The following is a 230,686-nucleotide window of genomic DNA, read 5'->3' as shown; positions in this document are numbered from 1 at the left end:
CGCGGCGATCGATGGTACACCGATGATGGTTGCCAGATCGCTCTGGCGGTACGTATTGGCACGGAACGCAGCAGCAATTGCACGCAGATCGGAAGGACGTTCCTGTACCAGAAATGTGACAAATGCCCAGGCGTCATCGTAAGCAAAGACGCCATACTGATCATACCCCTCCCGCTGCGTCAGCAGGCGGTCCAGGTCAGGAGGAACCGGGCGGTTGCACAGGCGGTCGAGCGCGGCGCGCGATCCGGCGCTATCGAGACCGGCGAGATATTCTGCGATTCCTTCGTCGATCCACCCTTTCGGCTCAGCGTGATACCCAGGGTCATGCCACGCGCCGGGAAAGAGATAGCGTCCGGTGAGGTAGTGCCCGAACTCGTGCGCAATTGTTTCATCGGTGGTGTTGACACTTTCAGTAGCATCGCGGCGATAAGTGTAGAGCACACCATCATTCTCAACATACACCCCATCGACATCCGCGCCGAATCCGACGAATGCCAGCATGTACTCACGGAACACGCTGCGGTTGGCGAAGAGTTTGATCGTCAGCACTCCCGTCGGATCGTCGGGCACGGGATCGGTCACGCCGGTCAGTTCGAAGAATGCAGTGCGCAAATATTCCAGGCGTGCCGCAATAGCGTCCAGATCCGGCGCGGGTGAACCGGCACAGATTCGCAACAGGCGGCGTTCAAGACACACCGGGAGATGGGTCGACTCGAAACTGGCGCGCAGGACGGCGAAACGTTCGCCACCGAAGCGATCAAGGGCGCGGGCAAGCGCAGCGCGGGCAGCGAATGGTCCGGGGGATGTTTCAGGGACGCCGGAGATGAAACGTCCTGCGTGAATGGCGGGCGGCGCAGGCGCAATTGTTTCGACCGACGCCAGGCGCGTTGCCGCGTCCCACGCTTCCTCCAACGCCACTGTGATGCGCGCGCGCGCCGCAGCATCGATCTGATCGTCGCGCAGGCGCCAGATAGCATCAGCGGCGCGCGCGCGCACGCCCGCCTCGTCGGATCGCAACCCGGCAAGCAGAAACGCCAGATCATCGTCGGCAATCGGTCCGGCGCGGGTGGCAATCAGGCGCGCGACAGCATACGTCGCGCGGGTGCGCAGATTGGCGCCACTGCCAGGGGTCAGTGCGATGGCGACAAATGCTGATTGGGCATGGTATGCAGGAAAGAAGAACGTATCGAGAATCCAGATCGCATCGGCGCGCACATCATCGCTTGGGTCGTGCTGCACCAGAGTCAGCAGACGATGATGGATCGCAGGCGCGTTGCGCAGAACGACCGTGCGCGCCTGCGGATCTTCCGTCCAGCGCCCGATGACGCGCAGCGCATTACGGCGGGTCAGACTGTGAAACTCAGGTGCAGTCAGCCGGATCAGATGATCCAGTATGTCGGCATCGGCAACTGGCGTCAGCGCACGCGCAATCTCTTCGGTGCATTCGTACCCTGCCGCATACAGCATGGCGATCAGCGAGTACGGTCCCTGGTGATGAACGCGCGGGCAGGCAGGCGTTGGAGACAGGCGCGGCGGTTGCGGTGAGACAGTGGTGAGTGCGAAGACGAAAAGCAGAAGGATTGGCGTCGTGCGTACCATACGGATTATCTCATATCATCACGCAGCCGCACAAGCGCCAGTCGTTGCGCTTCCTCGAAGGTTACACTGCCGCGACGCGTTTGTTTCAGGAGCCAGACAACATAATACTCATCGGTTGAGTAGATCGAGTTGGTCGAGCAGAATGAGTTACCTGGCTGCGTGCTGGGAATGCGACAGTTCGGTGTGCGAGTGGCAAATGCGCGCAAGGTGAACGAACCCATCGTCAGGTTGATGTGCGGCGCGGTAATGACGCGACGTTGCATTGCGCCGACGCCAAGGACGCCCGCTATAAGCGCTGTTGCCAGGAGCGTGAGAAGAGCGACTGCTATCCACCGCAAGGGCATCGGAGACCTCATTATTGATACGATAGCGCCTTCCATCTTCAGTCCCTCTCGCCTCTCGCATCATCCCCTCGCGCCTCGCTCCTCACGCCGCTCGCCGCTCACTGCCACCCCGCCACTGCTCCCGCTGCCGGTACAGGGGCGCAGCACCGCTGCGCCCCTGCGTCGTCGCTCGTCTCACCCCTCACATCTGTATTGTACCTGAGAAACAGATTAAACAGAGCGGACTCATCCCCATCCTTGACGCTCACGCGCCAATCTTCTATGATACCATGACGTGGATGGATTCAACGAGGAGGCGGCATGCGCATTGCAGTAACCGGCGCCAGCGGACAACTCGGGAAAGCGTTGCAACGTGCATTGTGCGGCGTCCACGAGGTCGTACCGTTGAGTCATGCCGATCTGGACCTGGAACATCCCGACTGCGTGCAACGTCTTGTGGCAACCGATGCACAGTGTGTCATTCACCCCGCAGCGTACACCAATGTCGATGGGTGCGCCCACGACCCTGATCGCGCCTATCGCGTCAATGCTCTCGGAACGCGCTACGTTGCGCTGGCGTGTCAATTGCTCGATGCACCACTCGTATATATCAGCACCAACGAGGTCTTCAACGGCACAGCGACGGCGCCATATCTGGAGTATGATCGTCCCGCACCGATCAACCCGTATGGGTACTCGAAATGGGCTGGTGAGCAGGCGGTGCGTGAACTATTGCACCGTTTCTACATTGTGCGCGTTGCCTGGCTCTTCGGCGGCGAGCGCAACTTTGTCCGCACCGTCCTCCGTCTGGCACGTGAACGCAATCAGATTGCGATGGTTGCCGACGAGATCGGCAGCCCGACCTGTGCGCCGGATGCTGCCGAAGCGGTTGCACGACTGATCGAAACCTCCTGCTACGGAACGTACCATCTGGTGAACGAAGGATCCTGTTCGCGCTACGAGTTTGCAGCGGCGACGTTGCGGCTGGCGGGGCGCGACGATGTTGCGTTGCAACCGATTACACTGGCAGAATATCCGCGCGCCAGCAAAGTGCCGCCCTACACGCCGCTGCGCAATTTCGCCGCCGCCGATCTGGGCATCCGGTTGCGACCGTGGGAAGAGGCGCTGGCAGAGTATGTTGAGGGAGTGTTGAAGGTTGAAGGTTGAAGGTTGGAAGGTTGAAGGTTGAAGGTTGGAACGTTGAAGGTTGAAGGTTGGAACGTTGAAGGTTGAAGGTTGGAACGTTGAAGGTTGAAGGTTGGAACGTTGAAGGTTGAAGGTTGGAACGTTATAAGGTTGAAGGTTGGAACGTTGAACGTTGAAGGTTGGAACGTTGAAGGTTGAAGGTTGGAACGTTATAAGGTTGGAACGTTGAACGTTGAAGGTTGGAACGTTGAAGGTTGAAGGTTGGAACGTTATAAGGTTGAAGGCTGGAACGTTGAACGTTGAAGGCTGGAACGTTGAACGTTGAAGGTTGGAACGTTGAACGTTGAAGGTTGGAACGTTGAACGTTGAAGGTTGGAACGTTGAACCCGGTTCTCAGTTCTCAGTTCTTAGTTCTTAGTTCTCGGTTCTCGGTTCCTGGTTCTCCATGATTGATATCATCATTCCAAACTACAACGGCGCCGCGTTATTGCCGACATGTCTCGACTCGCTGCGGGCGCAGACGCGGCGCGATTTCTGCGTGGTTGTGGTTGACGATGGCAGCACGGACGACTCGGTGGCGCTGGTGCGGCGGCGTTACCCCGAAGTGCAGGTGATTGCCCTGCCGCGCAACCGTGGGCTGGCAGCAGCAGTCAATGCGGGGATCGAGGCGACCGGCGGCGAGTATGTGGTGCTGCTGAACAATGATACCGAAGCGCATCCGCGCTGGCTAGAACACCTGATTGGCGCACTGGACCGATATCCTGCATATGCGTTCGCTGCCAGTAAGTTGATGCTCTTCGACCGCCGTGATCATTTTCATTCGGCAGGCGATTACTATCGTCTGGACGGTGTTCCGGGGAGTCGCGGGGTCTGGCAGCGTGATATTGGTCAGTTCGATGTGATGGAAGAGGTATTCGGACCATGTGCGGGCGCTGCGGCATACCGCCGGGCAGCGCTGGAAGAACTGGCTGAGCAGGGTCGGGTGTTTGATGAAGACCTGGTCATGTACTGTGAAGATGTCGATCTGAATGTGCGCGCCAGATTGCGTGGCATGCGCACCGTCTATGTGCCACGTGCAGTGGTGTATCATCGATTGAGTGCAACGGGTGGCGGTGCGCTGGCAAGTTACTACTGCGGGCGCAATTTTATGCTTGTATGGGCAAAGAACATGCCAACGACGCAAGCGCGGCGCTACTGGCCCCTTCTGCTCTGGTCACAGATCGGTTTTGCGTTTCATTCGATCTGGCATATTCGCGAACCCGCAGCGCGCGCCCGTTTGCGTGGTCAGATAGACGGATTACGGGCATTGCCGCAGTTTTTGCGCAAACGGCGTCGCAGCCGGGAAAGGTATGCCGATCGCCTTGTCGTCGAAACACGTTATTAAGGAGTGACGGTGACCAATCTCGATCCTTCTCCCTACCTTTCGGTCGTCATACCGGCGTACAACGAAGAGCGCCGATTACCGACGACGTTGAGGCGCATCCTCGATTATCTGTCGCAGCAACCCTATACGTCTGAAGTGATCGTTGCGGATGATGGCAGTTCCGATGGAACCGCCGCGTATGTTGATCGTCTGCTCGACGCCCATCGTAACCTCTTCCTGTTGAGACTGGATCACAGGGGCAAGGGGTATGCGGTGCGCGCTGGCACGCTGATGGCACGCGGCGAGTACATCCTGCTCTGCGATGCCGACCTGGCGACGCCGATTGAAGAGTGGGATCGTCTGCGGCGGTACCTGGAGAGCGGCTACGATCTGGCGATCGGGTCACGCGAGGGTATCGGGGCACGGCGGATCGGCGAGCCGTGGTACCGCCACGTTATGGGACGAGTCTTCAATACGATTGTACGCCTGGTGGCGGTTGGAGGCATTCAAGATACCCAGTGTGGTTTCAAGGCGCTGCGACGGGCCGTAGCATTTGATCTCTTCCGAAGAGTGCGCATTTATGATGATAATGCGCCGTGTGTCGATGGCGCCGCAGTAACTGCCTATGATGTCGAACTGCTCTATCTGGCGGTTCGACGTGGATACCGCATTGCCGAGGTTCCGGTGGTGTGGCAGTACGGCGAGGAGACGAAGGTCAACCCGTTGCGCGATTCGTGGCGCAATCTGCGCGATGTGTTGAAAGTGCGCTGGTATGCATTACGCGGCATGTACACCGGTCTCGATGCACCGCTGGCAACGGTCGTGGAGGAACCAGCGCGCAAAACCGTTGATACGCGGTAATTAGAGGGTTGAAGGTTGAAGGTTGGAAGGTTGGAAGGTTGAAGGTTGAAGGTTGGAAGGTTGGGCGTTGGGTGTTGAAGGTTGGGCGTTGGGTGTTGAAGGTTGAAGGTTGGGCGTTGGGTGTTGAAGGTTGAAGGTTGGGCGTTGGGCGTTGAAGGTTGAAGGTTGGGCGTTGGGCGTTGAAGGTTGAAGGTTGAAGGTTGAACGTTATACACGCCGCACAGGGTGCAAACCAGGGCTCCCGGTTCGCGGTTCTTCCACCCGTTGTGGAGGGATGAAGGCATGACCAGCGCAACAACGACGATCACCGCAGAAGAGTTGGAGCGGATGGCGTTGGGTGAGCAGCGGGTCGAACTGGTGCGCGGCGAGGTGATCACCATGGCGCCAGCAGGAGCGGAACACGGCGAGATTGCGGGATTTACCTTCGGTGTGCTGTTTCAGTTTGTTCGCGCCCATAGTCTCGGTTCGCTGTACGCTGCGGAAACCGGATTTGTTCTGGCGCGCAACCCAGATACGGTGCGCGCGCCGGATGTGGCGTTCGTCACGGCGGAACGGGCGGCGCAGCAGCGCGGACGCACCGGCTTTTTCGAGGGTCCGCCCGACCTGGCGGTCGAGGTGGTGTCGCCGCACGATACCGCAGAAGAGGTGGAGGCGAAGGTGCTCGACTATCTGGAAGCCGGGACGCGGATGGTCTGGATTGTGCGTCCGCGAACGCGCACGGTGACGGTGTACCGCTCGCTGCGTGAGGTGCAGGTGCTGCGCCCCGGCGATACGCTGGAGGGCGGGGATGTGCTGCCGGGGTTCGCCGTCCCGGTCGGGGCGATTTTTGAAGGTTGAACGTCGAAGGTTGGAAGGTTAAAGGTTGAGCGTTGGGCATTGCAAGGTTGAACGTTGATAATCTTTGTGAATTAAATCCGGTATAGCCCGCGCAGGCGGGCTTCGCCCTGGCTAGCCGAGGGATTATGGTCTTTGAATAAATAATCCGCTACAGCCCGCGCAGGCGGGCTTCGCCCTGGCTAGCCGAGGGCTTCAGCCCCACGGCTAGCGCGGGATAGCGGAATAAATTCTCAATCTCCATCAGCCCGACGGGAATACCAGATTATAGGAGTTCTCACAAAGGTTGAACCTGTTGGACGAGACGAGGTTGAACGCTCCTGGGAATTGCGCGCCCCACGCGGCGACCGAAATACATTTCGGTCTACACTTCGCCGGAAACGGGCGCCTCGCACGACACGGTAGACCTGGACAGGGGTCAACGTATCTGAGAACTGCTATATATTCTCAATCTTCATCACGCCCGCAACGGCGCACGGTCGAGAGCGCCTGCCTGGGTGCGCGGGCGTCCACGCCCGCAATGGCGCGCAGGCGCCCACACCTGCCGGACAGTGCGTTCGGGCGAACAGGCGTCCTTGTCTGCGTTGAAGGACAGGCGGAGGGGTTGTATGAGCAGCGCAACAATGACGATCACCGCAGAAGAGTTGGAGCGGATGGCGTTGGGCGAGCAGCGGGTCGAACTGGTGCGCGGCGAGGTGATCACCATGGCGCCAGCAGGAGCGGAGCACGGCGAGACGGCAATGAACCTGGGCGCACTGATCCACGCGTTTGCGCGAGAACGGGGTGCCGGTGTGACCTACGCTGCGGAAACCGGATTTGTTCTGGCGCGCAACCCAGATACGGTGCGCGCGCCGGATGTGGCGTTCGTCACGGCGGAACGGGCGGCGCAGCAGCGCGGACGCACCGGCTTTTTCGAGGGTCCGCCCGACCTGGCGGTCGAGGTGGTGTCGCCGCACGATACGGCGGAAGAGGTGGAGGCGAAGGTGCTCGACTATCTGGAAGCCGGCACGCGGATGGTCTGGATTGTGCGTCCGCGAACGCGCACGGTGACGGTGTACCGCTCGCTGCGCGAGGTGCAGGTGCTGCGCCCCGGCGATACGCTGGAGGGCGGGGATGTGCTGCCGGGGTTCGCCGTCCCGGTCGAGGCGTTGTTTGGCGGTTGAAGGTTGAAGGTTGGAAGGTTGGAAGGTTGAAGGTTGAGGGTTGAACTCACCGTTCGCTCATTTTTTTGACGGATGGCTTCCTGATGCGTTCTGCGACTTGACAAATAACGACCTGGCTGCGAGGATGCCCCCGTTTTATGGCATCAGGGAGCCTTGAATGAAAACAAGCGAACCGAGGGTTGAAGGTTGAAGGCTGAACGTTCTACCTCCACCGATACGGAATGCCTGGCAGTCGCAGGTGCTCTTCCCCCAGATTCGCCAGCAAAACGGTTGTTTCTCCATCCAGTCGTTCGAGGCGCGCATAGCGCGTGTATTGGACGCGCGTTGCGCCGCGCAGCATCTCATCGCTGATCGGTGGTCCCAATGCAGCCATCCCTCCATAGATCTCCCATGCTTCCAGAAATGCGCCCCGCAATGCGTACCCTGTCTCTGGAAAGGATCGCACCGGTCCGGGTTCCGGGGGCGCAGGTCGCAGACCGCTTTCGCCGATCAGCGCCAGCTCGCCGAGCGGCAGTCGAGTTATTTCGTTCCCCGTGACACGGAAGCATACGCGCGTGAAGCATTGCAGGACTCCGTCGGCAAAAGGCACAGCAGGCATCAGAGGATCACCTGGTCCTTCGTACCCTCCGGCATCCATCCAGACAGCAAAGAGCGGCGCAGGGACGAAATAGCCGCGTTCGCCGAGAACCCGTCCACCCGACTCGCCGACCTCGATCAGTGCGACGGGGTGTGACGGGGTGAGCATGTCGTCGTTGGCGCGCAGCGCAACAGCGAGGTGATACATACCGGGTGGCAGATCGAGGGGCAGATCGAGGGTGTGCATATGCTGAATCGCTGCATCATTCCAGTCGGAAGGGCGCAGCGCACCGTACACCAGGGGACGTTCCCAGGCAGCAACGGGTGCGCCATCGCGGGTGACAAGTCGCACCTGTACCTGGCACACTACCACATCGCACACTCCCGCAACGTCACGGTTACGGTTCAATTCCAGCGTCAGCGCAATCCGTTCGCCAGGATCGTACCTGGTACCGCCGGGACGTGTGAGGAACACGGCTGTGATACGTATATCGGCGCCGATCTCGATCCGGACATCGCTCCGCTGCCCTGGATCGACCGGTCGATAGAGGTCGAATGTGCCGCGTGAACCTTCCTGCGCATAGCGATGCGTGATCAGCGTGATCATGTCCGGCGTCAGCCAGTTCCCCAGGTAGTCGAGCACAACCAGCGGTACACGTCCATTTGCCATATCGCGCAGCAACGGGCGCTGATCCAGCAGTCCGGCATCGTACAACTGGCGATGCTCGAACGCCTGGAGTCGTGACAGGACGCCAGCCTGCGCTGCAATGCCGGGAATGTCGGTGACGATCGGTTGACCGACTGTGCGAACATCCGCCACCAGTACGGTATTCACACGTCGCAGCGTTGTGAGAATCTCTTCCTCGCGTTGCAAATCGCGCCAGATGCCGTACCTGCCAAAGGCGAACCGCGGCGGGTTATCCCCCTCGATAAGACCATATGGTTTGACGTGATTTTCGCTCCAGAGCGGATAGTAGCGGATCAGCGCGGCGACAAGCAGCAGCAGGATTAGAAGCGAAAACCAGATTTCCAGTCCAGGTTGAAAAGCGCGCACTGGCAGCGAGGTTGCAACGGGAGGACGTGCATTGAGTGTTTTGAACCAGGAGATCATCATCGAAATCCGGGAAGCCAGGGCGGGAGATTGCGCCTCCACCGGCTGCTCGTGGAACTCTGGGGGCTGTGCAGAATAGTGTTGAGCATCGGAGCGCGGGCGATCTGTGTCGAGCAGTTGCGCGATGACAGTTGCGATGAGCCAGATGGCGCCAGCGTAGAATTCGAGAAAATAGTTGGCGTATGCCCCGACTTTGCCAACGCCAAATGCCACATACGCGCCGAAGCAGGTATAAACGATTGGGAGGAGCGCGTACACTGTTTCCGCAGGAGGAGGGGGAACATTGGACTGGCGTGTTTTCCGGCGCGCACCGCGCATAAGGATCAGCGCAGCAGCGAACACTGCACCAAGCCAGAGCGACCCCAGGATGGCAGCCTGATCCCGCCAGAACCCCTCGGCAAGCGCCGGTGACCAGGGGTTGGCATTGGCGGAGACGACATGCAGCCAGAACCAGCCGCCAGAAGCAACCTGGAGCGCGCCGGCGGCAGCGCCTCCGAGAGCGACCATGCCCGCCGCCACCTCCAATGCGCGGCGACGGTCACGAAACCAGAGCCAGACAAGCGCTGCCGCCGGCGCGGCGATCAACGACGGTTTCACCAGCAGGCTCAGTGCGATCAGGATGGCTGCCAGGCGTGACAAACGACGCGTCAGTAACAGTCCCCACAGTCCAAGGCAGACCCCCAGCAGATCAACGCGCATCAGTGCGCTCCATTCACGCACAATCGGCAACGCCAGAAACGCGAGGGCAACGATAAGCGCCGTACCTGATTGTCCCGCTGTAGCGCGGCGTATCGACGGATCGGGTGGTAGGGTGAGCCGCCAGATCAACAGGACACAGATTAACGTTGCACAGAGTGTCACCAGGCGCCCTGCCAGCGGGGTTGTTGCACTCCCCGGTAGAGTCCAATCGAGCAATGGAGCGACCAGCGAGGTGACGATCAGATAGACCGGCGGATAATTGACGACCAGATAGGGCGGTTGGGCGGGATCGCCGTACAGATGCGGCAGCGATGCGCCGCTCCGCAGATGATTCACCTGCGCCAGTAATGGTCCTTCGCCATAATCGAGCGGATAGGGAAATGTCAAAACGTGCCAGGCGCGGATCGCGAAGAAGACTAGATGTACACCGACCAGCGCCGTCAGCGCGCCCAGCGCCAGCGTCCTCGCGAAGCGCATCAACGACAGTGGAACCGATCGACTGGCAGGATGACGTGACACGGCGCTTGATTATAGCACGGATCGGGGTCAGGTTGTGCTTGACAGTGCGTAAACCTGTGGTACCGTTAGGATGCACGGTCTGGAAACAAAGGAGTCGCGCCATGATAGCCACTGCCCCTTTTGGACGCACAGGTCACCACAGTACACGCGCCATCTTCGGCGCGGCGGCGCTCAGCCGCGTTACCCAGGAGGAAGCCGATCGCACACTGGACCTGTTGTTGCGGTACGGCGTCAATCACATCGACACAGCAGCGAGTTACGGCGACAGTGAGTTGCGCATCGGTCCGTGGATGGCGGAGCATCGATCACGATTCTTCCTGGCGACCAAGACTGGCGAACGCACCTATCAGCGAGCGCGTGATGAAATTCATCGTTCCCTCGAACGCTTGCGGGTGGATGTGATCGATCTGATCCAGCTCCACAATCTTGTCGATTCTCAGGAATGGGAACAGGCGCTTGGTCCTGGCGGCGCACTCGAGGCGGCAATCGAAGCGCGTGATCAGGGGTTGGTTCGCTTCATCGGCATCACCGGTCATGGTGTGACGGTTGCGGCGCAGCATCGACGTGCACTCGATCGTTTCCCATTTGACTCGGTCTTGCTGCCGTACAGTTACATTCTGATGAAGAACCCGCAGTACGCCGCCGATTTCGAGGCGCTGGCCGCCGTCTGTCGTGAGCGTGGCGTCGCTATGCAGACGATCAAGGCCATCACACAGGCGCCGTGGGGCGAGCGCGAACGGCGCCATGCCACCTGGTATGCACCGCTGGAGGATCAGGCGGATATTGACCTGGCAGTACACTGGGTGTTGGGGCGTGCGGATGTCTTCCTCAACACGGTTGGCGACATCGAGTTGTTGCCGCGTGTGCTCGATGCTGCGAGCCGATTCCAGGCGCGACCAGGCGATGATGAGATGGAACATCTACTGGAAGAGCGTGATATGACGCCGTTGTTTGTGTAGATCTGCGCCAGAACTCCTGCCTTCACCTGCATAAGCGCATCCAACGCATCGCATCATCAGGTGTTGTTACATAAGGTTTACAAAACCGCCTGGGCAAGCCGTGGCGGTTTTGTTACGATCTCCTCAGCAGACAAGCGTAAGCAACGAACAACGAAGCGCCCGTGTCGGCAATGCACACTATAGCGACGAGGTTGGACGATGTGCCTTGTGCAAAGCGACATGTTGCAGCTGGAAGGGGGAGCATCTGGCTGCGTATATATTCGGAGAAGAAGCATGAGGGCATTACTCACTCCACGTGTTCCGGCGCCCCAGGCTGGTGCCATGAAGGCGGCGCGGAAGCAGTAGAAACCATCGCGCAAGTTGCTGTGCGCCTTGCGCTCCTGGCAGCCATGGGACTGGCGTTCAATGTGCAGGGCCTGAGTTCTTTTGATAGCTTTGTCAAACGTTTGAAGGGGAATGATCCCTCTACGCCGCAACCAACTCCGACGCCAACCCCCACGCCGCAACCCGGTCCTGTCCAGAGTCCGCCGTCACATCCTTACTTATCAGTGAAAAGGAGGTTCCATCGATGACAACAGAACTTGTCAGTACCATACGCGGCATTGCGTGCCTCATTGGGGGAGGAGCACTCATAGCGAATATTGCAATTGGGTTTTCGTGGCCATTGATGATCACTGTGGTCATCTGCGGGATGATCCTGTCGTTCACCTCTGTCTGGACAGAACTTGGATCTGTTCCCGCAGAGAGCATCCTATCGCACAAGACGAGACGCATGCTCTTCATTCTGATCGAGGCTGCATTCTGGAGCGTTGCGGTCGGTCTGGTGACACTGGGCGCACTTGGCTGGACGCACACGGTCGGGTACTATGTTCTGCTGGCGCTTGGCGTTACGCTGATCGGTCCTTCGGTGCGCGTCAGGCATTTGTGCAACGTTTCTTCGTTTGAAGAACTGGCAGGCGAATTCGGCGTGATCGTGCTGCTGACGCTCGGATTTCTGTTCGTGGTGAGTCTGTAGCGCACACGAGCAGTGCAGGGGCATCGATGCTGGCAGGCGGGCAACTCCTGGTAATAATGTCCATAACCTTCGGGTTGCTGCTCCTGGGAATCGGTGTCTTCGCCCTTTTCCTTGGGCTGCGTCTTCTATGGGGTATGCCTGCTGCTCTATCCCAAACAAGCGGCGTGCGCCTGGCAGCGCGCTGCTGGCCCGCCGCACCAGGCACAATCATCGGCGCTGAGGTTCGCGTCGCGCCAGGGTCTGACGAGGAACCATTCTACGACGCGGTCGTGCGATACGCTTATACCGTTCAGGGTCAGGAGTATGAAGGCGCGCAAGATGACCTGACGTATGTCAGCAATGTGCAGGATGCGGCACAGGCGATCGTGGCTCGCTACCAGGTCGGGGCTTCCGTGCTGGTGTACTACGATCCACAGGCGCCGCAACGCGCGCTCATCGACCGCAGCATTCGTCCGCATCATCTGGTCGGTCTGTCGCTCGCCGATCTGCTTTTCCTGCTGCTGGTGGCAGGAGGTCTGCTGGCGATCCTGACGGGACTGGCGATACTGGCAGCGCCGGGACCGCCGCCTCCTGACTGAAGGTGCAGCGGGGGTCGTTCCCCTGCCGCAGCGCCTTGGGGAGGAGTGAGACGGATTTTGAGGAACGTATGCAAAGGAGGAAGAGCATGAATACGCAACCGAATGCGTCTCGCCAGCATCGCGCCTGGCGAGACGAAGGCGGCGCCGAGACGACGCCCATCATCGTCCTGAGCGCTCTCTGCATCCTCACGCTCCTGGCAGCCGTCGGGCTGGGACTCGCGGTGCGTGACAGCGGTGCAGGATCCGCCATTGCGCGGCGGTTGACGCGACCTGTATCGGGACTGACGCCCGGCCTGTCTGGAACAGGCCCGCAGCAACCGGGCATTTCGGGGGTGCATATTTCAGCGCCGAATATTCAGGGGTCGTCCATTCAGGCGCCATCCCTGTCAGCGCCGAATATTCAGGGGGCGTCCATTCAGGCGCCATCCCTGTCAGTGCCGGATATTCAGGCGCCTGCCATTCCTGCGCCGGGCATTCATGGACCGACCATCACCACGCCGATCCCCGGCGCGCCTGGCGCTGCGATGATGGCAGTCCCGGCGGTGATGCTGCTGATCGGGGTTGGCATCGTCCTGGCGCTGGCGGCGTGCAGTCTTGTCTATTTTCGAGCGCGTGCGCGGGCGAGACGAGCGGAGTAATGTCATCGCAGGCGCTGCGCTTGCTGCAGTCGTCATCATAACGGGCGTCGACGCCCTTGCCGCTTTTCCGTAGCATTGGTTGTCAGCGCTATTGGGGCGGGTGGCTGTGGCAGTCACCCGCATGCATTGTTTAAGGGTTGTTCAGAGGCGCGTTGATCGGCGGGCGGGGCGCTATTGCGATGCGGCGCAATCTGGTTGTCTGTTGACCTTCCTTCACATCGATCTTCGCTTGTTATTGATCGATGTTACACATTGTTTACAGAAACTGCTTCCATCGCTTACGGTTATCTTCTATCATTGCGATCAAGCGCTGGAACATCGTTCGGTTCAGACTCAGGAGGCTGCCATGATGCGTCGCGCATCGTCACATTCAATGACACCGCCTGCGCCTTCGTTCAGGAAGCGACTATGGATAGGCGTTGGACTGCTGTTCACGCTTGCGCTCGTCAATGAGCTGGCAGCGGGGCAGAAGGTATGGTTGTGGGGCGCCGGTCTGCTTGTTGGCGCGCTCATTGGTCTCTTCATCGCCGTGCGAAACAGCAACCCGAGCAATCATCCAGCGATTGAGACGCTGGGATGGATCGTCGCGGCAGCGCTCGGCATCGCCATCGTCGTTGCACTTCCCAAACACGTACTGTATACACTCCTGAAAATCGCAATCATAGCGCTGCTGTGGTCGGGCAGGCGGCGAGATCGCTGCGATCACCATCACAGTCAGCCCAATTGAAGCCGATCCAGATGGATATGCCATAGAAAGTGAGGTTCCCATGAGCAGTATCTCGATCGCTCCGACCTATTCGGGAGTGAACCTGGCAGAACGACCCTCGCGGCGCAGAAGAGCGGGCGCACTTCTTATTGACGCATGTATCCATAATGCCGCGTTTCTTGTATCGTTCGTCGTCGTTTACTTGCCCCTCGCTATAGTCTACTACCTCATAACCGGTCGAGATCCCGAATTTATTAGTGAAAGCGTCGCTGGCAACCTTCTCGATTACGCGGTTTCGCTGTTTTCAGCGTTCACCTATTTCATTGCATTCGAGACAATCTACGGCGCTACGCCCGGCAAATGGCTGCTTGGCATGCACGTGTTCAAGTCAGATGGGCGTCGGTGTGATGCCAGAGCGGCCGCAATTCGGGCCCTGTGTCTCTTTTTTATTGATGGCCTGCTGTACGGCCTGGTGGCGTACCTCAGCATGCAGCCGCCGCTCTATCAACGCGTCGGCGACCGAATAGCGAAGACAGTGGTTGTCAAGCGGCGTGAGTCTCCCTCGCCCCCGCCACCCTTCTGGCGCTTCCTGGTTGCGGCAGCGATCTATCTGATCATCACAAAAGTAGCGGTCTTCATCGTTGTGCTCGCCTGGACGATCTAGCAGGCGCCGGGATCGCTGCGATCTCCATCATCGTCAGCGCAGTTGAAGCCGATCCGGGTTCAAGGATATGCTCCAAAATTGAGCCGATGCGCCTGCACGCCTCGCCGCCAGATCGGGTTCGCCCGACGCTGGCGGCGATTCTGACCGGGCTGGCGCTGCGGATGTTCCCACTGTCTCCTGTGAGAAGGCGGATGCCGTGACAGCGTCGCCGGGCAAGGCGCCTGCTCGACGACGCTCTTGTCTGTTATCTCTTGCCGTGCGCCTCCGCCAGAAACGTTACGCATTGTTTACAAAAACCGCATTCACACGCCGCCCCCAATCTGCTACTGTAATAGCATCAAAGCAGGAGGGACGCACATGGTGTTGCGCGATGAACGAGGCGCTGAAGCAGTCCAGTGGGTTGCATTGAGCGGCGTCGTGGTCATTATGATCGTCGCTATCTGGGCTGCATTTTACGGCGGATCGGGACGGATGCTGCGGCAGGCGATTCAGGCGCAGACCACTCGCTATGCCATGTCGTTCGAGGGTGGAGTGCGCACCAGCGGGCCGCGTGGAAGAGTACCGCGCTTCCGGGGGAATGTCTTTATCGAACCGGTGAACGTTGCGCCTGTTCGTCTGAATCCAGCGCTTCTGGAACCACTAACGATTGATCCTATTCTCATAACTGCACCAGAGGTGACCGTCATTCCAGTCGAGCCGCGCGATGTGGCGGCAATCCCGATTGAGCCGCGCGATGTGGCGGCTATTCCGGTCGAGCCGCGCGACGTGGCGGCCATTCCGGTCGAGCCGCGCGACGTGGCGGCCATTCCGGTCGAGCCGCGCGACGTAGCGGCCATTCCAGTCGAGCCGCGCGATGTGGCGGCTATTCCGGTCGAGCCGCGCGATGTGGCGGCTATTCCGGTGGCGGGGCGCGATGTCAACGGCATTCCGGTGGCAGGGCGCGATGTGGCGGGCGTGCCGGTGGCAGGGCGTGACGTGAACGGCATTCCGGTCGAGCCGCGCGATGTCAACGGCATTCCGGTGGCAGGGCGCGATGTGGCGGGCGTGCCGGTGGCAGGGCGTGACGTGAACGGCATTCCGGTCGAGCCGCGCGATGTCAACGGCATTCCGGTGGCGGGGCGCGACGTGGCGGGCGTGCCGGTGGCGGGGCGCGACGTGGCGGGCGTGCCGGTGGCGGGGCGCGACGTGGCGGGCGTGCCGGTGGCGGGGCGCGACGTGGCAGGCGTGCCGGTGGCGGGGCGCGACGTGGCAGGCGTGCCGGTGGCGGGGCGCGATGTGGCAGGCGTGCCGGTCGCTCCATCGGCGATGGCAGCCACGCCAATCGAACTACCGATGGTACTGACAGTGCACGTTCATCCCACCCCTGGAGTCCATGTGCGGATCGATCCGGAGACGGGCAACATCATTATGCGCCATCCGCGGCAGTCGTATGTCATTATCATCGACCCCGATCGGGGAAAAGCTGTCATGATCGACCCGGTAACGCACGTTGTCACGCCGGTCGATCTGGAAACGATGCAACGTTATGGATGGATCGATGTGCGGTTGGAACGCTCACCCGGACAGGTAGCGCCGATCTATCTGAATGTCCTGGCGATTCCGGTTCTGGTGATCCCGGCTCTCACCATTCCAGCCCTGTCAATCCCGTTTTTGAACGGAGCGCAATGAGGCAGGCGCCATTTGTGGGAAGCGAGGCGTGCTATGGAGCATTCAGAAGGCAGGGTGCGCGGAGGCTGGGCGGGCGGCACCCCGCTGTATCCCAATCTCCTCTGGAGACGGAAAGCCGTGCAGACGGTCATCGGGCTTATCGTCCTGCTCGTGATGGTGTGGTGGACTATCTTGACCGCTTCTGCGGGGGTCGTGCGCGCTTCGGAGCGGATCAGCCCCGTGCTGGCGATTCCGCGACTGATACAGCCCGCCAGCGCACTGCCGGCGCCGTTTATGGTACCGTTGCCCAATACGTCAATTGCGTGTTGAAGGAGAAGCACAGGTATGGGTGTGACTGCCTGGTTTCGTAGCCTTGCCCGATGCGAGAATGGCGGCAGCATCGTTGAATATGTCGGTGTGAGCGGTCTGGCGCTGCTGGTGACCGGCTGGATTATCGTAACGATCAGCGCCCAGCGCTTCACTATCGGCGGTGCGATGGCGAACATCCACGCGCGGCAAATCGTCTCGTTCGAAAGCGGACTGGGCGGCACTGCCAATACAAACGCGCAACTGTACCCGCACGTCACACCGCCAACAGTGCCGGTTATCAGTATTCCGCAACTGGTCGGCTCGGAACAGGCGTCTTCGTGGTGGGACTGGCTCTGGCAAGAGCGTACATGGACGTGGTATGCCGATCTGATGGAGAAGTGGCGCAATAAATAGTGGATGGCTTGGCTGGCTCACGGCAACGATCTTTGGTTTTCTGGTCGATCTGGTTGCAGGCATCAGCTCAGACGGTTCATTCTCGTGGGGATGGGTCATCCTTTCGCTTATCTCAACGGTAGCATCGATTTTTGGGGTTGGATTATTAGCAAAGATACCGGGTCTGGCTAAATATCTCAAATATCTCAAGCTCATCATACCGTGGCTTGATGATCTGGAGAGGATGATACCGGGTCTGGCGAAACTTGGGAGATGGTTTGATGATCTAGGAAAATGGATGTCAAAATGGATAGAATGGATATGGAAAAACGCCGACCGTCTAAAGGAAATGCTTCAGGGGAAATGGGGAACATGGGCAAAAGAAGTACTAACGAGCCTGATTCCCCGCATTAAGCAGTGGCTTCCGAAGTGGCTGCAAGATCTGCTGGCAAAGAAATGGTTCATCGAATGGGTGAAACATCTTCTCAACCTTGCCTGGGACGCAGTTACAAAAGGTTTGGCTGGTGTGGTCGAATTCATTCTCAAGCGACTGATCAAGGATACTCCGCTCCCACTCGAGAAGCTACGACAACTTCTGACCCTCGATAGTTTGCGGGACTTTGCTCGATTGGTCAGTGAGAAATGGCATGACCTGACTAAATGGATCCAAGATCAACTGCGAGGCGGTCGCACAGCGAGCAAACCTTGACGGTGTTCGTTGAACACGTGTCAATCAGATTTGAACGGAGGAAGCCATGATCTGGGGATATTGGACTCACCAGGTGGACGTTGAACAGGTGACGGAGACTGAAACAAAACTCAGTATCGATTTTCGTACACCAAGGCATAGGGTCACAGGTCTTATTAGTACGATTTTTTTTGTGCTCATCCCTTCTTTGATCGTATTTCTCGCGATCCAGTACTTCGGTCTCATGGAGAATATCCTGGTGCGCATATTGGTCATAGTGGCGGGGCTGGTTGTTTTTTTAATTCTGGGAGGTCTCTTAGCCAGGTTGCATAACTATTATGTCTGTCCACAGGCTTCAATGGAGTTCGACAGGCAAAGCGGCATGATGACTGTTCGTTTAGGGCGTTTGGGAAAGCGAGAAGAGATGAAGACCCTGCCTATCGCCAATATTCGCGCTATTGTTTTTGTACGCTTGCGTACTGATCCTCATTGCGCTCAATTGCTGCTGGAACGCACTGATGGAAATATCATTTCGATAGAACTTGATGCGTTTGCCCCAATTACGGCTTCGAAGGATCAAAACCAGGTCGAGGAATATGAGCGAGTTGCGCAACGTATTCACCGCTTCCTGAATCTGCCCGCATCGGTGCGTTCTGTGATTCAAAACGACGTCTGGCGTGGTCAGAGCGAACTCGCCGTTGATCCGCCAGCGTCTGAACCAGGATTCCGGGGATAGTCAGAATGCTACACAAAATCGCAGATAGATGTGGTGGAGGATGCCATGATTGCCGCAGCGATTCATAACAGACATGTTCTGGAAGTCGAGCAGGTAACAGAGACTGAAAAAAGTCTTAGTATCGACCTTCGGACACCGAAGTCGTTCGCCGCACTTAACGCAGGCATCACTGCTTTCATTTTCGTCGCTGCTTTGCTCGTATTTCTTGTCGTCCAATACTTCGGTCTTATGGAAAATATGCTGGTGCGCGTACTGGTCATAGTAGCAGGTTTGGGAGTTTTATTGGCGCTCGTAACTATGATCGTAATGTTGTGGGACTTTTACACCTGTCCGCGAGCTTTGATAGTATTTGACCGGCAAAGCGGCATGATGACCGTTCGCCTGGGAAATCAGGAAGAGACGAAGAAACTGCCGCTCAGCGAAATTCGGGCTATTGTTTTTGTCCATGTGCAGTGTGATCCGCCCAGTGCACAATTGCTTCTCGAACGCACCGATGGAGTGATCGTTTCCTTAGAGTTAGAGACCCGGTTTGCTCCGACATCGGTTAAGAGCAGCGATATTGAGGAATATAAGCAAATCGCGCAACGGATTCACCGTTTCCTGGATCTGCCCACGCCGGTGCGTTCTGTCAGTCAAAACGATGTCTGGCGCGGTCAGAGTAAACTTGCTTTTGATACGCCAGCGTCTGAAGCAGGAACCTGCTGACAGCGAAAGAGGAAAGCCTTATGAGCGTCGTTATCAGCGTCATGGCAATTATTGCCGTGGAACTCTTCTTTGCCGGATTGCGGCGCATCCGCACCCCCGGATATGAAGCGCAGATTGCACAGTACGGTTCGCTGGCGCATACCGGGCCGCGCTCCCGCTATGCGCGCTGGGTGCGCCCGTATGCGCTGCGTCTCGCCAGCAATGTGACTGCGCTGCGCGGTCTGACCGATTTTGAGAAGACTGCGCGTATGCTGGATTACGCCGGCAATCCTGCAGGAATGACCGTGCACGAGTTTCACGGGGTGCAACTCTACGGCGGTCTGGCAGGGTTATTGATCGGCGGGGTCTGGTTTGCACTGGGGTTGCCACTGGGTGCGATCCTGCTGGTCATTTTACCTCTCGGGGGCTTCTTCTACCCGCTGCTCTGGCTGCGCGGTCGGGTCAAGCAGCGTCAGCATGCGATTACCGTGGCGTTGCCCGATCTGCTTGATATGCTGGCAGTCTGCGTATCGGCAGGCATGGGCTTCGACATCGCTCTGACGCTGTTGGTTGAGCGTGGGGAGGGCCCGTTGTATGAAGAGATGGGGCGGATGCTGCATGAATTGCAGATGGGTGCGCCGCGTGAGCAGGCATTTCGCAATCTGGCGGCGCGCAACTCATCAGACGCACTGCGCGGCTTTATCGACGCCCTGTTGCAGGCAGAGGAGTTGGGATCGCCAATTGCCACAACGCTCGAGCGTCAGGCAGAGGATATTCGGACTGGTCGCCGCTACCGCGCGCGTGAAGAAGGCGCAAAGGCTGCCACCAAGATTACGCTGATTGTGGTTGTACTGGTGACCCCCTCGGTGCTCTGCCTGATTATCGCAGCCCTGGGCATGTCGATTATGCGCAGCACAAGAGGGTTGCCGCTGCCTGGGTGAAGATGAGTACAGAGTGGCATTACCGGATGGTAAATGAAGGGGTCTGGCTGTTCCCGCCAGACCCACTCTTGCGTGTGCATCCTGAAGAGCGTGCACCGTGGGCAGCGCGGGTGATCCGCGCCCTGACACCCTCCCCCTTGCTGATACGCACCTATACCCTCGACCAGTCGCGGTTGCTGGCGTATCTTCAGGCATCCGGTCAACCGGTTCGTCCGGCGCCAGGGGGTGCATTACCCGGCGGGTGGGTTGATGTGGTGTGCGCCGACGATACGCTGCTCCCGGCACTGCTGATATCGTGGGGTGTCACCGTTCCGGGATGGATATGCGTCGTACCGGCGGCGCTTTCTGACGACTGGATCTCACTGCTGGACGATCGGATGCAACGCATCGGCGAGACGATCAAGCATCTGCCGCGTGCAGACCGCCTGCCCGCTGATCAGGCGCTGGTGTATGCCATTGACGAAAGTATCGTCATTGCCCGTCCATCGCCTGATGCAGCGCTGGCGGCGCTGGCTCGACTGGCAGTGACCGATGGTTATCTCCTGGTGACTGAGGAATATCAGGAGTAGGACATCTCCAGCGCCCAGGATAATGAGCACGGGAGCGCATGCGATAGTCATGCGCTCCCCGGCGCTCTAGTGCGAGTTCAACAACCGGTGTATTCCTGTTCCTCCTACTTCTGCTTCGAGAAGAGCAGGCGATTCCAGTTTGTAGCCAGCGCCCCATTCGGTACTGATCATGTTGTTGCACGATCCCTCGCCAGCAAGCTCAAGTTTGTGACGCAGCCGATTGACATGAACATCGACCGTGCGCGTATTGCCCATGTATGAGTATCCCCACACACGCTCGAGCAATTCTTCACGCGAAAAGACCCGACCCGGATGGCTCGCCAGCAGATGCAGGAGTTCGAACTCCTTTGGCGTCAGTTCGACCGGATGATGATTGACATACACCTCACGGCGACGTGGATCAATCTGTAATGCACCGATCTCGATGCAGGCAATGCTCAAGCCAATGCTCCGGCGCAAGATTGACTTGATCCGGAAGGTCAGTTCCGCTGGACTGAACGGCTTGGTCAGGTAATCATCAGCGCCGGCGCGGAACCCTTCCAGGCGATCCTCTTCATCGGCGCGGGCAGAAAGGATCAGAATCGGCACATCAGCGATTCGAGCGAACTCACCGTCTGATCCGCCGGTGCGGATCAACCGACAGAGATCACATCCATTGCCGTCGTCCAGGACAATATCGAGAATAATCAGCCCAGGAACATGCTTGCGAAGTAATTGGACTGCTTCAGTGCATCCGGTAGCAGCGACGACACTGAACTTCTCGCGTTGCAGGTGGATCTCGACAAATTCGACAATCAGCGGGTTATCCTCCACGATCATAATCAGTGGTGAAACGCCATGCACGCATGTCATCCATGCCTCCTTGTGTTGGTTCTGGCAACATTGAGGCTGCGACGATGGTACGACGCTTTGAAAAGGCTGTGGGACCGCCACAGCACGCAGAATCTGGTTCGCGCTTCCCTGACGCGACAGTGCGGAGAGGGATTCATTGGTACGTCATATTGAAAAGCATGCAAAATGTATATCAGACTCATAGCACTGTCAAGTGAATGTTTGACAACTTCATATCATACATTTAATGTTATCGTTCTATTAAGTACGTAACAGAATGTCCGTGTTTCTATCATCCTCATGTACGATTCATTTACTCGTTCGTTGCATTGCAGCCTGACAACAAATCATATCTCCAGATAATTCCCCTGTATTTACACGAAATATGATGGTCTTTGAATACGTAATCCGCTATAGCCCGCGCAGGCGGTCTTCGCTGCGCATAGCCGAGGGGTTATCGTCGCCGATAGCCGATAGCCGATAGCCGATAGCCGATAGCCGATGGTCAATAGGGTCACCGCTGGAGTTCACGTTCCGCGCAGGCGGGCTTTGCCTCACATATCCGATATTGTGCGCCACCTGTATTGTGCGCCGCCTGCGGCGACCGAAATGAATTTCGGTCTACGCTCCGCCGAAAGCGAACGTCTCGTGCGACGCAATAGCCGTGAACGATGGTCAATGTATTTGAGCAATGCTGGAAATAGCGGGAGCGCCCCGCGCTTCCCTGATGGACGTGCGAGGGCGCTCTCCGTCAACGATGCCACGTCTCTGGCGATTCGTCCGCTGATCAATCCTGGACTGCCATCCAGGGCGTCCCGATCCCGGTCGCACTACCCGCCACTGAGCCTGACCGTGATTTCTTTGCCGGGCACGACAATCAGGTTATCGATCAACACCTTCCCCCGTGTGCGGTCATAGACCCGGTAGCGTCCCGGCGTGAGGCGAAACGGTCGTTCAAACTCAAAATACGGGCCAAGAGAGACGAGTTGTCCGGGACTGATGGACTCTTCCCACTGCCCATCAACTGCCTTTTCAACCCGCACGTCGCCCGGCCGGAGCAATTGGGGTGAATCGTTGATAAAGGTTACCTGTCCGCGCCCGATGACCGCCACGGTTTCGCGCGCCTCTTCGATGATTGCGGTGTATGTGGTCTCAAGATGCTTCGACGTCTGATCGACGAATATCTCACTGTAGGAGATGGTGAAACGATACTCGCCTGGTGGAAGTTCCACCACCTGCTCGCGGGCAAATCGCGCCATCCATGGCAGCTGGACGGTTTTCATAACGTCTTCCCCCCGGGCATTGACCAGGCGGGTCAGCGATACCTCTTCCGGTGCGCCGCTTATGCTCACAGGGATGAAGCGCAGAGTGCTCCGTTTGAGGGTAGCGGCGATCAGTTCCTCCAGAGTCTGCACCAGCGCATCACCATTTTGCGCATCAGTATAGACGCCGCCGCTGTTCTCGGCAATGCACCGCAGGGTTTTTGCCACGTCCGGCGTCGTCCCGAACCCAACCACGTCGATGCGCACTTCCGCCTGCGACTCGGCGAGCGCCTTCGCAACTGCGCACGGGTCGCCGCCGCACGTCTCTTCGCCATCGGTCACCATAATGATGACGTTACGCACATTCTCTCCCGCCTGGAAATCCTCCCCTGCTCTCTGCAACGCCAGACTGATCGGCGTCCATCCGGTCGGTTGCCATGCCTGAGCCTGTTGCCGCAGCAACGCTTTATTGACTCCCTGCATCGGCACCAGCAGCGCAGTGCTCTGGCATGAACGCGCTTTTTGCGCTTCGCTGCTGTCGCCTTCGTGCCCGAACACCCGGAAGCCGACGTTCAGATCGGGGTTGTCGGGCAGCGTGTCGATGATCCGTTCCATGGCGCGGCGCGCAGCCTGGATTTTGGTCTCGCCGCCGATCCGCTGCGCCATCGAACCGCTCGCGTCGAAGACGAGCTGAATGTTGGTGGTCACCTGCGCCGCCTCGCCTTCTGCAGGGCGAAAGATGGTGGTCGTGTCAGTCGGCGGGGAACTGGACTCAGGTACAGTTGTTGGCGCGTCTGCACCGGTCGCGGTCGGCGTGGCGGGCGTAAAGGGCGCGACCGTCGGCGCCACCGGTGGACTGGTGGGCGCGGTTGTCGCCGTTGGCGGAACAGCGGTTGGCGATGGCGGAGGGGTAGTAGGTGATGGCGCCTCCGTCGGCTGCGCCGCCAGCGTTGCGCGCACGCCAGCATCAATGGTCGCCTGCACATCCACCTGGCTTGCAGGCGGCGGAGCGCCGCCGCACGCCGCAAGAAGGATAAACCCGCAGAGCAGGGGCATGATCGCCCATCGAGGTTGATGATACATCGCTTCCCCCTTTTCATGAGTGTTGACTGCTGTCACTGGTGGGACGAAAGGCGCGGAGCGGCGGATGCGGCATTCGCGCCTATGTTCGACCGCTGTTACACTTTTGTTACAGGTGTATGCCTTTTGTAAACAGATTATCCCTTCAGAATAAGTAATTAGTGTTACAAACGGTTTACAAAAAAGGGGTTCACAATCGGCTGACGCTGTGGTAGAGTAAAGCCGTCGAACGGAGATGTGGCGCCACAAACCAGATCAACATCAAGCAGGAAACAATACTGGCAAACCAGAAGGAGGAAGAAGATCATGGCGGACATGACACTGGCGGCATACGTGTGGTTGCAGACCAAACTGCACAGCCTGCGCACGGCGGTTGAGGAGCGAGCGGAGAATGAGGCAGGTTTGAGCTCGGTTGAGTGGGTGGCTCTGATCGCTATCGTAGTGACACTGCTGGCAGCCATCGGGAAAGTGTTCGAAGCGCGTGGCGGGGAAATTGGTGCGGCTGCTGTGGAAACGTTTACCAATTGGGTCAGGAAACTCGGCAGCTAATGCGTGGCGTGTGACGGTGGGCGCTGCGCATACCCTGCGCGGCGCCCTTTTTTGTGACCATTGATGATGTTTCTTGAGTACGATGATGCAGAAACAGCGCTATCTTATCATCAAGGCGGCGAGCGCACTGGCTGGGAACGAGCGCGGCGCAGCAATCATTGAATACATCGGCTTCTTTCCACTGGTGTTGCTTGTTCTGGTCATTGCCTGGCAGTTTGTGCTGGTTGGCTATACCGGAATCATTGCTGCCGGTGCAGCACGTGAAGGTGCACGCGCCGCTGCGACGCGCGAGAACGTCGACCGTGCGGTGCGGAACGCCAGTCCGGGATTCGACGGTCGCCGCTGGTGGCAACCGCTGGCGGGGTATCCGTGCAGCGCTTACAGCAGCCATCCGGTGACGATTCAGGTTCAACTGGAGGTTCCTCACGTGCTGTTTCCATTCGTCGGCAGCCTCGGCAACTATCCAAAGGTGACGCAACGCGCTACGGTGCGCTGTGAGCCGCCGCCGATCGCCAGGGTCGATGTGAATCCTGAGCGGATGCGCGAGGTGTGAAGTATGGGAAGTATGCTCTCACAGCCATCGGTGTTCATCAGGCGATTGACACGTGATGAGTGCGGCGTCGAGTTGATCGAATTCCTGGGATTCGTCCCGATTGCGATGCTTGTAATCCTGATCGCCTGGCAGTTCATCATGGTCGCCTATACCGGTATCGTTGCCGCTGCAGCGGCGCGTGAGGGCGCCCGCGCCGCTGTGACTCTCGAGGACGTCGGGCGTGCAGTCATCTGGGCGAGTCCAGGTTTCGACGGTCGTCGTCAGTGGCGCGTGTCGGGGGGGTGCCCCTACTATGCAGGGAATGCGGTGACGGTTCAGGTTCAACTGGAGACGCCACATGTCGTCTTTCCGTTTCTTGGGGCGCTCGGTCGCTATCCCAGGGTGACTGCTGAGGCGAGTATGCGGTGTGAACCACCGTTTGACGCGCCCTGACGAAACCAGGAGGCTGGCATATGCGACAGATGGTGCATCTGATACACGACGACCGGGGCGGCGTCGGTTTCAATCTGCTCTGGGTCTGCTTTATTATCATTTTTCTGATCCCATTCTTCTGGGATGTTGGAAGTGTGCATTATGCGCGTCGTTTTGCAGGAACCGGCGCTGACGGCGCTTCGCTTGCGGCTGCACAGGAGTACGCGCGCCATTTGCAGTATGTGCCAGCGTGGAATGGCATATGGTACGGTCAATGTCCACACGAGTGCACTCCACAGCAAGTGGTGCTCCGTTATCGCGGATTGCCCGCCTTTGGCGCGCCGCCCGGCATCGGGTATGGGCAGGCTCAGCAGTATGCCGCGCTCAATCGCGACGAACTGACTGCCTATAGCTCGTGGCCGCAATTTGCGGGGCGCACGGTTCATGGCGTGCCCATTCCGTGGATTGTCGTCTATGTCGAAACGCTCCGTCCAGTGCATACCGCATACGGTCCGATCTACGGACGCGACTTCGAGGCGCCGAACCGCGCCAAAGCGGTGGCATACCTCTGGCGCTGGCATAGCTGGCCACGACGATGCAACAAATGGTGCACCACCTACGATTTTACGTTCGAGTGGAAGATCACGCTTGATAAAGCGCGCTGATTCTCAATCAGGAGGTGGATGATGTGCAAGCAGGAGGAAGCACGCACAGGAGCGTTGTTGTCGGAATGGGACGATTTTGTCGACCAGGTTCAGAGCGATCTCGAATGCTGGTGGCGCGGTCCGGCGGCAGCGCCGTTCGTCAGGGTCGGTCAGATGGTCGCGGAAGGATCGTCTTGTGTGCGTGTGCCGCATCGTGCGAAATCCGCAAGACGACAGGCATCGTTGAGCAGCATTATTATCCAGAGGAAGCGCCTGCTCTATGAAGAAGATACGATGGCTTTGCTGCGATGAATCCGGTATTGAGACGGTTCAGTGGCTCGCCTGGGGCGCCGTTCTGCTGATCCTGATCGCTGTCATCTATGGCGTCTTCAACGGAAATGCGCGTTTACGCGCCGCGATCCGGGGTACGACTGCTGTGCTCGCAACACGGTTTGGCAGCGATATTGGCGCTCGCGGACCGAATGGCGCGGCGCCATGCCTGGACGGTCCTTTCTCAGTGCAGCGGTGCAATGGTGCATCGCAGATATCTTTCACGCCGGTTCAGCCGATCGTGTTCGATCCGCGTACACAGTCGTATGTGGTTTTCAGCCCCATTGAGCGGTTGGTCATCAAGCCGGCGGCTGGTGTTCCGACAGTTGCCGATCCGCGCACCGGCGAGTTGCTCCTGTTCGACACTCCGCATCAGCGCATTATCCGTGTCAACCTGATCGAGCAACGCGTGATCGCCATTGATCAGATAACCGGGGTGGCGACGCCGCTGCCGCTGGAGGCGCTCCTGCAGCACCGATTGATCGAGATACAGGTGATCGATGCGCCTGCTATCGCGCCGCTGTCGCTGGCGACGCTTGGCGTACCACGCGTGCTGCCCGATCGCCTGGCGTTGCTGGCAGCGTTCGTCGGCGGCGCCGGGTTGCTCGGGCTGGCGCGCCGTGGCGTGCAATAGGGGATGCTCGCCAGCGGCGGCGCGGCGGCGAACGTCCCGCCCTGGCTGGCGGCGCTCGGACAGGTATTCCTGGGACTGTTGATCGGCGTCGGGGCGCTCCTGGCGCTGGCCGCGCTCATCTACGCAGGCGCCGCGCTCCTGGCAGCAGTGGGCATCGGCGCCGCCCTCAGTTTCGCTGCTGCGTTGGCGGTCGCCGCCGTCATCCTCGCGGTCGGGTTCGTGGCGCTGGAGTTCTCTGAGCGCATGCAGGCATTCCGGGCGCGGCGCGGCGAACCGGGCGTCGGGGAATGGCTGCTGATCGCCGGACTCAGCCTGGCTGCGCTGACCGGCGTCCCCCAGATCATCGAGGCGCTGCGCGGCGCACAGTTGGTGAGCGAGCAACCGCTGTCCGAAGGTGAACGCTGGCGCCTGGGGCTCGGCGGCGTGGTACAATTGGCAGTAATGCTGGCGGGCGTGCGCGTGGTACGGTCGCGGCTACGAACGCGCCCGGCGCTGCAAGGAACCGGCGCCGGGACGGCGCCCGCGTCCCCTGCGCCCGCTCAAGGACGCAGCGGCGGAGCGCCAGCTCCGGCGCCGAAGCGCCCCCCGCTCCCTGATGATCCTGCTCAACCGCCTGCTCCCGGTTGGATGTGGCGCGGCAAGGATCCGCCAGGCGGCATTAAGGGGGCATGGTACAATCCCAGCACTAAGGAAAGTCTCCATCCCGATCTGCAGCACCCGCCGCCCATTGGACCGCATTGGGACTACAAGGATGCATCAGGAACCAGATGGCGCGTCTTCCCTAATGGGCGCATGGAGCCTGAAAAGTGAAGCAGGAGATGACCATGATGATCACCCGTCGCCTGCTCGGCGCTGCAGCGCGTGATTACATCCGCGAGCGCCTGGATGACGGACGCACGCTCTCTTCGCTCGTCCTGGCATTGGTCGATCTTCAACGCGGCGCCTGTTGGACCTATCTCCCGACAACGGTCGCGGAGGAAGCGGTCACTCGTTTCGACGCGAGCGTGACGGGTCCCGGTCTCCGGTTTTGGGACCCCGCCAACGCAGTGTGGGTGGCGCCGGTGGACACGCGGCTGCAAGAGCCCGTGATTGACGATATTCAGGCGTATCTTGCACAGGGACCCGAACGCGCATGCGTGTTCGAGCATCAACTTGCCGCACCTGGTGATCCCTGGCTGCAAGGATTGACCATTCCCCACTTCTTTTACAATGACGAGGTGTATCTTTGCCTTCACGGGGGTGTACAGGAACGATCAACGATCGCCAAAGCCTTCACGGAGGCAGGCAGCTTCAACACTATCGGTTTCTTGATCAGCCATACGGAAACGGCGTTGCCACCGGCGTCGGGGACCTCTGTCCCGCGCGATGCGCTAGTCTGTCTGGCGCGCAGCGTTACTGCACTCTTCGTGGAAGCCTTCGATGGCGAAGGGTGCGTCCTCTGGTCGGCTCAGAGCGAATCGTTGACAGCATCCAAATAGGCATTAACACGACCAGTAGATCGGATCGCCAGTCCTGGCGTCCGTGGCGGTGCGCCGCCCGCGCTCCCGCTTGCGCCAACGGAGGATGCGCCATGACCGAAATATCCGCACGCACACTCTTCTGCTTATACCGCGATACGGTTGCACGCGCCACCAGTGCGATCCTGAGCAAAAGCGACGACGAGATCGCCTATGACCTCTTTGAAGAGTTCGATGTCGGAGCGCACTCTTTTTTGCACGAGGAGTCGCTTGCCCGACTGCACCGCGCCGGGCTCCTTTCCGCCGATGGAGTGTCGCTCAGTCGGCAGTTGCGCGCACGGTGGCTGGCGCTGCAAGACCACGACTGGTCGATAGCGGAGATCAGAACCCATCCCGCCTGGCAAGACCTGTTTGCCCTGGGAGATGCGATCATGCAGCGACTTGGCGCGGCGTAAATGTTCGGTCTGTGGGAGAAATATATGTCAGGTGCGGGCACTTGGGAAGAAGTCGCGTGCTGCTTCTGTGGTTTGACTCTTCCGGAGGCGAGCGCAGCGTTATTGGTGATCTACCCGGCGAGCGACCGGGAGGAGTCGCAAACCCTCTACGCACATCGCCGCTGTTTGTCGCAGAGACTGCATCCAGGGATACCCAGACATCCGGATCTTACCTCGCAAGACCGCCCGAACATCAAACAGGACGTATGAGCGTGATCAGCAAAAAGACGGCGCCCAAAACCGACTGAGATGCGCCGGGAGCCAGCGCCTGAAACTTTGCCGGATCCCGCAGCGGCACGGCGCGTAGCCATTGCAACTGCAACAGGTGCAGGCGTCGGCATGTTTGTAGGGGGTATTATTGGGGCAATGGCTGGGGGTGCTGGCGGCACGCCGGTCGCCCCTGGCGTCGGAACGGTCGGGGGAGGGCTGGCAGGGGGTGCAACAGGTGCACTCGAAGGGGCGGCGCTCGGGGGGCTTATCGGAGGTGCAGTGATGGGCGCTGCACAGGCGGTCTGGGAATGGATGAATAACGCTTCCGTCGAACAGAGAGGAGAATGACGTTATGGATGCCGATCCGAGAGACATTGCATCGCTCCTTGAATCTGGCGTGTCCATCCCTGCTGAAACCGTTCGTCTGTGGATGAATCTTCCCGATCTGAACGTCCAGGGGCTTGCTTTCGATCTCCTTTTTGGCCACCTCGAAAAGGTGGAAGGCTCGATGAGCGATGAAGAGCGAGATGCGTTCTTCTTAAGATACCTGGAACAGTGTCTCCGTGACCCGGCAGACGGGGAACACGCATATGAGCGTTACATGGCCGGTGACGCACTACGAGCCTGGTTTCAGCGGCTATGGAAACGCAGGCCAGACACGGAACATACCTTGATATCGATTCGGGAGATGCTCCGTCGGGCATGTCTCGAGGGAGATGAGGCGACCAGGGATGCGGTGATTACCGCTGTGTTAGAACATCTCTTTGTGGACGCCGATGTGGCGGCGTTCTTCCGGTCGTGGGAGCGCGACGCTCGTCTCCGTGAAATCTACAACGAGGCGATTTACCTGGCCTCGAGTATGCAATGAACCGCTTCTGCCCGCCATCCAGAGTTGACCGGCGTTCGAACGAGCTACTCGCCGGGATTGAGGATTTTCATGAGGATTGTTGCGGCGCGCAGCTGCGGATGCAGAGTTGGGCGGCATGTTGGAGCGCGTCACTATGATGAGGCCGCCGCGCAGGCATACCGGGAAGCCCTTAGATTAGAGCCTTGATATGTCCCTGCGCTGGTAAATCTTGCCGGGTTATATGGTGTGCCTGACGATGTCGGAGCGCTGGAAGAAGCGCTCTCCTGCTGTGAACAGGCCGCGCGTCGCTATCCGGCACGATCGCGCTGGATCGAACTGGCGCGTCTCTATGGTGATGCCGGGCGCGAGGCGGACGCGCAGCGTGCGACAATGCACCGGCTTCTGGCGCTGACCTGCCCGGAATAGCCGACGGGGCGCGGCGGGACGCCGGGGTGCGCCGACTGGGGAAGCGATGCGCAACACGCGGGACGCAGGAGGTGGCGAAGGAGTTGCTGAACGGGCGTGGAGCGTGGCACGGCGCACAGTTGGTGAGCGAGCAGCCGCTGTCCGAAGGTGAACGCTGGCGCCTGGGGCTCGGCGGCGTGGTACAATTGGCAGTGGCGCTGGCGGGCGTGCGCATAGGGTTGCGGTCGCTGGGGCGGCGAGGTAGCGGAGGCGCTTTGCTGCCTCGCACACTCGCCAGTCGTGTTATTAGCGAAGGGCGACAGATTCGTGGCAAGTTTCCTCCGACCGCCAGCGCCAATGAAATTCTCTATCGGGCTGACACACGCGGCAGAATTACTCACTATCAGGTATATGGCGCTGATGGATTGCCAGTTATGCGTGTGGATGTAACGGGAAAACCTCACGGCGGCGTCGCTGCTCCGCATGTTATCGAGTTTCAGCGTCATCGAGCGCCCGATGGAACGATTTATGTTCGCCCAAGTCGTAAGGCACGGCCTGCTCGTGCTGACGAGATTCCGTGACAACGCATCGCTGGTCATTATCGTGAGAGAGAGGCTCTCATGCATCGAGAGACCATCGTACACTATCTTAGCCTGACGCCCGCTTATCAGCGATGGTGTATGCATGCGCCGTCCGAATCGCGTGATCTGGCGAGCTATACGGCGTACCTAGCGCGCGTGGATCATCTGCTGTGCTACCTTCCTATCCTCTATCCGACATTTGTGAGCGTCGATGACCTTATTTTGCGGGCTGATGCGCTGCCGGATGATTGGAACGCATTCATGAGCCAGGCGCGGGCTGCACACTGGTCGCCGCGCCAGATTGAGTATGTCGTTAATCATCTGCACGTGTGCGACGTGTTTCTGAACGATCCCGACTACGACGCAATTCCGCTCGAAGTCTATGGCTTTCTCGCCGATGTCATCGCCGATCTCTGGCGCAAACGGCTCCAGGACGCATTTCCGCAACGGCGGTTCGAGGTGGGGGTGACGGAGCGAGATGCCAGTCCGGAAGTGTATGCTGTGCAGGCCTGATCTCCGAACGATCCGTGATGTAGGCGCATCAGTAGACTTCATCAAGATTCGTTTTGATTTTTGGACTGCTTTTTGCGTTTCAGCCAAATTCGGAAGTTATGCAGCCCGCAACATGTTTCCATGACCATATCCCGAAATTCGGAACAACTGAAGCGGATAATGTCGTGAATGATTCGATACCGCTTGATATCGCCGATAACATGTTCAATACGAACGCGAACGGATGAGATACGCCGGTTTTCCTCCTTTTCCTGCGGCGTGAGGGTTCCATTGCGCGGCTTCTTCTTTGGCTGCATAATCTGGACGCCAGGCAGGGTAAATCCTTGAAATCCGGCGTCTTGATAGAGAATGCTCGCGTTTGGAAGGGTGTATCCCGCTTCATCCGCAATACATTTATCGTGGACCCTTCCTTCGTAGGTGTCACTCAAAAAGTGAATAGAGCCAAACTCATCAATGATGAGAACGTTCTTAAGCGTATGTCGTTTCTTCTTACCGCTGTAATACAACTCCCGGTCGACTTTGTCGCTTGGACGGCGAATGGGACGTTCTACGCCGTCATGGATAAAAAGGGGGGCGCTTTTGTCGCATGCGACGGTTCTTCACACGACGGTTCTTCACACGACGGTTCTTCACACGACGGTTCTTCACACGACGGTTCTTCACACGACGGTTCTTCACACGACGGTTCTTCACACGACGGTTCTTCCTGCAATCGCCTCGCCAGGTCGTCGGCAGTGCGCGCAGGCAGGAGATTTTGCTGTGAAAGCGCATAGTTCAGCGCTCCGTGCAAAAGATGCACCCATTTGCTTACGTTTGATTGGCTCATTTGAAAGAGGTGTCCGTGCATCACTTGCGTTGGGTTTTGTTTTAAGTAGGTCAAAATAAAGAGCAATTTATCTTCTGTTGTCGGAAGCGGCGAGTTTGCATACGAGACGTAGCGACGACAATATCGGACGCGGCCATCAATCGTGCGACGTTTCATATACGCTTCAAATGCGGCGTGGAAGATCGGAACCAGCGCGTGGAACTCTTCAACGGTCAGTCCGGTCATAGAGCGTAATTTCTCCGGATTTTCGATAATGGATCGATACTTACACATCGTTTTTCTCCATTTTCAGATTGTACAAAAATAGTATATCACTAAATCTTGATGATGTCTAGTGGAGAACATTCTGACCGAATTGCACCTTCGAGACGCAACCGCAACGGGATGGACTCTTTGCATTATTGGCAAAACGAAGCATCCAATTATGCAGAGCGGGCTGATGTTCTTCAGGACCTGCTTATGGAGAAAGCAAGATCAGGAGGTTAATGATGGATGAAACCATTATCTATTTTCTGCGGGATTTTACAGCGCTCTTATATGAACGAGCCAGAGAAAGCAAGGAGCGATGCAAGTCGGTTCGAGAGCAGCCTGACAATACAGCCAGTGCTGACTTTGAATGCGGTCGCGCCCTGGCGTATTATGAGGTGCTATCGACCTTTGTCCATTAAGCCAAAATTTTCGGCACTCCTGGCGATTTGATCGGCCTCAGAGCGTGATCAAAAACTAACATCTCGGATAGAGCCGATTCAGGAGCATTGCGATAGAACCAAGATAAAGAAAGGCTTCGCTTGATTCTGGATTGCGGTTGTATTCTTTACTCGCCAAACGGTTGCGTCCCGCCCACGCAATCGAGCGTTCCACCACCCATCGCTTCGGAATGACGGCAAATCCCTTTTGTCCAGGCGGTTTTTCAATGATATTCAGGCGTATCGCCGTATTCTGTTGCAGCCACTTATCTAACCCTTGTTTATACCCCTCATCCACGCGAATCTCTTGCATTCGTGGAAATGCGTGATGATGTGCGGCGAGAAGCCATTCTGCGCCTTCCGTATCTGAAATGTCCGCCGGATGGACGAGTACACGCAACAAGAACCCATTCGTATCAACCCAAAATTGCCGTTTGCGCCCATTGACCTTTTTTTCCCCCGTCATAGCCGCGCTCGCCGCCTGCTTCGGTCGTTTTGACGGATTGGGAGTCCAGGACGCTCATGGATGGCTCCGGGTCGCGGTTCAGCGCTTGTCGCGCCAGTTTGCGCAGCGTATCATTGATTTTGATAAAGGTTCCATCACGATTCCATTTGTCGAAATAGTACCGAACCGAACTCATCGGCGGAAAATCTTTCGGAAGCATGCGCCATTGGCAGCCCGTGCGATTTTTGTACAGCAGGGCGTTGACAATCGCGCGGCGATCGATGTCGGTCGGGCGGCCGCCGTTGGGCGACGGGGTGGCGACGAGTGGCGCGATAGCAGCCCATTGCTCATCGGTCAGATCGGTCGCATAATTCGTTGGATAGGATCGAAGTGCACGTCGTGGCATACCAGATTGCTCCTTATCAGAACGGCATGGTCACTATCATGATACCACAAATCCGGTTTTCTGATCGCCCTCTCACAAACATCGATCCCGATCAACTGCTCAGCTAGATGCTCGGAGCGGCAGCTCGTTCACCCGCCGGATAGCGTACGATCCTGCGGCTGGAGGAGCAACGACCCAGGACGGAACACACGATGGTTCCCCAAGCATAGCTGGAACCGGCTCATTATAGCAGTTCTCACAGAGGTTGAACCTCCTCGAACAATCGCAGTCACTCTTGCACTCCCCGTGCGGCGACCGCCATGCATGGCAGTCTGAGAGAAGACATCAACCATCGTCCGTCGTCGAGCGCGACTCCGCTCGTGCGGGCTAATGGAGATTGAGAAATAAATCCGCTATACCGCGCTAGCCGTGGGGCTGAAGCCCTCGGCTATGCAAGGCAAAGCCCGCCTGCGCGGGCTATGGCGGATTATTTACTCAAAGACCATAAGCCCTCTCTGAGCGCACGGAAGCCCCCTGCGGGGCTGGCATGTCTGTCACCCTTCCCTATGCCGGGGGGCGCCGGGTTGATCCAGCCCGCAGGGCTTGCCCGACCTCAGCCAGGGCTTCAGCCCGCCGCAGACGTCCGACGATGGAACGCTCCAGAAATCCAGACAAGGGTCAACGTATCTGAGAACTACTGTAATCTGAGCGGCGATGAGCTTCAGGATTACCGTGCTATTCAGCCGTACCTGGAGCAGGTCATTCGTTCCGGCAAGAGCCGGGTAGTCCGTCCAACTCCAGATGGACCTCTCGTGAAATTCACGGCGACCGTCAAGGGTGAGCAGGTGGTCGTCACGGTCATTCAGATTGACAACACCGTCTTCAAGATCAGCAATGCGTGGGTGCAAACAGGGGGGCAAACACCAGATGAGCCAGCCATTTTTTCGCTCCAGCGCGGACTTCGAGCGTCTGATGCGGTACAGGGCGCCAGCGTGTTAAGCGGTAACACAAGGAACACGAATAGTCAGATCGGCGCGGCGCAGATCAACTCATTTTGTTTACAGCATTGATACATTTGTGACGCCCTCCCATGCTATGATGGTGATGCCTGCTCACACGGCTTCATCCCTGCCAGGCAATTCGGTGCAAACGATGTATCGATGGAGATGTGCATCGACCAAACATCACGCTGTGGAGAGGGTTCGTTTCGGGTAAGGCGGACTCAGGAGGAGGAACGATGCCGGTGCAACTGATGAAGGATGTCGTGACGTGGATGATGACCGTGATCATCGTACTTGGCTTCCCTGCCTGTTCGGGCGTGATTGGTGGCCAGGATGAAATCCTGATCGGACTGACGAATGATGCTGCGCGGTTCGTCCTCCAGCCGCAGCAGCCCAACCCCGTCAACACGGGACTGCCATCGCTCGATGCACTCAACCGGAAGTGGCAGGTGCAGCACATGACTCCCGTGTTTCCCGACGTATCTCCCAACGATGCTGCGGCTCTGCGCTACGGTCTCGCAGGCGTTTACAAACTGGCAGTGCCGAGGGGAACGAATCTCAGGGCCATGATCCGGGAGTATCAGTCGGATCCGAATGTTGCGTATGCCGAGATCAACACACCTGTGGAAACGAAGTGAGGAGAAAGGAGATTGCCCGATGCGTCGTCACCTGTTCTTCGTCTTCATCGCTCTGATCGCTCTGGTGCTCAACCGCACCGACTCGGGTATGGCGGACACGTCTCAATCTGCGGCGCCTCCGGCATGGGAAGGCGCCTTCGTGCCGAATGAGATCCTTATCGGCTTGAAGCCGGAAGCAGTGGCGCAGCTGACGCAACCAGACGCGCGATCCGATGCAGTGGGGGTTGCTTCGCTGGGAATTGCATCGCTCGACCGCCTGAGTCGCCGGTATCATGTACAGGCGATTGTACCGCTCTTCGATGAGATCAGCCCTGCCGATCAGATCGCGCAAAACTACGGTCTCGATGGCGTCTACAAAGTCGTTGCACCGATCGGGGTCGATATCTTTGCCATGATCGCAGACTATAGCGCCGATCCGGCCGTTGCATACGCCGAGCCAAACCGCATCTATCAGGTAACGGGGATCCCCAACGATCCCGACTTCAGGAGACAATGGGGGCTGCACAACACCGGACAGACCGGCGGACGCGCCGATGCTGACATTGATGCGCCGGAGGCGTGGGATATCACAACAGGATCGTCCTCGGTGCTTATCGCGGTGATCGATACCGGCGTGGATTACAACCATCCTGATCTGCGTGGTGGTCGAGTGCGCACTGATATCGACCGCGATTTTGCCAACAACGACGAAGACGCAATGGATGACCACGGACACGGCACCTTCGTTGCTGGCATTGCTGCCGCCAGTGCGAATAACGAGCAGGGGATTGCCGGCGTCTGCCCTGATTGCCAGGTGCTGCCGATAAAAGTGTTAACTAATGATGGCAAGGGTTCGGCAGACGTGGTAGCCAGGGGCATTCAGTATGCCGCTCAGGCTGGCGCCAGGATTATCAGCATGAGTCTGGGCGCGCCGTCTCATTGTGGTTGTTCACAGACAATAGCCCGCGCGATCAACTACGCATTCGATCGTGGCAGTCTGCTTATTGCAGCATCTGGAAATGACAGGGACAAACAACGCATCAGTTATCCGGCCTCCTCACCGCGTGTCATGTCAGTGGGAGCGAGTGATCATAATGATCAGGAAGCGCCCTTCTCCAATCGCAACAGTTACCTCGATATTATTGCGCCGGGAAAGGATATTTACAGCCTGAAATCCGGCGGCGGCTACGTTACGGAAAGCGGCACTTCGGCGGCAACTCCCTTCGTTTCCGGTGCGGCTGGACTGATCTGGTCTGTCAATCCTCAGTTGAGCAATGTGCAGGTCTGGTGGCGACTCTATCACTCGGCGGATGATTTTCCTGCGCAACGTTCCGCTCAGACCATCGAGACCGCACCGACCCCTGAAATAACGGTCGATCCGGCACGCCTGGTCTTCCGGGTGTACCTGCCGACCATGTCGCGTAGCCGTGTCACCTTTGGCCGTCTCAATGCGCGCCAGGCGCTCGATATCTCCGGCAGCGGTCAAATGTTTGCACCGGTCGATACGTGCAGCGGCGAGCCTAAGAATTGTGCTCCGGGCTGCGGCGCAGAAGTGGCGCTTACCGGCTCAACGACGGGATTGCACGATCTGGAGGTGTTGCGCCGCTTCCGCGACGAGCAACTGGCTTCCAGTGTGACAGGACAGCGCTGGATTGAGATCTATGAACATCACCGTCTGGAACTTGCAACGTTACTGGCAGGTGACGCACAACTCCGCACGCAGGCGCGGGAGGCGCTCGATCTCTGGCTGCCCCTCATTCGCGCACTGGTGGAGCCGGGTTCGGAGGTTTCTGCGATTATTCAACCTGAGCATATCCGTACAGCGCGTCTGCTGATCGAGAACCTGAGCGTCCGCAGCAGCCCTGAGATGCGGCGCGATCTGGACGAAGCCACGAAGGTTGTGAATCGGGCAGAAACCTATATCGGTCAGGATGTGCGTGTCTTCTGGAATGTAATCACGAGGTAATCACGAGGTCAGGCCAGCCGTGATGCTGCGCAGGAGTGTCTTCTCCCGTGGGTGTTTATTGCACCCACGGGAGCTAAAGTCCTGCGATAAAGCAACGATACGATGCTTTCTATTTACTGAACGGCTCATCAGAATCTTCGCCGCTCGAGGGTGCTGCCGCAGCGTCAGGGCGATTGGCGGTTTCGTCGATTGGCGCGTTAGACGGCGCGACTGGTTCGTTCCAGGTGATCTCTGAGGCGTCTTCGCGCTGGCGGGAAGACGTTTCCACGACGGCAGACGACGCTTCAGTCGCTTCGCAGACGCCGATGGGTTCATTGCCGCTTCCAGCGGGCAACGGGGTGAAACGCGAGGTCGTCTTGATCCGCTCATCGGTTCCCGGTGCAACGATGTTCAACTGCTGCTGCACCAGGTTGTGCAGTTCCGCCAGTTCGTCGGCTATGGACGCCGGGTCGTCGCGCATGCGCTGGCGAATGGCATCGAGCCGGAGGTTGAGGTATGCCAGGGTGTGTTGCATACCGTCGCGCAGATCCGTCAGCGCCTGTTCACGGCGCTGAAGTTCATCCAGGCGGTGCAGCAGCGGCGTTATCCGCTCGATCTTCTCCTGGGCGGCGCGCAGGTCGCGTTCCAGTGCAGCGCGCATCTGCCGGTCATCGAAGAAGAGCCGGATGTACAGAAAAATGACCGGCAGCCATGCGATGAGCGCCGTCAGTCCGGCGACTGTTCCCCAACGTTGCGTCGCCAGCGCATCGTACAGTCCAATCGGTTCCGCCAGGGTCAGCAGCATGACCGCAAACGGCAGGCGCCAGCGGAATGGATCCGCTGCCGCCGCTGTCTGTCCCATCATCGCCAGGATCAGCAGCGCAAACCAGGCGCTGATCGGCAGGAGGGCAATAACCAGGATGCACTCGACCCCCAGAACGATCAGGAGGTCGCGGTAGAGTGGGGGCCATTCGCCGGTTCCGCGGCGCACCGGCGCCCACAGCCAGCGATGCGCTATCAGGAAAGCCAGGGACAGGATCAGTATCCAGAGACCGCGCACATTCCACAGTCCACCGCGCTGTGCTGCGTCAAATAAGCCTGCCCCTACTGCAACCGTTAGAAACGCATCCCAGAACATCGCAAAGTGGCGCTGCCATTCGGGAGCGCCAGCATTCGATGGAGGGTTGTGTACAGAAGTGGTTGCAGCAGTCGGATGATTGGTCATGCCGGGTTTGAACAGAGACGACCGGATGTGAGCGTGCCATGCATCGGGTGATCGGTGACGGGCGATGAGCTGTGCAATCTGCGTTATGGTACCACGAAAGCCGGTTCCGCGCTATCAGCAGAAGCATGGCGCGTGGCAGCCGTGGTAGCAAGCGATATCAAAGACCGCACTTACAAACGTAAGACTGCTCGCAACCCTTCCAGCAACCGGTCGATGTCTGCCGGTGTGTTGTATGCCTGAATGGAGATCCGGATCAGCGGGGCGCTTTCCCAATCGAAGCACGGAACTTCGATACGGAATTCATTCCACAGGCGCGCCTGAACTTCTTTCGGGTCGCACGGCGGGAGTGGCAGGGCGCGCATCTGCATCCACCACGCCTCGCCATCGGGGGTAAGCGGCGCACATCCGGTCAACCCGGCAATGCGCCGGGAGGCATCCACCAGGAGCGCATGACAGGCGCGGCGCACGGTAGACCAGTCGTTGGCGGTCTGGAAATCGATTGCCGCCGGAACGCTGAGAAACGCCGAGGGATCATCAGTCCCCATCCACTCGTAGTAGTCGCGGAAGGAGGCGCCTTCCGGGTAGGCGAGAAAACTCGAACGCATCGGCTGGCGCGGTTGCCACCCCCAACTGACGACCAGCGGCTGGAGCAGCGCCTGATGATCTGGACGGGCGTAGAGAAATCCAGCGCCTTTGGGTGCGCAAAGCCATTTGTGACAGTTGCCGCCGTAGAAATCTGCCCCAATCGCCTGCATATCCAGATCGATCTGCCCCAGCGCATGCGCGCCGTCGATGACGGTGATGATGCCAGCATCCCGCGCGCGCTGGCAGATCGTCGCAATCGGCATGATCAGTGCGGTTGGCGAGGTGATGTGGCTCAGCGTGATGACTTTTGTGCGTTCAGTAACGCCGCTCCAGATCTGTTCGACAATCGCGCTATCATCATCGACCGGCAGAGCAACCGGTTGCGGAATGTAGACGGCGCCGCGCTGATCGCAGACGTAGCGCCAGGTGCGTTCGACTGCGCCGTATTCGTGATTGCTGCCCAGAACCTCATCGCCCGGTCGAAGATCGATTGAGCGGGCAACGATGTTCATCGCATAGGTGACGTTGGGCACAAACACGACATCATCGGGCGCAGCGCCGATGAACGCTGCGAGACGCGCCCGCGCTTCCGCCAGTAACCCGTTGAGTCGCCGACCTAAAAACTCGACCGGTTGCATTTCAAGGGTGCGCTGCCATTGCTGGTATGTCTCGAATACCGGTCGCGGGCAGGCGCCAAAACTGCCATGGTTGAGAAACGTTATGTCGCGTCGCAAGAGAAATTGTTCGGAGAGATGCATGTGAGAGAACCGAGAACTGAGAACCGAGAACCAAGAACCAAGAACCGAGAACCAAGAACCAAGAACCGAGAACCAAGAACCGAGAACCAAGAACCGAGAACCAAGAACCAAGAACCGAGAACCAAGAACCGAGAACCAAGAACCGAGAACCAAGAACCGAGAACCAAGAACCGAGAACCAAGAACCGAGAACCGAGAACTGAGAACTGAGAACCAAGAACCGAGAACCGATCTCGCTGTATTACGTTCAACGTTCAACGTTCAACGCTTAACACTCAACGTTCAACACTCAACGTTCAACGTTCAACGCTCAACACTCAACGTTCAACGTTCAACGTTCAACACTCAACGTTCAACGCTCAACGTTCAACGCTCAACACTCAACGTTCAACACTCAACGTTCAACGTTCAACGCTCAACACTCAACACTCAACGTTCAACACTCAACACTCAACGTTCAACGCTCAACACTCAACGTTCAACGCTCAACACTCAACGTTCAACACTCAACACTCAACACTCAACACTCAACGTTCAACCCCCTCGCCCCCGCCAGTTGCCCACATGCTGCCGCAATGGAGACGCCGCGCTCGACGCGCACAGTGCAGGCGATGCCACGCTCGCGCAGGATGCGTTGAAAGGTCAGCACACGACGGCGCTCCGACCGTCCCAGCGGCATCCCCGGCACCGGATTCCACGGGATGAGATTGACGTGCACCAGGTGGAGGGGTAATGGCGTCGTTCCTGCTTCACCATGGAGCAGCGCCGCCAGTTTCGCCGCATGCTCCGGTTCATCATTCTTCCCCTGCAACAGCACATACTCGAATGAGACCCGCCGACCGGTTGCCGCCAGATAGTCGCGGGTCGCCTCAAGAAGCGCGGCAAGCGGGTAACGGCGGTTGACCGGCATTAACGCGCTGCGCAGGGCATCATCGGGGGCGTGCAACGAGATCGCCAGGTTGATCGGCAGCGTCTCTGTCGCCAGACGGCGAATACCCGGAATCAACCCGACTGTCGAGACGGTCATGCTGCGCGCGCCCATGTTCAACCCACGTGGATCATGGAGAATCTCCACTGCGCGCCACCAGCGATCATAGTTCGCAAATGGCTCACCCATGCCCATGAAGACGATGTTCGACAGTCGTGAGACGGAAATGCTCCGCGCCTCGGACGATCCCTGATCCTCCAGCGTGTCCGGCGTCCACCAGGAATCATCATCGGGAGGCGCGAGGGAGGGTGAGATGCAACGTTCGGCGGCAAAGCGACGCATTTCGCGCGCTGCCCAGACGACCTGTGCCACGATGTCGCCCGGTGACAGATTGCGCAGCAGTCCGAGTGTTCCGGTAGCGCAGAAGACACACCCCATCCCGCACCCTGCCTGCGTCGAAACGCACACGGTTGCGCGGTCGGGGTAGATCATCAGCACGCTTTCGATCAACACGCCGTTCTCCAGGCGGAAGAGCGCCTTGCGCGTCAACCCCTGGTCCGCCACATGCACCTGTTCCGGCGCCAGCGGCGCCAGGCGCGTTTCGGCAACCAGACGTTCCCGCAGCGCCAGGGGAAGGTCGGTCATCGCCAGGGGCGAGTCGACCAGGTTGACGTACAGTTGACGGAATATCTGCCGCGCGCGGTAGGCTGGCTGTCCCCACGCCGTCATCAGGCGCTCCATTTCCGCCAGCGACAGATCGTACAGATTTGGCAGGGTATCCTGGTTCATCATATGCCTGCAATCGCTGTCGCCACCTGCGCGGCGATCCGCGCATTCTGGCGCAACAGCGCAACGTTGGCGCGCACGCTCTCGCCCTCTGTCTCGCGTGCCAGCGCCGCCAGGAGAAATGGCGTCACCGCCGGACCGTGAACACCCTCTTTCACTGCACGGTTGAGGGCACGCTCAATCGCAGCCTCTACCACTGCACGATCAATGGCATCCTCCACAGGCGGCGGCACTGCCAGCACCATACCGGCGCCGCCGAGCGCGCGGTGCGCTTTCCACGCACGCGCAACAAACGACGCATCCTGCGCATATGCGACTGGCAACCCGCTCGATACGCTGTAGAATGCCGGGAACTCAGCGGTGCGCCAACCCAGCACTGGCACGCCGCCGGTCTCCAGGTACTCCAGCGTCGCTGGCAGGTCGAGAATCGCTTTGGCGCCAGCACACACCACCAGCACCGGTGTACGCTCCAGTTCCGTCAGGTCAGCGGAAACATCCCATGTCTCGCGTGCACCCCGATGAACGCCGCCGATCCCGCCGGTTGCGAATACCTGCACACCCGCCAGATGGGCAAGCGCCATCGTTGCCGCGACAGTTGTCGCTCCATCGCCGCCTGCCGCAACCACATATCCAATGTCGCGGCGCGACACCTTCAACGGAGGATGGTGCGGATCGGGGTGGGCAAAACGCCGGATTGCCGCCGCGTCCATGCCAACGGTCGGCACACCCGCAACGATCCCAACCGTCGCTGGAACTGCGCCCTGATCGCGCACCTCCTGCTCCATCGCAAGCGCAAGTTCAAGATTGTGCGGATAGGGCAATCCGTGAGAAATGACCGTGCTCTCCAGCGCAACCACCGGCTGCCCGGCATCGAGCGCCGCCTGCACTTCGGCAGAAACCGCGATTGAAATGCCTTTACGGTCGTGTTCGAGAGTCATACCAGCGCCTGCCAGACCATGATACCACTGTCCCGCCGAAACCGGAAATGCCGGTTATGTTTCCTCAACATCCACACTCCAGGCATGCACCCCCTGGGTTGTGAATGAGAAATGCCGGATCTGCACCCCTGCCTCGATCAGCACCCGCTCGAGTTCGAGCCGGCGGTCGAACGGGCAGGCGAAGACCATAAAGCCGCCTCCGCCAGCGCCGGTAATTTTGCCGCCCCACGCGCCATGACGACGCGCCAGCGCGTAGATCTCTTCGACTTCCGGCGGTGCGATGTAGGGTGAAAAGGCTTTCTTCACCTCCCATGCATCGTGCAACAGTCTGCCGAAATCGGCGATCCGCAGGCTGCGCAGCAGTCGAACCGCTTCATCCACAAAGGCTTTGGTCTCATCGTGATAGCGCAGCGTGTCGCCTTCCTTCAAGCGCCGCACCTGGTCGTCCACCAGGTGTTGGGTGAGGAGTTTGCGACTGCCGATATACCCCAACAGCAGGCAACTCTCCAGTTCGAGCAGCGCGGTTGGATCGTTCAACACCGGCTCGACGATCACCCGTCCCTTGCCAAAATGGTACACACACATACCGCCGAATGCCGCCGCGTACTGATCCTGTCGTCCGCCGGGAATGCCCAGATCGACCCGTTCGATCCGGTAGGCGAGTTCCGCCAGCGTATGCGGATCGAGATTGATCTGGTACGCGGCGCCGATCAACTTCAGCATGCTGACGACCAGCGCCGACGATGAACCAAGCCCGGAGCCAGGCGGCACATCAGAGAACATGATCACTTCGACCCCTTCGGAAGGGGGCATTGCCGCATCGAGCACCGCCTGCGGCAGATCGAGGCGCCCATCCCAGTGACCGGTCGTCTTGCGACTGACTTCCTCCAGGTCGAGCGAGCGGATGATGATCCCTGGTTCGCTGCTTGGGCGCAACATACAGCGCACATATTTATCGATTGTGCAGTTGAGCACCTTGCCGCCATGCTCTTCAGCATAGGGGCTGACATCGGTGCCGCCGCCGAAAAAGCCGATCCGCATCGGCGCTTTGGCTTTATAGATCCGCATGGAACGCTCCTGTATCAACACACGCGCCGCGCAGTATAGCACGTTTTACAAAGGTAGCGCATCCTTAACTCTGCCGCACATGCTTCTTTTCCACAAGGATGTCACATCTGTCTTATGATGAGTTGCGCATCTCACCATAACAATCTCCACTCATCTGGAGAGGAGCAGATGTATGAACAGGAAGCGGAGCAGAACCGTTCACCCGGCGCTGCTGCTGGCGATGGCGGTTGCGCTTCTACTCGTTCTGACGCCTTCGACCGTTGCGGCGGTCGATCGCCGCACCGGTGAGCAGGTTGTGATTGACGCAAGCGAAACGATCACCGACGATCTGATCGTTACCGCCACAACTGTAACGGTCAATGGTCGTGTGATCGGCGATGTTGTGACTATGGCGCAAACCGTTGAAATAAACGGTGTTATCGAAGGGGATCTCCTCGCGCTGGGCGGCGGAGTCGTCGTGAACGGCACAGTCACCGATGATATGCTCGTAGGAGCGGCGATCATACGTCTCGATCCACAGGCGCGCATCGGCAATAACCTGTGGGGAAGCGGCGCGAGCATCGAAACGCTGCCTGGCAGCCAGATAGATGGCTCGCTCTTCTTTGTCGGCGGTCAGGCGTTGCTGGCAGGTACGGTCGAGCGAGATGTTGTGTTTGGCGGGAACAGCCTGCTCCTCCGTGGCGCTATTGGCAGGAACGTCGAGGCAGGCGTCGATGCCGAAACCGAACCAGCCTGGGTTTCGCAACTGCGGGTCGAAGGCATTGCGTCACCACCAGCTGCGCCTGCCGGGTTAACGGTCGATCGCGAGGCACGGATCGGCGGCGATCTGGTGTATACCAGCCAGACACCCGTAACTCCCCCACCTGGAACTGTTGCCGGGCAGGTGCGTTTTACTGAAGAGACGCGGACGCCACCGCCCCAGCCAACCCTGACCGACCGCATTCTTGATCTGATACGGCGCTTTGCAGGATTGTTCCTGCTCGGTCTGATCCTTGTATGGCTGACGCCACACCTCCTGCGTGGAACGACCGATGAACTGGAAACCAGACCGGTCGCCAGTCTCGGTTGGGGGATCGTCAGCATTCTGGCGATTGCGCTGGCATTCCTGGCAGTGATACTTCTCACCATTGCTGCGTCCATTGTGCTGGGAAGTGTGCGACTGAATGGTCTGATGGGCATTGTCGTCGCGGCGGGCTTCCTTGTCGGAATGGCGCTGATCCTGCTGACCATTCTTGCCATTGCATATGTGGCACAAATCGTCGTAGGGTTTGAGGTGGGGCGACAGATCCTGCTGCGTCTCCGACCAGCATGGATTGAGCGCCCATTCGCACCACTGGCGCTTGGGTTGCTTTTGCTGGTCGTAATTACCGCCGCACCTGCTATTGGACAGATGGTGAGCATCGCCGTCATCCTGTTTGGTTTGGGGGCGCTCTGGATGCGTGGGCGCAAGAGCCTTGTGCAACGGACTACCCCGGTGGTTGCACCGGCAGGATGATAAAAAGTTGAGGAGCGACGAGCGGATGCACTGACGCATCCGCTCAATGTTATCTGATATGGTCTTTCGATTCACAATCTATGGCGAACAGGTCACGATCAGCATCAGACCGGGCGCACTCAGTGTGATGTTTGGTATGCATGAGGTGCTCACCTATGATCGTGGCGGTCGGTTGTGGGTGCTGACCCGCGACGGGCGCACGTACAGGCGCGGGCTGAACGGTCATGTGATCGAGAAGTATCACGCAGATAATGGGCTGATCCGGCGTCGGGTGGGCGGTGCTGAAGCCGCCGAACTGATCGACTCGGCGGCGGCGCGCATGGCGAGTCTGCGCGATGCGCTGGCAAAAGAGGTAGCGACACGCGCGGCAGCCAATGGCGCGCTGGAAGAACTTCTGACTATCATCGAGCGCGCGTCATATTTCAATGCTGCAGCGCATGTTGCTGATCGCAAGGCATTCGAGCAGGTGTACGATCCGGTCGGTATTTTACCGCCGGATCAGTACATGGCGGTGGTCGCGCAGGCAACCGAGGGGTGTTCGTTCAACACCTGCACCTTCTGCGATTTTTATCGCGGTCGTCGTTTTCGCATCAAGTCATCCGACGAGTTTCGCGTGCATACCCGCGCGGTGCGCGCGTTTCTCGGCGACTCGATCCTGCTCCGGCGCTCGATCTTCCTTGGTGAGGCGAATGCTCTGGCGGCGCCGACTCGACGGTTGGAAGCGTTCATGCAGATCGCGCGCGAAGAGATCGGCGATCTGCCGATCCATGCGTTTCTCGATGGATTCACCGGCAGCAGGAAAACGGCATCCGAGTATGCGCGCCTGGGGATGCTCGGATTGAAGCGGGTCAGCATTGGTATGGAGAGTGGACACGATCCGCTGCTGACATTTGTGCAGAAACCGTCCAGCGCAGCCGATATTGTGGCGACGGTAACCGAACTGAAGCAGGCTGGCATCGCAGTCAGCGTGATTGTACTTGTTGGACTGGGAGGCGATCGCTTCGCCGCCGGGCATGTCGCCGATACGGTTGCTTTGCTCAATCGTCTGCCACTCGGATCAGGCGACATCGTCTACTTCAGCACACTATCTGAACGCGCCAACGCGCCGTATGCCGACCAGATACGCGCCGCTGGCATACGTCCGCTCAACGATGCAGAACTGCGCGCGCAACGTCAGGCAATCGTGGAACGTTTGAACTTCGGCTCGCCCGGTCCACAGATCGCTACCTACGATATTCACGAGTTCATTTACTGATTGGAGGTTGAGATGGTTCGGGGACGCATTATCGTGGATACGGAGCGCTGCAAAGGATGCGGCCTGTGTGTCGCATTCTGTCCAAAAGGCGTTGTGCAACTGGCGGATGCGTTCAACGCCGCCGGTCATCATCCTGCGCAATTGCGCGACCCAGAGGGCATATGCACCGGATGCACGATTTGCGCCCTGGTATGCCCCGAAGCGGCGATCACCGTCTATCGCACATTCTCGATCAAGACCGCTGTCGCAGGCGGTGTATGCGCAGGATCGGCTTCATAACAACCACTCCATCATGAACACGAGGAGATCGCAATGACGCGAGAACTTCTGAAGGGCAATGAAGCGATTGCAGAGGCAGCAGTCCGTGCCGGACTCGATGCCTACTTCGGGTATCCCATCACGCCGCAAACAGAACTGCTGGAGTATCTGGCACGCCGCATGCCCGAACTTGGCCGCGCATTCGTGCAGGCTGAGAGTGAAGTGGCGGCGATCAATATGGTGTACGGAGCAGCCTGCACCGGCAGGCGTGTCATGACGTCCTCGTCTGGTCCTGGCATCAGTCTCATGCAGGAAGGATTGAGTTACATCGCCGGCGCAGAATTGCCCGCCGTCGTGGTTGATGTGATGCGTGGCGGTCCGGGATTGGGCAACATCGCCGCCTGTCAATCTGACTATTTTCAGGTGACTCGTTCAGCCGGGCACGGCGATTTTCGTCCGTTGACGCTTGCGCCTGCAACGATCCAGGAAGCGATCGACCTGACCGGGCTGGCGTTCGATCTGGCGGAACGGTACCGTATGCTGGTGATTCTGCTGGTGGACGGGAATCTGGGACAGATGATGGAGCCGGCTGAATCGCCGCCATTTCGTCAGCGCGAACCATCGCTGCCGGAATGGGCATTGGGCGGTGCGGAGGGACGCCCTCCGCGGATCATCACCTCGATCTATCTCCAACCGGAGGCGCTTGAACGACACAACCTGGCGCTCCAGGCAAAACTGGCCGCCATCGCGGAGCGCGAACAGCGCTCAAGCGGCATGTATCTCGAAGATGCCGATCTGATCGTCGTCGCTTTTGGCAGCGCGGCGCGGGTGGCGCAGAACGCCGTCGAAGCGGCGCGCGCGCGCGGCATGGCAGTCGGGTTGTTCCGCCCGATCACCCTCTCCCCCTTCCCGTCCCGACGCCTGGCGCGCCTGGCGCCGCGCGCGCGCGCGTTCCTGGTCGTCGAAATGAATGCCGGTCAGATGATCGAAGATGTGCGGCTGGCGGTTGGGGAGCGCGCCCCGGTGCGCTTCTACGGTCGAATGGGCGGTGTCGAGATGTTGCCGGATGAGGTGGTGCAGGCTATTGAACAGACGATGCACGATACGCGTGTCACGAAGAACGGCGCGCGCAGACTCGATGTGGAGGTGCGCTCATGATTGCCGAAACGTGTGTGTACGAGCGCCCGGTCGGACTGACCGCTGCGCACACCCATTATTGCCCCGGTTGCACGCACGGTATCGCGCACCGGTTGACGGCTGAGACGTTGGAGGAACTCGGCATCCTGGGGCGCACGATTGGCGTCGCCTCTGTCGGATGTTCGGTGTTTGCCTACAACTACATCGCCTGCGACTTCGTCGGCGCTGCGCACGGGCGCGCTCCAGCGGTCGCAACCGGGCTGAAGCGGGTGTTGCCTGACCGGATCATTTTCACCTATCAGGGGGATGGCGATCTGGCGTCGATTGGATTGGGCGAAGTGTTGCACGCTGCGGCGCGCGGCGAAAGTATCACGGTCATTTTTATCAACAACGCGATCTATGGCATGACCGGCGGGCAGATGGCGCCGACATCACCGCCAGGCATGGTCACCTCATCGTCACCGGGCGGGCGCAATCCGCAGCAGATGGGATACCCGATACGGGTGAGCGAACTGGTGGCGCAGATGGAAGGTGCGGTCTATGTTGCCCGACGCAGCCTCCACAACCCCACAGAAATCCGCAAGGCGAAGAAGGCGCTGCACCTTGCGTTTGAGCATCAGATCGCCGGGCATGGGTTTACCATGGTCGAACTGCTCTCGAATTGTCCGACCAACTGGGGGTTGACGCCAATCGAATCACTGCGCTGGATCGAGGAGCGTATGATCCCGGTCTTCCCGCTGGGGGAGCTTAAAAATGTTGGGGGTGGAAGGTTGAAGGTGGAAGGTTGAAGGTGGAAGGTTGAAGGTGGAAGGTTGAAGGTTGGGGGTTGAAGGTGGAAGGTTGAAGGTTGGGGGTTGAAGGTTGGGGGTTGGGGGTTGCAGGTTGCAGGTGGAAGGTTGCAGGTTGCAGGTGGAAGGTTGCAGGTTGCAGGTTAGGGGTTGAACGTTGCAGGTTGGGGTGTTGAAGGCTGGACGTTGGGGCGGTGAACGTTGAAGGTTGAAGGTTGGGCGTTGGGGCGGTGAACGTTGAACGTTCAACGTTGAACATTCACAGTTCCTGTCAGAGGCGACATATGTACCACGATCTCATTATCAGTGGATCAGGCGGGCAGGGTGCGCTGTTTGCCGGGCAGTTGCTGGCGTATGCCGCAATGGACGCGGGTTTGCAGGTAACCTGGATGCCGTCGTATGGACCAGAGATGCGCGGCGGGACGGCGCATTGCACGGTCATTGTGTCTGATACGCCGATTGGCGCGCCGCTGGTGCGCAATCCGCAAACGGTCATTGCGCTGAACCGCCCATCGCTCGATAAATACGAACCGCTGGTGGCAACCGGCGGACTGCTCATCTACAACAGTTCGCTCGCCGGGCGTGAACCGACACGCCCTGACATTGTGATTGTCGGAGTGCCTGGGAGCGATCTGGCGCGCGAGATCGGCGATGAGCGCGTGCTCAACATGGTGATGCTGGGGGTGTTTCTCCGATTGAAGCCATTTTTGCCGCTCGAAGCGGTTTGTCAGGCGCTGGAGCGCCACCTGGGGAAGCGCCAACGCACATTGTTGACGCTGAACCACGCGGCGCTCCGGCGCGGATTCAACCGGCCAGCCGTTCCCGTACCGCTCTGATGATGGTCTCGGGTGCAGGAAAACCACCGTCACGGTACATCGAATGGATCAACTCGCCATCGACGGCAACATCGAAGGCGCCATCCTGCCAGGGAATGATCTCAATCCCGGCAATATCGTAGTGAAAGGCGTGCATCAGCGCCGAAACCAGTTCCAGCGTCTGCGGTTCGTAGCCGCACGACGCACAGTAGACGATCCTGATCTTGGGCAGATGCCGCCCACCGTTAATGTCCATCTCTACCCCTCCTGACGGTTTGACAACCACTGCGCGATCAGTTCACGCAGTTCACGCACCACTTCGCGGTCGGCGAGTGCACGGGTCTCGGCGCGAAAATCGGCGAATGCCTGCATCAACCGTGTGCGCGCTGCGTCGGGTAGCACCGCCAGCGACGTTCCCGGTGCAATCCCGGCGAATGCCGGATCGGTCGCGTAGAGATTCGCCAGCATCTTTTCCTGCATCGCGGTGATCGCTGCGGGACGTTCGATCCAGTGCCCGATGGGATGAAACTGCGCATCGAAGAAGGCAAACACCGGGATCGACCGGTGGATGCCCTGGTTCAGGTACTGATCCATGAGGTCGGGGTTCTGGTCGCGCAGAAAGAAGCGCAGATTGAGTTTGCCGCTCTCGGCGGCGAGTCGCCCCAGGATCGGCACATTGGCAATCGCGTCGCCACACCAGTCTTCGGTGATCACCAGCACGTTCAGCGTTTCGGGAAGATTGGCGAAGAACGCAATGTCGTCGGGCGAGAGTTCAACAGTGCGCTCGTTCTCTTCCAATCGTTCACGGTTGCGGGTCATCCGGGCTTTGTATTCGGCGTAGGTCATGCCCTGTTCAAAACGTTCGCGTGTGACGGTCATGGGTTGCTGGTTCTCCTTGCATTGAGTGCGTTTGTGACATGATTATGTCCGGTTCCATCCAGACAGTGCAGCGACCGTGGCGCACTGTATTCCTGTTCTCATACGAAAACGGGTCTCGAAAGGATGGGGTCTGAAAGGACGCAAAAGCAGACAGTCATTCGCTGGACGATCACCCCTCCGCTGCACCATCCAGGCGCACGGCAGCGCCTGCCGCAGCACTGCGATAGATCGCATCCACAATCTCGGTGACCTGGAGCGCCTGGTATGCCTGCGACACCGGTTGCCGTCCTTCGAGGATCGCGCCGACGAAATCGGCGGTCTGCACATCGCCAGGGTTGTCGCGCTCGCCCGGCATCCAGTCCGGCTTCCAGCTGACCAGCATGTCGAGATGCGCTTTGTTGACCTTCAGAGGGAAGACCTCCAGACCGGCGGCGGTTCCTGAGAGTGAAATGTTTTCGTGCGACTCAGGAATGTTCAGCGCCCAGGAACATTCGAGCAGCATGCTGGCGCCGTTGGCGAACCGGATGAACGCTGCCGCCTGATCTTCGACGGTAAACTCGTGGTAGTTCCACTGCCCCCAGGGATTGACATTCGGTGCTTTGCCCAGGTGCTGCGATATGCTGGCGCAGACCTCGATTGGTTGTGGATTGCCCATCAACCAGAGCGCAGTGTCGAGCAGGTGAACGCCGAAATCGATCATCGCGCCGCCACCCTGAATATGTTTCTGCACGAATGTACCCCACGAGGGGACGCCGCGCCGACGGAGGGCATAGACCCGCGCCATGTACACATGACCCAGTTCGCCGGAATCGACGACGCGACGGGCGGCGCGCACCGGCGCCATATGACGGTAGTGGAATGCAATGCTCAGAATCTTGCCGTTGCGTTCGGCGGCAGCGACCATCGCGCGCGCTTCGACCGGATCGAGCGCCATCGGCTTTTCGCACAGGACGTGCAATCCGGCGTCCAGGGCAGCGATCGATGCCGGTGCATGGAACTTGTTCGGTGTGCAGATGACGACCGCATCGAGTTTTTCACGCTCGAACATGTCGCGGTAGTCGGTGTACACACCAGGAATTTCATACTCCTTCGCCGCCGATTCTGCCAGATCGACGACCACATCGGAGATGGCGGCGAGTCGAACGTTGGGATGCTTTTTGAAGCAGGGAAGATGACGCCCGCGGGCAATGTTGCCGGCGCCGACGATTCCGACGTTGATGATCGTTGAGATGGTCATAATGAACAGTTGCTCCTGGAACGATATGGTAGTATCAAGGTTGCAGTGAGTCGAGGCGCACCTGTCGCCGTTCCGCCGCCGAGCGGTTTGCCGCTTCCATCAGTTTCGTCAGGTCGAGTGCGGCGTCGATATTGGCGGTATTGCGCGTGCCACGCTGGATATGATCGACCCATTGGACGAACGGCAGCGGCGATGACTTGGGGATCGCTTGTTCGATCCAGTCATCGAGACCGCGCACACGCAATACCGGCGGCGGTGCGCTATAGATCAGGCTGGTGTGTGTGCCGTGAACCTCGATCGTAAATGGTGATGCTGGCGTCACAAAACCGGCTTCGACGACCGCCAGCGCGCCGCTGGCGTAGCCAAGCGTCACAACCGCATTATCTTCGACCGCGCGCCCGGTCACGTACCCGTAGTGCGCATTGACCGTTTCGGGCAATCCCAGGAAATGACGCGCCAGATACATCGGATGGCATCCCAGATCGATCATCGCGCCGCCGCGACACTGTTCAGGATCGTAAAAGTGGGGTGGCAACCATCCGTCGGGGTTCTGTTCGGTGCGCAATGCGCCGTTGTGCGCCATCCGTATGCGTACCAGCGTCAGATCGCCGCAGGCGCCATCGGTGATCAGCGAGGTGATCGCCTGCGTGTACCCTTCGGCGAGTCGCGGCAGTGAGACGGTCAGCACAACACTCGCCTGGTCGGCGGCTGCAATGATTTCATTGGCTTCAGCAAGGGTCGGCGCAAGCACCTTTTCGGTAAAGATATGTTTGCCGGCGCGCGCCGCCGCCACCATGACATCGCAGTGCATCGAGGTGGGCGCATCAACGATCACCGCATCGATCTCTGGTAGCGCCAGCAGATCATCGAGCGACTCGTAGAACGGAACGCCGAGTTGTTCGGCAGCGGCGCGACCACGCTCCGGCAGTTCATCCCATACCGCGCCAATCGTCACATCGGGATGACTCTGCGCCTGTCGGGTGTAGTCCCAGGCGTGGACGTGCCAGTAACTCAGCATGGCGACACGGATCATGCCGGCTTCCTTTCTGATAGGCAGCAGGGTCGTGCGGGGAGGAGGCGAGGACTCCTGACGGGCGATGCTGTATCTCCGCGCGAACCAGAACGAATGGCGTTTCGCCCGCTGCGATTATACCACCGATACTGTGGGTGCTTACTTATCGTCCGTATGTGTGGACGAAAGAAATGCGCCTGATCCATCACCGTCCCCTACCGCACGAGGAACTCGTCCTTCGGGAACAGATCACGGTTCGTGTCGGTCGATTGCGGTCGCGGCGCCGATGGATCGGAAACCACCGGTTGACGCTTGACGAAGTACTCGTCGAGCCATTGTCCGATGTTTACTCCAGACCGTTGATAGTACTCACGGGTGAAGGGGTCTTCGAGTCGGCGATAGATCGCCTGAAGGTCCACGTCAATCGGGGCATTGCTGCCGATCAAAATGTCGCCGAAATCGACGTAATGCGGAAAGACCTGGATAAATGTTGTGCGCACACGCTCGGTTGGAACCCAGGTCACTGCCAGACCGCCGGGGTTCAGGTGGTCGAGGAGCAGGCGGAAGTACTCTTCTGAGTAGAGATTGCCGGAATAGGCGCCATTCGGGCGCAGGGCATCAGCTTCGATAATATCGAATCCACGTCCGCTCTGCATGATGTATGAACGTCCATCAGCAATAACATAGGTGATGCGCGGGTCGTTCAGGATCGAGAGCAGCGCAGGGTACTCGCGTCGTTGCGCCATTCCTCGTAACATATTTATCTGCGAACCAACGATTTCGATGCAGATGATTTCCTTCGTTACTGCACGTCCCCCTGAATGAAACAATGTGTCGCCTGAACCAAGCCCGATGATGGCGATCGTTTGCGGGTTGGGATGGATCAGCGCGGGCAGAAAGCCTAGTACGCTCTGTGTCCACCCGTAAGGGATTGCGCTCTGTCCCAACCCGTTGGACATCACGAATGATCGTCTGGAAAAGTCGCTTCTACTGCTCTTGATCAGCGCCACTCCGGTATTGTCTTCGGCAACGATGACATTCGCCGGCGGAGCGCCGTGCAACGTCGCCCAAAAGGTTTGCGCATCGGGTACGGCAAATGCCAGACTCAGCATGAAGGCGATACTTCCGGCATACGCACCACGTCGCACCCATGGTCGCTTCAGGCATCCCCAGGCTGCCAGTAGCAGAAAGGTGCTGGAAAGAAGACCGACTGCACGCAGGCTGTCCGGCGTTCCCAGCCACGAGAGCGCAACCAGACCGGTCAGCAGCGTGCCGAGCATGCTGCCGATGATATTCGAGGTCTGCAACCAGCCAACACGTCTCCCCAGCGTTTCCGGATCGCGCTGCACGATTTTCTGGAGCAACGGGAAGCTCATCCCCATCAAGATGGTCGGTACGCCGATCAGCACGACTGGCAGCACAACATAGAGCACAAGGAAAAAGCGAGCATTGCTGAGCGCCTCGCTCTCCAGAGCGCCCGGATTGAAAAAGAAATCAGGCAGCGCATCAATGGCATTTCCTGTATGGACGGGATCATAACCACCGAAGTAGATCCAGAAGGGTTCAAACAATGGTAGCTGACCTGTCAGTGAGACAAACGCCGTTAATGTGGCAAGCGCATAGATTGTGACACCGGATTGCAACAGCAGGAAGGATCGCATCGGGTTACGAGCGTGCACCGCCCATTTGATGCCGAGGAATGTGCCCAACGCCAGCCCACTCAGGAAAATGGTGAGGAGTGTGCCAAAGGTAAATGCCATCGATTTCAGCATCACTCCCAGAATGCGAAACCAAAGAATCTCCAGCGATAGCGCAATGAACCCGGAAAGACCGTAGAGTGCAATCCAGACCGGCACAGGCAACTGTCTGATAGTCGCCTGATTGGTGCGCGCCGGTTCGTCAGGCGCCGTGCGCGAGGCGACTCTGGATGGCTGCACACCTCCTGGTCGCATCAGGAACCGCGCCAGCGGAAATGCAGTCAATGCCACCAGCGCGTTGATCGCCGCACCAATGAGCAGGATGGTTTCAAAACTGTACTGGCGCAGAAAAATCCAGGTCGTCACTCCGGCGCCGACGGCTGCGCCGAGGGTGTTGACGCCGTAGAGCGCACCTATCGTGCCCGCTGCCATTTCAATTGAACGGGTGAGTGCACGCGCGAGCGCTGGCAGCGAAACACCCATGCAGAAGGTCGGGATCAACAGGCTGGCGAACAGCACCACTGCCATAAGGAATGGCGACGAGGCAAGATGGGCGTTTTGCTGATAGAGCCAGTCGTAGTACAGCCCTTTGCTGCCAAGCGCAAAGAGGGCGATGCCCAGCTCGACGCCGGCAAACAATGCCAGGTTGCCCCAGCGCGAGAGGCGATCTGCCAGATACCCCCCGGTGAGACTGCCAACCCCCATGCCGGCCATGTATGCTGCAACGATGATCGTAACCGAATACACATCCGCTCCGGAGAAGAAGCCGAGCATCCGCTGCCAGATGACCTGGTACAGCAGCGCCGAAAAGCCGGACGCGAAGAAAATGACGAGCGCGACAACCGATACCAGTTGTTCGGTGCGGGGAAGTAGCCGCAGATCAATGCGCGCGATCTCGCGATCTGACTCCAAACCAGGCCTCCTCTTCGAAACTGGAAAGCAATGGCCTTTATATGCGCCAGGGTAACTATAGCACATATCGCTGAACAGTATTGAAGAGGTTGCCTGATGAAAAGATTATGCAATAGTATGAAGCGATGGCGATCCAGGCTCGTTGAAGCTGGTTTTCTTCTATACTAATAGTATCAGAACGTGATCGACAACCCGCCGTCGACAACCAGTGTGTGCCCGGTGATGTAGGTGCAGCGTGGTGAAACAAGGAACGCCACTGCTTCGGCGATCTCTGCGGGGAGTGCGGGGCGCGCCAGCGGGATGCGCCGCCGACGCACATAGAACTCCTGAAACTCTGGCGTTTCGTGTTCGTTGATGCCATTGACGATTGCCATAGGCGTTTCGACGAACCCCGGCGCTACACCATTGACCAGAATGCCGTGCGGCGCAAGTTCGACCGCCAGGCAGCGCGTTAGCTGATCAATCGCGCCTTTTGCCGAGTTGTAGTGGCTGGACTGTGGCATACCGAGAAAGGCGTTGATCGAGGAGATGTTGACGATCCGCCCGCCTGCTCCCTGATGAACCATCTGCCGCGCTGCCGCCTGACTGCAACGAAATGTGCCGAAGTACATGACATCAACAGCGCGCACCCATTCATCGAAGGTCACGTCGAGCAGATCGACGGTGTAGAAGATACCGGCGTTGTTCACCAGGATGTCGAGTCGCCCGAATTCCTGCATTGCGGCTTCGACCATCCGTTCTGCATCACGGATGACATCCGCCTGCACGAAGTGCGCCCGCCCGCCGGCAGCGCCGATTGTCGCAACGGTTTCCGCACCGCGTGGTGCATCGATGTCGGCCACGACGACCGCAGCGCCTTCACGCGCCAGCGTCAGCGCCGTGGCGCGCCCGATGCCGCTGGCGGCGCCGGTGATCAGCGCGACTTTGCCTGCAAGGATGTCACTCATCGGACTGCTCCATTGCGATCAATATGTTCGACTGCGCTGATGCCCCGGTAGAGCACAGCGGTCACTTCCGTATCGAGAACTGCTCCTGCTTCCAGTCGGCTTGCGGTTCCCCGTGCGATCGCCTCTTCGAGACGATATGGATAACCGGTGCATGGCTCAAGAATGGTGGTATAGAGACCGCGCCAGCCGCCATATGCGCCGAAGACCCACACCGAACTGAATACCGCCGGGTCGAATGCCAACCCGAAGCCAGCAGCGCGCGCGGTATCGGTCAGGGCGCACCAGCCGGCGTCGAGTTCGATTGCATAGAAGAAATCGCAGAGTGCGGCGCTCTGCGGCGGAACCTGCCGCATATCGACCGTCGCTCCGGCATTGGATCGCGCCAGGGGCCAGGTGAACCGCTCGACCGTCGCGCCGAGTCGCTGGCGAAACTCTTCATCGATGATCACGGTGCGCGCCGGAAGATCGATCCGGCAGGCGGGAGAAATTGCCAGCGCGGGATGGAGTTTGAGCAGGAAGTCGAGCGGTGCATACCCATCATTGCGGATCCGGTAGCGTATCCGCACCACCGGCTCGTCAGCGCGCAGCGTGATCGATTTTTCGATGAACGTCGGCGTGACCACGCCGCTGCGGCTCAGATGCAACCGCACCTCGCGGGCATCGACCTCCGCCTGCCAGTCATATGGCATCGACCACAACTCGCCGTGGTCAGGATATACATCGCCACCGACAGCTGCTGGTGCATCGTTGGGAAACAGTTCGTCCCACCCGCCGCAGAACCAGTCGTCATACGCAGCGCCATAGACTGCTGGACGCGGTGGCACACGCGGGTTGTGCCACAACACCTCGCGGTCTGCCGCCTTATCGACCAGCGACCAGATTTTTGCCCCCAGATCCGGCAGCACCACTGCGCGCAGATAGCGATTTTCGAGCACCAGCGCCCGAAAACCCCGGTAGGTCCAGTGTGGATCAAAATGTATCAACCTTCAACCCTCTCCAGCATCACAATCTCCGAGTCGAATTCATCGAGCGTTATGGTTATCCCATCGCGCTCCAGTTCGGCGCCGGCGCACTGGAGGGTGTGTCCGCTATCAACGAACCGAACCGCATAGTGCGCCTCTGGGAGTAAGCCGCGCGGCCTGAATGTGCGTTCAGCCAGATCGCCCCGTGCGCGGTAGACCATTATGACGCTGCGCGATGTATCCGGCGCGACTGCCTGAATGGCGTCCCATCCCCACCCCAGACCGTCGATGTTGTGCTGCGGCGCTTTCAGGTGGATGATCTTCGCCGAACGGATCAGATGGCGCAACGCCTTGTACTGCTCAATCGCCTGCCTGGTTTCTGCCATCTGCGCTTCGTTCCATTCCGTGACGCGCTGCATCAGGATGAGTGGTCCGCCGAAGATCGAACTGCGCAGCGTGTAGCGCGAAGGATCGTCCTGCATATAGCGCACGCTGTAGCGCGGCGAAAATGGATAGGAAGCGCCATAGACTCCCTGTCGCGTCGCGTAGGACGATGTGTTGTCCACCGTGATGCTCGTATGGTACAGTCGCGCCATTTTGTACGTCATCATACAACCGCCATCCTCACAATTTTCGAGCACCAGATGTGGACGGGCGCGGCGGAGCGACTCGATCACGATATCCAGCCCATACTGGGAGTTGGCATAGTTGCTGTCACCCGGCGCATGCGTATGATCGCTCCGCTCGCACCGTTTCACCATGTCCTCTCCATCCTGGATGATGTAATCGATCCCCTCTTCGTCGATCAATCGTATGAGTTGCTCGATGAGCCAGGCGCGACACGGCTCGTGCCCCAGGCAGAGCGGACCTGCGCCGTAGTAATCATTCCCGGTATGGATGAGCCAGTCAGGATGCTCTCTGGCAACCGGCGCATCGGGATTGCACTGCGCCAGTGCAACGTGAACGCCGAACCGCATACCATACGCATGTGCACGCTCAACAAGCGGACGCAACCCGCGCGGAAACTTGACCGGATCAGGGCGCCAGTCGCCAATCATCCGCGCCCATCCGAGGTCCATCACTGCCAGCTCGATGCCCAATTCAGCGCAGCGGTCGATTGCCGCCAGTTGCTGCTCTTCATTGATGTTCTGCTCATACCGCCAGGAGTTGTACTGTACCCATGGGTAGCGATCATCGGGCATCGGGGGATGGACGTGCGCCCCGGCAAAGCGCTGCGTCACATACCCCGCCTCGTCCCAATCGCCCTCGAAGCGCCCGACGAAATACGCCGGTATCTCGAAGATCGCACCTGGCGCGAGTCGGTGCGCCAGATCATCGATCTGGCTCACAAGACTCACCTGTTCCGTCGTTGCCCAGGCGCGCAATCGGCTCTTGCCGTTGAACTCGATGCCGCACACGATGCCGCGCCCACGCTTCGGCGGATCTTCATTCCAATCGGGCAAACCGTCGCGTAGCGCGAACCATGCGCAACTGGACGGACCCCAGTGGTGGGCAGGGTACGAACCCATGCGGATCTCGTGGGGAGCGCACCCCGGTCGCAACCATACTTCATGCTGGCTGAAAAAGTCGCGCCGATAGTTCCAGCTGAACTGCTCGACGTGAAACAGATACAGCGGCGGCTCGCCATGCGGTGCAAGCGTCAGGATGTCGCACTGATCGATCAGCAGGACGGCGCTGCTCCGGTTTTCCAGCGTCGCCCAGGTGCGCACAAATGGATGATCGGCGAACAGATGGAAATGGCGAGTCAAGCGCATTCTGCCATCCGCCGTATCGAGCGTCAGGGTCAGCAGCCGACCGCCATCATCGGCGGAGTGCTCAGCGACATTGACGATCTGCGTCCACACCGGCGTCTGACCATTGACGCGCAGGAAGGTTCCGGTCGCTGATGACAGGTCGAGTCCTCCAGTTGCGCCGCCGATTGTCCAGGTCAGGCGCCCGTGCGCCAGCGACACAACCAGATCGACCTGATCGGTCGCAATCGACCAGGTCTCAGACGAGTCACCCGATCCAACGCGGGTCATCGCATTATCCTTTCGCCAGGAGAGCATTTGCTTCTTCGTCGATCTTCTTTGCCGCCTCTTCCGGCGTGATGGTTCCGAGGAACATCAGATCGAATGTCGGCAGCAGCACCTCACTGAAGATCTGCTGATTGTTCCGGGAATAGAAATCACCCAACCGCGCGCCCTCGATCGTCCCCAGCACCGACCGCAAACCGGCCGGTTGCCCGACGTACATCTCCTCCGACTCGCGCGCCGAACGCGCAATCGGGATCCAGTCGTGATTGCCTGCCATGGTCTTCTGATAGGTCGTCGCCGACCAGCGGGCAAAGGCGAAGGCGGCGTCGATGACTTTCGAGTCTTTCGGGATGACCTGACCGCCCAGCCAGTAGGCGGATACGCGCTTATCCTTCCACATCGGCAACGGCGCCATATCCCACTTGAACGGCACATCCTGGAACCCGCTGATCGCCCAGCTGCCATCGAAGAACATCGCCACCTTACCGGTCTGGAAAATGCCGATATCCTGGGCAGCCGCCGAACGTTGCGTCTTGGTGGGCGCGACCTTGTGAACAAAGATCAGGTCGCGCAGGAATGTCAACGCCTGCACATTGACTTCATCGCTCACCTGGAACTTTGTCGGCTCGACGATCTTGTCGAAGAACCCGCCGCCCATCGCCCACGCCAGCGTCTGCGCGCCCCACCAGATATCCATCACACCCACATCCAGCCCCCACTGGGTGGTTTCGTCACCGTTGCGCTTCGTCAGTTTCGTTGCCGCGTCGAGCACATCGTCCCATGTCCAGGTGTCATCGGGATACGCCAGACCTTCGGCATCGAAGAGATCACGGTTGTAGTAGAGCGCCAGCACCTGGATATTTTCGGGAAGTCCGTACAGATTGCTGCCATCGAAGCGCCAGGCGTCGTAGAGCGCGACCGGATACTCTTCGGCGTTCAACAGTTCCGGCGCCAGATCGACGTAGGGCTGGATGTTCGAGAGCAGGCCAGCACGGTAATGCCCATACGCCTGTACGTCGAAGAAGTAGAGATCATAGGGGTTCTTCGCTCCATACGCCAGATCGATGCGGGGCCAGTATTGATCGTAGGGCAGCAGTTGCAGATCGAGATCGTACTGTCCCTTGAACGTCTCGTTGAACATCTGCGCGCGGACTTTGAAGTTCTCGTCGATGACAGGTCCATTGCTCCACATGAGCGCGCGAATCTTCGTTGGCTCGCTGGCGACCTGCGTTGGCGCGGCTGTCGGAGCATCACCGGCTGGCGCAGTCGGCGATGAGCCACAGGCCGCCAGAATGCCGGATGTCAGCGCCGCACCTCCGATTGCCGCTCCTCGCAAGAACTGCCGCCGACTCAAACGATGGACAAGGTGATCGGCTTGCTTGGCCATGATGGAATCCTTTCTCTGAATAGATTAGCCTTTGATACCGGTCATAACGATGCCACGCACAAAGTAACGTTGGGCGATGATGAACAGAATGAGCGGCGGCACGATCGAGATCGTGACGGCAGCCATCAGCAGGTGCATCTGGGGTCCGATGCGCGGTGAACCCTGGAAATAGGAGAGTGCAACGGCGATGGTGCGCTTGCTCTCATCGGTCAGGTAGATCAACGGCGTGAAGAAGTCGTTGTACGTGCCAACGAAGGTGAAGACCACCACCGTGGCGAGCACAGGGTAACTGAGCGGCATCATAATGCGCCACCAGATCTGGTAGACATTGGCGCCGTCGATCGTGGCGGCTTCTTCGAGTTCACGCGGAATCGTCAGGTAAAACTGTCGAAGCAGGAAGATAAAAAAGGCGCTCCCGAAATAGGCTGGCACAATGAGCGGCAGAAACGATCCCACCCATCCCAGCGCATTGAATAGCAGGTATGTCGGCACCAGCGTCACCGCACCGGGCAACATCAGCGTCGAGAGGAGCAGCATGAAGATGAAGTTCTTGCCCGGCGCCGACAGGCGCGCAAAACCATACGCGCTGAGCGAGCACGAGAGGAGCGTTCCTATTGTCACCAGTCCCACGATGATCGTCGTGTTCCAGGCGTACAGATGAAACGGCACGCGCGTCACGGCCTGTGCGTAGTTTCCCCATTGCGGCGGGTTGGGAAGCCAGACCGGCGGCGAGAGATACACCTCGCTCGCCTGTTTCAGCGATGTCGAGACCATCCAGAAAAAGGGGATCAGCACCAGCGTCGATCCGGCCAGCGCGATGATCAGGACTGCCAGCGAGGTAAGACGCGCCTGTCCACGACGTGTCCGCCAGAACGGTAATGCAGCGCTACGCACGCCCATCAACCCCTCCCCGGTCGCTCACTCTCGTAGTAGACCCAGAGCGGCGACGATTTGAAGACCAGTAATGTCAATGCCAGCACGATCAGGAACAGCACCCACGCGACTGCCGCAGCATACCCGAAATTCAGATACTGAAAGGCGTGGCGGTAGAGATAGACCGACAGGAACAGGGTGGCGTTGTTCGGTCCGCCACCGGTGATAACATAAGCGTCGGTGAAGACCTGCAACGCACCGATGACGCCCAACACCAGATTGAAGAAGGTAACGTGCGAGATCATCGGCAGGGTGATGCTGGAGAACTGTCGCCATCGGCCGGCGCCATCGATCTCGGCAGCTTCGTACAATTCCTGCGGAATCCCCTGCAATCCCGCCAGAAAGATCAGCATTGTGCCGCCGATGCCCCACAAACTGGCGATGATCAGCGCCACCAGCGCCCAGGTTTCGTCGAAGAGCCAGTTGGGACCGCGGATTCCAACCCCTCGGAGCAAGACGTTGATGATGCCGAAATCGCCGTTGAACAACCAGCGCCAGAGCATCGCCACTCCGACGCCGGAAATGACGGTCGGCAGATAGTACACCGAGCGGAAGACCATGATCCCGCGCATTTTGTGGTTCAGGAGTAGCGCCAGACCAAGAGCGATTGTCAGCCCCAGGGGGACGCTGACGATGGAGTAAATGGCGCTGACCCTGAGCGACTGCCAGAAGAGTTTGTCGTTGAAGAGTTTTTCGTAGTTTGCCAGCCCATTCCAGCGCGGGTCGGTCAAGATGTTGTACTCGGTGAAACTGAGCAGGAATGAAGCCGCCATGGGACCAAGCGTGAAGAGGAGCAATCCAAGGATGGCTGGCGCCATGAAGATGTAGGCGTTGATGGCTTCGATGCGCTGGCGACGGCTCGCCCGGCGCGCCGGACGCTGCACTGAGAGGCGTGGTTGGGTATGAGGCGTATCCACAGATTTGCTCTCCGGTGAGATAAACGACTGCGTTCGGGATCGGTTGTGAGTGAGATAGACGCGCCTGCCAGCGGATGGTGAACGATATGGCGGAGCATCACCTGATCCGCACCAGCGCCGAGCCTTCTTCGGGCAGGTCATCGAAGCGCAACCCGGTATCCATCAATTCAGCGCCGCTTGCCTGCGTCTGTTGACCGGAATCCACCCAGAGCAATGTGTAGATACGCTCTGGATGGAGATGTTTCAGGCGCAGCACACGCAATGGTTCAGCGCCCGGCAGACGAAAGACGGCGACCAGATGCTCGCTGCCGTCGGGCATCCGATATTGAAAACCGGCCCAGCGGTCACCGCGTCCTTCACCGAGCGGTTGCCCCGTCAGATGGTACATGTCCGCCTCACGCACGAAACGCCGCATAACCGCCTTGTAGAAGGCGATGTGATCCGCATAACGCTGCGCAACCCAGTCCGGCAGATCGGGCAATCGCTGCGAAAACCCGAAGCGGCGCAGCATTGAAATGCGGGTATAGAAATCGACCTGATGCGGCTGAAGCGACGGATCGCGCGGATTGAACGTCTGGCTCGGATGCCTGGCGAACGACCACTCGCAGTAGCTCCAGTGCAGGCAGGCGTCCGGCGCCAGCATCTGAGTGGCGCCCCAGAAGACCTGCAAACTATGTTCGGGCCAGTCGGGATCGCTCAAAAACGCCATGTGGGTGCGACGCGCAATGCCCGGATCGATCCGCAGACCGCCCGATGAGCAGTTTTCCAGCACCACGTCGGGATGAACGCTGCGCACTCGATCAAGCAGCGCATAGTAGCCGCGATAGTGCGCATACAACCCATCTCTGGCGCCGTGACCGTGATCGGTGCGGTTGCACCCGGCGCCAGGGTCGAGATTGAAATCGAGTTTGATCCAGTCGCACCCGTAGTCGCGGATGAGATGATCAAGCGTCTCGAACGCCCATTGCTGCGCTGCCGGATTGCCCAGGCACACATACCCGATCCGACTTCCATGACGCATCGCCACGAAATCAGGATGCGTTTCCGCCAGTCGCGCGCGGACGCCCAACCCCTCGATCTCGCACCAGATGCCGAAGCGCATGCCACGTGCGTGAACGTCATCGGCAAGCGCGCGAATGCCGGAAGGAAATCGCACCGCATTGACCATCTCCCAGTCGCCGCGCTGGTCGTACCAGTGCGTCCCAGCATCGGACGCGCCAAACCATCCGGCGTCGAGCGTGCACACCTCGATGCCCATCCGGGCGGCAACATCGACATTGGCGCGGAAGGTCGCCTCGTCGAGCGCCCGATCTTCATACGCCCACCAGTGGTTCCACTCGACCGGCAACCGGTCGGCGAGCGCATTGCGCGGATACCAGAAGCGTCGCCCCAGACGCGCAAACTGAACCGCTGCTTCGTCGAGATCATCACCACGGGCAAACACCAGCACGACCGGCGGCGCCTCAACCGAGGCGCCGGGCGCAAGATCGACAGCGAATTCCCAATCGTGCAACCCTGCCGATAGTGCGACGACCTCCTCCAGGCGCGGCATCAACCGGATCGCCCAATTCCCTGACCAGGCAACTGCGCCGGAGATGATCGAGCGACCGTCGCACACCAGGGCAAACCAGGGATGGTGACCGTGCGACGAGCGACCAGAACGACTTTCGAGGGTGACCGGGGATGTCAGCGGCATCGACTGCGGTTCGAACTCGGCGCCCCACGCGCCAGTATACGCCTGCAGATCGTACCTGCCGGGGAGCAGATCGAGCGCAAGTGAATCCAGGCGCGTCACCCGACGCGGCAATGCCCCTTCATTCCGCACGACGATCCAGGTCTCGATAGCAAACGCATCGCTGTAGCGCACGATATGGTAATCGATCACGACTCCCAACCCGCCAGGCAGCAGTTCGATGCGCGCATGGCGTCGTCCAGGGATTGCATCGTCCACCGACACATTCCGCACGTACAGGTTTGGCGTCTGCGCATCGACAACCTGCGCATCAATGATTGCCAGGAAGAGCGACGACGACTCAAGCGCCCGATGTTCGCCCGCCAGCCCCAGACCTGCCAGCGCAAAACGGGGTGCCATGTCCAGCACGCAGGCGAACCCCGCGTCCGAGAGATCCAGGCGGGACGGAAGGGTCATGAGACGCTCCTCTGGCGGTGAGTTGCCGCCTTTGCCAGGCGCGCCTCACGAATGCGCTCACGCAGATACTCGACGGATTGATCATCGATCCGAAACTCAATCACCACATCGGGGCGGCGATCGGTCAATTGCGCCAGTGCCAGCACACAGTTGTAGGTCACCAGCAGATGGTCACAGGTCTCCGCCAGATGACGGACATCATCAGGCGCATCGATCAGCGCCGTCGCCACCTGCGCGCCGGGTTGATAACTCAGAATGACATATTTCAGAGAGCGGGCAGTATCGGGGAGCGTGCAAACCAGCCCAATCCGCGGTTTCGTCAACCGGGCAATGCGAAGCAGCGTTTCGGAAGAGGGCCGCGTATCGACGCCGACCACCCGATCCCGGTACTGCGCCAGCGTCTGCAACACCTCGGCGAGATGGTGGAATGTTGTTACGATCAGATCAGAAGACTGCGCGAATGCATCGACGTCCTGTTGCAACTCGTCCAGCAAGCCAGCCTCGATCTGCACACCGGTCAGACGAGAGAGATCGCGGCTCAGGGTGGCGCTGTCGTGTGGATTGCATTCGAGAAAGCGGATCCGCAACTCGCTCTCGCCATACACCTTTTCGATCAGCGCCGTTACTTCGGCGAGCAACTGCTGGCGCGTCACCCCCGCCAGCATCGCCTGCCAGATAACATCGCGCACCTGCTGGAAGACGAGATCCAGCGGCGCTGCCGTTGCTGCGGCGCGGGTCACCACCGGAGAACGCCGATCAGCGCGCATTTCGAGGATGCCGAGTTTGCGCAATTCCTGACAGGCTTTATTCACCGTGTTGCGGTTCGCGCCAAACTCTTCCGCCAGTTTGCGCACCGATGGCAGCGTGTCGCCGGGGTGATAGACGCCGTTGCTGATACGCCAGATGAGGGCGCGCTGAATGTCTCTGGCAGATATGCGTTCCCCGGTCATCCTTCGACCACTCCGTCGTTTTGTCTTATTGCATAGGATGCAGGACAGTTGTATAGTACGCGAGAGTTGCTGCTGTGTCAAGTGTAGGAGACATTTCCAGATGAAGATCGAGTCGGTCGACCTGTTCTACGTGGCTATGCCGGAAATCCGCGATGTTGGAGACGGCAGTCAGGATGCCCTGTTGGTGCGCATTCAGGTTGGCGAATATGTCGGGTGGGGAGAATGCGATGCATCACCGCTCACATCGATTGCCAGTTTCGTCTGCCCGATGTCTCACAGCGCCTGCAAACCGGTGCGGGATTCGGTTGTCGGGCAACCACTCAACGATTGTGCCGACATACGGCGGATCGGTGATCGGGTGCGGGCGAACAGCCTCGACCTGTTGCAAGCCGATCATACGCTCTCCGGCATCGACATCGCGCTGTGGGATGCGCTTGGTCATCGCCTGGGCGAGCCGGTTTACCGGCTGCTCGGTTACCGACACGCGACGCCGAAACTCCCGTATGCATCGCAACTGTTCGGTGATACACCGCAGGAGACTCTGCACAAGGCGCGCCTGGTGCGCGCACTTGGGTATCGGGCGGCCAAATTCGGTTGGGGACCGTTTGGCAGGGGTGCGCTCAGCGAAGATATCGATCACGTGCGAGCGGCGCGCGAGGGGTTGGGACCGGAAGGGGTGTTGCTGATCGATGCCGGAACAGTCTGGGGTGATGATGTCGAACGCGCCGCGCTGCGTCTGGAGGTGCTGCAACAGTGCCGGGCAACCTGGCTGGAAGAGCCGTTCACCTCCGGGGCGCTCGACGCTTACCGTCAACTGGCGCAATTGAGCGGACGGGTGCGCCTGGCAGGGGGCGAGGGATGCCACAACTACGCAATGGCAGAGCATATGCTGAACTACGCTGGCATTGGCTACATTCAGATCGATGCCGGTCGGATCGGCGGCATCAGCGTCGCAAAGCGGGTTGTCGACGCCGCCCACGCCCGTGGCATTACCTATGTCAACCATACGTTCACGTCGCACCTGGCGCTGAGCGCTTCACTGCAACCCTACGCTGGCAGCGACGCCGATCTGCTCTGTGAATATCCTGTCGAAACCTCGCCGCTTGCGCAGAGCATCACCCGCGAGCGGATTATGCCTGACCAGGATGGCATGATTCGCATCCCCGAACGTCCCGGTCTTGGCGTCACACCCGATCTTGCTGCACTTGCACCGTATCTGGTGGATGTCGAGATTCGCGTCGGGCGGCAGGTTGTCTATCGGACGCCGGAACTGCGTTAGCGCACGGTCTTTTGCGGTAAACGGGGGCACGGTTGACACGCAGCGCATTTCGTTCTACTGTATACCAACCACATTTCACTGCAAGAACACAGGAACAAACATGATTGGGGCTGTGCTGAACCGGCTGGTGTTCATCGTCGCCAATGTGCTGGTGATGATCATTCTCCACGGCAATTCGCGGCAGTGGTGGCCCAGAATTCCCTACCTTAGCCTGCGCGACGAAAGTGTCGGCGAGCATACGCGGCTTCTGTTCAATACGCTGGCGGTCGTTACGGCGGGACAGGCGTTGATCGGGCGTCTGCCACGCACACACTGGTTGCCGCGCGCACTGACGCTTGGCGTCGTTCCGGCGCTGCTCCCAGGGTTGATCTGGCTGGGACGGAGCGGATTGCGGCTGAAAGGCGCTATCGCCGAGCGCTACAACCTTGCGCTCGTACCAATCCTGCCGGTTGTGGCGATTGTGGTGGAAGATCGGCTTGCCGCGGCGCTGAATGCCCCTGAAGAGAGCGTACCGACGGAAACTACGCAGTAATTGCAATGGATCCCGCAGGAAAGACGATCATTATCACCGGCGCATCGAGTGGGATCGGTGCAGCCACTGCGCGCGCCCTCGCCGATGCTGGCGCGAATGTTGTGCTCGCCGCCCGTGATGCGACTCGCCTGGCGGAACTCGCCGACCGGTTGCGAGGGCGCGCGCGCGCCATCCCTGTGAATGTCGCCGACCCGACCGACGTGCAACGCCTGGTTGAGCAAACCCTGGCAGCGTACAACCGTATCGACGTTGTGATCAACAACGCTGGCGTCGGTCTGGCATCGCCGGTGGCATGTCTGCGACCCGCCGATCTGCGCGCAGCGCTGGATGTCAATCTGTTCGGTTCGCTCACTCTGACCCAGACGGTTCTCCCACATATGCAGCACGCCAGGCGCGGGCAGATTATCTTCATCTCGTCCGTGGTGGGGCTGCGCGCGCTCCCTTACGCTGGCGGCTACGCTGCAACCAAAGCGGCGCTCGACCGGTTGACCGAGGCGTTGCGGGTGGAACTGCGCGGTAGCGGCATTTCGGTCACGCTGGTGCGACCGGGAACAACCCGCACGGCATTCAATGACCATCGCCTTGGCAGTCACCGCGACCGCCGACGCTTCAACCCACCCGCCGTTGCGCCTGAACGGGTGGCGGACACCGTTGTGCGCGCCATTCGACGCGAATCGCGCGTCGTGTATGTTTCGTGGAGCGACCGCCTGACGGTGTGGATGGCGCTGCTGCTCCCCGGGTTGGCTGACCGGTTGCTGGCGCGTCTTTTCATCTGGGAAGGCTCTGAGGAGAAAGGTGTTCCGTATGCGAATCCTGAGCGCTGACGATGTGCGACGCGCAGTGACCATGCCTGCTGCTATCGATGCGGTTTCCTCCGCTTTTGTGCAACTCTCGACCGGGCGCGCCACCGTGCCGCTGCGCGCACACCTCCAGCAACGCGTTCACGAATCGCACACATTCGTGATGCCAGCGCTGCTGGAAGAGAGCGGCGGTTTGGGGTTGAAGGTCGTGTCGGTCTTTCCGCACAATGCTGCGCGCCACGGTCTACCGGCCATTCATGCGCTCGTCGTGGTCCTCGATGCTGCGACCGGTCAACCCGCAGCGGTGCTCGACGGATCGTACCTGACGGCGCTTCGCACCGGTGCGGCGTCGGGTGCGGCAACCCGCGCGCTCGCCCGCCACGATGCGCAGGTGCTGGCGATCATTGGCGCCGGTGCGCAGGCGTATCATCAGGTCGAAGCGGTATGCGCCGTGCGCCCGATCGAGCGTGTGATCATCGTCAACCGCAGCCGCGAGCGCGCTGAACGCCTGGCGGCAATGCTGCGCGAGCGTGCAATTGCGCCACATATCGACATCGCTGCATCATCTGCCGAAGCGCTCCCACAGGCGGACGTCATCTGCTGCGCAACATCTTCGCCGATGCCAGTCTTCGACGATGCCAGCCTGCGTCCCGGCGTCCATATTAACGGTATCGGCTCGTTCACGCCACAGATGGTCGAAGTGCCGCCGGAAACCGTCGGGCGGGCGTATGTCGTCGTTGATCAGCACACAGCGGCATGGGCAGAGGCAGGCGATCTGCAGCACGCCAGAGGTCTGGGGTTGCTCGACGAGTCGCAGACGGTCGAGTTGGGTGCAGTTATCGCTGGAATTGTTCCCGCGCGCACGAGCGATGATCAGATCACCTTCTTCAAATCGGTCGGCAATGCTGTTCAGGACATCGCTGTGGCGCAACTGGCGCTGCGCGAAGCGGAGCGTCTCAATCTCGGCATCGATATCGATCTCTGATCGCAGGGGAGAATGTTACTTTCGGCATACCCGTGCACGTTTGCCCTTCATCCCCCCGACCCTTTTCTCCCGCAAGGGGAGAAGGGGGAGTCTGGGCATCCTGAAGCCCGAAACGAGAGAGGGAACGAAGGGACTTCCCAAAAACCTACCCCCCTAAGCAGCGGCAGCGCCCCGAACCTGCGCGTCAGCATCCGTTCCACCACCAGACGCTGCCCCTCGCGCAGTCCCTCTGCGCGTCCTTCGCGCAATCCCTCCGCCCGTCCTTTGCGCTCCCAGCTGGTAATCCCCTCCATCGCCCCCATGTTATGCCTGCTCCGCCGGGGACGCCGCCAGCCACGCTTCGACCTCCGCCAGGCTCGTGAAGTCGAGCAGCGCGTCGGCCAGCGCCGTCAACTCGTCCGCCGTCAGCGTCGCCAGGCGCTCGCGCACCCCCGATGGCAACGCCCCGAACCGGCGCGTCAGCATCCGTTCCACCACCAGACGCTGCCCTTCTCGCAGTCCCTCGCGCAACCCCTCCGCGCGTCCCTCGCGCAACCCCTCGCGCAACCCCTCCGCGCGTCCCTTCCGCTCCCAGCTGGTGATCAACTCCATCACAACCTCCTTCGCCGCGCCCGGCAGGCGCGCCACTTCCGCCGCCAGCGCCTGTTCGTCACGCGCGTTCAATGGCAGATAAATGTCCACAAATTGCCCGATCAGCCGTCGTTGCGCTCCGGTCAGCGGCGCGCCCGCCAGCAGCCGCAGACACGCCGCCTTCACCCGCCAGCGATCCTCCGGCGCTATCCGCATCCGCGCCATCAGCGCCATCGCCGCCGGATTGCACAGCGATCCCCTCCATTCGTTATGCCTGCTCCGCCGGGGACGCCGCCAGCCACGCTTCGACCTCCGCCAGGCTCGTGAAGTCGAGCAGCGCGTCCGCCAGCGCCGTCAACTCGTCCGCCGTCAGCGTCGCCAGGCGCTCGCGCACCCCCGATGGCAACGCCCCGAACCGGCGCGTCAGCATCCGTTCCACCACCAGACGCTGCCCCTCGCGCAATCCCTCCGCGCGTCCCTCGCGCAATCCCTCCGCGCGTCCCTTCCGCTCCCAACTGGTGATCAACTCCATCACAACCTCCTTCGCCGCGCCCGGCAGGCGCGCCACTTCCGCCGCCAGCGCCTGTTCGTCACGCGCGTTCAATGGCAGATAAATGTCCACAAATTGCCCGATCAGCCGCCGCTGCGCTCCGCTCAGCGGCGCGCCCGCCAGCAGCCGCAGACACGCCGCCTTCACCCGCCAGCGATCCTCCGGCGCTATCCGCATCCGCGCCATCAGCGCCATCGCCGCCGGATTGCTCGTCGTCAGATATGCCCGCCAGTCCATCCGGTTTAATTGTACCACCTGGTACTGGAACGTCAGCACCGTGCGCTGCGCCGCGCGCAGTTCGTGCCGGTCGGCGGCGGGACGCCGCGGGCGCGGATAGGAACAGAGCGCAATCGGGTAGATCGGCTGGTCGTAGCGGTCGTAGAGCCGCGCGAAGTAGCGGAACATGCGCCGGTCCAGCGCGGCGTCGGCCTGCGCCTGGTGTTCGAGGTGGATCAGCAGCGTGGCGGGGTGCTGACGCAGGCGCACCTGCGCCACCAGGTCGGCTTCGCGCCGGTCGGGGTCGAAGAGGTCGGCGAAACTCTCTTTGTCGAGAAAGACGGGCGGTGCGGGGTCGAGAGTGGCGGCCAGGTCGGGCGCGACCAGGTCGATGAACTCGCGGAAGAAGGCGGTGAGCACGAGTTTGAACAGCGCGTCGTGGTCGAGGGCGGCGGGCATAGGTGCGCTCCAGAATTATCCGATACCGTGTCAATGGTAGCACACCCGTTCCAGGTTGTCAAGGTATTGTCAGCACATATGTCCCGACAAACAGCGCGTCTGCCAGTATCGATAATGGCTTCCATGTGGACAATATGATCATATGAGACTGCTGCACATCTGACTGCCAGGACTCGGATAACGCAGAGAACGCAACCACGTCACACTCCGCGTTTGCTGCGCCGCTGCGGTGCATTTTTGCAGTGACGTCATCATCGTGAAAGGAGCCGCTCGTGAACTCGCTCATTGAATTTCCGCTGGAAGACGGGAGCAGCATCTGGGTGGAAGTGCGCGACATGGAGACCGGCGGTCTGGTTCCCGCTGCACGCTGCCTGTCATTCGTTTTGCATCCCCGTCACGCTTCTGCACGATTACTACTGCCCCGACCCGCGCCCGCAATGGTGCTCCCCAGCCTCTTTCGCGACAGTCTGCACGTCTTCCTCCTATGACGCCATCGATGGCGGGAAGGGCACGCTGGCTATGCCGAGGCGGTGTATCAGGAGCTCACGGCAGACGATCAGAACGATATATGCAGTGAGTGAGCATGCAGATGATGAATCTTGCCGGGGGTGCAGGACACGCGCCATCTGGCTGACACCCGCTTCCTGGTGAACGGGCAGGACGCCAATGGTCAGGAGTACGCCGGGGTGGCGCATGAGGCGCTGATTCAGAGTGACAACACTGCGCGAGTGGATGCAGGCTGACCGGAGATTCCATCGCTGGCATGAGCAAATGCGCCTGCAGGTGCGGGAGTGGCAGGAAAACGAGGAAGATGCAGGTGTGCTGTTGCGCAAGGCGCCGCTGGTTGAAGCGCAGGGGTGGCCGGCGCAGCGCAGAGAGCAAAGCGAAGCTCGACCGCAGAAGTTTACCACCGCGAGTGCGAATGATCAGGAACAATTGCGGCTTCAGGTGACACCCGGATAGCAGTCGGCCGTGACGAAAGAAAGGAGCAACACGAATGGTTGGGCAGGTGAGGCGGCAGATGACACTGGGGTTAGCAGTCGGCTTGGTGATCACCCTGCTCCTGGGGACGGTTGCCTGTGTCCAGCGCAATGCCACAGTGCAGGAAGCCAGTATAGTGAACTGCATGACCCACGATCGCTGGGTAACCGCCGTCGCGTTCAGCCCCAACGGGCAGTACGTGGTCAGCGGGAGTGGGGATGGCACGGCGCGGGTCTGGTGGTGGCGCCCGGAGGACCTGATCGCCGAGTCCTGCCGCCGCCTGCCGCGTAACCTGACGCCGGAGGAATGGCGGCAGTATGTGGGTCCTGAGGCGCCGTACCATGCCACCTGCCCCGGCAAGCCGTAGGGCGGGGTGGGGCGAGAGGCGATAGCCGATAGCCGATAGCCGATAGTCGATAGCCAATAAGTGATGGCCGCCAGGCGATAACCGCTGGCAAACCGTAGCGCAGGGGGCGTGGTGCAACGATACGATTGGTTACAGAGCGCGGGCATTGTGCCTTTGGCTGTCTCACAAGGGCGGGACACCCGCGCTCTATGCCATCCATCACCGCAACATTGTGGTTGATTCCAGGAATCAGTTCGTCACGCGCGTCAGCAGGTCGCCGACGTCCATCAGCAAAAAGGTGTCGCCTTTGTAGATGATCTCCGTGCCCGAATACTTTGCGAAGAATACCCTGTCGTTGACCTGCACCTTGATATCATCGGCGTCGCCAACCGCGATGACAACGCCGAGTTGTGGCTTTTCTTTCGCAGTGTCCGGCAGGTAGATGCCGCTGCTCGTGCGGTCGTCCTGTTCAATAGGTTTCAACAGGACACGTGCGCCCGGTGGCTGGATACCGGGTTCGTTTCCATTTGCGCTCATGGCTGGTCTGCTCCTTATCCGAAACTTGTCTGATCTGACGTCGCTATTTGATGTCCGGCAGGCGATCAATGTTGGGGCGGTCGAAGCCAACGACGATCTTGCCGCCAATGTCGATGACCGGTACGCCCTGCTGCCCTGAGCGACGCACCATGTCGCGCGCGGCGGCGGGGTCTTTGCTCACATCGACGTCCTTGAACTTGATTCCTTTCTGGCGGAAATAGTTTTTCGCCGCGTTGCAAAACGAGCAGGTCGGCGTGGTGAAAATGATGACGCGTGGCTGTGCCTTCGTCTCGCTCATGATCGAAACCTTTCCACAGTGTCTTTCATCCGTATAGATGCAGATTCCGGCGCGGGGTTACAGCGGTTGTCGCGCATTGTGGTCGTGTGCACTCCCTGCGTATAATGGGGTCGGCGAGAAAATGGTATGGATCGAAGCCGCGTGGCATCCAGAGTTTCTCCGGCGACGGGCAGGTTGAAATAATCACGGAGGGGGGCGGATGACGAAGAACGTTATTGTGCTTTGTGCGCTGATCTTCTGCTCCTGCGCCTGCGTCCCCTCGCCGGGTGCAGCGCCATCCCCAACTGAACGAACGGTCGCTCCGGCAACTGCGCTCCCCGTCACTCTGTTCGCTACGGCTGTCACGCCGACCGTCGTTGCAGCAATCGCTACGGTGCCGCATGTGGAACCGACGGAAACACTCCCGTCAGCAACGCCCGTCGCGATGCCAGAATATACGCCGGTTCCATCGCCTGCCGCGCGTATCTATGTCTATCCCGTCAGAAGCGACGACTGCACCGTTTCATCGTCGCACCACGATTACCCGGCAGCCGATATTTTTTGTCCTATCGGCGTTGCGTTCGTTGCGGTGACCGACGGTGTAGTGGATTTCGTCAGTTACGAAGATCGGTGGTCGCCGTCCACCGACGATCCGGCGCTTCGCGGCGGTATTGCGGTGGCGATCATCGGTGATGATGGCGTGCGCTACTATGGATCGCATCTTTCGGGGATTGCCAGGGGTATCGAGCCGGGCATGCGCGTCACTGCCGGACAGGTGCTGGGGTTCACCGGTGCGAGCGGCAATGCGCGCGGCACACCGCCCCATCTGCACTTCGGCATTTCCCGCCCCACTACGCCGGATGACTGGAAGGTTCGCCGCGGCGAGGTCTGGCCCCAACCCTATCTCAGTGCATGGCAACGCGGCGAATATGTGACGCCGCAACTGCGGATAGCCGCGACGCAGAGTTCGGCAGTCAGCAGTTGCAGTTTGGTGAACAGCCAAAGCAGGTTCAAATTCAGGGTATTTCCCTCATAGACATACGAAGCAATTATAGGATCGGCATGCAGTATAGGTGAGCAGGGTTTTCTTTGAAGCAGGCCAACAAGCGCCTCTAGCAGGCGCTCGCCACGCTCGTGCTGCTAAAGCGCACACCGTCAGGCGCAGACAGTGGGCGTTATGAATACCGAAATGTGTAGATGCCGGATTATCTCGAATCGCACCATTCGATGAACGTCTTATTCTCTGAATCGCCCGATCATTCAACCAGCGCAATCTCCGTGAGCGCCGACCGACGCGCCTCGTTCATGCTGCCGCTGCGGAACCCCTGCAAATCGAGGGTGACGTACACATACCCCAGCGCTTTCAGATGCGCCACAATCGCGTCACGCTGCGCGATCGCCAGCGGCAATTCGTCGGGCGTAACCTCGATGCGCGCGATCACATCGTGATGACGAACGCGAAACTGCGAAAACCCCAACCGACGCATGAAACGTTCGGCCTCATCGAGCGTGCGCAGTTTCTCAGCAGTCACCCGTTCTCCGTAGGCGATCCGCGACGAGAGGCAGGCATACGACGGCTTGTTCCAGTTTGGCAGGCCGAGCCGACGCGCCAGTTCGCGGATCTCGCGCTTGCCCAGACCTGCCTCGATCAGCGGGCTGCGCACGGCAAATTCAACTGCCGCGCGAAGACCGGGACGATGGTCGCCGATGTCGTCCGCCATTGCGCCGTACAGAATGGCAGCCACACCAAGTTCAGCAGCCAGCGGCTGAAGGTGCGTGAAGAGAGTGCGCTTGCAATAGTAGCAGCGATCCGGATGGTTCCGCGCGTAGCGTTCATCGGACAACTCATCGGTGCGGACGACGATATGGCGGCAGCCGATCAACGCCGCCAGCGCACACGCCTGTTCGAGTTCTTCGCGTGGGTAGGTTTCCGAGTCGGCGGTTGCTGCGATGGCGCGGTCACCCAGCGTATCGTGCGCGACTTTGAGCAGCAGGGTGCTGTCAACGCCACCGGAAAACGCGATCAGCGCCGAACCGATCGTGCGCAGGATCGCCTGCAAATGCTCATACTTGCGTTCAAGCGATACCGCCAACGCAGCGTCCCTATCGCTCATGATCTCTGTCCTTCGCCTGTCTGTCATACGCGCGCCGGGCCGCTGCCGCCCGATTGGCAATGCGCCCGGCAATCGCCCCTGCGCCGATGCCATTATCGATATTGACGACCGCCAACCCCGGCGCGCAGGTTTGCAACATGCTGGTCAGCGCCCCCACGCCGCCGCCGCCGAAGCCGTACCCCACCGACGTCGGCAGGCCAATGACCGGCACATCCACCAGCCCTGCCACAACTGAAGGGAGTGCGCCATCCATGCCAGCAACGACGATGATCACATCAACCGAAGCGTCGAGCATGGCGCGCAGCGGCTCAAACAGCCGATGCAACCCGGCGACGCCGACATCACCGGCACGCTGAACCTCGCACCCCATTTCAATGCAGAGCGCGATGGCTTCCTCAGCGACGGGCAGATCGCTCGTGCCCGCAGTCAGCACCCCGACACGTCCGCCCGTCTGAGGTGGAGCACAACCGGGTCGGCTCAGCGCCAGCGTTCGTCCTTCGCTATACACCGTCCACTCGACCGTGTCGGCAAACGTCTGCTGCAATGCGGTCAGCGTGTCCGGCGGCACGCGACTGATCAACACACGCCCGATCTGTTCGAGCAGACGCTGAGCAATGGCAACTGTCTGCTTTGCCGTTTTGCCTTCGGCAAGCACAACTTCCGGCACGCCGCCGCGCGCGGCGCGCCCCAGGTCAAGATTGGCGAATTGATCGAGATACTCGCGTGCGGAGGTCATACCATGCTTCCCGATGTATGTGCTGCTGCCAGTATAGCACAGCATGCGCTTCACTTCCGGCGAAGTACGTGTTCACATTTCTCCCAGGAGCGAGGGCATCTTGCCCTCGTAGGGGCGACGAAGGCAGGACGCCCTCGCCCCCAGGCGCGTGTGTTCCCCAGGTGTGAACAGTTACCCGGCGAGAGAGCATTCAGGCGGTGCTGGCGCTGACGATCAGCACGGCATTCTGATGAACGCACTGTTACCTGCTTCGATGCCCGTGTTTAGCGCCTTTTCATACCCTGGCGCTACCCTGCACAGTAGAAACAGCAATCAGGGCAAGGCCATGAACATCCTCCTGCTGACACAGATCGTGCCCTATCCGCCGGATAGCGGTCCCAAGGTCAAAACCTACTACCTGCTGCGATACCTGGCGTCACGCCACCGGGTGACGCTTGTCTGCTTCACGCGCAACGCGCAGGAAGAAGCGGACGCGGCAGCACTGCGCGACCTGGTTGCCGAAGTGCACACCGTGCCGCTCACACGGTCAACCGTGCGCAACGCACTGACGATGGCGCGCAGCCTGTTCCGCAGACGCTCGTGGATTATCGAGCGCGACGATAGCGCCGCCATGCACCGTTTGCTGGCGCGCCTGGTGCGCGAAGCGGAGATCGCTGGACGACCGTATGACCTGGTGCATGCCGATCAGCTCAATATGGCGCAGTTCGCCGAACCCTTGCCCCTGCCGCGGCTCCTCGATGAGCATAATGCCGTGTGGACGGTCTTTCGCCGGGTTGCAGCGCAGGAACGCGGTCTCAAACGCCTCCTGTGGGAACGTGAATGGCGCATGTTGCGCACTTATGAAGGGCGTGTCTGCCGCGAATTCGAGGCAGTGACCGCAGTCAGCCAGGAGGATCGCCAGGCGTTGCTGGAGGCAATGGGGAGCAGGCGCGATATTCCGGTCATCCCGATAGCCGTCGATGCCGAGCGCGAACAACCGATCGCGCGCCAGCCGAACGCACGCGGCATCCTCAGCCTGGCGACGATGATGTGGCCGCCGAACGTCGATGGCGTTCTCTGGTTCGCCCGCAGCATCTACCCGCTCATCAAGCAACAGGTTGAAGGAACGCGCTTCTTCGTCGTCGGGCAGCGCCCGGTGGCGGACGTGCGCGCATTACCCGAACAGGACTCTTCTATCGAAGTGACCGGGTATGTGCCCGATCCAACACCCTACATCGCCGCCTCCGCGTGTCTGATCGTCCCGTTGCGCAGCGGCGGCGGCATGCGAGTGAAAATCCTCGAAGCGCTGGCGCGCGGCATCCCGGTGGTTTCCACCACGATCGGCTACGAAGGGATCGACCTGGTTCCCGGCGAGCATCTGCTGGTCGGCGATACGCCGGACGCATTCGCCGACGCAGTGGTGCGCCTGTTGCGCAACCCGCATCTTGGCGAACGTATCGCTGCCGCAGGGCGACGACGCCTGCTCGAACGCTACGACTGGCGCGCTGTCTGCCCGGCGATGGATGAAGTGTACGATCGCGTCGTTGGACGTCGGGAGTGTGTGGGAGTGGGGAAGTGAGAACCGGGAACCAGGAACCGAGAACCAGGAACTGAGAACCAAGAACTGAGAACTGAGAACTGAGAACTGAGAACCAGGAACCAAGAACTGAGAACCAGAAGAGCGAGCGTTTACGTCAGAACTTGTTTTGCCGACGCGCACAGGGGGAGGCAACCGATGCATATTCTCTTTCTTTCTTCCTACGTTCCCTCACCCATCCGGGTGCGACCATACGGGTTCATTCGTGCGCTGGCGCGCCGGGGTCATCGTGTCACGCTGGTCTGCGGCGCCGGCGTGGAGGATGGACCGGCGCTGAACGTACTGCGCGATGTATGCACCCGGATTATCACAGTTCATGTGAGCAAAGCCAGGATGATCGGGAACGCACTCCGGGCGCTCCCCGGCGACCTGCCACTCCAGGCGGCGCTCAGTTTCGATCAGCGTCTGCGTGAGGCGGTGCGTGCCGAAGACCGGAGTGGGCGATACGATGTTGCGCATATCGAACATCTGCGTGCATCGGCGCTCGGCTACGCCCTTATGCGCACCCCTGCCGTCCTCGATTCGGTGGACAGTATCAGCCTGCTGTTCGAGCGCACCCTCCGCGGCAGCCCCTCGCTCAAAAGTCGCGCGCTCGCGCTGCTCGATCTGGCGCGCACACGCATCTACGAGGCGCGCTACACGCATCACTTCGAGCAGGTAATCGTCTCATCACCCGAAGATGCCTGGGCGCTGCGCACGCTTCATCGTCACCTGTGTCCCTACCGTGCGCCGGATCGACCGGAATGGTTCGCGAACCCATCCGATCAGGCTGCCGAATCGATAAGCGTTGTCCCGAATGGCGTCGATCTGGAATACTTTGCACCTCAGCCCATCGCCCGTGAGCGAGCGACGATCGTGTTCAGCGGCAAGATGAGTTACCACGCGAACGAAGCGGCTGCACTCTACCTGGTGCGCGAGATCATGCCCCTGGTCTGGGCGTCTCGCCCGGAGACGCGCGTGGTGATCGCCGGAAGCGCGCCGCCGCCATCGGTACGGTCGCTGGCAACTGATCGGCGTGTCACGGTGACCGGTTACCTGGAAGACCTGCGCCCGGCGATTGCCGGGGCAACGGTGGCAGTCGCGCCGCTGCGTTACGGCGTTGGCATTCAGAACAAAGTGCTCGAAGCGATGGCGCTGGCGACTCCGGTCGTTGCGGCACGACAGGCGGCACGCGCGCTGCATGCGGTGGAAGAGCGTGATCTGCTGCTGGCGGAACAACCGTATGAGTATGCAGACGCCATCCTCAACCTGATCGACGACCCGCAGCGCGCTGCGACCATCGGCGCCGCAGGCAGGCGATATGTCGAGCGCTACCACACGTGGGACGCCGCAGCCGAACGACTGGAGCGCGTCTACAGTGCGGCGATAGCCGCAACAAACGGGTCAGTGCGCACACGCGCCTTCCTCAACGGCGTCTCCAGGACCCTGACGTTGCCTGCGTCACGCTGAAAAAGTGACAGTAGATGTCACACGCTCCTGATATGATGGGGGTGAAGATCCGCATCATCATAGAAGGAGCATGTACCGATGGCGCCATGTACCACCGTCGGTCGTCCTGCACCGCTATCGCATCGACTGGTGCGAGCGCTGCTGATCGCACCCGAATCCGCGCTCATCGCAGCGCTGCTGATCATCAACCTCTTCGCTCCATCCATCTGGATCGGGGCAGGAATGACCCTTTTGATCCTTATCTTTCTGACGCGCTTCGCCGCACTGCACCTTGCCAGCCTGGCGATCCGGCGCGCACGCTGGAATGCAGCGGACGCGCTGGCGACCGTGGCATACGTTCTGCATCCCCGCTCGCCGGATGCGCTGGCGCTGCGGGGCATTGTGGCGCTCACCCGCGACGACGCCAGCAGCGCGGTTGCTCTGCTCCGGCGCGCCCTGGACCTGGCGCCGGATCGCGCCGCGTTCGCTCTTGCGCTGAGCAGCGCTTTACTCGAACAGGGAGAGGTCAGCGCCGCAGAACGCGCCGCACGTCGAGCGCTGGAACTGGAACCGGCGAATGCTGCCGGGCATCTCTGCCTGGCGCAGGCGCTGGACGCCGCTGGCGCTTCGCCTGAAACCATCGAGCAACATCTGCGTGAAGGGTTGGCGCACCACCCGGCGCCGGACGCAGAAGCATCGCTGCGCTGTGCACTTGCGCAGCATCTGGCGCGTGAAGGGCGACTGGCTGAAGCGGCGCTGGCGCTCAGCGCTGCGCGCGCCATGCTCCCCCGATGCAGCATGGCGCACCGCACCGCAGTGGGTCGCCACATCGCCGAAATCGAAGCAATAGTGCGCCCACAGCGCGAAGATCACGCTGCCTGACCATCTTGCTCACGAGGCTGTTCGCTCAGCTCTTCGCGACGGGTGATCGGCGCGACCCCGTTGCGCTGGGCGCGTTCGATCCCATCCAGAAAGACTTTGATCGTATCGACCGGCAGCGGGAAGATGATGGTGCTGTTCTTTTCGACTGCGATTTCGGTCAACGTTTGCAGATAACGCAGTTGCAGCGTCACCGGCTCGCTGGCAATCACCGTGGCTGCTTCAGCCAGCATGCGTGACGCTGCCAGTTCACCGTCGGCGTGGATGATCTTGGCGCGCTTCTCACGCTCGGCTTCCGCCTGCTTCGCCATTGCGCGCTGCATACCCTGCGGCAGTTCGACATCCTTCACTTCGACGATCGTCACTTTGACGCCCCACGGTTCGGTCTGCTCGTCGATGATCCGTTGCAGACGCTCATTGATCGCCTCACGACGCGCCAGCAGTTCATCGAGTTCGACCTGACCGACCACACTGCGCAGCGTCGTCTGGGCAATCTGCATCGTCGCCCGGATGTAGTCCATCACTTTCACGATCGCCTTTTCCGGGTCGACAACCATAAAGTAGAGCACCGCATTGACCTTGATGGTCACATTGTCGAGGGTAATGACCTCCTGCGGCGGCACGTCCATGGTGATGACGCGCTGATCAACCCGTACCATGCGCTCGATGAACGGGATGAGGAAGAACAAACCAGGTCCGCGTGCGCCAACCAACCGACCGAGTCGGAAGACAACCCCCCGTTCATACTCCGGCACAATCTTGATGGCGGAAAACCCGATCATGAGGATTGCGAAGAGAAGAACCCCAAGACACAACAAAACGGCTCCAGAACCCATGACAAGCTCCTTGTATCTACACGACGCGTCCCCCGGAAGGCGGTTGCGCTTCCTGCGGAGCTGGCTCCTCGCTTTCGAGCGGACGCACAATCAGTTGCAGATTATGCACTGCAACCACCCGCACCCAATCGCCGACTTCCACCGGTTCGGATTCGCTGATCGCCTGCCACAGCGCACCCTCGACGAACACCATGCCACGCGGGTCCAACCGCCGCCGCACCTGCGCCAGACGCCCGATGAGCGCCTCGGTCCCGATAGCCGCCGGGCGCTTGCGACTGCGCAGCGCCAGCGCCAGCCCTGCCGCTGCGGTTGCTGCAATCCCGCCGATCACGATCAGGAGCGCCCACCAGGCGACGCCTGCACCGGGCGCCTGCGTGGCATCGATCAGATTCCCGCCGCCAACACCGAGCATCGCCAGACCGGTAATCATCAAACCGCCATGGGTTGGCGCGACGAACTCCGCGCCGATCAATACCAGACCAAGGATCACCAGCGTCATACCCCACCACACGATTGGAAGAACCAGAAATCCGGCAGCAGCGCCCAGCAGCAGCACTAACCCTGCGCCGGCAAACAGCCCGACGCCGGGTGTGTTCAACTCAAGATAGATTGCCATTGATCCAAGCACCAGGAGCGCAAACGCAACCGTCGGATCGGCAAGCGCCAGGCGGAGACTCTCGAACAGCGTCGGCTCGATGAACGTCGGCGTTCGTCCAAGCGCCGAAATACGAACCGTTCGACCATCATCGAGCGTCACCGTGCGTCCTTCGAGTAGGGTCAACAGTTCACGCTGATCGGCTGCCACCAGATCGACGGCAGGCGGATCAAGACTGATCGCCTGCTGATTGTTGAGAATGACCCCTTCCCGAACCGCGCGGTCGATCCAGTCGGCATTCCGTCCCCGGGTCTCATTCCATTTCCTCATTTGAGCACTGACGTTATCGAGCAAGAGATCGCGGGTCTGCTGACTGAGGGTTTCATCCACCTGCGCAAGGGGAAAGGGACTGCCAAAACTGGTATCAGGGGCAAGCGCACTCACATGCGCTGCGGTCACGAACAGTGCGCCGGCAGGACCCGCCTGCGTGCCACGCGGGGTGATGAACACGACAATCGGCACGCGCGCCTGCGCAATCTCAGCCGCAAAAACACGCACCTCGCGCAGTACGCCGCCGGTGCTGCTGTACGAAATAATCAGTGCATCGGCGCTCGAAGCTTCGGCGATCTGCACTGCCCGCCGCAAGTAATCGATCGTTGGCGCCGTTACAATCCCGTTGACCTCGACAGCATACAGCGGACCGCCGCTCTGTTGGGCTGTTGCGTTTTCGTCCGGCAGAATGAGGAGGAGCAGCGCAGTCGCAAGCGCCACAACCAGCATGCTGCTACGCTGATAAGGGGAGCAGTGTGCAGGCATCGCGGTGCGCCTCGTTTCCAGGCTGACATTTGAACCACAGAACACTTCCACATGATACAGCGATATGCCAACCTGTGCCAGTACGATTCGGTCGTCTTCTTGACCTTCGTTAACCGCCGGAAGGATGATCGCCGCTCAACGACGCACGTTCGACGATACGTTTGACCCGACGCTCAAAATCGGATCGCAGCAACAAAACCTTACGCTTGCAGGTCTGGCAGCGGATGCCGATCTCGGCGCCGATCCGCACAACCTCCCAGGTATCGCCGCCGCACGGATGCGGCTTGCGCATCTGCACAATATCGCCAACACGAATGTCGAGCGGCGGTTTGGGCATACCATATCACCGTATGACATCGGCGTCATCGGATGCTTCACGAGCGCGATCCCACAGCGCCAGTTTCTCGGCGACGCTCAACGTATGCAGGTCACGCCCCTCAAGCAGCGCCTCGAGGCGGGTAAACCGACGACGAAAACGGGCGACAGCGGAGCGCAACGCACTCTCGGCATCAACGTCGAGCCGCCAACCCAACCGGGCAAGCGCCAGCAGCGCATCGCCCAACTCGGCTTCCGCCTGCGCCGGATCCGTCGCACCGGCGCGCAGTTCATCGAGTTCTTCCGCCAGCGACTCCCAGGCGTGGTCGATCTCCGGCGCATCGAACCCGGATCTGGCAGCCTTGTTGATCACCTTCTGCGCCATTGCCAGGGCGGGCAACGATGGCGGAATGCCATCGAGCGCACTGTGACGCTGCGTGCCTTTCGCAGCACGTTCGGCGCGTTTGATCGCCTCCCAGTTGTGCAGCACCTTATCGCTCGCTGCCACATCGAGCATGCCAAATACGTGGGGATGACGGCGGATCAGTTTCTCCGCCACGGTGCTGAACACATCGCCAGCATCAAAGCGCCCCGCCTGACGCGCCATTTCACTCTGCATCAGAATGTTGATCAACAGATCACCCAGTTCTTCGACCAGCGCCGCGTCATCGTCGGCATCGAGCGCCTCCAGCACCTCATGCACCTCTTCGAGCAACGCCGGGCGCAATGACTGCGGCGTCTGCTCACAATCCCATGGGCACCCATTCGGTCCAAGCAGGCGCGCGATGATAGACGCCACCCCTTCCGCTCCGCGCAGATCGGCGAGCGGCGTCAGCGGCGGCACAAACAGACTGGTCAGATGGTCGAACTCGCTGCGGTGATCGAGCGTATGCAACGGAAGTTCAGTGACGGACTCCCGATCCGCCACCCCTGCGGCGCGCACCAGCGTCACCGGATGATCAGCCGGGTAGCGTTCCATCAGCGACAGTTTGACGTGCGACGCCACCGACCGGCTGTAGACCTGACAGATCAGCGCCGGGCGCGTGGGAGTCAGCGGAAACGGCAACAGCGGCGGCGCATACGCATATCCATGGAGCGTCGCCCATGACGGCGCCTGGTCGTGCTCTGGCGCATCAACGATCACCAGATCGAGCGCATCGATCAACTGCAACCCGTGTTCGAGCGGATCAACCCCCAGCAGCGCACATGTCGGCTCAATGAAACTCACCCCGGACAGGACACGTACAGGGACGCCTTGCGCGCGCGCGCGGCGCAACAGATGGCGCGAGGTGGCTTCCGCCACCAGCGGATCTCCCGGAACTGCATACACCACCGGCTCACCGCCGCGCGCGCGCGCGATCAGGGCATCGGCGATCCGCTCATACACCTCGTCGAAACGCTCCGCCCGCTCGTACAGATCGTCGAACGCATGGACGGCAATGCCCGACGGCAGCGCGGTAACTGTCGGGTGCACAGCCGTACGCAGATAGAGCATGCGCGTCGTGGAAATCACCTCCCACGCCGCGCGCGTGATCATGCCGGGATCGCCGGGACCAAGTCCAACAATCGTGATCATGGCGCTGGTGTCGGTAGCGGAGCAATCGTCGGCAGCGGCTCGGGCGACGGCGTCGGGAAGACCGGCTCGACCAACCGTTGCTCCTGAATCGCCTTCTCGCGCTCGCTCTGCAACAGACGTTCGAACGCAGTTTGCTGCTCGAACGGCAGTTCCTGCGCAACACGCTGTTCAATGACCGCCTGAGCGTCCGCCGGATCAAGCGCGGGCGCCTGTCCACGCGACACGAGTCGGATCACATGCCAGCCGAACTGCGTCTGCACCGGGGTCTTCGTCGTTTCGCCCGGTTGCAGGTCTTCGAACATTGCTTTGTCGAACTCAGGAACAAACTGACCCCGCTGGATGTTCTCATACACGCCGCCATTGTTCGCCGAGCCAGGGTCCTGCGACAATTCTTTCGCCAGATCGGCGAACGCCTCGCCCTTGTCGAGACGCTCAATCACCTGTTTCGCCTCGTCTTCGGTCGCCACCAGAATGTGCGCCACGGTTGCCACATCGACCATCCGCTGCGTATCTGCCATCACCTCATCGGTGATCCGCTGGCGAATATCATTCTCGGAGACCAGCGTTTCACCGAGTTTCTGGCGCGCCAGAAAGTAGGTCACGAACAGGCGGAACTCCGGCGACGCCTCCCCCGGCAAACCGAGTTGCTCCTGGATCGCCTGTTCGAGCGACATCCCGCCTCCCATCTGGATCTGCTGGCGGAACCGCTCGATCTGATCGTTCACCTCGCCGTCGCTGACGGTAATGCCGCGCTGACGGGCAAGACCGAGGGTCAACTGCTGATCGATGAACTGTGATACCAGTTCACGTTCGATATCGAGGCGCGACGGCAGTGGAAACCCCATCCCTGCCTGTTGCGCAAATCCTTTCTCGATGCGATCAATGCGCTGATCGAGTTCCTGGCGCGTCAGTGTGACATTATCGACCCTGGCGACGGTCTGAGCGCCTGCGCCGCACGCAGCCAGCGCCAGCGCGACCAGAAATGCAGCGATGGCATGTTTGAAGCTCACGGAAGGTCCTTTCACCACAGAAGAAATAAACCGTATGCAATCGTGTCCAAACGGACGTTATTCGGCGTTCAGCGAGAGCACCGCCATAAACGCTTCCTGCGGTATCTCGACGTTGCCGACCATTTTCATGCGCTTTTTACCCTCTTTTTGCTTTTCGAGCAGTTTCCGTTTGCGCGTGACATCACCGCCGTAACATTTGGCGAGCACGTCTTTGCGCATTGCCCGGATCGTTTCGCGCGCAATCACCTTACTGCCAATCGCCGCCTGAATCGGCACCTCGAACATCTGCCGCGGAATCAGTTTGCGCAACCGCTCGACCAGCGCACGCCCCTGGGCATAGGCGGAGTCGCGGTGAACGATCAGTGACAGCGCATCGACCGGTTGACCGTTCACCAGGATATCGAGTTTCACCAGATCGGCGGGTTGATACCCGGCGAGGGTGTAATCAAGCGAAGCATACCCCTGGGTGCGCGACTTCAACTGATCATAGAAATCAACCACAATTTCCGAGAGCGGGATTTTGTACTTGAGGGCGACACGCTGCGGATCAAGGTGCTCCATCGTCTCGAAGACACCACGCTTGCCGGTCGCCAGTTCCATGATCGAGCCGATGTAGCGCGTCGGCGTGATGATCGTGATCAGCATGATCGGCTCTTCGATCGACTCGATCCGCCCCGGATCCGGCATATCGGCAGGATTATCGACGGTGATGACATCCCCGTTGGAGAGGAGCACCTGGTATTCGACGCTTGGCGCGGTGATCAGCAGGTCAAGCCCGTATTCGCGTTCCAGCCGTTCGCGCACGATTTCCATGTGCAGCAGTCCCAGAAAGCCGCAGCGGAAGCCAAATCCAAGCGCCGCCGACTTTTCGGGCACAAACGAGAGCGCTGCATCGTTGAGTTTCAACTTCTCAAGTGCGTCGCGCAGGTCGGTATAGGCATTCGTGTCTACCGGATAAAGACCTGCGAAGACCATCGGTTTGGCGGGACGGTAACCGGGAAGCGCAATTTCAGCCGGCGCATCAGCAAGGGTGATCGTATCCCCTACCTGGCATTCGCCGATCTGCTTGAGACCGGTGGCGACATACCCTACCTCGCCGGTATCGAGCCTGTCGAGCGGCGTCATGTGCGGACGAAACGCACCTACTTCCAGTGCTTCCGCTTCGGCGCTGGTCCCAAGCATGCGCAAACGCGCGCCAACAGGGAGCGTGCCGTCCACAACCCGCACGTAGGCAATGACACCCTTGTATGGATCGTAGTGGCTATCGAAGATCAGCGCGCGCAGCGGTCGGTCGTGCTGACCGTGCGGTGGCGGGATGCGCTCGACAATCGCTTCGAGCAACTCATCGACCCCGATGCCTTGCTTGGCAGAGACGCGCAGCACATCCTCGGCGGGCAACCCCAACACCTGTTCGATCTCCATGGCGACATGGTCCGGGTCAGCGCCGGGCAGGTCGATTTTGTTGAGCACCGGGATGATCGTCAGGTCGTTTTCCAGCGCCAGGTAGACGTTCGCCAGCGTCTGCGCCTCGATGCCCTGCGAGGCGTCGACCACCAGGATCGCGCCTTCGCCGGCAGCCAGCGCGCGCCCGACTTCAAAACCAAAATCGACATGACCCGGCGTGTCGATCAGGTTGAATTGATACGTCTGACCATCGCGCGCCGTGTAGTGCATGCGCACAGCCTTACTCTTGATGGTGATGCCGCGTTCGCGCTCCAGGTCCATCGCGTCGAGCACCTGCTCGCGACGCTCGCGCTCACTGATCGTCCCGGTCATTTCGAGCAGACGATCCGACAGGGTGGTTTTGCCGTGGTCAATATGCGCAATGATCGAAAAATTTCGGATGTGCTGCTGATCTGCCATGCTGATAGTTCCATAAACGCTGCATGCTCACTCCAACAGGTTGGAAGTATAGCAGATGCCGTGATGCCCCGCAACGATATGGAACGAAGTACGTGTTCATATTTCTCCTGGGAGCGAGGGCATCTTGCCCTTGTAGACGCGACGAGGGCGGGACGCCCCTGCTCCCAGGCGCGGGTATCACTGTGATCGTCGCCTGGTTGACAGACGCCACACTCATCGAGATAATCGGCGCCGATGGATAGACGGATGATCAGAACGTCCTCTGGCAGCGAAACGATCCGGTTGCTGCGCGACCGCGCACTGCACGGGTTGCTGGCGCTGTTCGTTCTGCTACTGACGCTGGTCGCTCAACTGCCGCAGCGATATGTCATCGATGTCGGGCGCGAGGATGGTCCGGGCAGCGATCTGCCGCTCGTGCGCGGCATGTTTCCCGTCGAGGAGTCGCCATTCGGCGTATTCCGCTGGACAACCGAACGTGCCGGGATACGACTTCCAGGCTTCGGTCAACGCGCGCTGACGCTGATGCTTCGCACGCTGCCGGTGAACGATGAGGTGGCAACCCGCGGCGCACGTGAACTCGAACTCTGGTCATCCGGTCGGCAGATTGCGTCGCTGCCGGTGCGCCAATCCGGGGCAATATACCGCGTCCTGATCCCGCCTCCCGCCGATATGTCCGGCGATCATCAGATTGAGATCCACAGTGCGACGGTCACGCCAACCGGCGACCGCCGCGCCATTGGAACGCCGCTGACGACCGTGATTGTCGCGGTCGAAGCCAGACCGGCATTGCCGTCCTGGCGTTCGATCCTCGGCTGGTCGGTCGCAGGACTTATCCTGTGGATCACACTGCGGCAGGCAGGGTTCGCAGGCACGGGCGCTCTGACGATCATGACGCCGCTCCTTGGGCTGGCTGTCTGCGGCGCATGGCTCGATCCGCCACGCTTCGCATTCGGCACTGTTCCTGCGCTGATTGCTCTGGTCGTCGGGTGGATGCTGGTTATCGCGCTGCGCGCTGCACCGCACACGTTGCGACGCGCAGGGCTGGCGCTCGGTGCAGTGACGACGGTGCTGTGGCTGATTGACTGGCAGGGTCCGATCATCGATCTGGGACGGGCGGCTGCCAGTGTGCGCGCAGCGACGGGACTGGCGGCGCTGGCTTTCCTGAGCGCGGCTGCGATTCGTCCGGCGCTGACAGGCGCGCTGGCGCGTCTGGGAGTCACAATCCCGGCAACGCACTGGCGCTGGTTGCTGCTGATCATTGTGATCGTCTTCGCCACGCGCTACGGCGGCAAAATCTACCCCGACTCGATGCCCGGCGATATTGGATTCCACGCCAATCGCTTCGCCGAGACGGTGTGGGGCAGGGTGATGCTGGTGTCGCGCAACCGCGGCGTCGATTTCCCCTATCCGCCAGCATTCTACCTGATCCTGGCGCCTTTCACGCTGCTCGACATCGACCGACGGGTGCTGCTGCACCTTGGCGCGGCGCTCCTCGATGCCTTCAGCCCGTTGCTGGTGTACATCCTGACGACGGCAGTGATCTCAAAGCCGCAAAATGAGCGATTACGCTGCAACTTCAGCGACCCTTTTCCTATACCGCTGGTCGCAGCCGCACTGTATGGGTTTACGCCTGCCGGGCACCTGACGACGTGGTGGAATTTCAGCACCCACATCTTTACCCAGTGTGCGCATCTGCTTTTGATCACCCTGCTGGTTCTGTTCTGGAAACCGATTGGCAGTGCTGCGTCGGCGCATCGCTCACCGCCGGACTCAGCACATTCTGCGGTTCTGCTGTGCGCAATGCTGGTGATCGCACAACTCCTTGTCTACCTGGGACACTTTGGGTTCTGGATGAATATGTCGCTGCTGGGCGGCTTCGGGCTTGCCGTTCTGCTTGCGACGGTGCGCCGTCGGCGCGCTGTACCGGTCCGGGCGATTGTCATCTACGGCATCGCCTTCGTGGTGGCACAGGTTATCGCCGTCCTGTTCTTCTACAGCGCCTACACCGGCATGTTTGCGCAACAACTCGCGGTAACCGCCGCCGGAGGATTGACCGGTCTGGCAGGACGGGCGCCAGCATCGTTCGAGACGCTGTGGAACACACTGTGGGACGCAGGGTTCCGCCAGCACTACGGTTTTTTTCCGCTGGCGCTGCTGCCCGCAGGCATCCTGTGGTTGATCACGCGATCTTCTGGCGCAGAAAACGAACATCGGCGACCTGCCGCGATCCTGGCGATCGGGACGATCCTCATCGCCGGAGGTTTCGCGGCGCTGCCATTTCTCAGCGGCTCCACCCTCTCAACGCGCTGGCTGATGTTCTCCGCCTGGCTCGTGGCGCTGAGCGCGGCAATGAGCGCGGCGGCGCTCTGGCGCTGGGGATGGGCGGGGCGCGCAGTGACGCTCGCAGCCGGCGGATATGTTTTCTGGGTGACTGTCAGCACGTGGCTTGCCGCGCTGCTGTGGCGCGTGCGTCCACCCGAACCGTTTTAGCGCATGCGTGTGAGTAGTGGTATACTGGCTATGCAATCTCCACCCGCTCTTCTGAACGCCGGAACGATCAGCAGCGACAAAGGGGACGCGCATGAAACGGATTGTGAGTATCAGCCTTGGTTCTGCACGACGCGATTACCGATTTGTTACGACTGTTCTGGGGCAACCGATCGAAGTGCGCCGCATCGGCACAAATGGCGACACCGCCCTGGCTGCGTCACTTGTGCGCGACTTTGACGGCAAAGTGGATGCCATTGGTCTTGGTGGATTGACGTCGGTCTTCCATGTTGGCGCGGCGCGTTACCCGCACCACGAAGCCATCTCGATCGCGCGCCAGGCGCGTCGCACGCCGGTGGTCGCTGGCAACCTGATCAAACAGACCCTCGACCGCTGGTGTGTGCAACAGGCGAATCAGGCGCAGCGCGGCATGTTCAACTACCGCCGGATTCTCGTCACCAGCGGGATCGACCGCTACGCGCTGGCGCAGGCGCTGGCGCAGTACGACGCTGAGTTGCGCTTCGCCGACCCGGTCGTTCACAGCGGGTTGCCGTTCCTGCCGCTGCCGCGCACCATCGCCCAACTCGATATGTATGCGGCGACGACGCTGCCGATTGCGGCGCTGCTGCCATACCGCGTGCTGCATCCGGTGGCGCTGGGGAGCGAAGGGCACGATGCGCGCGCCGAAAAGCACTTTGCCTGGGCGGACGTGATTGCCGGCGATTTTGCCTACATTCGGCGTTTCGCACCGCGCGATCTGAAGAACAAGGTGATCGTCACCGACGACCCGTCGCCCGACGAGATCGAAGACCTGCGCGCACGCGGCGTTCGCACCCTGGTTACCCTTTCGCCGCGCCTGGAAAGCCTGGAACCGGCGCAGCGCTCATTCGTCTCCGCCGATGTGCTCGAAGCGATTGTCGTGGCGATCCTGGAGTCGGGACCAACACCGACCGAAGGAGACATTATCAACTTCATCGATGAGGCGGAGTGGGGACCGGAGGTTATCACCCTCAGCGATACGGCGGAGAAACCACGGTTCGCATTTGTGATCCATCCGCTCTCCCCGAAGTATATCGCCAACCACCCGCGCTTCCGCTTCACCCGTTACCTGCCGGAGCGCCTGGTCGAACGGGTCGCGGCGCACTTCCCGCCGATGTATATCTCGAAGATCCGCGGCATCCGTTCGCAGGCGACGGGTGAGGAGATCGAGGGACTGTTGTTCACCCTCGGAGCGACCCCGCGCGAACTGATGCGCCACGACACCTCATTCACCTATCGCCGCCTGATCAGGTGCGCCCGCATGGCGGAACGCATGGGCGCAAAGATCATGGGGCTTGGCGCATTTACGTCGGTGGTGGGTGATGCCGGCATTACCGTGGCGCAGAAGAGCGATATCGGGATCACATCGGGCAACTCGCTGACTGTGGCAGCCACGCTCGAAGCGGCCAAGCAGGCGGTCATCAAGATGGGCGCCACCGACCTGACACGCGGCAAAGCGATGGTCGTCGGCGCTACCGGCTCGATCGGTTCGGTCTGTGCGCGCCTGTTGGCGCAGGCGATCGGTGACGTGGTGCTGGTGGCGCCGCGCGTGGAACGCCTGCTGGCGCTCAAGAAGCAGATCGAAGCGGAAACGCCCGGCGCACGGGTGACGGCGACGACCAGCGCCGATGCATATCTGGCGGAATGTGATCTGATCGTCACCACGACATCGGCGTTGAGCGGCAGAGTGATCAATGTCGATAAACTCAAGCCCGGCGCCGTCGTGTGCGATGTGGCGCGCCCGCCGGATGTGAAGAAAGAAGATGCAGCCCGCCGCCCCGATGTGCTGGTGATCGAGTCGGGCGAAATCCTGCTGCCCGGCGAACCCGACTTCGGCTTCGATATCGGACTGCCGCCCGGCACGGCGTATGCCTGCCTCTCTGAGACGGCGTTGTTGACCATGGAACATATGTACGGCGATTACACCCTTGGTCGAAACATCGAAATCGAAAAGGTCAAGGAAATGTACCGCCTGATGAAGAAGCACGGTCTCCAGCTCGCCGGTCTCCGCTCGTTCGACGAGTATGTGACTGACGAGATGATCGCAGAAAAGCGACGCCTGGCGGAGGAACGCCGACGCCAGATCGGACGTCCAGTTGGGACGATGTCGTGATATGCTTCTCGACCCCGCCATCGAAGCCGACATCCACGCGCTGGCGATGCGTTACGGAGCGCCACGCCGCATCGTCGCGCCGCTCGACGGCGCTTCCTTCGATCCGGTTGCGCGTTCTGACCGTTATGGTGAAGTCTGCATGGTGGTGCGGCGCGGCAACGGACGATTGCTCACGGCGATCAAAACGTTCTATCCCGCCGGGTGCTTCCGGTTGCTGACCGGCGGGGTCGCGCATGGTGAAACGATTGAAGCTGCGTTGCAGCGCGAGGTCGAAGAAGAAACCGGATTGCAGACTGTCATCCGGCGCTTTCTGGCAATCATCGTGTACCCGCCGCAACGGTTTGCAACTTTCGCCTTTCTGCTCGATGAGCGCGGCGGCGAACTCGGATCGCGCGACCCGCACGAGCGCATTGCTGCGTTCCGTGAGATCGACGTGGCGGAACTGCCACTCCTTGCGGCAACCCTCGAAGCGGCGCCGGATCGGTTCGATGACGAGATTGGTGGAAACTGGCGCGAGTGGGGGCGTTTTCGCGCTATTGTGCATCGTGTGGTCTACCAGGCGTTGAGCGATGATCAAGCAGCAGCGTGAGTTGATCGTTGCACCCCGCTACGCATGGCTGCGTCGGGTGGCATTGAGCCTGGCATTCGCCATCGCTGCCGGGTTGCTGGTGTTTATCGTAGCGCGCGGCATTTCTGGCGCGCTCCTGTTCATCGAACATCAGGAACTGGTGCGTTCGGCAGCCGCAGCGCTGCGCAACGGCATCGAAGGATTGCCGACCGCCGACCTGCGCGCAGCGCGGTTGCGTGCTGAACAGAGCGCGGAAACGCATATGCGCATTGGTCTGGCGCTGGCGTTCATCGTGGCAGCGATCACGGCGGCAGGCAGTTACCTCTGGCAGGAACAGCGCGCTGTACAGAATGAGCGCTAGCCGTCACTGCTCGGAGCACACAAAGCGCAAAGGTGCACAGGTTGCAACTCATTCAGTCTGAGGCGAACGTTTGCGCTCGATCTCAGACACAATGTCATCGACCGTCAGGTGACCAATAATCTGCTCTCGCTCCCCGGTATAGTCACCGTACCCAACCATGAACTGGTTGAGGAAACGCGCTGTATTGACCACGCCAATCTCACGGCATAAGAGTTTGATGGTAGAGACGGTTAGTTCTTGAAGCGGGACTGTTTGAGCGGTCATTGTGCAAGTTCTCCTGCTAACACCAATAACGACACGACCTTCACGCGCAGTCCTTCGATGACGCGCGCCCGGCGAAGAAGGCGATCATCACACGAGCAGAAGTAATCAGCGCCTGCTGCTTCCGCACAGGCGATATGGAGAGCGTCCATGCCGCGCAGGCCGCCAGCTTCGAGTTCTTTTGCGCGCATCGAGATGGCATGGTCAACCTGCACCCTGATCGCCGCGCCCGATACAATCTCAGCAACGTAGGCGCGCCGTACCGGATCAGGATTTTGAGCCAGTTCAAACTCGAGCGCTTCGGATGAGATTACCTCGATCTGGTGCTGTTCCCAGAGTGAAAGAAGAGCAAGGACTGCTTCCGACTCCAGCCGCACCCGCACCTGACTCTTGTTGTCCAGCGGGCGCTGAAAACAGCAGTTGTCCAGATAGACTCTCATGCTACCATTATACCTCGACGGACTGACTACCGCAGCGCTGTCAGGAGCGTGCATCCCGGCGCCGTTCATCAACGCTATCGTTACCGATTTATCGCCCGGAACGCATCGTCGCCTGTCAGCATCTTCCTGAGCGCTCACATTTCTCCTGGGAGCCAGGGCGTCATGATCTAAAGTCCGACATAGCCCGCGCAGGCGGGCTTCGCCTCGAAGAGCCGGAATAGAACACGGATTGGCACGGATAGGACGGATAAGCACGGATGAAGTTTTGTCTGCAATAGCCCGCGCAGGCGGGCTTCGCCTCGAAGAGCCGGAATAGAACACGGATTGGCACGGATAGGACGGATAAGCACGGATGAAGTTTTGTCTGCAATAGCCCGCGCAGGCGGGCTTCGCCTTGCATAGCCGAGGGCTTATGGTCTTTGAGTAATTATTCCGCCATAGCCCGCGCAGGCGGGCTTCGCCTTGGCTAGCCGAGGGCTTCAGCCCCACGGCTAGCGCGGGATAGCGGATTTATTTCTCAATCTCCATCAGCCCCACGGCTCATTCGGCATAGCGGATTATAGCAGTTCTCAGATACGTTGACCCCTGGTCGGGTCTGCCGTGTCGCGCGAGACACCCGCTTCCGCTGCGCTCCCCCATCTCCGCGCCTAGTATAATCTAACGGGACACGGTATACCGTTCTGCGCCAGGTTCACGAGATCGCCGCGGAGTGTTGGGTAGCCGTGTCCTTCAACGCGACCAAGCCGAACAGTTATCTGGGCCCTCAAACCCGCATATGCTAGCAAGGCTGGCGCCGTTTTCCTCAGGAGGTTCTGTGTATGGCTTCCCGTGAGTCGCTCTTTATCGGCATTGATGTCTCCAAACAGACGCTGGATGTGGCGTTTGGCGCCGACCCGCACGCGCCACGCGAGACGATACCGTCTACCGACGAAGGTGTCCAGCTCCTGGTCACGCGACTCCAGCGCCTGCAGCCGACCCTGATTGTGCTGGAGGCGACCGGCGGGCTGGAGCGCATGGTGTTCGCCCAACTGCTCCAGGCTGGCGTGCCGACGGCGCGGGTGCAGCCACGCCGCGTGCGCGCCCTGGCGCACGCGGAAGGACGCCAGGCGAAGACCGACCGCCTGGATGCCCGGTTGCTCGCCCGCTTTGCCGAACGGGTGCGCCCGCCGCACCACCAAGCGACGGACGAGCAGCGCGCATCCTTGCGCGACCTGCTGGTCCGGCGGGAGCAGGTGATTCAGATGCGGACGGCTGAGATCAATCGGTTGACGGCTGCCGCGCCGAACCTCCGCCCGGGCATCCAGCAGCATATTGATTGGCTGGATCAGGAGATCCGTGCGCTTGAGCAGGAACGCGACAACGAGGCGGAGCGCACCGACGAGGTGCGCCGGAAACGGGAGCTGCGCGAAAGCGTGCCCGGCATCGGCGCGATCACCGCACTGAACCTGCTGCTCCGCCTGCCCGAACTGGGGACCATCAAGCGCACGGAAGCGGCGGCCGTTGTGGGCGTTGCGCCGTATGCCAATCAGAGCGGCGCACAGCACAAACCCCGGCATATCTCCGGCGGCAGGAGGGATGTGCGCAGCGTGTTGTACATGGCGACCCTGGCGGCCACGCGGCGCCGTCTGGTCAGGCGCGCCTTCGATCAGCGCCTGTGTCAAGCTGGCAAGCCGCGCAAGGTCGCCATCGTCGCTGCGATGCGCAAGCTGCTGACTATTCTCGGCGCAATATTGCGTCAGCAAAAGCCCTGGGATCCGGCTGTGCATACGAGCGCCCCTTGACAAGCAACACAGTTACTCCGCGTGAGCCGGTCTGATACGCACAGAGACGCGGAACACATGGAGGGATGGCGCACACGGCGTCTGCTTTCGATGGCAGGTGCAATCCTGCCCAACAAGACCAATCTTTGTGAGAACTGCTATAAATCCTCAATCTTCATTAGCCCGACGGCTAGTACTTGACCACACTGGTCTCATAGGGTATTCTTTCTTCCACACTCCTCTCGTGGAGTGAAGGAGCCATGCCCAGACCCAAAGCATACGTGGTGACGCTGACCGAAAAGGAGCGCTTGTCCCTGCTTGATCTCCTGAAGAAGGGGGAAGTGAACGCCCGGATGGTTACTCGGGCCCGGATTCTGCTCCTTTCAGCAGAGGGCGCGACCGATCAATCGATAGCCGATGTGCTCAAGGTGAATCCGCAGACGGTGCGGAACATCCGAAAACGGTTCGTAGAGGAGGGGCTGGAAGCCGCTTTGCAGGAGCGCCCCCGGCCTGGCGCCCAGCCGAAACTGGACAGCAAACAGGAGGCGTTCCTGATCGCCCTGGCCTGCAGCGCGCCGCCGGAGGGCCGGGAGCGCTGGACGATGCAGCTCTTGGCCGACCGGCTGGTGGAACTGAAGATTGTGGAATCCATCTCCGACGAAACGGTGCGGCGGGTGTTAAAAAAAACAACCTTAAGCCCTGGCAGAAGCAGCAGTGGCGCCTTGGACAGATTACTGCGGACTTCCTCTGGCGCATGGAAGATGTGCTGGACCTGTACGCCGAACCTTACGACCCACGACGACCGGTCGTCTGCTTTGACGAACGGCCGTATCAGTTGGTGGCGGATGTCCAGGCGCCCCTGCCGATGGAGCCGGGGCGTCCGCAGCGGGTGGACGACGAATATGAGCGGCAAGGATGCTGCAACCTGTTTTTGATCTTTCAACCCCTGACGGGCTGGCGGGAAGTCCACGTGACGGAGCGGCGGACGAAGGAGGACTTCGCCCGCCAAATGAAATGGCTGGTGGATGAAGTCTTCCCGGAGGCAGAGGGGATTCGCGTGGTGCTGGACAACCTGAACACCCATACCCCAGCTGTTCTGTACCAGACTTTTCCACCAGAGGAAGCCCGACGGCTGACACGGAAGTTGGCGTTTCACTCTACGCCGAAGCATGGCAGTTGGCTGAACATGACAGAGATCGAGTTCTCCATCCTGGCTCGCCAATGTCTGGATCGGCGTCTGCCGGATATAGAGAGCGTACGCCGAGAGGTAGACGCATGGGCAAAAGCCCGTAGTGAAGTCCGGGCTACCGTGCAATGGCGGTTCACCACGGCCAATGCCCGGCTCACGTTTCGTCGCTTTTATCATCAGTAATCAGTGTGGTCAAGTACTAGTGCGGTATAGCGGATTAAATGCTCAATCTCCATCAGCCCCACGGCAAGGGCGCATACCGGATTAAGTGCTCAATTTCCATATAAGCAGGGAGTGCGCACGACCACAATGCGCAACAACCGCTGTAACCCCGCGCCGGAATCTGCATCTATACGGATGAAAGACACTGCAGAAAGGCTTCGAATATGAGCGAGACGAAGCCACAGCCACGAGTCATCATGTTCACCACGCCGACCTGCTCGTTTTGCAATGCGGCGAAAAACTACTTCCGGCAAAAAGGGATCAAGTTCAAGGATGTCGATGTGAGCAAAGACCCCGCCGCTGCGCGCGACATGGTGCGTCGCTCAGGGCAGCAGGGCGTACCGGTCATCGACATTGGCGGCAAGATCGTCGTTGGCTTCGACCGCCCCAACATTGATCGCCTGCCGGACATCAAATAGCGACGTCAGATCAGACAAGTTTCGGATAAGGAGCAGACCAGCCATGAGCGCAAATGGAACCGAACCCGGTATCCAGCCACCGGGCGCACGTGTCCTGTTGAAACCTATTGAACAGGACGACCGCACGAGCAGCGGCATCTACCTGCCGGACACTGCGAAAGAAAAGCCACAACTCGGCGTTGTCATCGCGGTTGGCGACGCCGATGATATCAAGGTGCAGGTCAACGACAGGGTATTCTTCGCAAAGTATTCGGGCACGGAGATCACCTGCAAAGGCGACACCTTTTTGCTGATGGACGTCGGCGACCTGCTGACGCGCGTGACGAACTGATTCCTGGAATCAACCACAATGTTGCGGTGATGGGTGGCACGGAGCGCGGGTGTCCCGCCCTTGTGAGACAGCCAAAGGCACAATGCCCGCGCTCCGTAACCAATCGTATCGTTGCACCGTGCCTCGCGCTGTACCGCGCACCCCGCGCTACGGTTTGCCGGCGGTTATCGCCTGGCGGCCATCACTTATTGGCTATCGACTATCGGCTATCGGCTATCGGCTATCGCCTCTCGCCTCTCGCCTCTCGCCCCTCGCCCCACCCCGCCCTACGGCTTGCCGGGGCAGGTGGCATGGTACGGCGCCTCAGGACCCACATACTGCCGCCATTCCTCCCGCGTCAGGTTGCGCGGCAGGCGGCGACAGGCTTCAGCGATCAGGTCCTCCGGGCGCCACCACCAGACCCGCGCCGTGCCATCCCCACTCCCGCTGACCACGTACTGCCCGTCGGGGCTGAACGCGACGGCGAGCACCTCGCCGTCGTGGGTCATGCGGGCGACTTCGCGCCCGGTGTCCGCCTCCCAGACCCGCGCCGTGGTATCCCAACTTCCGCTGACCACGTAGCGCCCGTCGGGGCTGAACGCAGCATCGTACGGAGCGTGGGTCAGTCGGGCGACTTCGCGCCCGGTCACCGTCTCCCACACCCGACTCCCGCTGACCACCAACCGCCCGTCGGGGCTGAGCGCAACGTCGGTCACATTGTCATCGTGGGTCATGCGGGCCACTTCGATGGGCAACAGCTTTAACCCGCGACGTATGAACTGGTTGGCTTCGAGCAATGGACCGCCGCGCTGCAAGGCTTCCACCCCTAGCAGCGTGCCGATGAGTGGACCCTGCGGGATGCGATCAAACACCAGTTGTCCAGTTGCCACCATCTGCAGCGCCTGCGCCAGGGTGCGCTGCACTGCTGCCTCGGCTTGCGCCGTGGCACGCATACTGGCTTCCCGTACTGCTGTGTTGCGCTGTGCTTCTGCCTCAGCCTGCGCTGTGGCCTGCACTGCCAGCGCCGCCTCGTGCTGACTGAGAGCGTCGTTGCGCTGGCTCCAGAAGGCAACGGCCAGCCACGAGGCGATCAGCAAGCCAGCCGCCAAACCAAGAATGGTCTGCCGTTGTGTCCGCTCCTGTCGCTCGGGTTTCTCGTTCATCGCAATCACCTCTGTCGATCAATCTCGTGACCGTTCTGGCGTTCCGGTTCCGCCTGCTGGATTCGTGAACGATACCTTCGCGTTGTTGCGAGCATTCGGGTGGCGTATCTGATGATTGCACGCCGCCGACACCGCCGCCTACCATACATCCTTATCCTTACTACACAACGGTGTTCGCGCCCAACTTTGGCGCTGTGCGGAATGTCGCACGCCAGGATCGTGGGAACATGCGGACGAGATACCCGCATATCCGGTCTGCACGTGGCTCAATGATGCTCCACTTCGTTGTGGAAACACCAGGATGGCAGGAATGGTATGCGAACCACCCTCTTCAGCTCACCACGGCTCTTCCGTACCTTCTACACGTCTTAACACTCCGATAACCGCCGTTGGCGTCTTTGATGCGACTGTGCTATAATCGCGCCGACTCCAGAGAAACGGCTTCAGTGCGCAGATCAGTGCGTGGCGGCGCTACATCGTGCGTGGATGAAGCCGTATGCAGATTCCTTATCCGCACCCGTTGCAGGTGCACCAATCCAGGAGGCGAGTATGCGCAAGTCACTCTCGTTCATCACGTTGCTGCTCGTTGCGGCGCTGATTGCCGCGTGTGGCGGGCAGCAAGCCGGACCGCAACCGACCGCCGCTCCAGCAGCGACCACCGCCCCGGCTCAACCCACCGAAGCAGATTGCCCCAAACCAGAAGTGCTGTGCGTCGGTCTGGTCACCGACGTCGGCGAAATTGACGACAAAAGCTTTAACCAGTCGGCGTGGGAAGGCGTCAAGCGCGCTGAGCGCGAACTTGGCGCGATCGTCAACTATGTCGAGACGAAGGACGCCAAGGATTACGATGCCAACATCGCGCTGTTCACCGAAAAAGGGTACGATGTCATCGTCACTGTCGGCTTTGCGCTCGGTGAGGCGACCGCCAAAGCCGCTGCGGAAAATCCGAATGTGAAGTTCATCGGCGTCGATCAGTTTCAGGCAACGGAAATCCCCAACGTCGCCGGTCTGATCTTTGCGGAAGACAAGGCGGGCTTCCTTGCTGGCGTCCTTGCAGCCGAGATGTCGAAGAGCAACAAGATTGCCGCCGTACTTGGCACGAACCTGGTTCCGCCGGTTGTCGCCTTCAAGGAAGGGTACGAGAACGGCGCGAAGTATGTCAAGCCCGACATCCAGGTGATTTCAACCTACCATCCGGGCGGTCTCGATACGGCGTTCACCGATCCGAAGTGGGGCGCCGATCAGGCGAAACTGGCGATTGACCAGGGCGCCGATGTGATCTTTGGTGCAGGCGGGAAGACCGGCAACGGCGCGCTGATCGAGACGGCGGCGAATAAGGGCGTGTACTGCATCGGCGTGGATACCGATCAGTGGGAGACGGTTCCCGAAGCGCGCCCATGCCTGATTTCGAGCGCCATGAAACTGATCACACCGGGCGTTTTTGATCTGATCTCGAAGGCGAAGGAAGGGAACTTCCCGTCAGGCAACTATGTCGGTGAAGTCGGACTGGCGCCGTTCCACGACTTCGATGCGCAGATTCCGGCTGAGGTGAAGGCGAAGATCGCCGAGATCGACAAGGGTCTGCGTGACGGCTCAATTTCGACCGGCTATAAGCCGTGAGATAGACCGGGCTATCTCCTGATACGGACATAGCCCGATTGATCGTTCGTGTACGCCGCGCAGAACCTCGCGTCGCTGTCTGCGCGGCATTTTCCCATCTTACCCATCCCCATCAGGAGCCGCGCGATGGAACGTGCTGAGTCGCAATCTCCCCCCCGGATGGATCGCCGGATTCAGATATGGGGTATGGTGCGTGCCGCTATTGTGCCGATGGCGTCGGTGGTTGTCGCGCTGGTGATCGGCGCCGCGATTATTGCACTCTCCGGGGCGAATCCGCTCGTGGCGTACAGCGCGTTGTTCGAAGGCGGGCTGGGGAGTGGGCGGGCGTTCTCGCGCACGCTCGAAAAAGCGACGCCGCTGATCTTCGGCGGTCTGGCGGTATCGCTGGCGTTCAAGTGCGGTTTGTTCAACATTGGCGCCCAGGGACAGTTGCTCCTGGGCGCTGTGTTTGCGGCATTTATCGGTTTCAGCCTGCCGGGGCTTCCGTCTGCGCTGCACATCCCGCTGGCGCTGCTGGTCGGCGCGCTCCTGGGCGCCTTGTGGGCGGCGATTGCCGGTGCGCTCAAAGCGTTCACCGGGGCGCACGAGGTGATCACGACGATTATGCTCAACTTCGTCGCCTTCAATCTGACCGACTGGCTGGCGGATGGACCCTGGAAGGATCGCACGCCGGGGAATATCGTGGCGCGTACCCCGGCGGTTGCGCCCGAAGCGCGCCTGCCCGATATTGCCGGGGCGCCGCTGGGGATCATCCTGGCAGTGCTGGCGGCGATTGCGGTCTGGTGGCTGATCTGGCGCACCACGATCGGTTTTGAGTTGCGCACGGTCGGGCAGAATGCCAGCGCGGCAAAGTATGCCGGCATTTCGGTGCGCCGGATGACCGTGCTGGCGATGGTTGCCAGCGGATTTCTCGCCGGGCTGGGCGGCGCCGTCGAAACGCTGGGTGTGGTCGGGCGGTTTCAGCCGGGGTTCAATGTCGGGCTTGGGTTCAATGCCATCACCATTGCACTGCTGGCGCGCACCAATCCGATTGCGGTCATCCCGGCATCGCTGCTGATCGGCATGATGCAGGCGGGCGCCAGTCGTATGCAGTTCAATTCGGGCGTGGCTTCCGAAATTATCGATGTTATCCTGGCGTTGATCCTGTTCTTCGTCGCTGCCGACAGCCTTATTCGCCGGGTGCTGCGCCTCCGCGCCGAAGAGGGCGAACGGGTGACGCTGAGCAGCGGTTGGGGATCGTAGCGGGAGGGCGGTATGCAGATCACCGGTAGTATGGCGCGACCGGCAGCGGCGCGGATTCCCTGGCTGACGATCGGGGCGTGGGGCGCGCTGGCGATCCTGGTGCTGATTGCCTATATGCGCGCACCGCAGGCGACAACCGCTGTGCTTACCTCGACAATCCGCCAGTCTACGCCGATCATTCTCGGCGCACTGGCAGGCATCATGTGTGAACGGTCGGGCGTGATCAACATCGGCATCGAAGGAATGATGCTGATCTCCGCCTTTCTCGGCTTTCTGTTCAATGTGTGGACCGGTGATTTGCTCCTGGCGACACTCGGCGCATTGCTGGTCGGCGCAGCGGTCGGTGCGTTCCACGCGCTGATGGCGATCACCCTCAAGGTCGATCAGATTATCGCCGGTACGGTAATCAATATCCTGGCAGTCGGAACGACCGGCTATTTCTACCAGCAGGGGTTGACAACCCGTGGGAAGTTGACTCCGGTGAGCATTCCTTTCCTCGCCGACATTCCAATCATCGGTCCGGTCTTCTTCAGCAATCCGCCGATCACCTATGCCTCGCTGATCCTCATCATTGTCATTCACGCGCTCCTGTTTCGCACTGCCTGGGGATTGCGCACCCGCGCCGTCGGCGAGCATCCGGCGGCTGCTGATACGGTTGGCATTGCGGTCAATCGGGTGCGCTACATCAATGTCATCATCGGCGGCATGCTCGCAGGGCTTGCGGGCGCCTTTCTTACACTCGAGTCGGTCGGCTCGTTCGAGCGCAATATGACCAATGGACGCGGTTTCGTGTCGCTGGCGGTGATGATCTTTGGGAAGTGGACGCCGTTCGGTGCGTGGGGCGGTTCATTGCTGTTTGGGTTTGCGAATGCAATGCAATCGCAGATCCAGTTTCTCAAAAATCAACTGCCGCCCTGGCTGGCGTGGATCGGCGATCTTCCGCCGCAGTTCATCGGGATGCTGCCGTATGTGTTGACGATTGCCGTGCTGGCAGGGTTCGTCGGTCGCGCCCGTCCGCCCGCAGCGATCGGAAAAGTGTATGAGAAGGAATAACAATAACAATGAGCGCCGGGTCTGAGATTGTTCTTGAAGCACGCAATATCACCAAACGTTTTCCCGGTGTGGTCGCCAACGAGAACGTTAGCCTGAAACTGCATCGCGGCGAGGTGCTGGCGCTCCTCGGCGAGAATGGCGCCGGTAAGACGACGCTGATGAATATCCTCTACGGCATGTACCATCAGGACTCAGGCGAGGTGTTGATCCGTGGCGAGCCAGTGCGGATCAGCGGACCAAGCGACTCGATCAGGCGCGGGATCGGCATGGTTCATCAGCACTTTATGCTCGTGCCGGTCTTTACCGTTGCAGAAAATATCATCCTCGGCGCAGAAACCGGCAACGGTCTCTTCCTCGACCTCAACGTCGCCCGCCAGCAGATCCGTGAACTGTCGCAGCAGTATAACCTCGCCGTCGATCCCGATGCGTATGTGAAAGATCTCTCGGTCGGTCAGCAGCAACGGGTCGAGATCATCAAAGCGCTCTACCGCAAAGCCGACATCCTGATTCTCGATGAGCCGACGGCAGTGCTGACGCCGCAGGAAACTGAAGAACTCTTCGCAATCATTCGTTCGCTGACGGCGCGTGGCGCATCGGTCATTTTCATTTCACACAAGTTGAAGGAAGTGCTGGCGATTGCCGACCGGATTATGGTGCTCCGGCGCGGACGGGTCGTCGGTGAGACGACGCCGCGTGAAGCCACCGAACGCAGTCTGGCGGAAATGATGGTGGGTCGCAGCGTTATGCTGGAGGTTGAGAAGGGGGAAGCGCATCCCGGCGCGCCGGTGCTGACCCTCGATCACGTAACGGTGCTCGACGATCGGGGGCAGCAGGCGGTCAACGAGGTTTCGCTCGAAGTCCATGCTGGCGAAATCCTGGGGATCGCCGGCGTTCAGGGGAATGGTCAGACCGAACTGGTCGAGGCGATCACCGGTTTGCGCCCGGTTCGTTCGGGGCGGGTGCTGATCAATGGGCGCAATGTAACGAATGCGTCACCCCGTCGCATCAGCGAAACCGGGTGCGCGCACGTCCCGGAGGATCGCCAGGAAGATGGGTTGGTGCTGACCTACAGCGTCGCCGACAATCTGGTGCTCAATACGTACTACATGCCGCCGTTTGCGCACGGCATCGTGCGCGATGATCGCGCGATCCTTGACCATGCCAGCCAGTTGATTGAACGCTACGACGTGCGCACGCCCGGTCCGTTGACGCCGGTATCGGCGCTCTCCGGCGGTAACAAGCAAAAGGTCATTATTGCGCGCGAACTTTCGCGCGAGGGGCGCCTGTTGATTGCTGCCCAGCCCACCCGTGGCATTGATGTCGGCTCAATCGAGTTCATTCACCAGCAGATCATCGCCGAACGCGACCGGGGCGCCGCCGTGCTGCTCGTATCGGCGGAACTCGACGAGATTATGGCGCTCTCCGACCGGATTGCTGTGATGTACCACGGGAAGATCGTGGCGACCCTCCCTGCCGCCAGCGCCACGCGCGAGGAGTTGGGGCTGCTTATGGCAGGCGCGCAACCAACGAATGTTTCACACGAAGCGGTCACCGACGGGCGCGTAACGGTCAACGCTCAGCGTTGAGGCGTCTGGACGCGCTGCAGGTCTGGGTTGTCGCAGGCGCGCCGCCCGACCTTCGCCATATCGTACCAGGTGTCGCCGATCTTCACCCGCACCACATCGGCGGTAAAATCGTTGTTCGTGCCCTCTTCATCGCTGTTGGAGAAGAGCGACGACCCCACGCCGTAGATGTCCACCGGCACCCCAAGTTCCTCGAAGCGCCGGATCTTCTTCGGACCGAAACCGCCCGTTGCGACGATTTTTACGTCACGGCACCACTGTTGCGCCGGTTGCACCCATTCCGGCGGCAGCGTCCAGCGTTTCCAGGCGTCATCAATCGCCTGCCGCAGGTAGAAGACCAGGCGCGGCGTCACTCCCATATCCAGTTTGCGATTGCCAAGCGGCGGCACGCTCACATCGCGCAGTTTGTCGCTGGTGTCGGGGCGCACGCCAAACAGTTTGTAGCGCCGCGCCTCCGTCGTCTGACCGCTGTCCATCAGTTCGCGGTACCGCTGGAACATGGCATCCATCACCGCTAGCGTCGTGCCGATGCAGTCGTTCTCGAAGTCGATCAGCGCAATCCGCGGTATCTCGATCGGGCGCGTTTCGGCAAATGCCAGCATACACTCGACCGTATCGCCGAGAAATGCCGCAATTGCGGCATGAGCAATCGTGCCGCCGCCGAATCCACCCCACCAGTCGCCCTGTGCATCGGTCGAGATGAAGGCGCCGAGGGTCTTGCCATAGTCGAGATTAAAGCGCTGGACCGCAATGTTGTAGGCATAACCATCCGCTGCCTGCACCTCGTGGGCGTCGAAGCGCGCCGGAAAGAAGAGCACCGGCTTGCCGCGCGCCGCCACCAGCACATTGTAGACATTCGTGGCGATCCGTGTGGCGCGGGTGAGCGTACCGAGAGTCGGCGTTTCCAGAAGCGCAAAATCCCGGTATCGACCGCGCACGCGCAACACCGGTTGAACATTGAGCGGATCGCCGTCGTAGCGCACGATCACGCCGTCGTGGACGGCATCAACTTCGAGCTGGTCGTAGGTATTGACAAAGTTGCCCTGGTCGTCGAAGTAGCCGGTGCAGAGTTGCAGCATCGCCAGCGCCTTATCGACCCCTGCAACGACCGAGAAGGGACGACGACGGGTGAACCATTGCATTTCGACCTCGATGTTGCCGATATCGACATCGTGAAGCGGAATGCCAGCGTTCGCCAGCCGTGGCGAGATGCCGCCGAAACGGTAGCCACGCTTCGCCAGTGCGCTCAGCATGCCAACAATGTTCTCGAAGTACTTGTCGGAGTACCATCCGGTTCGCATCCGTTCGGCATCGAGTTTGAACGTCTCGTTCGTCAGGCGACGGTTGTCGAAGATACTCATTGCCTGTCATCCCCAGACTATTATTGTTATATTGACACTATTATGTGTATGATATGGAAAGATCGGGGATTTGTCAAGGAGGAGCGAGAGGGGTATAGCAGCGACTGCACTCTATAACTGTTCACACCTGGGGTAACACACGCGCCTGGGAGCGAGGGCGTCCCGCCTTCGTCGTGACTATGAGGGCAGGATGCGCTCCTCACGGCGGTCGATGTTTTGGCACGCCCCTGCGTGCCATCTCCCGTTTCAGCCATCAGGACGCCCAGACTCCCCCTTCTCCCCTTGTGGGAGAAAGGGGATGGGGGGATTTCACAGGGGTAGATGTTTTGGCACGCCCCTGCGTGCCATCTCCCGTTTCAGCCATCAGGATGCCCAGACTCCCCCTTCTCCCCGTGTGGGAGAAGGGGGCAGGGGGGATGAGGGGCAACGGTGCACGGGAACGCAAAACATCGCTCATCTCTCCCAAAAACTCTACACGTGAGAGAGGATGCCCCCGCTCCAGGGAGAAATGTGAACACTTACTGCACTCCTTGACATCGAACATATGTTCTTGTATACTGGTGCTGTACTCCAATCCGGTGTGAGCAGGATATGCCAGTCGCCAGCAGCGCAGTTCGTGGAGGCAGCGTCTATGTATATGATGTGGTTCGATGACAATAACAAGAAACCGGTCGCGCGGAAGATCGAGGAAGCGGTTGCTGCCTATGTGCGGCATTTCAAAACGCGCCCCAACGTCGTGCTGGTCAACGAGGCGGATCAGGTGCAGCTTCCCGACATTCGGGTGCGAGTTGCCAGTTACGTGCAACGCAACAATTTCTGGGTAGGATGGGAAGATACTGCCGCGATCAACGCTGCGCCGCAGGTCGCCACCACGGGCACTCGTTGACCGCTGCCCACGCCAGGGGGTTGGTCAGTCCCTGCAACGGTTTGCACCGCGGGTCATCGCGGAACACACAGTTGTTGCATGAATGCACCGGCGCATGGCACTGCCAGCAGAACGGTGCAACGCTGTAAAGCGTCGCCTGACATTGCCAGCACATGATCTCGACGACGTCATTCTCGTCATACGGCGGCGGCGGAACCCACGGACCCGACCGGTCGTGCGGCGTGGCAGGCGCGACAGGTATCGGCTCGGACGCGGAAGCGCTGCGACCCTGATCACGCAACCACGCCAGCCCCGCCTGAGCAGCAGCATTGCGCGGGTTGATCGCCAGCACATTCTCCAGCGCGATCTGCTGATCCGCCGGATCATCCACTGCCCCGCTCAACCAGAGCCACGCCTGCTCATTCTGCTCGTCATGCTCGATGACCTGCATGAGCAGGCGACGCGCTTCTTCGCGTCGTCCTTCGCTCAGCGCCAGCGCGCCTTCGTAGAGCCATCGCGCCAGGTCAACGTCGCTCATACTCAACGTATCTCGAACAGCACCACCCGCTCGATGCCGCTGTTCACGCCGCGCACCACCATCGACCACTGACCGGGCGGGGCATCGTCGGGTGCGATCCACGACCATTCCGCCCGACCATCGTTCACTGCTACCCGCTCGACAGTCGCCTTTTCGGCGCGCCCATCGGGGCGGTTGACCCAGAAAATGACCCCTTCTCGCCCCTGCAAGCCATCGGCAAAGAACTGGAAGAGCGAACCTGCCCGTCCACGTCCTGGATTGACCCCCACGGCGGCTGCCGGTCGTTCGACCGTGAATGCCAGCGTCTGCTCGAATCGGCTGTTCCCGCCGACGACGCGGAAGCGCCAGATGCCGGGCGCCGCATTGTCTGGCGCCGTCCATGCCCAATCGACGCGCCCGTTGAAGATCCGCGGTTGCTCGACCGCAACCAGCGTTTCCTCGCTACCCGGCGCAGTCAGAAAGAAGCCGATAGGATCATCGGGGGCGAATCCGGCGGCAAAGAACACAAACCGCGTGCCAGGTCGTCCGACGGCGGGGTAGGCATTGGCATCCGGCGCAGCTGGCGCCGGCGGGGGAAGAATGGTGAACACCCCAACACGCACGACGCCGCTGCGCTGACCGCGCGCTACCAGCGACCAGTTCCCCGACTGTGCATCTTTGGGCGCCGTCCAGCTCCAGGCGGCGCGACCGTCGCGCGCGACGCGCCGCTGCAGTTCGCTGTCGGGGCGCGCAGGCAGGGCGCGACCGTCGGGTGTGTTGACCCAGATATCGATCCGTTCGCCGCTCTGGAACCCGTCCGCCAGAAAATCGAAGCGTGTTCCTGCCTGCCCCGACGACGGATAGACCGAGGCAGGCAGGATCGAGGATTCCGCCGCTGCACTGCGCTGTGCAACCGGTGCCAGCAGCGCAACCAGCACGAGGAAGATCAGCCTGGTGTGTTTCATCGATGTGTCCAGAACGTCAGCCATTCGTTGTGTTGATCACCGATCCCTACACATCGCCATACTCATCGAGGAGTTCGCGCCACTCGCCCGACAACTCATCGCGCCGCGCAGCGTAGTAGATATGGTCGATGCCGTTCTCATCACGGTAGACCAGATCGACCTGCTTGCGCATCGGACGCATATACCCCAGATTGCCCCACCAGCGCACTTTGCTCTCATCGAGCGGCATATCCTGCAATGCCATGCGTGCGGCGTACTGTCGCACCGTTCCCTCCTCGATATCCTGGAGGCGCCATGGCGCATTGCTCAGTTCGCCGGTGCGCAGATTGCGGAAGACGAAGCGACGATCACCGTGCTCATCAACGATGATTTCGACGACCTCGATGCCGGTGCGTGGACGTGGCACGCGAATCAGATTCATCCACGCCTCGGTCAATTTCTCGCGGGGCACGCCGGGGTATTCCTTGATCTCGTCCCCCTCTTTGCTGCGCATCATCAGATCGAAATAGACATTGCCCTGCGCATCGCGTCCGATGCGCCAGACCCCGCCGCGCCCCCGCCAGCGCGGGCGTCGGTCGCCCCAGGGCGCCTCACTATGACCCGGTTCTTCGAACTGATCCGGATCGCCGGGTGGTGCATCGTCGCCGAACGAACGCGGCTCATGTTCGATTGCATCACCGGCGCGATCACTGATCAACGCCTGCCAGGCAGGACTCAACCCCCAATCCGAGACGCCAAAAAAGATATGGTCGATGACGCCATTGACATCACGATGCACCAGGTCGTACTTGGTGCGATTTCCCTGACGATAGGCGCGCCACAATCCCAAACGCCCCTTCCACTTCACCTGGCTTTGCAGGTCGATCCGTCCTTCGCGCACATCCTCGTACCGGCTGATGGCATATGCCCACAGTCCCTGCGCATGATCGCGCGTGACGCCTGAGGTGGTGCGCAGGTCGCGCACTTCGTATAACCAGACGCCTGCCCGTTTCTGCGCATCGACGATCTCCACGCCGCTGCGCGGCAGGTCCAGTTCCTGCCCATTGTCGAGCGGTGTGGCAGCGCCTTCCGCTAATGCGCGCCGGCAGAGTTGAATAATCTCGGCGCGATCGGCTATCACCGTCTTGCCTTCCTGACGGGTGTAGATCACACCGTTGCGCCCGACATACGGCGGTGACTCGGTGGCACGCACTTCGACGCGCAGCAGATCGCGCCCTTCATACGCGATCAGTTCAAATATCAGGTATGGCTGAGGCGTCAGGTTTTCCTGCACGCTGCGCCGCAACATTTCGCTCAACTGGTCGGGATGCTCGACGCCGGTCAGTTCGGCGCCCGTGCCGCCGACGATCAGTGTTCCACCGCCGACATTCGCCAGCGCTGCGACATCCTGCCAGAGCGTCTCGGCATCGGTCTCCGCACGCAACACCTGCCGATCACTCTGAGCGCCGAAGCGGAGCGTATCGATCTCCCACTGTTTCTGATCGCGCTTGGGAACGCGCACCCGATCGAAATCCTGTGAACCGAACAGTTCCTTCAATGCCTGAAACGTCGGCGCCGGCAGGAGCAACTCAACATACCGGTCGCCAATGCCATGGCGATGCCAGCCATTCCCCTCACCGGCATTCACCCGCCGCAGTCGGTGCGCATCCGAACCCTGGATGCAGAACATGCGACGCTCATAGTGCTCCGTCTTGCCGTTGTAGAACGTTGGTGACGTAAACTTCTCGTGGTCGGTGTAGAAGTTGATGAATTCGAGCGCGTGGAGCGCCGGATGCTGCGTTGCCGCAACCCGCGCCTGACCGCTGGTACCCATCCGCAGCGTTTCGGTAATGACCCCGTTCGGTCCGTTCGCGTGGGGGGCGATCACAATGCCGCCAGCGCGATTGATGATCTCGTAGGCGTCGGTCACATGCCGCGTATCGGCAATCGAACAGGCGCCCTTTTTGAGCAGATCCGGCGGCACGCCGAGTTGCAACAGCGTCGCCTCGATCAGACTGATCGGGCGATCAGGAGCAAAGATTCCCAGAATGTGCGCGCCATAGTGCGATGTGAATTCAAACCCCGGCAGAACCGTAATATGCGCCAGTAAACGCCGGTACTCGTTGAGACGAACCTGTTCCTCTTCTGTGATGCGTTGCTGCCGTTCGAGCGTCTGGAGAAACTCGATCTCCTGACGCATCAATTCATATCCACGAACTGTGTTGTGATCGGTAAATGCGATGATATCGAGACCTCGTCGTTCGGCCTCCTGCAGAATGTCAAGAAATGTGACTTCTGGTTCCGCATAGTCTTCTGAAGCAGGAGTATGAATGTGCAAATCTGCTCGAAACCACCGCATTCCCCCTGACGAACCATTCCCATTTTGCGACATAAAGAACACTCCAGGCGAGAAATTCTGATACTCTGTTTTGTTTGCCCGTCCCTGCGCCAACACGATCAATGTGCGCCGATGGACTTCAGCGAACGTCAATACCTGCTATGACCACGACAGTTCTTCTTTTTTACGCTCGATCTGCCGTGCTGGACGACTGCCCACCCCCTTTCATGTTTTGCTAACGGTTTGCTTTCCCTGGTATCATACTCCAAAGCCGTTCTTTCTGCAACGCGCCCACTTTTTGCGCATTTGAGGTCTTTGATGATCAGGAGCAGAGCGTATGCCCGATCCTGCCGAGCAGATCGATGATCTGATCTACGTGCCCAATCCCGATTATCCCTATCCCTTTCCGACGCCGCAACCGCCGCACTTCTGGATGACCGAGCAGACTGGCAAACTGTCGGGCGCTGTCGAGCGCTATTTCAGTGGCGAGCGGCTATCGCCGGAGGATCTGCGGTTGCTGCAATCGTACCTGCGCCAGTATGTGGCGCGTGCGGTGATCGCCGAGGGGGTTGATCGACAGGCGCTATTGCGCAAGATCGAGACATTGAAAAACAACCGTGATGTCGAGCGGTTCGCCGATGAACTGGCAGATGCGGGAATCGAACCATTCTGACCGGTGCGGCGCTGCATCCTGATGCAAACGATGTCTGGCGCACCGCACCGATGACGCCCGTCAGCGTTGGATTGCGTTTATGCGCCTGCCCAGGCTTCGCGCAGTTCGATCAGATCACGGAAGACAAAATCCGGCTGAATGGCGCTCTGTTCCAGCATGGCAGGCGTCGTGACGCCGGTCAACACCAGCGCACTGGCAAGCCCCGCAGCGCGGGCGCCAGCGATGTCGGTGTCGAGTCGGTCGCCGATGGTCAGCGTGCGCGTAGCGTCCGCCCCCAGAATCTCGATAGCAGCGCGGAACATGGTGGGTCCGGGCTTGCCGATGACGAACGGTTCGGTTTCGGTGCTGACGCGCAGGAGCGCCAGTAACGCGCCGCACCCTGGCACGATCCCGTCCTCCGCCGGGAACGTTGTATCGGGATTTGTGCCAATGAAACGCGCGCCAGCGCGGATGAGCAGGCATGCCTTACGCAGGCGGCGGTAGGTCACCTCGAAGTCCATGCCGACCACGACGAATGCCGGATGTTCATCGTCTTCCACGAAGTAGCCATCATCGAAGAGCGCACTGCGCAGACCATCCATACCGATCACAAACACGCCCGTGCCGCGCGGCGCCTGCGTTTCGAGCCAGCGTCGCGTCGCCACCGATGACGTGACAATGCGCGCAGCTGGCATACGGATCCCCATTGCTGCGAGTTTGGCTTCGTACTGAGCAGGGGTCATTGTGGCGTTGTTGGTGCAGCAGGCATAGATCACGCCGCGCGCATCGAACAGCGCCAGCAGCTCGTTCACCCCCGGCAATGCCCGCGACCCGCGGTACAACACGCCGTCCATATCGAAGATCACCGCAGTGAAGCGGTTCAATTCGGGTATCATACGTCTCCGTTTACATGCGCTCAGGCGCCTTGATGCCAAGGAGCGCCAGACCATTCCGCAACCCCTGTGCCGTCGCTGCAACCAGGCGCAAACGTGCAGCACGCAGGGCGGGCGTCTCCGCCCTGAGAACTGAACAATCGCGGTAGAATGCTGACAGCGCCCGCGCCGTCTCATAACACCATTCGGCGATGACGAACGGCGCATACCGTTCACCCGCTTCGCGGACTGCGCCAGGAAGTTTTGCCAGTTGTTTGATGACCGCTGTCTCTGAAGGATGGGTCAGGAGCGCGGCATCGCCCCCTTCAGCGGCAATCCCTTCTTCTGCGGCTTTGCGCAGGATCGAGCAGCAACGCGCATGCATATACTGGATGTAGGGCGCACTGTTTCCCTCAATCGCCAGCATACGCTCCCAATCGAGCCGGATGTCGCGGCGCGGATCCTGATACAGGTCGTTGTAGATCACCGCGCCGACGCCGACTGCTTCGGCGATCGCCTCTTTTTCCGCCTCCGACAGGTCGGGGCTTGCCTGTTCAACAACGGCGCGCGCACGGGCGTGCGCTTCGTCGAGCAGGTCTGCCAGGTAGACCATGTTGCCAGCGCGAGTCGAGAGTGGGCGACCTTGCTGATCGAAGATCGTTCCAAACCTGACATGGATCAGTTCAATATCCTGGGCGTATCCCATCGCGCGCGCCAGCGCGAACAGTTGACGAAAGTGGAGTTCCTGACGGGCATCGACCACGTAGATGATCTTCGCCGGATGAAACTCACGCTCGCGGTAAACGATGCACGCCAGATCGCGCGTGTGGTAGAGCGTGCCGCTGTCGCTGCGTTGCAGCAGGAACGTTGGCAACTCCGGCGCCAGGTCATCGACCACAACCGCGCCATCCTCATCACGATAGGCGACGCGCTTCTCGATAGCTTCCTCGATCAACGCATCCAGCATCGGCGCGTAGAAACTTTCACCCAGGACGTAATCGAACCGCACCCCCAGACGATCATAGTTGCGCTGGTTGGCTTTGATGGTCAGATCGACCATCCATTGCCACAACTCGCGCGCCAGTGGATCACCCTGTTCGAGTTTGAGCGACCAGGCGCGGGCTTCATCGTCGTGGTTCGGTTGCGCTGCGCGCGCCTGCAATTCGGCGATCCATTCACGTTTTGCCAGCGCCTCCGGGTCGTTCTGTTCGAGGCGCTTTGCCCACCGCGCCGCTTCTGCACGCAGCGCCTCATCCTCTTTGACAAGCGCACTGTAGCGCGCATACAGTTTGTCGAGCGCAGCAATCGCGTCTTCGTCATCACCCTCCGGTTTGCCCCACCGCACAATCGCGGCGATATTCATGCCGAACTGTTTTCCCCAATCGCCCAGATGGTTATCGCCAATGACGCGATACCCGAGGAAATCGAAGATGTGGTACAGCGATTGCCCGATGATCGTCGAACGAATGTGCCCGACGTGCATGGTTTTTGCAACGTTCGGCGACGAATAATCGATGACGATCGTCTTCCCGGCGCCCTGATCGTCGCTGCCGTACCGCGCGCCGAGTCGCTCGACCTCGTCGAGAACCGCTGCTGCCAGACCTGGAGCGTCGAGACTGAAATTGACAAACGGACCGGTCGCCTCGACCGAGCCGATGAGCGAGCCGGCAGGAACCTGCGCCTTTTCGACGATACGCTGCGCCAGTTGCGGCGGCGCGATCCCCGCCTCTTTCGCGGCGCGGAACGTCGGAAACGCCAGATCAGCCGGGATGTTGGGCTTGGGCGTGACGAGTTCGATCAGGTGTTCGTCGACCAGATTGGTGCTGGCAATAACAGCGCGCGCTTCACGAACGAAGCGATCAAGTGCGTACTCCATAGAACCCTCAATCTGACTTGAACCAGGGGCAGTATACCGGTAACCGGCGCGCGATGCAACTCGATGCTGTAAGACAATGTTCATCTTCCTGCTTGAGCGTCGGCGGCAAGATGTGGTACTATTGACGCATCGAACCCCGTGTTTTGGGAGATCACCCACAACCTGTGAGCATCCAGTCATCATGGCATCTCGTCGGTCGTGGCATCTGACAGTACGCACCAGGATAACCCTGGTGGCGCTCGTGCTGGCGCTGGCGCCGCTGCTCTTTGTGAGCGCGCTCAGCCTTTCCACGCTCGACCGCGCCCGCAGCATCGCGGTGCAGACCGCATCCGAAGCCTTGCGCGAGCAGACCGAAAGCGATCTCGCACGCTGGGTGACCGATAAAGCCAACCTCTACGACGCGAAACTCGACCGCATCTATCATCAGGTCGAAACAATCGTCACGTACCGACCGGGAAACTTCTCCAATCCGACCGTCGCATCAGAGCGCGTCTGGATTGCGCCGGACGGTCCCACGCCAGCTGCGTTGCGTTCCCACGCCGCAACGGTGACGCTTGCCCGTCAGTACATCCCGCTCCTGCGCGCTTCGGTCGGGCAGGATGGCATGGTGAGCCTGGGGTATGTCGCGTTTGAGGATGGCGGGGTGCTCGCTTTCGACCAGGATATCATCGATGTTCTCGATGCGATCAAGCCCTTTGACCCGCGCAAACGCAGCTGGTATATCGCTGCCCGTGATGCTGGCAGAACCGTATGGGTCGATACCTATGTCGATGCCAATACCAAGAAACTGACAACCACCTGCGCCGCGCCGCTCTACGACGAACGAGGCGCTTTCATCGGCGTCGTTGGCTTTGATGTGCTGTTGGAAACGATCCAGCAGGATATTCTTTCGATTGATATTCCGCCGGGCGGTTCGGCATTTTTGATCAATCAGCGTGGCGATGTGCTGCTCCACAACAACCTGCTGAATCGGCAGGGGCGGTGGGATCAACCGATTGCAACCGACAATCTGTTGAACGATCCCAATCCGCAGTTGCGCGACGCTGCTGCGCGCATGACGCGCGCGGATCAGGGCGTCGTGCGCATGATGTTGCAGGATGAAGAAGTATATCTGGCATTCGCGCCGATTGCCAGTGCAGGCTGGAGTGTCGGGATCGTCATCCCGGTTGCCGAAGTCACCGGGTTCGTTCAGCAGGTCAGTGAAGCGATCACCAGGCGGCAGGAGACGCTGAGCGGTCAGATCGTCGCAGTGATTGTGCTGAGCGTTGTTGTGGTGGCGGTGCTCAGCATGCCAGCGGCGCTGATCCTGACGCGCCCGTTGCGTGAGTTGCAGGCGGCGGCGCAGCGGGTCGCCGCCGGTGATCTGACCTATCGCGTACCGGAAGAGGGCGCTCCAGAAATTGCCAATGTCGGTCGTTCATTCAACACCATGACCGACGCCTTGCGCGAGAAGATCGGTGAACTGGAGCTGAACCTGCGTCAACTGGCGGCGCTGAACGATATGTCCAACCGCTTCCGCACGATTGCATCGGTGCGAGATCAACTCGACGCTATTCCGCGCGGGGTGTGCGAATGTCTGGATTTCGATCGCGCTGTCCTGTACCTGATCGAACAGCGCACGCTGCGCCCGGTGAGCGCATGGGTCGGCGAGGGTGACGCCGATCAGGTTGCCCGGCTTCTGGCGGATGCGGCGCCAATCTCGCTCGATAGCGACTCCATGGCGGCGGATGTGGTCCGCAGCGGGCAGGCGGTGATCATCGGCGAACCGTCCGATCAGGCGCTATGGGGCGCATCGGTGCAGGCGCCGCTGTTTGGTCACGAGAAGCGCGTGATCGGGCTGCTGGCAGCCGCCTTCGACGAACCAGGACGCACGCCGACGGCGCGTGACGCGGCACAGTTGATGACCTATGCCGGTATGTCCGGTCTGGCGCTTGAGAATACGATGCTCTACGCCGATCTCGAGCGCCAGGTCGCGCAGCGTACCGCCGAGTTGCGCACCGCCCTGGCGCGCGCCCAGGAGGCGGATCGGCTGAAAGGGCAGTTCCTGGCGGCAGTTTCACACGAACTGCGCACGCCGCTCAATGCCATCATCGGGTTTTCAACCGTCATGCTCGATGAGATCGATGGTCCTGTCACACCGCTGCAACGCGAGGATTTGAAGATCATCAACCGGAATGGTCGCTTCCTGCTGCACCTGATCGACGATCTCCTCGATCTGGCGCGTATCGAGGCGGGCAAGATCGAACTGGAACTGGCGCCGGTTGACGTGCGCGCCCTGATTGTTGAGGTGACCGAAACGGTGCAGGGGTTGCTGCACAACCGCCCGATTACGCTCAACCTGGCGTTGCCTGAACGCCTGCCGTATGCGTATGCCGACGCCGCCAGAATTCGTCAGGTGTTGCTGAACCTGTTGTCCAACGCGGTCAAGTTTACGAAGCGGGGAAGTATCGACATCAGCGCACGGTGTGTGGCGGCGCCCGACACACAGCCTGGCACGAAAAGCGCAGGTGCGGTGATTGTGCGCAACGGGCAGCGCCTGCATCCCTACATCGCCGTCAGTGTTCGCGATACCGGCGTTGGTATTGCGCCGGAAGATCTCACACGCATCTTCGAGGCGTTCCATCAGGTGCGTGCCGGCGACCGACAGCACGGCAGCGGGTTGGGTCTGGCGATCAGCCGACGTCTGATCGAAGCGCACGGCGGACGTATCTGGGCAGAGAGCGAACCAGGCAAGGGGAGTGTCTTCACGTTCATTCTTCCATGCACGTTTGTGAAGCGCAATGGCCGACTGGAAGGCAACGAGGAACCTGCGGATGCGTCAGGCGTCAGGCATGTTGAAGTGCAAACGTCACTCATCGACCAATGAGCGATCCAACGACCATTCTGTACATCGAAGACAACCACGATAATCAGTTGCTGGTGCGCCGCATTCTGGAAGCGCGCGGATATGCGCTGCGGATATGCGAAGATGGACCGGCAGGCATTGCATTGGCGCGCGAGAGTCAACCGGCGCTCATCCTGATCGACATCAATATTGCGGGAATGGACGGGTATGAAACGACGACTCGCCTGCGCAGCCTGCCGCACCTGCGCACGACGCCGATCATTGCCATCACTGCCGATGCCCGTCCTGGAACCCGCGAACGCGCACTGACCGCCGGATGTGACGGGTTCATTCTCAAGCCAATCGATCCGCGCATGCTGCCCGATCAGATTGCCGAATTTCTCGGCGGGAAACGCGAACTGCTTCCCAAAGGCATGGAGATGACCATGCTACGCGAGTACAACGCCCGCCTGGTCGAACGACTCGAGCAGCAGGTGCGTGAGTTGAGCGCGCGCAACGCGGAACTTCAGGAACTCGACCGTCTGAAGAGCACCTTTCTTGCCACTCTTTCCCACGAGTTGCGCACACCGCTCACAGCGATTCTGGGCTACCTGGAACTGTTCGAGCGACGCGCGTTTGGACTACTCACCGACGTGCAGGGTCAGGCGATTGGGGTTATCGCGCGCAATGCGCGTATTCTCTCGCGCATCCTGAACAATCTACTCTACCTGCAAGAGGTGCGTTCAAATGAGATTCGCCGTGTGCCGGTGGTGATCCATGACGTGGTGCGTGAAATTATTGCCGAGATGCAGCCGCTGGCGCACGCCGCGCACCTCGAACTGACATCCTCGATTCAGCCAACCGCTGTATATATGGGTGACCCGATCGGCATCGGGCAGGCATTGCGCGCTCTGATCGACAATGCTGTGAAGTTTACTCCTGCGCCGGGGCGCATCTCCGTCACAGTGATTGATGAACCATCGCGGGTGCTGGTGCGAGTAGAGGATACCGGGATCGGCATCCCGGCGGAAGCGCACGAAAAGATTTTCTTGCCGTTTTATCAGATCGACGATACGCTGGCGCGTCCATACGCTGGCGTCGGATTGGGACTGGCCATCGCCAGGCACGTCATCGAGGCGCACGGCGGTCAGATAAGTGTGCGCAGCGCCGTCAATGCCGGAAGCGCCTTCACCGTTGTTCTGCCGCGAGGGTAGGAGCATTGGCAGAGATGCGCAGCAGCAATCCGACGATCAGGAAGTTTATAACTACCGATGAACCGCCATACGAGATGAACGGCAGCGTAATACCGGTGAGCGGAATTGCCCGCAGATTGCCGCCAATGATGATGAAGGTCTGCATCGCAATAATGGTCGTCAATCCAACGGCGAGGAGTTGTTCAAAGCCGCGGAAACGACCAGGAATGCGCGCTGCAATCTGGTAGCCGCGAAAGATGAGGAGCAGGTAGGCGATCAGCACCCCCAGGCTGCCGGCGAGTCCCATTTCTTCACTCAGCGCCGTAAAAATAAAATCGGTATGCACCGCCGGAATCACGGTCGGCAGCCCCTGACCGATCCCCGTGCCAAAAACGCCGCCGGACGCCAGCGCATAGATCGCCTGGACGATCTGATACCCGCTCCCCTGGGCGGTTGACCACGGGTCGAGCCAGATCGACACTCTGGTTCTTACCACTGCCACAATGTTGTACAGCACATACGAACCGGCGCCGAAAGCGCACAACCCGGCAATCACATACCATCCGCGCCCCGTTGCGACATACAGCATCGCCAGGAATACGCTGAACAACAGCAACGCCGCCCCAAGATCGCGTTGGGCGATGATCAGTCCCATCGCCAGTCCCCACATGGCGATCAGCGGCGCAAGATACGGGAGGGGCGGCAACGGCAGCGGACCCATGCGGTATCCGGCAGCAACGACTTCACGGCGCTCATTCAGGTACGATGCCAGAAAAATGACCAGGATGATCTTCAGAAGTTCGGACGGCTGGAACAGGAAGAAGCCGAAGTTGAACCAGGCGCGCACGCCGCTGTTGTTGGGATCGACGCCGAAGAGAAACGTCGCCAGAATGAGCGCCACACCGATCGTCAACCAGGCATACCGGTAGTGGTCGAGCCAGTCGATCAACGACGTGCGCTGATACCGTCGGAGGAGATCGTCCCACGGGACGAACAGGATCGTCGAGCAGACGGCGATGCCCAGCAGAACCCACAGCGCCTGGCGGTCATCAATGCCGGCAAAGCACGGAGTGAGCGTTCCATCGCGCTGCCGACACATGATCGAGAGCAGATCGGGTTCAAGGCGTGCAATGAGCATCAACCCCAAACCGGTGAGCAACGCCACCAGCGGGAGCACCATCTGATCGGCATTGGGCAACCGCCAGCTCAAACCGAGCGACATCACCAGAAAGAGCAGGAAGGGCAGCACCGAGGGCCAGAGAATATCGGCGACGCGGGGCAAAGAAATCGTCGCAGTTGGATCAGTCGTATCCACTGCCAGGACGACCAGAGTGTAGCCGGTGGCAAAGAAGATCAGTGCGATCAGTAAGAGGCGCAGTTCAGCGCTGCGCAGGCGCCACGGTCGTCGGAACATACGTCAGATGTTGAACAGAAAATGGCACACATCGCCGTCCTGCACGAGGTACTGCTTCCCCTCCATACGCACATGACCGTGCTTTCGGGCTTCTGCCATGCTGCCAGCGCGCACCAGATCATCGTAAGCGACGACTTCGGCGCGGATGAAGCCGCGCTGAATATCGGAATGAATGACGCCAGCGGCTTCGACTGCTGGTGTCCCGCGGCGGATCGTCCAGGCGCGCACCTCATCAGGACCGGCGGTGAGGAAACTGATGAGACCAAGCAGTTCGTAGGAGAGTTCGATCACCCGGTTGCGCGCTGGTTCGGTGATGCCAAGATCGTCCATAAACGCGCGGGCTTCGTCGTCATCGAGTTGGGCAAGTTCAGCCTCGATTTTACCGCAGAGCGTTGCTACCCCGCTACGGCGATGATCGTAGCGGATCGTCGGCGGATTCGTCAGTTGATCTTCGCCGATATTGATTGCAAGGAGCAACGGCTTGGCGGTGAGAAACTGATACCCGCGCAGCAGACGCTCTTCCTCACTGCTCAGATCGATGTCGCGGATAGGTGTGCCGCTCTCCAGCGCAGACTGAATGCGCACCAGCGCATCGCGTTCGATCAGACGATTCTCGCGCTCTTTTGCCGACATCTTGCCAATCTCGGCATTCAAACGCGCCAGGCGGCGCTCGATAATCGCCAGATCGGAAAACGCGAGTTCCAGATCGACCGCTTCGATGTCGCGTTGCACATCAACGCTGCCATCCGGATGCGGCACCCGTTCGTCCTGAAACGCACGCACGACGTGGAGCAGCGCATCGGCGCCGCTGATGTAATTGAGCACTACCGGAGGCAATCCGCCACTTTCCCGTGCGCCGCTGCTCAACCCGCCAATGTCGATGTACTGCACATCGGCATAGGTTACTTTCTTCGGATTGAACATGCGCGCCAGAACCTCCAGGCGCGAGTCGGGAACCTTCACCGTCGCCAGGTTCGGAGTCAACTGACCGGAACTATAGACTGTCGTTTCTGCTGTGCCGCCGGTCAGCGCGTTGAAAACCGTCGTTTTACCGCTGTTGGCAAGACCGATAATCGCAATTTTCATGGATAGCGCCGCCTGCGCGACTGCTGCCGCGCGTTGTGTCTTTTCCCCGCATCAGTATAGTATACCTGCCCCGTCGCGGCAAGCAGGAGCGACGCCCCGATGCTCGGAGCAGTTTACGTCTGCGTCAGGACATCGTTCTCGTGCTCTTAGCAGGATCAATGTGACACATGGTAGTAGAGAACGCTTCTATCTGAGCAGGACTTTGACCAAACCTTTACGAACTGATGCCTTTCTTCCCGCCTGCGGTTCGACTATAATAGGAAGTGCGCATTACTACAAAGATGAAATTTTCGTTATTGCACCGGACGTATGCGCGTAACTTCCAGCCGCTTCGTCGCGTTGGTATTGAATAGGCAACCTGTTCTTACCACCGGCGAGAACTACCGTGTGATCCAGGAATATGGTTGCTGATACAAACGCTGAACTGCCAGCCCTCATTGCCCGCGCTCAGGCGGGCGATGCAGCAGCGTTCGGTGAGTTGTATACACGGTATGCGAAATGTATCCTGCGCTACATGTATGTGCGCACACGCGAGCCGGAACTGGCGCAGGATCTGACCCAGGAAGTGTTTATTCGCGTCATCAAAGGGATTGGCGGGTTGCAGTATCGCGGAGAAAAACTGTTTTTGGGGTGGTTGTATACGATAGCCGGGAATGTGCTGGTCGGTCAGGCGCGGCGGCGGCAGATTGCAGCATCATCACTCGACGATACGACCGAGGTGACCGATCCACGTGGGCAGGACGCAGTGGCATCACTGTTTGAGCGTCTGTCGTTACAGCATGCGATTGCTCAGTTGACGGTCGAACAGCAACACGTGCTGATGATGAAGTTCTTTGGCGATATGACGAACCAGGAAATCGCAGCGACGATTGGGAAGACCGAGGGCGCCGTCAAGGCGCTCCAACATCGCGCAATTCAGGCGCTTCAGCACATACTTGAACAGGAACCGGGCGAACAACTGATGTCCAGGGCGCTGGGCAGCGCCGATGTTGCCTGATGGTCGCCCGGTGTGGAAAGCAATGATCCGTCATAGCCAACAGCAGATAGGGCTTATGGAGGCGCTCGATGTCGTTCTTGATCGCCTGTTGCGCGGCGCCGACATCGATGAGTGCCTGAGTCTGTACCCGCATCTGGCGGTTGAGCTCGAACCGCTGTTGCGTGTTGCGGGGATGGTACGCGCAGAGGTGACGCAACCGCTGCCGCCTGAAATGGAACGCTGGCTGGCGACCGGGGCGCAGGAGTTTGCCGCAATTGCCGATCAGATGCTTGCGCGTCGGCATGCCCGGCGCAATCTGCTCAAACCGCTGCGCAAGGCTGCCGTTCAACGTGTCCTGGTCGGCGCCCTGGCAGTGACGGTTCTGCTTGCATCGGTTGACACGGCGTCGGCGCAAAGTCTGCCGGGCGACCCGCTCTATGTCTGGAAAGTGGCACGGGAAGATCTGACGCTTTCGATGACGTCCGATCCAGTCCAGCGGAGTAAACTGCACGTCACCTATGCCCGCCGCCGCCTTCTGGAAATTAATGAGATGCTCGCCAGTGATGCGGCAATCGATCCACAGGCGCTCAGGGAGCCGCTTGCCCTTCTCAGCAGTCACATCCGCGGCGCTGTCATCGAAAGCCGCGACATGGATGTTGTCGATGTGTCGGTCGATATCACTGCACTCCTCGGTGAGGTGAGGACTGCTCTGTCGCGGCTTGCGTCGAAAGTTCCAGATGCCTCTCCGCTGCTCGAAAACGTCCAGGAGCAGATCGACTCGGTGATTGAACCGACAGCGTCGCCGGTTCCGATTGCGACCGCGTCGCCAGCACCCTCATTGCCGCCGACAACGCCGGTCGAAGCGCCGACAACTGTGGAAATCACGGCTCCGGAAGCTGCACCTCAGACCGGGCGCGAGCCTGAACGGGTCGATGCCGCCACCCCTATCGCAACACCGCCGCCGACCAGTCGCCCGCCTCGCCCGTCGCCGACGCCCGGTCAGATTGAGCCAACCGCAAGCAACGCCCCGGCGCCGACTGCAACGCCTGCGCCCCGATCACCAACGGCGACGCCGCCCCCGCCACCAACAATGACGCCGACGGCGCCGCCAACTGAGGCGTCGCCGACAAATACGCCGCTGCCAACCAACACGCCATCACCAACGGCAACGCCACCGCCGACGGCGACTCGTGTTCCACCGACCGAACCGCCGTCAGCCAGTTCGACGCCACAACCGCCGCCAACAGCGCGTCCGCCGCGTCCAACGGCGACACCACGCCCAACGATAACCCCGACGTCGGCGCCGACCGCAACACCGACTGATCCCCCGGCGCCGACTGCAACACCGACTGATCCCCCGGCGCCGACCGCAACGCCGACGCCAGCGCCGACCGCAACGCCGACGCCAGCGCCGACCGCAACGCCGACGCCAGCGCCGACCGCAACGCCGACGCCAGCGCCGACCGCAACACCGACTGATCCCCCGGCGCCGACCGCAACGCCGACTGAGACGCTGCCACCCACCCCGTCGATCACACCAACTGATGAGGCGGGACAACCAACGGTGACGCCAGCGGGTTCAGAGCCGTCAGGTATGCCGACTCTAACGCCAACACCAGCGGGTTCAGAGCCGTCAGGTATGCCGACCCTAACGCCAGATGACGCAGGCGCACATGGCGCCAATCTGTAAGCACGCTCGTCGAACGGGCGCTGCATCCTCGTACTATGCGCTTTGTGGTTGAAGGCTCCCTGTTTACGATCAGAACTGGTATAATGGAGCGTCTTTTGGCTGACGGTACGGTTCTTTTATGACACTGGCATTCGATATCGAAGCGCGCGATCCGCATAGTCGCGCCCGCGCAGGGCGCATCACCACTGCCCATGGAGTGATCGAGACGCCGGTTTTTATGCCGGTTGGCACGCGGGGATCGATAAAATCGCTGACACCCGATGAAGTGCGCAATCACGGCGCACAGATTATCCTTGGCAATACCTATCATCTCTACTTGCAACCCGGTCACGAATTGATTGCCCGTATGGGTGGATTGCACCACTTTATGGGGTGGGACGGTCCTATTCTGACCGATAGTGGCGGATTTCAGGTGTTTAGCCTGGTGTATGGCGGTATTGCCGATGAGATCAAAGGTCGGCGACCGACGCAACAGGTTCAGCCTGGTATGGTTAAAGTCACCGATGATGCCGTGATTTTCAAATCGTATATCGATGGTTCCATGCATGTGTTTACGCCTGAACGCAGTATCGAGATTCAGAAAGGCATTGGCGCTGATATTATCCTTTGCTTTGATGAGTTGCCGCCGTTTCACGCCGGCTACGATTATACGGCGCGTTCGCTGGAACGCACCCACGCCTGGGAGCGACGCTGTCTGATGTTCCACCGGGCGACGCAGGAAGGCGGGTTGCCGTTCGTGCCGCCGAATCCGTATCAGGCGTTGTTCGGCATCGTTCATGGCGGGGTCTTTCCCGATCTGCGACGGGCAAGCGCCGAGTATCTGCGCGAATTGCCGTTCGATGGGTTATGTATTGGCGGGTCGCTCGGCGAAAACAAACAGCAGATGCGCGAGGTGGTGGATATGACCGTGCCGCATATGCCTGATCATCTACCGCGCCATCTGTTAGGTATTGGTGATGTGGACGACCTGATCGAATGCGTGGCGCGCGGGATCGATATGTTTGATTGCGTCAGCCCAACGCGCCTTGGTCGCCATGGCACGGCGCTGGTGCGCGATGCGGAACGTCGCTGGAAATTGAATGTCGCCAATGCTGCGCTGCGCGACGACCCGACCCCGCTGGATGCCTGGTGTGACTGCTATACGTGCCGCCGCTATTCGCGCGCCTATATTCACCACCTGTTCCGTGCGCAGGAACTGCTCGGCATTCGACTGGTCAGCCTGCACAATGTCGCGTTCCTGCTCAAATTGATGCGCACCATCCGGCAGAGTATTATCGAAGGTCGTTTTGCGCATCTACGGGCGGAGTGGCTGGGGATCTGACGTTATGATTGACCGGCGCCCGGCGCAAGGTCTATAATAATCTGCCGGCGCTGCCGATAACCGTTGCGCCGTTGTTTAGGAGGGTGAGTCACGACATTGCGTGATCGTGTCTACCGTACCGAAGCGATCATCATCCGGCGATCCGATGCAGGTGAGGCGGATCGTCTGGTAACGATACTGACGCCGCTGGGCAGACAGCGCGTTGTCGCCAGAGGTGCGCGCAAACTACATAGTCGCCTGGCCGGGCATATCGAACTGTTCACCCATACAATGCTCATGCTGGCAATTGGGCGTAATCTGCACATTGTGACGCAGAGCAGTCCGCTGGATCGCTTCGAGCGACTGCGCACCGATCTGGAACGCATCGGCGCAGCGTACTATGCTGCTGAACTCGTTGATCGCCTGGTCGAGGAAGAAGCCGAAAATAAACGTGCCTTTTCGATTTTGCTGGGCACATTGCGCGCCCTCAATGCTGGCGCTGCAATCGATCTGACGCTGCGCGCGTATGAACTGCATCTGCTTGATGCCCTTGGATACCGTCCGCAATTGTACGAATGCGCTGCGTGCGGTGCGGTGCTGACCGAAGCAACCAATCGTTTCAGTCCGGTAACAGGTGGGGCGCTCTGCCCCGATTGCGCCGGGGTGGATCGCCTGGCATTGCCGATGAGTCTGGCGGCATTCAAACTGCTGCGCTACCTTCAATCTCAACCGCTGGAGATCTCCGGAGAACTCCGCATATCACCTGCTACACGCGCGGAAACCGAATCGTTGTTGCGCGCTTACCTGCGCCATATCCTGGAACGCGATCCGCGTTCGCTGGCGTTTCTCGATGATGTTCGACAGATGTTGCGCACCTCCAGTCCGGCATCTGTCGGCTCATCCGCAACGCGCTATTTCGCTCAGGGAGATACCGATGAAAACGATAGAGACCCTCCTGGGGCGCGGTGAACGAGTGCGTTATATCGGTCGGCAGCATGTGTTCGTTTTGATCAGCAATATCGTGACCGAACTCACGCTGATTGGCGTGTTGATCGCGGCTGGCGTCGTCTCACAGATTGCCTTTCCCGATAAAGTCCTTGCCGGGATGGAAGTGGGCGTGCTGGTGCTGATAGTGTGCGTTATCATTAGCCTGCTTATTCTTGGCAGCGCTGTGCTCGATTATCTGCGCTGGTCGAATGCGCACTACGTCGTTACCGATCGGCGTGTGCTTGTGCTGCGGGGCATCTTCAACATCGAAGTGGTCGATGTGCCGATTGAGAAAATAAACGAGGTTGAGTTCCGCCAGAGCTGGTTGGGGCGTCTCTTTGGCTTTGGCGATGTTGAGATGACCACCGCTTCGGAGTCCGGCATCTGTCAGTGTCGTCATCTTGCCAATCCTGATGGACTCAAGCGCGCGCTGAGTGACGCGCAGCACGACCTGCAACGCGGTTATGCCTATCTCGACCAGCACGATATCGATGCCTACCTTGAACTGGAAGATGCCCTTGCTGGCGACCCGAACGTTGAACGTATCTCACATGCATTGCAGCGCCTGGCAGATATGCGCGACCGCGGCTTGATTTCGCGGGACGAGTTCGAAGAGAAAAAACGCGAACTGTTGAGTCGAATATGACATCGCTTTCGTGATGTCGGGACATTATAAAGGACGCATTGTGAACGACCTTCTTGCCTGGATCGAACAGGCGCGTTCGATTATTGCCGCCCGTAGTCCTATCGAACCGCGCATTGCGCTTATCCTCGGATCAGGGCTGGGTGACCTGGCAGATGCGGTTACCGAATCTGTCACCATACCCTATACGGAGATACCCGGCTTTGTGCAGCCCGCAGTCGTCGGTCATCGCGGCGAGTTGGTGATCGGTCTGCTGGCAGGGCAGCCAGTTGCTGTGATGCGCGGACGTTTCCACTTTTACGAGGGGCACTCGATGCAACAGGTGACATTTCCAGTGCGCGTGTTGCACGCCCTCGGGTGTACCGCGCTACTGGCAACCAATGCAGCCGGCGGGTTGCACGCCGATTGGCGTGTGGGCGATCTGATGCTGATCACCGATCATATTTTTCTGCCAGGGCTGGCCGGGCATCACCCGCTGCGCGGACCAAACGATGATCGGCTGGGACCGCGGTTTCCGCCCATGGTGGGTGCATATGACCCGACGTTACAGGCAGTGGCGCGCGCAGTAGCAGCCGAATTGGGCATAGCGCTGCGTGAAGGCGTCTACATGATGCTCTCCGGTCCTGCATTCGAGAGTAGCGCCGAGTTACGCATGTGCCGTGCACTCGGCGCCGACGCGGTCGGAATGTCTACCGCGCCGGAAGTCGTTGTGGCGCGGCATATGGGGATGCGCTGCCTGGGACTGTCGTTGATTACCAACCTCGCGTTGCCGGACGGACCGCCTGCCAGTCATCAGGAAGTGCTGGATGCCGGTGATGCGGCGCGACCGGCATTCACCGCGCTGATCTGCGGCATCCTGGCACGGATGGACAGCGCTGCTACCATCCCCACGTCCCCGGTCCCCCTTTGAACGGTCCGACAATATCCGACGTGATCCAGCCGCCGTAGAAATCGCCCTCTTGCGCGACGACCTGTTCATCATCGACATAACAGGCATCCATCCGGCTCGGATAGAACGCCACGTATCCGGCAATTGCCTCGTATCCGGGTGATGGGCGAGCGTAGGACCATGCTGCGTGGTCGGCGCGTTTCTCGCCGACCTGAACGGTATAGTATCCGGCTGATCCCTTGAATTCGCAGAATGACCGTTTGCCGGTCGGCGTCAGATACTCCATTCGAATATCGTCGGGCGGAATATAGTATGTCGGCGGATGACTCGTCTCCAGAACGCGCAGCGCACGGCGCGTATCGGCGATAGTCACCCCGCCGAACACCACCCGCACGCGGCGTGATGTCGGTTCGACCCGTGGCGGGCGCGGATAATCCCAGACCGACTCCTGCCCTGGACCGGGCGGGATGCGACGCACCGGTTTCATGGCGCACTCCTTGCCTGAACGCCGACGCTGACTTCCTGCTCCTCTGCTGGTTGCAGGGTCATTCGTGACGCAGCGACCTCTTCGACCCGTGAGCGGCTCCAGGGCATCGGATGGTACTGCACGTTAAGCCATGGCTGGATAAAATCACTGTAGTGACGGCTGCCGGGATGCCCTGACTGACCGGTTGGCTGAATGCTCTGACTGCGATCCCAGTCGGCAGTGTCGCAGATCTGGCGGTACGATGGTGCGACATAGAAAGGCGGACCGGCGAACTCGCGCGGCAGGAATCCCATATTGACCGTATCGAGATCGCCGCCGGTCGGGAATGGTCCGCGGTTGAAGATCGTCGCCAGCGCTGGCAACGAACCGAGCGGATGGCGAATCGTCAGCGAATGGATGCGCCCATACCGCCAGGTGCTGACATCGTCGCCGAGTTCGGCGCGCAGTTCAGCGATGGTCGCATTCCAGGCGGCAGCCAGAATTTCATCTGCCGTGCGCTCGCCAAAGAAGCGATCATCACGTTCACTCAGACGGCGCAGGAGATCGGGGAACATCCGATGAGCGAAATCACGCCCCGGCAGCGATGCGAACGCCCCCAACCCGACGACCAGATTGAGCATATCGACGGCATCAGCGCAGGCAGTGGTCAACAGGCGTTCGCGCAACCGGGCATAGATCGTGCCTCCGACACTATCGGCGCTCAATTCGCCATTCCAGGTCGCAAGCGCATCACGCGCCTGCTGCGCCACCGGGTCATCGGCAGGCAGACGACCGGCGAGCGACGCCAGTTCCAATCCAGGCAGGCTGCGCACATCAGCGTGAATGCGTGCAAACGACTCTGCGTCGTGACGGGGTGTCTGTTCGATCAACTGACGAATGCGCGCGGCACGGTAGCCATTCATCCATTCTGCTGGAAATGGATGCGGATACGAGTCGCTGATAATGCGGTTGTTGGCGGTGACGACAAATCCTTCCGGCGGGTTCAGAACGTGGGGCAATTCGGCGTGCGGGATAACGCCGACCCATTCGTACTCACCCGTCCATCCGGGAACCGGCAGGCGACCGTCGCCTTTTGCACGCAGCGGAATATCGCCGCCGAGGGCATAACCAATATTCCCTTCCACATCGGCATAGGTGAAGTTCTGCGGCGGTACGGTCCAGTCGACCAGCGCCGCGCGAAAACTGTCCCAATCGTGGGCGCGGTTCAATCGAAACACAGCGCGCAGCAGGCGCCCCGGCGTCAGCGCCGTCCAGCGCAGCGCCAGCGGTTGATCGGCGTGCGTCGTCTGCCCGTTCGATACGCTCTGTTTCTGATCGGGAAGCAGAGCGTTGATAATCGGACCGTGACGTGTGATGCGCACCTCTTCGATTACCACCTCGCGCTGCCCGCGGACGACGATCTCCTCACGCACCAGTTCGGCGGTTTCCCACTGCCCCTGATACTCATACCGCAACCCGGTCGGATCGGTCGGATCGAATTTTTCCAGATAGAGGTCCTGGACATCGTTGCGCGTATTGGTCACGCCCCAGGCAATATGCTCATTATGCCCGATGACCACGCCGGGTGTGCCGGGAATGCTGGCGCCAGTAACGTGGAAATCACCGCCGCTCAAATGGTTTTCGTACCAGAGCGAGGGCATGGTGATCGCCAGGTGGGGATCGTTGGCGAGCATTGCTCCGCCACCGGCGGCGCGCTGCGGCGCCACAGCCCACGAATTGCTCCCCTGCCCGGCGCCGTCGGGGAAAAAGCGGGCAACCGCATCCGCCCGATCAATGGCGGATTGCCCCATGGTGCGCGTGTACTGAACTCCAGGCGGCACGATGATCGGATGGTCGTCCGGGTAGCGTGGTTCGAGCGCTGCGGCGCGTTCCGCGCCAACGGTCGCAATCAGGCGCGCGCGCACCAGTTCCTCGCGCCAGTTGTGCGCGAGTTGCAGCGCCATCATTTTGCCCCACACAATCACATCCGCTACCGTCCAGGGACGAGGGCGCAACCGCAGAATCGTAAACTCAATCGGCAGATTGCCAACGTGCTGGTCAATGAACGCATTGACTCCCCGGACATACGCCTCAACCAACCGGCGTGTCTCATCGTCCAGCGTCTCGGCTTCGCGTTGCGCCACCCGGCTAAACCCCAACACCCGAATGAACCGGTCAGAGTCGAGCGCCACCGTGCCAAACAATTCCGCCAGTTGACCTGACGCGGCACGCCGCTGAAACTCCATCTGCCACAGACGATCCTGCGCGTGGACATATCCCTGCGCCATGAAGAGGTCTTCACTATTGGCGGCGTAGATATGCGGAACACCCCAGCGATCGCGAATCACCTTGACCGGGGCTTTTAACCCCGGCAGCGGCAGCGTGCCGGATGTACGCGGCAGCGGGCGGCGCAGCGCTGCAATCGCGCCGACGCCAGCAAGTCCCGCTGCTGTACCGATGACGATACCTGCAGCTTTCCCCAACTGACCAAGTGAAATCATGCCAGCACCTGTTTCTCATACTGCTCAAACAACTCAATCATCCCGCTACTGTTCCTTTGGCAACGATGTCGCAATGTCGTAGACCAACACCTGTACGTCGAGACCTTCCTCGGTGAGCAATTTCAGCGTTATCTCCTGGGTCGCCGATCGGATCGCTTCCTCGTGGTCGGCTGGCGCATACGCGCGTATCGCCGCTTCCTCAGCAGAACGACGTTGCACTTTGAGAACGGCATCGGGACTGACGTTCTTGATCCGCTGCGACAGATCAGCAATGGCTTCATCAAGCGTCATGGTGTGCTCCTTCTGTCTCAGGATGCTTCTGCATTATACGCGATTCTGGCGTGTCGCATCCGGGCTACAAGTTCGCTGAGAATGAGCGCGGTTGCGCCCCATACTTTGTAACCGGCGATGGCAAAAAATGGCACGAGCACATCGTGACCGTGCAACTTCCAGTGTTCCACCATAACTGTCGCCGGGTCGAGGAGTTCGCGCAGGGTAACGGTGATGACCCGCTCGACTTCATCGTGGTTGATCGTCAGGCGTGGCGGTGCATTGAGCACCCCCACGACCGGTGTAATACGAAAATTGCTCGGCGGAATGTAGACTGGCGTCAGGGTTCCAAGCACTGTCACCGTATCAGGCGCGATGCCAAGTTCTTCTGCGCATTCGCGCAATGCTGTCGTAACCGGTCCAGCATCGTCCGGGTCAGTGGCGCCTCCCGGCAGAGACACTTCACCCCGGTGGCTGGCGACATGGTTGCTCCGCACGGTCAACAACAGACGCAGATCGGCGCCATCGGGGTAGAGGGCGATCAATACGGCGCCAATCCGTGGAATGACGCCCGGCGCTGGCTCACGTGGGCGGAATGAGCGCCCGGCAAGATCGCGCACCAGCAGCAACTGATCGTCTGGCAGGGAGACGGTGGTGTTGAGCGCCTGACGGACAAGATAGATCCAACCCGCCCAGGGCTCATTATTGTATGCGATATCCACCGCCTGTACCGCTCCTTCCACGTCTGCTGTACGATAGAACATAGCATGAACCCTGTCAAGACGCAAGTACGGACGTTTGTGATGAACGTCTTTGTTATCGTACCTCGTTATCGTAACCGACGCAGCACAGGCGTCGGCGTCGTTGGTGGGACGGTGCACGTCACCGAGCGAACGATCTGCCCTGTGCCGCGTATTCGTACCGTTACCTCATACGTTCCAGCCCGCTCCATGCCGGGGATCAATGGCAGCGCAAAGTCGCCGGATGCACGGGCGCTGCCGCCGCCGACGATCCGACTTCCGAAGTAGATCAGCAGCGGCGCGTGCGGCGGCGCAACGCCGCTGATGGTGATCAATCGACCGGGGGCGCATTCCAGGGCGCCCGGCACGGTCGGCGTCGCTTCGGCAACCTGCGCGAACTGTGGCGCAATGGTTGGTGCGCGGGTTGGCGGCGGCGCGATGGTCAGCGTTGGACGTATCGTGGGTGGCGCTGTCGGGGTTGTCGGCATCGTCGGGGTTGTTGTGGCAGGCGCCGGAGGAACCGTTGGGGGCGCTGCGGTGGTGGCAATGGGTGAGCGTCCGGCAGTCGGCGATGCTGGCGGCGGGTAGGCTGATGGCGGCGATGCTGATGGCGGCGACGCGGTTGCGCCTGGCGCCGGGTATCCCTGTTGTGCTGTCACTTGTGTGTTCCCACCAATGACGAACAACGCTATGCTAATGCCGAGACATATGATAACCAGCGGGATCAGCAGCGATGGGTGTTGGGGTGGATTGTTCATACGATCACTCAGTTTAAATAGTGATATAATGGAACATCAAGGATATATCTTACACCATTTCCGTTCTGAGTGCCGGGCAGAGGCACTGCGTCCGGTGTTCTCGCGGAAATTGGTTTGACGAACAGGAGGATACGGCTATGTCGTGGGCTGAAGATGTGCTCAAAGACCTGAGCGCACACGGACATCGAGTGACCGCCCCACGTCGTGCCATCCTGGAACGGATCATGCAGTACAATCAACCGTTCAGCGCCGAGCAGTTGTTCCGCGATCTTGGCGGCGAGTCTGGTCCGATCGGGCGCGCGACCATTTACCGCACGGTCGATCTGCTGGTTGAGGATGGATGGCTTTCGCGCGTCCACTGGAGCGCTTCGAAAGAGACACATGTGGCAAATGAGCATGCCTATGTTCCGGTAGAACAGGGTCATCAGCATCACATGATTTGTCGCAAATGCGGGACGGTTATCGCCTTTGAAGGATGTGATATTGAGACGCTTCTGGGTGGGCTGGCGCGTCGGTTGAACTTCAAGGTCGAAGGTCACTGGCTTGAGGTCTATGGTTTGTGCCAGGTGTGCCAGCGATCCGAATAAGGCAGGATCAGGCTGGTCGAGCATGCACCCCGGTTGCGAACAATGTCGATGGAACACATTTCGGCGGGCGATTGTTGACTGAACTATCTTTCGGTCGCCCCTCTTCGCGCATCACGCCAGGCGCCCGCCGAAATGAATGACCGCCTGCTTTCTGCGTACCGCTCACGTCTGTTCACTATTGCGACGCATCGATGATCCCCTGAAAATCCTCGAACGGTCGCGCGCCAACCAGGCGTTGTCCGTTGATGTCGAAGACAGGACGCGAGCGTATGCCTGCATCCTGCGCTGCGCGAAAATCCGCTTCGATGCGGGCGCGATGCGTGCGTGATTGCATACATACACTGTACTCGTTCGAGTCAAGATCGACGGTTTGCGCCAGGTATGCCAGTGCTGCGTCGAAATCGCCAGTTGTGTAGAGTGCCACCTGATTGCGGTAGATGGCGTCGCGCATCTCCCAGAATTTGCCCTGATCGCCGGCGCACTCCGCCGCTTCTGCGGCGCGCAGCGACTCTTCCCCCAGTTGCAGGAGATGCCGATACACGATCCGCGCCTTCCCCGATGCCACATATGTCTCGATGATCTTCGGTTCGGTCTCTTCGACGTGGAAGGCGCATGCCGTGCAGAGAAAATCCGAAAATTCCAGGATGGTAACCGGAGCGTCGGGATTCCCCAGATAGTGGTATCCTTCCGGTGTACGTCCGCGTTCCAATGATGCCAGTTCACCCGATGACGCTGGCACAGGGGCGTCGGTTGCAGCCAGCGATGGCGCGGCGGTCGCTGCGGCGGGGGCGCTCGTCGGCGCTCCGGGATTCGGCAGGGCAGTCGCTGCAGCGGGGGCGCTCGTCGGCGCTCCGGGATTCGGCGGGGCGGATGCTGTGCTGCCGCAAGCTGCGATCAGGAGCGACGCCGCCAGGAAGAGAAGCGTGTATGTTCTGATCATGGCAGTTCCTTCTGCTAGTTCTTTCGCATCGTGCGCCACCCTCGCGCACGGCGAACGATGCTCAAAGCGCTCCATCGGCGCATCAGGCGCAATCTGGTATGATGGACGTGCGTAATGTTTCCTCTCTGTGTATGAACGGAGTTCCGACGGGCATGGATGCTCCTCGTATTTCGCTGGTGTGCACCGTCCGCGACGAGGCTGACAATATTGCCGACCTGATCGACTCGATGCTGGCGCAGTCGTTGCCGCCGGACGAGATCGTTGTCAACGACTGTCAGAGCCGCGATGCGACGCCGCAGATTGTTGCCGGGTACATCGCAGCCGGTGCGCCGATCCGTCTGGTACGGGGCGGCGACAATATTCCTTCAGGGCGCAACAACGCCATCCGCCACGCACGCGGCGCAATCATCGCGTGCACCGATGCCGGATTGCGGCTTGATCGGCACTGGCTGGAACGGATCACTGCGCCGATTCGCAGCGGCGACGCCGATGTCGTTGGCGGTTTTTTTCGTCCCGCACCCCGCAGCCTGTTCGAACTTGCGCTTGGCGCCACCAACTACCGTGACGTTGAAGAGATCGATCCGGCGCGCTTTTTGCCGTTCGGCAAGTCGTGCGCCTTCCGGCGCGAGGCGTGGGAACGGGTCGGCGGGTATCCTGAATGGGCGAATCACTGTGAAGATGTGGTGTTCGCGCTGGCGCTCAGACGTCACGGTTTTCGCTTTGCGTTCGCTCCCGATGCGCTTGTCTTCTTCCGTCCTCGCTCGTCTCTCGCTGCATTTGCGCGGCAGTACTATTTCTATGCGCGCGGCGATGGAGTTGCCGGTCTCTGGACCGGGCGCCACCTCATTCGCTATACAACCTACACTGCGGCAACGATCCTGGCGCTGGCAAGCTGGCGGCATCCCTGGATGCTGGCACTCATCGCGGCGGGAGGCGCTGCGTATGTGCATAAGCCGTTGTGGCGTCTCCATCGCCGCGCGCCGGCACTGAGCGGCGCTGATCTGATCCGCGCCGTGATCCTGATACCGATCATCCGTCTGGTTGGGGATGGCGCCAAGATGGTCGGCTATCCGGCTGGCGTGATCCAGCGGTTCCGCTCGGCATCGTTGCGCGCCGCAGTCGCCGGTTATGGAAAAGAAGGGCTACAGCAGCACCACCTGTCCGATCAGCGACACCCCGGCGCGTAGATGGGCGCCGGGAGCGGGAAGCCACTCGATCAGGTCACGCGGCGCCAGCAGATCGACCCGACTGCCGAAGCGCACACGGCTCAACCGTTGACCGGCGCGCACCCGGTCGCCCAATCGCACCAGCGGCGTCACGCGCTGCCCGCGAAAGCGTGTCGTCACACTGAGCAACAGCGGTCCCCACCCTGTCGAGATGCCGATAAAGAGCCGCTCAGGGCGGTACGTTTCGCGCGGTTCGCGGAACAGCAACGGATCGGCATCCTGATGTTCGAGGTAATCGATGCTGCCGGAAGCCGGACTCCTTTGCACTGCAACATCGATAGGGGAGACGTCGATCGTCAACTGAATCGCATCGGTATGCAGGAAGCGATGCTCGTAGACTTCGGTTGTGCCAAGCGCCACGCCATCGGCTGGCGCGAAGAGCGCATCGGCGTCATCGGGTGTTGTGCGTTCCGGGTCGCGGCAGACGAGCGCGGTCAGCGCCGTCAACGCCAGCGGCAGTGGCGCGAGGCGCGGACGAACACGCAGCAGAATACCTGTCAGACCGACGCCCAACCCCACAATTGGCGTGGCAACCGGTTCAAGTCCGGGGATGCGCGGTAACGAGTCAGGTGCAAGGCGGTTATCGAGCATGGCGGATAGACCCTTCGGGTCTTCGAGACAACGTTTAAGGGGATCAACCCTCCTGATTATCATCATCGATCAAGCCAGGCAGCAGACGCACCACGATCTGCCCGGCTGCAACATCGAGACGCTCGACCACATCGTGGATCATCGGCAGCAACGTATCGGAACGCCCCTGGCGTTCCACAACGATCACATCATTCGCGCCGGTCTGCACCACCTCGCGCACGACGCCAATTTCGCCGCCGCCGCTCTCAATCACCCGCAGACCGTACAGTTGATGAATAAAATACTCATCCTGGTCGAGCGGCGCGGCGTCGCACTCACGGATCGTCACTTCTGCGCCACGCAGGGCTTCAGCGGTCGTCCGGTCGGTCACGCCGCCCAACGAAAGAATAAGGATCCCCGCCTTTGGTTCGTGAACGCGTTGCAACGTGAACGGACGACGCTCTTCTCCCAGAAAGACCGTCCGCACGTGACGGCGGAGGTGATCGACCTGATCGGTTATCGCGCGAATTTTGATCTCGCCGCGCAGACCAAATGCGTCGATCACCTTGCCGATTAACAGCACTTCATCAGCGGAAGGTCGCTCTTCCATCATCCTATTCAATATCGACGTGAACACGCTTATGGCGCCGCGCCGCTGCCACGCTCATCAGGTCACGGATAGCTTTGGCGACCCGCCCGCTGCGCCCGATGACTTTGCCCGTCTCATCAGGTGCAACCGTCAACTGATACGTCACCGTATGGCGTCCGGTCCGTTCCTTAATCGTTACTGCTTCGGGGTGATCGACCAGATTGGTCGCCAGATATTCCAGCAACGCTTTCATAGATTCACCCTTCAACCGGTGTCGTTGCAGTTGGCGTTGGTTTGCCGTCGGCGTCGAGCACGCCGACCTGTTTCAGCAGGCGCACGACCGTTTCTGAGGGCTGCGCGCCGACGCTCAGCCAGTAACGCACGCGATCAGCCTTCACATGCAATTCTTTCGGCTGACGCACCGGATTGTAATGCCCGACGATCTCGATAAACTTGCCATCGCGCGGTGCGCGCGAATCGGCAACGACCAGGCGATAGCTTGGTTGCTTGGTTTTGCCCATCCGACGGAGACGAATTGTAACCATTGCGCTGACTATTCCTCCACTGCTGTTGACTAACGCATCCGACGCATCAACTCGCGCGGATCGATACCGCCTTTGCCGCCCATTCGTTTCATCATCCGCTGCATCTGGCGGAACTGATTGACCAGTTGCGTCACTTCCTGAACCTGTGTGCCACTACCGCGCGCAATGCGCTCTTTGCGCCGACCCTTGATCAGGTCGGGGTTGCGGCGTTCTTCCTTCGTCATCGAAAAGATGATCGCTTCGATCTTTTTCAAGTCCTTTTCGGTGATGATCTCCTCGCGCGCCAGTTTGTCCAGCCCCGGAATCATGCCCAGGATCTGCTGAAGCGGACCGAGTTTGCGCATCTGCTGCATCGAAACCAGGAAGTCCTCGAAGTCGAACGACCCCTTGACCAGTTTCTTCTGCATTTTGCGCGCCTGCTCTTCGTCGTAGATCGCTTCGGCGCGCTCGATCAGCGACAGCACATCCCCCATGCCCAGAATGCGCGACGCCAGTCGGTCCGGGTGGAACGGCTCGATCGTGCTGGCTTCAACCTTTTCGCCCGAACCGAGGAACTTGATCGGCACGCCGGTGACGGCGCGCACCGACAGGGCGGCGCCGCCGCGTGCATCGCCATCGACCTTGGTGAAGATGACGCCGGTCAGTCCCACGCGCCGGTTGAACTCCTCAGCAACGCGCACTGCCTCCTGACCGATCATTGCATCGACGACCAGCAACCGCTCGACCGGGTCGACGGCGGCGTTGATCTGTTCCAGTTCCGCCATGAGCGGCTCATCAATCTGAAGCCGACCGGCGGTATCGATGATAACGTGGGTCAGGTTTTCGTCGCGGGCGCGGCGCAGCGCGTGGCGCGCGATCTCCGGCGGGCTGACCTGTGTGCCTTCCGCATGCACCGGGATGCCCAGCTGACGCCCCAGCGATTCGAGTTGCGTGATGGCTGCCGGGCGATAGATGTCGGCGGCGACCAGGAGCGGTCGTTTGCCTTTCTTGCGCAGCCAGAGCGCCAGTTTGGCGGCGGTGGTCGTCTTACCGGAACCCTGCAAACCGATCAGCATGATGACCGTCGGACCCGGACGCGCTTCAGCGAGCGGCACATTCGCCTGTCCAAGCAGGTCGATCAGTTCCTGGTGAACGATCTTAATCACCTGCTGGACTGGCGTCAGGCTTTTCGCAACCTCTTCGCCGATCGCTTTTTCGGTGACGCGCGCGACGAAATCGCGCACCACTTTGAGGTTGACATCCGCCTCGAGCAGCGCGATGCGCACCTGTTTCATCGCCTCGCGCACGTCGTCCTCGGTCAGTTTGCCTTTCCCGCCGAGTTTTTGAAAGACCGCCTGCAATCGGTCGGAGAGACTTTCAAACATGGCGCGACCCGCACTTCACACAAAAAAGCGGCGATCTACCGCTCTAACCATCACATTGTAGTCAGAATCCGCCGCTGCGTCAAATTATCCGTAGAGCGCCGCCAGCACGCGTGCGGTGATCTGTTGCTGCACAATCCCTGCCAGCAGGAACATCGGCAGCAGGACGAACAGCCATACTTTGGCGAACTGCGCCAGCGACCACAGGATGTTCTGCCCGACGGTGAATCCTTTAGGGGGCGCCATTACGGCGGCGCCGATACGGATGCCCAGAGCGGCGCCCAGAATCGCCGCAGGCAGTTCAATGACGCCGTGGGGGAGGACGTAGCCAATCACGAACTGAAGCGGGCTGTGCGAACCGAGCGTCATCCAGTCGCCGCCAGTTGCCGCAAGCGCACCAGCGATATAGCCGATTCCGCCGAACGCAAAGAAGGGCACCATCAGCGAAAAGATGCCGAAGGTAAAGGTTGCCAGCAGCGCAGTGATCAGCAGGCGCGCACTGTTGGCGATGCCGGTAAAGATGCCAAGCGCCAGGTTTGGTTCCGGCGTGACGCCGACGCGCCCCGGTGACTGACCGATCCGGTCGAAGAAGCCGCCGAGGAGCGGTCCGCACAGTGCACCGGCGATTGCCGCAACGAGGGCGACCAGGATTGGCAGGCGGTAATCGCGCAGCAGGGCTGGCAATTCGTGCAGGTAGAACCGGCGCAGTGAAAACGAGCGTTCGACGTATGCTTCCGGCGGCGTGCCTGCCGGTCGATACTCGCGCAGGAACGTCAGGAATGTGCTGGCGATGTGGCGCAGGTTCAACTGTTCGTGCTCGCGCGACAGAATCTCTTCGCGGTTGAATGTTCCCATGCCGGTGCGCGTCAGCGCTGCAGCAACCACGAGCAGAAGGACAACCGCCAGCCAGAGCACATCCCAGCGCCGCGCAATGATCAGGAGCGCCTCGAGTTGGATGATCGCCGCTGTTGGCAGCAGCACGAAACTGGCAAGCAGGTTGGCAGCGCGAATGCTGGTGGTGTGACTGGAGATGATCACTGCGCCAGCGACCATGACCACCGATTTTGCCAGAATGAGGAGCAGCACCACGACCAGATACTCGAAGTTGAGTCCATCAAAGAACAGATCAGGTTCACGGATGCGGAGCGAAATGCCGAAGATCGCCATCGCCAGGAGCGACGACATCAACGGCGGAATGAGCGAAGAGATCAGTTTTCCCAGATAGAGCGCATTGTCGGAGAGCGGCATCGACAGCAGCGCTTCGAGACTGTTGCGTTCACGCTCGCCAACGAACGACTCCAGTGCAGTGATCAGCGAAAACGATGCCGGAATGAACCCGACGAGCAGCATGGCGAATGGGATGAGGCGAACAACCGATCCGCGATCCCCCACGAAGTCGATGGCGACGCTCGACGCGGCGATCAAGAGTTGCGGCAGCACGAAGGTAAGGATGAAGATCGGCACAAGAATCCGCCAGTCGGTCAGCGTGTCATTGACCTCACGGCGAACAATCGTGCGAACAGCGCCTGCGCTCATTAGGTGACTCCTGACACAGTTTCTGGCATCTGCCGTTCCGACTACCGGCTCTCAGCCATTTCCGGCGTCGGTTGATCAACGGGCAACGTGTTGGCGGATTGGTGCGCCGTTCCTGATCTGGCGGTCATCCGGTCGTTGCCTGCGACGATTTCCAGGTACACGTCCTCCAGACGGCGCGGCAGTTCGTTGAGCGCAACGATCGGAATGCCAGCAGCAGTGAGACGCGCAACGAGTTGCGGGTTCGCGTGGTGCGCATCGTCGGTGTGATAGTAGACGCATTCGCCGTCGATCCGATCAATATGCACCAGACCATCGAGAACTCTAACCGCAGCCGCGGCTGAGATCGCCAGCCGGAGTTCCCAGCGCGGCGCACCCAAAAACTGACGGGTCAATTGAGCAAATGTGCCCTCGGCAACGATCATGCCGTTACGGATGATGACAATGCGATCGGCAAGTTCTTCCGCCTCAGTCAGGTTATGGGTGGTGAGCAGGATGGTACGCCGTGCAGCGCGCAATTCCAGCATAGCGTCGCGCACCTGACGGGCGCTGTGCGGGTCCATTGCTGTCGTTGGTTCGTCCAGATACAGCACCGGCGGATTGTGAATGAGCGCCCGGATCAGCGCGATCTTCTGCTTCATGCCTTTGGAGAAACTGTCCAGCCGTTTCTCGCGCGCATCCCACAAGCCGAACTGACGGAGCAACTGCTCAGCGCGACGGGCGCTGTCAACAGCTGACATCCCCTGCAATGCGCCAAAGAAGCAGAGATAGTCCTGCGGGCGCATACGCAGATAGAGACCGGGGAATTCGGTAAGCAACCCGACCACGCGGCGCACCTCGCGCGCCTGTTCGACGACATCGTACCCTGCGACCCGGGCATATCCGCTGGAAGGGCGAAGAATGGCGCCCAGCATACGCACCGTTGTCGTTTTGCCGGCGCCATTCGGTCCGAGCAGCGCAACCACTTCACCGGGATCGACGTTGAGCGTCACACCGCGAACAGCATGAAATGCGCCAAAGATTTTGTGGAGATTGTGCGCTTCGATCATAGTTTCGTATGGATGCTGGTGGAAACGATTTCGTTCTTGGGATGATGAACGAACCCGCAACGAATGCGGCTCATACATAAAGTATACCAGCCTGAACGTTGATGTGACAGACGCCGATTATTGCAATACGGGTGCAACCTTGTAACAGGATGTGGTATGTGGATGGTATGGTATAATGCGCGCCAGCGAACATGATAAACATAAAATGGCTGTTCCGGCTTTCCTGCCGGTAGAGACAGATGAGAGGGTCGCGTGGGGATCAACCCGCTCAATTCACTGTTCGGCGCGCTCAGTCGTGATCTCGGCATCGATCTTGGCACTGCCAACACGCTAGTCCACGTGCGTGGCAAGGGTATTGTCATCAGTGAGCCATCGGTCGTTGCAATCGATAGAAAAACCAAGGAAGTCAAGGCGGTTGGCGCGGAAGCCAAGGCGATGGTTGGCAAGACGCCGGCAAATATCATCGCGGTACGTCCGCTGAAGGATGGGGTGATTGCCGATTTCGACGTTGTCGAAAAGATGCTGAAGTATTTCATCGGCAAGGCGCACGACCGCTCGCTCGGCATCGTATCCCCCCGTCCGCGTGTGGTGGTCGGGGTGCCGTCGGGCGTGACGCAGGTGGAGATGCGTGCGGCGCGCGATGCGGCGCTGAATGCCAACGCGCGCGAGGCGTATGTGGTCGAAGAGCCGATGGCGGCGGCGATTGGCGCCGGTTTGCCGGTCGATGAACCGGTTGGTTCGATGATCGTCGATATTGGCGGCGGCACGACCGAGGTCGCGGTGATTTCGCTCGGCGGGATCGTGATCAATCACTCGATCCGCACGGCGGGCGATGAAATTGATGAGGCGATCATTCAGTTCGCCCGGCGTGAATACAACCTGTTGATCGGCGAGCGCATGGCGGAAAAGGTCAAGATTGCCGCCGGCAGCGCATACCCGCTGGACGAAGAGATCCGCGTCATTTTGCGCGGGCGTGATCTGCTGACCGGTCTGCCAAAAGCGGTCGAGATTTCCAGTGTCGAACTGCGCGAAGGCATTGCCGGTCCGGTCAATGCAATCGTTGCTGAGGTACGCGCTGCGCTCGAAGAAACACCGCCCGAACTGGTGGCGGATATTATGGAGCACGGCATTGTGCTTGCCGGTGGCGGCGCGCTCCTGCACGGGCTTGACCGCCGGATCGCCGCAGAAACGAAGATGCCGGTGCATATTGCGGAAGATCCGCTCTCGTGCGTGGCGCGCGGCGCTGGCAAAATGGTCGAGGAGTTCGACAATCCGGTGTACCGCGATATTCTGACCAGTACGCAACGCACCCGTCGCGTTCGTTACTGAGAATCCGAACGATGCTGCGCGATCGCCCATACCGACTGTCACAACCGGCGCGACGTTCGCCATTGCTGATAATCCTGCTGGTGCTGATCGCAGCGGCGTTGCTGGCTGCCGATCAGGCCGGGTTGCTCGGTCCGTTGCGTCTCCATGCCCAGGCGATCATCAGCCCGGTGCTGGTCAGAATGCAGCAGATGGGCGCCTGGATCGAGTCGCTCGTCGGGCAGGCGAGTGATGATCAGGCGCTTCTGGCGGAACTCGAGGCGCTGCGTGCGGAGAACGCCGATTTGAAGGCGCGGTTGATCCAGGCGGAGGCGCTGGAGTTCGAAAATGCGCGCCTGCGTGAACAGGTGCGTATCGAGCAGGCGTATCCCTGGCAGTTGCTGGGCGCAGATGTGATTGCACGTACTCCCGACACCGGTCGTCGCCTGGTGTTGTTTGCTGCTGGCACGGATCAGGGGGTGCGTCCGGGAATGGCGGTCATTGCGCGTGAGGGGAGCAATCCTCCCGCTCTGATCGGTATCGTTGAGGAGGCGGGTCCGCGCACCGCCTCGGTGCTCTTGATCACCGACTATAGCAGTGCGATCAGCGCACAGGTGTACCAGGAAACCGATGTTGTTCGCGGTGTGATCCAGGGGCAGTGGCAGCGCGGATCGCGCCTGCTCTTGCACTCGGTTGCGCGTGAAGCGCCGCTGGCGGCTGGCAACACGGTGCTGACCGCCGGTCTGTCGGCGGAACTGGCGCTCAGTGTGCCTCGCGCGGCAGTTCCGCCAAATGTGCCGATTGGCGTGATCGAGATGGTCCAGGATACCGGGCGTGATCGCATTGCCGGGGTGCGTCCATTTGTTGATCCTGATCGGGTACGTTACGCATGGGTCATTCTCGCCAGCGACGAATCGAAGAAATAATCGTGCATGAAGCGGCGCTGTTCGCTGCACTGTTTGTTGGAGCGCTGGTGCAAACGGCGTTGCTGCCGCGCCCATTTGATGTGCCGATCAACCTGATGCTGCTGCTTGCAGTCTGTCATGGTCTGATCGCCGGAACGACATCCGCAGCGCGCTGGGCATTCTATGGCGGATTGGCGCTTGACCTGTGCGCGATGACGTTCGCCGGCATGCACGCGCTGGCGCTGCTGACCGGCGTGATTGTATCAACAGTGCTGGTCTCCCGTCTGAGCCGCGAGAACTGGCTCGTGCCCATTCTGGGGGTTGCAATCGGCGCCTTCCTGTATCATGTCGTGTACGCGTTGCTCCTCACCCTGCTGGTTGCATCGGTTGACTTCGAGGGGTACGCCCTTGCTGCGCTTGTGCCCGATACCCTGATCGCCCTGATCCCGGCGCTGCCGCTCTATCTTGTGTTTCGCTGGAATGAGGATCGGGTGCGCCGACGTGTGCCGGTGGATGTGTATTGAGGGGGTGGTCGTTGAAGGTTGAAGGTTGAAGGTTGAACGTGGGAGCGTTGGTCGTTGAAGGTTGTAAGGTTGAAGGTTGAACGTTGAACGTTGAAGGTTGAAGGTTGAACGTTGAACGTTGAACGTGGGAGCGTGGGAACGTGGGAGCGTTGAACTTGAACGTTGAACGTGGGAGCGTTGAACATACAGATGAAGCGTATCCGTGGTCTGCAAATAACCGTTCTTCTCATATTTGCCATCCTGATTGGACGGTTATATCAGTTACAACTGGTCGATGCCCAGGCGGATCAGTACCGTTACTCAACGGCAGTGCGCGTCATGCGTTACCTGCCGATGCGCCCGATGCGCGGCGAAATATTTGCCAGCGATGGGCGTACCCTGCTCGCGCAGACGGTTCCGATCTACACGCTTGCTATCCGCCCCGCCGATCTCCCTGCCGATCCCGCGTCTCGTGCGCAGGTGTTTGCGCATCTCAGTCAGACGATTGGGATAACCAGCACCCTGATCATTTCTCCAGCCGCTGCCCTTGAACGCGACCCGGTTCTGCGCAGTGATCTGGTTCAGGGTCTTGGCGCTGAAGCTGTCGCACGCGCGCAACGCATCGAGCCGCCGTTCACTGCATTGCTCGCGGTGGCGCCTGATCAACGTCCTGCGCTGGACGCACTGACGGCGCGCTATCATCAGGTGGTGCAGTTTGCGCCCCAAACGCTGGATATCGACGCAGCGCCAGCGCTGGCGCCTTCCCCGCCGATCTCGGTGACGCTCACGATCTCACCGGCATCAGCGTTGCAGTACAACCTGGCGCTGCGCGAAGATCTCGTGCGCGTGCTGGGTGACCGCGCAATCGAACCGCTGGAAGTGCCTCCTGTGTGGCTGCGCATCGATGTGCCGCCTTCTGTGATGCTCAATGCGCTGCGCTTATCGACAGCGTACAGTGACGTGGCAACACTGGAAAACCCGATTGCCAGCATGGTCGAACGGGCGAACATTCCCGGCTACCAGACCGTGACCATTCGCGAAGATATTCCACATTCCATCGCGCTGGCATTGATCGAAAACGCTGCCACGCTGCGGGGGGTTGTCATCGAACAGGATTATCGCCGACGGTATCCGTTGAGTACCGAAACGCCGTCACTGTCATACATCCTGGGGTACATCGGTCGAGTAAACCAGTGCGAACTTGTGCGTCAGAATCCGGCGCGCTCATGGATGAGCGGGTTGCTCGAGTCGATCGGCAGTTCGATCGAGTGTGGCATCATTCAGAAACAGATCAACCCCTACGAATTGGGGTTGCCCCGCTATCTGCCGGATGATCGGATCGGCAAGTTCGGCGTCGAAGCCAGTTACGAAGAGGAGTTGCGCGGGCAACTCGGCATGCAGGAGGTGCTCGTTGATGCGCTCGGTCGTCCGGTGCGTCCGCCGCAGACGATCAAAGCGCCGCGCGATGGGTATAACCTGGTGTTGACCATCGATGCACAGTTGCAGCGTCAGACGGAACAGATTCTGCGCAACTGGATCGAAGAGAGCGAACGCCGCCGTCAGACGATGCCGGATCGTTTCGCCTACAAGCGCAACTACGACCCGATCCGTAGCGGCGTGGCAATCGTCGTTGAAGTGAAGACCGGTCGGATTCTGGCGATGGTTAACTGGCCCGCCTATGACAACAATATCTGGGACCCGACGCGCGCGGCGGAGTTGCAGGAACTCTTCTTCCCCCGCGATCCGGAGAAGCAGAAAGAGCTGGCGCGTCTCTCGCTGCAGGTCAATCGCGCGATCAGCGGTCAGTACCCGCCCGGTTCGACGCTCAAGCAGTTCGATGCAGCCATTGCACTCCAGAAGGGTATCATTACAGAGAACACCAGAATTCGTGATCCTGGTAAATTGCTGGTTGAGGATCAGTATGTACCCGGCGTGGTGTATCAGTATGTCAACGCTTCATCACGCGATAACGGAATGATCGATGTGCGCCAGGCGCTGAAGGTTTCGTCGAATATCTTCTTTATGTCGGTGGCGGGCGGCAACCGGGAAAATGTGATTAATCTCAAACCAGAAGAGCAGATCATCGACAAAGGGTTGGGTATCACTGCTCTGGCAGAAGGGCTTGGATGGTTTGGCTTTGGTGAACCGACCGGCGTGCATCTGCGCGGGGAAGAAGCCGGGCGGGTGCCGACGCCCGCCTGGAAGCAGCGGGTGCTTCGTTCGGCATGGACAACCGGTGATACCTATAATGCTGCAATCGGTCAGGGGAACCTGGAAGTGACCCCGCTCCAACTGGTGATGGCGTCGGCTGCGATTGCCAATGGCGGGTTTCTCTACCGCCCGCAGATCGTTCGTGCAATAACCGATGCGAATGGGAATGTTGTGCGCGACATTCAACCTGAACTGATCCGCCGCATTCCCGTTGATCCCAGGCATCTCCAGGTCGTTCGTGAGGGGATGCGGTTGTCGGTTACCGAAGGTTCAAGCATCGCGGCGCGCGATCAGTGCTCCGGGTTGAGCATTGCCGGAAAAACCGGCACCGCTGAGTTCGGTCCGCTGATCACCATTCCCGCTCCCGATGGCAGAGGAACACGGGAAGTGCGCCAGAGCCACGCCTGGTTCGTCGGTTTTGCGCCTTACGAGGATCCGGAGATCGAGGTGCTGGTGCTGGTCGAGGGCGCTGGCGATATGAATGATGGTTCGGCAACGATTGCCGTGCCAGCGGTAACGCAGATCATGCAGGCGTATTTTGGCGTCACACCACCCGATCCGCTGCCGCGTGGATGTCAGCAGGGCATGCCACCGCTGCCGCCGCGCTTCACTCCTTCGTCCCCTGAACCTGCCGCGAATCCGCAGCCGGTCGGTCAGCGGCGATGAGGCTTGAGACCATGATGAACCGCTCTCCATCCACCCGTGTGATACTGGCGCTGCTGCCAATTGTTGCCTTCCTGCTGATGGCGCTGATCTGGTCAATGGCGTCTGGCAGCGTCCTGGCGCAGGAAGTCACCCCCACGCCACTGCCGACCGTCACTCCGTGGGGGGGAAGGCGCGGCGTGATGCCTGGCGGCGCGGCGCCGCTCCTGCCATACTGGCTCGCCGGATTGCCCATCATTGCGGCGCTGATTGCATTGATCGTCTGGCGCACCCGACGTGCCCGTTGATCCTGCGCGTTACCTGTCGGTCGTCAGGCGCAGGCGCACCCATTCGATGCGTATGTTGCCGCCGTCGCCAACTCCAACCGGATCGATCCGCAGGCGCGTGATGATGCCGTCCCATCCCGGCGCAGCACGCAGATCGATGGTGTAGGTCGTTGCGTCGCCTGTGGCGTTCAGTTCCCAGCGTACCGACCGTTCTTCGCTCATCGCGCCATCAACGCCAGCATAGAAGAGTTGCGCATCACGGTTGCGCGTGCCGTTCGCCATGCGAATTTCGATAGCGACGACCTGGCGGGCATCAAGATGCAAAAGCGGACTCAGCAGCGCCGGATCGATGCCCGGTGTGATGTTCCATCCACGATCAACCGACTCATCGGGCGCATTGAATGCCTGCCATCCCATCGTATCACGCTCGAACGTCCATCCCGTCGTCAGCGCCAGTTCGGTGGCGGTCGGCAAACGCCAGTAGGTCGGAATGGGAGCGGCGAAATCGAGGTTGAACAGGGTTGTGCGATACGGGGCAAAACAGTCTTCCACCTGGCGTTGCGTGATGCGGTGACGCTCCAGCACCCGTTGGGGCGGATGGAGCGCTTCATCGGCGATGATGATTGCGGCGCCAGCGCGTTGTGTGGTTGCGATCCGGTTTCGCAGGATGCTACAGGCGGCTTCCCACGATCCTGCACTGTCGAACAGCGCCTGGTTGAGGGAGACAAAGTTTTCGCGCTGTTCGTAGTGCGGCAGGTAGAGTTCCTGTAATCCATCAGGAACGATCAGCAGATCGGCGGGGGTGCTGTGCGCTGCCAGTTCACGTGCGATCAACCGTTGCAGATCGGTCGTCGGGTTGCCGCGTTGCGCGATTGAACCGTAGTTGACCCACACGATGACCCCGACAATCGTCAGCGACGCCCAGATCGGCATGCTCCAGCGACGCGCCTGCGCCAGCGCCCGCGCGAAGATCAGACATGCTGGCGGCAGACTGGCAATCCAGAACTCGATATTGTCCGGCTCCCACCATGCAAAAAATGCGCCATACGTCGCCAGCCAGACGACCAGCGCCGCCCACGGCAGCGAAGGCGCTGGCATTCCCGGTTGCTCCGCCGATGATATTCCCTGACGGACGCGCTGCCCGCCAGCCCACGCTGCTGCCACACCAAGCGCCAGGTAGAACCATCCGCCGCCCGGTTGCGCCAGCGTATCGCTCAGTCCTGTGCCGAGACTGACGACCGTGTTGGTTGTGAGTGGTCCGCCCCACCATCCTGTGCGCGCATATTCCGTCAACCATGCCAGCATGGCGTCGATCGTGCGGAAGTTACTGACGATCAGCATGACATACAGGTAGGGCAGCACCGTTACCAGTGCCAGTGCGATGGCATACGCAGCCCAGCGACCGGTGAAAGCGCGCACATCCTTCGTCGCGCGCAGGTCTGCCAGTGCGATGACCGCAACCGGCACACAGAACAGGACATTCGTCTGATGGAACAGCACCGCGCCGCCCTGCGCCACCCCCAGCGCCAGGCATCGCCGGGCATGCCAGGGGCGTGGTTGGATGATCAACGCCAGGCATATGATCAGGAACAATGTTGCAACGGTGTACACCTCGATTTCGACGGCATAGTACCAGAAGGCATACGAACCGCCCAGCAGGAGCGCAACTGGCAACGCCGCATCAGTGCGACCGGTTGCTGCGCGGGCCGTGACATAGAAGAGCGCCACACCGAGCGCGCCAGCGATGGCATTCACCAGTTGCATGGGCAGCGCTGCGCCGCCATCGTACCCCAGCGCACGACCGAGCGCCAGCGCCAGCGCGCCGAGCGGACCATACGCCAGGTGGTGCGGATGGAACAACTCAGTCCATGGCTTGCGCTCGACACTCGTCACATACGAAAGTGCATCGAACGTATGCACCCGGGTCAACGTCGGCAGATAGAGGAAGAGCATCCCGACGAACAGTGCAGCGGCGATCAGGCGGGAGTCACGCACAACCGGCGACATTGCGCTTGTTCGCATCACTGATCGAGGTCTGGCGTCACCCGCAGTTGATCGCCCACTCCGGTGCGACTGGAGCGAATTGCGCCGACGGGTAGTTCAACCACGTAATACCCGCGCCAGGGCGCAACTCCGGCGAACGGATGCCATGGCGGCAACGCCTCGCGCATACCGATCACCCGGTGCTGGCGATCAACGAAGAGAACATCAATCGGAATACGCATAAAGAACATGTGGATGCTCGATTCAGGCACCAGGATCAGGCCATACCCGGCAGGAAGATCCGGGCGCCCCATCAAGCCGCGCCCGCGTGCCAGCAAAGACCGCGCCACTTCGGCGCGGTCTGCAATCACAGTGCCACGGGTAAGATTTTCGATGACGGTATACGACATACGGTGGAGTTGATGTGGCGTCTATCCCCCCAGCCCGCCGAGCGACTTCATAATCCGCGGGACTGCCGGACCGAGGATGACGATGAACAATGCCGGGAAGATCAGGAACACCATGGGGAAGAGCATTTTGATCGGCGCCTTATGCGCCTCCTCTTCGGCGCGCTGGCGGCGGCGGATGCGCATCTGATCCGACTGAATGCGCAGAATACGCCCGATCGACACGCCAAGTTGTTCCGCCTGGATCACGGCGCCGATGAACGTCTGCACATCATCGACGCCACAGCGGTCGATCATATCCTTCATCGCATCACGGCGGGGACGACCAAGCCGCGTATCGCTGAGCACGCGCTTGAACTCCTTCGAAAGCGGATCGTCCCACTTTTCGGTCAGGCGCTGCATTGCCTGGTCGAACGACAACCCGGCTTCGACACAGATGCACAACAGATCGAGTGCGTCGGGCAGCGCCTTGACAATCGCCTTCTTGCGCTTCTTGATCTGCTGTCCGAGCCAGATGCCCGGCAACAGGTATCCCATTCCTGCGCCGATGGCGGTATACATCATCGCCTGTGCGACGTCCATGCCCTGCAAGAACGTCACTGCACCGACAACGATAAACAGCACAACCGCCAGCGCCAGGCGAATGCCGCTAAACTGCATCGGGGTCAGGTTCCCCGGATTACCTGCCTGCGCCAGACTGATCCGCAGGCGCTCGGCGCTCTGTTTCGGACCATACTGACCGAGTTTTGCCAGGATGCTCTTGGTGAGCGGCACGAGCACACGCTGACTAAACGGTTGTTGCAGTTCCATTTCTTCGAGCGTCATCGTGCGCTCGGTAAACTGACTGAGTCGGTCGCTGATCATATCGGGCTGCGAGGAGCGCCGCATGCCGATCATAATCAGCCCAACGCCAAGCAGCATCAGCACCCCGAATCCGATCATCGGCAGCATGCCAGCCATACGCGCCCCCTTCCTACACCTCGATATCCACAATCTTCATAATCGCAAAAAAACCGATCACAATCATCACAATGCCAGCAACCGGCAGACAGCACCAGTGCTCCGGCGGCATACCGAACGAAAACATCGGCGCCATATAGTTCGGGTTGATCACCGTGATAAAAATTGCCAGACCGATCGGCAGGCCCGTAATCACATAAGCGGAAATCCGCCCCTGCGCGGTCAGCACCGCGATCTCGCCCTTGATACGGATGCGTTCACGAATCGTATGACCGATAGTATCGAGTATCTGCGCCAGATTGCCGCCTGATTCCATCTGAATTTTGACTGCGGTAATCAGCAGGTCGAGGTCTTCCGACGGCACACGCTTGAGCAGATTGTCGAGCGCATCTTCGGTGCGCAACCCCAGACCGACCTCCTGCACCACGCGCCGGTACTCGGACGCAGTTGGTTCGGGTGCCTCACGACTGACCAGTTCCATCGATTGCAGCAGGCTGTACCCCGAACGCAGCGAGTTCGCCAGCATATTGATCGTATCGCCGAGTTGAGCATTGAATTTGGTCACGCGCTGTTTTGCAGCATACCCCACATACAGATCGGGGAGGAACGAGAAGAGTGCGAAACCGACAATCCCGGACAGCAACTGAGCTTCCCAACTGGCGCGCCCGATGAACGCGCCAACCACCGCGCCGACGCCAGCGGCGAGGAGTTTGATCATGTAGAACTCGGTCACCGTCAGTTTCAAGTCGGCGCGCGCCAGATTGCGCGCCGTCTCGCTGCCGCGCTTGCCGCGCGCTACGACCTTATCGATTTCGCGCAGTTGCTCTTTTGCGGTGCGCTGTTGCTGATCGGCGCGCCGACCGGCGAACTGGGTCAGGCGCTCTTCATAACTGGGATTGCTCGCGCTCCGGCTCGCCAGGAACGCAAACACCGCCAGGATCGCCAGGAAGATCCCGACCGGTGCAATCAGTTGTGTCGGATCTGCGACAATCGGCATACGGAGGTCCTTTCGGGGCAATGCGCCCGTCGTGCGACAGGGCATTGCAAGGGCGCAACGTCAGATGAAAGAGCTGCCATAGCCGAAGATATTCGGCGGCAGATAAATGTTGCGCTCCTCGAAACGGTCAATAAACCGTGGTCTGATGCCGGTTGGCTTCAACTGACCGATAATCTTGCCGCGTTCATCAAGCCCCTGCTGCTCAAAGACGAAAATATCCGAAAGCACGACGACATCACCCTCCATGCCCTGCACTTCGGTGATGTAGATAACCTTGCGCGACCCGTCTTTCAGGCGCGCCAGTTGCACGATCAGGTTGACTGCCGAAGCAATCTGCTCACGGATGGCGCGCACCGGCAGGTCCATTCCGGCCATCAAGCACATCGTTTCGATACGCGCAATGGCGTCACGTGGCGAGTTAGCGTGCAGCGTCGTCATCGAGCCATCGTGACCGGTATTCATCGCCTGAAGCATCTCCAGCGCCTCACCGCCGCGGCACTCGCCGACCACGATCCGCTCCGGTCGCATACGCAGGGTATTGATCACCAGGTCGCGAATACTGATCTCGCCTTTGCCTTCAACGTTCGGCGGACGCGACTCGAGCGGCACCACGTGCTCCTGGCGCAGTTGCAATTCTGCCGCATTTTCGACGGTAATAATGCGCTCATCGTCGGGGATGAACGACGAGAGCACATTGAGCATGGTCGTTTTACCGGAGCCGGTGCCGCCGGAGACGACGATGTTGAGCGATGCGCGCACGCAGGCGGAGAGGAACTCCGCCATCTCGCTGGTGAGCGATCCGAAGCGGATCAGGTCGTCGATCGTGATGCCTTCCTTGCGGAACTTACGGATGCTGATCGTCGGTCCACAGAGGGCGATTGGTCGAATGACTGCGTTGACGCGGCTGCCGTCGGGGAGGCGCGCATCGACCATCGGCGATGACTCATCGATACGGCGTCCAAGCGGCGCGACGATACGGTCGATCACCCGCAGCACGTGTTGTTCATCGACGAAGGTGACGTCGGTCAATTGAATCTTACCGCGCTTTTCCACATAGACCTTTTTTGGTCCGTTCACCATGATCTCGGAGATCTCCGGGTCGTTGAGCAACTCCTGGAGCGGACCGAAGCCCAGAATGTCGGCGGCAATCGATTCAAACAGGCGGGCGCGTTCCGAGCGCGACAACACGATATTTTCGCTGTCGAGGATAGTATTGAAAATCTCCTCAACCTGCTGTCGCACTCTGGCGACATTGGAGAGGTCGAGTTTGGGATCGAGCTCATTGATCAGGCGTTGCTGAACGCGCTGTCGCAGTTCGATAACGCTGTTATCCTCTTCACGGCGTTGAGCCGGTGGTGTTCCAAGGCGCGCTGGCGCAGCCGGGGTGGCGGGTGTGCCAGGCAATTGCCCGGTCGCACCGGAAGTTGCGCCGATTCGTTTCAAGAGTGACATACGTATGCTCCCTCAACAGGCGACGGTTATCGCCGCGCCATCAATTTGCCGAACAGGCCGGTTTTCTCCGGCGCTTTCTCCGTCTTCTTTGCAGCGTCGGCAGTTTTTGCCGCCAGACCGCTGCTCAGGAGTTTCGCCAGGGCGTAAATATCTTTCGACGTCGGAAGGTCACGTTTGGCGATCACCAGCGGCACTCCCTGGTTGACCGCCAGCGTCATCTCGTGACCCGCGTTGGCGATCTGGAGCGCCACTTTATGCTGAATGTTCGCTTCCACGTTCTCAACGCGCATCCCCAGGCGATTATCGGCCTTGTTGAGTACAAGAACCGTTTTTTCCTTCGGATACTCCAGCAACTCGGCCACTTCGAGGAACAGTTTGATATTCTTGATGCACGGAAGTTCAAGCGTCATCAGCGCAACGATCCGGTCGGCCAGATCAAGCGCTGCCAGCGCGCGATCCTGAAACGATGCCTGGGTATCGACGATCACATACTCAAACTCTTTCTTCATCGTCTCCAGGATCGTCCGCAGGTGATCAGAGGTGACAAGTTCGCCGGTTTGCGGGTTTGGCGGCGCCAGCAGCACCTTGACCTGTGTTGCGTGAGTTGCCATGACGTCATTCAACAGGTCACGGTCGAGTTCGCTGATACGGTTGACCAGATCGGCGATAGTTTTGGACGACACCAGGTTCATAATCACCCCGACATCGCCGAATGTCAGGTTGCCATCGACGAGCGCCACTTTCTTGCCGGTCAACAGGCGCATGGCGACCGCCAGGTTGCACGCAATCGACGACGTTCCCGTTCCGCCTTTTGGACTGAAAACGGCGATGATCTGTCCCTGCGCGCCCTGATCGTCGCCGCTGCCGCCGGGACCCTGCGGCGGTGTCGTTACATAACGCCGCTGTGTGGTCGCCAGGCGATAGACATGGCGAATCGCGCTGTAGAGTTCTTCCGCGCCGATCGGTTTGGGCAAGAACTCACGTGCTCCGGCGAGCATCGCACGGCGCAGGTAATCCTGCTCACCCTGCACGCTCATCATGATCACCTGCGCCTCGGGCACCTGACTCAGCAGCGCCTCGGTGGCAGCGATACCGTCCATGTCCGGCATGTTGATATCCATCAACACCACGTCGGGACGGTGCTGTTTGGCGAGCGCAAGCGCCTCGCGCCCGGTGGTCGCTTTTGCAACGACTTCGATATCTTTTTCGAAGAAGAGGAGTTTTTCGAGATTGTCGCGCGTTTCGGCAATATCATCGACGATCATCACCCGGATCTTCGCCGGGCCTGCGGCTTCGGGTGTTCGCGATCCTCCTGCCATAGCATCCTCTCAATCGTGGGCGCTGCCGGTCGCTTACCGGGCGTTGCATCATTTTGCGCATCGGTTCGGGCGCGCCTGTACTGACGCGCCTGTTGCGAGTATTATACCGCGTTGTGTCTGATGTTGCAGTCGATCATGGAAATGGAACCGGAAGCGGCGTCGGCGTTGGACGCGCCGGTCCCGGCGTGATTTCTTCGGGCGCAATTGCCAGCGGTTGCAACGGTTCGGGCAACGGCAACCCATAGCGGCTGGTCAACAGGCGCAGTGTGATGCCAGTTGTATCCTCGATGGCGCTGTCGTCGCGCCCGCGCAGCACCAGTGTGATCTGCGGCTTCGGATCTTGCTGATCGAGGGTGAACTTGACGATCTCGGCTTCCTGGTCGGTCATCGCCAGCAGCAGGATCCATTGCGCGCCGGGCACGAAGGTATCGGGAGTCTGGGTGCTTGAGGGCGGTGGTGGCGGCGCCGTTCCCTGCTGACCTGCGGGCGTCGGTGTGCCGGCTTCCTGGGGGATAGCCGGTTTCAAAACGCGCAACACCCGAACATTCTGCACCATGGTTTTCGTCACCCGATCAACCAGCGTTTCTTCGAGCGGCGTGACCACCAGCTGCCCGGTTTCCGGGTCCAGCGTCAGCGACGGTCGGATGATCAGGCGACGAATTTCATAGGTCATCACCAGGTCGACTGCGTCGCCGGGGCGGATCTGATCGGCGACGCCGGTCAGATTGCCGACTTCGAGCGGAAATACCTTGTCACGCGGGGTGTCGGGCGAGTCGGGCAACGGCACCTGGAACGACAGACCGGCTTCGGTGAGATCGCGCGCGCGGATAATTTCGGTCGCGTTGAGCGCGCGCAATGTCACTTTTGTGGTCAGTTCATTCACGCTGGTGAAATACTGGTCGGGCGCGGCGTTGTACTCCGGTTCTGGAATATCGCGCAGGGTCAGAAAGGTCTCGGTGTCGGTCAGGACAGTATTGGCCGGAATGTCAACTCGCGCGGCGACCACTTTACGCAGTGGCACAGGTGTTGGTTCTTGCGGAAGCGCCTCCGGCACAGGCGTCGGCGGGGTTTGGAAGAAGAAAAAGAAGAGAAGCGCTGCGGCTGCGGCAATAATCACTCCGAGCAACAGCAGAAGACCTCCTCGCCTCATGGGGGCGTGCCTTTCTTTCAGCAAGAAGATGCGACGATAATCACTTGTAAGCCATTATAGCACACGAGATCAAGCCCTGATTAGTATCGCAGGGCATCAATGACTTGACAGGTGGAAGAAACGTTGCACGTTGAAGGTTGAAGGTTCGTAACTGCTCAGGCGTGCGGTTGATGGAGATTGAAAATTAAATCCGCTCTACCGCGCTAGCCGTGGGGCTGAAGCCCTCGGCTAACCAGGGCAAAGCCCGCCTGCGCGGGCTATACCGGATTATTTATTCAAAGACCATAAACCGCGCCTGAGCGGACGCTTCGCGCCGGGCGACCACCTGGGCGGTCGCCGTGGCAGCGTCCACGCAGGTGGACGCCCGGCGAAAAGCCTTCCAGAGGCGATTTCAATCGCTGAACGCCAGGGCGATCACCGTGGCAGCGTCCACGCAGGTGGACGCCCGGCGAAAAGCCTTCCAGAGGCGATTTCAATCGCTGAACGCCAGGCGGCCTGAGTAGTTACGAACGTTGAGCGTTGAACGTGGGAACGTTGAAGGTTGGAACGTTGAACGTTGAAATGTTCGTAACTGCTCAGGCGTGCGGTTGAAACCGCGCCTGAGCGGACGCTTCGCGCCGGGCGACCGCCTGGGCGGTCGCCGTGGCAGCGTCCACGCAGGTGGACGCCCGGCGAAAAGCCTTCCAGAGGCGATTTCAATCGCTGAACGCCAGGCGGCTGAGTAGTTACGAACGTTGAGCGTTGAACGTGGGAACGTGGGAGCGTTGAACGTGGGAACGTTGAAGGTTGGAACGTTGAACGTTGAAATGTTGGTAACTGCTCAGGCGTACGGTTGAAACCGCGCCTGAGAGGACGCTTCGCGCCGGGCGACCGCCTGGGCGGTCGCCGTGGCAGCGTCCACGCAGGTGGACGCCCGGCGAAAAGCCTTCCAGAGGCGATTTCAATCGCTGAACGCCAGGCAGCCTGAGTAGTTACGAAAGTTCAACGTTGAACCTTCAACGCGCCAACCTTCAACGTGCAACCTTCAACGTGCAACCTTCAACCTTCAACCTTCAACGTGCAACCTTCAACGTGCAACCTTCAACGCGCAACCTTCAACGCTCAACGAGTCACCAGCGGCAGGAAGACGCGCCTGATGCCATTATCAGGCGGCGGGTTATCCGGCGGCGGTTGAGGACCGCTATCAGGCGGCGGCGGCGCACCTCCCGCCACAAACACGACGTCGAAGATGGCGCTGACATTGTTCCGTTCCGCCACATGGTCGCCGCTTGGCACATCGGACTCGTACACCAATCCTTTCAGGTCGGTGTGAGTGTCGGCAACCAGAATGACCTTGTAGGTTCCGCTGCCTTGATCAAGGAAGTCGCGCAGGATTTTACCGGTTCCATTGCTGGCGTTGGTTGCAGCCGAGACGCATCCATCGATGCCAACCGTTTTGATGTCGCTCCAGCGGAAGGTTTCCGCAATCAGGAACGTGGTATCCTTCTGCATCACCCATTTCGGGATTTGCAGACAGGCGCGGTGGTATGGCGCAAGCGCCGGGTTGCTCAGGCTATCGCCTCCAGGAGCGAACAGCGGTAGCGTTGGCGAGATCGGCGTTACACCCGGCGGGAAGATGAACACATCAACGAAGAATGTACCCTCCGGATTGCACCCCGGTTGCGATGCATGGCACACATTCGCCGGTTGCGTCGGTCCGCTGTCGGTCAGGTTCTGGTTGCGCAGGCGCACCTCGACGCCTCTGGTGGTGCCATTGGCGTTCTGGGTGGTGGTGACGGCATTGACGGGCCAGTTCAGATCGGGGTTGCCCGGAACGATCACTTCCATACCCAGGCGTAGCAGCACCGGCGAGGCATTCTGGACAGAGCCGCGGCGGAAGGTGAGGCGGTACTGGAAGCAGTTGCCCGGCGGGAGCAACTGACTCTCGCTATACTCCTGGGCATTGATGGCATACGCCGCGCCACTCGGGTTGAACTTCGAGAAGCGCGTTCCACCGGCATCCGGATCACGCGCCTGCGTCCATCCACCTTCTGTGTCGGCACAGTTGCCGCTCGATGGGGAGTAGACGCGGTACTCGACTTCGATATCACCGCCATTCGCCGGATCGATATTCGTCAGCCAGGTCATTTTACGCACGGTGGCCTGCTGCTCGTTGATCAGGTCGAGCATCGAGAAGGGCTTCGAGTAGTAGTAGCCGGTCGGCGGATAGAAGGTCTGGTCGTCGAGGTTGGGTCCGATCGTCGCGCGGAAGACCTGACTGGACGGCGCGGTTCCATCGGTGCCGCCGATCAGGTAGGCGAACGCATAGTTCGGGTTGCTGGTCGGCACCAGCACCACACCCGCATTGCGCCGTCCAGGATTTGCTGCAAAAGGCAGCGCGCCGAAGTCGTCCTGATAGAAGTTGAGCGCTCCATCTTTGAAGATGCGCAGGTTGGCCGGATCGACATAGGAGGCATAGCCATTGCGATTGATCGTGCCGCCGCTGCGTCCGCCGATCAGGTAGATTGCGCCGTTAAACTCGACGGCGCCGTGACTGTTACGATTGCCGGGAATAACGGCATTCCCGCCGGTGGTGCTATCCTCCCAGGTGATCGCGCCGGTGGTCGGGTTGATAACCCCTTTCCAGACGGTGCCGGTATCCATATTTTCGATACCGGCGTTGGTTCCACCGCCGTAGATGAAGAACAGATCCTGCGTCAACGTTCCGTCTGCACTGGTATAGCGCCCGACGGTCACGGCGGTGTTCCATACGCTCGACGGCATCGTCACAAACTGCCAGGTGCGGTTGTCGCCGCCGAGGTTAAGATTACCGTTCGACGGGTTGATCTCGGCGTAGTAGACGCGATTGGAAAGGGTTGGCGGAGGCGCACCGGGCGGATCGTTTCGCCCGCCGACGACGTACAGGAATGTCTTGCCGGCGGCGGTTGTATGTACAAAAGCGCGCGCGCCTTCCAGCCCGACGCCTGGCGGAAGTTTGTACGTCGGCGAGGTACGCCAGGTCAGGTTCCCGTTCGCATCGACATCACCGACGATCACCGAATTGCTCGAGAATGTAGACCCAGGGGCGACAGCGCCGCCGATCACGTAGAGATACCCCGCGTTACCGCCGGTGCGCAGCGCGGCGACCGCCGCGTTGGTTCGCGGCGCAAGCGGATTATTGTTGAACGGCGATGTATCTGCGTGGCTGACGGATGGCAATGATATGGAAGTCGTCCAGCTGATGACTCCGGCGCCGGGCTGTCCGTAATTCGTATTGACCGTGCCGCGATAGACCGTGTCGTGATAGGTCGGCACCGTGCCACCTGAAGAACCGCCGACCACCCAGATCGTGTTCCCGATGACCGCTGCGCCGATTTCGGTGCGGGCTGCGGGGAGCGGGCTATCCGGGATGGCGCCCCAGCGCAGTGCGCGAATGGCAGCCATGGCAAGCCCACCCTGATCGCCGGGTTTGGCGCCGGCATACGGTTCGGTCACCTGCCCGGATATCGGATCATTGCTCAGCGTCGTTGGAATAACTGCGGTCAGGGTGCGTGAACCGGCGCCGAACTCCGGCTGAGTATCATCCAGGGCAACAACCTTGATCACGCTGGCGGCGACCGGTGCGGGTGGAAGGATCGCAAGAACGGTCAGCAGCGCGACGACGAGTGTCAGCGCGCGCACCGTGGCTGGCATGCGTGTCATTCGAGTCATGATGCATATACCTGGTTTACCAAACCTACCTAAACCACAGCAGGTCTGGAAGGCCGCCTTTCTTCGGCCATTTTGACGCTTCATCCGGGATTGCCTCAAGAGGTCTTATATCCTGTCCACGTCCGTTTAGAGAGTCCGTGAACCCACTCCGGCCTCTGTTCATCAAACGTAATGCTTCCCGCTCAATATTCTGAGCAGCATTCACATCCCTATCAGCAGTATATCCACACGCACAAATAAACATTCGGTCACGCAACGTCAGATCCGATTTGATTCCTCCGCACATTGGGCATAGCCGACTAGAGGGGAAGAAACGGTCAACCTCTACCAATATGCCGCCGTACCACTCAGACTTGTAGCGTAACTGTCGTTGAGTCTCACCAAACCTGGCATCAGCGATTGACAGAGCCAGGCGCCGGTTACGCAGCATTCCGGGGACATTCAAATCTTCCACGCCGATAATGCGGTATGTGCGCGCAATCCTGGTTGTCATCTTGTGCGTGTAATCCAATCGCTTGTTCGCTATTCGGCGGTGGAGCTTCACCAGCTTCTTCCTGGTGCGGTTCCAGCGACCGCTTCCCTCTTGTCGGCGGGATAATTCGCGGTTCAAACGCTTTAGTTTTCTCAGTCTTGAGCGTAGCAGTACTTGGTTTTCATACTGTACGCCATCTGAGAGAACAGCTAACGTTTTGATGCCAACGTCTATCCCAACTGACTCTCGCGGATGCTTGTGCTCTGGTGGTTCGATTTCTACATTGATGGCGGCATACCAATGTGCTCTCTGCATCGGAGCTTCCCTTTCGTCTCCTTGTCAGTGGCATGGGTAGGTTTATGGCGATGTAGTCAGTTATCTTGAACTGTTCTCCCCTCCTTGAGAGCCTGGTGGAAAAAAAGTTACGCGCCAGCAGAGACGCGCCGACAGGCAGTGGAGATCATCGCAGGCACAATCAAACGGTCAGCCTCAATGGTCTTTGAGTAAATAATCCGCCATAGCCCGCGCAGGCGGGCTTCGCCCTGGCTAGCCGAGGGCTTCAGCCCCACGGCTAGCGCAGTATAGCGGAATAAATTCTCAATCTCCATACAGGCTGACACAGTCCGTGAGGCTGAGAGCCACCCGACAGGCGGTAAGCCGCCTGTCGGGTTCGGCGCCGGTTATGGTGTCGGGCAGACGTTATCATTCAGATCGAGTTTGAGGGGCACGCCGATCACACCGCCAAGACTGCGTCCGGCGCTGACCGTCACCGGTATTTCGGCGCTGGTGCTCGGACCACGCACGATCAGTTCGTACTTATCGCGCGAGATATTGTCCTGCGGCGCGCGATAGCCGAGCCAGGCGCGCAGCGTGTACTGACCCGGCGGCACATTCGTGAGCGCATACGACAGTTTGCGCGTGATCGGATCGGCGGTGATCCAGGCTTCGCGCGTATTGTTGTTGGCGTCGGTGAGCGTTACCTTGCCGACGATACGATCCGTCAGTTCAGGTCGCAGGTCGGTTGGCACCTCGGATGGCGCCATCGAGTCGCGCTCTTCGCCCTGAGCCGGCGTACAATCGCCCTGGATCGCCGAGACCTGGATATCGTCGAAGATCTGCTGCAACTGATCCGGCATGTCGGCGCGCTTGACATAGTCGGGCTGGCTGGCGACCAGGTTCAGACCGGTGGTTTCAAAGGTGGGGCTGAGCGCAACCACATACACCGAACCGTCGCTGGGGCGGATGTACGCCTCTTTGAGCGCCTGCGCTTCCGCCACCATCGCGTTGAGCGGTCGCAGGCTGCCATCCGGCAGCGGATCACCCATCTGGCAACCGACGTTCTCAGCGCCCAATTCGCATCCCGGCCCGTAGTTGTTTTGCATCCCGTTGCGTAGCACGTTTGCCACACCATCGGTCACGAAGATAACCACGCGGCGATACTTCATCCCGTTGGGAGCGCGTTCGGGCGCTGCGGCGAACACCTGGCTGGCGCGGGCGAACGCGACGGCGCTTGGCGTCGCACCTGCCGTCATGTATGGATCACCGTCCACCATGCCAGCTTCATTGATCGCTGCTTCAAGCGTTGCCCGATCATTCGTCCAACCGGCTGGCAGCACATCGGTCAGATCGTTCAGCGCGCGATTATTGTCGCCAACCCTGCCTTCATTGTTAACATAGTTCCCCAAACGTCCGGTAAACGTCACCATCCGGACGGTATCGTGCGGTCGGAGGCCGCTTCGCCGATCCTGATCGATCTGCTGGACAAACCTGCGCAGCACCTGTTTCGCAGTATAGATCCGGCGTTCCTGCACGTTGGGCCAGGCAGTTTCAATCGACACACACCCCTGGGTTGGATTGGTGCAGGTCACAACCTGTCCATTCTGAACGCCGCGCCCATCGAACGTCCAGGACATCGAACCGGAAACGTCGAGGATGAGCAGGAACTGCACTGGTCGATTCAGGTCGGGATAGGTCCGATAGCGCGGAAGATACGTCACGCTCCCGCCGACGGTAAAGTTGTTCGTCGGAGGCGCGCCGGTCACCAGGTTGGCGCACTGCCCGCCCTCGCGGACGTATGCCAGTTCCATCCAGGGGCCATCGGGCGCTCGCCCGTCGTTATCCACGCCGTAGTTGACCAGCAGGAATGCGCCGAAGCGCTCGATGTAGTATGCGGGATTGGTAAGATTGCCGTTGTCGAAGCGATACATCGGCAGGGTCATCAGAGTGCGGTTGCGCTTCAACGTGTCAAGTTGATTGAGCACCTGTTGGTTGAAGGGATTGCCGCTGAACACATTCCCATACACCCAATCGCCAGCGTTGATCGCATTCGGTTCAAACGGATAGGAGTCGGGGCGGGTCGGACCATCACTGCCCTGGATGATTTCGGGCCAGGGCGCTTCGGCATACCCCTGGCTGTAGGTGCCGTCGCCGGTCAACATCTCTGCCAGCGCGCCCGCATTGCCGGCAGGAGTGTTGTTGCGCCAGCGCAGCAGGCTGAAGCCGCCATTCGGGTTATTTCCGTCACGCAGATAGAGACGCTGGTAGCGCAGCTGCGCATAGGTTTCGTCTTCATAGAAGCCATCGTAGTTGACGAACCCATACTCATCGAACACAGGCTGCCCGCCGACCGTCGAGCGCACGCCGAACGGGTAGTACCCGGTTGCGCACGCGCCGACACTGGCATAAGCGGTAGCACCGACGGGCAACTGGCTCTGACCGAAGAGGCGCGCAAAGTAGGTCTCCACCTCGCCATCGAGACGAATCTGGATGTACTTTACACCCTCGGGTCGCTGCGAACCGCACGCACCGACGCGACTGCATGCGCCGGGGATCGGCGCACCATCACTTCCCAGGTAGATCGCCTCGAATGAGCGATCCCCCGGTTGCGGCGCCTCGCCAGGAGGCGTGACCGGAATGCCGTTCGATCGCAACGATTCGTAGATCGCGCGGGCGACATCGGTATCGCGACCGCCGCTGATCAGGCGGTTCATGCCGGCCAGCGACGCCGCGTTGGTGCCGCGCACGATGTTCCGCTGCTCGGCGTAGGTTACGCCGAGATCGACAGCCAGAGCAGCCATGCCGATCAGCAGCGCCAGAATGCCGGCGATCAGGACCACATTCTGCCCTTCTGTCTTGTGATAAAAACGTTGTTTCATAACCGCCACCTCTTTGTTCCTGTTTGTGTTGTACCGATCATCGAAACGACCATCGTGCGTGCGGCGCCATTGGTCAGGCGCGCGGTTGGTATCGGTTTGTGCGCCTGGCGGAGTTGTGGCGCTCCGCCAGGCGCGGGATGCTTACGTACCGGTGTCCGGCGTGCGCGTCGGCGTGAACGTTGGCGTGCGCGTCGGCGTGTTCGACGGCGTCAGCGACGGTGTGAACGTCGGCGTGCGCGTCGGCGTGAACGTTGGCGTGCGCGTCGGCGTATTGGTCGCCGGTGGCGTATTGGTCGGCGTATTGGTGCGCGTCGGCGTGTTGGTCGGCCTCGGCGTGTTGCTCGGCGTCGGCGTGTTGGTCGGCCTTGGCGTGTTGCTCGGCGTGAACGTCGGCGTGCGCGACGGCGTCAGCGTACGGGTCGCCGTTGCCGGCGGCGCGCCGCTGGAGTAGAGCCGCGCAACCGGAATGACCTGCTTCGGCTGGTTCGCATGCGACCAGCTGAGGATCGCGCGCTGGTTGCCGGTCCACTCGAAGTACTCAACCGTAATGCTGACCCGCTGGCAGGCGGTCAGGGTGATCCTGCCATTCGCTTCACCAGACTTGGTGCGCCAGTCATTGATGATCTGGACGCCGTTGACCCACACGCGCACACCATCATCAGTATCGGCGAAGAAGGTATACTCCCCGCTGAACAGCGGCTCAACCTGACCCGTCCAGCGCACGGAGAAGTAATTATTTCCTACGCCAGTAATGGGCGAGTTATTGTTCTGCGCCATGTTGATATTTTCGGTGCGGCTCGCCACCGGTGCGCCGGGGAAGAAGTTCGTCGTTCCCACACTGCTGCCCGGCGTGTAGATGAAGTAGTCGCCACGCAGACCGTTGCCTGTGCCGCCAGCGCATGGCGTGGCGGTCGGCGTGAATGTGGGAGTGCGCGTCGGCGTATTACTCGGTGTTGGCGTATTGGTGCGTGTCGGCGTATTGGTGCGCGTTGGCGTATTGGTTGGCGTGCGCGTATTGGTCGGCGTATTCGTCGTTGTCGGCGATGCCGTATTCGTCGGTGTGCGCGTTGGCGTGTTGGTTGCGGTTGGCGTCGGCGTATTCGTCGGCGTGGGTGTTGGCGTATTGGTTTGCACCACCGGCGGATTGGTCGGCGCGCCCGGCGAGACAAAACCGGCGCGCAGCGGCATGACAAAGCGCGAACTGAGCGGCACCTTATCGCCAAAGGCGGGCGTGAAGCCAAACACGGTATTGTAGTCGGATTTCACAATGACGAAGACATAGCACTGCCGGTTCGGATCCGCCAGGTTGGCGCAGGGCGTTGTATCCACGTCGGGCGCCAGGTCGTTGGCGCGATTGCCGTCGGCGTCCTCCGGTCCCAGCGGATTGCCGTTGAACGGGAAGACATCCTCGATCGCTTGCACCAGGATGTAGTGATCGATCAACCGGACGTAGCCGGACGGTTCGGTTCCTGCGGGGATCAGCCCGGTCACCGGATCGCCGATTGCGCGCCCGTCGCCGTTCTGGTCGAGGAAGTACTGGAACTGGTCGAGCACGCCGTCGCCGTTGGTGTCGGCGGCGTCGGGAATGGCATCACTGTTAAGATCGTACATATTGACGAAGTTGATGCCGCCGGTCGTTCCTGCTTCCTGGCGCACGCGTGTGCGGATCATGTCGTAATCGAGATCGACCGCGCCATCCGATCGGACGATCACATAACGACTGCCATACGTGGCGCCTTCCTGCGCAGCGGTGGTCAACCCCTGCATGTTGAAGAACAGCAGCCCGATATCGACCGCAGCCGCCAGCAGCAGCAGGATAAGCGTCGAGGCGATAACAAACTCGACGAGCGCCTGTCCTGATTGAAATCGTCGTGCCATAATCGTGTCTCCCTCGCCGGTTGCTACGGCGTCGGTTCCGTGCAGGCGATGCCGTTTGCAAAGTTCGGATTGTTCCCCAGACTTTCGATCGTTCGCTGCGCCGTCACCTTAATGCGCATCGTACCGTTGTCGCCCAACATGGTGTTGATGAAACTGACGAGCGGCGTGAGCGGCTCGATGACGTAGTCGATCTGCACCTCGATCACGCCTCCCAATCGTCGCGGGTTGGGATCGGCGCTGTTCGGGTACAGGATCGTTACCTGATTGACATCGACCGGGAAAAAGCCGGTCGAGTCGTTGGTGACTTCCAGAATGCGATTCACGCACGGGTCGTCGAGCCAGCGCGGATCACCCTGAGCGCGCAACGCCAGCCGCGACTGGTAGGGCGGCAGTTGCGACGCCGCCTCGGCGCCCGCGCGCGCCGCGCTGAACAGGGTCGAATATCCCCAGATGTAGTAACCGAGATCGACGATCGCAAACAGAAGCGCGAACAGGATCGGTGCGATCAGCGCCATCTCAACCAGCGATTGACCTGTTGATCGCCTGGGCATGCTCTGTCCCTTCTGGTCTCCATCCTCTACTGGCATTATAGAGAGGCGGTTGCGCTCGCTCAATAGTCCGTTAGTCCTGAGACGGATCGAAGATTACGGTTTGATGACAAGAGGCGAGGGGGTGGCACGTTAACCGTTGAAGGTTGAAGGTTGTAAGGTTGAAGGTTGAAGGTTACCTGTTGAACGTTGAACGTTGAAGGTTGAAGGTTGAACGTTGAACGTTGAAGGTTGAAGGTTGAACGTTGAACGTTGAAGGTTGAAGGTTGAAGGTTGAACGTTGAAGGTTGAACGTTGAAGGTTGAACGTTGAAGGTTGAACGTTGAACTCACCGTTCGATCATTTTTTGACGGATGGCTTCCTGATGCGATCTGCGACTTGACAAATAACGACCTGGCTGCGAGAACGCCCCCGTTTTATGGCATCAGGGAGCCTTGCATGAAAACAAGCGAACCGAGGGTTGAACGTCGTCTGTGAGCAGGGATGAAGGGCGTCCCCGACCCTTGAGGTCTTGACCATACGACGGCGTGCTACGCTGGCGCGTCGGTGGCGGAACGGTCTCTGCCTGCGTTGGGGGCGCCGCCCGACGAACCCCTAACCCCACAATCTGCACTCCCAGGCGGCGCGGATCGTGGCCGGCGGGATCGTCGCGGGCGGGTATGAAGGCAGGGCTGCGCACGCGCAGGAGGAGATGCCCGGTTGGTGAGGAGGGCATCTGGCGAGGATCAATCGCCAGCGTGACGGTGGTTGGTTCGGTGCCGGGGGTAACGCATACCGGTGTGGTGAATACTGCCTGTTCTGCCTCTTCGACGGAGAAGCCGGGTTCAGCAGCGAGCGCCAGGCAGGTCTCGCCGGTCAACGCCGTCGGGCGCGCGCCGGATGCCAGCGTCACTGAAATGCTCAGTGGCTCATCCTTCGGCGCCGGCAGGCGGAAGAGTGCGTCGCCGTCGGTCCAGGCGATCAGGCGGTCGTTGATGCGCTCCGCACGGTAGACCCCGCGCACCTGGTAGGCGTAGTCGTCGGGCAGAATGACCGGCGGCGTTTCTCCTGCGGCGCCGGGTGTCAGGCGATAGAGCGCAAAATCGAGGGTAAACCGCTGCACGGCGGAAGGTTTGTGATCGGTCGGTTGTTCATATTCCGGCAGGTCGAGGAGGAATCGCCCGACCGGTTCAAGACGCCATCCGGGGAGGGTCAGCGCACCGCTGGCGCTGACCGCCAGGTACACCGGGCGCCCCTGATCGTGCCAGCGACGGATGTAGCGCGCCAGTTGCGGTGCATACCGTCCGGGATCGCGACTCTTCAGCGCGAATGCGTCAACACCAAACCCGAAGGTGAGCGGTGTTGCCAGCAGATCGGGAATGTCACGCGCCTGTGCATACGATGGAGCGCCGCCGCGCATGAGCACAATCGCGCCCGGATCGAGTTGGGCTGCCATTGCGCCGATCTGGGTGATCGCTCCGGCATATTCGGTGTGACGGTAGATCGGTCTGCCGGTGACGACCAGGAACAGGACAAGGGCGAGGGTGAGGAGAACGCGAAGGTTGAAGGTTGGGGGTTGAAGGTTTGGGGTTGAAGGTTGAAGGTTGGGGGTTGAAGGTTGGGGGTTGAAGGTTGAAGGTTGAAGGTTGGGGGTTGAAGGTGGAACCCTGAACATTGAACCTTGAACGTTGAACGCTATTGAACCTTGAACGTTGAACGTTGTTGGACGTTGCAGTCCTGTTGAGGCGTTGCGATGCGCCTTTCGTGCGATGGATCGCAGCATATCGGCGAACAATCGCAGATCGAGCGTCAGATGCGCGATGGCGTAAGCGATGCCGATGGCGAACGCCGGATAGACGTGCGGCACGTAGCGTCGCATGATGTAGATATAGTGCTGATCGCTGGCGCCGTAGGTCAGCCGCAGGAAGACCACCGATGCAACGGCGGCAATAACCAGGAACAGCCAGGAGGTCGCGTTGATGCGGTAGACCATCAGCGCCAGACCGGCAAGCGCGAGTGCAATCCCCAGCGGCGACAGGTACCATCCCAGGCGCACCAGGTTCGCCTGCGCCACGCCGAACAGGTCACGCAGCACATAGCGGTCGCAGGCGCGCAGATCGGCGAGGATCTCCGGCGCAACGTCCGCCTCGCGGATCAGACCGTCTCGAAGGACTTCCGGCATGGTGCGCCCATCGGCGGATGGCGGCAGCGTCTCGCGGCGCAGCGCAATGCAGGCTTCGCGCGGCGGGTTGGAACGACCGCGCGCCATACCGATGAGATGATCGATCCATCCGGCGAGCGGATCGACATACGCGGGAGTGGCAATCGGCGCCCCGACATACCCCTGGAGGGTCAGACACGCGCCCTGTGGGCTGGTCAGTTGCGCCGGCGTCAGGCAGGCGGGCAGCGCGGCGATGGTCGCAGGCGACAGGATCTGCGGGCGGATAAGGTACGTATACCCTCCCAGCACAATGACGACAACCGCAGCGATCAGGCGCAGCGGATGGCTCAGACGCGCAAGCAGCGATACGAAGTGGGCGACCAGACTCAGGCGACGCACCACGATCAAGGCGATGATGATCAGGATGACGACGAAAAGTTCGGTGCCGATACGCGCCCAGTTGAGCGGTGCATCGGCGGTCGGCGGCATCCCGGCGATCGGCGGGCATGGTTGCATCGTCAGGCGCGAGCAGGGGCGCAGCAGATAGACCTGGCGCAACGTGGGGGTGAGAAACGGCAACGCCAGGGCTGCGGTGAGCGCAAAATCTTGCAGACGGGCGAAGAGCGTATCGAAGAAATAGGCGCGCGCCAGGAACACGATCTGCAATCCGGCGTGGAGCAGCATCACCCCGGCGCCCGCCAGCAGCGCAGTGTGCGGCAGCGTCCAGCGGCGCGCAAGCCAGATGAAGATCAGGTAGAGCGCCAGCGGTCCTGTGACCAGGAAGAACTCGATGCGCGTCAGGGCGAGTTGTCCGAATGCCAGCCCGGCGAGCAGGGCGTGGAAGGTTGAAGGTTGAAGGTTGAAGGTTGAAGGTTGAAGGTTGAACGTTGAAGGTTGAACGTTGGTGGAAGGTGGAACGTTGAACGTTGAAGGTTGAACGTTGGTGGAAGGTGGAACGTTGAAGGTTGAAGGTTGAACGTTGAACGTTGAAGGTTGAACGTTGAAGGTTGAACGTTGAACGTTGGACGCGGAAAGTGGAACGTTGGGCGTTGAACGTTCAACGTTGAGGGTTGAAGGTTGAAGGTTGGGTGTGGAACGTTGAACGTTGAACGTCGAAGATCCGAAGGCTCTAGCGAAGGCGTAGAGTCCAGCAAAGATGAGGAACTGCGCTGTTGTTTCGGCGGTGGAATAGCGACTGAACCAGACCTGAACGGCACTAAGCGCAAGGAAGAGCGCCGCCAGCAGTCCGACCCACGGACCGGCGATGCGCCGACCGAGCAAAGCGACGCTCCAGACCCCCAGTAGACCGGTAACCGCTGGCGCCAGCAATCCGCCGTGCATCCCGAAGAACGCGGCGAGCAATCCAATCCAGGCGGAGAAGAGGTGCAATCCTTGCGGGACGACACGCCCGCGTGCAAGGTCGCCCTGATCGATAAAAAACCCTGCGGCGCGCAGGCGGGTGGCAATGAAGCGCTGCGCATTCTGCACGCCGAGAACGTTGGTTTCCGCCTGACGGGCGGCATCGGCGAGCGATGGATCGGGAGATTGTTGATCGGCGGCGATCTGCGCCACCAGCGGATCGGTAAAGGTCAGTGAACCGGTGCGTACCATGATGAACCCTGCATTCGCATAGACGCCCGCATCACGCACACCGATGATCGTCTCGAACGGAGGAGTGACGAGGAAGACGAAGAGCAGCAGGATGGCGGAGAGGAGAAGGTTGAAGGTTGGGCGTTGAAGGTTGAAGGTTGGGCGTGGGAGGTTGAAGGTTGAAGGTTGAAGGTTGAAGGTTGAAGGTGGCACGTCGGGCGTGGCGGGTGGAACGTCGGACGTTGAAGGTGGAACGTTGAACGTGGAAGGTGGAACGTCGGGCGTGGCGGGTGGAACGTCGGGCGTGGCAGGTGGAACGTCGGGCGTGGCGGGTGGAACGTCGGGCGTGGCGGGTGGAACGTTGAACGTTGAAGGTGGACCGTCGGGCGTGGCAGGTGGAACGTTGAACGTTGAAGGTGGAACGTCGGGCGCGGCAGGTGGAACGCCAGGTGCTGAAGGTTGAACATCGGGCGTGGCGGGTTGACTGCCGGATGCGCGGCGGATCAGTGCGGCGATGATGCACAGAACGGCAACCACAGCGCCATGCAGCGGCGCAGAGAAGATGCCAATCTGCGCCAGGGTGAATGCCAGCCATCCGTTTAGCAGCGCGCCGATCAGGGCATATTCGAACCAGCGTTCGATCGGATCGCTGCTACGCCAGGCAACCGGCAACGCGCGCGCGATCAACGCGCCGGTGAGTATGAGCGCCAGAATGATGAGTGTCAGGGTAGCGGGAGCGATAGTTGTCACCAGGAACTGAGAACCAAGAACTGAGAACTGAGAACCGGCTGCTATCGATGTTGGGTATTCTCCGCACGTACACGGGAAGACCGTGCATAGCATCTGGCGTTGACGCGCAGCGTATTCTCTGCACATACACAGGATAACCAGACGAGACAGTCGTCTGTATTGTCCGTTATGTGTGCATCAGGAGCCTGATTATACCACGCGCCGGGGCGATTGCATTTTATTGCAGTGCGGCGCGGAGTGCGGTCTGCGATGGCTCAACACGCCCGGAAAGCCTCTGGAGGAACGCCCCCGCTACACCATAATGTAAAAAACAGTCCGCGAAAGCCTTGACGCCGCCCCGCCGACGTGGTATCATTGTACTTCGCAATTTGCAAACGCCGGAGCGGACGAAGGAGGAACTCACCGGCATTCAATGCGTTATTCAAACGCATCTCCAGATAGACCCATCAGACGCACGAACACAACCCACGGTCTCTGCCATTGAAGGGAGACAACGCCGTGAGTGTGTGTTTGTGTTTTCGGTTTTCTACGGTCAAAGAACCCAGTATCCGGCAATCAGACGCCAGTGAACGCGAGAGCGTCGGGTCCGTTCTGTGTCAGGAGTCTGACCCGAACGCACCAGCGAGTTCTATGGCGACTGACAAGCAAGAGCGAGGTGCCAATGCCCCCGTTGACTCAAAGTGTTGTGCTCCAGCCATTGATCGTGCCGAACGATGTCGGCATTGATGCGCTGCATCGCGGCAAGATCGAGCGCTATTCATTCGCGCGCATTTCAAACGCTATCGAATTGCCCAAACTGATTGAAACGCAACTGAACAGTTTCGAGTGGTTCCGCAAAGAAGGGTTGCGTGAACTGTTTGAAGAGATTTCGCCGATTACCGATTTCACCGGCAAAAATATGGAATTGCGCTTCCTCGACTATCATTTCGGGGAACCGCGCTACAACGAGCATGAGTGCCGCGAACGGGGGATTACCTATTCTGCACCGATCCGGGTCAATGTGCAGTTGCGCATCCTGAGCACCGGAGAGCTGAAAGAGAGTGAAATCTTCCTTGGCGATTTCCCGCTGATGACAGAGAACGGCACCTTTGTCATCAACGGCGCCGAGCGCGTGGTGGTTTCCCAGTTGATCCGATCGCCGGGAGTCTATTTCAAAGAAGAGAAAGATCCGACCTCCGGGCGCAGTCTCCATTCGGCAAAATTGATCCCGAGTCGTGGCGCGTGGCTCGAGTTCGAGACCAACAAGCGTGATGTCATTTCGGTCAAAGTCGATCGCAAGCGCAAGATTCCGGTCACGATCCTCCTGCGCGCCGTTCTTGGATGGCGGGCGAACCCCGACGGCAGCGGTCAGTGGGCGCCGGATAACGAACTCGACCAGCGCGGGCGTGATGAGGAGATCCTGGAACTGTTCGCGCACCTGGAGACCGGCGACCATCAGTACATCAAGGCGACCCTCGATAAAGACCCGGCGCGCCATGCGAAGGAGGCGTTGCTGGAGTTGTACAAGCGCCTGCGACCGGGCGATCCGCCGACTCTCGATAACGCGCGCAATCTGATTGAGGCGTTGCTCTTCAATCCGCGTCGTTACGATTTGTCGCGCGTCGGGCGCTATAAACTGAATAAGAACCTCTGGGAAAAAGATACCCGCCCTGAAGTGCGTCGTCAGGCGCCCGACGTGAAGGTGCGTGTGTTGCTCCCCGACGATATTTTCAAGATCGTCGAGCGCATGATTCAACTGAACAACGGTACGCCAGGACTGCGCGCCGATGATATCGATCACCTCGGCAACCGCCGTGTGCGCACCGTCGGCGAATTGATCCAGCAGCAGTTCCGCGTCGGTCTGCTGCGCATGGAGCGCGTGATCAAAGAACGCATGTCGCTGCAGGACCCGGAGACGGCCACGCCAAATGCGCTGGTGAATATTCGCCCGGTCGTCGCAGCCATGCGCGAGTTCTTCGGCGGGGCGCAACTCTCGCAGTTCATGGATCAGACCAACCCGCTGGCGGAATTGACCCACAAGCGCCGCCTCTCCGCTCTCGGTCCGGGTGGTCTCAGTCGCGATCGCGCCGGGTTCGAGGTGCGCGACGTGCATCATTCGCACTATGGGCGCATCTGCCCGGTGGAGACGCCGGAAGGACCAAACATCGGTCTGATCGGCACCATGTCCACCTATGCGCGGGTTAATGAAATGGGCTTCCTGGAGACGCCGTATCGTAAGGTGTACCGCGAGGTGCCCAACGCCAGCGAGTGGGAGCGCCAGGGATTGTTACTGCGCGATGTGCGCGACCTGCGCACCGGCGAGTTGATCGCCGTGCGCGGCACGCGTGTCGATGCTGCGGTTGCGCGCCGGATAGCCGTTGCGCTGCTGCGCGGGCAGATTCTGCGTGAGGATGTGGTCGATCCCACTACCGGCGAGGTGATCGCCCACGCCGGGCAGGAAGTCAACCGCGCCCTGGCGGAGCGGATCGTCGAAACGCCATTGAAGATCATCAAGATCCGTCCGGTTGTCTCGCAGGAGGTGGATTATCTCTCCGCCGACGAGGAAGACAGGTTTGTCATTGTTCAGGCGAACGCACCGCTAGACGAGCATAATCGCTTCCTTGAAGGAACCGTGTCGGTGCGCTACGCCGGCGATTTTGATGATGTGCCGATTGAGCGCGTCGATTATATGGATGTGTCACCCAAACAGGTGGTCAGCGTGTCAACGGCGCTGATCCCCTTCCTGGAGCACGACGACGCCAACCGCGCGCTGATGGGGTCGAATATGCAGCGACAGGCGGTGCCGCTCCTGCGTCCTGATGCGCCGATCGTCGGCACCGGCATGGAGTATGTGGCGGCGCGCGATAGCGGGCAGGTGGTGGTTGCCAAAGCTGATGGCGTCGTTCTTTCGGCGACCGCTGATGAGATCGTGATCCTGGAGGACGACGGCAATGAGCGGTCGTACCGCCTGCGTAAGTTTATGCGCTCGAACCAGGACACCTGTATCAATCAGCGCCCGATTGTGTCACGTGGTCAGCGAGTGCGCAAGGGCGATATCATTGCCGACAGTTCCAGCACTGATAACGGCGAACTGGCGCTCGGGCAGAATGTGCTGGTTGCGTTCATGCCGTGGGAAGGCGGCAATTTTGAGGATGCCATCCTGGTTTCAGAACGCCTGGTGCGCGAAGATATTTTCACCTCGATCCATATCGAAAAGTATGAGGTCGAAGCGCGCGACACCAAACTGGGACCGGAAGAGATTACCCGCGATATTCCGAATGTCGGGCAGGATAGCCTGCGTAATCTGGATGATCGCGGCATCATCTATATCGGCGCCGAGGTGCAACCGAACGATATTCTCGTCGGCAAGATCACACCGAAAGGCGAAACCGATCTCACGGCTGAGGAGCGTCTGCTGCGGGCAATCTTCGGCGAAAAAGCGCGCGAAGTGAAGGACTCGTCGCTGCGGGTGCCGAACGGCGTGCGCGGCAAGGTCATCGATGTCAAGGTCTTTACCCGTGATGACGATGTCGAACTGCCGGTCGGCGTCAATCAGCGCGTCGATGTGTTGCTGTGTCAGAAGCGCAAGATCTCGGCTGGCGATAAGATGGCCGGTCGCCATGGGAACAAGGGCGTTGTCAGCCGCATTTTGCCGATCGAGGATATGCCGTTTCTGCCCGATGGGACGCCGGTCGATATCATTTTGAACCCGATCGGCGTGCCAAGCCGTATGAACATCGGTCAGATTCTGGAGACGCATCTGGGATGGGCGGCTGCTCGCCTTGGCTATCGCGTCGCCACACCGGTGTTCGATGGCGCGACTGAGACGGAGATCAAGGAATGGCTCAAACGCGCCGATCTGCCGCCTGATGGCAAGATCACCCTCTACGACGGGCGCACCGGCGAAGCGTTTGATCGCCCGGTGACCGTCGGGTATATCTATATGATGAAACTGGCGCACCTGGTGGAGGATAAGATCCACGCGCGCTCGACCGGTCCATACAGCCTGGTGACGCAACAACCGCTGGGCGGCAAGGCGCAGTTCGGCGGTCAGCGCTTCGGCGAAATGGAAGTCTGGGCGCTGGAAGCGTATGGCGCTGCCTATACCCTCCAGGAAATGCTCACCGTGAAGTCGGACGATGTGGTGGGTCGCGTGAAGACGTATGAGGCGATCGTGAAGGGTGAGCCGATCCAGGAGGCTGGCGTTCCGGAAAGCTTCAAGGTGCTGATCAAGGAATTGCAGTCGCTCGGTCTGTCGGTCGAGGTGCTGAGCGCCGATGAGACGCCGGTGGAACTGACCGATGACGCGGATAGCGATCTGGCGGCGCTCGATGGAATCAACCTGTCGGGCATGGAGCGTGGGGAATTCTAAACGCCATTCTGTCCCTCCCGCCGGCATGTCGGTCGGCGGGAGGATGTGTGTTGTTTGAACGGGCGCATGCCATTGGGAGAGAACAATGCTCGAAATCAACGATTTTAGCGCCATTCGCATCAGTCTCGCGTCGCCTGAAGATATTCTGAGCTGGTCGCACGGCGAGGTGACCAAGCCGGAGACGATCAACTACCGCACACTGAAACCCGAACGCGACGGTCTGTTCTGTGAGCGCATCTTCGGTCCGACCAAGGACTGGGAATGCTACTGCGGCAAGTATAAGCGTGTGCGCTATAAGGGCGTCGTCTGCGACAAGTGCGGCGTTGAGGTGACCCGCTCGAAGGTGCGACGTGAGCGCATGGGGCATATTTCGCTGGCGTCGCCGGTATCGCATATCTGGTTTGTGAAGGGCACGCCGAGCCGCCTCGGTCTGCTGCTCGACATTTCGCCGCGCAACCTGGAGCGTGTGCTGTACTTCGCCTCATACATGATCGTGCACGTTGATGAGGAGTTGAAGGCGCAGGCGCGTGAGGCGTTGCAGGCGGAATACCGCGAAAAGCGCGAGCGTATCCAGCAGGAAGCCGAGAGCAAGCAGATCGAACTCTCGACCCAACTAACGCAGGACCTCGGCGGCATGGAGAGCGCCCAGATCACGACGCAGCGGCGGATCGAGGAGGAATATCGCCGCCTGCGCGATGAGATCAGCGCCGAAGCGGAACGCCTGCGCAGCGATCTCGAAGAGAAGCAGGGGGAGGCGGCGGAGGAGGATATTCTCTTCCGCGGAACGGTGCTGATCGAAGAGGGTGAGATTATCACCGAAAAGACCCTCGATGCGCTTGATGAATTGCTCGATCAGGAACTGGAGACGCTTGAGCAGCGCAAGCAGCGCGATCTTGAGGACGCCGAGCAGTTGACCGGCGCCGAGCGCGAGCGCAAGGAGTATGAAGCCAGCCAGGAACGGGAGCGCTTGCAGGAGCGCTTGCAGAGCGAACTTGATCGCCTGGTGCGCGAGGAAAAGGAGCGCCTCGAACAGATCGATTCGATCAAACTGAAGCGCATTCTGAGTGAACAGGAGTATCGCGCGCTCCGTGAGATTGCGCCGGGCGTGTTTCGCGCCGATATGGGTGCAGGGGCGGTGCGCGACATGATCGTGCGCACGATCGACCTCGATAAACTGGCGGAAGAATTGCAGAACGAGGTGTATACCACGCAGGGGCAGCGGCGCAAGAAGGCGACCAAACGCCTGCGCGTGGTCGAGGCGTTCCGCAAGAGCGGCAATCGCCCTGAGTGGATGATCCTGACGGTGCTGCCGGTCATTCCGCCCGACCTGCGCCCGATGGTGCAACTCGATGGCGGTCGTTTCGCCACCAGTGACCTCAACGACCTGTACCGGCGCGTCATCAATCGCAATAATCGCCTGAAGCGCCTGATGGAACTCAACGCGCCCGAGATCATCGTGCGCAACGAGAAGCGCATGCTCCAGGAAGCGGTCGATGCGCTGATCGATAATGGGCGCCGCGGGCGCGCCGTGTCGGGCAAGGGAAAGCACCGCCTGAAGAGCCTGAGCGATATGCTCAAAGGCAAGCAGGGGCGCTTCCGCCAGAACCTGCTCGGTAAGCGCGTCGACTACTCAGGACGCTCGGTGATCGTGGTTGGACCAGACCTGAAACTGCACCAGTGCGGTCTGCCTAAGAAAATGGCGCTCGAACTGTTCAAGCCGTTCGTGATGCGCCGCCTGGTGGAAAAAGGGTTCGCCCATAACATCAAAAGCGCCAAACGCATCGTCGAGCGCGTTCGCCCTGAAGTGTGGGACGTGCTCGAAGAGGTGATCAAGGACTACCTGGTGCTGCTGAACCGCGCTCCGTCGCTGCACCGCCTCTCGATCCAGGCATTCGAAGCCAAACTGATCGAGGGTTCGGCGATCCAGTTGCATCCGCTCGTCTGCGCGGCATTCAATGCCGACTTCGATGGCGACCAGATGGCGGTGCACGTGCCGCTCTCGCGTAAGGCGCAGGAAGAAGCGCGCATGCGCATGCTGTCGAAGTACAACCTGTTGTCGCCAGCCACCGGTGATCCGATCATTACACCGTCACAGGATATCGTGCTTGGGTGTTACTACCTGACGATGGTGAAAGACGGGGCAAAGGGCAGCGGTAAGATGTTCGCCTCGATCGATGAGGCGTTGCTGGCATACGACAAAGGACTGATCGATATCCAGGCGCCGATCTTTGTTCGCATGACGGGGACGGTGTATGGTGAGAGCGATCGACCGGTGCGGATGCTCAGCCCCGACGAAAACGGCGCGCCCCGGATGTTGCTGGAGACGACGATTGGACGAATCATTTTCAACAATGAACTGCTCGAACCATTGCGCTTCCGCAATCGCCTGATCGCCAAAAAAGGGTTGCGTGAGATCATCGCCGACTGCTACAAATACTATACGAATCTCAACAACCTGACCGAAGCCGATCTCGACACGATTCGCGCGATGTACGGCGACCGTCCGCGCGATGACCTGGCGCGGTATTTTGGTTCGGAAATGACGGCCAGCCAGGCCGACCGGATCAAGACGCTGGGATTCAGATATGCAACGCGCGGCGGTATGACGATTGGCGTCGATGATATCGAAATTCCGCCAAAGAAGCAGGACATTCTTGCCGAAGCCGAAAAGCGCGTCACTGAGGTGGAACGACAGTTCCGGCGCGGTCTGATCACCGAAGAGGAGCGCTACCGCGAAATTGTGGAAATCTGGCAGAATGCCACCAAACAAACCACCGAAGCGGTCAAGCAGCATCTGAATCCGTTCGGTCCGGTGGCGATGATGGTCAATTCCGCAGCCCGCGGGAATATCAACCAGTTGAGCCAGATGGCCGGTATGCGTGGTTTGATGTCCGACCCGACCGGTCGGATCATCGAACTGCCGATCAAGAGCAACTTCCGGGAAGGTCTCTCGGTGCTCGAATACTTTGTGTCAACCCACGGCGGACGCAAAGGTCTGGCGGATACCGCGCTGCGCACGGCGGACGCCGGGTATCTGACCCGCCGTCTGATCGATGTGGCGCAGGACAATATCGTGACCATCGATGACTGTGGGACTGATGAGGGATTGTGGATCTACCGCGCCGATGACCGCGAAGTCCTGCAGGACTTCGAGCAGCGCATCCTGGGTCGTCTGCTGGCAGCGCCCCTGGTCGATCCACGAACGGGTGAGATTCTTGCCAATCGTAATGATGAGATCGATGAAGCGCTGGTGCGCAAGTGCAAGGAACTTGCCATCGATGCGGTGTATGTCCGCTCGCCGCTGGCATGCAAAGCCGACTACGGCATCTGCCGCATGTGCTATGGGCGCAACCTGGCAACCGGCAAACTGGTCGATATCGGCGAGGCGGTCGGCATTATTGCTGCACAATCGATTGGTGAGCCGGGCACGCAGTTGACGCTGCGCACCTTCCATACCGGCGGTGTGGCGTCGGCAGACGACATTACCCAGGGTTTGCCGCGTGTTCAGGAGATTTTCGAGGCGCGCACGCCGAAGGGCAAGGCGATCCTGGCGGAGATCGACGGCATCGTCGAACTGGTGCGCGAAGACGAGGTGCGGAAGATCCGCGTCGTCGCAACCGAACTCTACACCGACGATCACGAACTGCCGCCGCACTATGAGCCGGTCGTGGCGGACGGGGCGCAGGTGAACGAGGGTGATGTGCTGGCGCAGAGCAATCGGGCGGATCTCAATGGCGAACCGATTGTTGCACGGATCGCCGGTGTTGTGCGCATAGGCGCCGGACAGATCAGCGTGATCAACGAAGAGCGTGAGGTGCGCGAAGTGGTGGCGCCGCACACGGCGCGCCTGGCGCCGGGCATCGAGAACGGAGCGCGCGTCGTTGCCGGGCAGCACCTGACCGAGGGTTCCGCCGATCCGCAGGAACTTCTTGCACTCCAGGGGCGCGAAGCGGTGCAGCGCTACCTGGTCAACGAGGCGCAAAAAGTGTATCGCTCGCAGGGTGTCGATATTAACGATAAGCATATCGAAGTCATCGTGCGCCAGATGCTGCGCCGCGTGCGGATCGAAGAGCCGGGCGACACCGATTACCTGCCGGGTGAACTGATCGACTCGACGGAATTCGTGCGGAAGAATGCCGAAATCATCAGTCAGGGCGGTGAGCCGGCGACGGCGTCAACGATGCTGCTGGGCATCACCAAGGCGTCGCTGACGACCGATAGTTTCCTGGCGGCGGCATCGTTCCAGGAGACGACCCGCGTGCTGACCGAAGCAGCGATCACCGGCAAGGTCGATTACCTGCGGGGTCTGAAGGAGAATGTCGTCATCGGCAAACTCATTCCGGCTGGCACAGGGATCGAGAAGCGACGCCAGCTTGCTGAGGAGATCATCGGCGAACTGGCGAATGTTGCACCTGCGACCAGTACGGCGGTCGTCGAGCAGGAACGTCCCGACCGCGAAGCCGATGAGGCGTTGCGGCGTCGGTTGCGGGCGCTGATCGGCGGCGATGGCGATGATGGTGAGAGGAACAATGGCGACTTCGATGATCAGGTCGGTGAGGATGTGGTGATCCCGCCTGATGATGACGATCAGGAAGCGTGATCCTATCGCTGACCGGCACTGTGCGGAAAAGACTGAAAACAGGAGGGCCTGCCCTCCTGTTTTGCATATCACATCAAGGGTATTTCACCGCAGCGACGCAGCGTTCGCAGCGACGGCTTCCGTTATCGCGTCACGCACATGTATGCTTCGCTGTGCACCCATTGTGGTTCGTTTTTTCTCTCTGTGCGCTCGGCGTCTCAGCGGTGCGTTTTTGCAGCGAAGTCATCAACGGTTTTGATACTGGGGAACCGAATGTGGCCGCCTGTCCGTGATCCAGACCGTTACCCGCCAGTGCTCAAATTGACGCCTACCCGCGCCAGCATGTTCGTTGCTGCGCCGTTGACCCGCATGAGCGCCAGCCGCCGCTGGATATAGTCCAGATCGAGCATCTGACGGCGTGCAATAGCAGTCGCATCGGCAATATCGTGCTTCCCCTCCTCCGGACCGCGCGCCAGCAACGCTTTGTGCACCAGGACATCCTCCGGTGACAGGACCGGCACCAGCGAGCCGAGCAACGGCAGGCGCCGCACCCGACTGCGCATATCGGCATCGAGCACAAACGGATAGACATCTCGCCCGCGTCGGATGGTCAGATCATCGAAAATCTTGATGCCGCGCCAGAGGATGCGTTGACCGTCGAACTGCACGACTTTCTGCTGCCGATCCAGCAATCGAACCACCTCGGACAACTTCCCTGGCTCGATGAGAATATCGATATCCTGAATCGGGCGTCGGTTGCCGTAGAGATGCGCTGCTGCGCCGGCGCACACAGCCCATGCCAGGTGACACGCATCGAGCGTCCGCTGAACGACTCCAAGGTTGCCTGCGATGAGTGACATGAAAACCGCCTGTCAAGACACGTTGATTGCGCCCATACAAATGTATGATAATGAAAAAACCGCGCCTGTTGAAGAGACCTGATAGTCCTATTTGCCTATCACCCCTGCAGCCCGACCGGTGCGCGACGCTGGATCCACTCCTCGCGACAGAGGCGCATTTCGAAGAACTCGACCTTCAGACCGCGCATGTCGTCGCGGAAATGGCGACGCAGCGGCGCATACATCGGCTGATCGAGCACTCGTCGATCAAAGAGAACGCCCACGTTGCGCCAGTCGCTTTCGACATACCGAAAGCCGAGGCGGGTATAGCAGCGCACTGCACGGACGTTCGGTGCGGCGACGTCAAGCACCAGCAGGCGATAGTCGAGCGCACCGAAGTAGTAGTCGAGAAACAATGTGAGCGCTTCCGTGCCCAGGCCACGGCCAACATACGGTGCGGCAAACGTCACGCCGAGCCGCGCCTGCCTGCGTTGCCGGTCGATTTCGCGGAGCGAGATGCGCCCGATCAGAGCGCCACCCGCATCCTCGACCGCCCAACTCTGGCGTCGGGCGCCATTTTCGAGAAATGTATGCCATACACTGCCGCCGAACGACGACGGACGCGGCAGGTTCCACAAGGGATCGAAGGGATCATTGTAGGGCGGCCAGGTATCCGCCACATCATCATCATGACTCTCCCACGGACGAATGAGCACTCGTGGACCGCGCAACTTCATGATCATCTCCCGCCAGCAGGATTAGAGAGCATCGGCTTGCAACTCTTCCAGACCGCCGACATCACCGACGATCAGGCGCACCAGTTCGGACGCAATGACGCCAGGCTGTGCGGCAATCACATAGTCCGCCATCAATGTGTAGATCGAGTCTTCAGGTGCGATGGTCATAACAAAAGCGCCGTGACGCCGCGCGACAAATGGGAAGGAGGCGACAGGCTCAATGGCGCCGACCGTTCCAACGCAGAGAAAGACATCACACTGCTCAACCGCCTGCCGCGCACGCCGTAATTCGTGGTGTGGCAATCCTTCGCCAAACATCACCACATCAGGGCGGAGCAGGCTGCCGCACTGCACGCAGCGTGGCGGGATTTCGCCGTCGTCGTCCCAGGCGAATGCGATATGTCCCGACTCGAAGCAGCGACAGCGCCGGAGACTGCCGTTCAGTTCAATCAGGTCGCGCGACCCTGCCCGCCAGTGCAATCCATCGATCGACTGCGTAATCAGGGTAAATGCCGGATAGTGCTGCTCCAGGTCAACGAGCGCGTAGTGTGTTACGCCCGGTTGGGCGCGTTCCGCCAGCATGCGACGGTACGCATACCACTCCCAGACAAGGCGCGGATTGCGGACGAACGCCTGCGGCGTCGCCAGTTCGCTGACATCGTACTGCGCCCAGTGACCGGTATGCGCTTCGCGAAACGATGGGATACCGCTCTCCGCTGCCACGCCGCCGCCGGTCAGCGCCACGACGCGCCGGGCATTGATCAATCGATAGAGAACATCATCGGGCAATGTGAGGGTCATGGCGCATCTCCTTCAGTGAGGTGCAGCGATGTTGCGGTATAGCGAATTATGGGGCATTGCCAAAAGCGGCAGCCGCCAGTGCAGGAAGCATATGCCCTGAGGGGGCGTACAGGTGCAGATCCAGCAACCCATTGAGTGCGCCCGGAGCGATATTGATCTCAACGGTATATGCGCCGGCAGATCGCGCGATCAAAGGCAGATCGGCGGCCGGATGAACGACCCCTGAAGTGCCCACACAGAGGAACAATTCACAGCGCCTTGCCGCCGCCACAGCGACACGCCAGGCGCGGGGAGGCAGCAATTCGCCAAACCAGACGACGTCGGGACGCACCAGACCGCCGCAGCGCGGGCAAGGAGGCGGCGCATCCTGCGGAACTGTCGTCAACTCAACCGGCTCGTCATCTGCAAAGCAACGGTACCGGTTCAGATTGCCATGCAATTCTACCACGTTTTGACTTCCGGCGCGATGATGAAGACCGTCAACATTCTGGGTGATCAGCGTAAAATCGGCTATCCGACGTTCCAGTTCGGCGAGCGCGATGTGCCCTGGGTTGGGTTCAGCCGCCGCCACAAGACTGCGCCGATAGGCATACCACTGCCATACCAGCGCAGGGTTGGCGCGAAATGCGGCAGGCGACGCCAGTTCACCCGGATCGTAGCGCGCCCATAAGCCCGTTTGCGCATTGCGAAATGTCGGCACACCGCTTTCGGCTGAAACGCCAGCGCCGGTCAGAACAGCCACACACCGCGCTTTGCGCAGACGTTCGATCAGCGTGTCAGGGATTTCCATACGCTTGTATATCTCATATGTGCATGTGAATGACCATGGACGGGCGCAGACGGGTGCAGCGCTGCACGGACGCAGCAGCGCTGCACGGACGCAGCAGCGCAGCGCACCCTGGGACGCAGCACCCTGGGACGCAGCACCCTGGGACGCAGCACCCTGGGACGCACCAGCGCTGCACGGACGCAGCACCCTGGGACGCAGCGCTGCACGGACGCAGCAGCGCTGCGTCCCTACCCGGTGCGTACAAACAATTGCGAAACCCACCCTTCGACCGGTTGACCGTTGATCTCACCGCGCACCCGCACCCACGGAACGTTATCGACGGTGCGCGGTCCTTCCAGTTTACGCACACGGGTTCCGTTCGGCAACAGACCGATGATGCGCGTGTTCAGCCCCGGCTCGGCGCGCAGATTCAAGCCTTCCACATCACCAATCGTGACGATCAGCACCTCGCCGGAGCCGTCTGCAACGCCGGTAAGCCAGTCGGGGAGCGTTATACCTTCCGGCAGCGACACCTGCGGGCGCGGCAGACGAATGCTGGTCAACCCTTCGAGCGCCAGGCTTGTCAGCACATATGCTCCTGAACCAACCAGCACGAAGAGTGCAACCATGGCGATCAACGCTGCCAGCGAACGCCGCCGTGCGCTTTGCAGCATCAACTGGTTGGTATCGATTGTTGTGACCGGTGCGGCAGGAGATGGAGATGGAACGGGAGCGGAAGGCGCCGGACGAATGTTCAGGTGCGGAGCTGCCGCCGATGCCCGCTCGCCAACCGGATCAGGATGCTTCGGCGACGCCAGACGATCAGTATCGCGGCTGACACTGCGCCACACCTCGTCGAGCGCCTGGCTCAAGGCAAGGGCATCGGGGAAACGCTGCAACGGGTCAGGCGCGGTTGCACGCGCCAGCAGGCGCGCCAGCGACGGCAGATAGATGTGGGAACGCAGAGCGCTCAGTGTCGGAAGCGCCAGGTTCCGTTGCGCCTGAAGAATGCCATCGAGATCAGCGCCTTCAACGACCCTGCGCCCCGTCAGCATTTCGATCAGCAGCAATCCGAGGGAGTAGACAACGCTGGAAGCAGTGGGAGGTTGACCGGACGCGCGTTCCGGCGCACGATACGCAGCCACATCGAGACCAGATTCCGCCGGTGTCATACTCCAGTTTTCGATCAACTCAACATGCCCTTCGTTGACAAGTACCACATTCGCGCTACTGATCGGCGGGTGCGGTGCGCCAGCCGCCTGGCACGCAGCAACAGCACCAACAATCTGGCGGAAATAGAGTAATGCAACTTCGACCGTCAACGGTCCGAATTCACGCAACGTCCTGCCCGATACATACTCCGTCACCATAAATGGGCGTCCGGCAACTTCGCCGCTGTCGTAGACGTGCAGCAGCGACGGATGCAGATGACGCGCACCGAACTGCGCTTCTGTCACAAAGCGACGCCGCAGCGGTTCCTGGTCGATGAGTTCTTTGCGCAGCATTGCGACCAGCACGCGACGTTGCAACCGCTCATCGTATGCCCGATAGACGACTGCGAGACGTGTCGCGCCGAGTCGCTCGTCGATGCGGTAGCGATTGTGCAAGACCGGCGCAGTGGGCGTGGGAGACTGAGCCATACCAGTATCATCGGCGGGTTCTTTCTATGGGTGATTATAGCATCCGGTGCGCGCTGTCGCAATGATGAAGCCTGTGATTGCGTCGGCATCCTTACTATAGCACGCTCTGCCGCCGAACGACGCGCAGACAACTTCCTTTCCAACGATGGCCTCGAGCACGGATCAGCTATAAAAACGAAGTATCAATAGTGCTTTTGAATCCTTGTTATGCCTGCTCCGTTCTGCTATAATGGAACGTATAAGTTCCACTATGCATTTTTTGATACTGTATATATAAAAGGAGAGGGACAGATGCTCACACGGTTCTTTGCCCTGATGATCATCGTCGTGCTGGCGCTCAGCGCGTGCGGCGGAGCGCAACCGGCGCCCTCAGGCGGAGCGTCGCCGACGGTTGCGCCTGCCGCGCCCACAGTTGCGCCTGCCGCGCCCACAGTTGCGCCGACCACGCCGCCCGTGGCGATGGCGCCAGCGCTCAATGTTCTGGCGGTGCAATCATTTCTGGCTGATATCGCGCAGAATGTCGCCGGTGACCGTTTGAAAGTCGAAGCGTTGATTCCGCTCGGCGTCGATCCGCATATCTTCGAACCAACACCCGCAGATGTACGCAAAGTCGCCGACAGCGACGTTCTGATCATCAATGGCGCAGGTTTTGAAGAGTTTCTCGCCAGTCTGCTGGAAAACGCCGGCGGCGAGCGCCTGGTTATCGAAGCGTCGAAAGGGCTGAGCAGTCGCACAGCGCGTGAAGGCGAAGTGGCGGTCATGAGTCCGGAAGAACTGACCGATGCGCTGTGCGTCGAGGCAGCCGATCTTTTCCTGGCGGCGGAAGAGATTACTGCTGGCGCTGAGCGAGCATCCGCCGTCGAACTCGGCGCCCACGCGGAGAAAGAAGCCGATCACGGGCACGATCACGATCACGAGCATGCCCACGATCACGGCGGGATGTTCTGGCAGGTGATGCTGAACCGACAGGCGGACGGCACGTATGCCGGGTTCTTGAAATGGGACGCTGAAGGCGGTGAGATCGCCATTGCGACCGGTGATGGCGCCCTGGTTGTGACCGGCATCGACACAGGGGCAGCACTCGACGCCGAAGAGACGCTGACGCTCAACTGCTCCGGTTTGACGCAGGCGATGATCATGGATGTGGAGAAGGGCGAGTATCTGCTGGCGCTGACCGGTTTTCGCGCGCCGCAGGCAACGCTGATGATCGGCACGCCCGGCGGGCATCATCACCACGATGAGGGCGACCCGCACTTCTGGCTCGATCCGATGAACGTCGTCACGTATGTCGCCAACATCCGCGACGGATTGATCAGCGTCGATCCCGCTGGCGCCGAGGTCTACCGCGCAAATGCTGAGCGCTACATCGCGCAATTGAACGAACTCGACCGCTTCATTGCCAGCGAAGTTGCTGCAATTCCTGAAGCCAACCGCAAACTGGTGACGAACCACGAAAGTTTCGGGTATTTTGCCGACCGCTACGGCTTCCGTATCATTGGCACGATTGTGCCCGGCGTCACCACCGGCGCTTCCCCGTCGGCGCAGCAACTGGCGCGGTTGACCGAGCGAGTGCGCGATGCGGGTGTCAAAGTCATCTTCCTGGAAACCGGCGCCAATCCGCAACTCGCCGAACAACTGGCGCGCGAGACAGGGATCACTATCGTTTCTGATCTCTACACGCACTCGTTATCGGAAGCCGATGGACCGGCGCCGACATATATTGATATGATGCGGTACAATGTTAAGCGGATCGTTGAGGCGCTGAAACAGGGATGAACACGCCACATATCGAACAGGAACCAGCCCATCTTGAGATCGAGCGCCTGACCGTCGCCTATGGGCGGCGGCGGGTGCTCGATGATATTTCGTTTCGTGTGGAATACGGCGAACGAGTGGTGCTGGTGGGACCAAACGGCGCTGGCAAGTCGACTCTGTTCAAGGCGCTGGTCGGTCTGGTGAAGCCACAGAGCGGCACGATCCGCATTCACGGACTGCCGCCTGGTGCGCATACCGACTGTGTAGCCTACGTGCCGCAGCGTGAGGATGTCGACTGGCGCTTTCCGGTGACTGTCGCCGATGTGGTGATGATGGGACGGTTTGGACGGCTCGGCTGGTTGAGACGCCCAACGCGCGCCGACCACGCGGCTGTTGAACGTGGGATGGAGTTGATGGGTGTGGCTCACCTGGCGCGTCGTCCTATCGGAGAATTGTCCGGCGGTCAGCAGCAGCGTGTCTTTCTGGCGCGCGCGCTGGCGCAGGAGCCGCACATCCTCCTGCTCGATGAACCGTTCACCGGCGTCGATGCAGCAACCCAGGAAGCAACCCTCAGTGTGCTCGACGCCCTCAGCGATCAAAAGGTGACGATTATCCTCTCCACGCACGACCTTGGTCTTGCAGCGGCGCGCTTTGAGCGCGTGTTGCTGATCAACCGGCGCCTGATCGGTGATGGACCTCCAGTCCGGGTCTTGAGTCGCGGTCCGCTGGCTGAGGCGTTTGGCGGACAGGTGTTGACACTGCCCGATGGCTCGGTGCTGGTCGATCAGTGCGCCTGTCATCAATCTGAACCAGAAAGCATTGTGGTGAAATGAATACCCTGTGGTCCTGGATCGTTGCGCCGCTTGCATACGGTTTTATGCAGCGCGGTATGCTTGCGGCGGTTCTGGTTGGCATTCTGTGTGCGATTATTGGATGTTATGTTGTGCTGCGCTCGATGGCGTTCCTCGGTGATGCGCTGGCGCATGCCGTGCTACCGGGAGTCGCCATTGCCTATCTGATGGGAGCAAACCTGCTGATGGGCGCGCTTGCCGCAGCCGTCGTCGTTGCGTTGCTGATCAGTCTCTTCTCACGCCAGGGAACGATCAAAGAAGACACTGCCATTGGCATTGTGTTCGCCGCAGCGCTGGCGCTTGGCGTGGCGTTGATCAGCAGTGTGCGCACGTATGCCGTCGATCTGACGCACATCATGTTCGGCAATGTGCTGGGGGTCAGCCCCACAGACGTGTGGCTGATTGCGGGGATCGGCGCGGCGGTGCTGCTGACCGTCCTGGCATTCTACCGTCAGTTCCTGGTTATTGCTTTTGATCCGGTGCTGGCAGCCACCCAACGCCTGCCGGTCGAGCGCCTGCGTATGCTGTTGCTGCTTTTGATTGCACTGACCATTGTTGTATCGTTGCAGACGGTTGGCGTCGGATTGGTTGCAGCGATGCTGGTCACGCCTGGCGCTACGGCGTACCTGCTCACCCGACGTCTGCCCGCGATGATGATGGTTGCTGCGCTGATCGGCGCAGTCGCCAGTATCAGCGGGTTGTATCTGAGTTACTACGTCAATATCGCCTCCGGTGCGGCAGTCGTACTGGTGGCAACCGCGCTGTTCACGGCTGTCTTCCTGTTCGCGCCGGAGCGCGGCGTTGTCTGGCGACGCGGGTAGGGGTATGGTACAATATCGCTCCCGTTCCTGGAAAGACGCCGTTCCTGGCGCTTCGTAAGATGGACGAACTGGATTCAGAGAGAGCAAGCAGGGGGCCTTCCGTGACCGAAACGCAAAAAGTGCCGCGCCGTGATGAGATTCCTGAGCATTATCGCTGGGATCTGACGACGATATATGTCGATGATGCCGCCTGGGAGCAGGATGTCGCTACGATCGAGCAGATGCTGAGCGATGTTGCCGCAGTGCAAGGACGCGTCGCTGGCAGCCCTGACGACCTGCTGGCGGCATTGCGACTACGCGATCAGGTATCGATGCGTCTCTGGCAGATCTACGTCTACGCCAACCGTCGCTTTGATAGCGACACAACCGACCCGGTCGGGCAGGCGCTTGCCGAACGCGCCGGAACGCTGGCGGCGAAGGTCGGCGCGGCGCTGGCGTTTATCGAACCGGAGATCCTGGCGGCGCCGGAGGATCAGATCCGCGCCTGGATCCGGGAGTACCCCGATCTGGCAGTGTATGAGTACGCACTGGATCAGTTGTTGCGCCAGCGCGCTCACGTGCGCTCTGCCGAGGTCGAAGCGATCCTGGCGCAGTTCAGCGATATTACACGCGCGCCGGGCGAGATTTTTGAAGTCTTGACCAATGCCGATCTGCATTTTCCATCAATTGAGGATGAGCAGGGGCAGCCGGTGCAACTGTCGCACGGGCGTTTCCTGCGCTTCCTGCGCAGTCCTGATCGCAGGGTGCGCCGCGATGCGTTCGTCGGGTACTATAGCGCCTTCCAGGGGATACGCAATACGCTGGGGGCGTCGCTTGCCGCGCAGGTGCGCACCCACGTGCTGAATGCGAAGGTTCGCAATTATGCGTCATCACTGGAGGCGGCGCTGACGCCGAACGACATTCCGGTGGAGGTTTACCATAACCTGATTGCGACGGTCAACGCCAGCCTGCCCCGTCTCCACCGCTATTTCCAGGCGCGCCGGAAGATCATGGGGCTGGATGAACTGCACTTCTACGATCTGTACGCCCCGCTCGTTCCAGAAGCAGATGTTGCGGTTCCGTATGAAGAAGCGGAACGCATGGTGCGTGCGGCATTCGAGCCGCTCGGCGATGAGTATGGCGCTGCCGTTGCGCAGGCGTTCCGCAGTCGCTGGATCGATGTCTACGAGAATATCGGCAAGCGCAGCGGCGCATACAGCGACGGTTCGTACACCACTGCGCCGTTCATGCTGCTGAATTACCAGGAACGCCTGAACGACGTGTTTACGCTGGCGCACGAACTCGGTCATGCAATGCACTCGTACTTCACGCGCAAGACGCAGCCCTACATTTATGGCGACTACACCATCTTTGTCGCTGAAGTCGCTTCCACGCTGAACGAGGCGCTGTTGACCGATCACCTGTTGCGAACGCGCGATGACCCGATCCTGCGCCGCTATCTGATTGTCGAGCAACTGGAAGATATTCGCACCACACTCTTCCGACAGACCATGTTCGCCGAGTTTGAACTGGAAATCCATCGTCGGGCGGAGACAGGAGAGCCGCTGACGACCGAACTGTTCAGCACGATCTACCGCGATCTGGTGGCGCGTTACCACGGGTCGGAAGTGGCGCTCGACGAGCAGATCGCGCTGGAATGGGCGCGTATTCCGCATTTCTACTACAATTTTTATGTCTACCAGTATGCAACCGGGCTTTCGGCGGCGCTGGCGCTGCACAAACGGATCGTTCAGGAAGGAAGTCCAGCTATCGAGCGGTATCTGCATTTCCTGCGCAGCGGATCGTCGCGCCCTTCGATTGAACTGTTGCGCGATGCCGGGGTTGATATGCTCTCGCCAGCGCCGATCCAGGCGGCGATGGATCACTTCAGCGCATTGCTCGATGAACTGGAGCGGATGACATAGGAGGGACGCCGCTACGCGCGGGGCAGCAGGCGAAGGCGATGGCGGACGATGAGGAGCGCGACAGGGACGCCGCACTGCTGCCCCGTCTGTCCGGGAAACTCATACAATCGGCGGTCGTCGGCGCCAGTGCCCGGTCGCCTGCTCGAAGGCGTGCGCCAGTTGCAGCACGCCGAAATCGTTGTGGTGACGCCCGACCAGTTGCAACCCGACCGGCAACCCGTCGCGCGTGAACCCTGCGGGAACGGAAATCGCCGGGAAACCGGTGATTGAAATATAGTAACACGATCGCATCCAGTCGATGTACGTGTCCATCGGGACGCCGTTGATCTCCGTCACATACGGTTGTTCAATGGGGAAAGGCGGAACCTGGACGACCGGCAGCGCCAGGAACTCATACGTTTGCATGAACCTGCGCATCCGGTGGTACAGCGCCGTGCGCAGCCGTTCGGCGCGCCCGATCTGCGGTCCTGTCAGCGCACGCCCCTGTTCGATTTCCCAGAGAATCGTCTCTTTGAGACGATCACGATGCGTATCGGCAAGCTCGCCCAGTTTTTGTTCGTATCCCCAGGCGCGCCACACCTTGAACGCTTCGTCCGCGCCGGTGAAATCCGGTTCAGTCTCTTCGACGATGCAGCCGATCGCTTCCAGCACCGGGCGCGCCTGTTCAAGCACAGCGGTGACCTCTGGATCGATGGGCAATCCGCTGGCGGTGCGGCTCCACGCCACGCGCACACCGTGGAAATCACGGTCGAGCGGTTGACGAAAGTGCGCCCCCGGTTTCTGGAGAGCGATCGGTGAGCAGGGATGCGGTCCTGCCATGGCGCTGAGCAGCAGCGCAGCATCCGCCACCGTGCGCGCCATCGGACCGGGCACGCTGAGGGTCTGCCAGGCGGCGCGATCCGAGCAGGACGGTACGCGCCCCGGCGACGGACGAAAGCCGACCACATTGCAGAAGCTGGCAGGATTGCGCAGCGATCCGCCAGTATCACTCCCATCGGCAATCGGGAGCATGCCGCACGCCAGGGCTACCGCTGCGCCGCCACTGCTGCCGCCGCAGGTTTTCGAGAGGTCGTAGGGGTTGCGGGTTGCGCCAAAGACCGGGTTGAACGTCTGAGAGCCGGCGCCAAACTCAGGGGTGTTGGTCTTGCCGATCAAGATCGCCCCGGCGTTGCGTATGCGGGTTACGATCAGGTCATCGACGTCGGGAACGAAGTCGGCGTAGATCGGAGAGCCAAACGTTGTGCGCATCCCCTTCGTCTGCACCAGGTCTTTGTGCGCCACCGGCAATCCGTGCAGGGGTCCGACGGCATCGCTGCGGCGTAGTGCAGCATCAGCTGCGCGCGCCTGCGCCAGCGCCTGTTCGGGCGCCAGTGTAACAATTGCGTTGACCTGCGGGTTGACTCGTTCGATCTGGCGCAGGTGCGCCTCCATTACCTCGACGCACGATATACTGCGGGCGCGAATGCGCTGTGTAAGCTCGATGGCAGTGAGGAAACAGAGTTCGGCGGTATTGTCCATGCTTATCCTTTGCCGATGTTCTACGCCAGCAGTGCGATCAAAAAAACTGCCTGTGCGGAAGGAAGGTCTGCTGGTTGTTTCTGAAGCCAGGAGGAAACCGCAACCAGAATGAAGCCGAGTATGAGCAGCGCCAGTTGAATACACCCCATAATAATGCTGGCGATTGCACGTCCACGCCCGCCGAGCCGTCCATCCGAGGCGGCGATCTCATCGAGCGCGCGATAACCGACGACAATTGCAAGGATCGAGAAGACGAGCGGCACACAGGAAAACACACCAAGAAGAGCGAATATCAGACTGAGATTTGCCGCCGGGCTGATCGGCTGTTCGCTCACTATCCAGCTATAGCGTCTGTCTTTCTTTAGTATCTCTAGCAGCGGGTGCAGCTGCGAACGGCGCGACGAGCCTGGTGCGTCGGTCGTGGCGTGTGCGCGACGGTCTGGATCACTTGCCTGCGACGCGCGGATCTGCATGCCGCAGAACGGGCAGAACTGCACGTCCGATTCCTCGATCACCCCATCGCAACTCGGACATCTCATGAGCCTCCTCCCAGTTCGCGCACTTTACTGGAAATATCGGGGGCAGTGACCAGCGCTTCACCGACCAGGATTGCATCGGCGCCCCACGAGCGCACCAGTGCGACGTGTTCGGCGGTAAAAATGCCGCTCTCGCTGACCAGCAGCGGACGATTCGATGATGGCAGCAACGCAGCCAGGCGGCGGGTCGTCTCCAGGGTCGTCGTAAAACTGTGCAGGTCACGGTTGTTGACGCCGATAATGGATGCACCGGCATCCAGAGCGCGCCGGAGTTCGTCTTCGTTATGCACCTCGACCAGCGCCTGCATGCCGAAGGAGTGGGTCAGCGCCAGCAGCGCCGCCAGCGTCTCGTCGTCGAGCGCGGCGACGATCAGGAGCAGCGCATCGGCGCCATACGCGCGCGCCTCTGCGACCTGATACGGGTCGATGATGAAATCCTTGCGGAGGAGCGGCAATGGCGGCACCGCTCCCCGATCGACCATGGCGCGAATTCCTTCCAGATGCTTCAGGCTGCCCTGGAAGAAGCGCACATCGGTGAGCACCGAAATGGCGGATGCACCGTTGCTGGCATAGGTATGCGCCAGCGCCAGCGGATCGAAGTTCTCGATCAGGACGCCTTTCGACGGCGATGCTTTCTTGACCTCGGCGATCAGCGCGATGGGGCGATGTGCACGCAGCGCAGCGGCGAAGTCGCGTGGCGGCGGCGCCGCTTCTGCCCGCGCGCGGATCTGTGCGTCGGGTATCTTGATGCGCTGTCGCTCGACTTCAACACGCTTGTGGGTCAGAATGCGGTTGAGTATTGTGTCCATAGGAGAACCGAGAACCAGGAACCGGGAACCAGGAACCGGGAACCAGGAACCGAGAACTGAGAACCGGGAACTGTTTAACGTTCAACGTTCAACGTTCAACGTTCAACCGTATCTGCGGCATAACGGGATCGGTTGGCGAGGCGGAGTTCTTCGACCGCTGCAAGGATTTGCGGGTCGTTTTCGTCGTCGTAGCGCCACCATTCCGCTTCCACTACCCGGTCGGGCTGAACGCCTGTTCCTTCGAGCAATGAGCCGTCGGGCAGGCGAAAGACCAGTTCCGCCACCCAGAAACGTGAGCCATCGTCGAGATCATATCCGATCAGGTTTTCGGTGTTGCCAGCGCTTGGCGTACCGACGATCCGCGCACGACCACGGAACTGCAGACCGGCGGCAAACATCTCGGCGGCGCTGGCGGTCTCATCACTCGTCAGCACAACGATTGGCACCTGCTCGAGCAGGGGCAGGGTGCGACCCGACGGCACATCGATGCTGAAGGAACGGTCTCGTCCGGTACTGCTGCCGATCGTGCCGCCGTCGAGAAACAGCCCCAGCGTGCGGCGGAGCATATCCAGGCGCCCGCCGCCGTTGGTGCGCACATCCAGGATCAACCCATCGAGCGGTCCAGACCGAAACAGCGACATGATCGCGTCGGTCACACGCTCGTCGAGAGCAGAAATGTTGAATGTATCGATCAGAACCACGCCAACGTCGGTTCCTGGCAGACGGCGCGCCTCGACAATCGGGAAGGCGTCGGGCGGAATAACCTGGCGGATGACGGTCACTTCGCGCACTGCGCCAGCGCTGCTGCGCACCCTGAGTTGCACAGGTGTTCCCGGTTGCCCGCGCACCACCGTGATCGGACCGCCGGGACCGAAGGTGACGGTGTCGCTGACCGGCACTCCGTTGACGGCAACGATCAGGTCGCGCGGTTGCAATCCTGCCTGTTCCGCCGGACTGTTGGGGGCGAGACGGGTGATCAGAATACCCTCTGGCAGTTCGCGGATCATCGCGCCAATGCCAGCATATGCCACCCCGCCATCGAAACGGGCTGCCTCTTCGGCTACTTCCTGCGGCGTGTCGAAGCGTGTATGATCATCGCCGAGACGAGCCACCATTTGCTCGATCAGCGCATAGAACTCTTCTTCCGACGCAGCCCTGGCAATCAATGGCTCGAACTCTTCGCGTACTGCGTCCCAGTCGATGCCGCCGTAATCCTCGTACACATACCGGTCGCGCACCAGCGTCCAGACATCGTTGAAGATCTCCTGGCGCATGCTGGCAGTCAGCGGTGCGAGTGTCGGAGTCGGCAGGAGCGGGTAAGGGGTAACGGTTGGCGTTGGAATCGGCGTAGGGGTATGGGTTGGCGTCGGTGTCGCGGTTGGCAATGGCGGCGTTGCCGTCGATGTGGCGGCTGGCAACTCTGTCGGCGTCGAAAGCGGAACGACAGGTGCAGTCGGATCTGGTCGCAGCGCCACAGGGAAAGCGCCGCACCCCGCCAGCACACCGGCGATCAGCGCAATCAGGGTTGAGCGGAAGCGAATCTTCATACCGTCATTGTACACGAGAAACGGGGAGCGTGTTGATACGATATTCCTATCGCAATAAATGGCGGAGGAATGTGTACTGAATCGAATGCCTCTTCACCAATGCGCAACACGCGGATGATGTCTGCGCAAAGAATGCCCTGTCCGCTGCTCCGGGCATGGCATGCCTTCACGCGACATGCCATGCCCGACATTTCGCCTTCCCGCCGATGGAAGGCTATCGTGTAATGAGCGGCAGCATAACCCGGTATTGCTGTGGTGATCCAACGGTATTGTCCTGAATCGTGAACGTCACCGCGCCCGACTCGCCGCCGCCGGGGGCGGGGTTGAAAACCGTCACATTCGCCGTCCCGGCGGTCGCAATGTCGCTGGCGGGGATGGCGGCGGTCAGTTGGGTGCTGGAGACGAAGGTCGTTGGGCGAGGACTTCCGTTCCAGCGCACCACCGCGCCGTTGACGAAGTTCGTGCCGGTGATGGTGAGGGTGAAGCCGCCGCTCCCGGCGACCGCCGTCGCTGGACTGATGCTGCTGATCGTCGGCGATGGGTTAGTGATGGTGAACGTCGCCGCGCCCGACTCGCCGCCGCCGGGGGCGGGGTTGAAGACCGTCACATTCGCCGTCCCGGCGGTCGCAACGTCGCTGGCGGGGATGGTGGCGGTCAGCACTGTGCTGGACACGAACCCCGTGGTGCGGTTGTTCCCGTTCCAGCGCACCACCGCGCCGGTGACGAAGTTCGTGCCGGTGATGGTGAGGGTGAACCCGCCGCTCCCGGCGACCGTTGTCGCTGGACTGATAGTCGTGATCGTCGGCGATGGATTCGTGATGGTGAAAGTTGCCGTGTTGGACGTACCGCCGCCGGGAGCAGGGTTGAAGACCGTCACGTTCGCCGTCCCGGCGGTCGCAACATCGCTGGCGGGGATGGCGGCGGTCAGTTGGGTGCTGGAGACGAAGGTCGTGGTGCGATTACTTCCGTTCCAGCGCACCACCGAGTTGGTGACGAAGTTCGTGCCGGTGATGGTGAGGGTGAAGCCGCCGTTCCCGGCGACCGCCGTCGCTGGACTGATGCTGCTGATCGTCGGCGCCGGATTATTGATGGTGAACGTCACCGCGCCCGACTCGCCGCCGCCGGGGGTGGGGTTGAAGACCGTCACGTTCGCCGTCCCGGCGGTCGCAACGTCGCTGGCGGAGATGGCGGCTTCCAACCGGGTGCTGGAGACGAAGGTCGTCAGGCGGTCGCTCCCATTCCAGCGCACCACCGAGTTGGTGACGAAGTTCGTACCGGTGATGGTGAGGGTGAACCCGCCGCTTCCGGCGACCGTTGTCGCTGGACTGATGCTGCTGATCGTCGGCAAGGGGTTCGTGATGGTGAAGGGTGCCGTGTTGGAGGTGAGATTCCCCGGATTGACAACGGTGACATTCGCTGTCCCGGCAGTCGCAATATTGCTGGCGGGAATGGTGGCGGTCAGTTGAGTACTGGAGATGAAGTTGGTCGCTGTGATGGGACTTCCGTTCCAGTGGACAACCGAGCGATCCGATCCGGTTCCGTCGATAAAACCGCTGCCGTTGACGGTCAGCGTAAACTCTGCACCGCCAGCGACTGCCTGATCTGGACTCAGGCTCGTGATCTGAGGCGTGGGAATGGTGTCGCCACAAATCACGAATGGAAACTCGGCGATACGGTCACTCACATCATAATCACCTCGCGGCGCCCACGTTCCCGGCTCGCCACTGGTCAGGTCAAGCTGGCGCGCATTATTGCTGGTGGCGAAACTGACTGCTGGAACCCAGGGACCGGTAAAGCTGGGGCTACCCGCCATACCCCACTCGATCCAGTAGGTGCCAGGCAGCAGTGTGGTGATGCTAAAGGGCCAGTTAACCGTTACCGCCATGATCGGGCGATCGGTGTTTCCTAAATCGTTGGAATACGCGCGGTAGACGCCGGTCCACTGGTTGTTCGTAATTGTGGCATCGACCGGTCCGGCAATGACCTCACCGCCTTCGCCTGGTGTGCCGTTCCACAGGCGCAGATCTATCACACCGGTGATGCTGGATGACGAAGAGATGGCGTAGGTCTGGTAGGCATAAAAAGTGAGCGCTGAAGGACGCCATCCGTTACTGGTCACGGTGAAATCGTCTGCCAGGCGAGCACGCCTGGGAGAGCCAGAGGGAAAAGAGGTCTGTAGCTGCGTCGGATCAACCAGAAAGCCAAGTCCTCGGTGAAATGGATCCGATGGAGGCGAACTGGTATCGGCGCCTCCTGCTCCGTTGTTTTCCCCAGTGATGAATGTGCCGTTGGTGAACAGCGGCGTGGTGGAGCACGATGGCTGGACATTGGCCTGCGCTGAGCGGGGTGTGAGACCGGCGACGCCGATCAACCCTGCACAAAGACTCAAAATTGTCAGCGCGCGGATGAAGAGATTGAGAGAAATGGAAGGCTTCATTGATGTTTCCTCCTCGAAATTGTTCCGGGGGCGGGATACGCCTTCATCCATGGGTTACATTGCATTCCACCACGATGGGCGACTTGTTGATGGTGTGTCCACAAACCTTCTCCCTGATGAGACGCCTTCAGTTCCTTCTGCGCGGTAGGTGAGATGTCCGGCGAAACCATGCAACAGGTAGTGCGATCTTTGTTTCATCTGTATCGTATGCGGCGGGGATGAATGTTGTGTGAAGGGGCGCTGCAGCGCGGCGTGGGGGCGCTGTGTGGGGGCGCAGCGCCGCTGCGCCCGTGCAGGCGGCGGGGGCGCAGCAGCGCTTCGTGGGGGCGCAGCAGCGCGGCGCGGGGGCGGCGGGGGCGGCGTAGGGGCGCGGGGGCGGCGTAGGGGCGCAGCAGCGCGGCGCGAGGGCGGCGGGGGCATGGGGCGACGGCGGGTATGGCGGGGGCACGGCAGGGCGCGGGGGCGATGGCGGGTTTGGCGGGGCACGGCAGGGCGCGGGTGCGATGGCGGGGCGCAGCAGGGCAGCGTGGGGGCGCAGCAGCGCGGCGCCCGTACATTTGGGCGTTCTGAAGCCCAAAACAAGAGAAGGAACAAAGGGGCTTCCTCAAAAACCTACCCTGTAAGCGGTAGCGCTCCAAACCTGCGCGTCAGCACCTGTTCCACCACCAGAAGCTGCCCCTCGCGCAATCCCTCCGCCCGTCCTTTGCGCTCCCGGCTGGTGATCCCCCCATCGCACCTTCGTTATGTCTGCTCTGGCGGGGACGCCGCCAGCCACGCTTCGACCTCCGCCAGGCTCGTGAAGTCGAGCAGCGCGTCCGCCAGCGCCGTCAACTCGTCCGCCGTCAGCGTCGCCAGGCGCTCGCGCACCCCCGACGGCAACGCCCCGAACCTGCGCATCAGCATCCGTTCCACCACCAGACGCTGCCCCTCGCGCAGTCCCTCGCGCAATCCCTCCGCGCGTCCCTTCCGCTCCCAACTGGTGATCAACTCCATCACAACCTCCTTCGCCGCACCCGGCAGGCGCGCCACTTCCGCCGCCAGCGCCTGCTCCTCGCGCGCGTTCAACGGCAGATAGATGTCCACAAATTGCCCGATCAGTTGCCGTTGCGCTCCGGTCAGCGGCGCACCCGCCAGCAGCCGCAGACACGCCGCCTTCACCCGCCACCGATCCTCTGGCGCCACCCGCATCCGCGCCATCAGCGCCATCGCCGCCGGATTGCACAGCAATCCCCTCCATCATCTCCTCGTTATGTCTGCTCTGGCGGGGACGCCGCCAGCCACGCTTCGACCTCCGCCAGGCTCGTGAAGTCGAGCAGCGCGTCCGCCAGCGCCGTCAACTCGTCCGCCGTCAGCGTCGCCAGGCGCTCGCGCACCCCCGACGGCAACGCCCCGAACCGGCGCGTCAGCATCCGTTCCACCACCAGACGCTGCCCCTCGCGCAATCCCTCCGCCCGTCCCTCGCGCAACCCCTCCGCGCGTCCCTCGCGCAACCCCTCGCGCAACCCCTCCGCGCGTCCCTTCCGCTCCCAGCTGGTGATCAACTCCATCACAACCTCCTTCGCCGCGCCCGGCAGGCGCGCCACTTCCGCCGCCAGCGCCTGCTCCTCGCGCGCGTTCAACGGCAGATAGATGTCCACAAATTGCCCGATCAGCCGCCGTTGCGCTCCGGTCAGCGGCGCACCCGCCAGCAGCCGCAGACACGCCGCCTTCACCCGCCACCGATCCTCTGGCGCCACCCGCATCCGCGCCATCAGCGCCATCGCCGCCGGATTGGTCGTCGTCAGATACGCCCGCCAGTCCATCCGGTTTAATTGTACCACCTGGTACTGGAACGTCAGCACCGTGCGCTGCGCCGCGCGCACCTCGTGCCGGTCGGCGGCGGGACGCCGCGGGCGCGGATAGGAGCAGAGCGCAATCGGGTAGATCGGCTGGTCGTAGCGGTCGTAGAGCCGCGCAAAGTAGCGAAACATGCGCCGATCCAGCGCAGCGTCGGCCTGCGCCTGATGCTCGAGGTGGATCAGCAGCGTGGCGGGGTGCTGACGCAGGCGCACCTGCGCCACCAGGTCGGCTTCGCGCCGGTCGGGGTCGAAGAGGTCGGCGAAACTCTCTTTGTCGAGAAAAACGGGCGGTGCGGGATCGAGAGCGGCGGCCAGGTCGGGCGCGACCAGGTCGATGAACTCGCGGAAGAAGGCGGTGAGCACCAGTTTGAACAGCGCGTCGTGGTCGAGGGCGGCGGGCATGGGTGCGCTCCAAAGGGTATCCGGTAGCGTGTCAATAGTAGCACACCTGTTCCAGGTTGTCAAGGCATCACGAGAGGGCTTATCGTCGCCGATAGCCAATAGCCGATAGCCGATAGCCGATAGCCGATAGCTGATAGCTGATAGGGTCACCGTTGGCGTTCGCATTCCGCGCAGGCAGGCTTCGCCCTGGATAGCCGGGGGCTTCAGCCTGACGGCTCGTGCGGGATAGCGGATTTATTGCTCAATCGCCATGAGCCCGACGGCTCGTGCGGGATAGCGGATTTATTGCTCAATCTTCATCAGCCCGCAGTCACCCCATGCGGGCGGGGACGCCCGCGCACCCAGGATGCACGTGGGTCAATCATTTTGCCCATCGCTATAATCCTCATCTTCATCCGCCCGCACGGTCAGGGTCAAGCCCGACTTATCCGAGTCCACAATTCCCAAATGGCTGGTATCATGGGAAGTCACAGGTTTCTTGAACAGATAAGGATGGTTTTGTGGAACCACACGTTGCAGACACCCTTGATCGTCTCGAACTGATGGGACGGGTGCGCCTGGCGCTCGATGGGTTGATGACCATCGAACGGTATGCCTGGGATAGCCGTGGCGCGCTGACCATGGTCGGGAAACTTCACGCCCCCGCCGATAAGGTCTACCCGCAGATTCGGGCGGGGATGGCGGCGCTGGGATTCACCCCCTTCTTGCGCAAATCGGGTGACGATGTGGAGATCATGGCGCTGCCGTTCGTCATTTCTGCGCCCAAACCCAACATTGTGCTTCCGGTTGCGCTGTTTATCATCACGGTTCTCTCGACCCTCATGGTCGGCGCGCTCTACGATGGCATCGATGTGTTCAGCAATCCGGCGGGGATTGTGGCTGGCATCCCGTTTTCGGCGACGATTATGGGCATCCTGTTCGTTCACGAGATGGGGCACTACATCGTCGGACGCTGGCGACGCGCGCCGGTCAGTCTGCCGTATTTCATCCCTGTGCCGCCGATCCCGATTCCGGGGCTGGGGATCATTACCTTCACCGGTACGCTCGGCGCGGTCATTGTTCAGCGTGAGCCAATGCTCGACCGCAAGACGATCCTGGAAATCGGCATTGCCGGTCCGCTTGCCGGGCTGGTTGTCGCTCTTCCGTTGCTCTTCTACGGGCTGGCGACCTCGCCGGTCGGTCCGCCGCCTCCCGGAGGCTACATCCAGGAGGGCAATTCGATCCTGTACGCGATGGCGAAGTATCTGGTGTTCGGGCAATTTTTGCCCGGCAATGGCGTTGATGTGCAGTTGAACGCGGTTGCCTGGGGAGCGTGGATCGGCTTGCTGGTGACGATGATCAATCTGCTGCCCATCGGTCAGCTCGACGGCGGGCACGTGGCGTATGCGCTCCTTGGCGAGTATGCCCATTACCTGGCGTATGCCTTTATCGGCGGGTGTGTGTTGCTCGGCATTCTTGTGGCGCCGAACTGGTTGCTGTGGGGAGTGTTGGGACTGTTCATCGGACCACGCCATCCGCCGCCGCTGAACGATGTCTCGCGGATCGGTCCGGGACATGCGGCGCTGGCTGTCCTGGGTTTGATTACATTTGTGCTGCTGTTTATGCCGAATCCGTTGCAGGTGGTCGGTGTGCCGCAATGATGACGGCGATGCTCCTCTCTTTTAGAAGATCCGGCGAGAAGAACCATGATCCAGACCGCCATTCTGCTCGCTGCCGGCGCGGGGACGCGCTTCTGGCCCTACAATGTCGTGCGCAACAAATGCGCCTTTCCGATTGCGAATGTCCCAGCTGTGCGTCGCCTGTCCGACGACCTTGCCGCGCTCGGCATCACCCGCCAGGTCGTCGTGGTCGGCGCAGGGGAAGCGAGTGTGCGCGCCGCCCTGCGCGGCGCATCCGCCGACATTGCCTTTGTGCGCCAGGCGCATCCCGATGGCACGGCTGCCGCTGCGTTCCTCGGCGCTGCCGGCATCGACGGCGATATCCTGGTGGTTGCGGCGGATAGTGTGACCGACCGCGCCAACCTTGCGGCGCTGCGGGAACGGTTTGAGCGCGACCGTCCCCTGGCGGCTGCGCTGACGCAACCCCTCGGCGCCGAGTCCTCGCTCGACTGGCTGATCGCATATGTTGACGACGGGGAACTGCGCGGCGTCGAGGGGCACAGTCGCGATGGCGACCGGCGCTTCTGCGGCGTGTACGCCTTTCGTCCTGAAGCGTTGGCGTTTCTGCGCGACAACCCGGCGCTGATGCGCGTCGGCGTGGGTGGCATGCCGCCCGTCGAAACCGAGATCGCGCAGTCGCTCCAGATGATGGTCGACGAAGGGGAAACCGTTGCTGTCATCGACGCACCCGGCTTCCACGTCGACCTTGACAAGCCGTGGCATATTCTCGAAGCGAATGGACGGGTGATCGGCGCCATGGCCGCTGCGTTGGAGGGGCATCAGATCGACCCGACGGCGCGCGTCCACGATGGCGCCGACATCGGCGGACGCCTGGTGCTTGGACCGGGGGCAGTGATCGGCAATCGCGTGGTGGTGGACGGCGACCTGTGGCTCGGCGCCGGCGCGAAGGCGCTCAACGGCGCGATTGTGCAGGGGCACGCAGTTATCGGGCAGGGAACCGTCGTGCGCGACTACTGTCAGATCGGCGGCGGCTCATCGCTCGGAGCGCGCGGGGTCTACGGGCATGGCGCCGAATTCAGCGGCGTGGCGCTCGATACCGTCTACTGCTACCACTACTGCGAAATCTGGGGCGTCGTCGGGCAGGCGGTCGATTTCGGCGCGGCGACGGTATGCGGCAACCTGCGCTTCGACGACCGCGACACCGTCTGGCGCATCAAGGGGCGACCGGAGATTCCAACAACTGCCGCCAATGCGGCATACTTCGGCGACTTCTGTCGCACCGGCGTCAACGCGATCATCATGCCGGGGCGACGGCTCGGCGTCTACAGCATTTGCGGACCCGGAGTAATCCTGCACGACGATCTCCCCGACCGCACGATGATCATGGTCGCGCAACAGGTCACCACGCGCCCCTGGGGACCGGAACGCTACGGCTGGTAGGTGCGGGAGCGGAGGCGGAAAGTTAAACCTTCACCCTCCGTCACCCGACGCCTGCCCAATCCACCAATCCATCCAGGCAATCTGAGCAGTCAAACCGTGAGCTGCAAACACGGCTCGCGCCCGTTGCAGGTAGGGCAGCGCTTCGGCGCCGCGCCCGCGCTGCAGCAGGGCAATGCCATAGTTACCGAGATCGACACCCTCATCATACACACTCCTGATCGCCCGGCGCAATGCCAGCGCCTGCTCAAGCAACTGTTGCGATGCAGCGACATCGTCGTCGATGCGCAGGCGACTCAACGCCGCCAGCACATTGGCTTCGCCGAGGCGGGCGCCGAGGGCGCGGTAGAGGCGCAGCGCCTCGTCATAGCTGCGCAGCGCGGCGTCGACCTCCTTGCGGAACTGCTGCACGTCGCCGATGGCCTGAAGCACATTGGCTTCGCCGAGGCGGGCGCCGAGGGCGCGGTAGAGGCGCAGCGCCTCGTCATAGCTGCGCAGCGCGGCGTCGACCTCCTTGCGGAACTGCTGCACGTCGCCGATGGCCTGCAGCACATTGGCTTCGCCAGTGGTATCGCTGCTCCGCCGGGCGCTGTCCAGCGCTCGCTTCAGACGCGCCAGCACTTCTAGACGACCGCGTTCACCGGTGAGGTTCCAGTAGTTTCTCAATCGCGCTGTGGCCCGCGCTGCCCAGTTGATTCCACTATTCCCTGTATCCTGCTCATACCCCCAATCGAGGTAGCGTTCGAGGTTAGGCTGTTCCAGGGTCAGGATCGTGATGCCGCTGCGCTCATTTCCCTTGATGATCGCCTCATCTGCAGCTTCAATCAGCCCGGCGAAGTATGCCAGCGCGGCTGGCGCATAGGTTGCCAGCGCATCCGGCATCTGCTGCGCAAGGCGAGCTTCGGCATAGCGCCGCGCCGGTTCCGGCAGGGCGCATTGCGCGTAGTCGGCAGTGCCACGCCATTCGGCCATGCCGTAGTGCACAACCGTTTCGAGCGTCTCTGCCTCGATGTCCGCAATCGCCTGCGCTGCGTTGCGGGTCAGACCGGCCGGGAAGAGCGACAGCAGAGCAAAGGCGCGTTGCGCAGCGGCCGGCAACACATTGTATGAGAGATCGAGCGTGGCTGCCAGGCTGGTCTCGCGGTCTTCGTCATCGTTGGGATAGCGGAGGGTGCCCTGCGGATTGGCTTGCAACCGACACCACAGGTCGCGCAGGCTGAGGCGGGCAGCGCGCATGGCCGTTGCTGCCAGCCGGATCGGGAAGGGATAACCGTCGAGAAAGCGCAGCAGGTCGCGCCATTCGTCAGGCGTCCATTCGCCCCACTTCTCTATCGGCGGCGCATACGTCAGAAACGCAGTTTGGGCGTCTGCCCCCGTCAAACAGGTCAGTTCAAGCGGAGCGTGATGGATGCGCCCCGGCAGGTCGAGCCTGGCGGTCGTGAGCAGTTTCAGAAAGCGGGTGCCGAGCAATGCCCGCATCATCCCGACCAGCCCCTGGCGGTCGTGGAGCAGCAGGGCGTCGAGATCATCGAGCACGAGCAGGCTCTGGCGGTCGGCGAGCGCACCGGCGAGGGTCGCGTCACTTTCGGCGGTTTCTGGCGCCAGTCCTAGCACAAACGCGATCCGGCTGCGCGCCTCGTAGGCGGTCGTGATATTCCGCAGCGCCACCCGCCAGACGCCGTCGCGCCAGCGGTTGCGTTCGTGTTGCCAGCGTGCCGCTGCTTCAGCCAGGGCGGTTTTGCCCATTCCACCCATCCCATGGATGGCGACGCAGCGGTTGTTGCGGAGCGCCTGTGCGATAGCGTGCAGTTCGCGGGCGCGCCCGACAAACGGATCGGCTGCGACCGGACTGAGGTTGGTGTTCTGCCACGGTGGGCGGCGGAAGGTCAGTTGACCGGACGGCGGCGCCGGCACGAGCGGCTGCTGATGCACCGGATCGTCTTCCCGCAGGAGGCGAAACTTCACCTCTTCCTGCATGTTCAGGGTCTGGAGTGTTTCGGGATCGCTCCACTGCCGCAACTCGTCGTTGGTTGCCACGGCAGTGCGCCCGGCGGCAAACGCCTCGGCGACTGAACGCCCGGCGAACAATGCGGCGTAGAAGCGCACGGCGAAGACGCGAGCGGCGAGATCGATCACCGGGTCGGCGGCGTTGATCGCCACCACGTGGCGCACCCCGGCAGCGATCAGCGCGTCGGCGAGACCGGCGGAATGGCAGGCGCTCAGGAACGCCAGCCGGCACGGCTGGTTGCCGATCAGGCGCCGCAACTCAACGGCATCCAGGTCACGCACGATGCCGGTCTCATCCTCCAGCGCCAGCACGCTCGCGCCATCGAGGTGGCGGCTGCCGTGCCCGCTGAAGTGCAGCACATCAAACGGCTGGCGGGTGGTGGCAAACAGATAACCGATCCGTTCGGTCGTGGCGATGGCGGTCTCGATCTCCAGCGCCACTCCCAGGCCGCGACAGGTATTGACCAGAGTCTCGATCTCCTGCTGTACCGGCAGCAGGGTGATGGGAGCGGTCTCCTCTCCCCGCTTCATCACCAGTGGCGCCGAAAAGAGCAGCGACATCCGCACCGGCATCACGGTTGCGGCGGCGTCTTGAGCAGCCATTCGAGCACCTCCTGGTCGGTTGCGAGTGACAGGTCGAGCGGGGGTTGGCCGGGTCGGCGCAGGGCGCCGCGCGGTGTTTTCCCCTGACGGTGCATCGACTCGCGGTAGGCGTTGATCTTCTCCGCCAGCGTGATGAGCGCAGTCAGACCACCGGCGATCTTGCCGAGATCGGTGATCACCACGACGATGGTCTGCCAGTCGAGGTCGCGCTGCTGGATCGGTTGGGTCGTGAAGCCGCCCTGCTGCAGGAGGGGCAGGAGAGCGTCTGCTTCGTCGGCTGGAATGTCGATAGCGATGCTTTGTTCGTGGGTCATCGGCGTTAGTCGGGCAGAAATGAGCCTTTGTGCGATTATAGCATGGGTTGGGTGCGGTGCGCTTTGCTACGTTTTGAAATCCACCACGCATCAGAACAGATAAAACGGATGAACACGGATGGATGACAACATCCGTGTTTATCCGTCATATCCTGTCGATCCGTGGTTTATTCCAGTCCTACGGAGCGAAGCCCGCCTGTGCAGGTTGGCGCGTGCCGTCGGGGTGAACCCCTCGGCTATGCAAGGCAAAGCCCGCCTGCGCGAGCTGGACTGGACGAATTCAAACGTATCGAATCCGTGTTGATCCGTCATATCCGTGTCGATCCGTGTTCTATTCAGCCATGGGGCTGATGGAGATTGAGGAATACATCCGCTATCCCCCGCTAGCCGTGGGGCTGATGGAGATTGAGAATTTATTCCGCTATCCCGCGCTAGCCGTCGGGCTGAAGCCCTCGGCTAGCCAGGGCGAAGCCCGCCTGCGCGGGCTGTAGCGGATTATTTACTCAAAGACCACAAGCCCTCGGCTATCCACGGCGAAGCCCGCCGGTGCGGGCTATTCCAGACAAAACTCATCGACATCCGTGCTCATCCGTCGTATCCGTGTCGATCCGTGGTTTATTCCGCCGGGTGACAATATCCGCGCCGATCCGTGTTCTCTTCCTACCCGACGTCCTCAAACAGGGCGTGCTGACGGTGCGACGTCGCGCGCAATTCGGGCCAGCGGTCAATGAATGCCGATGCCGAAATGCGGGCGAGTTCACCCGGTTCGATCTTATGGAGACCGCCCCCATAGACCCGCCCTTCACCCCGCAGTTCATCACCGGTCACCTGTGAAAGCAGTGCAAACACATCGGCGGCGGCATCGGGGCGCTGCTGCAAGAGGCGCGCCAGCCCGCCCTTTGGGTAGAGCATCAGGTAGAGATTGGTCGCAATCGCACGTGATTGGTTCCAGATAAACCGGAACGGCCGCTGCATCCCGACGCCGCGCCCCATATAGGTGCAGAGGAACGGCGCCGGGTCACGCTGTTCCTGGCGATACCAGGGAGTTCGCCGGTCAATCAGATAGCCATGCCTGATGCCGGGCGTTTCAGCCGTCTGGAGATACTCCCAGAGGGTCGGGAATTGCACGCGCAACGCCGGTTCTGGCAGATCGCAGTCAATAACGCACAGTTGCGGTTCGATGAGCGGGTAGCCATCCTGATCCGCCTCAACGACGGTCGTTTTCAGGAAACGGGGAGCAGGCAGGATAGGGCGCAGGCAACCGTGTGGAAATCCCCGGCGCTCAGCCTCACGACGTTCGAGGATAAAAAACCGATTATTGCCGGTTGCAATCCCGCGCCGGATACGAAAGAGATCACCCAGCGTGACATCATCACCGGCGCTCGACAGGCAGCGATCATTGCGGGGATGACGTGGATAGACCGTCCATTTTCGTGAGTCGCGGAGCTGTTGGAGCGCTATTCTGTCACTGACCAATGGACTCAAGAGGGTGCCGCCAAAGGTGAACTCGACGGTGTGAGCGGGAGGCGGCGGGGTCTTCTGGAACACCAGCACGGTTGACGATACCAGCGCATCGCCAAACTGCACATCTGCCGGATCGAAGCGGTGAACCCGAATGAGCGTGACGTGATCGGTCAGATAGCGTTTCAGCGCCGCGCCATAGTTGACGTCCATGAACTCCGAAGGAATCAGCCAGGCGGCGTAGCCATCATCCGCCATCCATGCAGTTGCCAGCAACACGAAGTAGACGTACAACCCCGCGAGACCGTGCACATTGACGCCGGTCATGCGGAGGGTCAGCGCACGCAGAAGTTCTTTCTCCTCGAAACTGAGGTGATGATGGCGCACATACGGAGGGTTGGCCAGGATGAGATTGGGTGCGCCTGATCGGTGAAAACGGTCGACGATCCGGGTAAAATCCCCATGAACGACCTCAAGACCGGACGAGTCCCACAGTGTGCGGGCAACGTCACACAATGCCGGGTCAATCTCAACGCCAACCGCAGAGGTGATCCGTTCGGCGCCAAAAACTGCAAGCGCGGCGGAGAAGAAACCTCCGGAGCCGAGTGCAGGATCGGCAAAACGAATCGTCGGCAGCCGATCGCGTGCGATATGGCTGACGTAACGAGCAATCTCCACCGCAACAGGATAGGGAGTTGCAAATTGACCGCAGCGATTCCGCTCAGCAGTAGATGTGCGCGCATCGAATGCAACCTGGAGGGCCTGTCGCTGCAATTCAACCAGATTCGCGTCGTTTGCTGGCATGTGCTTTATAACCCCAGTTGTTCCTGGGCATTGCGAATGATAGGGTTCGCTACTGCGCTGCACAGCCTGTCGGCGATGATGGTTGCGGATCGGTCACGTTCCCGGTCGTCCAGCGCCGTGCCGTTCACCAGCCACGGGAAAATATCCCGGTCTAACAATTGTGAAAGAATATCACAGATTTTTGTCAACGCTCTATCAAGGTCAGCAGACGTCGTCTTGCCCGGTAGGTTCCCCTGTTCCATTCGTTCAATCAGGTTCTTGCTAACACCTGCCAGACCGACGAGTCGGTCAACGGCGAGCGGTGGCGCGGTGCACATACGCAGCGTGGGGAGTATGCCGGGATTTGACCGCAGTGTCGTTACATCGAGGCGACGCAGATCATCGGTCACGTGAAGCGCACGCTTCACGTGTTCGGTCGTTGTAACCCGTGTCGACCGAAACGTCTGAGGCGCAAAGGCGATAAACCATCGGTTGAAATAGTCAACTGAAGCTGCAATGTCTGCCTTCCAGCGATCCGGTTTATCGGCATTGACAGTCACGGCAGACATTCCTTACATCCGCGCTGGCATCACGGTTGCGTCGCGGATCACCACGACGATCGTCTGCCAGTCGAGGTCGCGCTGCTGGATCGGTTGGGTCGTGAAGCCGCCCTGCTGCAGGAGGGGCAGCAGGGTAGCTGCTTCATCGGCTGGAATGTCGATAGCGATGCTTTGTTCGTGGGTCATCGGCGTTAGTCGGGCAGGAATGAGCCTTTGTGCGATTATAGTATGGGTTGGGTGCGGTGCGCTTTGCTACGTTTTGAAATCCACCACGCATCAGAACAGATGAAACGGATGAACACGGATGGATGACAACATCCGTGTTTATCCGTCATATCCGTGTCGATCCGTGGTCTCTTCCGGCGCATCAGACCGGCTCACGCGGAGGCGCGGAGAGAAGGAGCGCAGGTCTTGCAAGGTCTGCGCCTCGCGCGCTACGGCAAGCCACGCCAAGGCGACGCCGTCAGGGCACGGCATGCCGTGCCCCAACACCCGTTGCCAGAAACGGGCGCTTCGTGCAACACGGCAGACCCCGACTATTCCAGACAAAACTCATCAACATCATCCGTGATCATCCGTGCTCATCCGTCGTATCCGTGTCGATCCGTGTTCTATTCCTCGCACACGTTACCAGGCATGCGCGCGTTCCGCCGCCCGTTACGGGCTTCAGAACGCCATACCTCCCCCTTCTCCCCTTGTGGGAGAAGGGGGTCGGGGGGATGAGGGGGCACAGACGCCTCCCCCTTCGCCCCGTGTGGGAGAAGGGTAAAGGCAGAAGGCGCACCCCGTTGCACCGCCCCGAAACGGATGTGTTACACTGGTGGTATGACTGCCGAACTCCTCGCCGATGTCGCTCTGAGCGCCAATGCGGTCTTCACCTATCGCGTGCCGCCGTCGTTGCGCCCCCTGCTGCGCGTCGGTCATCTGGTGTGGGCGCCGCTGCGACAGCGGCATGTCCAGGGGGTGGTGCTCGATCTGTATGCGTGGGGCGGTAGTCCGCACGATCCGGCGGTTGCGCTCAGCCCGCCCGCGCTGCGCGCCGATCCCGCCGATTGGTTCGACCCGCAGACCCCGACCCTGCGCGATGTGATCGACATTGCCGACCCGGATATTGCCCTGACGCCAGCGCAGATTCGCCTGGCGCACTGGATCGCCGATTACTACCGGGTGTCGCTCTATGAGGCGCTGACCCTTATGACGCCGCCTGGCATTGCGCGTGAAGCTGAGACTACATGGCGTGCGACGGTGGAGGGGCACAGCGTGAACCCCGGCGCCCTGCCGCCGGGTGAACGTGATGTGCTCTACCTGCTGCGCCGCAGCGGTGAGATGACCGAACGTGAGTTGCGGAAGCGTCTGCGCGGCAGCGACGCCGAACTTCAGGCGATCTACACCGCCCTGCGTGAGCGCGGGTTGATTGCGCGCGGCGCCACCCTCGCCCGCGCGCGCGCGCGTCCCCGCACCGAACGCCTGGTGCGCCTGGCGCTTCCCCCAGACGAAGCACATACGGCGCTGGAGGGTCTCGCGCGCGCGCCGCGACAGCGCGACCTGCTGGCGTACCTGATCGATCATCCAGACCCGATCCCGGTTCCCGATCTGCTCACAGCCGCCAATGCCGACTCTGGCACGCTGCGCGCGCTGGAGCGCCGGGGCCTGATCGATATCATCGCCCGCGACGTGTGGCGCGATCCGCTTGCGCTGCTCGATGTTCCGCCCGATACGCCGCCGACGCTGAGCCTGGCGCAGCAGAAGGCATGGGACGCCATCGCCGGGGCGCTCGACTGGTGCACCAATGCAACGGAAGATCGCGCCGCTCCAGCGCAGACGCACTTCCTGCTGCACGGCGTCACCGGCAGCGGCAAAACGGAACTCTACCTGCGCGCCATTGCCCGCGCGCTGCGCCTGGGACGACAGGCGCTGGTGCTGACGCCTGAGATCGCCCTGACGACCCAGATGGTTCGGCGCTTCGCTGCGCGCTTCCCCGGTCAACTGGCAGTGTTGCACAGTGAACTGTCGATCGGCGAACGCTACGACCAGTGGCGGCGACTGCGCCGCGGCGACGCCGGCATCGCCATCGGGTCGCGCTCCGCAGTCTTCGCGCCGCTTCCCAACCTGGGGTTGATCATCGTCGATGAGGAGCACGAACCATCGTACAAGCACGATGCCGCACCGCGCTACCACGCCCGTGATGTTGCGCAGCGCCTGGCAACGATCACCGGCAGCGTCCTGATCCTGGGCAGCGCGACGCCATCGGTCGAAAGTTATGCCGCCGCGCGCGCCGGGCATCTGCGTCTGCTGGAATTGCCGGAGCGCATCACGACGGCAACCGGACCCGATGGCTTACCGCATATCCGCACACTCCCCCTGCCGCACGTGACGGTTGTCGATATGCGACGCGAACTGGCAGAGAACAATCGCTCGATCTTCAGCCGGGCGTTGCAGGCGGCGCTGGCGGAAACGCTGAAGCGCGGCGATCAGGCGATCCTGTTCCTCAACCGGCGTGGTTCGGCGTCGTTCTTTCTGTGCCGCGATTGTGGTCATGCCATGACCTGCCCGTCCTGTTCCTCACCGCTCACCCTGCACCAGGAGGCGGGCGATGGACAGGCCGCTTCGTCTGGCGGGATGCTCATTTGCCACACCTGCAACCACCGTGAACTGCCGCCAGCGCTCTGCCCGCACTGCTGGAGTGCGCGGATCAAATCGTTCGGCGTCGGCACGCAACGGGTCGTGGATGAAATCACGACGCTCTTCCCCAGAACGCGCACCCTGCGCTGGGACCGTGACAGCGTGACGCGCAAAGGAGACCACGACCGCCTGCTGGATCGCTTCCTGCGCCACGAGGCGGATGTGCTGGTCGGCACGCAGATGATCGCCAAAGGGCTGGACCTGCCGATGGTGAGGATGGTCGGCGTGGTAGCTGCCGATACCGGCCTGTACCTGCCCGATTTTCGAGCCGGTGAACGCGCCTTTCAACTGCTGACGCAGGTGGCCGGTCGGGCGGGGCGCCGCGAAGCGGGGGCACATGTGATCATTCAGACCTATGCGCCCGAACACTACGCCATTCGCGCTGCGCAGGAGCACGATTACCACGCTTTCTATGAGCAAGAGATCGCCTTCCGCCGCCAGACCGGCTATCCCCCCTTCGCGCGCCTGGTGCGGTTCGTGTATGGCGCTGGCAGCGACGCCCGCGCGCGACGCGCTGCCGAGGCGCTGGCAAACGACATTCGCTCCCTCGCCGTTCGCCACCTCGCCGATGATTGGAGCCTGGTCGGACCGGCGCCGGCCTTCTTCCGCGTGCAGCGCAACCGTTACCGCTGGCACCTCATTCTGCGCGCCCTCGACCCGACGCCGCTGATCCAGGCGCTGCGCATCCCGCCGGGATGGATCGTCGATATCGATCCGGTGCATGTGTTGTAACGCAGGCAAGGTGGAGCAGACCGTTCGCAGCTGACCTTACCAGCCCATCCAGAACGCCATTCCACAGCGTATCGGCTATCGGCTATCGGCTATCAGCTATCGGCTATCGGCTATCGGCTATCAGCTATCGGCTATCAGCTATCGGCTATTGCCCGCCTGACCTTACCAGCACATCCAGAACGCCGTTCCGCGCCCGATGGGCGGATCGGCTGGAAGGTCGGTGCGGCGGAACCCTTGCAGTTCGAGGAAGGAAATCCCCTCCTCATTATTTGCCGCAATTGCGCATAAGGTACTCGCCTTTGCCGGGATGAGCCAGGACTCGATCAGCGCCATGCACTCCTGACCATATCCCTGACGCTGAAATCCGCCCCAGATCAGGATCCACACCGCCGCCGCGTCCGATCGTGGTGCGCCGATCTGCACATCCACCGCACCGATCAACAGACCGGTCACCGGATGATACACACCGAACAACATCCGGTCCGGCGATTGCTGCGCCCGCACCCACTGATCCCGCACATCATCGAGCGTCAGGCGATCCGCCCGGTCACCCAACCCGTCGAAATAGAGCGGCGTCCCCTGGTAGACCTTCAGCAGATTCGGCAGGTCACGTTCGGGAAGCGGACGCAACTCGATATATTCACCGGTCAACACGAGAGAGTCGTTCATACAGGCTCACACCATGCTCCGCGCGCCGCGAAAACAGCGCATATAGGTCACAGTTCGCATATGGGTACGGAATCCGAGCGACTCATACAACACACGGGCGCCTTCGTCCCCTTCATAGCGGTCGATCAAGGCAGTCATCGCGCCATGCGCCTGAAGACGCCACAACCCTTCCAGCAACACTGCGCGACCGAGACCCAACCCGGCGAAATCGGGGTGTACGCCGAGCGGTTCGATGTATCCCTCGCCGATCCGCGGACCCAGCCAGCAGATGCAGAACGCGGCAAGACGGCCATCCGGCGCCACGGCCACGACATCGAGTTCGGGAATATACTGTGGCATGCACAATGTACGTTTGCGCCACTCGACGGTCATATCGGCGGCGCCGAACGCTGCCCGATGCAGCGCAACATATTCATGAAGTTCGCGCATGCCATCGATGGGGCGCAGGGTAAATCCCTCCGGTAGAAACGGCATGGGAAGCACCCTGTCCAGCGACCGGGACATCCGGATCATTGCCGGGCAGTCGGGGGCGAACCCGTGTGCTGCAAGTTTCGCCCTGCGATCCAGGTCTTCCTCGAATACATCCACATACACGGTCAGGTCGCGGCGCGTCTGGTCTGCAATCTCCTGTGCGCGTTCCGTTGCCCACACCAGCATCAACTCTTCGATCCCCGCTTCGTATGCCGCTGGATGGGCACACGTATCGAGCGAGTGCCAGGGAAGCTGGATCACGGCGAAACCGAGCAGACGCCCCGCTTCGTCCTCCCACAGACTGGCGTTCCGCGGATTATCGAGCGTCCACGACGCCAGGCGGTACGGCAGATCAACCGCGCGCAGGCACTGGTCCGGGAAGGCATATGCCAGGTCGATCATGCGCTCGATATCCGCAGCGCCGGTAAATGGGCGTATCGTGATAATCATGGCTCGCCCAGCGTAAATGCGGTGCGCGCCGTGCGCCGCGCAACTTCCGCCAGATACTCGACGACTGCCGCAAGATCGCGTTCACCGTATCCGGCAGCGGTCGCGGCAGCGAAGTGCGCCAGCGCCGCCGATGCAACCGGTGCAGGCACCCCTGCATCCTGCGCGGTCGCAACCATTGCCAGCAGATCCTTGCGTACACCCGTCACATCAAAGGCAACTTCGCTCGTCTCACCGAGAAGCGCCGGAGTTTTGCTGCGCAACGCTGGCGGCGCAACCGCCGAGTCCAGATAGACATCGAGCATCGTTTCGATATTCAGACCAAACTGTTGCCCCACTGCGAGCGACTCGGCAAGCGCACCCCAGAAGCATGCCATCGTCATATTGAGCACCAGTTTCATCGTCGTACCGGCGCCCTGCCCGCCCAGATGGATAATGCGTCGCCCAAGCACGCCAAGCGCCGGTCGGGCGCGCTCGAGATCCGACGTTCTGCCGCCGACCAGCACCAGCAGTTGCCCCTCGCGTGCGGGAGCGACCGTTCCCGAAACGGGTGCGTCGAGCAGACGCGCGCCGCGTTGATCGACCATCCCGGCAAGCGACAGGATTGTTGATGTGCGAATGGTGCTCATTTCGATGAACAGACGACCGGAGGCATCGGTGGAAAGCAATCCATCACGACCACAGTAGACCGTCTCAACGGCGTGATCGTCGGTGAGGATAGTGAAAACCAGATCGCTGCGCGCTGTCACCTCAGCCGGCGTCTCCGCCCAGGCTGCGCCGCCTGCGAGCAGCGCCTCTGCGCGCGCGCGCGTCCGATTGTGAACCGTCAGCGGGAAGCCTGCCGCCAGCAACCGCCCCGCCATGACCTGCCCCATGCGCCCCAGCCCGATGAACCCAAGACGCTCCATGCTGCCCTCGTGATGATACGGTAACCCGTGCATATCATACCATGTATGAGTCTGCTGCAAAAAGGGTATTTCACCGCAGCGGCGCAGCGTTCGCAGAGGCGGATTCCATAGCGAGTCACGCACCCGCATGCTGCGCCAGGCATCCATACATGGGTCGTTTTCAGGGTTCTCCGCGCCCCCGGCGTCTCGGCGGTGCGTGTTTGCAGTGAAGTCATCGATGGAAATCTCCGCGCCCCCGGCGTCTTAGCGGTGCGCGTTTGCAGTGAAGTCATGGATGCCATGAATGCGGAATAGCACGCTGATCACCTTCGCCGTCGTTCGGGAGAAGAGAGCGCCTCAACCTGCGCGCCAGGCGCCAGTCTCATTGACCGCTGTCATCGCGACCAACGATGTCGAGGAAGAGTTGTTCGAGGGAGACACGCTGGGGGGTCAGGGCATAGAGGCGCGCACCGCTGGCAATGATTCGCTCCGCAATCTGCGGCAACACATCCTCACTGGCGACTTCCAGTTCGATTATGCCGGGAGATGTCTCATGTGGCGCCTGTCCATCAGCGCAGAACACACTCAGTGACTCGATCAGCCCGTTCGATGCTCCTGCCACACGCAACGCAACTCGCACTCTACCTGCTGCCGATTCGTGCAGGTTCAGGGTGCGGAGCACCCGCCCCGCGCGGATGAATGCCGCCCGGTCACAGGTCATTTCGACCTCGCCGAGCAGATGGGAGTTGAGGAAGACTGTCGTGCCGCGCGCGCGCAGATCGCGGATAATGCCGCGCACCAGCATTCGCCCGAACGGGTCGAGCGCCGAGGTCGGCTCATCGAGAAACACCAGTTCCGGATCGTGAATCAGCGCCTGTGCCAGACCGATGCGCTGAAGCATGCCTTTGGAGAAATCGGCGAGCGGACGCCGCGCATGCTCAGACAAGCCGACGAGCGCCAGCACATCGGGAATGCGCCGCCGCCGCGCGTCAGCCGACATCCCGCTCAGGCGTGCGTGCAGGTCGAGAAACTCAGCAGCCTGTAACCATTCGTGAAACCGGAAGTGCTCCGGCAGAAAGCCGATCCGCGCCATCGCACGCGGGTCGGCGGGAGCGGCGCCCAGTACCTGCGCCGTGCCGCTCGTTGGCTTCACCAACCCCAGCAGCATCTTGACCGCCGTGCTCTTGCCGGCGCCGTTCGGTCCCAGGAAGGCAAACACCTCGCCGCGCGGCACCTGAAGCGTCAGGTCGGCAACGGCGACTTTTGCGCCGTACACCTTGCGCAGACCGCTTGTTTCGATCACATAGTCAGGCATAGGACAGAACGTGATGATCCCTTCATGTGCAACCAGAGCACGCGTCCTGGGTGCGCGGGCGTCCCGCCTGGGTGCGCGAGCGTCCCGCCCGCATCACCGCATCAGGCGCGCGTCCTGGGTGCGCGCGCGTCTCGCCTGGGTGCGCGCGCGTCTCGCCTGCATCACCGTATCAGGCGCGTCCTGGGTGCGCGCGCGTCTCGCCCGCATCACCGCATCAGGCGCGCGTCCTGGGTGCGCGGGCGTCTCGCCTGGGTGCGCGCGTCTCGCCCGCATCACCGCATCAGGCGCGCCATGGGTGCGCGGGCGTCCCGCCCGCATCACCGTATCAGGCGCGCCATGGGTGCGCGCGCGTCCCGCCTGGGTGCGCGCGCGTCCCGCCCGCATCACCGTATCAGGCGCGCGTCCCGCCTGGGTGCGCGCGCGTCCCGCCTGGGTGCGCGCGCGTCCCGCCCGCATCACCGTATCAGGCGCGCGTCCTGGGTGCGCGGGCGTCTCGCCTGGGTGCGCGGGCGTCTCGCCTGGGTGCGCGCGTGTCTCGCCTGGGTGCGCGCGCGTCCCGCCCGCATCACCGTATCAGGCGCGCAATTCCGACAGTCAGGAGAGTGCCTGAACCCTACCGCACCGACTCCGCCGCTGCCAGGAATGCGTCGGTGGACAAACCACGTCCCGACAGAACGTAGAACCGCTCGCCGCGCTGCCAGTAGAGGCTCTGGTACCGCTCTCCGTCGTACTCACCGCTCACCAGCAATCCCGGCGCCCCGCCGACCGACACCTGCCGCAGCGAGTTAATATCCGCCGGGAAGGGAAAGACCAGCGTGGTGCGCCAGTCGATCTGTGCTGCCAGTGTCGCCGCCTGGCGCGCATCCATGCCGAGCATCCGCAGAGCGGCGTACCCCAACTGCTGCATCTCCACGCCGTCGGGAAGCGTGACCTGCGGACTGACCCCCTGCACCAGCATCACCTCATACCCGTCGCCGGCATACCGGGCAGTCACTGCGGGCGACATCGCAGCCACGATCGGCGCGGCGCCGAGCGCGTCTGGCAGCACAACATCATTCACACCGGCAAGACGGAGCAGTTCACGCGCCGATTCGACGTTCACCTGAAACTCGAAGGTTGCGCGGTCGGAGACGGCAAACTCGGTCTGCGTGATTGGACGCGACAGACCGGGCTGAGCTGGCGTGAACCCGACGAGCGCCGCCGCTTCGTCGAGCGACGCCACCCTGCGCATCTCACGCGATCCGCTGGTCTGCTGCGGCGGCGTAACGAACAGGGTTTCGCCGTCGAAGTTGAGTTGCTGCAACTGCTCCATCCGTTCACGTGAGACGGGAACGAACACCACATTCTGGACGCGGAAAATGTTCAGCAGTTGATCGGCAGCAGCGCGCACCGGCGGCAATGCCAGCAGCGCAACGACGACTGCCAGCGCAGCCGCCCATCCCATCCAGGGACGCCATACTCGTGTCGAGGTCATGGAAATACTCCTTTGTGATGATTGACGGTACAATGAACGACCGCCAGCAGACGCCGGTCGCTCCCGGTCGATCTGCTGGCGCACCGCAGCCAGTGCTGCGGGGACATCTGGCGGCAATGAGTGCAACAGCAATGTCGTCTGATCCGCCAGTGCGTGCAGTTCCGCTCGACGCGCGCGACATGCGGCGCAGACGGCAAGGTGCGCCTGCTGCGCGCGCAACGCCTCCGCCGGGAGTTCGCCATCCAATCCGGCGCGCAATGCGCCGTCATCGTAGCATCCGGTCATGACTGCACCTGCTTTCCAACAGACCGATCTGCCGCACCAGTCGAGATACAGCGCGCATACGCCTCAGCAAATGCGCGCTCGGCGCGGGCAAGTAACGTTCCGACCGAACCGGGCGCAAGATCGAGCGCGGCAGCAACTTCGGCATACGACAACCCCGCGTGACGCAAAAGGAGCAGACGCGCCTGGCGTTGCGGCAGGGTCGCAAGCGCAGCGCGCACCCGATCACGCTCTTCGGCGCGCTCGACTGCCTCCGATGGTTCACCGGCGGCAACGACATCCAGCGCCGCTCGTTCGACGCGCAACGTATCACGACGTTCGGCGCGCAGCGCATTGCGCGCAGTATTCAGCGCCACACGGCAGAGCCACGGTCGCAGCGGTTGATCAGGAGCAGGCGGACGCCGGTAGAGAGCGAGAAAGGTCTCCTGCGCTGCGTCCTCTGCTGCTTCCCGCGTTCCCGTCAGACCGTACACAACCCGGTAGACCACCGCATAATGGCGCACGAACAGATTGTCGAACGCCGACTCATCACCCCGCCTGAGCCGTTCGAGGAGCGTCTGGTCGCTTTCGTGCTCCGCCATATGCCGGTCGCCTGCCCTTACCGCCATGTTCCTGACGTTGCAGTTTGTTATAATCATACCTGAAACACCGCCGGAGCGGTTTTTGTGACAGGAACACCCCCGTAAGCGCTGGCGCACATCGCGCAGCAGGCAGGAAAACATGACATGTCGATCATCACCGTCAGCGGTTTGACCAAATACTACGGCGCCGAACTGGTCTTCCGCGACGTCAGTTTTCAGATCGCGCGCGGCGACAAAGCGGCGATTGTCGGCGTCAACGGCGCGGGCAAAAGCACCCTGCTGCGCATCATTGCCGGTCAGGAATCGGCAACCGGCGGGAGCGTCCACCTGGCGCGCGGCACACGGCTGGCGTATCTGGCGCAGGAAGCGCGCTTCGCCACACAACGCACCCTGCTCGAAGAAATGCACGCCTCGCTTGATTATCTCAATGCGCTGCGCAATGAGATCACTGCGCTCGAAACTGCGCTCACAGATGTCCATCATCCCGATCACGACCGGTTGATGGCGCGCTACGGCGAGGTGTTGCACCGCTTCGAGCACGCTGGCGGCTACCATATCGACCGGCGGATCGACATGATCCTGAGCGGATTAGGGTTTACCGCAGCGCAACGCCACGAACCGGTTGCACGTTTCAGCGGCGGGCAGAAAACCCGCGCCGCGCTCGCCGCTGCGCTCCTGTCCGACCCCGATGTTCTCCTGCTCGATGAGCCGACCAACCACCTCGACCTGGCGGCGCTCGAATGGCTTGAACGCTTTCTGCGCGATTGGGACGGCACGCTGATCGTTGTTTCGCACGACCGCTACTTCCTCGACCGGGTGACAACCCGCACCCTCGATCTGGCGTTCAACCGTCTCGACGGCGACTATCCTGCGCCGTACCAGCGGTACCTGGAACTGAAAGCCGCCCGTCTCGAACTGCAACTGAAGCAGTACCGCGCGCAGCAGGAGGAGATCGCCCGCACCGAAGACTTCATTCGGCGCTTCAAGAACAGTCAGCTCAGCAGGCAGGCACGCGGGCGCGAACGGCGCCTGGAGCGGTTGAAGGAAGGCTGGCAGGGAAGTTCAGGGCGCACCGAAGGGTTGATCGCCCGCCCGGATCAGCAGAAGAAGATTGCCTTCAAACTCAACGCCACGACGCGCGGCGCCGATCTGGTGCTGAAGATCGAAGGGTTGACCGTGGGATATGCGCACCCGCACAACGGTCAGAACGACGCCGGTCACGTGGAGTTGCTGCGCATTCCCGACCTCGAAATCTGGCGCGGGCAGCGCGTGGCGCTTATGGGACCGAATGGGTGCGGGAAGACGACGTTGCTGCGCACGATCGTTGGCGAACTTCCGCCGCTGAGCGGGCGCGTGCGACCGGGAAACAACGTCCGACTCACCTACTACGCACAGGCGCACGAAGGGCTGCGCATGGATCAGACCGTGCTCGACGAGATCCGCCGCATTCGACCAGAAATGAAAGAAGCCGAAGCGCGTACATTGCTGGGGCGCTTTCTCTTCAGCGGCGACGACGTGTACAAACGCATCGCCGACCTCTCCGGCGGAGAACGTGGCAGAGTCGCACTCGCGCAGTTAATGGTGCTGGGAGGAAACCTGCTGGTGCTCGACGAACCGACCAACCATCTCGACATCGACGCACGCGAGGCGCTCGAAACGGTGCTGAACGAGTATGATGGCACGGTGCTCTTTGTGTCGCACGACCGCTACTTCGTCGATGCCATCGCCGATACGATCTGGATGGCGCACGATGGCGCCATTGAGGTTTTCGACGGTACATACTCCGGGTATCGTGCTGCACACGACGCCGCAGCGCCAACCAGCGTTTCACAACCGGTTCGCCCCCGTGCTTCGGCGTCTGAGTCGCACCCTGAATCCACCGACACGCGCGCGACCACGCGCGAGCAGGAACGGAACGAACGTCGTCGCCAGCGCCGTCTGGCAGCGCTGGAAGAGGAAATCGCCAGCCTCGAAGCAAAACTTCGTCATCTCGAAGAAGCATTGCAGACTGCAAGTATCGCTGGCGATGTTTCGCGTGTGACCGCCCTCGGCATCGAAATGGTCGAGTTGCAAGAAACCCTGAATGTGCGGTACGATGAATGGGCGGCAATTGCAGACGAATGAAGCACGCCCGCAGAGGCAGCCGCCTCCCTCGTCGCATTGCGGTCGACCAGCGAGGAAAGCACATATGCCAGCGCGGGGAACCTATCTGCTCATCCTGCGACTCGACCGTGATGTCGTCGGTTTGCCGGTCGGGAAACTCGGTGCGCTGGACTTTCCTGCCGGGTATTACCTGTACATCGGCAGCGCCTTTGGTTCTGGCGGGTTGCCGGCGCGCCTGGCGTATCACGCAAAACGGCGGAAAACGCGCCGACACTGGCATATCGATTACCTGCGCGAACATGGAGAACTGGAAGAAGCATGGATCATCGCCTGCCCGGTGCGTCTGGAACATGCGTGGGTCAGCGCGCTGAGCGCCGCGCCGGACGTTCAGCCGGTTGCGCCGGGATTCGGCGCCAGCGACAGCCCATGCACGAGTCACCTGTTTTTTTCGCCGGTCCGACCCTCCTCCCACACCCTTGCCGAGACGCTCTTTCAGGGGATCGAGAAGGTGTCGGACTGTATCACACACCTGAGTATCGAGGTGCATACGTTCCATGACCGTCAACTCACACCAGCCTGATGGTGCGCCGGAGATTGCCGCCATCCTTGAGCAATTGCGCACAGCCGTGCGCGCCCAACGCGCGACGCGCCAGCGGAGCATCGACGACCCACTGCACCGCGCATTGCAACGCAGCCTCGACGACATCGAAATCACGCGCGTGGTCAGCGCCCACTGGCCCCTCACCGGACGCACCCTGCCACAGAAGGCCATCGCGCTGGTCAATAAGGTGGTACGGCGCTATCTGCGCTGGTACATCAACCCGATCGTCGAACAGCAGAATGCGTTCAACGATGCCGCTGCGCGCACGCTGCGCCTGCTCGCCGAAGCGTATCAGGAACTGGCAGACCAGGTGGCGGATCAACAGGAAGCCAGCGTCCCAATGCAGCCCGGTGCAACCACAGACGCAGATTCGGAGAACGATGCAGACGATCCGGCGGTCGAAGCAGCGAACGGTGCGCAGGGCGCCGATGAAGACCCGCCCGCCCCGCCGCCATATGACGAACTGATGGCACAGGTGCGCGCACGTGCTGCCACAGAACCTCCGGCGCGCTTCATCGAACTGGAACTGCACGATGCCCTGACCCAGGCGCAGTCGCGCCAGCAGGTCAGCGCCCACTGGACCCTCACCGGGCGCACATTTGTCGAAAAACTGGTCGCGCTGCACAACCGCGTCGTCCGTCAGTACCTGCGCTGGCTGATCAACCCGATTGTCGAGCAGCAAAATGCAGCCAATCAGGCATTGACCGGCGCATTGCACCGTCTGATCCGCATTGATGCCGCTCTGCGCGCCGACATCGCCGCCCTCCGGGCTTCCCGCCAGCGAATGCGAGAATCACGTGCCAACCGCCATGCCCGACATCATCACCATCGTCGTCCCGTGGTTCGGTCCTGACACTGCGGGCGGCGCTGAGACGCAGGCGCGCCAGCTTGCCGCAGCCCTGCACGCCCTTGGTGCGCCGGTTGAAGTATGGAGCACCAACGGACGCGACTCCTTCAGCCCGCCGGTTCCCCACTACCGCACCGGCGCCGACGTGGTCGATGGCGTGCCGGTGCGACGCTTCCCGATCACGCCACCCCGCCCCGCTCCCCACGAACCATACGTCCCGCCGGCAGTTCAGCGCATCGGACAGCCCGCCGACTGGAACTCCTTCCCGGATCACGAACGGCGTCTGCTGGCATCACTCGTGTCGAGCGATGCACTGCTCGACGCAATCACCGCCGAACGCGACAAACGCCGCTTTCTTTTCATTCCCTACCCATTTCCGACCACATTCTGGGGAACTGTGCTGGCGGGAGAACGCGGCTATCTGATCCCCTGCCTGCACGACGAACCGTATGCCCGCTACACCACCTACCGCTGGATGTTCCGCCATACCCGGCGCGTACTTGCCAACAGTCCTGCCGAACGTGCACTCGCCCTCCGTCTCTACAATCTCCCTCCTGATCGCGTGGTAACGGCAGGCGAAGGGATCGACCTGACGCCGCGCGGTGACGGCGCTGCATTCCGCCGTCGGCATGGGCTGCGCGGAGCGGTTCTGCGCTATGCCGGTCGACGCGACGCCTCAAAGAACTTCCCGATGCTCCTCATGTATTTGCGCGAATACTGGGCGCGGCGTGGAACACCGCTGACCCTGGTGCTGACCGGACGCGACCCGGTGGAGATACCGGCGCCGCTGCGCCCCATCGTCCTCGACCTGGGCGACGTCGACATTCAGGAACGTCACGATGCCTACGCTGCCGCCGATGTCTTCATTCAACCATCAACCTACGAGAGTTTTTCGATTGTGCTGATGGAGTCATGGTTGCAGGGAGCGCCAGCGCTGGTCAACGCCCACTGCGACGTCACCCGTGAAGCCGTCGAAGCCAGTGGCGGCGGGTTGAGTTTCGACGGATTTGCCGGGTTCGCCGCAGCGCTCGACCTGTTGCTGGAAAACCGTGCGCTGCGGCGCGCACTCGGAGCGCGCGGACGCGCCTGGGTGCTGGAAAACTGCCGCTGGGACGACGTGGCGCGACGCACAGTGGCGGCAATTTTTGAGCATGAAGTTCCAACCAGCACAACGCCGCCATCCAGAACATTGCACATACCGTAGCAGAAGAACGGGTGCAGCCGCCTATGAACCAGATCGAACAACCGATAGCCATTGGCATCAATGCGCGCCTCTTCCCGATCAACTGGCGACCGGCGACGGAAGAAATCGCCTTTGCGCAACGCCTGGGGTGCGCGTGCATCCAGATTCACGGACGTGAACGCGGCATTGACGCGACCTACCTGGGCGCTTCACCGCAAGCCATCGGCGAGATCCTCGCCAGGCATACTATGCATGCCGTCATGGAAATCGTTGTGCGCCTGCTTCCCCATGGACGCACCCAATCCGGCGCCACGCCGCTCGACGTTCTGAGCGCCAATCTACCCGCCATCAACGCACTGGCGATCCGCCACGTCCACTGGCACTTCGCGCCAGCAGTTCTTCTGAGCAGAGATGAACTGCGCGCCCTGGAAGACATGCTGATCGATCACCTGCGCGCGGGGGTCAACCTGGCGCGCACCCACGGCTTTACCCTTGCGCTTGAACACAACGAACCCGATGTACCGCTCTTCGCCGACATCGGATCAATCACAACAGCGCTGGAAGCCGTCCCAGACCTGGGATTCGTCTGGGACCTGAACCACACCCCACCCGACGAACTCGGCGACTGGATCGACCTTGCGCCGCGCATGACCCTGCTGCACGTGTCCGACACCCCACTGCCAGCGGTCAACCATCACCTGCCGCTTGGACAGGGAAGCATCGATTTTGCCGCCCGCTTCCGTGACCTCACTGCACGCGGATACCATGGCGCAGCCATTCTCGAAATCGGCGGCGTTCCCAAATCGGGCGGCTTCGGGCGCGACACCGACGAAGCGTTGATCGATTCGGTCGCACGCCTGAAAACGGCGCTGTCGGTGTAATTCCGGAAACATGATTTATCAATTCATATTGATATTTTCCTCGTTCTCTGCTATACTCATTCCCGGCAGGGAAACACACAGGCGCCGGAAATGACAGACATCAACCATCACCACCCATCAGCGCCGCCAATGCCGGAAGCGCTGCGACTCCTCAGCGATGAGACGCGCTGGCGTCTGATCGGGGAACTGCGCTGGAGCGACCGGCAGGTAGGCGAGCTCTGCGAGCGGCTCGATCTGCCGCAGAACCTGGTTTCCTACCATCTTGGCATTCTCCGTCAGGCGCGCCTGGTGCGCACCCACCGGAGTGACGCCGATGGACGGGTGCTGTACTACGCACTCGATCTTGCTGCGTTGCAGCAGCAGTGGCAGTCGGTCGGCAGTGCGCTGGCGCTTGGACATACCGCTCCACCAGCGGTCATCATCGGTCCGGTGCTGTTCGTCTGCACCCACAACAGCGCGCGCTCACAGATTGCCGAAGCGTGGCTGCGGCACCTGAGCGGCGGGCGCGTGATCGCGCGCAGCGCCGGAACCTTTCCCGCCACGGTGCAACCGCTGGCAGTGCAGGTGATGGCGGAGGCAGGCATCGACATCGGGTATCAACAGGCCAAGGGGCTTGCCGATGTCGCTGCGCCTGCGCCTGCAATCGTGGTAACCGTATGTGATCTGGCGCGTGAAGAGTGCGCAGCCACGCTCCACGCGCCATTCCAGCTGCACTGGAGCATCCCCGATCCGGTCATGGCATCAGGGGGTGAGGCTGAACGTCTGGCTGCATTCCGCGCCGCCCGTGATGAATTGCGCATGCGCGTCGCGGGGTTGCTCGACCTGTTGTCGGTGGTTTCTATCAATACAAACTGATATGATCGAGAGGAGAGGAGCATGAACGCCACCCTGAACGAAGCTGCCGCCTTCTTCCGCATGCTCGGCGACGCCACGCGCCTTGCTGTGGTTGCCAGGCTGGCGCGGAGCGACGAACGTCTGATCGGGCTGAGCACTGCAATCAAACAACCCCCGGAGACCGTTGCCGCTGCTCTTGCCGACCTGCAATCCGCCGGACTGGTCGCCTCACGCGCCAGTGATGTCCACCCTGGCGAGATGTACTACCATCTCGATCTGGAGCAGATGCAGCAGCGGTATCTCACCGCCGGTCGGTTGATCCATCCGGCGCTGGCGCAGGCGATCACCGGTGTGGAAGAGGAGATGGTGCAGCGTGCAAAACCGCGCGTCCTGTTCCTCTGCACCCACAACAGCGCGCGCTCACAGATGGCGGAAGGGTTGTTGCGCACCTTCAGTCACGGCACGATCGAAGCATTCAGCGCCGGAAGCCAGCCGGACGAGGTGCATCCGCTGGCTATCGAGACGATGGACGGAATGAATGTTGACATTCGCAACCAGCGATCAAAACACTTCAACGAATTTCTCGGTCAACACTTCGATGTGGTGATCACCGTGTGCGACCGGGCGCGCGAGACGTGTCCCGTGTTTCCAGAAGCGAAGGAAATCATTCACTGGAGCATTCCAGATCCGGCAGCGGTCGAAGATGAAGCGGAAAAGCGGCGCGCGTTCCATCAGGCAGCAACCATCCTGGCAACGCGCATTCGCTACCTCCAGATCCTGCTTGAGCGTGAACAACGTGAACAGGCGGTGATGCGATAATCTGCGTGAGAGGAGTGGAGACAAACCTATGCCTGTGCGAATCGGTATTAATGGATTCGGTCGGATCGGGCGCCTGGCGCTGCGCGCGATGTGGGGCTGGACCGATATAACCGTTGCCCACATCAACGAGATTGGCGGACCGGTTGAAACTGCAGCGCACCTGCTGGAGTTCGACTCGGTTCACGGGCGCTGGCAACGTGATATTCAGACCGAGAATGGTCAACTGATCATCGATGGCATTCCTATCGGGTATAGTAGCATCAAAGATCCGGGAGCAGTCCCCTGGCGCGCTGCTGGCGTCGATATTGTGCTCGAAGCCACCGGCAAGTTCCGCACCCGCGAGACGTTGCAACCCTACTTCAACGCGGGCGTGCGGAAGGTCATTGTTGCTGCGCCGGTCAAAGATGGGGCGCTCAATGTCGTGATGGGAGTAAACGACCACTGGTACAACCCCAACGAGCACCATCTCCTGACCGCTGCCTCATGCACCACCAACTGCCTGGCGCCGGTTGTCAAGGTTATCCACGAGGGGATCGGCATCGTTCACGGTATGATCACGACGATCCACGATGCCACCAATACGCAGAGCATTCTCGATACACCCCATAAGGATCTGCGCCGGGCGCGCGCCACTGGTCTCTCGCTGATCCCGACGACGACCGGTTCAGCAACCGCCATTGGGCTGATCTTTCCGGAATTGCAGGGCAAACTCGACGGCATTGCCGTGCGCGTGCCGCTGTTTAATGCCTCGCTCACCGACTGCGTCTTTGAGGTGCGGCGTCCAACCACGATTACCGAGGTCAATGCGCTGCTCCGCGCTGCAGCCGAAGGACCGCTGGCAGGCATCCTGGGGTATGAGCATCGCCCGCTCGTCTCGGTTGATTTCAAGGACGACCCGCGCTCGGCGATCATCGACGGTCCTTCAACCATGGTGACGAATGGCACGCAGGTGAAGATTTTCGCCTGGTACGACAACGAATGGGGCTACGCGAACCGGTATGTCGAACTGGCGCGGAAGGTGGCGCTGGCGCTGGAATGAGGTTGAAGGTTGAACGTTGAAGGTTAAAGGTTGGGCGTGGAAGGTTGAAGGTTGAAGGTTGAACGTTGTAGCGTTGAACGTTGAACGTTGAACGTTGAACGTTGAACCGCAACAAGGAGGAACCGTGGCAACCGCTGATATTGCAGCACCACGGACAGCATCGGGCGATCTGCGCAACTACATTCTGGTGACGGGCGCGTACTGGGCGGATACGATCACCGATGGCGCGCTCCGTATGCTGGTGCTGTTCTACTTCTACCAGCTCGGCTATTCGCCCTTTCAGGTGGCGATGCTGTTCCTGTTCTACGAGATTTTTGGCGTCATCACCAACCTGTTCGGCGGCTACCTGGCTGCGCGCATGGGGCTGAAGAGCACCCTCTTTTCTGGTCTCGGCGTTCAGTTCATTGCCCTGAGCATGCTGGCGCTCCCCGACGCTGTATGGCTGACCGTTCCGTATGTTATGGCGGCGCAGGCGCTCTCCGGTATCGCCAAAGACCTGACCAAGATGAGTAGCAAGAGCGCCATCAAACTGATCGTCGCCGAGGATGCGCAATCAACCCTTTTCAAGTGGGTGGCGATACTGACCGGCTCGAAAAACGCGCTGAAAGGCGTCGGCTTTTTTGTCGGCGGATTGCTCCTTTTCCTGGTTGGGTTTCGCACCGCGATCTTCATTCTGGCGGGGCTGGTCATTACGGCGCTGGTCGTCACCGCTATCCTGATGCGCGGCGACCTCGGCAAAGCCGACAAGAAGGCGAAGTTCCGCCAGATGTTTTCGCACAACCGTGCCGTTAACATTCTGGCAGCCGCGCGGGTATTCCTCTTTGCTTCACGCGACGTCTGGTTCGTGGTTGGGCTGCCGGTCTTTCTTTACACTGTTCTTGGCTGGAACTTCTGGCAGGTTGGCGGGTTCCTGGCGATCTGGGTCATCGGCTACGGGTTTGTTCAGGCATCGGCGCCAGAGGTTATCAAGCGCCGGATGCAGGTCGATGAGGCGGGTATCGCGCATGGCAGCGTGCCGGACGGTCAGACGGCGATGTGGCTGGCATTCGTTCTGGCAGCGTTCCCGGCTGGCATTGCAGTGGCGCTTGCCGGCGGCATCGAGCCGACCCTGGTCGTCGTCGCCGGATTGATTGCGTTCGGCATCATCTTCGCCATGAATTCGTCGGTGCACTCCTATCTCATTCTCGCCTACACCGAGAGCGACAAAGCCGCGATGGGGGTCGGGTTCTACTACATGGCGAATGCTATGGGACGCCTGGCGGGAACCGTGCTCTCCGGCGCAGTGTATCAGATCTGGGGGCTGGTCGGTTGTCTCTGGTTCGCCGTCGCCTTCGTGCTGGCAGCCGGGATCATTTCGGTGGCGCTGCCGCGCCGTGAGGCGGGCGCCCCGGTGGTGGCGGCATTTGGCGATGGCGGGGATTAGTCAGCGCAGGCTCAGCGCGCCAATGACGCCGCGCGCCGGGCCTGTCGCAGCGCACATTCACCACACTCACTCACCCGGCTTGCGCGCCTCGATCATGCTGCTGGTAAAACAGTCGACCAGCCCCTGCACCATCTCAGGCGGCAGCGCGTTCAGGTCTCCAGGCGCTCCGGCGAGCATAGCGCCGACGTCGTCGATCGTGGAGCGATGCTGCACCGTAATGGCAATGTCGGTGAAGCCGGCTTCCGTCAACAATGCCCGGTACTCATCGATGGTCAACGCCCCGGCAATACACCCGGTCCAGTCGAGCGCAGCACGGATCTGTTCCTCAGTGACAGGAAACCCTGTCAGATCGCCATCGATCACAATATCGGAAACTGCCAGTCGTCCGCCCGGTTTGAGAACTCGAAACGCTTCGTGCAACGCCTGCGACTTGTCCGGTGTCAGATTGATGACACAGTTGGAGATAATCACATCGATGATATTCGCAGGAAGTGGGATGTTCTCGATATCGCCCTTGAGGAACTCGACGTTGGCAACCCCGGCTTTTTCCGCATTGCGACGGGCCACTGCCAGCATATTGTCGGTCATATCGACTCCGTACACATACCCTCCGACCCCAACACGTTGCGCAGCCAGCAGTGCATCGAGACCGCCGCCTGACCCCAGATCGAGCACGATTTCACCTTCTCGCAGCGATGCAAGCGCAACCGGATTGCCACACCCAAACGATGTGGTTACAACACCGGATGGCAGCGCGGCGATCACTTCTTCGCCATACAGTGCGATCTCGGTCGGGACGGCGTCGCCACCGCCTCCAGACGGAGAGCCGCAGCACGAGCCGGATTGAATGCGCTCCGCATAATGCCGACGCACCTGTTCTTTGATGGTTTCCGAGGAAGCCTGCTTGTAGGACATCGAACAACTCCTTCCATATTGCACATACGCGAATTCATCCCACCATGCATCATATTGAAGATCATCAATATGATCGGGCAAAAAAAGAGTCACTCCTCGAGCACTGCCAGCACGCGCATCATGCGCGTGCGCAACGCCGCCAGCGCATCACGGCAAATGAAGTAGTACATCCACGGACCATGGCGCTCCGCCTCCACCAGACCCGCTTCGCGCAACAACCGCAGGTGGTGCGAGACAGTCGGTTGCTTGACCGGCACTGCCGCTTCGAGGTCACACACACACACCTGACCGGAATGCCGCGTCAGCACATCGAGTATCAGCAGACGCACCGGATGCCCCAGGATCTGCAAGTCCTCGCTCAACCGTTGCGCTTCAGCCGGGCTGAACCGAGGAGCGACAAGATCGGCGCAACAGCGCGTACCGCGCTCGCGTTCGAGGCTATCGTGATGTGGCATTGCTTGATCCATCGCGCAGGAGTATACCATTCATATTGAAGAATGTCAATATGTTCCAGATTTTTCTGTTGCCCGATAGACATCACCGGACGCACGCCATATGTCTGATCAGTCAAGTATTTTTCTGTAAATTGATTCGTGGTATACCAACATGACGTTGCATATGTCGAACAAACGTTCAGTCAGTCAACGAGAGATAGACCTTGCCAGCCTCCCATTCGTCGCTGGTTTCCATGGCCAGCGCGGTCACCAGGCGCAGGCAGGACGCTTCATTCGGAAAGACGCCCACCACGCGGGTGCGCCGGCGGATGTCCTGGTTCAGCCGTTCCAGCGCGTTCACGGTGCGCAGGCGCGTGCGGTGCGCCGCCGGCAGGTTAAACACCGTCAAGCCCTCCGGAATGGCCGTTTCGAGCCACGTGGCCAGCTTGGATGCGGTTTTGGCGTACTTCTGCACTTACGCGCCAGCAGGCTGTCGGCGTCGGCGCGATTGGGTGCGGTGACGATCGCGCGAATATCGGCTGCCGCGCGGCCTTCAGTTCTTGCCGCGGCGCGTACGCCTGCGCGTTCTGTTGCAGATGGAACTGGCAGCGCTGCCAGGGCGCGCCGCCAAACACCGCGCGGCGCGCCGCTTGCAGTCCCTCATGGGCATCGCTGACGATCAGCTGGACACCGGTCAGGCCGCACTGCACCAGACTCTGGAGCAACTGGCGCCAATGCGCTTCGTGTTCACCAACCGCGACCGAGAGGCCCAGAATGACGCGTTTGCCATCGTCGCGCAGCCCCATGGCGATCAGGACGGCGGCATCACGCGCCTGCCCATCAATGCGCACCTTCTCGTAGCGCGCGTCAAGCCACAGATAGCGGCAGGCCGCCAGCGGACGGGTGCGCCGCTGTTCCAGCGCGGCATCCAACTGGGCCGCCGCGCGACTGACCTGGGTCGCAGTCAGTTCGAGACCGCACACCTGCGCGGTGATCGCGGCCACCTTGCGCGTCGAGACGCCCTGGACGTACATTTCGGCGAGCGCCAGGGTGAGCGCTCGCTCGCTGCGCAGCCCTTTCTCCAGCGCCTGGGGATAAAAACTGCTGTCGCGCACCTGCGGTACGGCAAAGGTTGCCTGGCCCATGCGGGTGGTCACGGTTTTGGGTTTGGAGCCGTTGGCATAGCCGCGCCGCTCAGCGGTGCGTTCGTGCACTTCGGCGTTGAGATAGTGACTGCGTTCGGCTTGCATGGCATGGTTGATGACAATATGTATCAGTTCCGATAATGCGTCCAATCCCTGGTCGGCAATCAGCTGCACCAGGTCGGGGGAGAGGGTACAATCGCTCTGGCGGGTCATACGGGTGTTCCTTTCTTGGTTGTCTTAGAGGGCGATCAGAAAACCGGATTTGTGGTATCATGATGGCGACCATGCCGTTCTGATGAGGAGCAATTTCGTATGCCACGACGTGCGCTTCGATCCTATCCAACCAAGGATGCGACCGATCTGACCGATGAACAGTGGGCCGCTATCGCGCCACTCGTCACCGCGCCGTCGCCCAACGGCGGGCGTCCGACCGAAATTGATCGCCGCGCGATCGTCAACGCGCTGCTCTCCAAAAATCGTACGGGCTGCCAATGGCGCATGCTTCCGAAAGATGTTCCGCCAATGAGTTCCGTTCGCTCCTATTTCGACAAATGGAATCGTGATGGAACATTCATCAAAATCAATGATACGCTGCGGAAACTGGCGCGACAGGCGTTGAATCGCGATCCGGAGCCGTCCATCAGCGTCCTGGACTCCCAATCCGTCAAAACGACCGAAGCAGGCGGAGAACGCGGCGACGATGGGGGAAAAAAAGGTCAACGGGCGCAAACGGCAATTCTGGGTTGATACAAATGGGTTCTTGTTGCGCGTGTTGGTCCATCCCGCCGATATTTCGGATACTAGACATCATCAAGATTTAGTGATATACTATTTTTGTACAATCTGAAAATGGAGAAAAACGATGTGTAAGTATCGATCCATTATCGAAAATCCGGAGAAATTACGCTCTATGACCGGACTGACCGTTGAAGAGTTCCACGCGCTGGTTCCGATCTTCCACGCCGCATTTGAAGCGTATATGAAACGTCGCACGATTGATGGCCGCGTCCGATATTGTCGTCGCTACGTCTCGTATGCAAACTCGCCGCTTCCGACAACAGAAGATAAATTGCTCTTTATTTTGACCTACTTAAAACAAAACCCAACGCAAGTGATGCACGGACACCTCTTTCAAATGAGCCAATCAAACGTAAGCAAATGGGTGCATCTTTTGCACGGAGCGCTGAACTATGCGCTTTCACAGCAAAATCTCCTGCCTGCGCGCACTGCCGACGACCTGGCGAGGCGATTGCAGGAAGAACCGTCGTGTGAAGAACCGTCGTGTGAAGAACCGTCGTGTGAAGAACCGTCGTGTGAAGAACCGTCGTGTGAAGAACCGTCGTGTGAAGAACCGTCGTGTGAAGAACCGTCGCATGCGACAAAAGCGCCCCCCTTTTTATCCATGACGGCGTAGAACGTCCCATTCGCCGTCCAAGCGACAAAGTCGACCGGGAGTTGTATTACAGCGGTAAGAAGAAACGACATACGCTTAAGAACGTTCTCATCATTGATGAGTTTGGCTCTATTCACTTTTTGAGTGACACCTACGAAGGAAGGGTCCACGATAAATGTATTGCGGATGAAGCGGGATACACCCTTCCAAACGCGAGCATTCTCTATCAAGACGCCGGATTTCAAGGATTTACCCTGCCTGGCGTCCAGATTATGCAGCCAAAGAAGAAGCCGCGCAATGGAACCCTCACGCCGCAGGAAAAGGAGGAAAACCGGCGTATCTCATCCGTTCGCGTTCGTATTGAACATGTTATCGGCGATATCAAGCGGTATCGAATCATTCACGACATTATCCGCTTCAGTTGTTCCGAATTTCGGGATATGGTCATGGAAACATGTTGCGGGCTGCATAACTTCCGAATTTGGCTGAAACGCAAAAAGCAGTCCAAAAATCAAAACGAATCTTGATGAAGTCTACTGAAGGCGCCGAGTGGCTTCTCGCCGCGCATCATCACTCATTTCCCCGGATGCGCGAGATTCGCGTGGATGAGGGATACAAAAAAGGGTTAGATGAATGGCTGCAACAGAACACGGCGATACGCCTGAATGTTATTGAAAAACCGCCTGGACAAACGGGATTTGCGGTCATTCCGAAGCGATGGGTGGTGGAACGCTCGATTGCGTGGGCGGGACGCAATCGGTTGTTGCGGCGAATAATTATTCGCCGCAACAACCGCAACCCAGAATCAAGCGAAGCCTTTCTTTATCTCGGTTCTATTGCAATGCTCCTGAATCGGCTCTATCCGAGATGTTAGTTTTTGATCACGCTCTTAGCAACGCCAAGGATACACCCGAACCCGCCATTCTCGGTCAGGCCCGTTCCCTCAATTTACAGAAACAAGGATACACCTTCAAGCCTCCTTTAACCTCGACTACATTTTGATAAGGAATAGAAATATAATAGCAACCAAGGATGCTGTGCTGATTAAGACGGCGGACACAGCATACTTAGAGGATAGTACGAAAGAACGAGATGAGGTTGCTAAAATAAATCCATGCAGTAGAACTGCTATGCAGATACTGATCCAGAATATGTAGAAACCCCGACCTTCATCTACTACACTGCCCGCAAGAGTGACAAGTAAGCCAGTCGCTTGAATGATGCAAGTGACCATCGCAAGGCTGAAGTAGACCTTATCTCGAGTGATCATAATTCGCCTCCTATATGATGGTATAAATGTTCAACGTGGCAAAAAAACAAGTAATGGTTCAATATGTGCTGCGACGCACTGAAACATATCCTTATTGCCGATTTACTTGAGATACAGCTTTAGATGCTGCCGGACAGAGTCAATACCTCCCGCGTTCGCCACTCCACTGTCTCCAATGCAGAGAGACACGTCGGTGCTCGCAGTATTTCCACGTCCGTTAATACCCCCGATCGTTACTTGATAGTATGTTAGCATTGCGTCAACAAGGGTGATGCCTGCGAAGCTTTTTAGACGATCGGGGTCATTTACAGCAGAAGGAAAGCGCACAATTATCCCGCGCTAGCCGTGGGGCTGAAGCCCTCGGCTAGCCAGGGCGAAGCCCGCCTGCGCGGGCTATACCGGAGTAATTGTTCAAAGACCATCAGCCCTCGGCTAGCCAAGGCGAAGCCCGCCTGCGCGGGCTATACCGGAGTAATTGTTCAAAGACCATCAGCCCGCCGGAGGCGCACGAAGATCGAACGCTCCAGAAATCCAGGCAAGGGTCAACGTATCTGAGCACTGCTATATCGCGCAATACCCAACGGTTAGCGCTCCACCTGCGCTGCCAGGCGCAGCAGAGCAGCGTCAGGTGCAAGCGCGTGTTGGGCGGCGTTGTAAGGCTATTTTAGTTTATCCGGCTCTAGCATCAGACACCTGATCAACAGTACACGCAGGAAGGAATCACCATCCCAACACCAGAGCAAAGATGAGCGGAGCAACGATTGTTGCATCCGACTCGATGATAAACTTCGGTGTATCGACTGCCAGTTTGCCCCAGGTGATCTTTTCATTCGGTACTGCACCCGAATACGAACCATAACTGGTCGTCGAATCGCTGATCTGGCAGAAATAGCCCCACACCGGCACATCGGTGCGACGCAGGTCCTGGTGCAGCATCGGCACCACACAGATCGGGAAATCCCCCGCAATTCCGCCGCCGATCTGGAAGAATCCGATCGAATGTCTGGCTGAGGTTCTGGTATACCAGTCAGCCAGGTCGATCATGTACTCGATCCCGCCGCGCACGGTATGCACATTCTTGATGTCGCCAGCAATGCAGTGCGCAGCATAGATATTGCCGGTCGTCGAGTCTTCCCAACCCGGAACATAGATCGGCAGGTCACGCTCCATCGCCGCGTAGACCCACGAGTCGCGCGGATCGATCTGATAGTACTGTTTCAGCGCGCCTGAACGCAGGATTCGATAGAGGAACTGGTGCGGAAAAAAGGACTCTCCCGTCTGGTCGGCGCGCGTCCATTCTTCGATCAACGCCCCTTCCAGACGACGGATCGCTTCTTCTTCAGGAATGCAGGTGTCGGTGACGCGATTCATGTGGCGCTCCAGCAACTCCTGCTCCTGCTCAGGGGTGAGGTGGCGATAATGCGGCACGCGCTCATAAAAATCGTGGGCGATCAGGTTGAAGATATCCTCTTCCAGATTGGCGCCGGTGCACGAGATGGCATGCACTTTGTCCTGACGGATCATCTCTGCCAGCGAGAGACCGAGTTCAGCAGTACTCATTGCCCCGGCAAGCGTGACCATCATTTTCCCGCCCTTGTCGAGGTGCGCGCGATATGCTTCGGCGGCATCGATCAGCGCTGCGGCGTTGAAATGACGAAAGTGATGGCGCAGAAATTGACTGACCGGTCCACTGCTGTTCATAGGAACCTCCTTCTGCCTTCAACGAATATGACAATGAATATGCATACCACACTATCATATCAGGTGTGGTTCATCTGCGAAAGGAATATTGTTCTGGTCAGATCGGGAAGATGTTCTCCAAATGAGGGGGACTGATCTCCTCACGACA

Annotated in this window: 202 protein-coding genes and 4 pseudogenes (1 of these 206 only partly in view); 103 read left to right on the top strand and 103 right to left on the bottom strand. The window is 60.4% G+C overall.

Features of this window, described 5'->3' with window-relative positions:
* On the bottom strand, window positions 1-1,599 hold the 5' portion of the coding sequence (locus ROSERS_RS07335) for a collagenase (protein WP_011956169.1). The gene continues 60 nt to the left of window position 1, outside the view; the window shows 1,599 of its 1,659 coding nt (coding positions 1-1,599); its start codon is at window positions 1,597-1,599; the stop codon falls past the left edge of the window.
* A 5-nt stretch (window positions 1,600-1,604) separates the two neighbouring features.
* Complete coding sequence (locus ROSERS_RS07330; RefSeq protein ID WP_157040998.1) at window positions 1,605-1,943, bottom strand: hypothetical protein; 339 nt, start codon at window positions 1,941-1,943, stop codon at window positions 1,605-1,607.
* A gap of 300 nt (window positions 1,944-2,243) precedes the next feature.
* On the opposite strand from ROSERS_RS07330, the gene rfbD reads away from it, so the two are divergent.
* From rfbD to ROSERS_RS07305, 5 genes are all read left to right on the top strand, one after another.
* Window positions 2,244-3,089 carry a dTDP-4-dehydrorhamnose reductase gene (gene rfbD / locus ROSERS_RS07325; RefSeq protein ID WP_011956167.1) on the top strand — a complete coding sequence of 282 codons (846 nt, stop codon included), beginning with the start codon at window positions 2,244-2,246 and terminating at the stop codon, window positions 3,087-3,089.
* Window positions 3,090-3,513: 424 nt separating this feature from the next.
* Window positions 3,514-4,452: a glycosyltransferase family 2 protein gene (locus tag ROSERS_RS07320; protein WP_011956166.1), complete on the top strand. Its 939-nt coding sequence runs from the start codon at window positions 3,514-3,516 to the stop codon at window positions 4,450-4,452.
* Between the two features lie 9 nt (window positions 4,453-4,461).
* On the top strand, window positions 4,462-5,292 hold the full coding sequence (locus tag ROSERS_RS07315) for a dolichyl-phosphate beta-glucosyltransferase (protein ID WP_011956165.1): 831 nt from the start codon (window positions 4,462-4,464) through the stop codon (window positions 5,290-5,292).
* 282 nt (window positions 5,293-5,574) lie between these two features.
* Window positions 5,575-6,129, top strand: a complete 555-nt coding sequence (locus ROSERS_RS07310) for a Uma2 family endonuclease (RefSeq protein WP_011956164.1) — start codon at window positions 5,575-5,577, stop codon at window positions 6,127-6,129.
* 605 nt (window positions 6,130-6,734) lie between these two features.
* Window positions 6,735-7,289: a Uma2 family endonuclease gene (locus ROSERS_RS07305; RefSeq protein ID WP_011956163.1), complete on the top strand. Its 555-nt coding sequence runs from the start codon at window positions 6,735-6,737 to the stop codon at window positions 7,287-7,289.
* Between the two features lie 202 nt (window positions 7,290-7,491).
* Here the strand turns inward: ROSERS_RS07305 and ROSERS_RS07300 are convergent, their stop codons facing one another.
* Window positions 7,492-10,194 (bottom strand): DUF2029 domain-containing protein, encoded by a 2,703-nt coding sequence (locus ROSERS_RS07300; RefSeq protein ID WP_232282788.1) that lies wholly within the window; start codon window positions 10,192-10,194, stop codon window positions 7,492-7,494.
* 101 nt (window positions 10,195-10,295) lie between these two features.
* Between ROSERS_RS07300 and ROSERS_RS07295 the strand changes: the two genes are divergently transcribed.
* The 14 genes from ROSERS_RS07295 (at window position 10,296) to ROSERS_RS07230 (ending at window position 20,721) form a co-directional block, all read left to right on the top strand.
* Window positions 10,296-11,153, top strand: coding sequence for an aldo/keto reductase (locus ROSERS_RS07295; RefSeq protein ID WP_011956161.1), 858 nt, complete (start codon window positions 10,296-10,298; stop codon window positions 11,151-11,153).
* 772 nt (window positions 11,154-11,925) lie between these two features.
* A complete protein-coding gene (locus ROSERS_RS25900) occupies window positions 11,926-12,168 on the top strand; it encodes a hypothetical protein (RefSeq protein ID WP_157040997.1) in 243 nt (80 codons plus the stop codon).
* 134 nt (window positions 12,169-12,302) lie between these two features.
* Window positions 12,303-12,746, top strand: a complete 444-nt coding sequence (locus tag ROSERS_RS07285; protein WP_442969650.1) for a DUF3592 domain-containing protein — start codon at window positions 12,303-12,305, stop codon at window positions 12,744-12,746.
* A gap of 86 nt (window positions 12,747-12,832) precedes the next feature.
* Entirely contained in the window at window positions 12,833-13,384 is a 552-nt protein-coding gene (locus tag ROSERS_RS07280) for a hypothetical protein (protein WP_011956158.1), read from the top strand.
* A gap of 346 nt (window positions 13,385-13,730) precedes the next feature.
* Window positions 13,731-14,111: a hypothetical protein gene (locus ROSERS_RS07275; RefSeq protein ID WP_011956157.1), complete on the top strand. Its 381-nt coding sequence runs from the start codon at window positions 13,731-13,733 to the stop codon at window positions 14,109-14,111.
* A 40-nt stretch (window positions 14,112-14,151) separates the two neighbouring features.
* Window positions 14,152-14,754, top strand: coding sequence for an RDD family protein (locus ROSERS_RS24010; RefSeq protein ID WP_011956156.1), 603 nt, complete (start codon window positions 14,152-14,154; stop codon window positions 14,752-14,754).
* Window positions 14,755-15,111: 357 nt separating this feature from the next.
* Window positions 15,112-16,422, top strand: coding sequence for a hypothetical protein (locus ROSERS_RS07265; protein WP_011956155.1), 1,311 nt, complete (start codon window positions 15,112-15,114; stop codon window positions 16,420-16,422).
* Window positions 16,423-16,455: 33 nt separating this feature from the next.
* A complete protein-coding gene (locus ROSERS_RS07260; protein WP_041333252.1) occupies window positions 16,456-16,731 on the top strand; it encodes a hypothetical protein in 276 nt (91 codons plus the stop codon).
* A gap of 15 nt (window positions 16,732-16,746) precedes the next feature.
* Complete coding sequence (locus ROSERS_RS07255; RefSeq protein ID WP_011956154.1) at window positions 16,747-17,124, top strand: hypothetical protein; 378 nt, start codon at window positions 16,747-16,749, stop codon at window positions 17,122-17,124.
* Between the two features lie 223 nt (window positions 17,125-17,347).
* The gene (locus ROSERS_RS07250) at window positions 17,348-17,812 is read left to right on the top strand and encodes a hypothetical protein (RefSeq protein ID WP_041333248.1); all 465 of its coding nucleotides are present in this window, start codon (window positions 17,348-17,350) and stop codon (window positions 17,810-17,812) included.
* A 46-nt stretch (window positions 17,813-17,858) separates the two neighbouring features.
* Window positions 17,859-18,527 (top strand): hypothetical protein, encoded by a 669-nt coding sequence (locus tag ROSERS_RS07245; RefSeq protein ID WP_011956152.1) that lies wholly within the window; start codon window positions 17,859-17,861, stop codon window positions 18,525-18,527.
* Between the two features lie 45 nt (window positions 18,528-18,572).
* Window positions 18,573-19,232 carry a hypothetical protein gene (locus ROSERS_RS07240; RefSeq protein WP_041333243.1) on the top strand — a complete coding sequence of 220 codons (660 nt, stop codon included), beginning with the start codon at window positions 18,573-18,575 and terminating at the stop codon, window positions 19,230-19,232.
* Between the two features lie 20 nt (window positions 19,233-19,252).
* Window positions 19,253-20,152 (top strand): type II secretion system F family protein, encoded by a 900-nt coding sequence (locus ROSERS_RS07235; RefSeq protein WP_011956150.1) that lies wholly within the window; start codon window positions 19,253-19,255, stop codon window positions 20,150-20,152.
* A 2-nt stretch (window positions 20,153-20,154) separates the two neighbouring features.
* Window positions 20,155-20,721, top strand: a complete 567-nt coding sequence (locus ROSERS_RS07230) for a hypothetical protein (RefSeq protein ID WP_011956149.1) — start codon at window positions 20,155-20,157, stop codon at window positions 20,719-20,721.
* Between the two features lie 66 nt (window positions 20,722-20,787).
* On the opposite strand, the gene ROSERS_RS07225 is transcribed toward ROSERS_RS07230, so the two are convergent.
* Window positions 20,788-21,573, bottom strand: a complete 786-nt coding sequence (locus ROSERS_RS07225; RefSeq protein ID WP_011956148.1) for a response regulator transcription factor — start codon at window positions 21,571-21,573, stop codon at window positions 20,788-20,790.
* Between the two features lie 809 nt (window positions 21,574-22,382).
* Window positions 22,383-23,897 carry a VWA domain-containing protein gene (locus ROSERS_RS24005; RefSeq protein ID WP_011956147.1) on the bottom strand — a complete coding sequence of 505 codons (1,515 nt, stop codon included), beginning with the start codon at window positions 23,895-23,897 and terminating at the stop codon, window positions 22,383-22,385.
* Window positions 23,898-24,200: 303 nt separating this feature from the next.
* Here ROSERS_RS24005 and ROSERS_RS07215 point away from each other — a divergent pair, with 303 nt between their 5' ends.
* The 14 genes from ROSERS_RS07215 to ROSERS_RS07150 all read left to right on the top strand — a co-directional run bounded on the left by ROSERS_RS07215 (window position 24,201) and on the right by ROSERS_RS07150 (window position 31,522).
* On the top strand, window positions 24,201-24,443 hold the full coding sequence (locus ROSERS_RS07215; protein WP_011956146.1) for a hypothetical protein: 243 nt from the start codon (window positions 24,201-24,203) through the stop codon (window positions 24,441-24,443).
* Between the two features lie 82 nt (window positions 24,444-24,525).
* Window positions 24,526-24,996: a TadE/TadG family type IV pilus assembly protein gene (locus ROSERS_RS07210; RefSeq protein WP_011956145.1), complete on the top strand. Its 471-nt coding sequence runs from the start codon at window positions 24,526-24,528 to the stop codon at window positions 24,994-24,996.
* A gap of 3 nt (window positions 24,997-24,999) precedes the next feature.
* Window positions 25,000-25,428: a TadE/TadG family type IV pilus assembly protein gene (locus tag ROSERS_RS24000; protein ID WP_011956144.1), complete on the top strand. Its 429-nt coding sequence runs from the start codon at window positions 25,000-25,002 to the stop codon at window positions 25,426-25,428.
* A 20-nt stretch (window positions 25,429-25,448) separates the two neighbouring features.
* Window positions 25,449-26,072: a Tad domain-containing protein gene (locus ROSERS_RS07200; RefSeq protein ID WP_011956143.1), complete on the top strand. Its 624-nt coding sequence runs from the start codon at window positions 25,449-25,451 to the stop codon at window positions 26,070-26,072.
* A gap of 18 nt (window positions 26,073-26,090) precedes the next feature.
* The gene (locus ROSERS_RS07195; protein ID WP_011956142.1) at window positions 26,091-26,363 is read left to right on the top strand and encodes a hypothetical protein; all 273 of its coding nucleotides are present in this window, start codon (window positions 26,091-26,093) and stop codon (window positions 26,361-26,363) included.
* The gene (locus tag ROSERS_RS07190; protein ID WP_041333233.1) at window positions 26,332-27,015 is read left to right on the top strand and encodes a hypothetical protein; all 684 of its coding nucleotides are present in this window, start codon (window positions 26,332-26,334) and stop codon (window positions 27,013-27,015) included. The genes ROSERS_RS07195 and ROSERS_RS07190 overlap by 32 nt, the downstream gene beginning before the upstream one ends.
* Window positions 27,016-27,018: 3 nt before the next feature.
* Window positions 27,019-27,825, top strand: coding sequence for a polymorphic toxin type 37 domain-containing protein (locus ROSERS_RS07185; RefSeq protein ID WP_011956140.1), 807 nt, complete (start codon window positions 27,019-27,021; stop codon window positions 27,823-27,825).
* A gap of 14 nt (window positions 27,826-27,839) precedes the next feature.
* The gene (locus ROSERS_RS07180) at window positions 27,840-28,493 is read left to right on the top strand and encodes a hypothetical protein (RefSeq protein WP_011956139.1); all 654 of its coding nucleotides are present in this window, start codon (window positions 27,840-27,842) and stop codon (window positions 28,491-28,493) included.
* 92 nt (window positions 28,494-28,585) lie between these two features.
* Window positions 28,586-28,927 (top strand): hypothetical protein, encoded by a 342-nt coding sequence (locus tag ROSERS_RS07175; protein WP_011956138.1) that lies wholly within the window; start codon window positions 28,586-28,588, stop codon window positions 28,925-28,927.
* Window positions 28,928-29,332: 405 nt separating this feature from the next.
* Complete coding sequence (locus ROSERS_RS07170; protein WP_157040996.1) at window positions 29,333-29,524, top strand: hypothetical protein; 192 nt, start codon at window positions 29,333-29,335, stop codon at window positions 29,522-29,524.
* 4 nt (window positions 29,525-29,528) lie between these two features.
* Window positions 29,529-30,044 carry a hypothetical protein gene (locus ROSERS_RS07165; protein WP_011956137.1) on the top strand — a complete coding sequence of 172 codons (516 nt, stop codon included), beginning with the start codon at window positions 29,529-29,531 and terminating at the stop codon, window positions 30,042-30,044.
* 225 nt (window positions 30,045-30,269) lie between these two features.
* On the top strand, window positions 30,270-30,449 hold the full coding sequence (locus ROSERS_RS07160) for a hypothetical protein (protein ID WP_041333226.1): 180 nt from the start codon (window positions 30,270-30,272) through the stop codon (window positions 30,447-30,449).
* 71 nt (window positions 30,450-30,520) lie between these two features.
* The gene (locus ROSERS_RS07155) at window positions 30,521-31,009 is read left to right on the top strand and encodes a polymorphic toxin type 24 domain-containing protein (protein WP_041333223.1); all 489 of its coding nucleotides are present in this window, start codon (window positions 30,521-30,523) and stop codon (window positions 31,007-31,009) included.
* Between the two features lie 39 nt (window positions 31,010-31,048).
* The gene (locus tag ROSERS_RS07150; RefSeq protein ID WP_011956135.1) at window positions 31,049-31,522 is read left to right on the top strand and encodes a hypothetical protein; all 474 of its coding nucleotides are present in this window, start codon (window positions 31,049-31,051) and stop codon (window positions 31,520-31,522) included.
* Window positions 31,523-31,563: 41 nt separating this feature from the next.
* On the opposite strand, the gene ROSERS_RS24825 is transcribed toward ROSERS_RS07150, so the two are convergent.
* A protein-coding gene (locus tag ROSERS_RS24825; RefSeq protein WP_085979421.1) for an IS5-like element ISRfsp3 family transposase occupies window positions 31,564-32,621 on the bottom strand; the annotation gives its coding sequence in 2 pieces (ribosomal slippage) (window positions 31,564-32,090 and window positions 32,090-32,621; 1,059 coding nt in all).
* Window positions 32,622-33,071: 450 nt separating this feature from the next.
* A pseudogene (locus ROSERS_RS27325) lies at window positions 33,072-33,885 on the bottom strand (IS5 family transposase).
* A 458-nt stretch (window positions 33,886-34,343) separates the two neighbouring features.
* Here ROSERS_RS27325 and ROSERS_RS07125 point away from each other — a divergent pair.
* The 3 genes from ROSERS_RS07125 (at window position 34,344) to ROSERS_RS23985 (ending at window position 37,448) form a co-directional block, all read left to right on the top strand.
* Window positions 34,344-34,934: a hypothetical protein gene (locus tag ROSERS_RS07125; RefSeq protein WP_041333217.1), complete on the top strand. Its 591-nt coding sequence runs from the start codon at window positions 34,344-34,346 to the stop codon at window positions 34,932-34,934.
* A gap of 167 nt (window positions 34,935-35,101) precedes the next feature.
* Window positions 35,102-35,503, top strand: coding sequence for a hypothetical protein (locus ROSERS_RS07120; RefSeq protein ID WP_011956132.1), 402 nt, complete (start codon window positions 35,102-35,104; stop codon window positions 35,501-35,503).
* 19 nt (window positions 35,504-35,522) lie between these two features.
* Entirely contained in the window at window positions 35,523-37,448 is a 1,926-nt protein-coding gene (locus ROSERS_RS23985) for a peptidase S8 (protein WP_011956131.1), read from the top strand.
* Window positions 37,449-37,557: 109 nt separating this feature from the next.
* Here ROSERS_RS23985 and ROSERS_RS07110 read toward each other — a convergent pair whose 3' ends face one another.
* The 5 genes from ROSERS_RS07110 to ROSERS_RS07090 form a co-directional block, all read right to left on the bottom strand.
* Window positions 37,558-38,652: a histidine kinase dimerization/phosphoacceptor domain-containing protein gene (locus tag ROSERS_RS07110; protein ID WP_011956130.1), complete on the bottom strand. Its 1,095-nt coding sequence runs from the start codon at window positions 38,650-38,652 to the stop codon at window positions 37,558-37,560.
* 170 nt (window positions 38,653-38,822) lie between these two features.
* The gene (locus ROSERS_RS07105; protein ID WP_011956129.1) at window positions 38,823-39,995 is read right to left on the bottom strand and encodes an aminotransferase class V-fold PLP-dependent enzyme; all 1,173 of its coding nucleotides are present in this window, start codon (window positions 39,993-39,995) and stop codon (window positions 38,823-38,825) included.
* 519 nt (window positions 39,996-40,514) lie between these two features.
* On the bottom strand, window positions 40,515-41,714 hold the full coding sequence (locus ROSERS_RS07100) for a radical SAM protein (protein WP_011956128.1): 1,200 nt from the start codon (window positions 41,712-41,714) through the stop codon (window positions 40,515-40,517).
* Window positions 41,711-42,646, bottom strand: a complete 936-nt coding sequence (locus ROSERS_RS07095; protein ID WP_011956127.1) for a pseudouridine-5'-phosphate glycosidase — start codon at window positions 42,644-42,646, stop codon at window positions 41,711-41,713. Before ROSERS_RS07095 ends, ROSERS_RS07100 begins: the two co-directional genes overlap by 4 nt.
* 54 nt (window positions 42,647-42,700) lie before the next feature.
* A complete protein-coding gene (locus ROSERS_RS07090; RefSeq protein ID WP_011956126.1) occupies window positions 42,701-43,714 on the bottom strand; it encodes a GHMP family kinase ATP-binding protein in 1,014 nt (337 codons plus the stop codon).
* Window positions 43,715-43,886: 172 nt separating this feature from the next.
* Here ROSERS_RS07090 and ROSERS_RS07085 point away from each other — a divergent pair, with 172 nt between their 5' ends.
* The 5 genes from ROSERS_RS07085 to ROSERS_RS07065 are packed head-to-tail and all read left to right on the top strand — an operon-like array spanning window position 43,887 to window position 48,647.
* Window positions 43,887-45,209, top strand: coding sequence for a hypothetical protein (locus ROSERS_RS07085; protein ID WP_011956125.1), 1,323 nt, complete (start codon window positions 43,887-43,889; stop codon window positions 45,207-45,209).
* 58 nt (window positions 45,210-45,267) lie between these two features.
* Window positions 45,268-46,464 carry a radical SAM protein gene (locus ROSERS_RS07080; RefSeq protein ID WP_041334912.1) on the top strand — a complete coding sequence of 399 codons (1,197 nt, stop codon included), beginning with the start codon at window positions 45,268-45,270 and terminating at the stop codon, window positions 46,462-46,464.
* Between the two features lie 12 nt (window positions 46,465-46,476).
* Window positions 46,477-46,743: a 4Fe-4S dicluster domain-containing protein gene (locus ROSERS_RS07075; RefSeq protein ID WP_041334910.1), complete on the top strand. Its 267-nt coding sequence runs from the start codon at window positions 46,477-46,479 to the stop codon at window positions 46,741-46,743.
* A 33-nt stretch (window positions 46,744-46,776) separates the two neighbouring features.
* Window positions 46,777-47,880, top strand: a complete 1,104-nt coding sequence (locus tag ROSERS_RS07070; protein WP_011956122.1) for a 3-methyl-2-oxobutanoate dehydrogenase subunit VorB — start codon at window positions 46,777-46,779, stop codon at window positions 47,878-47,880.
* A complete protein-coding gene (locus ROSERS_RS07065) occupies window positions 47,877-48,647 on the top strand; it encodes a thiamine pyrophosphate-dependent enzyme (RefSeq protein ID WP_011956121.1) in 771 nt (256 codons plus the stop codon). The genes ROSERS_RS07070 and ROSERS_RS07065 overlap by 4 nt, the downstream gene beginning before the upstream one ends.
* Here the strand turns inward: ROSERS_RS07065 and ROSERS_RS25895 are convergent.
* On the bottom strand, window positions 48,607-48,906 hold the full coding sequence (locus ROSERS_RS25895) for a hypothetical protein (protein ID WP_157040994.1): 300 nt from the start codon (window positions 48,904-48,906) through the stop codon (window positions 48,607-48,609). The genes ROSERS_RS07065 and ROSERS_RS25895 overlap by 41 nt on opposite strands.
* Before the next feature lie 25 nt (window positions 48,907-48,931).
* On the opposite strand from ROSERS_RS25895, the gene ROSERS_RS07060 reads away from it, so the two are divergent.
* On the top strand, window positions 48,932-49,483 hold the full coding sequence (locus ROSERS_RS07060; RefSeq protein WP_011956120.1) for a 2-oxoacid:acceptor oxidoreductase family protein: 552 nt from the start codon (window positions 48,932-48,934) through the stop codon (window positions 49,481-49,483).
* Here the strand turns inward: ROSERS_RS07060 and ROSERS_RS07055 are convergent.
* From ROSERS_RS07055 to ROSERS_RS06995, 13 genes are all read right to left on the bottom strand, one after another.
* Window positions 49,452-49,718, bottom strand: coding sequence for an Rdx family protein (locus ROSERS_RS07055; RefSeq protein ID WP_011956119.1), 267 nt, complete (start codon window positions 49,716-49,718; stop codon window positions 49,452-49,454). The two genes, ROSERS_RS07060 and ROSERS_RS07055, sit on opposite strands and share 32 nt — an antisense overlap.
* A 2-nt stretch (window positions 49,719-49,720) precedes the next feature.
* Window positions 49,721-50,341: a thioredoxin family protein gene (locus tag ROSERS_RS07050; RefSeq protein ID WP_011956118.1), complete on the bottom strand. Its 621-nt coding sequence runs from the start codon at window positions 50,339-50,341 to the stop codon at window positions 49,721-49,723.
* Between the two features lie 169 nt (window positions 50,342-50,510).
* Window positions 50,511-51,578, bottom strand: a complete 1,068-nt coding sequence (locus tag ROSERS_RS07045) for a Gfo/Idh/MocA family protein (protein ID WP_011956117.1) — start codon at window positions 51,576-51,578, stop codon at window positions 50,511-50,513.
* Window positions 51,579-51,612: 34 nt separating this feature from the next.
* A complete protein-coding gene (locus ROSERS_RS07040) occupies window positions 51,613-52,611 on the bottom strand; it encodes a Gfo/Idh/MocA family protein (RefSeq protein WP_011956116.1) in 999 nt (332 codons plus the stop codon).
* Between the two features lie 194 nt (window positions 52,612-52,805).
* Complete coding sequence (locus ROSERS_RS07035; protein ID WP_041333208.1) at window positions 52,806-55,199, bottom strand: fused MFS/spermidine synthase; 2,394 nt, start codon at window positions 55,197-55,199, stop codon at window positions 52,806-52,808.
* Window positions 55,200-55,372: 173 nt separating this feature from the next.
* Window positions 55,373-56,146, bottom strand: a complete 774-nt coding sequence (locus tag ROSERS_RS07030) for an SDR family NAD(P)-dependent oxidoreductase (RefSeq protein WP_011956114.1) — start codon at window positions 56,144-56,146, stop codon at window positions 55,373-55,375.
* Complete coding sequence (locus ROSERS_RS07025; RefSeq protein ID WP_011956113.1) at window positions 56,143-57,129, bottom strand: DUF5107 domain-containing protein; 987 nt, start codon at window positions 57,127-57,129, stop codon at window positions 56,143-56,145. The genes ROSERS_RS07030 and ROSERS_RS07025 overlap by 4 nt, the downstream gene beginning before the upstream one ends.
* A complete protein-coding gene (locus ROSERS_RS07020) occupies window positions 57,126-59,150 on the bottom strand; it encodes an alpha-galactosidase (RefSeq protein ID WP_011956112.1) in 2,025 nt (674 codons plus the stop codon). Before ROSERS_RS07020 ends, ROSERS_RS07025 begins: the two co-directional genes overlap by 4 nt.
* A gap of 4 nt (window positions 59,151-59,154) precedes the next feature.
* The gene (locus tag ROSERS_RS07015) at window positions 59,155-60,531 is read right to left on the bottom strand and encodes an ABC transporter substrate-binding protein (RefSeq protein WP_011956111.1); all 1,377 of its coding nucleotides are present in this window, start codon (window positions 60,529-60,531) and stop codon (window positions 59,155-59,157) included.
* Between the two features lie 24 nt (window positions 60,532-60,555).
* A complete protein-coding gene (locus ROSERS_RS07010; RefSeq protein WP_011956110.1) occupies window positions 60,556-61,431 on the bottom strand; it encodes a carbohydrate ABC transporter permease in 876 nt (291 codons plus the stop codon).
* A complete protein-coding gene (locus ROSERS_RS07005) occupies window positions 61,431-62,381 on the bottom strand; it encodes a carbohydrate ABC transporter permease (protein WP_011956109.1) in 951 nt (316 codons plus the stop codon). The genes ROSERS_RS07010 and ROSERS_RS07005 overlap by 1 nt, the downstream gene beginning before the upstream one ends.
* Window positions 62,382-62,478: 97 nt before the next feature.
* Window positions 62,479-64,530: an alpha-galactosidase gene (locus ROSERS_RS07000; protein ID WP_011956108.1), complete on the bottom strand. Its 2,052-nt coding sequence runs from the start codon at window positions 64,528-64,530 to the stop codon at window positions 62,479-62,481.
* Entirely contained in the window at window positions 64,527-65,480 is a 954-nt protein-coding gene (locus ROSERS_RS06995) for a GntR family transcriptional regulator (RefSeq protein WP_011956107.1), read from the bottom strand. The genes ROSERS_RS07000 and ROSERS_RS06995 overlap by 4 nt, the downstream gene beginning before the upstream one ends.
* 100 nt (window positions 65,481-65,580) lie before the next feature.
* Here ROSERS_RS06995 and ROSERS_RS06990 point away from each other — a divergent pair, with 100 nt between their 5' ends.
* From ROSERS_RS06990 to ROSERS_RS06975, 4 genes are all read left to right on the top strand, one after another.
* The gene (locus ROSERS_RS06990) at window positions 65,581-66,759 is read left to right on the top strand and encodes a mandelate racemase/muconate lactonizing enzyme family protein (RefSeq protein WP_011956106.1); all 1,179 of its coding nucleotides are present in this window, start codon (window positions 65,581-65,583) and stop codon (window positions 66,757-66,759) included.
* A 100-nt stretch (window positions 66,760-66,859) separates the two neighbouring features.
* Window positions 66,860-67,291, top strand: a complete 432-nt coding sequence (locus tag ROSERS_RS06985) for a hypothetical protein (RefSeq protein ID WP_011956105.1) — start codon at window positions 66,860-66,862, stop codon at window positions 67,289-67,291.
* Between the two features lie 5 nt (window positions 67,292-67,296).
* Window positions 67,297-68,115 (top strand): SDR family NAD(P)-dependent oxidoreductase, encoded by an 819-nt coding sequence (locus ROSERS_RS06980; protein ID WP_011956104.1) that lies wholly within the window; start codon window positions 67,297-67,299, stop codon window positions 68,113-68,115.
* Window positions 68,096-69,076 (top strand): ornithine cyclodeaminase family protein, encoded by a 981-nt coding sequence (locus ROSERS_RS06975; RefSeq protein WP_011956103.1) that lies wholly within the window; start codon window positions 68,096-68,098, stop codon window positions 69,074-69,076. The genes ROSERS_RS06980 and ROSERS_RS06975 overlap by 20 nt, the downstream gene beginning before the upstream one ends.
* A gap of 303 nt (window positions 69,077-69,379) precedes the next feature.
* Here the strand turns inward: ROSERS_RS06975 and ROSERS_RS06970 are convergent, their stop codons facing one another.
* Both ROSERS_RS06970 and ROSERS_RS06965 read right to left on the bottom strand, forming a co-directional pair.
* Window positions 69,380-69,880 carry a DUF4351 domain-containing protein gene (locus tag ROSERS_RS06970; RefSeq protein WP_011956102.1) on the bottom strand — a complete coding sequence of 167 codons (501 nt, stop codon included), beginning with the start codon at window positions 69,878-69,880 and terminating at the stop codon, window positions 69,380-69,382.
* Between the two features lie 34 nt (window positions 69,881-69,914).
* Complete coding sequence (locus tag ROSERS_RS06965) at window positions 69,915-70,871, bottom strand: DUF4351 domain-containing protein (RefSeq protein ID WP_011956101.1); 957 nt, start codon at window positions 70,869-70,871, stop codon at window positions 69,915-69,917.
* 711 nt (window positions 70,872-71,582) lie between these two features.
* On the opposite strand from ROSERS_RS06965, the gene ROSERS_RS06950 reads away from it, so the two are divergent.
* The gene (locus tag ROSERS_RS06950) at window positions 71,583-71,834 is read left to right on the top strand and encodes a hypothetical protein (protein ID WP_157040993.1); all 252 of its coding nucleotides are present in this window, start codon (window positions 71,583-71,585) and stop codon (window positions 71,832-71,834) included.
* Window positions 71,835-71,892: 58 nt separating this feature from the next.
* Window positions 71,893-72,219 (top strand): WD40 repeat domain-containing protein, encoded by a 327-nt coding sequence (locus ROSERS_RS06945; RefSeq protein ID WP_198136362.1) that lies wholly within the window; start codon window positions 71,893-71,895, stop codon window positions 72,217-72,219.
* A 228-nt stretch (window positions 72,220-72,447) separates the two neighbouring features.
* Here the strand turns inward: ROSERS_RS06945 and ROSERS_RS06940 are convergent, their stop codons facing one another.
* Window positions 72,448-72,735, bottom strand: a complete 288-nt coding sequence (locus ROSERS_RS06940; RefSeq protein WP_011956100.1) for a co-chaperone GroES — start codon at window positions 72,733-72,735, stop codon at window positions 72,448-72,450.
* Between the two features lie 43 nt (window positions 72,736-72,778).
* Window positions 72,779-73,033: a glutaredoxin family protein gene (locus ROSERS_RS06935; protein WP_011956099.1), complete on the bottom strand. Its 255-nt coding sequence runs from the start codon at window positions 73,031-73,033 to the stop codon at window positions 72,779-72,781.
* Between the two features lie 199 nt (window positions 73,034-73,232).
* On the opposite strand from ROSERS_RS06935, the gene ROSERS_RS23980 reads away from it, so the two are divergent.
* Entirely contained in the window at window positions 73,233-74,048 is an 816-nt protein-coding gene (locus ROSERS_RS23980) for a M23 family metallopeptidase (RefSeq protein ID WP_011956098.1), read from the top strand.
* A 220-nt stretch (window positions 74,049-74,268) separates the two neighbouring features.
* Here ROSERS_RS23980 and larE read toward each other — a convergent pair whose 3' ends face one another.
* Together larE and larB are read right to left on the bottom strand one after the other, a co-directional pair.
* Window positions 74,269-75,126 carry an ATP-dependent sacrificial sulfur transferase LarE gene (larE, locus tag ROSERS_RS06925; RefSeq protein ID WP_011956097.1) on the bottom strand — a complete coding sequence of 286 codons (858 nt, stop codon included), beginning with the start codon at window positions 75,124-75,126 and terminating at the stop codon, window positions 74,269-74,271.
* Complete coding sequence (gene larB / locus ROSERS_RS06920; RefSeq protein WP_011956096.1) at window positions 75,116-75,862, bottom strand: nickel pincer cofactor biosynthesis protein LarB; 747 nt, start codon at window positions 75,860-75,862, stop codon at window positions 75,116-75,118. The genes larE and larB overlap by 11 nt, the downstream gene beginning before the upstream one ends.
* A 325-nt stretch (window positions 75,863-76,187) precedes the next feature.
* Here larB and ROSERS_RS06915 point away from each other — a divergent pair, with 325 nt between their 5' ends.
* The 3 genes from ROSERS_RS06915 (at window position 76,188) to ROSERS_RS06905 (ending at window position 79,748) form a co-directional block, all read left to right on the top strand.
* Entirely contained in the window at window positions 76,188-77,420 is a 1,233-nt protein-coding gene (locus tag ROSERS_RS06915) for a glycosyltransferase (RefSeq protein ID WP_011956095.1), read from the top strand.
* Window positions 77,421-77,576: 156 nt separating this feature from the next.
* Complete coding sequence (locus ROSERS_RS06910; protein WP_011956094.1) at window positions 77,577-78,887, top strand: glycosyltransferase; 1,311 nt, start codon at window positions 77,577-77,579, stop codon at window positions 78,885-78,887.
* A 78-nt stretch (window positions 78,888-78,965) separates the two neighbouring features.
* On the top strand, window positions 78,966-79,748 hold the full coding sequence (locus ROSERS_RS06905) for a tetratricopeptide repeat protein (protein ID WP_011956093.1): 783 nt from the start codon (window positions 78,966-78,968) through the stop codon (window positions 79,746-79,748).
* Here ROSERS_RS06905 and ROSERS_RS06900 read toward each other — a convergent pair.
* The 6 genes from ROSERS_RS06900 to lepA all read right to left on the bottom strand — a co-directional run bounded on the left by ROSERS_RS06900 (window position 79,736) and on the right by lepA (window position 86,756).
* Window positions 79,736-80,581, bottom strand: coding sequence for a slipin family protein (locus tag ROSERS_RS06900; RefSeq protein ID WP_011956092.1), 846 nt, complete (start codon window positions 80,579-80,581; stop codon window positions 79,736-79,738). The two genes, ROSERS_RS06905 and ROSERS_RS06900, sit on opposite strands and share 13 nt — an antisense overlap.
* 16 nt (window positions 80,582-80,597) lie before the next feature.
* Complete coding sequence (locus ROSERS_RS06895) at window positions 80,598-81,992, bottom strand: NfeD family protein (protein ID WP_011956091.1); 1,395 nt, start codon at window positions 81,990-81,992, stop codon at window positions 80,598-80,600.
* A 109-nt stretch (window positions 81,993-82,101) separates the two neighbouring features.
* Entirely contained in the window at window positions 82,102-82,329 is a 228-nt protein-coding gene (locus ROSERS_RS06890) for a DUF951 domain-containing protein (protein WP_011956090.1), read from the bottom strand.
* A 6-nt stretch (window positions 82,330-82,335) separates the two neighbouring features.
* Window positions 82,336-83,883, bottom strand: a complete 1,548-nt coding sequence (gene mazG / locus ROSERS_RS06885) for a nucleoside triphosphate pyrophosphohydrolase (protein ID WP_011956089.1) — start codon at window positions 83,881-83,883, stop codon at window positions 82,336-82,338.
* Window positions 83,880-84,893, bottom strand: coding sequence for a peptidylprolyl isomerase (locus ROSERS_RS06880; protein WP_011956088.1), 1,014 nt, complete (start codon window positions 84,891-84,893; stop codon window positions 83,880-83,882). The genes mazG and ROSERS_RS06880 overlap by 4 nt, the downstream gene beginning before the upstream one ends.
* Window positions 84,894-84,950: 57 nt before the next feature.
* Complete coding sequence (gene lepA, locus ROSERS_RS06875) at window positions 84,951-86,756, bottom strand: translation elongation factor 4 (protein WP_011956087.1); 1,806 nt, start codon at window positions 86,754-86,756, stop codon at window positions 84,951-84,953.
* 246 nt (window positions 86,757-87,002) lie between these two features.
* Between lepA and ROSERS_RS06870 the strand changes: the two genes are divergently transcribed.
* From ROSERS_RS06870 to ROSERS_RS06855, 4 genes are all read left to right on the top strand, one after another.
* On the top strand, window positions 87,003-89,246 hold the full coding sequence (locus ROSERS_RS06870) for a hypothetical protein (RefSeq protein WP_232282785.1): 2,244 nt from the start codon (window positions 87,003-87,005) through the stop codon (window positions 89,244-89,246).
* A 91-nt stretch (window positions 89,247-89,337) separates the two neighbouring features.
* Window positions 89,338-91,395 carry a serine carboxypeptidase gene (locus ROSERS_RS06865; RefSeq protein WP_011956085.1) on the top strand — a complete coding sequence of 686 codons (2,058 nt, stop codon included), beginning with the start codon at window positions 89,338-89,340 and terminating at the stop codon, window positions 91,393-91,395.
* Window position 91,396: 1 nt separating this feature from the next.
* Window positions 91,397-91,984, top strand: coding sequence for an NUDIX hydrolase (locus ROSERS_RS06860; RefSeq protein WP_011956084.1), 588 nt, complete (start codon window positions 91,397-91,399; stop codon window positions 91,982-91,984).
* Complete coding sequence (locus ROSERS_RS06855; protein WP_041333187.1) at window positions 91,965-92,324, top strand: hypothetical protein; 360 nt, start codon at window positions 91,965-91,967, stop codon at window positions 92,322-92,324. The genes ROSERS_RS06860 and ROSERS_RS06855 overlap by 20 nt, the downstream gene beginning before the upstream one ends.
* Window positions 92,325-92,372: 48 nt before the next feature.
* Here ROSERS_RS06855 and ROSERS_RS06850 read toward each other — a convergent pair whose 3' ends face one another.
* Both ROSERS_RS06850 and ROSERS_RS06845 read right to left on the bottom strand, forming a co-directional pair.
* On the bottom strand, window positions 92,373-92,588 hold the full coding sequence (locus ROSERS_RS06850; RefSeq protein ID WP_041333182.1) for a hypothetical protein: 216 nt from the start codon (window positions 92,586-92,588) through the stop codon (window positions 92,373-92,375).
* Entirely contained in the window at window positions 92,585-93,025 is a 441-nt protein-coding gene (locus ROSERS_RS06845) for a PIN domain-containing protein (protein WP_011956082.1), read from the bottom strand. Before ROSERS_RS06845 ends, ROSERS_RS06850 begins: the two co-directional genes overlap by 4 nt.
* 818 nt (window positions 93,026-93,843) lie before the next feature.
* Here ROSERS_RS06845 and ROSERS_RS06840 point away from each other — a divergent pair.
* The 4 genes from ROSERS_RS06840 (at window position 93,844) to ROSERS_RS06820 (ending at window position 96,946) form a co-directional block, all read left to right on the top strand.
* Window positions 93,844-94,806 (top strand): IS110-like element ISRfsp2 family transposase, encoded by a 963-nt coding sequence (locus tag ROSERS_RS06840; RefSeq protein WP_011956081.1) that lies wholly within the window; start codon window positions 93,844-93,846, stop codon window positions 94,804-94,806.
* A 239-nt stretch (window positions 94,807-95,045) separates the two neighbouring features.
* A protein-coding gene (locus tag ROSERS_RS24805) for an IS630 family transposase (RefSeq protein WP_232282784.1) occupies window positions 95,046-96,157 on the top strand; the annotation gives its coding sequence in 2 pieces (ribosomal slippage) (window positions 95,046-95,460 and window positions 95,460-96,157; 1,113 coding nt in all).
* 203 nt (window positions 96,158-96,360) lie between these two features.
* The gene (locus ROSERS_RS06825) at window positions 96,361-96,615 is read left to right on the top strand and encodes a glutaredoxin family protein (protein ID WP_011956079.1); all 255 of its coding nucleotides are present in this window, start codon (window positions 96,361-96,363) and stop codon (window positions 96,613-96,615) included.
* Window positions 96,616-96,658: 43 nt separating this feature from the next.
* Window positions 96,659-96,946 (top strand): co-chaperone GroES, encoded by a 288-nt coding sequence (locus ROSERS_RS06820; RefSeq protein WP_011956078.1) that lies wholly within the window; start codon window positions 96,659-96,661, stop codon window positions 96,944-96,946.
* A 266-nt stretch (window positions 96,947-97,212) separates the two neighbouring features.
* Here the strand turns inward: ROSERS_RS06820 and ROSERS_RS23975 are convergent, their stop codons facing one another.
* Window positions 97,213-98,088 carry a WD40 repeat domain-containing protein gene (locus ROSERS_RS23975; RefSeq protein ID WP_011956077.1) on the bottom strand — a complete coding sequence of 292 codons (876 nt, stop codon included), beginning with the start codon at window positions 98,086-98,088 and terminating at the stop codon, window positions 97,213-97,215.
* 549 nt (window positions 98,089-98,637) lie between these two features.
* Between ROSERS_RS23975 and ROSERS_RS06810 the strand changes: the two genes are divergently transcribed.
* From ROSERS_RS06810 to ROSERS_RS06795, 4 genes are all read left to right on the top strand, one after another.
* Window positions 98,638-99,708 carry a BMP family ABC transporter substrate-binding protein gene (locus tag ROSERS_RS06810; protein ID WP_011956076.1) on the top strand — a complete coding sequence of 357 codons (1,071 nt, stop codon included), beginning with the start codon at window positions 98,638-98,640 and terminating at the stop codon, window positions 99,706-99,708.
* A gap of 126 nt (window positions 99,709-99,834) precedes the next feature.
* Entirely contained in the window at window positions 99,835-100,950 is a 1,116-nt protein-coding gene (locus tag ROSERS_RS06805; protein WP_011956075.1) for an ABC transporter permease, read from the top strand.
* A 12-nt stretch (window positions 100,951-100,962) separates the two neighbouring features.
* Window positions 100,963-102,003: an ABC transporter permease gene (locus ROSERS_RS06800; RefSeq protein ID WP_011956074.1), complete on the top strand. Its 1,041-nt coding sequence runs from the start codon at window positions 100,963-100,965 to the stop codon at window positions 102,001-102,003.
* 8 nt (window positions 102,004-102,011) lie between these two features.
* A complete protein-coding gene (locus ROSERS_RS06795; protein ID WP_011956073.1) occupies window positions 102,012-103,589 on the top strand; it encodes an ABC transporter ATP-binding protein in 1,578 nt (525 codons plus the stop codon).
* Here the strand turns inward: ROSERS_RS06795 and ROSERS_RS06790 are convergent.
* Window positions 103,580-104,947: a nicotinate phosphoribosyltransferase gene (locus ROSERS_RS06790; RefSeq protein ID WP_011956072.1), complete on the bottom strand. Its 1,368-nt coding sequence runs from the start codon at window positions 104,945-104,947 to the stop codon at window positions 103,580-103,582. The genes ROSERS_RS06795 and ROSERS_RS06790 overlap by 10 nt on opposite strands.
* A 631-nt stretch (window positions 104,948-105,578) precedes the next feature.
* Between ROSERS_RS06790 and ROSERS_RS06785 the strand changes: the two genes are divergently transcribed.
* A complete protein-coding gene (locus tag ROSERS_RS06785; RefSeq protein ID WP_011956071.1) occupies window positions 105,579-105,833 on the top strand; it encodes a hypothetical protein in 255 nt (84 codons plus the stop codon).
* Here the strand turns inward: ROSERS_RS06785 and ROSERS_RS06780 are convergent.
* From ROSERS_RS06780 to ROSERS_RS06770, 3 genes are read right to left on the bottom strand one after another with little or no spacing between them, the layout of a single operon-like run.
* On the bottom strand, window positions 105,793-106,350 hold the full coding sequence (locus ROSERS_RS06780; RefSeq protein ID WP_011956070.1) for a tetratricopeptide repeat protein: 558 nt from the start codon (window positions 106,348-106,350) through the stop codon (window positions 105,793-105,795). The two genes, ROSERS_RS06785 and ROSERS_RS06780, sit on opposite strands and share 41 nt — an antisense overlap.
* 2 nt (window positions 106,351-106,352) lie before the next feature.
* Window positions 106,353-107,294 carry a hypothetical protein gene (locus ROSERS_RS06775; RefSeq protein ID WP_157040991.1) on the bottom strand — a complete coding sequence of 314 codons (942 nt, stop codon included), beginning with the start codon at window positions 107,292-107,294 and terminating at the stop codon, window positions 106,353-106,355.
* 46 nt (window positions 107,295-107,340) lie between these two features.
* Window positions 107,341-109,665: an RNA-binding domain-containing protein gene (locus ROSERS_RS06770; RefSeq protein WP_011956068.1), complete on the bottom strand. Its 2,325-nt coding sequence runs from the start codon at window positions 109,663-109,665 to the stop codon at window positions 107,341-107,343.
* A 283-nt stretch (window positions 109,666-109,948) separates the two neighbouring features.
* On the opposite strand from ROSERS_RS06770, the gene ROSERS_RS06765 reads away from it, so the two are divergent.
* Complete coding sequence (locus ROSERS_RS06765; protein ID WP_011956067.1) at window positions 109,949-110,284, top strand: hypothetical protein; 336 nt, start codon at window positions 109,949-109,951, stop codon at window positions 110,282-110,284.
* Window positions 110,285-110,361: 77 nt separating this feature from the next.
* Here ROSERS_RS06765 and ROSERS_RS06760 read toward each other — a convergent pair whose 3' ends face one another.
* Window positions 110,362-111,159, bottom strand: a complete 798-nt coding sequence (locus ROSERS_RS06760; protein WP_011956066.1) for an HAD-IIA family hydrolase — start codon at window positions 111,157-111,159, stop codon at window positions 110,362-110,364.
* A gap of 10 nt (window positions 111,160-111,169) precedes the next feature.
* Window positions 111,170-113,011 carry an arginine--tRNA ligase gene (gene argS / locus ROSERS_RS06755; RefSeq protein WP_011956065.1) on the bottom strand — a complete coding sequence of 614 codons (1,842 nt, stop codon included), beginning with the start codon at window positions 113,009-113,011 and terminating at the stop codon, window positions 111,170-111,172.
* A gap of 181 nt (window positions 113,012-113,192) precedes the next feature.
* Here argS and ROSERS_RS06750 point away from each other — a divergent pair, with 181 nt between their 5' ends.
* Window positions 113,193-115,877 carry a sensor histidine kinase gene (locus ROSERS_RS06750; RefSeq protein ID WP_011956064.1) on the top strand — a complete coding sequence of 895 codons (2,685 nt, stop codon included), beginning with the start codon at window positions 113,193-113,195 and terminating at the stop codon, window positions 115,875-115,877.
* Complete coding sequence (locus ROSERS_RS06745) at window positions 115,874-117,049, top strand: hybrid sensor histidine kinase/response regulator (protein WP_011956063.1); 1,176 nt, start codon at window positions 115,874-115,876, stop codon at window positions 117,047-117,049. The genes ROSERS_RS06750 and ROSERS_RS06745 overlap by 4 nt, the downstream gene beginning before the upstream one ends.
* Here ROSERS_RS06745 and ROSERS_RS06740 read toward each other — a convergent pair.
* Together ROSERS_RS06740 and ychF are read right to left on the bottom strand one after the other, a co-directional pair.
* Window positions 117,024-118,442: an FtsW/RodA/SpoVE family cell cycle protein gene (locus tag ROSERS_RS06740; RefSeq protein ID WP_011956062.1), complete on the bottom strand. Its 1,419-nt coding sequence runs from the start codon at window positions 118,440-118,442 to the stop codon at window positions 117,024-117,026. The genes ROSERS_RS06745 and ROSERS_RS06740 overlap by 26 nt on opposite strands.
* Before the next feature lie 3 nt (window positions 118,443-118,445).
* Window positions 118,446-119,528: a redox-regulated ATPase YchF gene (gene ychF, locus ROSERS_RS06735; protein WP_011956061.1), complete on the bottom strand. Its 1,083-nt coding sequence runs from the start codon at window positions 119,526-119,528 to the stop codon at window positions 118,446-118,448.
* A 400-nt stretch (window positions 119,529-119,928) separates the two neighbouring features.
* Between ychF and ROSERS_RS06730 the strand changes: the two genes are divergently transcribed.
* The 6 genes from ROSERS_RS06730 to ROSERS_RS06705 all read left to right on the top strand — a co-directional run bounded on the left by ROSERS_RS06730 (window position 119,929) and on the right by ROSERS_RS06705 (window position 126,034).
* Window positions 119,929-120,525 carry an RNA polymerase sigma factor gene (locus ROSERS_RS06730; protein WP_011956060.1) on the top strand — a complete coding sequence of 199 codons (597 nt, stop codon included), beginning with the start codon at window positions 119,929-119,931 and terminating at the stop codon, window positions 120,523-120,525.
* A gap of 22 nt (window positions 120,526-120,547) precedes the next feature.
* Window positions 120,548-122,194, top strand: a complete 1,647-nt coding sequence (locus tag ROSERS_RS27140) for a DUF5667 domain-containing protein (RefSeq protein ID WP_011956059.1) — start codon at window positions 120,548-120,550, stop codon at window positions 122,192-122,194.
* A gap of 118 nt (window positions 122,195-122,312) precedes the next feature.
* Window positions 122,313-123,515 (top strand): tRNA guanosine(34) transglycosylase Tgt, encoded by a 1,203-nt coding sequence (tgt, locus tag ROSERS_RS06720; RefSeq protein WP_011956058.1) that lies wholly within the window; start codon window positions 122,313-122,315, stop codon window positions 123,513-123,515.
* Between the two features lie 96 nt (window positions 123,516-123,611).
* Entirely contained in the window at window positions 123,612-124,463 is an 852-nt protein-coding gene (gene recO / locus ROSERS_RS06715) for a DNA repair protein RecO (protein ID WP_011956057.1), read from the top strand.
* Window positions 124,429-125,127 (top strand): PH domain-containing protein, encoded by a 699-nt coding sequence (locus ROSERS_RS06710; protein ID WP_041333172.1) that lies wholly within the window; start codon window positions 124,429-124,431, stop codon window positions 125,125-125,127. Before recO ends, ROSERS_RS06710 begins: the two co-directional genes overlap by 35 nt.
* A gap of 13 nt (window positions 125,128-125,140) precedes the next feature.
* Window positions 125,141-126,034, top strand: coding sequence for a purine-nucleoside phosphorylase (locus ROSERS_RS06705; protein ID WP_011956055.1), 894 nt, complete (start codon window positions 125,141-125,143; stop codon window positions 126,032-126,034).
* On the opposite strand, the gene ROSERS_RS06700 is transcribed toward ROSERS_RS06705, so the two are convergent.
* The 5 genes from ROSERS_RS06700 to ROSERS_RS06680 all read right to left on the bottom strand — a co-directional run bounded on the left by ROSERS_RS06700 (window position 126,003) and on the right by ROSERS_RS06680 (window position 130,748).
* Window positions 126,003-126,500 carry a DUF427 domain-containing protein gene (locus ROSERS_RS06700; RefSeq protein ID WP_011956054.1) on the bottom strand — a complete coding sequence of 166 codons (498 nt, stop codon included), beginning with the start codon at window positions 126,498-126,500 and terminating at the stop codon, window positions 126,003-126,005. The genes ROSERS_RS06705 and ROSERS_RS06700 overlap by 32 nt on opposite strands.
* The gene (locus ROSERS_RS06695; RefSeq protein WP_011956053.1) at window positions 126,497-128,980 is read right to left on the bottom strand and encodes a penicillin acylase family protein; all 2,484 of its coding nucleotides are present in this window, start codon (window positions 128,978-128,980) and stop codon (window positions 126,497-126,499) included. The genes ROSERS_RS06700 and ROSERS_RS06695 overlap by 4 nt, the downstream gene beginning before the upstream one ends.
* Before the next feature lie 45 nt (window positions 128,981-129,025).
* The gene (locus ROSERS_RS06690; protein WP_011956052.1) at window positions 129,026-129,271 is read right to left on the bottom strand and encodes a hypothetical protein; all 246 of its coding nucleotides are present in this window, start codon (window positions 129,269-129,271) and stop codon (window positions 129,026-129,028) included.
* Window positions 129,272-129,288: 17 nt separating this feature from the next.
* Complete coding sequence (locus tag ROSERS_RS06685; protein ID WP_011956051.1) at window positions 129,289-130,014, bottom strand: NUDIX hydrolase; 726 nt, start codon at window positions 130,012-130,014, stop codon at window positions 129,289-129,291.
* A gap of 65 nt (window positions 130,015-130,079) precedes the next feature.
* Window positions 130,080-130,748, bottom strand: a complete 669-nt coding sequence (locus ROSERS_RS06680; RefSeq protein WP_011956050.1) for a hypothetical protein — start codon at window positions 130,746-130,748, stop codon at window positions 130,080-130,082.
* Window positions 130,749-130,885: 137 nt separating this feature from the next.
* Between ROSERS_RS06680 and ROSERS_RS06675 the strand changes: the two genes are divergently transcribed.
* Complete coding sequence (locus ROSERS_RS06675) at window positions 130,886-131,335, top strand: Fur family transcriptional regulator (protein WP_011956049.1); 450 nt, start codon at window positions 130,886-130,888, stop codon at window positions 131,333-131,335.
* Window positions 131,336-131,510: 175 nt separating this feature from the next.
* Here ROSERS_RS06675 and ROSERS_RS06670 read toward each other — a convergent pair whose 3' ends face one another.
* Window positions 131,511-132,275 (bottom strand): Rcas_1661 family thioredoxin-like (seleno)lipoprotein, encoded by a 765-nt coding sequence (locus tag ROSERS_RS06670; RefSeq protein WP_011956048.1) that lies wholly within the window; start codon window positions 132,273-132,275, stop codon window positions 131,511-131,513.
* Between the two features lie 152 nt (window positions 132,276-132,427).
* Between ROSERS_RS06670 and ROSERS_RS06665 the strand changes: the two genes are divergently transcribed.
* Window positions 132,428-133,462, top strand: coding sequence for a glycosyltransferase (locus ROSERS_RS06665; RefSeq protein WP_041333169.1), 1,035 nt, complete (start codon window positions 132,428-132,430; stop codon window positions 133,460-133,462).
* Here the strand turns inward: ROSERS_RS06665 and ROSERS_RS06660 are convergent.
* The 7 genes from ROSERS_RS06660 to ROSERS_RS06630 all read right to left on the bottom strand — a co-directional run bounded on the left by ROSERS_RS06660 (window position 133,418) and on the right by ROSERS_RS06630 (window position 139,148).
* The gene (locus ROSERS_RS06660) at window positions 133,418-134,092 is read right to left on the bottom strand and encodes a phosphatidylserine decarboxylase (protein WP_011956046.1); all 675 of its coding nucleotides are present in this window, start codon (window positions 134,090-134,092) and stop codon (window positions 133,418-133,420) included. The two genes, ROSERS_RS06665 and ROSERS_RS06660, sit on opposite strands and share 45 nt — an antisense overlap.
* 43 nt (window positions 134,093-134,135) lie before the next feature.
* Complete coding sequence (gene rimM, locus ROSERS_RS06655; protein ID WP_011956045.1) at window positions 134,136-134,684, bottom strand: ribosome maturation factor RimM; 549 nt, start codon at window positions 134,682-134,684, stop codon at window positions 134,136-134,138.
* 1 nt (window position 134,685) lies between these two features.
* The gene (locus tag ROSERS_RS06650) at window positions 134,686-134,913 is read right to left on the bottom strand and encodes a KH domain-containing protein (RefSeq protein ID WP_011956044.1); all 228 of its coding nucleotides are present in this window, start codon (window positions 134,911-134,913) and stop codon (window positions 134,686-134,688) included.
* A 4-nt stretch (window positions 134,914-134,917) separates the two neighbouring features.
* Complete coding sequence (gene rpsP, locus ROSERS_RS06645; protein ID WP_011956043.1) at window positions 134,918-135,205, bottom strand: 30S ribosomal protein S16; 288 nt, start codon at window positions 135,203-135,205, stop codon at window positions 134,918-134,920.
* Window positions 135,206-135,234: 29 nt separating this feature from the next.
* Entirely contained in the window at window positions 135,235-136,569 is a 1,335-nt protein-coding gene (gene ffh, locus ROSERS_RS06640) for a signal recognition particle protein (protein ID WP_011956042.1), read from the bottom strand.
* A gap of 84 nt (window positions 136,570-136,653) precedes the next feature.
* Entirely contained in the window at window positions 136,654-138,102 is a 1,449-nt protein-coding gene (locus tag ROSERS_RS06635) for a stage II sporulation protein M (protein ID WP_011956041.1), read from the bottom strand.
* Between the two features lie 41 nt (window positions 138,103-138,143).
* Window positions 138,144-139,148 carry an ABC transporter ATP-binding protein gene (locus ROSERS_RS06630; protein WP_011956040.1) on the bottom strand — a complete coding sequence of 335 codons (1,005 nt, stop codon included), beginning with the start codon at window positions 139,146-139,148 and terminating at the stop codon, window positions 138,144-138,146.
* Between the two features lie 252 nt (window positions 139,149-139,400).
* On the opposite strand from ROSERS_RS06630, the gene ROSERS_RS06625 reads away from it, so the two are divergent.
* The 5 genes from ROSERS_RS06625 (at window position 139,401) to ROSERS_RS06605 (ending at window position 145,022) form a co-directional block, all read left to right on the top strand.
* Window positions 139,401-140,477: a rod shape-determining protein gene (locus ROSERS_RS06625; protein ID WP_011956039.1), complete on the top strand. Its 1,077-nt coding sequence runs from the start codon at window positions 139,401-139,403 to the stop codon at window positions 140,475-140,477.
* A gap of 11 nt (window positions 140,478-140,488) precedes the next feature.
* On the top strand, window positions 140,489-141,379 hold the full coding sequence (gene mreC / locus ROSERS_RS06620) for a rod shape-determining protein MreC (RefSeq protein WP_011956038.1): 891 nt from the start codon (window positions 140,489-140,491) through the stop codon (window positions 141,377-141,379).
* Complete coding sequence (locus tag ROSERS_RS06615) at window positions 141,343-141,882, top strand: hypothetical protein (RefSeq protein WP_049767478.1); 540 nt, start codon at window positions 141,343-141,345, stop codon at window positions 141,880-141,882. The genes mreC and ROSERS_RS06615 overlap by 37 nt, the downstream gene beginning before the upstream one ends.
* 189 nt (window positions 141,883-142,071) lie before the next feature.
* Window positions 142,072-144,738: a peptidoglycan D,D-transpeptidase FtsI family protein gene (locus ROSERS_RS06610; RefSeq protein ID WP_011956036.1), complete on the top strand. Its 2,667-nt coding sequence runs from the start codon at window positions 142,072-142,074 to the stop codon at window positions 144,736-144,738.
* A gap of 11 nt (window positions 144,739-144,749) precedes the next feature.
* Window positions 144,750-145,022, top strand: coding sequence for a hypothetical protein (locus tag ROSERS_RS06605; RefSeq protein WP_011956035.1), 273 nt, complete (start codon window positions 144,750-144,752; stop codon window positions 145,020-145,022).
* A gap of 9 nt (window positions 145,023-145,031) precedes the next feature.
* Here ROSERS_RS06605 and ROSERS_RS06600 read toward each other — a convergent pair whose 3' ends face one another.
* The 7 genes from ROSERS_RS06600 to cpaB all read right to left on the bottom strand — a co-directional run bounded on the left by ROSERS_RS06600 (window position 145,032) and on the right by cpaB (window position 153,269).
* Window positions 145,032-147,023 (bottom strand): ArnT family glycosyltransferase, encoded by a 1,992-nt coding sequence (locus ROSERS_RS06600; protein WP_011956034.1) that lies wholly within the window; start codon window positions 147,021-147,023, stop codon window positions 145,032-145,034.
* Window positions 147,023-147,394, bottom strand: a complete 372-nt coding sequence (locus ROSERS_RS06595) for a DUF192 domain-containing protein (protein WP_011956033.1) — start codon at window positions 147,392-147,394, stop codon at window positions 147,023-147,025. Before ROSERS_RS06595 ends, ROSERS_RS06600 begins: the two co-directional genes overlap by 1 nt.
* A 21-nt stretch (window positions 147,395-147,415) precedes the next feature.
* A complete protein-coding gene (locus ROSERS_RS06590; RefSeq protein ID WP_011956032.1) occupies window positions 147,416-148,351 on the bottom strand; it encodes a type II secretion system F family protein in 936 nt (311 codons plus the stop codon).
* Between the two features lie 13 nt (window positions 148,352-148,364).
* The gene (locus tag ROSERS_RS06585) at window positions 148,365-149,348 is read right to left on the bottom strand and encodes a type II secretion system F family protein (RefSeq protein ID WP_011956031.1); all 984 of its coding nucleotides are present in this window, start codon (window positions 149,346-149,348) and stop codon (window positions 148,365-148,367) included.
* Between the two features lie 60 nt (window positions 149,349-149,408).
* Window positions 149,409-150,800 (bottom strand): CpaF family protein, encoded by a 1,392-nt coding sequence (locus ROSERS_RS06580; protein ID WP_011956030.1) that lies wholly within the window; start codon window positions 150,798-150,800, stop codon window positions 149,409-149,411.
* 26 nt (window positions 150,801-150,826) lie between these two features.
* The gene (locus ROSERS_RS06575) at window positions 150,827-152,119 is read right to left on the bottom strand and encodes an AAA family ATPase (RefSeq protein WP_011956029.1); all 1,293 of its coding nucleotides are present in this window, start codon (window positions 152,117-152,119) and stop codon (window positions 150,827-150,829) included.
* Window positions 152,120-152,252: 133 nt separating this feature from the next.
* Complete coding sequence (cpaB, locus tag ROSERS_RS06570) at window positions 152,253-153,269, bottom strand: Flp pilus assembly protein CpaB (RefSeq protein WP_011956028.1); 1,017 nt, start codon at window positions 153,267-153,269, stop codon at window positions 152,253-152,255.
* 587 nt (window positions 153,270-153,856) lie between these two features.
* Between cpaB and ROSERS_RS25885 the strand changes: the two genes are divergently transcribed.
* Entirely contained in the window at window positions 153,857-153,994 is a 138-nt protein-coding gene (locus ROSERS_RS25885) for a hypothetical protein (RefSeq protein WP_157040990.1), read from the top strand.
* A gap of 376 nt (window positions 153,995-154,370) precedes the next feature.
* Here ROSERS_RS25885 and ROSERS_RS06565 read toward each other — a convergent pair whose 3' ends face one another.
* The 6 genes from ROSERS_RS06565 to ROSERS_RS26700 all read right to left on the bottom strand — a co-directional run bounded on the left by ROSERS_RS06565 (window position 154,371) and on the right by ROSERS_RS26700 (window position 167,585).
* Complete coding sequence (locus ROSERS_RS06565; RefSeq protein ID WP_011956027.1) at window positions 154,371-156,959, bottom strand: kelch repeat-containing protein; 2,589 nt, start codon at window positions 156,957-156,959, stop codon at window positions 154,371-154,373.
* A 25-nt stretch (window positions 156,960-156,984) separates the two neighbouring features.
* Window positions 156,985-157,746: an RNA-guided endonuclease InsQ/TnpB family protein gene (locus tag ROSERS_RS06560; protein WP_049767477.1), complete on the bottom strand. Its 762-nt coding sequence runs from the start codon at window positions 157,744-157,746 to the stop codon at window positions 156,985-156,987.
* Between the two features lie 365 nt (window positions 157,747-158,111).
* Window positions 158,112-160,586, bottom strand: a complete 2,475-nt coding sequence (locus ROSERS_RS06555) for a VWA domain-containing protein (protein WP_011956026.1) — start codon at window positions 160,584-160,586, stop codon at window positions 158,112-158,114.
* Between the two features lie 141 nt (window positions 160,587-160,727).
* Window positions 160,728-162,464, bottom strand: a complete 1,737-nt coding sequence (locus ROSERS_RS06550) for a PA14 domain-containing protein (protein WP_011956025.1) — start codon at window positions 162,462-162,464, stop codon at window positions 160,728-160,730.
* A gap of 23 nt (window positions 162,465-162,487) precedes the next feature.
* Entirely contained in the window at window positions 162,488-163,015 is a 528-nt protein-coding gene (locus ROSERS_RS06545; RefSeq protein WP_011956024.1) for a TadE family protein, read from the bottom strand.
* 421 nt (window positions 163,016-163,436) lie between these two features.
* Window positions 163,437-167,585, bottom strand: a complete 4,149-nt coding sequence (locus tag ROSERS_RS26700) for a hypothetical protein (RefSeq protein ID WP_011956023.1) — start codon at window positions 167,583-167,585, stop codon at window positions 163,437-163,439.
* A 568-nt stretch (window positions 167,586-168,153) separates the two neighbouring features.
* Between ROSERS_RS26700 and rpoB the strand changes: the two genes are divergently transcribed.
* Both rpoB and ROSERS_RS06530 read left to right on the top strand, forming a co-directional pair.
* Window positions 168,154-171,843 carry a DNA-directed RNA polymerase subunit beta gene (rpoB, locus tag ROSERS_RS06535; protein ID WP_011956022.1) on the top strand — a complete coding sequence of 1,230 codons (3,690 nt, stop codon included), beginning with the start codon at window positions 168,154-168,156 and terminating at the stop codon, window positions 171,841-171,843.
* Between the two features lie 85 nt (window positions 171,844-171,928).
* On the top strand, window positions 171,929-176,443 hold the full coding sequence (locus ROSERS_RS06530; protein WP_011956021.1) for a DNA-directed RNA polymerase subunit beta': 4,515 nt from the start codon (window positions 171,929-171,931) through the stop codon (window positions 176,441-176,443).
* A gap of 281 nt (window positions 176,444-176,724) precedes the next feature.
* Here ROSERS_RS06530 and ROSERS_RS06525 read toward each other — a convergent pair whose 3' ends face one another.
* From ROSERS_RS06525 to ROSERS_RS06505, 5 genes are all read right to left on the bottom strand, one after another.
* On the bottom strand, window positions 176,725-177,282 hold the full coding sequence (locus ROSERS_RS06525) for a nucleotidyltransferase family protein (RefSeq protein ID WP_011956020.1): 558 nt from the start codon (window positions 177,280-177,282) through the stop codon (window positions 176,725-176,727).
* 98 nt (window positions 177,283-177,380) lie between these two features.
* Window positions 177,381-177,998, bottom strand: a complete 618-nt coding sequence (locus ROSERS_RS06520) for a GNAT family N-acetyltransferase (RefSeq protein ID WP_011956019.1) — start codon at window positions 177,996-177,998, stop codon at window positions 177,381-177,383.
* Window positions 177,999-178,019: 21 nt separating this feature from the next.
* Entirely contained in the window at window positions 178,020-178,799 is a 780-nt protein-coding gene (locus ROSERS_RS06515) for an SIR2 family NAD-dependent protein deacylase (RefSeq protein ID WP_011956018.1), read from the bottom strand.
* 46 nt (window positions 178,800-178,845) lie between these two features.
* The gene (locus ROSERS_RS06510; RefSeq protein ID WP_011956017.1) at window positions 178,846-179,589 is read right to left on the bottom strand and encodes an SIR2 family NAD-dependent protein deacylase; all 744 of its coding nucleotides are present in this window, start codon (window positions 179,587-179,589) and stop codon (window positions 178,846-178,848) included.
* Window positions 179,590-179,816: 227 nt separating this feature from the next.
* The gene (locus ROSERS_RS06505; RefSeq protein ID WP_011956016.1) at window positions 179,817-181,208 is read right to left on the bottom strand and encodes a serine/threonine protein kinase; all 1,392 of its coding nucleotides are present in this window, start codon (window positions 181,206-181,208) and stop codon (window positions 179,817-179,819) included.
* Window positions 181,209-181,499: 291 nt separating this feature from the next.
* Between ROSERS_RS06505 and ROSERS_RS06500 the strand changes: the two genes are divergently transcribed.
* The 4 genes from ROSERS_RS06500 to pepF all read left to right on the top strand — a co-directional run bounded on the left by ROSERS_RS06500 (window position 181,500) and on the right by pepF (window position 186,539).
* Entirely contained in the window at window positions 181,500-182,984 is a 1,485-nt protein-coding gene (locus tag ROSERS_RS06500; RefSeq protein ID WP_011956015.1) for a metal ABC transporter substrate-binding protein, read from the top strand.
* The gene (locus ROSERS_RS06495; protein ID WP_011956014.1) at window positions 182,981-183,796 is read left to right on the top strand and encodes a metal ABC transporter ATP-binding protein; all 816 of its coding nucleotides are present in this window, start codon (window positions 182,981-182,983) and stop codon (window positions 183,794-183,796) included. The genes ROSERS_RS06500 and ROSERS_RS06495 overlap by 4 nt, the downstream gene beginning before the upstream one ends.
* Complete coding sequence (locus tag ROSERS_RS06490; protein WP_011956013.1) at window positions 183,793-184,635, top strand: metal ABC transporter permease; 843 nt, start codon at window positions 183,793-183,795, stop codon at window positions 184,633-184,635. The genes ROSERS_RS06495 and ROSERS_RS06490 overlap by 4 nt, the downstream gene beginning before the upstream one ends.
* Window positions 184,636-184,736: 101 nt before the next feature.
* The gene (gene pepF / locus ROSERS_RS06485) at window positions 184,737-186,539 is read left to right on the top strand and encodes an oligoendopeptidase F (protein ID WP_011956012.1); all 1,803 of its coding nucleotides are present in this window, start codon (window positions 184,737-184,739) and stop codon (window positions 186,537-186,539) included.
* Window positions 186,540-186,638: 99 nt separating this feature from the next.
* On the opposite strand, the gene ROSERS_RS06480 is transcribed toward pepF, so the two are convergent.
* The 7 genes from ROSERS_RS06480 to ROSERS_RS27135 form a co-directional block, all read right to left on the bottom strand.
* A complete protein-coding gene (locus tag ROSERS_RS06480) occupies window positions 186,639-188,057 on the bottom strand; it encodes an amidase (RefSeq protein WP_011956011.1) in 1,419 nt (472 codons plus the stop codon).
* A gap of 20 nt (window positions 188,058-188,077) precedes the next feature.
* Window positions 188,078-188,596 carry a DUF4190 domain-containing protein gene (locus ROSERS_RS06475; RefSeq protein WP_011956010.1) on the bottom strand — a complete coding sequence of 173 codons (519 nt, stop codon included), beginning with the start codon at window positions 188,594-188,596 and terminating at the stop codon, window positions 188,078-188,080.
* Window positions 188,593-189,402 carry an indole-3-glycerol phosphate synthase TrpC gene (gene trpC / locus ROSERS_RS06470; RefSeq protein WP_011956009.1) on the bottom strand — a complete coding sequence of 270 codons (810 nt, stop codon included), beginning with the start codon at window positions 189,400-189,402 and terminating at the stop codon, window positions 188,593-188,595. The genes ROSERS_RS06475 and trpC overlap by 4 nt, the downstream gene beginning before the upstream one ends.
* A gap of 95 nt (window positions 189,403-189,497) precedes the next feature.
* Window positions 189,498-190,949: a S41 family peptidase gene (locus ROSERS_RS06465; RefSeq protein ID WP_011956008.1), complete on the bottom strand. Its 1,452-nt coding sequence runs from the start codon at window positions 190,947-190,949 to the stop codon at window positions 189,498-189,500.
* A gap of 214 nt (window positions 190,950-191,163) precedes the next feature.
* On the bottom strand, window positions 191,164-193,386 hold the full coding sequence (locus ROSERS_RS06460) for a beta strand repeat-containing protein (RefSeq protein ID WP_011956007.1): 2,223 nt from the start codon (window positions 193,384-193,386) through the stop codon (window positions 191,164-191,166).
* 741 nt (window positions 193,387-194,127) lie between these two features.
* Window positions 194,128-194,613 carry a DUF4351 domain-containing protein gene (locus ROSERS_RS06455; protein ID WP_232282781.1) on the bottom strand — a complete coding sequence of 162 codons (486 nt, stop codon included), beginning with the start codon at window positions 194,611-194,613 and terminating at the stop codon, window positions 194,128-194,130.
* Between the two features lie 20 nt (window positions 194,614-194,633).
* On the bottom strand, window positions 194,634-195,626 hold the full coding sequence (locus ROSERS_RS27135; RefSeq protein ID WP_011956005.1) for a DUF4351 domain-containing protein: 993 nt from the start codon (window positions 195,624-195,626) through the stop codon (window positions 194,634-194,636).
* Window positions 195,627-196,126: 500 nt separating this feature from the next.
* Between ROSERS_RS27135 and ROSERS_RS06445 the strand changes: the two genes are divergently transcribed.
* A complete protein-coding gene (locus tag ROSERS_RS06445; protein ID WP_011956004.1) occupies window positions 196,127-197,266 on the top strand; it encodes a site-2 protease family protein in 1,140 nt (379 codons plus the stop codon).
* Window positions 197,267-197,311: 45 nt separating this feature from the next.
* Window positions 197,312-198,685 carry a sugar phosphate nucleotidyltransferase gene (locus ROSERS_RS06440; protein WP_011956003.1) on the top strand — a complete coding sequence of 458 codons (1,374 nt, stop codon included), beginning with the start codon at window positions 197,312-197,314 and terminating at the stop codon, window positions 198,683-198,685.
* Between the two features lie 30 nt (window positions 198,686-198,715).
* Here the strand turns inward: ROSERS_RS06440 and ROSERS_RS24790 are convergent, their stop codons facing one another.
* From ROSERS_RS24790 to ROSERS_RS25510, 5 genes are all read right to left on the bottom strand, one after another.
* Entirely contained in the window at window positions 198,716-201,292 is a 2,577-nt protein-coding gene (locus ROSERS_RS24790; RefSeq protein WP_083763264.1) for a CHAT domain-containing protein, read from the bottom strand.
* Window positions 201,262-201,606 carry a hypothetical protein gene (locus tag ROSERS_RS06425; protein WP_011956001.1) on the bottom strand — a complete coding sequence of 115 codons (345 nt, stop codon included), beginning with the start codon at window positions 201,604-201,606 and terminating at the stop codon, window positions 201,262-201,264. Before ROSERS_RS06425 ends, ROSERS_RS24790 begins: the two co-directional genes overlap by 31 nt.
* 660 nt (window positions 201,607-202,266) lie before the next feature.
* On the bottom strand, window positions 202,267-203,871 hold the full coding sequence (locus tag ROSERS_RS06420; RefSeq protein WP_011956000.1) for an Eco57I restriction-modification methylase domain-containing protein: 1,605 nt from the start codon (window positions 203,869-203,871) through the stop codon (window positions 202,267-202,269).
* A 5-nt stretch (window positions 203,872-203,876) separates the two neighbouring features.
* Entirely contained in the window at window positions 203,877-204,419 is a 543-nt protein-coding gene (locus ROSERS_RS06415; protein ID WP_011955999.1) for a XamI family restriction endonuclease, read from the bottom strand.
* 3 nt (window positions 204,420-204,422) lie between these two features.
* Entirely contained in the window at window positions 204,423-204,596 is a 174-nt protein-coding gene (locus ROSERS_RS25510) for a hypothetical protein (RefSeq protein WP_011955998.1), read from the bottom strand.
* A gap of 639 nt (window positions 204,597-205,235) precedes the next feature.
* On the opposite strand from ROSERS_RS25510, the gene priA reads away from it, so the two are divergent.
* Complete coding sequence (priA, locus tag ROSERS_RS06410) at window positions 205,236-207,824, top strand: replication restart helicase PriA (protein ID WP_041333161.1); 2,589 nt, start codon at window positions 205,236-205,238, stop codon at window positions 207,822-207,824.
* A 162-nt stretch (window positions 207,825-207,986) separates the two neighbouring features.
* Here the strand turns inward: priA and ROSERS_RS06405 are convergent, their stop codons facing one another.
* The 7 genes from ROSERS_RS06405 to ROSERS_RS06375 form a co-directional block, all read right to left on the bottom strand.
* Complete coding sequence (locus ROSERS_RS06405) at window positions 207,987-208,493, bottom strand: GNAT family N-acetyltransferase (protein ID WP_011955996.1); 507 nt, start codon at window positions 208,491-208,493, stop codon at window positions 207,987-207,989.
* A gap of 6 nt (window positions 208,494-208,499) precedes the next feature.
* A complete protein-coding gene (locus ROSERS_RS06400; RefSeq protein ID WP_011955995.1) occupies window positions 208,500-209,414 on the bottom strand; it encodes a GNAT family N-acetyltransferase in 915 nt (304 codons plus the stop codon).
* Window positions 209,411-210,448: an NAD(P)-dependent oxidoreductase gene (locus ROSERS_RS06395; RefSeq protein WP_083763358.1), complete on the bottom strand. Its 1,038-nt coding sequence runs from the start codon at window positions 210,446-210,448 to the stop codon at window positions 209,411-209,413. Before ROSERS_RS06395 ends, ROSERS_RS06400 begins: the two co-directional genes overlap by 4 nt.
* Window positions 210,449-210,680: 232 nt before the next feature.
* A complete protein-coding gene (locus ROSERS_RS06390; protein WP_011955993.1) occupies window positions 210,681-211,613 on the bottom strand; it encodes an ABC transporter ATP-binding protein in 933 nt (310 codons plus the stop codon).
* Window positions 211,614-211,706: 93 nt separating this feature from the next.
* Entirely contained in the window at window positions 211,707-212,069 is a 363-nt protein-coding gene (locus tag ROSERS_RS06385) for a hypothetical protein (protein ID WP_041333159.1), read from the bottom strand.
* A 157-nt stretch (window positions 212,070-212,226) separates the two neighbouring features.
* Entirely contained in the window at window positions 212,227-213,372 is a 1,146-nt protein-coding gene (locus ROSERS_RS06380) for an anti-sigma factor family protein (RefSeq protein WP_011955992.1), read from the bottom strand.
* Window positions 213,369-213,950 carry an RNA polymerase sigma factor gene (locus tag ROSERS_RS06375; RefSeq protein WP_232282779.1) on the bottom strand — a complete coding sequence of 194 codons (582 nt, stop codon included), beginning with the start codon at window positions 213,948-213,950 and terminating at the stop codon, window positions 213,369-213,371. The genes ROSERS_RS06380 and ROSERS_RS06375 overlap by 4 nt, the downstream gene beginning before the upstream one ends.
* A 144-nt stretch (window positions 213,951-214,094) precedes the next feature.
* Between ROSERS_RS06375 and abc-f the strand changes: the two genes are divergently transcribed.
* The 9 genes from abc-f (at window position 214,095) to arsJ (ending at window position 223,680) form a co-directional block, all read left to right on the top strand.
* Window positions 214,095-216,074 carry a ribosomal protection-like ABC-F family protein gene (abc-f, locus tag ROSERS_RS06370; protein WP_011955990.1) on the top strand — a complete coding sequence of 660 codons (1,980 nt, stop codon included), beginning with the start codon at window positions 214,095-214,097 and terminating at the stop codon, window positions 216,072-216,074.
* 64 nt (window positions 216,075-216,138) lie between these two features.
* The gene (locus tag ROSERS_RS06365; protein WP_011955989.1) at window positions 216,139-216,633 is read left to right on the top strand and encodes a GIY-YIG nuclease family protein; all 495 of its coding nucleotides are present in this window, start codon (window positions 216,139-216,141) and stop codon (window positions 216,631-216,633) included.
* Window positions 216,608-217,507, top strand: a complete 900-nt coding sequence (locus ROSERS_RS06360; RefSeq protein ID WP_011955988.1) for a hypothetical protein — start codon at window positions 216,608-216,610, stop codon at window positions 217,505-217,507. Before ROSERS_RS06365 ends, ROSERS_RS06360 begins: the two co-directional genes overlap by 26 nt.
* Window positions 217,464-218,705, top strand: coding sequence for a glycosyltransferase family 4 protein (locus tag ROSERS_RS06355; protein WP_011955987.1), 1,242 nt, complete (start codon window positions 217,464-217,466; stop codon window positions 218,703-218,705). Before ROSERS_RS06360 ends, ROSERS_RS06355 begins: the two co-directional genes overlap by 44 nt.
* A 23-nt stretch (window positions 218,706-218,728) precedes the next feature.
* Window positions 218,729-219,565 carry a sugar phosphate isomerase/epimerase family protein gene (locus tag ROSERS_RS06350; RefSeq protein WP_011955986.1) on the top strand — a complete coding sequence of 279 codons (837 nt, stop codon included), beginning with the start codon at window positions 218,729-218,731 and terminating at the stop codon, window positions 219,563-219,565.
* A 90-nt stretch (window positions 219,566-219,655) separates the two neighbouring features.
* A complete protein-coding gene (locus ROSERS_RS06345) occupies window positions 219,656-220,420 on the top strand; it encodes a metalloregulator ArsR/SmtB family transcription factor (protein WP_011955985.1) in 765 nt (254 codons plus the stop codon).
* 21 nt (window positions 220,421-220,441) lie between these two features.
* Window positions 220,442-221,218, top strand: coding sequence for an arsenate reductase/protein-tyrosine-phosphatase family protein (locus ROSERS_RS06340; protein WP_011955984.1), 777 nt, complete (start codon window positions 220,442-220,444; stop codon window positions 221,216-221,218).
* 28 nt (window positions 221,219-221,246) lie between these two features.
* The gene (locus ROSERS_RS06335) at window positions 221,247-222,257 is read left to right on the top strand and encodes an ArsJ-associated glyceraldehyde-3-phosphate dehydrogenase (RefSeq protein ID WP_011955983.1); all 1,011 of its coding nucleotides are present in this window, start codon (window positions 221,247-221,249) and stop codon (window positions 222,255-222,257) included.
* A gap of 124 nt (window positions 222,258-222,381) precedes the next feature.
* Window positions 222,382-223,680, top strand: a complete 1,299-nt coding sequence (gene arsJ / locus ROSERS_RS06330) for an organoarsenical effux MFS transporter ArsJ (protein WP_011955982.1) — start codon at window positions 222,382-222,384, stop codon at window positions 223,678-223,680.
* A 66-nt stretch (window positions 223,681-223,746) separates the two neighbouring features.
* Here the strand turns inward: arsJ and arsM are convergent, their stop codons facing one another.
* The 3 genes and pseudogenes from arsM to ROSERS_RS06310 form a co-directional block, all read right to left on the bottom strand.
* Entirely contained in the window at window positions 223,747-224,595 is an 849-nt protein-coding gene (arsM, locus tag ROSERS_RS06325) for an arsenite methyltransferase (protein WP_011955981.1), read from the bottom strand.
* Between the two features lie 89 nt (window positions 224,596-224,684).
* Window positions 224,685-225,050: an ArsR/SmtB family transcription factor gene (locus ROSERS_RS06320; protein ID WP_041333156.1), complete on the bottom strand. Its 366-nt coding sequence runs from the start codon at window positions 225,048-225,050 to the stop codon at window positions 224,685-224,687.
* A 178-nt stretch (window positions 225,051-225,228) separates the two neighbouring features.
* A pseudogene (locus ROSERS_RS06310) lies at window positions 225,229-226,387 on the bottom strand (IS256 family transposase).
* Between the two features lie 99 nt (window positions 226,388-226,486).
* On the opposite strand from ROSERS_RS06310, the pseudogene ROSERS_RS06305 reads away from it, so the two are divergent.
* From ROSERS_RS06305 to ROSERS_RS06290, 3 genes and pseudogenes are all read left to right on the top strand, one after another.
* Window positions 226,487-226,988, top strand: a pseudogene (locus tag ROSERS_RS06305) (IS5 family transposase); the annotation flags it as partial.
* A 48-nt stretch (window positions 226,989-227,036) separates the two neighbouring features.
* Window positions 227,037-228,094, top strand: a protein-coding gene (locus ROSERS_RS24785) for an IS5-like element ISRfsp3 family transposase (protein ID WP_085979421.1) whose coding sequence is annotated in 2 segments (ribosomal slippage) — window positions 227,037-227,568 and window positions 227,568-228,094 — 1,059 coding nt in all. Because the reading frame shifts where the segments join, the coding sequence is not laid out codon by codon here.
* Window positions 228,094-228,441 (top strand): annotated as a pseudogene (locus ROSERS_RS06290) (IS5 family transposase); the annotation flags it as partial. The gene ROSERS_RS24785 and the pseudogene ROSERS_RS06290, both read left to right, overlap by 1 nt.
* Before the next feature lie 1,116 nt (window positions 228,442-229,557).
* On the opposite strand, the gene ROSERS_RS06280 reads toward ROSERS_RS06290, so the two are convergent.
* Entirely contained in the window at window positions 229,558-230,538 is a 981-nt protein-coding gene (locus ROSERS_RS06280; RefSeq protein WP_011955978.1) for a deoxyhypusine synthase family protein, read from the bottom strand.
* Window positions 230,539-230,686 lie beyond the last annotated feature (148 nt).

The organism is Roseiflexus sp. RS-1 (genome assembly GCF_000016665.1).
In the GTDB taxonomy this organism is placed as follows: Bacteria; Chloroflexota; Chloroflexia; order Chloroflexales; family Roseiflexaceae; genus Roseiflexus.
The sequence above is the reverse complement of the archived record's forward strand: the minus strand, read 5'-3'. Positions and strand labels throughout refer to the sequence as shown.

What these genes read in the sequence shown, in the direction of transcription:
- ROSERS_RS07330 (WP_157040998.1), bottom strand. Translation starts at nt 1,943, where the DNA reads ATGCCCTTGCGGTGGATAGCAGTCGCTCTTCTCACGCTCCTGGCAACA.
- rfbD (WP_011956167.1), top strand. Translation starts at nt 2,244, where the DNA reads ATGCGCATTGCAGTAACCGGCGCCAGCGGACAACTCGGGAAAGCGTTG.
- ROSERS_RS07320 (WP_011956166.1), top strand. Translation starts at nt 3,514, where the DNA reads ATGATTGATATCATCATTCCAAACTACAACGGCGCCGCGTTATTGCCG.
- ROSERS_RS07310 (WP_011956164.1), top strand. Translation starts at nt 5,575, where the DNA reads ATGACCAGCGCAACAACGACGATCACCGCAGAAGAGTTGGAGCGGATG.
- ROSERS_RS07305 (WP_011956163.1), top strand. Translation starts at nt 6,735, where the DNA reads ATGAGCAGCGCAACAATGACGATCACCGCAGAAGAGTTGGAGCGGATG.
- ROSERS_RS07295 (WP_011956161.1), top strand. Translation starts at nt 10,296, where the DNA reads ATGATAGCCACTGCCCCTTTTGGACGCACAGGTCACCACAGTACACGC.
- ROSERS_RS25900 (WP_157040997.1), top strand. Translation starts at nt 11,926, where the DNA reads ATGCTCTTCATTCTGATCGAGGCTGCATTCTGGAGCGTTGCGGTCGGT.
- ROSERS_RS07285 (WP_442969650.1), top strand. Translation starts at nt 12,303, where the DNA reads ATGCCTGCTGCTCTATCCCAAACAAGCGGCGTGCGCCTGGCAGCGCGC.
- ROSERS_RS07280 (WP_011956158.1), top strand. Translation starts at nt 12,833, where the DNA reads ATGAATACGCAACCGAATGCGTCTCGCCAGCATCGCGCCTGGCGAGAC.
- ROSERS_RS07275 (WP_011956157.1), top strand. Translation starts at nt 13,731, where the DNA reads ATGATGCGTCGCGCATCGTCACATTCAATGACACCGCCTGCGCCTTCG.
- ROSERS_RS24010 (WP_011956156.1), top strand. Translation starts at nt 14,152, where the DNA reads ATGAGCAGTATCTCGATCGCTCCGACCTATTCGGGAGTGAACCTGGCA.
- ROSERS_RS07265 (WP_011956155.1), top strand. Translation starts at nt 15,112, where the DNA reads ATGGTGTTGCGCGATGAACGAGGCGCTGAAGCAGTCCAGTGGGTTGCA.
- ROSERS_RS07260 (WP_041333252.1), top strand. Translation starts at nt 16,456, where the DNA reads ATGGAGCATTCAGAAGGCAGGGTGCGCGGAGGCTGGGCGGGCGGCACC.
- ROSERS_RS07255 (WP_011956154.1), top strand. Translation starts at nt 16,747, where the DNA reads ATGGGTGTGACTGCCTGGTTTCGTAGCCTTGCCCGATGCGAGAATGGC.
- ROSERS_RS07250 (WP_041333248.1), top strand. Translation starts at nt 17,348, where the DNA reads ATGATACCGGGTCTGGCGAAACTTGGGAGATGGTTTGATGATCTAGGA.
- ROSERS_RS07245 (WP_011956152.1), top strand. Translation starts at nt 17,859, where the DNA reads ATGATCTGGGGATATTGGACTCACCAGGTGGACGTTGAACAGGTGACG.
- ROSERS_RS07240 (WP_041333243.1), top strand. Translation starts at nt 18,573, where the DNA reads ATGATTGCCGCAGCGATTCATAACAGACATGTTCTGGAAGTCGAGCAG.
- ROSERS_RS07235 (WP_011956150.1), top strand. Translation starts at nt 19,253, where the DNA reads ATGAGCGTCGTTATCAGCGTCATGGCAATTATTGCCGTGGAACTCTTC.
- ROSERS_RS07230 (WP_011956149.1), top strand. Translation starts at nt 20,155, where the DNA reads ATGAGTACAGAGTGGCATTACCGGATGGTAAATGAAGGGGTCTGGCTG.
- ROSERS_RS07225 (WP_011956148.1), bottom strand. Translation starts at nt 21,573, where the DNA reads ATGACATGCGTGCATGGCGTTTCACCACTGATTATGATCGTGGAGGAT.
- ROSERS_RS24005 (WP_011956147.1), bottom strand. Translation starts at nt 23,897, where the DNA reads ATGTATCATCAACCTCGATGGGCGATCATGCCCCTGCTCTGCGGGTTT.
- ROSERS_RS07215 (WP_011956146.1), top strand. Translation starts at nt 24,201, where the DNA reads ATGGCGGACATGACACTGGCGGCATACGTGTGGTTGCAGACCAAACTG.
- ROSERS_RS07210 (WP_011956145.1), top strand. Translation starts at nt 24,526, where the DNA reads ATGATGCAGAAACAGCGCTATCTTATCATCAAGGCGGCGAGCGCACTG.
- ROSERS_RS24000 (WP_011956144.1), top strand. Translation starts at nt 25,000, where the DNA reads ATGGGAAGTATGCTCTCACAGCCATCGGTGTTCATCAGGCGATTGACA.
- ROSERS_RS07200 (WP_011956143.1), top strand. Translation starts at nt 25,449, where the DNA reads ATGCGACAGATGGTGCATCTGATACACGACGACCGGGGCGGCGTCGGT.
- ROSERS_RS07195 (WP_011956142.1), top strand. Translation starts at nt 26,091, where the DNA reads ATGATGTGCAAGCAGGAGGAAGCACGCACAGGAGCGTTGTTGTCGGAA.
- ROSERS_RS07190 (WP_041333233.1), top strand. Translation starts at nt 26,332, where the DNA reads ATGAAGAAGATACGATGGCTTTGCTGCGATGAATCCGGTATTGAGACG.
- ROSERS_RS07185 (WP_011956140.1), top strand. Translation starts at nt 27,019, where the DNA reads ATGCTCGCCAGCGGCGGCGCGGCGGCGAACGTCCCGCCCTGGCTGGCG.
- ROSERS_RS07180 (WP_011956139.1), top strand. Translation starts at nt 27,840, where the DNA reads ATGATGATCACCCGTCGCCTGCTCGGCGCTGCAGCGCGTGATTACATC.
- ROSERS_RS07175 (WP_011956138.1), top strand. Translation starts at nt 28,586, where the DNA reads ATGACCGAAATATCCGCACGCACACTCTTCTGCTTATACCGCGATACG.
- ROSERS_RS07170 (WP_157040996.1), top strand. Translation starts at nt 29,333, where the DNA reads ATGGCTGGGGGTGCTGGCGGCACGCCGGTCGCCCCTGGCGTCGGAACG.
- ROSERS_RS07165 (WP_011956137.1), top strand. Translation starts at nt 29,529, where the DNA reads ATGGATGCCGATCCGAGAGACATTGCATCGCTCCTTGAATCTGGCGTG.
- ROSERS_RS07150 (WP_011956135.1), top strand. Translation starts at nt 31,049, where the DNA reads ATGCATCGAGAGACCATCGTACACTATCTTAGCCTGACGCCCGCTTAT.
- ROSERS_RS07125 (WP_041333217.1), top strand. Translation starts at nt 34,344, where the DNA reads ATGGCGGATTATTTACTCAAAGACCATAAGCCCTCTCTGAGCGCACGG.
- ROSERS_RS07120 (WP_011956132.1), top strand. Translation starts at nt 35,102, where the DNA reads ATGCCGGTGCAACTGATGAAGGATGTCGTGACGTGGATGATGACCGTG.
- ROSERS_RS23985 (WP_011956131.1), top strand. Translation starts at nt 35,523, where the DNA reads ATGCGTCGTCACCTGTTCTTCGTCTTCATCGCTCTGATCGCTCTGGTG.
- ROSERS_RS07110 (WP_011956130.1), bottom strand. Translation starts at nt 38,652, where the DNA reads ATGACCAATCATCCGACTGCTGCAACCACTTCTGTACACAACCCTCCA.
- ROSERS_RS07105 (WP_011956129.1), bottom strand. Translation starts at nt 39,995, where the DNA reads ATGCATCTCTCCGAACAATTTCTCTTGCGACGCGACATAACGTTTCTC.
- ROSERS_RS07100 (WP_011956128.1), bottom strand. Translation starts at nt 41,714, where the DNA reads ATGATGAACCAGGATACCCTGCCAAATCTGTACGATCTGTCGCTGGCG.
- ROSERS_RS07095 (WP_011956127.1), bottom strand. Translation starts at nt 42,646, where the DNA reads ATGACTCTCGAACACGACCGTAAAGGCATTTCAATCGCGGTTTCTGCC.
- ROSERS_RS07090 (WP_011956126.1), bottom strand. Translation starts at nt 43,714, where the DNA reads ATGCGGATCTATAAAGCCAAAGCGCCGATGCGGATCGGCTTTTTCGGC.
- ROSERS_RS07085 (WP_011956125.1), top strand. Translation starts at nt 43,887, where the DNA reads ATGAACAGGAAGCGGAGCAGAACCGTTCACCCGGCGCTGCTGCTGGCG.
- ROSERS_RS07080 (WP_041334912.1), top strand. Translation starts at nt 45,268, where the DNA reads ATGGTCTTTCGATTCACAATCTATGGCGAACAGGTCACGATCAGCATC.
- ROSERS_RS07075 (WP_041334910.1), top strand. Translation starts at nt 46,477, where the DNA reads ATGGTTCGGGGACGCATTATCGTGGATACGGAGCGCTGCAAAGGATGC.
- ROSERS_RS07070 (WP_011956122.1), top strand. Translation starts at nt 46,777, where the DNA reads ATGACGCGAGAACTTCTGAAGGGCAATGAAGCGATTGCAGAGGCAGCA.
- ROSERS_RS07065 (WP_011956121.1), top strand. Translation starts at nt 47,877, where the DNA reads ATGATTGCCGAAACGTGTGTGTACGAGCGCCCGGTCGGACTGACCGCT.
- ROSERS_RS25895 (WP_157040994.1), bottom strand. Translation starts at nt 48,906, where the DNA reads ATGTTCAACGTTGAACGTTCAACGTTCACCGCCCCAACGCCCAACCTT.
- ROSERS_RS07060 (WP_011956120.1), top strand. Translation starts at nt 48,932, where the DNA reads ATGTACCACGATCTCATTATCAGTGGATCAGGCGGGCAGGGTGCGCTG.
- ROSERS_RS07055 (WP_011956119.1), bottom strand. Translation starts at nt 49,718, where the DNA reads ATGGACATTAACGGTGGGCGGCATCTGCCCAAGATCAGGATCGTCTAC.
- ROSERS_RS07050 (WP_011956118.1), bottom strand. Translation starts at nt 50,341, where the DNA reads ATGACCGTCACACGCGAACGTTTTGAACAGGGCATGACCTACGCCGAA.
- ROSERS_RS07045 (WP_011956117.1), bottom strand. Translation starts at nt 51,578, where the DNA reads ATGACCATCTCAACGATCATCAACGTCGGAATCGTCGGCGCCGGCAAC.
- ROSERS_RS07040 (WP_011956116.1), bottom strand. Translation starts at nt 52,611, where the DNA reads ATGATCCGTGTCGCCATGCTGAGTTACTGGCACGTCCACGCCTGGGAC.
- ROSERS_RS07030 (WP_011956114.1), bottom strand. Translation starts at nt 56,146, where the DNA reads ATGAGTGACATCCTTGCAGGCAAAGTCGCGCTGATCACCGGCGCCGCC.
- ROSERS_RS07020 (WP_011956112.1), bottom strand. Translation starts at nt 59,150, where the DNA reads ATGACCCGCGTTGGATCGGGTGACTCGTCTGAGACCTGGTCGATTGCG.
- ROSERS_RS07015 (WP_011956111.1), bottom strand. Translation starts at nt 60,531, where the DNA reads ATGGCCAAGCAAGCCGATCACCTTGTCCATCGTTTGAGTCGGCGGCAG.
- ROSERS_RS07010 (WP_011956110.1), bottom strand. Translation starts at nt 61,431, where the DNA reads ATGGGCGTGCGTAGCGCTGCATTACCGTTCTGGCGGACACGTCGTGGA.
- ROSERS_RS07000 (WP_011956108.1), bottom strand. Translation starts at nt 64,530, where the DNA reads ATGACCCTTCCGTCCCGCCTGGATCTCTCGGACGCGGGGTTCGCCTGC.
- ROSERS_RS06995 (WP_011956107.1), bottom strand. Translation starts at nt 65,480, where the DNA reads ATGACCGGGGAACGCATATCTGCCAGAGACATTCAGCGCGCCCTCATC.
- ROSERS_RS06990 (WP_011956106.1), top strand. Translation starts at nt 65,581, where the DNA reads ATGAAGATCGAGTCGGTCGACCTGTTCTACGTGGCTATGCCGGAAATC.
- ROSERS_RS06985 (WP_011956105.1), top strand. Translation starts at nt 66,860, where the DNA reads ATGATTGGGGCTGTGCTGAACCGGCTGGTGTTCATCGTCGCCAATGTG.
- ROSERS_RS06980 (WP_011956104.1), top strand. Translation starts at nt 67,297, where the DNA reads ATGGATCCCGCAGGAAAGACGATCATTATCACCGGCGCATCGAGTGGG.
- ROSERS_RS06975 (WP_011956103.1), top strand. Translation starts at nt 68,096, where the DNA reads ATGCGAATCCTGAGCGCTGACGATGTGCGACGCGCAGTGACCATGCCT.
- ROSERS_RS06970 (WP_011956102.1), bottom strand. Translation starts at nt 69,880, where the DNA reads ATGGCGCTGATGGCGCGGATGCGGATAGCGCCGGAGGATCGCTGGCGG.
- ROSERS_RS06965 (WP_011956101.1), bottom strand. Translation starts at nt 70,871, where the DNA reads ATGCCCGCCGCCCTCGACCACGACGCGCTGTTCAAACTCGTGCTCACC.
- ROSERS_RS06945 (WP_198136362.1), top strand. Translation starts at nt 71,893, where the DNA reads ATGACACTGGGGTTAGCAGTCGGCTTGGTGATCACCCTGCTCCTGGGG.
- ROSERS_RS06940 (WP_011956100.1), bottom strand. Translation starts at nt 72,735, where the DNA reads ATGAGCGCAAATGGAAACGAACCCGGTATCCAGCCACCGGGCGCACGT.
- ROSERS_RS06935 (WP_011956099.1), bottom strand. Translation starts at nt 73,033, where the DNA reads ATGAGCGAGACGAAGGCACAGCCACGCGTCATCATTTTCACCACGCCG.
- ROSERS_RS23980 (WP_011956098.1), top strand. Translation starts at nt 73,233, where the DNA reads ATGACGAAGAACGTTATTGTGCTTTGTGCGCTGATCTTCTGCTCCTGC.
- larE (WP_011956097.1), bottom strand. Translation starts at nt 75,126, where the DNA reads ATGAGCGATAGGGACGCTGCGTTGGCGGTATCGCTTGAACGCAAGTAT.
- larB (WP_011956096.1), bottom strand. Translation starts at nt 75,862, where the DNA reads ATGACCTCCGCACGCGAGTATCTCGATCAATTCGCCAATCTTGACCTG.
- ROSERS_RS06915 (WP_011956095.1), top strand. Translation starts at nt 76,188, where the DNA reads ATGAACATCCTCCTGCTGACACAGATCGTGCCCTATCCGCCGGATAGC.
- ROSERS_RS06910 (WP_011956094.1), top strand. Translation starts at nt 77,577, where the DNA reads ATGCATATTCTCTTTCTTTCTTCCTACGTTCCCTCACCCATCCGGGTG.
- ROSERS_RS06905 (WP_011956093.1), top strand. Translation starts at nt 78,966, where the DNA reads ATGGCGCCATGTACCACCGTCGGTCGTCCTGCACCGCTATCGCATCGA.
- ROSERS_RS06900 (WP_011956092.1), bottom strand. Translation starts at nt 80,581, where the DNA reads ATGGGTTCTGGAGCCGTTTTGTTGTGTCTTGGGGTTCTTCTCTTCGCA.
- ROSERS_RS06895 (WP_011956091.1), bottom strand. Translation starts at nt 81,992, where the DNA reads ATGCCTGCACACTGCTCCCCTTATCAGCGTAGCAGCATGCTGGTTGTG.
- ROSERS_RS06890 (WP_011956090.1), bottom strand. Translation starts at nt 82,329, where the DNA reads ATGCCCAAACCGCCGCTCGACATTCGTGTTGGCGATATTGTGCAGATG.
- mazG (WP_011956089.1), bottom strand. Translation starts at nt 83,883, where the DNA reads ATGATCACGATTGTTGGACTTGGTCCCGGCGATCCCGGCATGATCACG.
- lepA (WP_011956087.1), bottom strand. Translation starts at nt 86,756, where the DNA reads ATGGCAGATCAGCAGCACATCCGAAATTTTTCGATCATTGCGCATATT.
- ROSERS_RS06870 (WP_232282785.1), top strand. Translation starts at nt 87,003, where the DNA reads ATGATCAGAACGTCCTCTGGCAGCGAAACGATCCGGTTGCTGCGCGAC.
- ROSERS_RS06865 (WP_011956085.1), top strand. Translation starts at nt 89,338, where the DNA reads ATGAAACGGATTGTGAGTATCAGCCTTGGTTCTGCACGACGCGATTAC.
- ROSERS_RS06860 (WP_011956084.1), top strand. Translation starts at nt 91,397, where the DNA reads ATGCTTCTCGACCCCGCCATCGAAGCCGACATCCACGCGCTGGCGATG.
- ROSERS_RS06855 (WP_041333187.1), top strand. Translation starts at nt 91,965, where the DNA reads ATGATCAAGCAGCAGCGTGAGTTGATCGTTGCACCCCGCTACGCATGG.
- ROSERS_RS06850 (WP_041333182.1), bottom strand. Translation starts at nt 92,588, where the DNA reads ATGACCGCTCAAACAGTCCCGCTTCAAGAACTAACCGTCTCTACCATC.
- ROSERS_RS06845 (WP_011956082.1), bottom strand. Translation starts at nt 93,025, where the DNA reads ATGAGAGTCTATCTGGACAACTGCTGTTTTCAGCGCCCGCTGGACAAC.
- ROSERS_RS06840 (WP_011956081.1), top strand. Translation starts at nt 93,844, where the DNA reads ATGGCTTCCCGTGAGTCGCTCTTTATCGGCATTGATGTCTCCAAACAG.
- ROSERS_RS06825 (WP_011956079.1), top strand. Translation starts at nt 96,361, where the DNA reads ATGAGCGAGACGAAGCCACAGCCACGAGTCATCATGTTCACCACGCCG.
- ROSERS_RS06820 (WP_011956078.1), top strand. Translation starts at nt 96,659, where the DNA reads ATGAGCGCAAATGGAACCGAACCCGGTATCCAGCCACCGGGCGCACGT.
- ROSERS_RS23975 (WP_011956077.1), bottom strand. Translation starts at nt 98,088, where the DNA reads ATGAACGAGAAACCCGAGCGACAGGAGCGGACACAACGGCAGACCATT.
- ROSERS_RS06810 (WP_011956076.1), top strand. Translation starts at nt 98,638, where the DNA reads ATGCGCAAGTCACTCTCGTTCATCACGTTGCTGCTCGTTGCGGCGCTG.
- ROSERS_RS06805 (WP_011956075.1), top strand. Translation starts at nt 99,835, where the DNA reads ATGGAACGTGCTGAGTCGCAATCTCCCCCCCGGATGGATCGCCGGATT.
- ROSERS_RS06800 (WP_011956074.1), top strand. Translation starts at nt 100,963, where the DNA reads ATGCAGATCACCGGTAGTATGGCGCGACCGGCAGCGGCGCGGATTCCC.
- ROSERS_RS06795 (WP_011956073.1), top strand. Translation starts at nt 102,012, where the DNA reads ATGAGCGCCGGGTCTGAGATTGTTCTTGAAGCACGCAATATCACCAAA.
- ROSERS_RS06790 (WP_011956072.1), bottom strand. Translation starts at nt 104,947, where the DNA reads ATGAGTATCTTCGACAACCGTCGCCTGACGAACGAGACGTTCAAACTC.
- ROSERS_RS06785 (WP_011956071.1), top strand. Translation starts at nt 105,579, where the DNA reads ATGTATATGATGTGGTTCGATGACAATAACAAGAAACCGGTCGCGCGG.
- ROSERS_RS06780 (WP_011956070.1), bottom strand. Translation starts at nt 106,350, where the DNA reads ATGAGCGACGTTGACCTGGCGCGATGGCTCTACGAAGGCGCGCTGGCG.
- ROSERS_RS06775 (WP_157040991.1), bottom strand. Translation starts at nt 107,294, where the DNA reads ATGAAACACACCAGGCTGATCTTCCTCGTGCTGGTTGCGCTGCTGGCA.
- ROSERS_RS06770 (WP_011956068.1), bottom strand. Translation starts at nt 109,665, where the DNA reads ATGTCGCAAAATGGGAATGGTTCGTCAGGGGGAATGCGGTGGTTTCGA.
- ROSERS_RS06765 (WP_011956067.1), top strand. Translation starts at nt 109,949, where the DNA reads ATGCCCGATCCTGCCGAGCAGATCGATGATCTGATCTACGTGCCCAAT.
- ROSERS_RS06760 (WP_011956066.1), bottom strand. Translation starts at nt 111,159, where the DNA reads ATGATACCCGAATTGAACCGCTTCACTGCGGTGATCTTCGATATGGAC.
- argS (WP_011956065.1), bottom strand. Translation starts at nt 113,011, where the DNA reads ATGGAGTACGCACTTGATCGCTTCGTTCGTGAAGCGCGCGCTGTTATT.
- ROSERS_RS06750 (WP_011956064.1), top strand. Translation starts at nt 113,193, where the DNA reads ATGGCATCTCGTCGGTCGTGGCATCTGACAGTACGCACCAGGATAACC.
- ROSERS_RS06745 (WP_011956063.1), top strand. Translation starts at nt 115,874, where the DNA reads ATGAGCGATCCAACGACCATTCTGTACATCGAAGACAACCACGATAAT.
- ROSERS_RS06740 (WP_011956062.1), bottom strand. Translation starts at nt 118,442, where the DNA reads ATGTTCCGACGACCGTGGCGCCTGCGCAGCGCTGAACTGCGCCTCTTA.
- ychF (WP_011956061.1), bottom strand. Translation starts at nt 119,528, where the DNA reads ATGAAAATTGCGATTATCGGTCTTGCCAACAGCGGTAAAACGACGGTT.
- ROSERS_RS06730 (WP_011956060.1), top strand. Translation starts at nt 119,929, where the DNA reads ATGGTTGCTGATACAAACGCTGAACTGCCAGCCCTCATTGCCCGCGCT.
- ROSERS_RS27140 (WP_011956059.1), top strand. Translation starts at nt 120,548, where the DNA reads ATGATCCGTCATAGCCAACAGCAGATAGGGCTTATGGAGGCGCTCGAT.
- tgt (WP_011956058.1), top strand. Translation starts at nt 122,313, where the DNA reads ATGACACTGGCATTCGATATCGAAGCGCGCGATCCGCATAGTCGCGCC.
- ROSERS_RS06710 (WP_041333172.1), top strand. Translation starts at nt 124,429, where the DNA reads ATGAAAACGATAGAGACCCTCCTGGGGCGCGGTGAACGAGTGCGTTAT.
- ROSERS_RS06705 (WP_011956055.1), top strand. Translation starts at nt 125,141, where the DNA reads ATGTCGGGACATTATAAAGGACGCATTGTGAACGACCTTCTTGCCTGG.
- ROSERS_RS06700 (WP_011956054.1), bottom strand. Translation starts at nt 126,500, where the DNA reads ATGAAACCGGTGCGTCGCATCCCGCCCGGTCCAGGGCAGGAGTCGGTC.
- ROSERS_RS06695 (WP_011956053.1), bottom strand. Translation starts at nt 128,980, where the DNA reads ATGATTTCACTTGGTCAGTTGGGGAAAGCTGCAGGTATCGTCATCGGT.
- ROSERS_RS06690 (WP_011956052.1), bottom strand. Translation starts at nt 129,271, where the DNA reads ATGACGCTTGATGAAGCCATTGCTGATCTGTCGCAGCGGATCAAGAAC.
- ROSERS_RS06685 (WP_011956051.1), bottom strand. Translation starts at nt 130,014, where the DNA reads ATGTTCTATCGTACAGCAGACGTGGAAGGAGCGGTACAGGCGGTGGAT.
- ROSERS_RS06680 (WP_011956050.1), bottom strand. Translation starts at nt 130,748, where the DNA reads ATGAACAATCCACCCCAACACCCATCGCTGCTGATCCCGCTGGTTATC.
- ROSERS_RS06675 (WP_011956049.1), top strand. Translation starts at nt 130,886, where the DNA reads ATGTCGTGGGCTGAAGATGTGCTCAAAGACCTGAGCGCACACGGACAT.
- ROSERS_RS06670 (WP_011956048.1), bottom strand. Translation starts at nt 132,275, where the DNA reads ATGATCAGAACATACACGCTTCTCTTCCTGGCGGCGTCGCTCCTGATC.
- ROSERS_RS06665 (WP_041333169.1), top strand. Translation starts at nt 132,428, where the DNA reads ATGGATGCTCCTCGTATTTCGCTGGTGTGCACCGTCCGCGACGAGGCT.
- ROSERS_RS06660 (WP_011956046.1), bottom strand. Translation starts at nt 134,092, where the DNA reads ATGCTCGATAACCGCCTTGCACCTGACTCGTTACCGCGCATCCCCGGA.
- rimM (WP_011956045.1), bottom strand. Translation starts at nt 134,684, where the DNA reads ATGATGGAAGAGCGACCTTCCGCTGATGAAGTGCTGTTAATCGGCAAG.
- ROSERS_RS06650 (WP_011956044.1), bottom strand. Translation starts at nt 134,913, where the DNA reads ATGAAAGCGTTGCTGGAATATCTGGCGACCAATCTGGTCGATCACCCC.
- rpsP (WP_011956043.1), bottom strand. Translation starts at nt 135,205, where the DNA reads ATGGTTACAATTCGTCTCCGTCGGATGGGCAAAACCAAGCAACCAAGC.
- ffh (WP_011956042.1), bottom strand. Translation starts at nt 136,569, where the DNA reads ATGTTTGAAAGTCTCTCCGACCGATTGCAGGCGGTCTTTCAAAAACTC.
- ROSERS_RS06635 (WP_011956041.1), bottom strand. Translation starts at nt 138,102, where the DNA reads ATGAGCGCAGGCGCTGTTCGCACGATTGTTCGCCGTGAGGTCAATGAC.
- ROSERS_RS06630 (WP_011956040.1), bottom strand. Translation starts at nt 139,148, where the DNA reads ATGATCGAAGCGCACAATCTCCACAAAATCTTTGGCGCATTTCATGCT.
- mreC (WP_011956038.1), top strand. Translation starts at nt 140,489, where the DNA reads ATGCTGCGCGATCGCCCATACCGACTGTCACAACCGGCGCGACGTTCG.
- ROSERS_RS06615 (WP_049767478.1), top strand. Translation starts at nt 141,343, where the DNA reads ATGGGTCATTCTCGCCAGCGACGAATCGAAGAAATAATCGTGCATGAA.
- ROSERS_RS06610 (WP_011956036.1), top strand. Translation starts at nt 142,072, where the DNA reads ATGAAGCGTATCCGTGGTCTGCAAATAACCGTTCTTCTCATATTTGCC.
- ROSERS_RS06605 (WP_011956035.1), top strand. Translation starts at nt 144,750, where the DNA reads ATGATGAACCGCTCTCCATCCACCCGTGTGATACTGGCGCTGCTGCCA.
- ROSERS_RS06600 (WP_011956034.1), bottom strand. Translation starts at nt 147,023, where the DNA reads ATGCGAACAAGCGCAATGTCGCCGGTTGTGCGTGACTCCCGCCTGATC.
- ROSERS_RS06595 (WP_011956033.1), bottom strand. Translation starts at nt 147,394, where the DNA reads ATGTCGTATACCGTCATCGAAAATCTTACCCGTGGCACTGTGATTGCA.
- ROSERS_RS06590 (WP_011956032.1), bottom strand. Translation starts at nt 148,351, where the DNA reads ATGGCTGGCATGCTGCCGATGATCGGATTCGGGGTGCTGATGCTGCTT.
- ROSERS_RS06585 (WP_011956031.1), bottom strand. Translation starts at nt 149,348, where the DNA reads ATGCCGATTGTCGCAGATCCGACACAACTGATTGCACCGGTCGGGATC.
- ROSERS_RS06580 (WP_011956030.1), bottom strand. Translation starts at nt 150,800, where the DNA reads ATGTCACTCTTGAAACGAATCGGCGCAACTTCCGGTGCGACCGGGCAA.
- ROSERS_RS06575 (WP_011956029.1), bottom strand. Translation starts at nt 152,119, where the DNA reads ATGGCAGGAGGATCGCGAACACCCGAAGCCGCAGGCCCGGCGAAGATC.
- cpaB (WP_011956028.1), bottom strand. Translation starts at nt 153,269, where the DNA reads ATGAGGCGAGGAGGTCTTCTGCTGTTGCTCGGAGTGATTATTGCCGCA.
- ROSERS_RS06565 (WP_011956027.1), bottom strand. Translation starts at nt 156,959, where the DNA reads ATGACTCGAATGACACGCATGCCAGCCACGGTGCGCGCGCTGACACTC.
- ROSERS_RS06560 (WP_049767477.1), bottom strand. Translation starts at nt 157,746, where the DNA reads ATGCAGAGAGCACATTGGTATGCCGCCATCAATGTAGAAATCGAACCA.
- ROSERS_RS06555 (WP_011956026.1), bottom strand. Translation starts at nt 160,586, where the DNA reads ATGAAACAACGTTTTTATCACAAGACAGAAGGGCAGAATGTGGTCCTG.
- ROSERS_RS06550 (WP_011956025.1), bottom strand. Translation starts at nt 162,464, where the DNA reads ATGGCACGACGATTTCAATCAGGACAGGCGCTCGTCGAGTTTGTTATC.
- ROSERS_RS06545 (WP_011956024.1), bottom strand. Translation starts at nt 163,015, where the DNA reads ATGCCCAGGCGATCAACAGGTCAATCGCTGGTTGAGATGGCGCTGATC.
- ROSERS_RS26700 (WP_011956023.1), bottom strand. Translation starts at nt 167,585, where the DNA reads ATGCTATGCACGGTCTTCCCGTGTACGTGCGGAGAATACCCAACATCG.
- rpoB (WP_011956022.1), top strand. Translation starts at nt 168,154, where the DNA reads ATGCCCCCGTTGACTCAAAGTGTTGTGCTCCAGCCATTGATCGTGCCG.
- ROSERS_RS06530 (WP_011956021.1), top strand. Translation starts at nt 171,929, where the DNA reads ATGCTCGAAATCAACGATTTTAGCGCCATTCGCATCAGTCTCGCGTCG.
- ROSERS_RS06525 (WP_011956020.1), bottom strand. Translation starts at nt 177,282, where the DNA reads ATGTCACTCATCGCAGGCAACCTTGGAGTCGTTCAGCGGACGCTCGAT.
- ROSERS_RS06520 (WP_011956019.1), bottom strand. Translation starts at nt 177,998, where the DNA reads ATGAAGTTGCGCGGTCCACGAGTGCTCATTCGTCCGTGGGAGAGTCAT.
- ROSERS_RS06515 (WP_011956018.1), bottom strand. Translation starts at nt 178,799, where the DNA reads ATGACCCTCACATTGCCCGATGATGTTCTCTATCGATTGATCAATGCC.
- ROSERS_RS06510 (WP_011956017.1), bottom strand. Translation starts at nt 179,589, where the DNA reads ATGGAAATCCCTGACACGCTGATCGAACGTCTGCGCAAAGCGCGGTGT.
- ROSERS_RS06505 (WP_011956016.1), bottom strand. Translation starts at nt 181,208, where the DNA reads ATGGCTCAGTCTCCCACGCCCACTGCGCCGGTCTTGCACAATCGCTAC.
- ROSERS_RS06500 (WP_011956015.1), top strand. Translation starts at nt 181,500, where the DNA reads ATGCTCACACGGTTCTTTGCCCTGATGATCATCGTCGTGCTGGCGCTC.
- ROSERS_RS06495 (WP_011956014.1), top strand. Translation starts at nt 182,981, where the DNA reads ATGAACACGCCACATATCGAACAGGAACCAGCCCATCTTGAGATCGAG.
- ROSERS_RS06490 (WP_011956013.1), top strand. Translation starts at nt 183,793, where the DNA reads ATGAATACCCTGTGGTCCTGGATCGTTGCGCCGCTTGCATACGGTTTT.
- ROSERS_RS06480 (WP_011956011.1), bottom strand. Translation starts at nt 188,057, where the DNA reads ATGGACAATACCGCCGAACTCTGTTTCCTCACTGCCATCGAGCTTACA.
- ROSERS_RS06475 (WP_011956010.1), bottom strand. Translation starts at nt 188,596, where the DNA reads ATGAGATGTCCGAGTTGCGATGGGGTGATCGAGGAATCGGACGTGCAG.
- trpC (WP_011956009.1), bottom strand. Translation starts at nt 189,402, where the DNA reads ATGGACACAATACTCAACCGCATTCTGACCCACAAGCGTGTTGAAGTC.
- ROSERS_RS06465 (WP_011956008.1), bottom strand. Translation starts at nt 190,949, where the DNA reads ATGAAGATTCGCTTCCGCTCAACCCTGATTGCGCTGATCGCCGGTGTG.
- ROSERS_RS06460 (WP_011956007.1), bottom strand. Translation starts at nt 193,386, where the DNA reads ATGAAGCCTTCCATTTCTCTCAATCTCTTCATCCGCGCGCTGACAATT.
- ROSERS_RS27135 (WP_011956005.1), bottom strand. Translation starts at nt 195,626, where the DNA reads ATGCCCGCCGCCCTCGACCACGACGCGCTGTTCAAACTGGTGCTCACC.
- ROSERS_RS06440 (WP_011956003.1), top strand. Translation starts at nt 197,312, where the DNA reads ATGATCCAGACCGCCATTCTGCTCGCTGCCGGCGCGGGGACGCGCTTC.
- ROSERS_RS24790 (WP_083763264.1), bottom strand. Translation starts at nt 201,292, where the DNA reads ATGGCTGCTCAAGACGCCGCCGCAACCGTGATGCCGGTGCGGATGTCG.
- ROSERS_RS06425 (WP_011956001.1), bottom strand. Translation starts at nt 201,606, where the DNA reads ATGACCCACGAACAAAGCATCGCTATCGACATTCCAGCCGACGAAGCA.
- ROSERS_RS06420 (WP_011956000.1), bottom strand. Translation starts at nt 203,871, where the DNA reads ATGCCAGCAAACGACGCGAATCTGGTTGAATTGCAGCGACAGGCCCTC.
- ROSERS_RS06415 (WP_011955999.1), bottom strand. Translation starts at nt 204,419, where the DNA reads ATGTCTGCCGTGACTGTCAATGCCGATAAACCGGATCGCTGGAAGGCA.
- ROSERS_RS25510 (WP_011955998.1), bottom strand. Translation starts at nt 204,596, where the DNA reads ATGACCCACGAACAAAGCATCGCTATCGACATTCCAGCCGATGAAGCA.
- priA (WP_041333161.1), top strand. Translation starts at nt 205,236, where the DNA reads ATGACTGCCGAACTCCTCGCCGATGTCGCTCTGAGCGCCAATGCGGTC.
- ROSERS_RS06405 (WP_011955996.1), bottom strand. Translation starts at nt 208,493, where the DNA reads ATGAACGACTCTCTCGTGTTGACCGGTGAATATATCGAGTTGCGTCCG.
- ROSERS_RS06400 (WP_011955995.1), bottom strand. Translation starts at nt 209,414, where the DNA reads ATGATTATCACGATACGCCCATTTACCGGCGCTGCGGATATCGAGCGC.
- ROSERS_RS06395 (WP_083763358.1), bottom strand. Translation starts at nt 210,448, where the DNA reads ATGCGGGTGCGTGACTCGCTATGGAATCCGCCTCTGCGAACGCTGCGC.
- ROSERS_RS06390 (WP_011955993.1), bottom strand. Translation starts at nt 211,613, where the DNA reads ATGCCTGACTATGTGATCGAAACAAGCGGTCTGCGCAAGGTGTACGGC.
- ROSERS_RS06385 (WP_041333159.1), bottom strand. Translation starts at nt 212,069, where the DNA reads ATGCGGGCGGGACGCGCGCGCACCCAGGCGGGACGCGCGCGCACCCAG.
- ROSERS_RS06380 (WP_011955992.1), bottom strand. Translation starts at nt 213,372, where the DNA reads ATGACCGGATGCTACGATGACGGCGCATTGCGCGCCGGATTGGATGGC.
- ROSERS_RS06375 (WP_232282779.1), bottom strand. Translation starts at nt 213,950, where the DNA reads ATGGCGGAGCACGAAAGCGACCAGACGCTCCTCGAACGGCTCAGGCGG.
- abc-f (WP_011955990.1), top strand. Translation starts at nt 214,095, where the DNA reads ATGTCGATCATCACCGTCAGCGGTTTGACCAAATACTACGGCGCCGAA.
- ROSERS_RS06365 (WP_011955989.1), top strand. Translation starts at nt 216,139, where the DNA reads ATGCCAGCGCGGGGAACCTATCTGCTCATCCTGCGACTCGACCGTGAT.
- ROSERS_RS06360 (WP_011955988.1), top strand. Translation starts at nt 216,608, where the DNA reads ATGACCGTCAACTCACACCAGCCTGATGGTGCGCCGGAGATTGCCGCC.
- ROSERS_RS06355 (WP_011955987.1), top strand. Translation starts at nt 217,464, where the DNA reads ATGCCCGACATCATCACCATCGTCGTCCCGTGGTTCGGTCCTGACACT.
- ROSERS_RS06350 (WP_011955986.1), top strand. Translation starts at nt 218,729, where the DNA reads ATGAACCAGATCGAACAACCGATAGCCATTGGCATCAATGCGCGCCTC.
- ROSERS_RS06345 (WP_011955985.1), top strand. Translation starts at nt 219,656, where the DNA reads ATGACAGACATCAACCATCACCACCCATCAGCGCCGCCAATGCCGGAA.
- ROSERS_RS06340 (WP_011955984.1), top strand. Translation starts at nt 220,442, where the DNA reads ATGAACGCCACCCTGAACGAAGCTGCCGCCTTCTTCCGCATGCTCGGC.
- ROSERS_RS06335 (WP_011955983.1), top strand. Translation starts at nt 221,247, where the DNA reads ATGCCTGTGCGAATCGGTATTAATGGATTCGGTCGGATCGGGCGCCTG.
- arsM (WP_011955981.1), bottom strand. Translation starts at nt 224,595, where the DNA reads ATGTCCTACAAGCAGGCTTCCTCGGAAACCATCAAAGAACAGGTGCGT.
- ROSERS_RS06320 (WP_041333156.1), bottom strand. Translation starts at nt 225,050, where the DNA reads ATGCCACATCACGATAGCCTCGAACGCGAGCGCGGTACGCGCTGTTGC.
- ROSERS_RS06280 (WP_011955978.1), bottom strand. Translation starts at nt 230,538, where the DNA reads ATGAACAGCAGTGGACCGGTCAGTCAATTTCTGCGCCATCACTTTCGT.